Origin of the sequence: Desulfomicrobium baculatum DSM 4028, assembly GCF_000023225.1 — a bacterium.
GTDB classification, from domain to species: domain Bacteria; phylum Desulfobacterota; class Desulfovibrionia; order Desulfovibrionales; family Desulfomicrobiaceae; genus Desulfomicrobium; species Desulfomicrobium baculatum.
Map to the genome: position 1 here is coordinate 3,004,207 of NC_013173.1, position 229,589 is coordinate 3,233,795.

Below are 229,589 nucleotides of genomic sequence, written 5' to 3' on the forward strand. Positions count from 1 at the left end.
GCGCTGGTCCTGCTCGTCATCGGCCTGTTGTACATGGGCTGTTTTGAAACCATGCGCGAAGCCGGCCGCAGGCCCTACCTGATCCATGGCTACATGTATTCCAACGCCATTCTGGTCGGCACTGAAGACGCCATCGCCGCCGAAGGCTTTCTGCAGACCTCCGGCTGGAATCAGAACCAGGAGATCACTCCCGAAAACGCCATGGCCGCAGGCCGTGAGATCTTTCGCGGCCAGTGCGCCGCCTGCCACTCCATCGGCGGGCCGCTGCACAACATCAAACGCCTGAGCGCGCAGTTCGGAACCGTTGGTCTCGAAGCCCAGATCGCGGGCATGGGCAAGATATACTCGTATATGCCGCGTTTTGCCGGCACCGCGCAGGAGCGCAAGGCCCTGGCCGCCTACATCGTGCATGACCTGGTCGAAGCTCCCGTGACGGAGCAGCACGCCCGACCCCGCCCGGAAGTCGAACTTGAAGTCCCGGCCTTCAACGCGGATGAAGCCGAGTATGTGCTCCTGTCCTGGTGCACGCTGGGCGAAAAATGCCTCTCCGACAGCGACAGCCGCTTCTCCATTTTGCCCCCGGGCAGCACTCTCATGGCCCAGCTCATCCGGCGCGGCCCCCTGCCTGAACTGGTGACCGAGGACGTCGAAATCACGTACACCGCCCCCGCGGGCTTCGAAAATCCGGCCAACCATGTGGAGTTCTGGAAATACGCGCCGTCCCTGGTTGGCAAGGAGCTGCCCCAGAACGTCAGCGCCAAGGGGCTGGGCATGTCAGGCGTGATGAAGCTCGGCGAACAGGGCACGAACTTCGTGGCGGACGGCATCCCCGTGCTGCCCTACATGGACGACGGAACCATCAACCCCTACCCCGTCTTCACCATCGAAGCCAAGGACACGGCCAGCGGCGAGATCCTGGCCACCACCAAGGTTCTGGCTCCCGTCTCCACGGAAATCGGCTGCAAGAACTGCCATGGCGGCACCTGGCGGCATGAGGGGACCATGGGCATTTCCGTGACCACGGCCTCGGACGTGCTGGCCAGACACGATCGGCGTCACAAAACCCGGTTGCTGCCTGAGGCCGAGGCGGGCAAACCCGTGCTCTGCCAGAGCTGCCACCCTGATCCGCTGCTCAAAGCCACGGGCAATCCGGAGCTTTTGAACCTTCCGGCCGCCATCCACGGTTTCCACGCCAACTACCTGTCCGGCCAGCCCGCCGCGGAGCCCTGCCACTCCTGCCATCCCACCGGGCCGGACAGCTACACCTATTGCGCCAGGGGCGCGCACGCGAGCAAGGGCCTGACCTGCGTCAACTGCCACGGCACGCTGGAAGACCACTCCCTGTCGCTCTTGCGCGGGGAAAAAGAGGCGGGCAAGCCCAAGGCCGACCTGCTCATGCGCCACATCAAGCCCAGACTGGTCGGTTCTGTCGAAGAAATCGAACCGCGCGCGCCGTGGAACGATCAACCGGACTGCCTGAACTGCCATGTGGACTTCGAGCGCCCGCAAGACGCGGAGCCTTCGGCTTTCAACCAATGGGTGCGAGGACCGGAAGGGCTTTACCGCATGCGCACCGATGACGCGGGACTCATGTGCGAATCATGCCATGGTTCGACCCACGCCGAATATCCTGCCACAAACGCGTTTCATCCGGATCTCGACGCCATCCAGCCCCTGCAGTACCAGGGCCACCCGGGTCCCATCGGGAGCAAGGGCAACTGCGCGGTTTGCCACACCGAGGACATGTACGACGAATTCCATCATCCCAACATTCTCGGCGCACTCTAACTTACGACACCCGGACCGGGGCAGAAATGCCCCGGTCCTTCACATTCGCAGATATCCACATCCTGTTTCCCGCCGGGCAGTCTGCGACCACGCCCCGGTACGGACTCCCGCCAACGTTTTTTTCAGCCAGCTCGTCACGGTTACTCCTTAATGCCAGAATTCACTTTACCATCACATGCCCTTGAGCTAGCTTCCACAAAAGTTTCATAAGCTTTACGTTCCGGCACAGCCCCCTCAACACACGGAGAATCGCATGTCGTATCTGCCCTGTGTGGGCTGTGGTTGGTGCTGTCTGCATGACCAGTGCACGGATTCGTTGCGCCGCCATGGCTATCTGCCCCGCTGTCCCGAACTTTTCTGGAGCGACGAAGCACGGCGTTACCTGTGCCGGACCATGCTTAAAGGCGCATCCGGAGACGGAATCCGCCGCAATCAACATACCGGCGGGGGATGCTGCGCTCCCCTCAACTCCTGGCGACAGGACATTCGAAACCGGGACAAATGACCCGCATCTTTCGGACGGACCATGACCCAACCCTCTGAAGTCAAAGACCACGCGCCCCTGACAAACAAAGCCAAAACGTCTCCGCGCCTCATGAGCGGACAATTGACTGTCCTCTCCATATTGGTGGCCATGGTGCCGATCCTGTGCATCGCGACCCTGGGCTATGTCTTTTACGATACGGCGTTCCGGGAAAAAACCCACGCGCTCCTGGCGCAAAAAGCCATGAGTTCGGTTCAGAGCCTGGACAGCTTCCTCGAAGAAAAAATCTCCAACCTCCGGCAAGAGACAGGCGCCGCAACCATCCCGGAACTGTCGGACCCCGGCCATCTGCGCGCCCGCCTGCACTCGCTGCAAAACGCCTATCAAGGCGTTTTCATCGGCCTTGACCTCGTCGACGCAAGCGGCACGATCATCGCAGGTACCACCGACGACAAATCGCAGACAGTCCCCGTCGAAAAATCATGGTTTGCGCAGGCCATAAGCCGCCCGCAGTTTGTCAGCAATCTGGCCTTGCGCGAGACATCCTGCTTTCTTGCCGTACGCATCACCTCCGAACAGACCGCCTGGCTACTGCGGGCTCACCTCGATCCGGACCTGATTCAGGAAAAGATCCGCCTCTTTCATCCCGGAGGACCGGGAGGAGCGTTCTTCCTGGACCGCCAGGGCGCGTACAGCGCCGGCAGTGGCGCCGAACCGGGCAGCAGAGAGGCCGCGCACCTGCTGGCCCAGCAATTTTTCCCCGAAGGCAGGCCTGTCGTACTCGAAGCCAAGGGCGCAAACGGCCAGGTCAGTCTTTACGGCTGCGCCCCACTGCGATCCACAGGCAACATCTTGGCCATCCATCAGCCCAAGGCCCAGTTGCTGCGACCGCTGTTCAAGGCCCGCCTTCTGGCCCTGGCCATCATCATCGCCGGCTTCGCCGGCATCGTCGTCACCGCGCTGGCTCTGGCCAGACGGACGGAGCAACGCCTGCTCAAAGCCGAAATGGAACTGCAGCAGATGCAAAAACACGTCATGGATGCAGGCAAGCTGGCCGCCATTGGCGAACTTGCCGCCGGGGTCGCTCACGAGATCAACAATCCCCTGGCCATCATGATGGAGAACGCGGGCTGGATTCAGGATCTGCTCAAATCGGATGACCCGCACAGTGAAGAGAACACCGAAGAAATCTTCTCATCCCTGCAAACCATCACCACCCAGGGCCACCGCTGCCGGGAGATCACGCACAAGCTGCTCAGTTTCGCACGCAAGGCCGACAGCGCCACAAAGGCGGTGAACATCAACTCGCTGCTGGACGACATCGCCGGGTTCGCGCGGCAGAAGGCCAAATATCGGAACGTGGAAATCAGGCTGAGCCTCGACCCCAACGCGGGGGAAGTCGACAGCTCGCCTGCGGAAATCCAGCAGATCATACTGAACCTCGTCAACAACGCCATCGACGCCATCGAGCACGACGACGGAATGGTGCAGCTGCGTTCCTTCCGCGAGCACAGCTTCGTGCGCATCGATGTCGAGGACAACGGGCAAGGCATCCCCGCAGACATTCTGCCCCAGATTTTCGAGCCGTTCTTCACCACCAAGGACGCCGGCAAAGGTACGGGCCTGGGCCTGTCCATTTGCCGGGATCTTCTCTCCAAAATGGGCGGCTCCATCAGCGTGGACTCCGCCCCTGGCCAAGGATGCGTTTTTCATGTCCGCCTGCCTGCGAGTTCCCCGAAATGACTCTTTCGTCTGACAAGAGGGAGCCATCCTCTCAATTTGACTCCATAATTTTCTCTCTGTAAGACCTTTTCGCCACTGATCAACTCTCACCGTGGAGCCCCAATGCCCAAGGATAATCCCAATAACAGCGAGCCCGCCAGCCACGGCGAACTCATCGACATCCTTATCAAAGAAGGGTTGCTCTCGGAAAAACAGGCGCTCCATGCGGCGCGGCTACGTACAAAGCTCGTCCGCCCCAAACCTTTGCTCGAAATCGTCAAGGAACTCGGGTACGTCACCGCCGACCAGGTCACCGCTGCCATCCGCAAGAACAAGCTGTCCATGCGCATCGGAAGTTTGCTGCTGGAACTCGGACTGATCAGCGAGGCAGACCTTGAAGCCGCCTTCCAGATCCAGCGCACGAGCAAGACCCCGCAAAAGCTTGGCGAAGTCCTCGTCAACAACAATTTCATCAAGGAATTCAAGCTCCTTGAAGCGCTCTCCATGCAGCTTGGCTACCCCTTTGTCGATCCCAGATTCACCAACCTCGACGTCTCCCTTCTGCATCAGATTCCGGTCACGTACAGAAACAAGGCATCCTATGTGCCCATCGAGAGACAGGAGCATCAGGTCGTCGTGGCTTTTGCCAATGTGCTGGACATGGACGACCAGGAGGAGGCGCGCACCATTTTTCCCGAAGGGATTCTGCCGGCCATCGCCACGCGGGAGTCCATCATCGAGACCTACCAGCGCTTCGAACGCGGATCACAGACCAAGGAATCTCTTGATGACGATTCGGCCTCGGGCATCGTCGAACGCATCATCCTCGACGCCATCGAACTCGACGTCAGCGACATCCACATGGAACCCCTCCCCGACCGCCTGCGCATCCGCTTCCGCCGGGACGGGGTGCTTGAACCCTACAAGGACTTCCCGCGCGAGATAATCCCCAACATCTCAAGCCGCATCAAGATCATGTGCAAGGCGGATATCGCCGAGAAGCGCCGCCACCAGGGCGGACGCATCCTGTTCGAATACCCCGGCGGCGAACTCGACATGCGCGCCTCCTTTTACGTGACCATCCACGGCGAGGCCATCGTGCTGCGGTTGCTGAACCGGCAGGGCAACCTCATCGACATCGCAAGCGTCGGGATGTACCCGAAGATTCTCAAGCGCTTCCTTGAAGGTGCGCTGTCCAGACCCAGCGGCGTCGTGATCATCACCGGTCCCACCGGGTCGGGCAAGACGACTACGGTCTACAGCTGCATCCACCACCTGAACACGCCGCTCCTGTCCATCATCACGGCCGAAGAGCCCGTTGAATACGTCATACCGGGCATCTCCCAGTGTTCCATCGATCCCAAGATCAACCTGACCTTCGAGGAGACCCTGCGTCACATCGTGCGCCAGGACCCCGACGTCATCCTCATCGGCGAGATCCGCGACAATTATTCGGCGGAGGTGGCCGTGCAGGCGGCGCTGACCGGGCACAAGGTCCTGACCACCTTCCACACCGAAGACTCCATCGGCGGCCTGATCCGGCTCATGAACATGGACATCGAGGCCTTCCTCATCTCCTCCACCGTGGTCAGCGTGGTTGCACAGCGCCTGCTGCGGCGCATCTGCCCGGAGTGCTCCCAGCCGTACAAGCCAAGCCCCGGCGAGCTGCAGCTCTTCGGCTACACACAGGCCACGATCCAGGGCTCGAATTTTCGCAAGGGCACGGGCTGCGCCCACTGCCGCTACACAGGGTATCGAGGCCGCATCGCGGTGTTCGAACTGCTCATTCTCGATGAAATGGTCCGTGCCGCCATCCTGGAGCGGCGGACCAGCTTCGACATTCGCAAGATCGCCCTGGAGAGCGCGGGGCTTGTGACCTTGTTCGAGGAAGGTTTGGTCAAGGCCGCCGAAGGCCAGACCACTCTGGAAGAGGTCATGCGCTGCCTGCCTCTCGTTCTGAAACCACGCCCACTGGAAGAAACCCGCCGCCTGCTCGGAGTTTAGCAATGAACGAGGCCAAGTCTTTTATCGAAATCCTGAAGGAGCATGTGAATTCGGACAAGGCGCAGCTCCCGCCCTTCAATCGCACCGGCCTTGCCATCCAGCAGGAAATGGCGAGGCCCGACCCGGATATGCAGGTCATCGAAAAGCAGATTCTGCGGGACCCGGCCGTGGCCGGCCAGCTCCTCAAGGTCGCCAACTCATCCTTTTACCGGGGCATGATCGAAGTGACCACGGTCAGAAACGCCATGGTCCGCCTCGGCCTGGCCGAAGTCTCCAACCTGGTCACCCTGCTGACCCAGAAACAATCCTTCACCACTCCGGACCCCTTCATCCGCGAATACATGGATCAGCTCTGGATCCACTCCGTGGCCTGCGCCCTTGGCGCCAAATGGATCGCCAAGGAATGCCGGCTGCCAAGCAAGATGAATGAAGCCTTTTTCGCAGGGCTCCTGCACGACATCGGCAAGGCCTTTTTGCTCATGGCCATCGCCGACCTGAAACAAAGCGGACAGCTGGGCGAAGACGTTCCGCAGACTTTTATCGAGGAAGTTCTCGACACCCTGCACCAAAGCATCGGAGCGCAACTGCTCAAAAAATGGAACCTGCCGGAGATCTATTGCACGGTGGCTGAGCATCACCACGATGAAAGCATGGACGGCCAGGATGTCGTTCTGCTCATAGTCAGCCTGGCCAACAAGGTCCTGGCCAAGGCCGGAATCGGGATCATGCACACCCCCGATATCGATCTGGCGACCAGTCCCGAAGCGATTCAACTGGACCTCTCCGAGATCAAGGTCGCCGAACTGGAATTGACCATGGAGGATTACGTCGAATTTGTCGGGGAAGTGGGCTGATTATCCGGCGATCCTCTCCTGTTTGCCGTTTGAAAACAGCAGGGGCCGGTTCGCTTGAACCGGCCCCTGCTGTTTTTCATGTCACGAAATCACCATCCGCCCCCGCCGCCTCCACCGCCTCCGCCGCCGGACGAGCCGCCCCCGCCCATGCCCGAGGAACTGCCCGGCGCAGATGAGGCCGAGGACACGGCAGACTGCATGCCGCTCCCCAGGCTTGACGCGAAAACGCCTGGGTGCATCCGGTTCCAGTGACGGCCCTCATACCAGCCAGGCTCGTATCCTGCCTGATCCAGCAGGCGCGCGAACCTTTCGCCCCACTGGTTTTCAACGCCCAGCGCCATGGCGTAGGGCAGAAACTTCTCAAAAAGCTCGGGAGTCTCATCCGGAGGATGAATGAAATTAAGCCGGTCCTCCTCGGCCACGGAAAGATAGAGCTTAAAGCCTTCGATCTCGTCCAAAGTCTGACGCCCGATGCGCGTCGGCGCCTTCAGGAGTTCATAGAAAAGCGCGTTCATGGCGATCATGACCCCAAACCCGAACATGACCGCGAACCCAAGCTGGCTGGAGAGAAACCACAACCCAATCGCCTCAGCCGCCAGAAATGGGATCGCAAAGACGGACAGCACCAGGGCCGAGATCTTGCCCCGAACACCCCTGCCCTGCCACGCCGTGCCGACCTGACGCACCAGCGTGAAACAACCGAAAGTCCAGAACGTCAGCCACACGCAAAGGAAGAGCGCCTCGGGAGGAATAGAAGCTGCCCAGACCATGCCCGCCACCGAGGCCAGGGTGATGGCCAGCCCCGGCGCAAGCCAGCCCGTGTTGGACAGGAAGTAATTGGAGGACAGCTCCCTCTTCAGTTTGTCCTTTATGGCCTGCCTGGCGCCTCTGATGACCTTGTGGTTCACATTCTTGAGCTCGATGCTTGTACCGGCCTTGCGCAGTTCGTCCCAGGCCGCCCGCTCGCCCATGGAGAGGCTGACCGGGGCCTGGTCGGCCAATGTCAGGTGCATCTTCGCGTTGTCGCCGATCTTCAGCGCCCCCTTGACCGCCATGTTGACCACGGCCGCGGTGAAGGCTCCGTTGTCGAATTGCATGCGCCACAACATGCGGACCATGGCTGGAGAAAATCCGTGCGGCGGCGCAAAACGGGGTATGATCACGCCTTTGGCCGGATCGCGGCCGACCTTCATCCAGGCCAGGACATAATAGATGGCAAGCAAAGCGACTCCGATGCCCACGGGAAGCACCCCCCCTCCTCTGGCCAGGACCTGCGCCGCCTGTTCCGTGACCGGTGGCGGAGTGACGAAGCCCTTGGGCCAGGACACCGCGATGGTCAGCCCCTCGCCGGGGGCATACGGACGCGAAGAAACAAAGGTCACCTCCTGCTGTCCGCCGGCGGGAAAAGCGCGGCTGTCCGTGCTACCCATGGGTCCTTCGTAGGCCACGGCCTCAAGAGCCCGGGCCTCGCCCGGCAGCCGCACCTCGCAGCGAACCTGGTCAAAGGGCAGGCGCCAGCCATTGCCGTTCACGTTCCAATAGAGTTCGTCGTGATCGTCAAAAAAACCCAGCTGTCTGGTGGTGCGGTATATGAGGCTGTAGGAATAACGGCCCGGCTGCAAAAAGACATCCTTGCTGCCGACATAGACGGCCACCCCGTTGGACATGTTCTCGGTGTGGTACGGCTCGGTCACGCCGTCGCGCTTCACGTCCAGAAGCGTGAACCCGACGCGCACCCGACTCCCGTCGCGACCGGTGTAGAGCGTCGGGAACTCGCGCACGATGCCGCGTTTGATCTGCGCCCCCGTGGCCTGGACCGTGATCGTCTCGGTGACCACCATGGACCCGTCCGGATCAATGAGGACCAGGGAGGAAAAATCGAGGATTCGTTCGCTCTCGGCCAGCAGGGGCGCGCAGAAAAGCAGCGTGAACAGCGCGGCCAGAAATATGCGGATACGGATGCCCGCCATCCTAGAATTCCACCTTGGGCACGGCCCGCTCCGACGGACTTTCGAGCTCGAAGAATTCCGCCTTTTCAAAGCCGAAGCGTCCGGCGACCAGGTTGGACGGAAACGACTCCACCGCGATGTTCAGATTGCGCGCGGCCCCGTTGTAATAACGCCGGGCCAGCTGGATCTGTTCCTCGATCTCGCCCAGGGACGCCTGCAGCTGGGCGAAATTGGCGTTGGCTTTGAGTTCCGGATAGCTTTCGGCCAGGGCGAAGAGCTTGCCCAGCGCCGCCCCCAGGAGCCCCTGCGCCTGGGCCGTCTCACCCACGCCATGGGCGTTCTGGGCCAGGCCGCGCAGACGGATGACCTCTTCCAAGGTGCCCTTTTCGTGCTCGGCGTACCCCTTGACCGTGGACACGAGGTTGGGGATCAGGTCCGTGCGCCGTTTGAGCTGCACGTCGATCCCGCTCCAGGCCTCCTGTACCATGTTGCGCATGCGCACCAGGCCGTTATAGAGCAGGATGGCCCACAGCAAAATGGCGACCGCCAGGGCGAGCACGACAAGAAAAGCGATCATGATGCCTCCATGACAGAATGTTTGTGCCTTATCATGTAGAGCAAAGCCCGATCGTTGAAAAGCCGCCTCTTGCTTTTTGAGCCGGTCCTTGCCAGATCATGGGTTCCAAAACACAATTCTTCACGCGCGCGAGGTGCTCATGTCCAACCCCAAAAACTGGGTCATCGCCCTGCTCCTTCTGGTCATCGCGGGCCAGACATGGCTGCTCAAAGACCGCTTCTCAAGCGATGAACCGCAAGCCCTGACCGTAAGCGGGGTCAGTCTCGACAGCGCCATGCGCACCACCCTGGCCGTAGAGTTCGACCAGCCCGTCCCGGACTCCGTACGCGCGCAGGCGGCCCCGGCCGCCATCGAGCCCGCAGCCGCAGGGCAATGGGTCTGGACCAATCCCTACACCTTGAAATTTCTGGCCCAGACGCCCCTGCCGCTTGACATGCAGTACTCCCTGACCCTCAGCCCCGTGGTCTTTCCGGACAAGCTGCTGCGCGCCGAGCGCAGCAGGCTGATCCGCACCGGCAGCTTTGCCGTGCAGGAATTGACCGTGAACGAACTGGCCTCCGACGCCGGACCGGACATGGTCGAACTGGAGGGACGCGTCGTCTTCAATGCGCCCGTGGACCCGGAAAAGCTGCTGGCTGCCATGCGCCTGAGCGAAGCAGGCGGCGCATCGGTCGAACTTTCGCTCCTGACCCAGTGGCGCACGACCAGCTTCGGCTTCCGCAGCGCGCCCGTGCGCAAGGATACGGCCGGTCGCATCCTGACCCTGCGGCTGGCTCCGGAGCTGACCGTGGCCGAAAAGAGCCTGGCCCTTGGGCAGGAATTCAAGCGGGACATCGAGCTTCGCCTGGACCCGGTGCTGCGCATCGTTGCCGTCAGCCCCCAGGCCGACAAGGACCTTTCGCGCATCAACCTTGATTTTTCCGCGCCCGTCAGCGCCGCCGCCATCCGCGAACTGCTGCGCATCGAGCCCGAAGCCCGGATTTCGGTCTCGGCCCACGGCAAGACCGCCTCCCTGACCGGCAAACTCGCCCCCGGAGCCACCTACACAGTCCGCATCGCCAAGGGTCTTCTGGCCGAAGACAAAGCCGTGCTTGAAGCGCCTTTCGAGCAGACCCTGCGCATGCCGGACCTCCCGCCAAGCGTGGACTTCTCATCCGAGGGCATGTTCCTGCCGCGCCAGGGACAGGGCTTGCTTGGAGTCGAATACGTCAACGCCGACGCGGTCGAGCTGACCGTGAGCCGGGTCTTCCCCAACAACTTGAGCGTCCTCTTCCAGGATTACGGCTACTCCATCTTCGACAGCACCGCCGCCCGAGACTCGGTGCCGTATCATCTGGGCAGCGAAATCCACCGCGAGACCTTCAGCGTGACCTCCCCGCCGAACACGGTGCAGGAGCGAACCCTGTCCATGTCCAAGCTTATCCCCGACCAGCGCCCTGGCCTGTACAAGCTCGGTCTGAGCCTGCCTGCGGACTATCGCGGCGCAACGCGCTGGGTCCTGCGCACGGACATTGGCCTCGTGGCCAAACAGGACGCGGCGGGCTTTCTGGTCTGGGCCAATTCCCTGGGGGATCTGCGCGCTCTGGAAGGCGTGGAACTGACGCTCCTGAGCTTCAAGAACCAGGTACTGGGCACCACCCGCACCAACTCGGACGGCCTGGCCCGCATCCCCTCCGCCGGGAACGAGGGGGAACTGGGCTCGCCGGCCATGATCCTGGCCCGCCACGGAGAGGATTTCAGCTTCATCTTTCTGGACCGTTTCCGCATCGACACCACGGGGCTCGATGTCAGCGGCACCTCGATCAGCCAGACCGGCCTGCAGGCCTATCTTTACGGCAAACGCGACATCTACCGCCCCGGCGAAACCCTGGACGGCGCGATTCTGGTGCGCGACGGCCGTATCGGCACGCCCCCCGACCTGCCCGTGACCGTCGAACAACGCGACCCCGAAGGCCGCCTGCTGCGCACCATGAACCTGGTCCTGGACCGGGGCATGGCCGGTTTCAGCCTGGACATCCCGGATTGGTCCCTGACCGGGCACTATCTGCTGCAAGCCATGAGCGGCGGCCAGGTCATCGGCTCCTACTCCTATCAGGTCGAAGAATTCATCCCCGACCGCCTGAGCGTGGAGATCGCATCCACCGAAACCGGGGGCGAACCGGGCCGGAAGCTGACCTTTGACGTGATTTCACGCTACCTCTTCGGCCCGCCGGCCTCGAATCTGGCCGTCTCGGTCAAGGCGCGGCTGCTGGCCGCCGATTTCGCGCCCAAGGGCTTTGAGGCCTACAGCTTCGGCGATCCGGGCAAAAACTTCGAGCCCCTGCCGCTTTTGACCACGGATGGCCGCCTCGACGCCGACGGCCGGGCCGCCTTCGGGGTGGAAATCCCCAAGGATCTGACCCCGCCGCTGGCGCTCTGGGCCGAGTTCACCGGCCGTGTGCGCGAACAGGGCGGGCGCGGCGTGACCGCCAGAAAACGCATCCCGGTGCATGCCTACTCCTTGTATCCCGGCATCAAACGGCCCGGATCCATGGAGCTTGAGCCGCGCAAACGGGCCGTGTTCGAGTTCGTGACGCTAAGCCCCGAGGGCAAAAAAATCGCGCACCCGGAGCTCGTCGCGACCCTGTTTCAGGATCAGTGGCAGACGGTCATGCGCCGGACGCAGTCCGGGTTCAACTACGAATCGGTGCGAAATCCGGTGGAAATCTCGACCCAGCGCGTGAGCGCAGGCGACGGAGCAGGCTCCTTCTCCGTCACGCCGCCGGATTACGGCTCGTACCGGGTCCGTCTCGGCGACCCCAAGAGCGGGGCGGCCTCGGAGCTGGAATTCTACTGCGGCGGCTGGGGCTACTCGCCCTGGGCGGTCAAGAACCCGGCCCGCCTGGAACTGATCCCGGACAAGGCGGGCTATCAGGCAGGCGAAACGGCTTCCATCCAGATCCGCTCGCCTTTTGCGGGCAAGGCGCTGGTCACGGTTGAAGGATCACGCGTGGAGCACCTTGAAGTCGTCGAATTAATCGAAAACACGGGCCATATCCGCATTCCGGTGCGTGAAGAATGGCAACCCAATGTGCATCTCACGGCCACCCTGATCCGCCGGGCCACGGACATCGCCCCCGGCAGCGCAGGGCGCGCCTTCGGAGCCACGCCCATTTTCGTGGACAGCCTCATAAACCGCATGGGCCTGCAGGTTGACGCCCCGGACGAGGTCCGCCCGCAGACGGACCTTGAAATCCGGGTCCAGGCCCAGCCTCGCGCACGAGTGACCGTGGCCGTGGTCGACGAGGGCATCATGCAGCTGGCCGGGGGCAAAAATCCGGATCCCTTTGCCCATTTCTACGCCCCGCGCGCCCTGGATGTGATCAGCTACGACAATTTCGCCTTCATGTTCCCGCACGTCGGCGCGGCCAGACCTCTGGCCGGAGGCGGCGACGACCTGGGCGGGGCCTCGTCCTTCATGCGCACCGAAGGCATCCGCCGCGTAAGGCCCGTGACCTTCTGGTCCGGCGTGCTCGACGCCGACCAAAGCGGGACGGTGAGCCACCGCGTACGCCTGCCCGACTTCCAGGGCGCGCTGCGCATTGTCGCCGTCGGCAACCAGGGCAAAAGCTTTGGCGCGGGTACGGCCATGACCCGCGTGCGCACGCCCCTGGTCCTGACTCCGACCCTGCCTCGCTTCCTGGCGCTGGGCGACGAGATCGAGATCCCCCTGACCCTGCGGAACGACACGCCCTCCGCCGGGTCGTTCCGCATCAGCGCCAGCGTCAGCGGCCCGGCAACGCTTGGAACCATGCCCGCCCCCCTGACCCTGGAACCGGGGCGGGAAGACACCGTCTACCTGCCCCTGCGCTGCGGCATGGAGGAAGGCAAGGTCACGCTGTCCTTCACCGCCACAGGAGGCGGCGAGACCGCCACGGCCGGGGAAGAGCTTGATCAGCGATCCCCCTTGCCCGTGACCCGGATGATGGAAAGCACGGTCCTTGACGCGGCTTCGGGCCAGATCGGCGCGGCGCTGCCGGACACCTTCCTGCCGGGATCGGTCGAACGCACGGTGCGGCTTTCCACCCGCCCGCTGCTGCGCTACTCCGGGCACCTGGAGAACCTGCTCGGCTACCCGTACGGCTGCGCCGAGCAGACCGTGTCCAAGGCCTTCCCGCTCCTGCACTTCGGAGCCCTGGCCCGGGAACTGGCGCCGGGACGCTTCAATACCACCGGCCCGGCCGGACTGGTGCAAGCGGCCATCCGCCGCCTGCAGACCATGCAGACCGGACAGGGCGGCTATGCCTTCTGGCCTGGAGACACCGAGCCCGACCCGTGGGTTTCGGCCTATGTCTGCCACTTCCTGCTGGAGGCCCAGTTGGCCGGACACACCATACCCGAACGCATGCTCGACAGCGCATTCTATTATCTTGAATCACTGGCCAATCCTGAAGCCGGAAGTTCGGCGCAAAAGATCGAACAGGCCGCCTATGCGCTCTATGTCCTGGCGCTGGGCAAGAGGTCCAACCTGGGCAGCCAGGACTACCTGCGCACGACCTTCGAAAAATCCCTGAGCGGCGTGGCGCGGACCCTGCTGGCCGGGGCCTATCTGGAGACGAGCAACCAGTCCGCGGGCTTCACGCTGTTGCACGCGGCCCCGGCCATCGACGACAAACGTCGGGAAAGCGGCGGCAACCTGGGTTCGGGCCTGCGCGACAGGGCGCTCATCGCGCTCATTCTGCTCAAAAGCGTACCAGACGATCCGAGGCTGCCGGAACTCATCACCCGCCTTGGGTCGGAGCTTGGCCATGGCGGATGGCATTCGACCCAGGAGACAAGCCTGGCCTTCATGGCTCTGGGAAAATATCTGGCCGCCCTGGATGACAGCCGACCCTTCGCGGGCACGCTGACCTGGCCTGACGGGGCGCAGGTTTTCGAGGAGACAAAGCTCTTCATGCGCGAGAATATCCAGACCACGGGCGCGTTGACCCTGGAAAAAACGCCTGCGGACCGGGCCGTCTTCGCCACCGTGCTGACCTCGGCCACGCCCAAGGCTGATTCCCATACCCCGAGCAGTCAGGGGCTTGAAGTCGAGCAGACGTTGCTGCGCGAAAACGGGCTGCCCCTGGAGGGGGACAGCGTCGGCCAGGGGGCTCTGGTCATCATGCGCACCAGGGCGCGCAGCACCTCCGGGCCTATCGACAACGTGGTCGTGCAAAGTTTGCTACCTGCGGGTCTGGAAGTGGAAAACCCGCGTCTGGCGACCACGGAGCGGCTCGACTGGATGGAGGAAGGGGCGACGCTTGAAGGCCATCAGGACCTGCGTGACGACCGCATCCTTGTCTTCACCACCCTTGATGGGAACGGCTGGAAGACGCGTTTCAGCGTGCTGAGAGCCGTGACTCCGGGGCGATTCACGTTCCCACCGGTGCAGGCCGAGGCCATGTACCATCCCGGCCTGCGCGCCGGCGGGGCGCTTGGGGCCGTCACCGTCACGAGAGAAACGCCGGTCCCATGAACAGACTCCGCAGGATCGCGGCGACGCCATCGCGCAAGGCCGCCGCGATCCTTTTTTTGACCCTAGGGCTTGCGGCCTGCCTGGGCCTGCTGCTGGACCGCCTCTTCCCCTTTCCCGTGGAACGCCTTGAGGCTCCGGCCGCCACCCGCGTCCTGGACCGGGACGGCAAACCCTTGCGCTTTTTCCTGGCTGCCGACGGGATGTGGCGATTCCCGTTGACTCTGAAGGAAATTTCCCCGGACCTGACCGCCGCCCTGATCGATTCCGAAGACCGGCATTTCCTCCTTCATCCGGGCATCAACCCGCTGTCCGTATTACGTGCGCTGTGGGTCAACGTCCGGCATGGACGGGTCATAAGCGGAGCCTCGACCATCCCCATGCAGGTCGCCCGCCTGGCCGACCCGCGCCCGCGCACCCTTGGGGCCAAGGCCGTGGAAGCGCTGCGCGCCCTGCAGCTGTGCTGGCATTATCCCAAGGAAAAAATTCTGCTGTGGTACGTCAATCTGGCTCCGTTCGGCTCCAACATGGTCGGAGTCGGAGCCGCCGCCTGGTATTATTTCGGCAAGGCCCCGGACACCCTCTCCCTCGGGGAGATCGCCCTGCTCTCTGTCCTGCCGCGCTCGCCGACCCGCTACAACCCGCTCAGCAACCCAGAGCGTGCACGCGAAGTCCGCGACCGGGTCCTGGAGCGCTTTGCCGCGCATGGCGTCTTCGACCCGGCCCGTATCACCGAAAGCACGACCCGCCCGCTTCTGGCCCGCCGCGCTAGCGTGCCGCAGGGCGCGCCACACTTCAGCCGCTGGGTGCGTTCGCGGCTGCCCGAAGCGCCCGTAATCAGAAGCAGCCTGGACAGACGCGCCCAGAATATCGTCGAAGAGCTGCTCTCCGGCCGCATGGACAACTTGCGCCGTCAGGCCATCGGCAACGCGGCGGCGGTGGTGCTCGACATCAAAAGCCGCGCGATTCTGGCTTATGCCGGATCGGCGGATTTCTGGGATGATTCCCGGCAGGGGCAGGTCGACAACGCCCTGTCCAGGCGCTCTCCCGGATCGACGTTAAAACCCTTCCTCTACGCCCTGGCCTTTGACCAGGGGCATCTCGTGCCCGACTCCATGCTCCTTGACGTGCCCACGGATTTCGCGGGCTACGTCCCGGAAAACTACGGCCAGAATTTTCAGGGCCTCGTCAGCGCGCGCACGGCCCTGGCCACCTCCCTCAATGTTCCGGCCGCGCGCCTGCTGACCCGCTGCGGGCTTGTGCCCTTCCACGAACTGCTGCGCCGGGGCGGCCTTTCCACCCTGGACAGACCGGCCAGCCACTACGGGCTGTCCATGGCCCTGGGCGGCTGCGAGGTGCGGCTGCTGGAGCTGACCAACCTTTACGCCACCCTGGCCGACACAGGGGTGCACAGAGCCGTCCGCCCCCTGGCCGGAGGTAAAGACGAATACAGCAAGGGCGTGCAGCTTTTCTCCCCCGAAGCCTCGGCCATGATTCTTGGCATCCTGGCCACGACCAGAAGGCCCGACCTGCCCGACGCCTGGGAGTTCACCCTGTCCGCCCCCAAGGTGGCCTGGAAGACCGGGACGTCCTTCGGACACCGCGACGCCTGGGCCGTGGGCATAAGCCGCGACCTGGCCATCGGGGTCTGGGTCGGCAACCCCGACGGCTCGCAGTGCACGAACATCTCCGGAGCGCGCCACGCCGGTCCCCTGCTTTTTGATCTTTTCCGAGCGCTCTCTCCCCGCACAACGCAGCTGCCCTCGTTTCCCACGCCCGCGCTGCAACGGATCCAGCTCTGCGCCGTCAGCGGGGAGCGCCCCGGCCCCAGCTGCCCGGTCACCACGAGCACGGCCATCGCCGGGGTGACGAGCCTCCCGGTCTGCGGCATGCACAGACAGATCTTCGTAAATCCCGCCACGGGCCTGCGCCTGCACGGAGACTGTCTGCTCGCAAAGGAATCCACAGAAGAGGCCGCGCTGGTCTGGCCGGCCGAACTGGTGGCCTTTCGCCGTGCCCAGGGATCGGGCCTGCCGGGCCTGCCCGGCATCGACCCGGAGTGCCTTGACGTGCCGGAGGAAGGCGGCCCGGTCATCCAGTCCCCTTCAGCCACAACGCCCTACCATGTCCGCCCTGACGCGCCCTCGGAGTTTCAGCGCCTGTCCCTGTCCGCGGCCGGGGCGGCGGGCGCTTCGATACATTACTGGTACGTGGATGGCCGTCATGTGGGCCGGACCGCGCCCGAAACACCCTGCTTCATCCCTTTGGAGCGCGGGATGCACGAGGTCATCGTCACCGATGACCAGGGGCGCAGCGCCCGCACGACCTTCACGGTGCACGCCTGGACCGACGACGCCCTTGGCAGCCGGGTTCAGCCCTGATAGGCAACCTCATTCCGGAGGGCTCATGGCCATCAAGCTGCATCTCGTCTTTCAGGACCGCGTCGGCATCGTCGCCGACCTGTCCCGCCGCATCGCCGACCGCATGTTCAATATCGTGGCCATGGAAGTGGATCGCGTAGACGACCTGGCCCACGTCTATGTGGAAGCCGAAGACCGCAGAAGCGAGGGAACGCCCTCGGACCTGCCGCAAGCCCTAAGCGACATTCCCGGCCTGCTCACCTCCCGGGCCATAGACACCCTGCCGCAAGAAGAGCAGGCCCGGCGTCTGCGCGTGGTTCTGGACAACATCGCCGACGGGGTCGTGGCCGTGGACGCTGCCGGGCTGGTCACGACCATCAACGCCTCCGCCTGCCAGATCCTGAACCTGGATCAGGACAGCGTGACCGGCACGGACGTGCGCGAACTGGGCCTTGGCGACACGGCCATTCTGGACAGCCTGGCCGGACTGGAAAGCCCCGACGTGAAGCGCACCCTGGTCACGCCTTCGGGACGCTTCCAGTATTTCGCCACCTGCCGCCCCATCCGCGACGCCGAAGGACATATCATCGGGGCGGTGGAAATCGTAAGGGACATGCAGGAAATCCGCATGCTGGCGCGGAGCCTCTCCGAACCCGCCCAGATCAGCTTTTCGGACATCGTCGGCCAGAACCAGAACATCAACAACCTCATCGGCTACGCCCAGCTCATCGCGGCCACGGATTCCATCGTCTGCATCCGGGGCGCTTCCGGCACGGGCAAGGAACTCTTCGCCCGGGCCATGCACACGGCAAGTGGACGATCCGGGCCCTTCGTGCCCATCAACTGCGCGGCCCTGCCCGAACAGCTGCTGGAGAGCGAGCTCTTCGGCTACGTCGGCGGAGCCTTCACCGGCGGTCTGAGGGACGGCAAGCCCGGCCTGTTCGAGGTCGCGGGGGAAGGCACTGTCTTTCTTGACGAGATCGGCGACATGCCGCAGCCCTCCCAGGCCAAGATATTGCGGGTCATGCAGGATCACTGCGTGCGGCGCATCGGGGGCTCGCGGGAGATACCCATCCGGGCGCGAATCATCACCGCCACCAACGGAAATCTGGAGAAAATGGTCGAGGAGGGAACCTTCCGGCAAGACCTGTACTACCGCATCAACGTGCTGCCCATCCATATCCCGCCATTGCAGGAGCGCCTGGACGACATCGGCCTTTTGGCGGAGCATTTCCTTTTTACCCTGGCCTCGCGCATGGGGCGGCCGGTCAAGAGCATCACCCCGGAGGGCCTTGCCAAACTGCGCACCCACAGCTGGCCGGGCAACGTGCGCGAGCTCAAGAACGTGGTCGACCGCGCCGCCATCCTCTGCCCGGCGGAAAGCATCGACGAGCGTTTCCTGATCCTGGCCCACGAACTCGGCGACCGCATTCCGGGCCAGACCCGGCAGACCCAGGCTATCGAACCGGGAAAACCCCTTAGAGAGCAGCTCGACCGCCTGGAAAAGGACATCCTTGAAAACGTCCTGACCCGGGCCAAAAGCGTGCGCCAGGCCGCCCGGACCTTAAGCCTGTCCCACACCGCCATCCTGAACAAAATCAAGAAACACGGCCTGCGCGTGTCCAGAACCGTGCGCGTCGACTAGAAGAGACTCCTCACCAAAGTCACTGAAATATGCCGACAACGCCTCAAGGCCCGTTGGCGGCATAAGTTTGAGGCCGAAGAGGAAATTCCAGCGGGTTCCAAACCGAAGGATCATCTCTTCATCCCGGCATCGCGGCATATTGAACGACCACGGCTGCTATAAATCCCAATAGACGTATCTGGCGGAGAACAGCGCTCTTGGAGCCAATATTATCCGCTGGCATTCTGACCAAGACTTGCTTACGAAACCCAAAAGATAAAGATATTGCGTAACCACTCGGAAGACCCCCAACGCGAGCTCGGGCACACCCCGATCTCAACACGGCCAGGACAAACCACAATGCCAACGTGCTGGATAATCGCAGGACCAAACGGGGCAGGCAAAACAACCTTCGCCCTTGAATACTTGCCTACGGTTGCAGGCTGCACCACATTCATCAACGCCGACCTCATCGCTGCCGGTCTTTCGCCTTTGGCGCCTGAACGGGAAAGGATGGCAGCCAGCCGGATCTTCCTGAAGGAGCTCAAGGAACGCATCAGAATCCGAGAAAACTTTGCCTTTGAAACAACCTTGGCAGGAAGAACGTACCTGCGCTTAATCAGGGAACTCCGCCATGACGGATGGACCATCAAACTGATATTTTTGGGGCTGCCCAATGTTGAAATGTCAAAAATGAGAGTTGCCGAAAGAGTTGCTCACGGCGGTCACAACATCCCGGAAAAAGAAATCGAAAGGCGTTTTCCACGAAGCCTCTTAAATCTTTTTCAAAATTTCTGCTCAATTGTGGACAACTGCCTTTGTTTCATGAACGATAGAGGCACCCCCCTGCCCATTTTCGAGCAGCAGAGCGGACGCAGGATCATTCACCACTAGGACTTGTATAATTTGATGCTCAAGGAAGCAGGACTATCATGAAAGTAACCCAGGAAGCCCCCTCCAAAGAAAGCATGATCGTGCTGGAATCACTCCGAAAGGCTGTTGCACAGGCATTGGACAGGAAGAAACGCCTCGGACAGTATGCGGTCGTCTGGCAGGATGGACAGCCGACCATCATTGGCGATGACAAGCCGGAAACCAGCAGACAGAAGGACTGAACCTTTCCACAAATCCTTGTCGATTCAAGGCACGTCTAAGTCCTTGTTTTTCCTGGTTGAGACGGCCGAAATCAAACCAGCGCCCCTCGGTTCAATTCATGAAAACAACAGACCGCATACCGCCCCTGGCTCGAATCTGACGCTATAAACCTTGCCGAGAGTTACGCTCAAGCCCCCTCCCGCACACAAAGTCCACCTTTACGGTGATAAACCGCAATCAGCCTTCCCTCTTTTCCTTCAATCTTCTCGGTGATAGAAAAAATAATTATGGAATCCAGCAGCAAATCCAGACCGTCCCACCGATCCATCCTCATCATCGAGGACGAGGAATTCATCCGCCTGACCGTCGCCGACCATCTCAAGGATAATGGGCACAGCGCGGACGAGGCTGCAAGCGGAGCGGAGGGGCTGCGTCTGCTCGACGTTGACCGCCACGAAACAGTGCTGCTTGATTTGCGACTCGGCGACATGGACGGGCATTCCATCCTGGCCGGAATTCGGGAGAAATCCGCCGAAATCCCGGTCATCATCGTTTCTGGAGCCGGCGACATGCACGACGTCATCAAGGCCTTGCGCGCCGGAGCGTCGGATTTTCTGACCAAGCCGATCCTCGATTTCGCCCTGCTTGACCTGGCCCTGGAAAAGGCCTGGGAACGCCTCGACCTGCTTCAGGAACGCCGTGAATATGCCCATGAGCTGGAAAGACGGGTCCTTGAACGAACCGCCGAACTGGCCGAGACCAATAGCAAGCTGCAGGAAAGCGAAGCTCTTTTTCGTCAGCTCGTGGAAAATATAAACGAAATATTTTGGCTCCAGCAGCTTGATCCCCCGCGAATGCTGTATTTCAGCAAGGCCTGCGAAGGTATTCTCGGCGTGTCCAGGGATGTCGTAATGGATGACATCAGGAATCTGGTCAAACATATCCACCCCGATGACTATGCTCGCGCCCGGGACTTCTTCCAGCTCAAAACTCTTGAAAACCCTGTCGATGAATACTTCAAGTTCATAAGGCCCGACGGAGAGATTCGCTGGCTTCGCTCCAAGATATTCCCTATCGCGAGTGCCCACGGAATTTCCCCCCGCGTCGCGGGCATAACCGAAGACATAACCGAACGCATCGCTGCGGCCGAAAGGGACAAGGACAACCAGCGCAAGCTCATCCAGGCCGACAAGCTGATCTCGCTTGGTACCCTGGCGGCAGGGGTGGCTCACGAAATCAACAACCCCAATCACCTGTTGCGACTGAATGCCCAGGCCGTGGAACAAATCTGGAGCCAGCTCCGGGAACAGTTTGACGTGTCCCTTCCTGAAGCCTCCGCCATATCCATTGGCGGCATGACCATGGAACAGCTCGACACGGAAATCCCGCGCCTGCTGCGTGGCATGATCGGCGCTTCGGACCGCATCCGCGACATTGTCCAGCACATGAAGGATTTCGCCCGCACGGATACCCAGGACACCGACCAGCCGGTCAACGTGGAAGATGTCCTGCGTGCCGCCGTCTCCCTGCTGCACAACAAGCTCAAAAACGCGACCGACCGCCTTGAGATCAGCATCGAGAGCGGCGTTCCGCCAGTGAAGGGAAGCCACCAACGCCTGGAGCAGGTTTTCATCAACCTGCTGATGAACGCCGCCGAAGCCCTCCAGGACAAAAATGCAGGAATCCATGTTTGCCTGCGCAGACAGAGTCCGCATCAACTGGAGCTGACAATCCGCGACGAAGGGACAGGAATTACCGCGCAGGTGCTGGAACACATCTTCGACCCTTTCTTTACTACCAAACGCGACTGCGGCGGCCTCGGACTCGGACTTTCCATCAGCAAGACCATCATCGACGCCCACGGCGGGGAACTTAGCTTCGAGCCTGCGCAAAACGGAGGCACATTGGCTCGGGTGACGCTTCCGATAATGGAGACGAGGTCATGAATCTTTACCCCGCAAACCCCGTTCTGTTGGTGGATGATGAAGAGGAAATCCTGTCCAGCCTGAGGGTTACGCTGGCCCTGGCCGGGATCACGAACGCCGTCCTCTGCGCCAGTGGCGCTGCGGCGGTGGACATCGCCCAAAAACGGGAAGTCGAGGCCGTGTTGCTGGACATACTCATGCCCGGACGCAAGGGTGACGATATTCTCGAAGAGCTCCTGCATGCCCAGCCCGACCTGCCTGTCATCATGGTCACCGGCGTCGACGACGTGGACCTGGCCGTTTCCTGCATGCGTAAAGGGGCCTATGACTACATCCGCAAGCCCGCCGATTCGGAGCGCATCGTCTCGGCCCTGACCAGAGCCTTCGAACTGCGTACCATGCGAAGGGAACGCCGCAATCTTTCCGCCGGATTCCTGGTACCGCCTCCGCACAAATCCGAAGCCTTCAATGAACTCATCACCTACAGCCCGGCCATGCTGCGCATCTTTCAGTACTGCGAGGCCATCGCCGCAAGCCCGGAGCCGGTGCTCATCATGGGGGAAACGGGGGTCGGCAAGGAGCTTCTGGCCAAGGCCATCCACGGGGCAAGCGCTCGCAAGGGAGAGTTCGTGGCCGTCAATGTGGCCGGACTTGACGAACAGGCCTTTTCCGACACTCTTTTCGGTCATGTCCGGGGCGCCTTCACCGGCGCGGACCGAGCACGCGGCGGGTTCATGGAACGGGCATCCGGGGGCACGCTCTTTCTCGATGAGATCGGGGACCTGCCCCTGCAAGCCCAGATCAAACTGTTGCGAGTCCTGCAGGAAAGGGAATTCTACCCCATGGGCTCAGACCGGCCCAAGCCCCTGACCGCCAGAATTATTTCAGCGACCAATCGGGCAGTTGATGAATTGAAAGACGCTCAGCGCTTTCGCGCCGACTTTTACTTCCGCATCGCCACCCATTCCCTGACCATCCCCCCTTTGCGGCAACGGCCCGAAGACATTACCCCTCTGGCGGATCACTTTCTGGCACAAGCCGCCCGAACGTACGGGCGAGCCATCGAACACCCTTCCCAGGCGCTCGAACTCCTGCTCGGATACGCATTTCCGGGCAATATCCGGGAATTGCGGGGGCTAATCCTCGACATGGCAGGAAGATCCCAAAACGATCAACACTGCCTCGACGCCCTAAAGGAGCAACTGTCCCAAGCCCAGCCCGTCCTGCAAAGCTCCATGCCGGATCACTTGTTTTCAACCTTTCTGCGGCTGCCCACCCTGCAGGAAGGCTCCGAAGCCCTTGTCGCTGAAGCGCTGAAGCGCACCGAGGGCAATCAACGGCGCGCGGCCCAACTGCTGGGCATCACGCCGCAGGCCCTGAATTCACGCCTCAAACGCCGTTCGTCCTCATCCGCATAAAGATACATTGATCCCATTCCAAAATCTTGAGTTTCCTTTCCGCCCCTGGCCCACGCGGCCGTCTACTCCCTCGCCATGAGAAAAGATAAAGATACGTTGATTCCAAATGCTGTCCCCCACCCTGCTCCCTTCATACAACATACTGTTTTAATTCTTTTTTAGACTCTAAAACCGTGTGGCACGTCTCTTGGTTATCGCATTCCAGGAGGTGCCCCCATGGACACATCAAATCAAATAACAACGCCCACGGTCCTGCTCATCGACGATGAGCGAATGAACCGTCTGATCGTTGGCGACTACCTCCGCGACAGCGGATACGCCGTTCTCGAAGCGGAATCGTCATCCGAGGGGCTGCGCATTTTCGATAATGCCCGGCCCGATATCGTCATCACCGACCTGCGCATGCCGGGAGGCGACGGGAACCAGGTCGTCACGCGGTTACAGAATGTCGCGCCCGACACACCGGTCATCATCATATCCGGAACAGCAAGCCTGGAAGAGGCGCTGTGCACGCTGCGCGAAGGAGCCAGCGATTTCATCACCAAACCGGTGCGGGAAATGGACCGCATCAAGCACGCCATCGAGGCGGCCATGAAAAAAGCGCATCTGAATCGGGAAAACCGCCTCGTCAAAACCGCCCTGGAAGACGCAATTCAACAACATACGCATGACTTGCGGGATCTCAACGCGAAACTCAAGAATGCCCTTGAATCCACGGTCAACGCCCTGGGCGTCATCGTGGCCCAGAAGGACCCCTACACCGCCGGACACAACGATCGCGTGGCACGTATCGCCATGGCTCTGGGACATGCCATGGCCCTGCCCCAGAATCGCATCGAAACCCTGCGAGTAGCCGGGAACCTTCACGATATCGGCAAGATCAGCGTCCCGGAAGAAATTCTGAACAAGCCCGGCAGACTCACACCGGAAGAGTACGAACAGGTCAAGATCCATCCGGAAACAGGATTCGACATACTCAAAGACATCCCGTTCCATGGGCCGGTAGCTGAAATCGTACTCCAGCATCACGAGCGCTACGATGGCACGGGCTATCCGCGTGGACTCAAAGGGAACGAAACCCTGCTTGAAACCCGTATCCTCTCCGTGGCCGACATCTACGAAGCGCTCACCTCGGACCGCCCCTATCGACGAGGCCTTCCACACGAGCAGGTCGTGGCCCATATCGTCCGCGAAGCCGGGAAGCAGCTCTGTCCCCTCTGCGTATGCGCTTTCGTCGCCGCCAACAAATCCGGAGTCCTCTCCGCCATCGCTAATAGCGAACGCGCCGGACAATTCCCTGAGCGCCCATGAACGCCAGGGGATTCATGAAAACCTTATCACGCACATCCAGTTACGGAGCACAATCATGACTCTGCGCATCAAACTGTTTTCTATCGCCATCACAGCTATCATCGGTTTTTTGTGTGTTTTCTTCGTCAACGAATACGGGACCCAAAGAAAGGACAAAGCGGCCCTGCTGCTTGAAGAAGCCACACATGTGCAAATTGGGATGCTGGAGGCACGCCGATCGGAAAAGGATTTCCTGGCCCGGAAAGATATGAAATACGAGGCAATTGTCCGCGAAACGGTGGCAAGAACCCTGGAGGAACTTGGCCATTTAAGCGAGGAACCGTCCCTGCGCGACAAGGCTGCCGTCATCAAGGGATTGATGAATGAATACCTGACCCATTTCTCATCGGTCGTCCAAAACGAACAGTTACTGGGCCTGAATGAAAATGAAGGTCTGACCGGCGAATTGCGGTCAAGCATACACAAAGTCGAAAAACTGATTGCCGATCGGAATAGCGATGCCTTGAGCGTAAGGATGCTGATGCTACGCCGCCTGGAAAAGGATTTCATGCTGCGCGGCGACATTAAGTACGTAGAGTCATTTCAAAAAGAAATGCTGCGCATGCGCAGGACGGCAGAAGATGCATTGGCTGATGATCCCCAAGCCATGCAGAGCATTAATGATCTTCTGGCAGCCTATGACCAATCGTTCACGGCCTATGTCAAAGAAGCGGCGGTCATAAAGGAAACGCAGGAACAGTTCCGTAAGATTATCAGAAAGACAGAACCCCTTATCGAGGAGCTTGCCTCAACGACGCACCAACTCATTACGGATGAAAAAAAATCCATCCGCCAGCTCACCATTATCGGAGTGCTGATCTTTTCGACCCTGACACTGGGAGTCATCGCCCTGGTGATGCGATCCATCACGGCCCCCTTGAACCATCTGGCCGCCCAGAGCCTTAAAGTCGCCCAAGGGGACTACACGGTCATCATCTCCTACAAGGTCAAGGATCCCATCGGGCATCTGGCGGACTCCATGAACATCATGATCGAACGGACCAAGGCCATGCTCGCCGAAATATCCGCCGCTACCCAGACTTTGGCCGCTTCCTCTTCCGAACTCTCCGCCATCTCCGGGCAAATGACTGCGGGCGCCGGCCAGACCGCAGCCATGGCCTCCACCGTCAACACCTCCTCCGAAGAGGTCAGCGAAAGCATGAACTCGGTTTCCGCAGCCATGGAGCAGGCCACCAACAACATAGGCACGGTGGCTGCGGCCGCCGAGGAAATGTCCGCCACCATCCAGGAAATTGCCCAGAACTCCGAACGCGCCAGAGCCACAACATCCAGCGCCGTCGACAAGGCCCGAGAAACCTCTGGCAAAGTCAATGAACTGGGCCTTGCGGCCAAGGAAATTTCCACCGTCACCGCAACCATCGCGGCCATTTCATCCCAGACCAACCTGCTGGCCTTAAACGCCACCATCGAGGCGGCCAGGGCCGGAGAAGCCGGACGAGGATTCGCGGTGGTCGCCAACGAGATCAAGGAACTCGCTCAGCAGACAGCCCGCGCCACAGAGGACATCCGCGAAAAAATCACGGACGTTCAAGACGTAACCACCCGAACCGTGCTTGAGATCACGGACATAACAGGACTCATCCACGAAATGAACGACATCATCGGCACCATCGCCACTGCCGTTGAGGAGCAGTCCGTAACCACCCGCGACATCGCCGAAAATGTGGGCCAGGCCTCCATGGGCATCACGGAAATCAACGAAAGCATCGCTTCCAGCTCGGCCATGACCAAGTCCATCAGCTCCGACATCTCACAAGTTCGCATGGCTTCCGACGAGATGAGCGTCAGCAGCCGCACCGTGCAAGAAAGCTCCACGGAGTTATCGCAGCTCGCAGAGCGTCTGGCGGATTTGGTTTCACAGTTCAAAATATAATCAGTCACAGCAACAACAAGAAGACAGCACGATTTAAGGAGTATCCTCATGCAATGGTTCATCAACATGCGCATCATGAACAAGCTTTTGCTTTCATTCAGCATCATTCTGTCCATCATGGCAGGCCTGGGCTGGTTCGCGAGCACCCAGATGTCCCTCGTCAATGACAAATCGACTGAAATCAGCGCTACCTGGCTCCCTAGCGTCCAGGCTTGCGGAGAGCTTAATTCATTAATCCTTGAGGTTCGCAACACGGAATATGGACATGCCATTTCCGAGAGCGAAGAAGATATGGCTCAATACGAAAAGCGTATCGAGCAATACCAGGTTGAAATACAAAATGTCAGGATCGCGTATGAAAAACTTCCCAGCTTGGAAGAAGAGAGTCGCCTATACCAAGAATACAAGAATCATTGGGATCTCTATATAAAGGAAAACGCAGCAATAATAGCCCTTTCCCGAGCCAACAAGACTCAAGAAGCAGTCGAAAAGATGCGCGGAACATCGCGCACCGAATACTACGCAGCCAAGGAAGCCTTGGATAAAATCATTCAAATCCAAAAAAACGCATCCGATGCCGCCAGCGCCGAGGCCGACACGATATACGCCCACGCCCGCACATCCATCATCGTCGCCAATATCATCGCCATCCTAATAGGCCTCCTGGTGGCGTATCTCGTAGCCAGGGTCATCACTCGCCAATTGGGCACCGAACCCGGCGTCATCGCGTCTGTCGCGGAGCGGATATCAAGTGGAGACCTGACTATCTCCTTCAATGACACCACTCGCCATATCGGCGTCTATGCCGACATCAAACGGATGTGCGAACGCCTTCGCGAAATCGTGGCCGAGGTTCAGGGCGCATCTGAAAACGTAGCCTCGGGTTCCGAGGAAATGAGCGCCTCGGCCGAGCAGCTCTCCCAGGGTTCCACAGAGCAGGCCGCATCCGTGGAGGAAGTGTCCTCCAGCATGGAGCAGATGGCCTCCAATATTCGGCAAAACGCCGACAATGCCGCGCAGACGGAAAAGATCGCCCTCAAGGCCGCCCAGGACGCCGACAAGAGCGGCAAGACAGTGGTCCAGGCCGTGGACGCCATGAAGAAGATCGCCGAAAAAATCTCCATCGTCGAAGAGATCGCCCGGCAGACCAACCTCTTGGCCCTCAATGCCGCCATCGAGGCGGCCCGTGCCGGGGAACACGGCAAGGGCTTCGCCGTTGTCGCGGCCGAAGTCAGGAAGCTGGCCGAGCGCAGCGGCACGGCCGCGGCCGAGATCAGCGAGCTGTCTTCCTCCACCGTCAGCGTAGCCGATCAGGCCGGGCAGATGCTGGTCAAACTGGTCCCGGATATCCAGCGCACGGCCGAACTGGTGCAGGAGATCTCCGCCGCATCGAACGAACAGAATGCGGGCGCGGAACAGATCAACAAGGCCTTGCAGCAGCTTGACCAGGTCATTCAGCAGAACGCTTCGGCCTCCGAAGAAATGGCCTCCACCTCCGAAGAACTGTCCAGCCAGGCCGAACAGCTGCAGAGCACCATCGCTTTCTTCCGTCTCGGCACCGATACTGGCAAGACCGTCCGTCAAGTAGCTCGCCAGACCAGGCCGCAGCCTGCCCGCAAAGCCCCCAAGGCCCTGGTTTCCAGAGCTCCCGCCGGCGGGCTGGCCCTGGACATGGGACGCGACGATGAAGACGACGAATTCGAACGCTTCTAACCAGAGGACGGGATGACCAATGAATGACAACGCTATTCTGCAATATCTGACCTTCGCCCTGGGCGATGAGGTTTTCGCCCTGGAGACCGGTTTCGTGCGCGAAGTCATCGAACTCGTGCCCGTGACCCGCATCCCCAAGACTCCGCCATTCCTGCGCGGCGTCATCAACCTGCGCGGCCACGCCGTGCCCGTGGTCGACCTGCGCATAAAGTTTGGCATGCCTTCGGCCCAGGACACGGTGAGCACCTGCATCATCATCGTGGATGTGGAGATCGAAGGCGAGCAGTGCCACATGGGTGCCATCGTCGATTCCGTGCTCGAAGTCTTCGAGATGACAAACGACCAGATCACACCGCCGCCGCGCATGGGCACGTCCATCCGCGCCGACTTCATTCGGGGCATGGGCAAGCAGAACGAGGAATTCATCATGATCCTCGACATCGGCAAGGTCTTCTCCACCGAAGAGCTGTCCTTGCTGGAAGCCGCCCAATCCGGCGAAGCGGAAAATTGATATGGGCGCCCTTGCGGCGCCCCAGCCCGCGATATTGCGACCCTTCGCAAAGGCTTTCATCCAAACGGACTGCGGCACCGATGGATGAAAGCCCGCGCAAGCCAGGAGACATTCCATGTTTTCATGTACCATCAAAGGCGCTCCGGAGCATCCGGTCGCCAAACTCTCCGGCAGTCTGACCCTGGAACACTCCAGAAAGATTCACACCGAACTGCTGGCTCTCCTCTCCCAGGCCGAGGTCATGACCATTGATCTGGGCGAGTCGGACAAATCGGACCTGTCCTTTATCCAGATGCTGCTCGCCCTGCTCAAGGATCCGGATAAAAAGATCCGTTTCGCGAACCTACCCGCACACCTGCTCGACAACGCTGCACGCCTCGGCGCGGACGCGTTCATGGCTGAACTCTCGAATCGAACGGGGAAAAGCGCATGAGCACGATCATCATGACTGTCGACGACTCGGCAAGCATTCGCCAGATGGTCAGTCTGACCCTGAAGGACGCCGGCTATGCCGTCATCGAAGCCTGCGACGGCAGGGACGCGCTGTCCAAGCTGTCCGGACCCGTGAGCCTGATCCTGACCGATCTGAACATGCCGGGCATGAACGGCATCGAACTGATCCGCGCCGTGCGCGCCACGCCCCAGTACAAGTTCACGCCCATCGTCATGCTGACCACGGAATCGCAGGCCTCCTCCAAAGAGGAAGGAAAGGCGGCCGGGGCCACCGGCTGGATCGTCAAACCTTTCAAGCCCGATCAGCTTTTGGCAGTGGCCAAGAAACTGTTGCGATAACCCCCAGAACCGGAGCCGAAAATGTTCAGAGAAGAAATGCACCGCCAGGCGTTCAAGGAAGAAGCCTTGGAGCTGTTGGGCGAACTGGAAATCTCGCTATTGGAGCTAGAGGCGGCCCCGGCCAACGACGAGGTCATCAACCGAGTATTCCGCGCCATGCACACCATCAAGGGGTCCGGCGCCATGTTCGGTTTCGAGGACATCGCCTCCTTCACCCACGAGGTGGAAACGATCTTCGATCTGGCCCGCACTGGCCGGATTGCCGTGACCAGAGAACTCCTGAGCCTGACGCTTTTGGCCAGGGACCACATCCTGGCCATGGTCGAAGGAACCGACTCGGACACGCGGGCTGAAGAGGTCATCAAGGGGCTTAAGGCGCTCAACCCAAAATCCGTGTTTCCCGAGGCCACGCCCGTACGCGAACCGCTCACGTGCGCTCTGAACCCGGACCTGTGCACCTGGCGCATCCGCTTCGCTCCGCCCAAGAACGTGTTCATGAGCGGGACCAATCCGGCCTCTTTGCTGGAAGAGCTGTGCGAGATGGGCGAGCATCACGTCATCATGCACGTCAAAGATATCCCGGGCCTGCCCCGGCTCAATCCCGAGGAATGCCTAGTGTGGTGGGACGTCATCCTGACCACGGCCAGGGGCGAGGACGAGATCCGCGACGTTTTCATTTTCGTGGAGGAGGACAGCGCTCTGACCATCCAGATGGTCGGCAGCTGCCAGAACATCGACGACGAGTCCTACAAGCTCATCGGCCAGATCCTGGTCGAGAAGAACGACATCACCAAGGACGCCCTCGAACGCATCCTGATCGAACGCAAGCCCATCGGGCAGCTTTTGTCCGAAGCGGGCCTGGTCAGCGCCAGCCAGGTCGAGGCGGCCCTGGCCGAACAGCAGGAGGTCAAGCGCCTCAAACAATCGGCCGGCGCCGAGCCGCAGACGTCGAGTATCCGCGTTCCGGCCCAGAAGCTCGACTACCTGGTCGATCTGGTCGGGGAACTGGTCACGGCCCAGGCCCGGCTGACCCAGTTCGCCAGCGAACAAAACGACGCGCGCCTGCAGGGCATCTCCGAGGAAATCGAGCGCCTTTCGGACGAACTGCGCGACAACACCCTGGGCATCCGCATGCTGCCCATCGGCACCACCTTCACCCGCTTCAAGCGGCTGGTGCGCGACCTGTCCCAGGAACTGGGCAAGCGCATCACGCTCGAAACCCACGGCGAGGACACGGAGCTGGACAAGACCGTCATCGAGCGCCTGAACGACCCCCTGGTCCACCTGCTCCGGAACAGCATCGACCACGGCATCGAAAGCCCCGAGGAGCGCCAGGCCAAAGGCAAGAAGCCCGAGGGACGGATCGAGCTTTCGGCCGAGCATTCCGGAGGCGAGGTGCTCATCCGCATCATCGACGACGGCGCGGGCATAGACCCCGACCGCATCCGGGCCAAGGCCGTGGAAAAAGGCATCATCGCACCGGACGCGCTGATTTCCGATAAAGACGCGCTCATGCTCATCTTCGCGCCGGGATTCTCCACGGCCGAAAAGGTCACCAGCGTGTCGGGGCGGGGCGTTGGCATGGATGTGGTCAAGCGCAACATCGATGCCCTGCGCGGCCGCGTGTCCCTTGAGAGCGTCCCCGGACAGGGTACCACCATTTCCGTGCGCATCCCCCTGACCCTGGCCATCATCGACGGTTTGCAGGTCCAGGTCGAGGACAGCTATTTCATCATGCCCCTGTCCGCCGTGGAGGAATGCGTGGAACTGATCCGCAAGGATAGCGCCCGCGCCGATCTCATCAACCTGCGCGGCCAGATGGTGCCCTATGTCAGCCTGCGCGCCGGATTCGAAATTCCGGGACAAGCGCCGGAGATCGAGCAGATCGTGGTCTGCAACTCCCAGGGGCGGCGCGTCGGCATTGTCGTGGACCGGGTCATCGGCGAGCACCAGACCGTCATCAAGAGCCTGGGCAAGGTCTACCAGGATGTGCGCGGCATTTCCGGCGCGACCATCAAGGGCGACGGCAGCATGGCGCTCATCCTCGACATAACCGCCCTTGTGTCCTGAAGCTGCGCCAAGGAGTCGCTTGAAAAGTTTCCGCTCACGCGCCCGGGTTCAACGGCAGCGAAACGATGAACTTGCTTCCCCGCCCCTCGCACGTCGTCGCGGTGAGATGCCCGTGATGATTGTTGGTGATGATGAAGTAGGACACCGAAAGCCCGAGCCCCGTCCCTTCCCCGACCTTCTTGGTGGTGAAGAACGGTTCGAATATGCGGGAGAGGTCCTTTCTGGGAATGCCCGGCCCGTTGTCCTCCACCTCGATCACCGCCCAATCCCGCATCTTTCTTGTGCGCAGGGTCAGCGTCGGGTTCTCCGTTCCGGCCCGGACCATGGCCTGGGCGGCATTGCGCACAAGGTTCAAGAGCACCTGTTCGATTTCCGTGCCGACGCAGGGCACCAGCGGCAAATCGGGATCATACTCCCGGACAATATTCAATCTTCTGAAATCATAATGCTTCTTTAAATCAAAATCCTTGCCCGCCAACTCAAGGGCCTTGGACGCGATAGCATTCACGTCATTGGAGGAAAACGTCCGTTCGCTGCGCCGACTGAAGGACAACATGCTTGCCACGATAGCTGCAGCGCGCTCGCCCGCGTCGCGAATTCCCTGGAGATAGCGAAAAATGTTGCGTTCTTCGAGAAACATGGACAGCCGATGCAAGTCCAACTCGTACCGTTTGGCCGCCTCGATGTTGGGCCCCAAGTACGGATCGAGCCTGCGCACGATATTCTGCACGCCCTGCACGATGATGCCCAGGGGATTATTAATCTCGTGCGCCATCCCCGCCGCTAATCCACCCAGAGACTGCATCTTCTCCGTCTGGATCATGAACTGCTGCATGCGCTTCATCTCCCGCAGATCGCGAAGCACGGCAAAAACGAGTGACCTGCCATTGATGCCTATGACTTGGCATGAAAGCAGGCAGAGAATCTCTTCCCCGTCTTTCCTGTAGGCTGCGAACTCAAAGTCCCTGATTATTTGGTGTTCATTCATCAACGCATACAGACGATCTCTCAAGGCAGGAGACTGATAGAGCCCGAGTTCAAGAGACGTCTTGCCCAGAACCTCCTCACGGGAAAATCCGAAAAGAGCGACAAAGGCATCGTTGACGTCCTGAATGCGCTGCGTATCCATCTCAAAAAGCACGATGGCGTCCGGCGAGAGCCGAAATATGCTCGCGAACTTTTCCTCGGACTGCCGCAACATGTCCTCGGCGGCCTTGCGGATGGTGATGTCCTCAATGGTACCGTCGAGATAGGCGGGACGGCCGGATTCGTCGAATTGCAAGGACGCGTTGATGACGGCGTAAAAAGGAGCCCCATCCTTGCGCTTGAACTCGATGTCCCGGCGGACTCCTTGCGGCGAAACGAGCAACGATTCAATAAGCTCCTGGCGGGTGGAGGGATACGGGTAGAGATCCGTCTCCAGATTCCCCACCGAGGCAAGAAGATCGTTCCTGTCCCGGTATCCCAGCATATGGGCGAGGGTGGGGTTGGCTTCCAGAAAGCGCCCCGTGAAGCTGGTACGGAAAATCCCTATGGGTGCGTTATTGAAAATATCCCGGTACTTCTCCTCGCTTTGCAGCAAAGCCCTTTCCGTACGCTTTGCCTCGGACACATCCTGTATGATTCCGAGCACCCGCCGCGGCGCATCCTGCGTTCTGGCAAACATTCGCCCATATTCAAAAACATCGGCGTACGTTCCATCCTTGCGCCGCAGACGGTACTCGATGACATACCTTTTCTGTTGCGACAACGCCTCTTCGAAAAGAGCTATTGCTCTGTCTGCATCCTCTGGATGAAGCAACTCCGTCCAAACACTGAGGTTACCCTTCATCGCCTCCGGGTCATACCCCAGCACATCCAGCATGCTCCCACTCCAGGTGAGAACGTCATTTTCCACATCATATTCATAAAAGGTCAGCCTGGCGGCCGCCGTGGTCAGATCGAATTTTTCCCGCCAGCGTTTGATGTCCTTTTCCGCCTCTTTGAGCGAGGTGACGTCCACGGCAGTGGATAAAATGCTGGCCTGCCCCCCGGCGGAAACCATGGCTGAAGAGAACAGCAGGTGCCTCACATTTCCGTCAGGTCTGACCATCTGCGTTTCCATGTTGCTGAAACGGCCGTCCCGTTCAAGCATGTCCCTGAAGCGTTGTCTTTCGTCCTCAACTCCCGCAGCGAGTTCCGCCGCCGAAAGACTGAGCACCTCTTCACGCGAGAGCCCCCAACGGGACAAAAATGCTTTGTTGACATCCGCATACGTACCATCGAGTCGATTGAAGGCGATGGAATATGGTGAATTATCGAAAATGGCTTGAAACTTCTCCTCGAATTCACGTTTCTCGCGTGACAGAACCTCAATTTTCTCATGGGCGGACAGCAGTTCACGAGTTCGCGTGTCCAACGCATTCCTGGTTGACCGCAAACGGGTGCGGACAATCAAAAGCGCGGTCGCGCAAAATAGCGTAAGCACGGCAAGGAAAACAGGAAGAACGGCGTCAAAAAGCAGGGCAGGCGGGGAAACCGCGTTCATCGCGTTCACAGGCGAATCCTCCAATCTCAAAACATAATTGAAGGATCAGACGAAAACCGTGCCGGCACGAACAACACGATTCGTGTCGGTCCGCCGGTAAAGAGAATTTCATGTTTTGAGATGGTTACACATACACGATGATGCGAACGAAGAAAACGGCGAAATAGCGACTGAGACCATCGGCAAGACAAAAAGGAAGGGGCGGAGCGAGTCCGTCAGTCCCGAAATCGCGCCGCGCTTTCGCCCATGCGCGAGAGGATTTTCTGCACGGCCACGCGGGACAGGCCTGAGACGCGGGCGGCTTCGGACACGTTGCCCTTGGTCTGGGCCAGGAGTTCATTTACGTAGGATTGGGTGAAGACCGCCACCGCCTCGGCCTTGGCAACCTTGTACGGCCCAAGCGCAGTCCCGCCGCCGTTCATGTCCCCTCCCATGGGCACGGGCAGGCATCCGCCCTGCTGCACCATGCGCAGCAGATTCATGTCCACCCGCTCCGTGGTGGCAAAGACGGTCAGCCGGCGCACGAAATTCTGCAACTCGCGCACGTTGCCGGGCCAGGGGTGGGCGGCCATCCAGTGCATGACCTCGGGGTCGACCTCTTTTTCGGCCAGCCCCATTTCGCGGCAGGCCGCCCGGAAAAAATGCCCGGCCAGCAGGGGGATGTCCTCGGCCCTTTCGCGCAGGGGCGGCAGGGTGACGGTCAATACATTCAGACGATAGTACAGGTCTTCGCGAAAGGTCTTGGCCTGCATGAGGGCTTCGAGATCCTGGTTGGTGGAAGCGACCACGCGCACATTCACCCGCAAAGACTTGTTCGAGCCGACGGGCCGAACCTCCCCGTCCTGCATGACCCGCAGCAGCTTGGTCTGCACTGCCGGGGAAATATCACCGATTTCGTCCAGATGGATGGTGCCCTTGTCGGCCGCCGCGAAAAGGCCCTTGTGGTCACGGTCGGCCCCGGTGAAGGCGCCCTTGACGTGACCGAAGAGTTCGCTCTCCAGCAGGTTTTCGGGAATGGACGGACAGTTCACCGCCAGAAAGGGCCGGGAAGCGCGCACGCCAAGATGATGCACCATGCGGGCCACCAGCTCCTTGCCGGTGCCCGATTCGCCCCTGACCAGCACCGTGTACTCGGACTGGGCCACGGCCGCGATGGTGCGCTTGAGTTGCCGCATGGCCGCGCCTTCCCCGACCAGCTCCCCGCCGCATTCCTTGCTGGCCAGGATCTGACGCAGACGATTGTTTTCTTCGAGCAGCCTGCTCCGCTCCAGTCCTTTCTCCACCACGCGAAAAAGCTGTTCCGGCTCGATGGGCTTGGTCAGAAAATCATAGGCCCCGGCCCTCAGGGCCTCCACCGCGGTCTCGATGGTTCCATAGGCCGTGAGCACGACCATGCTCAGATCCGGCTGCAGGCCGAGCGCCTGGGACAGAAGCTGCAGCCCGGTCATTTCAGGCATGCGCAAATCCGTGATCATGAGCTGCGCCGATTTGGCGGACAGGGCGAGGAGGGCTTCTTTTGCGCTGTGCACGGCCACCACGTCCAGGTCAGGAAAATGTCCGCCGACAAGTCTGGCCAGACCACGCGCGAAATCCACCTCATCGTCGACAATGACGACCCGGGCCCCAGCGACAGTGCGGGGCGAACCTATGACATCCATGCTCATTCTTTCCTCAGCTGCGTTGTATCCGACTCCGGATTGGTCACGGACGGCAGGAGCACCACAAAACGCGCCCCGCCCAGGTCCGAATGCTCCACGCGGACCTCTCCGCCCACATCCCTGGCCATGCCGTAGACCACGGCCAGGCCCAATCCGGTACCGGCGCCGATGGCCTTGGTCGAATAAAAGGGGTCGAAAATATGCGGCGCATCCGCCGCCGAGACACCCGGCCCGTTATCTTCCACCACAATGGCCACCCGCCCGTCCATGGGCGCGACCCGCACCACGATCTCTCCATCCTCCTCGCCGACCGCGTCAAGGGCGTTGATGACCAGATTGCTCAGGACCTGCTCCAGCTCACCGATGCCCATGCGCACCAGCAAGGGCTCCGCAGGATGATCCACGCTCAGGCGCGCTCTCTTTTTGGCGGCCTGCACGGAAAAAACTTCGGAAACGGAAACCGCCACGCTGCAGGCATCGGCCGTGCCGGACCCTGCGGCCTTGGGGCGGGCAAAGTTGAGAAGTTCCTGCAGCACCCTCTGCGCCTGTCTGGTGTGACGCTCGATAATGTTCAGGTCGGATGCCTGCTGCGGATCGGAGATCGTCTGTCGCAGCAGTCCTGCGTAGCAGAGGATGACCCCGAGCGGGTTGTTGATCTCATGCGCCAGGCCCGCCGTGAGTTTGCCCACCGTGGCCATCTTCTCCGAATGCCAAACCTGGGAGCGCATGCGTTTCTCCATGGTCGTCTCGCGCACGTAGACGACCACGCGGTCCGTCTGTCCGTCGGAACTTCGCACCGGGTACATCGAAAGCGAAAAGGATCTGCCCGCGGGCAGTTCGACTTCGCGCAGATCCGGGGTTCCTCTGCGGATGGCTTCACCCATCGGACACCGCTGGGACTGCGGATCGAAAAAGATGGCCAGCATATTACCGTCCGTGCGTTCGCCGTCCGTCAATTCCGAGGTCAACTGACGGGCGGCCTGGTTCACGGTCAGCACGGCGCAGTTCGCATCCATGAGCGCCAGCGGATCGGTGATGCCTTCGACTATGGTCTCAAGCACGTTCATCTGCCGGAGCAGGCTGTCGATGGCCGTCAGATTTTCCGCCGCTGTGCCTAGCTGACGCCCGAGCGCCGTGAGCACCCGCTGGTCATGCCGTGCGGCCTCGGCTTCGGTGTCCCAGTAGAGGCAGAGAATGCCCTCGGCATTGCCGGAGCTCGACTCGACCGGCACGAAAACCCTGGCCCCCGATTGCAGGCAGGCACTGCCGGTCAAGACCTCCACCATGTTCTCCGGCAGCTCCGGACTGGGCGACGATTCCGGCCAGACATAATAATTCCGGGAGACCATGGTGCAGACATAGGCGATACTGCGCGCCCCGAAACGGGTGCAGATCTGGGGCAGGGCCAGACTCCAGAGCTCGGAACGAGAGCCGCTGCGGCGCATGTCCTCCAGCAGGCGCACAAAAAGATGCACGTCCGCCTGCCGGGCTTCGGCCTCGTGAGAGAGGGCCTCGGTGCGCTCATCGACCATCTTGCGCAGATTCTCCGCATAATCCTGCAGCTGCCGCCGGACCTCGAAGAGATGATTTCCCATCTGTTCCATGCCGTCGACCAGCTCCTCGATCTCGTCGCCCTGCTCCAGCCGGTGCAGGAGTTCAGAGCCTTCGGCATCGACCACGTTGCGCCTGAAAACACTGTTGAGCCGTTTCAGGTTATTGACCACCAGGACCCGAAACAAAAAATTTGTCGCGGAAAAGAAAAGCAGCGCGCCAAAGGCGAAAAATGCGAAATAGGTCAGAATGGTCTGCTGCACACGCCCGACGCTGCTCTGCACGGAGATACCCACGAAATCGACTCCGGCGATGGAGTTCTCCTCCTTGCCGAACCCCCGGCCCCCGTAAAGGGTCAGCAGTTCGGGCGGGGCGTCCTCGGGGCGGCCATGGCAATACATGCATCCGTCCTCGAAACGCACGGAGCGCACTTTCAGGAAATATCTTTCCCCGTCCATGGTCTTGTAGCCCTGCCACAGCTCCTGTTCGGGATTGGCCCGGAAATAGCGGATCAGCTCCCGTTCATGCGTGTTGGCTTCATAGGCGGGGTTGCGGGCGTCGATGGCCACGCGTCGATAGATGGTGCCACCTCGATCGTCGTTGATTGGCGACATGATGGTCCGCGAAATATAGGATGAGGACATGGCCTCGATCACAAACGAGGCCGGCAGGCGCTCGTACATCGCCGGGCGGAGGACGTCGCGCACGTAGTGCTGGATGGAATCGACGTGGGCGAAGATGAGCATGGCCTTGTCCCGGACTTCCTCCTCCAGCACGTTTTTCATGTGCAGGTAAAAGCCTATGGAGAAGACAATACCCAAAAAAATGGAAGCCGCCAAAAGTCCGGACACGAATTTGGTCTGTATTTTTGATGGCTTGAAGATGTGCATGGCTCGCCTGAAATTGATGCTTCCCGCAGTCAGGGGAAGATGAGCGGGGTGAACAGTGATGCGCCAGGGCTGGACCAGCCGGGAAAGCAGACAAAAAAGGGCCCGCATCGTAAACAGCGGGAATCGGCCATCCAATCAACACCCGGAAGGAAACGGAAACGTGTCGGGCCTGACGCATGAAGCGCCGACCGCTTTGTAGCTATTTCTCTTCCAGGGCGAAGCGCAAGTAGTTTTCCCCTTCCTTAACCTGCTCCACGTCCGTGTAGTAATAACGGCTCGGGTCGATGCCGTTCTTGTCCAGATATACGGACATGCGCTCCAGAACACCGCAGGAGTGGGTCAACAGGGGCAGGAAGAGGTAGACGAAGGCCAGGGCCACACCCAGACCAAGAGTGAAATTTTTCAGCCGTACCGGCAAACTTTTTTCCGTCATGACGTGGCGTCCTTGAGAGCCGGGAGGGAATCCCTCCCGGCTTGGAGATACTGTTTAGATCTTGGCCGTGATTTCCGGAAAAACCACATAGAACATGATGTAGGCCATGGTCAGAGTCAAGACCAAGTTGAAGCTCTGGCCGCAAACGTACAGGATAAGAGGCTTGCCGCCCTTGAAGTACTTGGCCAGCTCGCGGAAGTTGGTGGACAGGCCGATGGCCGCGAAGGACAGGGCGAAGAACCAGTCACGCAGCAGCGTGGTGCCACCCTTGACGATGCCGTTGGTCAACACCGCGGTGCTCAAATCCTTGTCCATGCCGGCGTCCATGATGGAGAAGATGATGGATGCGCCGATGAAGCCGAGTACGAACTTGGGGAAGCGATGCCAGATTTCTCCGGCGCCAACGCTGCGGCCTGTTTCCTGAACCTCAACCCTGGTGCACCAGTAGACGGCAACGCAGAAGGCAGTGACACCGATCATGACGTTCTGGATCATCTTGATGGTCGCGGCCACGTACATGGCCTTCTGGCCCAGGAACGCGCCGGCAGCGGCTACCGCGCCGGTGGAGTCGATGGTGCCGCCCATCCAGGCGCCGCCCAGAACTTCAGGAATGCCGACAGCCTTGATGAAGGCCGGCATGGCGATCATCATGATGGCGGTGAAGACCAGGGACAGACCGATGGACAGGGTAAGCTCTTCCTTCTTGGCCCGGCAGGCGGCTGCCGTGGCGATGGCGGCGGAGGTGCCGCACACGGACATGTCGGCGGAAATGACGATGTTCAGGGTCTTGGAGGGCATCTTCAGCACCCTCTGACCAAAGGTGTAGGTCACGACGACGACGATGGGCGTGACCACCCAGGCCACGAAGATGCCGGGGATGCCGATGGCCACGATCTTGTTGAAGAGCACTTCAGCGCCCAGAAGCACCAGGCCGGTTTTGATGAAGAATTCCACTTCGCAGGCAGGGAGCACCCATTTGGGCGTGCCCACGGTGTTGGCGATGAGCATGCCGAGCACGACGCCCCACGCCTCGGCGCCGAAGCCGTACTGCTTGGAGATGGCCTGTCCGCCGAGCAGATAGGCCAGGATGGCGACCAGGAACACGACCACAAAGCCCTGCATGAAGGCGGGCATGCTCTTGCCCATCATGGCGATGCCGACGCCGAAGATGGCGGCAAGGAAGACGCACAGGCCGATCAGGCTGGGAATTTTGTTATACGGCTTGTTTTCGACTTTTTTCTTGGCATCGCTGGCGGCCTTGTGCGCATCGCGCCAGGCGGAAATCTTGGAGGCAGCCTCGTCGTTCAAAGCCTGGTCCTGGAAGGAAGCGCCCGCGGCGGCCCCTTCGGCGGCAACGGCGGCGGCCAGAGCCATTTCCAGATTGCCCTTGGCCTCTTCGTACTTAGGCATGGCCTTCTCGTTCATCGCCTTGGCCTGAGCCTCGGTCCGGATCACCGCATCAAGGGGATTGGACTTCCAGGAACCGGGCTTGGTAACCCAGTGGGAGACAAACTTGCCGAAAGGCGTGCTGGTGCCCTTGAGCTTGCCCTTGTCGTCCTGGGCTTTGTGCCAGGCGATGGTCTTGAACGGAGCCTTGTCCAATTCAGCCTGCTGAACCTGGCTCAACCCGCTGATTTTTTCGGCGAACTCCGCCTTGGGGCCAAACGTGGTGTACGCCAGAATGGACACGGCGATGATGATGAAGCCAAGCCAAATGGCCAGATAGTCCTCTTTCTTCCACAAATCCGACCACTGACTTTTACCGTGATCGACAACTACGTTGCTTTCCTGAGCCATGTTTTTTTCTTCCTCCTCGATGATTATGAAGCGTTCTCTCGCCCATTATTTTGACGACAAAGACAAAGCAAAAGACCTGCCACAATCACAAAGAAAATAAACATTATTTATTTCAAATTATTAGAAAAATCGAGTCCGTCACAAATGCAATGTCGCGTTTACAGTGCAAACACGAGTTTGCATCTCGTTCTACGCCAAAATTACAAACGTGTCGCTTGATCGCGCCCCCAGGCTCCCCCAAAAAAAAGGCGCGACCGGCCCGCAGGAACCGTCACGCCTTTGCAACAGCCAAAAGAGGTCTACTTCTCGATGTCGAGCTCGCGTTTCTTGGAGTAGATGAAGCGCACCAACTGGTACTCGAAAGGACTCCCTGTCTCGTAGTAGCGAAACTTGACCTGATGACGCGCATCCACGGCTTTGAGCACATATACGCCGGTGGTCGCGGACTCGCGCGCGAACCAACTCATGTCCTGGAAGAGACCATACGACGGATTCAAGGTCATGGCCGCGTCCACGAACACGCCTCCCGTATCGCGCACCCCGGAAGGCCCGAGCACAGGGAGCACCAGATACGGACCGGCCGGAACGCCCCAGACGCCCAGGGTCTGTCCAAAATCCTCGTCTTCCTGCGGGATGCCCCCGTTGCCGAGCACATCGATAATCCCGCCCAGGCCAATGGTCGTGTTGAAGACAAAGCGGCCGAGCGAGACCGAAGCCTTCTTGGCCTTGCCTTGCAGGACAGAGTTCACAAAGATCGGTATTTCTTTCAAGTTGCTGAAAATATTCGAAACGCCCTGCTGCACGCTATCGGGCAGGATCGCTTCGTAGGTTCTGACCACCGGCAGATAGACATAGCGGTCCAGCTGCGCGTTGAAATGGTACATGTTGCGGTTGAACCCTTCCCAGGGGTCATGCACCAGGAAATGCCGCTCCAGGGTGGGATCCTCCGGCAGGCCGCGATGCACGGGAGCCTGAAAAGGCCCGGGCTGATGCTGTCCGTTGGTGGCGCATCCGGCGGAGACGAGAAGGATGAGGCAGAGTAGGAATATACGCATGATGTGTCTCACTTGCGGAAAAAATCGAGCATGGCCGCGACGTTGTCCCGATAACTCAGATTGCCGCAGTGTCCCCCTGCCGGATAGAGCGTCAGGCGGTCTTTGAACGTTTGTTCCAGGAAACTGAAGTTGCCTGGGGTCAGAATGGGGTCGTCCGCATTGGTCATGACCGCGATGTTCGCGGACTCGCGCAGAAAGGGGGCGATGGACTCAAGGCTGCTGGCCGCCACGGCCCGTTCCCGGGTCATGGCCGGGTCGGCGAAGGCCAGGAATGGCATGAGGTACTCGTCCACATAATCCTCGAAACTCACGCCCACGGCCGCATCCAGATAGGGCGACAGGGATTCGTCCTTCTCAATGACGTGGCCTCGGGGGGAAATATAACCGGCTCCCGTGCAGACATCGCTGGTAAAGACCATGGACGCCAGAGAGACGCGAAAGGCCACGCCGATGAGGATCTTGAGCTCCTTCTCGGAAATGGAGCTGCTCCCATGCAGCGCAAAAAGAAATTCGTCGCCGAAATTGACCTCGTCGCTGCTGCGATAGGCCGCCGACAGGTCAGAGACCAGATCGGCCACGACACGTGCGGCCTCGGTCCGGTCGACCACATTGTCGGAAAGCAGGTGGTCAAGGATGGTGGCGGAGGTCAAAAGGCTCACCGCCGGATTGAGCAGCATCACCTTGTCGAACCCGAAACGCTTCTCGCGCGTATCCAGCTCCGCCAGAAAGGCGGACTGCGTGCCGCCGAGGCTGTAGCCGGTCAGATTGTAGGAGGAGATCCTGTCGCGGCCGATTTCGTTCACGATGGCGTCCATGCTCTGGTACAGGTCGGCCACATCATGGGGAATGAAACCGGGAACCTGGGTCGTGGACGCGCTGACCACAAAGTTCGGGTACGTCGGCGAGGACAGACTGACCACGTGGTACCCGGCGCGATGAAAGACCGCCTGCAAAAAGCGGCAATTGCCCGAGTCGTAGGAAGAGCCTGTCCCGGCGATGATGAACAGCAGCGGCGCGACCTTGCGCTGCAGGGCCACGGAGTACTGCAGGGTGTCGTCATACCAGAGGATACTGGGCACCGGGCGGTCATGCAGCAGGAACTCGCGGGCGCGCACCGCCCCCAGATCGCTCAAGGGGTTGAGATCGCGCAGCGAGGCGGGACGCAGAGAGTCCAGCGCAAACCGGTCTTCGGGCGGAGTGCCCATGACCGTGGCCACATAAGGGTTCTTGAACGGATATTCATAGGCATTGGCCGGCGCGAAGGCGGCCAGAACAAGCAGGCTTAATAACAGGGCGCGATGCATGCGCAATCCTCCACGATGATGTATCGGGGTTCACTAGCCAGTTGCAGATATAAGCGCAAGTTTTTGCGCCGCAAATGAAAAGAGCGCCCGCAGGCGCCCTTTGAGAGTTGTATGAATAAAAAGCTCAGCGCTCGTCAAAATACAGTTTGTGTTTGATATTCACGCCCTTGGCGATGAACACGACGGATTCGGCGATATTGGTGGCCAGGTCCCCGATGCGTTCCAGCCGACGGATGAGAATGATGGTGTGCACGGAACGCTCGATGGCCGGGGTCTCGTGGATCATGTATTCTATGACCTGGCGCATGTTCTTGTGGTTCAGCACATCGACCTCGTTGTCCAGATGGCAGACCTGCAAGGCCGCCTCCACGTTGCCGGAGGAGAACGCCTGGGCCGCGTGCCGCAGCATGGCCAGGGCCTTGTTGCCCATTTCCAGCACGTCCTGATGAAAAGGCAGCGGCGGCCGCGAACTGAGCATGATGGACCGCTCGGCGATGTTCACGGCTTCGTCGGCGATGCGCTCAAGGTCGACGCTGATGCGCATGCACCCCAAAATAAAGCGCAGATCCCCGGCCACGGGCTGTTCCAGGGCCAGGAGCCTCAAGGCAAGTTCGTCGATCTCCACTTCCAGACGATTGACGTCCACGTCCCCGTCCTGAACCTCCTCGGCCAAATACAAATCCTTGTTCACATAGGCCTGGATCGATTTCTGGACCGCATCCTCGGTCAGGGACACCATCTTCAGCACTTTGAGCTTCAACGTTTCGATTTCTTCATGCAAATGCGTATACATCTTTCACTTCCTTTAAATATTTGGCGGACCGGTCATGAGAACATAAAGGCATCAACCGAAACGTCCGGTTATGTAGTCCTCGGTCTGCTTGTTCTCCGGCCTTGTGAACAGCTTGTCTGTCGGGCCGACCTCGATGAGCCGGCCCATGTAGAAAAAGGCGGTCCGATCGGAGACGCGGGCGGCCTGCTGCATGGAATGCGTGACAATGACGATGGTGAACTTGTTTTTGAGATCGTGGATGAGTTCCTCGATCTTCTGGGTGGCGATGGGATCCAGCGCCGAGGCGGGCTCGTCCATGAGCAGGACCTCGGGCTCCACGGCCATGGCCCGGGCGATGCACAGGCGCTGTTGCTGACCGCCGGAGAGGCTGAGGCCCGACTGGTCCATGCGGTCCTTGACCTCATCCCACAGGGCGGCAAGCTTCAGGCTTTCCTCCACCCGTGCGTCGATGAACTCGCGGTCCTTGACGCCGTTGACCCGCAGTCCATAGGCCACGTTCTCGTAGATGCTCTTGGGGAAGGGGTTGGGTTTCTGAAAGACCATGCCCACCCTGCGCCGGAGCACGACCACGTCATGGGAAGAATCGTTCAGATCCTGACCGTCCATGGTCAAAGCCCCCTCGATCCGGGTGCCGGCTATGAGATCGTTCATGCGATTTATGCAACGCAAGAACGTCGACTTGCCGCAGCCCGAAGGCCCGATCAGGGCCGTGGCCTGATGCTGCAGCATATCAAAGGAGATATCCTGCAGCGCGTGAAAGTCCGAATAATAAAAGTTGAGATTTCTGGACGAAATCTTGACCGTTTCTGTCATGTCTATTCCTCTGAGATCTGCCCGGCCAGGGGCAAGGTAATGATGAAGCGGGATCCGATCCCGGTTTCGGGCACAGGGCTCTGTACCGTGATCCGCCCTCCGTGGTTGGCCATGATGTGCCTACTGATAGCCAGGCCAAGGCCCGTGCCGCCGATGGAGCTGTTGCGGTCTTTTTCCACACGGTAGAACCGTTCAAAAATCCGGGTCTGGTCTTCGGCCGGAATGCCCGGCCCGTTGTCCTCGATAAAAACAACCAGCTCCGGTCCGCTCGTATGTCCGTGGACACGGATGACGGCAGTCTCCTCGGGCACATATTTGATGGCGTTTTCAAAGACATTGCGAAAAACCTGAACCAACTGCTCGAAATTGGCCCGCACCGCAGGGGTGGAGGCGTCCAGTTCGCTTGTGAACTCGATGTTCTTGCTCAATGGGTGACAGCTTTTCCAGGCCGAATACACCGCCGAAGCCGGTTCGACCGAGACCAGGTCAAGGCGCAGTTTGCCATGTTCCAGGCGCGAAAGCTGCAGCAGCTCGTCAAGCATGGTGTTCATGTGGTTGGCGTTGCGCAGAATGACCTCCAGAAATGAACGCGTCTGCTCGGGGTCGTATTTGTCGATGCCCACCAACGTTTCGGCATAGCCCTTGATCGATGTCAGCGGTGTACGCAGCTCGTGCGACACGTTGGCCACAAAATCACGACGGATCTGTTCCACGCGCTTGATCTCGGTGATGTCGTGAAAAACCATGATCACGCCGAGCTCGGCGTCGCCCTTGATAGGCACGATGGAGACATCGAAATTCCTGCCGCCGGCCAGGGACACCATCACGCCGACCTGGGAAAAATCCCCTTCCAGGCGTTTTTTCAGCGCTGCGTCGCAGGCGTCCTGCAGATCCTGGAGCAGTGACAGCTCCATGGGCTTGTGGCCCGCAAAGGTCGACAGGCCGGGAAAAATCTCCTGGGCGGCGTAGTTGCCGCGCAAGATTCGCCCGTTGCCGTCAAGAACGATGAGTCCGGCCTTCATTCCGTTCAACACGGCTTCGGACTCCATCTTCTGCTTGACGATGGTCTGCATGTTGGACTCGATGCGCTCGACCATGTTGTTGAAGGCCACAACCAGCGGGGTGAGCTCCGTGCTCGGGGAAAAACGAATGCGCTTGCCCGGTTCGCCCTGGCCGATGTCGGCGGCGGCCTGGGCCACGCTCGCGATGGCGCGGCCGACCTGGCGCGAAGTCAGGGAAACCAGCCCGAAGGCAAAAACCACGCCGAGCCCGTAAACCCAGCCAGCCTGCCCGTAGAGGCGGTCCAGGCTCTTGCGGATCTGGCTCTGGGGACGCGCGATGCGCACGACACCCTCCGGCAGGACCCCGCTCGCCTGCGTACGCATGGCCGCATAGAGCAGCTCCTGGCCCAGGGTGTCGCTGTAGCGCAGGCCGACCCCGACCTCCCCGCCCAGGGCCTGGGTCACCTCGGGACGGCCCAGGTGGTTCTCCAGGCTCTCCACCCGCTGCGCCGTCACGCCGGAATCGGTCAGCACCCGGCCGTCAAGAGTCATGAACGTGATGCGTATGTCCATGCGCGCGGCCAGTTCGCGCAGGGCCTCGTTGACCTGTTCAAGGTCGTGAAAAGAGCCGGAAGACAGCATCCATTCGACGGAACGCAGGTCGCGCACCGCGCCATCGCGGGCCTCGCGCTCGCTGGTCTGCCCGAGATTCTGGTGCAGATAGTAGGCAGGCACGCCCAGCGCCAAAAACAAAATGACCCCAAAGGCCAGAAACAGCCGCAGCCGCAAGGAAATCGTCGTAGTGGTCATGCTCTGCCCTAATCGACCTGGTTTTCACGTTTCATGCGATACCCGATGCCCCGGACAGTCTCCAGCCAGTCGGCATAGGGTCCGAGCTTCTTGCGCAGCCTGCGTACATGGGTATCCACGGTGCGCGAATAGCCTTCGAATTCATAGCCCCAGGCGTTGCTTAAGAGCTGCTCCCGGGAGAGCACCTTGCCTTCGTTGCGCACGAATTCGCCGAAGAGATTGAACTCCGTGGGGGTCAGATGCGCGTCCACGCCGTCGACCAAAAGCGTATAGGCCTCGAAATCGGCCGCCAGCCCGTCGCGCTGCCAGTGCGCGACCTTGGGCAGGATATTCACGTTGCGTCGCAGGACCGTCTTGATGCGCAGCATCAGCTCCCGGGGGCTGAAAGGCTTGATGACATAATCGTCCGCGCCAAGCTCGAAACCAAGAATGCGGTCGACTTCGTCACCCCGGGCGGTGAGCATAATGATTGGTATGTGAGCGCATTCAGGGCTGCCCTTGACCGCCTTGCACACATCCGTGCCGCTCATGCCGGGCAGCATGAGGTCAAGAAGCACCAGGTCCGGACGTTCGCTCTGAACCAGTTGCAGCCCCTTTTTACCGTCCCGGGCCACGAAACAGTCGTAGCCCCCGGATTTCAGATGAAAGGCCAGCAGGTTGGCAATATCGGGTTCGTCTTCGATGACGACAATCTTGTGAGCCATGTTTCCCCCTTGTTCACGAAAAGAGCCGCGTCACTTTCGGCATCAGCCCCTTCGTACCCAACATGGGCTACAGGGGTCGTGTGACAGCATTGTGACACCCATATGAATTTCCTGTAACATTCGCCCCAAAGGGACTCAATCACATCGCCTCGGTCTTGTCGCGAAACTGTCGCCAAAATGTCGCATCTGCCGGACAAAGAGCATCTAACTTAAATTGTACCAATTAAATGACTCGTATTTCATCCATCCGAGGAAAATATGTCCCACTCTCAAGCAGAAATCATGCACGCCGCAACCCCACCGATTTTCGAACTCAAAAAATTCCTGCACGCCCATAATTGGCTGAGCATTTTCATATTTCGTCTCAAAGACTTCGGGCTCTGCCGGGAACTCTACGGAGACCATGTCGCCGAAGAGTTGGAGAACCTGCTGATCAACGCATTGAACCAGCACGATCCGGGCAGTCCTATGCTCAACGCCAGGCACGCGTTACGAATCTCTTGCGGCGAGGCGGTGCTTATCCGTTGTCTGGGACAGGCCGGGGATTCTCAGCTCATGGACCAGGCCTTCAGCCTCAAGGTCAAGCTGCAGGCCATACTCAGAAAGCACACCATCTCATCCCTCGGCAGGGAATTCGAGATCGAGGTGGGATTCGCCATGCTGCCGGAATCCTCACTTTTCGAGCGGGAGCGGATTTTCCACGAGGCCATTCGCGATGCGCGACGCATGGCCCAGGGCGGAATCGATCTTGAAGCGGTCAAGCTCTCGTCGACCTTCCGCTCCATCATCCGCAACGGACAGATCCGCATGCTCTTCCAGCCCATCTACGACTTCAAGACCGGGGCGGTCATGGCCTGGGAAGCATTGGCACGCGGGCCGCGGGGGTCCGATTTCGAGTCGCCGTCGATCCTCTTTGATTTCGCCGAACAGTTCGGACAGCTCTTCGCCTTGGAGCAGGCCTGCCGTTCCAAGGCCATGGAAACGGTGGGAACCCTGGCGTCAGGTCAACGGCTGTTCCTGAACATTCATCCGCGCACCGTGGTCGACCCGACCTTCGCGCCCGGCAAGACCCTTGAAATTCTGGACAAGCATGGCCTGAGACCCGAGGATATTGTCTTTGAAATCACCGAACGCCATTCCATCAAGGACTTCACCTCGTTTCACAAAACCCTGGACCATTATCGCAGCCAGGGTTTCAAGATCGCCGTGGACGATGCCGGAACGGGCTACTCGGGCCTGTCCACCGTCGCGGCCCTGAAGCCGGACTTCATCAAGGTCGACATGTCGCTGGTGCGCGATGTGGACAAGGACCCTGTGCGCAGGGCGCTGATGGAGACCATGGTCACCCTGGCTGGCCGCATCGGCTCGGAGATCATCGCCGAAGGGATCGAAACCAAGGGCGAGGCCCGGACATTGACGGAGATCGGAGTCCATTTCGGCCAGGGGTATTACCTGAGCCGCCCGCATTTCCCCAAACCCGAGACCCCGCTGGACATGAAGGAGCTTACCCCGCTTCGTTCGGACAACTTCGGCAGGCTCTCCTGCTCGATCCCCATCGGACAGCTGGTGCAAAAGACGCTGACGGTCAGCCCGCGTACTCCGGTCCAATCAGTGCAGCGGATCTTTGCCACAAATCCGGCGCTCTCAAGCGTGGTCGTCGTCGAGGATGGGATACCCCGTGGGCTGGTCATGGGCTACAGCCTGGACCGGCACCTGGCCACTCTTTACGGGCGCGCGCTGTACGCGGAAAAGCCCGTGGCCGTGCTCATGGACACCACGCCCATGATCGTCGACGAGCGCGAACCCGTGGAATCCGTGGCCAAGGACGCCAACACCCGCGAAATGCTCAAAGCCTACGACGAGGTCATCGTCACCAGCGGCGGACAGTTTCTGGGCGTGGTAACGGTGCAGAAGATGCTGACCACCCTGGCGCAGGTGCAGGTCGAGATGGCCAAGGGTACCAACCCCCTGACAGGCATTCCGGGCAACGTGGCCCTGGAAAAGGAAATCGAGACACGGCTCAGAAGGGCCAAGCCCTTTTGCATGCTTTATGCGGACCTGGACAATTTCAAGGTGTACAATGACGTCTACGGCTTCAAGGACGGCGACTTTGTCATTCTGCTGCTGGGCCGCATCATGACCTGGGCCATCTCCCGGCATGGGCACAGCGGAGACTTTCTGGCCCACATCGGCGGGGATGACTTCGTGGCCATGGTCAATCCGGAAAAGGCGGAACGCATCTGCCAGGCCGTGACCCGCTGCTTCAAGAGGCTCATCCTGAACTGCTACCATACCCAGGACCGCGCCAGAGGATGGATCATGGGCAAGGGTCGCGACGGCAAGGAACAGCAGTTCCCGCTTGTCTCCGTCTCCATCGGCATCGTGGACTGCATGGCTCCGTGCAGTCTGCAGGCCCTGGGGGAAAAAGCGGCCCAGATCAAGGGCTACGCCAAGACCCTGCCCGGCAATGTCTATGTCCGTGACCGGCGTGGCAGCTCCGGATGCGGACAGGCGGCCTGAACCCTTCAGCCGCCCGGCTTCAGGCGGGCGGCCTTTTCTCCACCACCAGCATGTGCCGCCATTTCCCCTGTCTGAAGCGCCACCAGCCGACCAGGGACAACATGACCAGAAACGTACAGCTCACGGCCCAGAAATAATACAGTCCAAAGCCAAGCCTGGCTCCGGCCAGAAGCGGCCCGACCATGACCGTGATGACCAGCGCCAGGCGCGAGGTCATGACAAAGACCGTATCCCCCGCCCCTTTCAAAGCTCCGTAGACAATAAAACTAACCCCGTCGAAGAACAGGTAGGCGACCACAATCATGAGCAGAATCCGGCCCATGCCGACCACCGAGGCAAAGGCGGCCGGATCCATGTCGCGGGGCTGGAACAGCTGCAGGACCGCTTCCGGAGCGAACAGAAACACCGCCGACATGACTGCCAGATAGGCAAAGGTCAGCACCAGGCTGGCACGCACCACGACCGGCACGTCATCGGGCTTGCCCGCGCCCATGGCCTGCCCGACCAGGGTGCTGGTGCCCATGGCGAAACCGACCAACGGCATGAAGGCCAGGGCATTGATATTGAGGGCTATGTTGGTCGCGGCCAGCTCCATGGTCCCGAGCCGGCCGACCACGAAGATGAAGACCGTGAAGGCGAATATATCAAGAAAAAACTCCATCCCGCTCGGCAGGCCGTAGCGCATGAGCCGCAGCCACAGGTCAAGCCGCAGCCTTCGATCCGTGGTCAGGCGGAAACGGGCATTCTCGCGGCGGCGCATGGCCATCCAGAGAATGGCCGTAATGAGCCCCCAACTGATCACCGTGGCCAGACCCGCGCCAAAGATGCCCAGCTCCGGAAACGGCCCGATGCCGTTGATGAGGCAATAATCGAGGGGGATGTTCAGGAGCATTCCCGCCAGGTTGGCGAGCATGACAACGCGCGTGCGGCCCAGGCCGGTAAAGAATCCGGCAAAAGCGCCGCCGGCGAGATGAATCCCCGCCCCCATGCACAGGGTCCGAAAATATATGGATTCAAGGACCTGAATCTCCCTGGAATGACCTCCGAGAGCAAAAATGCCATCGGCGAGAAAGGCCATTCCCCCCAGCACGACCGCCCCCAACAGCGCCACGTAGATACCCTGCCAGACCGCCCTGCCGACCATCTCGGGTCGCCCCTGGCCGGTGTACTGGGCCACGAACACGGAAACATAGCTGGTGGTACCCAGAAAAATCGTCATGGCCAAAAGAGCCATGATCCCGGCGGGCAAGGCTGCGGCAATGGCGTCGAGGGAATAGCGGGCCAAAAAGAGGCGGTCCGTGAACTCCATGACCGTGGTCGCGCCGAGGCTGACGACCAGGGGCATGGAAACCTTGAAGATGCGGCGATATATGATGGCGGTGGCCGGGGAAATGTGGATCATGGGCTATGAGTGCCGCAAGAGCGGCCGACAGGCAAGAGCGCAGGAGGTCAGTGATCGAGTCGTAACATGAATCCGGATCGGACCTGAGTCGGTGCTTCTACGCGGAACGGCTCACCGGCCGTGGGTTTTCGCGCTGAGTCCGCACAGCAGGAACCCCAGAATCGGCCGACATTTTTCCGCGCAGGGCGCGAAAAACTGCCCGTGCCTGCGGGTGGCGGAACGATTTTCTCGGCCAACAAAAAATTCCGCGAGACCGAGCGGGGTCAGCCCGTGCAGGGCGGCGTGGTGCAAGAGCTTGGGCGCGCAGCATTCACCCGTGCCCGTGGGCATGGAAGTGCCCATGAACACGTCGGCCAGGGCCCTGGCCCGGCCGTGAAAATTGGTCAGTCGGTACAAGCCGAAGATGCGATCCATGAGATTTCGGGACAATTCGCGGCGCTGCGCCAGCATTGCCAGGCGACTCGGATCGTCCACGCCCAATCCCTGCATGCGGCGGGTCAAGTCCTTGATACGCGGCTCGTCGCGCTCGATTGTGCGTGCAAACTCCGCCGGCTCAAGAATGGGCGGGACCCAGCCCGGCACCTCCCAGATCCCGTTGTACTGTCCGGAAAAAGCCTTAAGCACGCCCTGCTTCCCGGCTTTGTCCGCATACAGGAGCACCCCGAACATCTGGCCCCTGGCCGGGCCGTACAGGTAGTCCAGGAAAAGACGCGAATCTTCCGTCTTTATCCCAAGCCCGATATGGCCGTGGCGTTCGAGCTGCCCCATCAGTTCCAAGGCGTGGGGCACGGCAGGCGCGGAGGGAAGGACGTGCTCACGTCCGCAGTCCCGGCAAAAGCCGGCGCAATCAAGGGCGGAATATTCCATGCCGAGCCTTCGCTCTACAACCCGTGACGCTTGATCTTGCGCCACAAAGAAGCCCGGTCGATGCCCAGCAGTTTGGCGGCCAGGGTGCGATTGTCCGCCGCATGCTCCAGAGTCCACTGGATCTGCTCGCGCTCGCACTCCTCCAAAGTCATGGGCTGCCTGTCCCCGGCGCGGCTGACATGCAGGGAGACTTCGCGCAGCTCCGGAGAAAGGTGGGCCGCGCGGATCTCATCCCCGTTGCAGAAGATTACGGCCCGCTCGATGACGTTCTGCAGCTCGCGGACATTGCCCGGAAAGGCATAGCGGCTCAGTATCTCCATCACTTCATCGGAAATGCCCGGAGCCGGGCGGTCCGTCTCCCGGCTGGCCTTTTCCGCGAAATAGCGGGCCAACAGCGGCAGATCTTCCCGTCGCTGCACCAACGGCGGCATGTTCAGCACCAGGACATGCAGACGGAAATACAGGTCCTGACGAAAGCGGCCCGCCTCCACCTCGGTTTTGAGGTTCTTGTTGGTCGCGGCCACAAGGCGCACGTCCACGGCGATGTCGGCGGTGCCGCCGACGCGGCGGATGGTCCGTTCCTGCACGGCGCGCAGCAGCTTGACCTGCATGGCCAGGGACATCTCCCCCACTTCGTCGAGAAAGAGCGTGCCGCCCTCCGCCGCCTCGAACAGGCCCTTCTTCTGCCGGGTCGCGCCGGAAAAAGCGCCCTGCTCGTGCCCGAAAAGCTCGCTTTCAAGAAGCTCCTCGTTGAACGCCCCGCAATTGATGGCCAGAAAACGGGCCTCGGAGCGACGGCTGAAGAGGTGCACCATGCGCGCCGCCACTTCCTTGCCCGTGCCCGTCTCCCCAAGGATCAGCACCGTGGCGTCGGAGGGCGCGACCTGCGCGATGGTGCGCTTGAGCTCCACCATGCACGGGGCCGCGCCGAGCATGGGTACGGGCAGGGTCCGCTCGCGCAACTGCTCGCGCAGCCGGGCCACCTCCAGCTTGAGCCGCCGCTTCTCCAGCGCCTTGTGCACCAGCAGCCGGGCCTCGTCGATGCGGTACGGCTTGGCCAGATAGTCATAGGCCCCGGCCCGCATGGCTTCCACCGCCGTATCCACCGTGGGGTAGCCGGTGATGACCACGACCTCGATGTCGGGATGGCGGGACTTGACCTCGCGCAAGAGGGCCAGACCGTCCATGCCTTCCATCATCAGGTCGGTCAGGACCATGTCGAAATCCGAATCCTGTAAAAGGCCAAGGGCCTCGGCCCCGCCTGATGCGGTCACCGTGTCGTGACCCTGCCTGGCCAGGGCCAGGGCCAGATTGTCGCGCGAGATGACCTCGTCGTCGACCACCAGAATCCTGGCCGCCGGGATGGCCGGGGACGCCTGCGCCATGGCGCTCATGCGGCCCCCGAAGTCATGCGCGGCAGCCGGATGGTGAAGGTCGTGCCTTCGCCCACGGCGCTTTCAACGCCGATGGTTCCCCCATGCTTCTTGATGATGCCGAAGACCACGGACAGACCCAGGCCCGTGCCCGTGTCCTTCAGCGTGAAAAAGGGGTCGAAGATGCGGCCCATGTGTTCGGGGGCGATGCCCGCCCCGGTGTCGGTGACCTGCAGCACCGCCTCCGTCGAACCGGGTTCGGACGTGGCGGAAAGCGAGATCACGCCGGGCGGGGTGATGGCGTGGATGGCGTTTATCATCAGGTTCAACAGCACCTCCTGAAAGCGCTGGTTGTCCAGGGGCAGCACGATGTCCGCCGGAATATCGGTCAGGATGCGCACCCCTGTCGGCACTTCGCTCGAAACCAGGGTCACCGCCCGCTGCACCACGGCCTGCAAGGGCACGGACTTCAGGCAAAAATCCGTCTCGCGGGCGAATTCGAGCAACCCTTTGACGATGTCGCGCGACCGGCTGACCTCCTGATAGATGTTGTCGAGCATCTGCCGGGTCAGGGCCGGATCGACGGGCAGGGCCGCTTCCAGGTCCTCCTGCAGGATCTGGCAGGAGGTGGAGATGTTGTTGAGCGGATTGTTGAGCTGGTGGGCGATGCCCGACGTGAGAACGCCGAGCGAGGCCAGCTTCTTTTCCTGCAGGAGCTGGCTTTGCCTGCGCTCAAGCTCCTCGATCATGTGATTGAAGGCCTCAACCACACCCCGCGTCTCGTCGCTGGTGTCCGGCAGGGGCAGGGGTTCGAAATTGCCCTGCACGATCTGGCGCGCGGAATGCTCGATGATGCCCAGGGCTCCGAAAATCCTGCGTCCGACCAGCCAGGAGAAAAATATGGCCACCCCGGTGAACGCGGCGATGGCCAGAGCCAGTTGGTGCTTCAAGGTGCCGACAATGCCCAAGATTTGTTCACGCTGGTAGATCACGAACTGCCTGACCACATCGACAAGATCCTTGCCCTGGTCGCGCAGTTCGATGCCCAGGGCGTCGTCCTCGCCATTGCCGGCCCGTCCCTGCGTGCCGAGGCTGGAAAAGAGCTCTTTGTAACGACGCAGATCGTCCCGCAGCCGCACCAGGGTCATCCTTCCTTTCAGATCGGCCCCGATCAGCCCCCCTTCCCGGGGCTCGATGCGCTCGATGATGGACAGGGCGGCATCGCAATAGCGCAAGGTCTCCTGGTAATCCTCCTGCAATGCGTAAAGAAGATAGTTCTTCTCGTAGCGGCGGATCTCCAGGATCTCGCTGCTCAGATCGTCCACGACCTCGGCCAGGGCCAGGGCATCCTCGATCTGTAGCAGATAGCGGTAGGAGATGCCTCCGAGCACGGAAAAACCCAGGATGGACAGCACCATGCCGAAAAGAACGATGCGGCGGATCTTGCCGCTGGCGAAACGCGAGATCATTCCATACATGGTGCGTCCTCCCGAGCGGCCAGGACCACGGCCAGGGCCTGTTCGACCCGTTCCACCAAGACCACCGGCGGCAGATCGGCCACACTTTCGCGCAAGACCGCCACATCGGCCGCGTTGGCGGCGGGCAGCACGACCGTGGCCGCCCCGCCGCGCAGAGCGGCCAAGATCTTTTCACGCACCCCGCTGACCGGCAAGACCCGGCCCACCAGCGACAGCTCGCCGGACAGGGCCACGTCCGAACGCGCCGGGCGGCCCGTCAAAAGGGATATCAGGGCCACGGCGATGGTCAGCCCGGCCGAGGGCCCATCCTTGGCGATGCCGCCGGCCGGAATGTGGATGTGGATGTCGTGACCTTCAAAGAAATCCGCAGCCACGCCCAGGGCCTGCGCGTTGCTGCGGATGAAGCTGAGCGCGATCTGGGCCGATTCCTTGAGCACACCGCCCAGGGAGCCGGTCAGGATGAGCTGGCCCGGGCCGGTCATGCGCGTAACTTCGACAAAAATGATCTCCCCGCCCGTCTCCGACCAGACCAGGCCCGTGGCCGTGCCGATTAACCCTCCCGCCTCCGCCGCATCATGCCGAAACCGCGCCGGTCCGAGCAAAACCGCCGCGCCCTCGCTGGCCACGGGCGCAGCCACGGCCTCGGCCCCGCCGTCCAGACGCAGGCGGGCCAGCTTGCGGCACAGCCGCGCGATCTCGCGCTCAAGGCCGCGCACGCCGGACTCGTTAGTGTATTCGCGGATGATGCGCACCAGGGCCTCGGGGAGAATCGTGGGATACGGATTGGTCAGACCGTGCCCCCGCAACTGGCGCGGCAGCAGGAAGCGGGTGGCGATATCGAGCTTCTCGGCCTCGGAGTATCCGGAAAACTGCACCACCTCCAGGCGGTCCAACAGCGGCCCGGCCAGGCGCTCGATCCCGTTGGCCGTGGCGATGAAGAGCACCTCGGACAGATCGAAGGGCATCTCCAGATAACGGTCCACATAGCGCGAATTCTGCTCCGGATCGAGGATTTCGAGCATGGCCATGGCCGGGTCACCCTTCACGTCCTGGCCGATCTTGTCCATCTCGTCGAGCATGAAGACCGGATTGCGCACCCCTACGCTTTTCAGCGCCTGGATGATGCGGCCGGGCATGGCCCCGACATAGGTCCGGCGATGCCCGCGCAGCTCGGCCTCGTCGCGCAGATCGGCCAGGGACATGCGGTAGAAACGCCGCCCCAGGGCCTCGGCGATGGCCTTGCCGACCGAGGTCTTGCCCACGCCCGGAGGCCCGACAAAACACAGGATCGGCGAGCGATTGGCGTAGCGGTGCGTGCGCGAAAGCAGGGCAGTTCGCACAGCCTCCCGCAATTCATTAAGATCTATGGGCTTTGAAAGATAATGCACGGCCCCGGTCTTCAAGGCCTGCACGGCGGTATCCACCGTGGCGTAGCCCGTGACCAGAATGAATTTCGTGTCCGGGGCCACGGCCCTGGCCGCTTCAAGGAGCTGCATGCCGTCCATGCGATCCATTTTGAGGTCAGTGACGATGCAGTCGAACTCCTGACGGGCAAGAAAGGCCATGGCCTCCTCACCGTTGGCCGCGACCTCCACCGCGTACCCCTCCCGCGCCAACACGTGGCGCAGGTTGGAACGGGCGATGGGCTCGTCGTCGACGATGAGCAGCGAGGCCTGCCGCTTGGAATGCAGCACCCTGGACGCCAGATGCTCCAGCACCCGCTCCCGGACCTGCCCCAGGCCCGCATGGCTGCCGTCGAAGACTTCCGCCGCCTGCGCCAGGTCGAGATTGTCCCGCGTCATGGCGTTCCACGGCAGCGAAAGCAACGTCTCCACGTAATTGAGCGCGATGGAATATTCCGCCACCGCCGCATCGGTCTTTTCCATGCGGCTGATTTCGGATTCAATGGCGCTTTGCACCGGCTCAGGCAGCTCCGCCTGCCGGCATTTTTCCCGCAACCCCGTAGGGTCCGCCGTCTGCACCGGCGCCTCGAGTTCCTGTTTGCGAAAAAACATCGATCGTCCCCTGTGCCCTGCCTGCTCCGTTTCCGGCTTTTTGTTGCGTTTTGCAACAGCGCTGCAATCTGCATCAACCCCGGCAAGCTGGACTTTGTTATGGTTTTCACGATCAGGCGCTGCAATCTGCAACATAGCCCGAAATCCCGCCCGTACTCCAGTCTTGATTAAAATCAATTATTTCAAACAAGTAGAATTTTTTCAAACATGGCACGCGCCTTGTTTAGGGGATCGCATCACATTTAACGCGAGGTTAGCAAAATGAGCACCATCCGTGAAACGATCGAGACGAATTATGCGGCCACTGCCTTTGCGGAACGAAACTTAAGCGAGGAAGCCACGCTGTTGCTCAAAGCAGAGCAGCCGCAGCCCAAAACCCAGGCCGAAGCGGTCAAGCAGGTGGAAAAACGTCCCCGTCCGACCTTGCAGGCCCGCTAGGCCAACCAGACAACACGAGCAGGAGCAGAACATGCCGCGCAATTGGTTACGAAATTCGATGCACACGCCCACCCCATCACTGCGCCGCGCCAAGTCCGTCCAGGACAGGCTCGCGGATTACAGCGAAGCGGTCGCCCTGGCCGAGGCCGGAGAGCAGATGCTCGCCGCCGACCTGGTCGCGCCGACGTCCACGGGCCGCAGGCGCATCCTGGTCATCGGGCATGGCTGCTCCTTTTCGCCCCGCCTGCGTGAATACGCCCTGAGCGTGGCCGAAAGAATGGGCAGCGACCTTTTGCTCCTGAGCATCGGCATGAAGGCGGGAGACGCGACGTGGAGGGAATCCTTCACCCAGCTCTCGGCTCAGGCGGCTTCCTCCTGGCATGAAAACGCCGCGCGGATGGGTCTGCACATCGCCCACGAGGTCCGTTTCGGAGGCATTGAAGAGGCTGTCAGCGAGCTTGTGCGGTCCTGCGGACGAATCGAATTCATCTTGAGCGAACCCGAGGAAGGCGAACAGGTCGTCGGCCAGACCGGGCTCGCCCTGTTCACGGTCAAATGATGCGGGCAATCACCTGCCATCTCATTTTCGCCCCTCCGCGAACCCGGGGCACTTCCGTCAGGCTCCGCACCTTGACGGGCAAGGAGACATCATGGGCACTCTAGTCTTGAGAATGATCCCGTTTTTCGGCTGGATCAAGACGTATTCCACCGAGCACCTGAAAATGGATTTCATGGCCGGACTGACCGTGGCCCTGGTGCTCATCCCGCAGAGCATGGCCTATGCCCAGCTCGCGGGGCTGCCTCCGTACTACGGCTTGTACGCGTCCTTCCTTCCCCCGCTCATCGCCGCGCTGTTCGGTTCCAGCCGACAGCTCTCCACCGGACCGGTGGCCGTGGTCTCGCTGATGACCGCCGCCAGCCTCGAACCCCTGGCCACGGCGGGCAGCGCCAGCTACATCGCCTACGCCGTGCTGCTGGCCCTGGCCGTCGGCATCTTCCAGTTGTCCCTTGGCGTGTTGCGACTGGGACTGGTGGTCAACTTTCTGTCCCATCCCGTGGTGGCCGGCTTCACCAACGCGGCGGCCATCATCATCGCCACCAGCCAGCTTTCCAAGATGTTCGGCGTGTCCGTGGACAGCGCCGAACATCATTATCAGACCATCCTGCGGGTCGCGCAGGCGGCCATGGAGTACACGCACTGGCCCACGCTGGCCCTGGGCGTCTTCGCCTTCGCGCTCATGTTCGTCCTGAAGCGCTTCAGTCCGAATGTGCCCAACGTGCTGGTGGCCGTGGCCTTGACCACGATCTTTTCCTGGGGCACCGGCTTTGAGCACAACGCCGTCACCAGCGTGAACTCCCTGGCCGCGCCCAAGGCGAGCCAGGCCCTGGCCGACTACAACAGGGCCATGCAGGCCCAAGTCGATCTGGCCACCAAGCGCACAGCCCTGACCACGGACATGGAAGAGGCCAAAAAAAGCGGCGAACTCTTTGCCCTGGTCGACGAGGAGCATGAACTGCGCCGCCTGTCCCTGGAAATGGAGATCGCCAAAAGCCAGGCCCAAAACCTCAAGGCCATGCTTCGCTCCATGCTCTTCCAGGCCGTGCCCGAGCCTGACGGAAGGCTGAAGTTCTACCCTCAGGACAGTACCGTCCCGGTCGGCGCGGCCAACGACGGACGGACATGGCGTCTGCGCATTGGCAATTCCCTGCTCGATCCCCTGGCCTTGACCATGATCGGAGGCGGAGCCGTGGTCGGCGCGGTGCCCAGCGGCCTGCCCGCCCTGAGCGTGCCGCATTTCGATCTCGGCGTGATGCTCAGGCTTCTCCCCAGCGCCATGATCATCGCCCTGCTGGGCTTCATGGAGGCCATCTCCATCGCCAAGGCCATGGCCGCAAAAACAGGCCAGAGCCTGGACCCGAATCAGGAACTGATCGGCCAGGGCCTCGCCAACATCCTGGGCGCGTTCAGCAAAAGCTACCCGGTGTCGGGGTCCTTTTCCCGCTCGGCGGTCAATCTGCAGGCCGGAGCAATGACCGGATTCTCCAGCGTGTTCACCAGTGCAGTGGTGCTCGCGGCCCTGCTCTTCCTCACCCCCCTTCTGTACCACCTGCCCCAGTGCACCCTGGCCGCGGTGATCATGATGGCGGTCATCGGGCTCATCCAGCCCGCAGGCTTCCTGCATTCCTGGAAGGTCGCCAAATACGACGGGGCCATCTCCGTGATCACGTTCATCGCCACCCTGGCCTTCGCGCCGCACCTGGACAAGGGCATCATGATCGGCGTGATCCTGTCCCTGGGCGTCTTCCTGTACCGCAACATGCGTCCCATGGTCAGCTCCCTGGCCCGGACCGAAGGAGGCGAACTGCGCGACGCGACCCGCTTCGGCCTCGATCTGTGCGCTCATGTGGACATGGTCCGTTTCAACGGCCCCCTCTTTTTCGCCAATGCCAGCTTTCTGGACGAAGCCATCACCGGGCGTCTGCAGTCCAAGAAGCGCTTGAAGCACATCGTGCTGGTGGCCAAGGGCATCAACGACATGGACGCCTCCGGCGAGGAGGCCCTGTCCCTGGTCATCGAACGCTGCCGCAGCCGGGGCGTGGACATCTCGCTCGCCGGAGTCAACGACACGGTCATGGCCATCATGGAACGCAGTGGTCTCCTGGACAAGATCGGCCGGGACCACATCTACGCCAACATGGAAAAGGCCCTGTGCACGGTGCACTTCGACGCGCATTGCGGCAGCGATGAAGCTCGGTGCCCCCTGACCACGGCCTGTCAGATAACTGCGCGGCCGCAGCCGCAACAACCACGGGCCCGCGCCTATGCCGCCGCAGGCTCCGCCCAGGCAGAACGACCGTAGGATTCCCCGCTCAAAACACCCGCTGCAAGCGGTAAACAACAACATGGAGAATACAATGGCCACTACTCAATCGAACAGCAAACCCTTCGGACGGACCATTCTCTTCGGAACGCTGACCGCCGCCTTCTACACGGGGTTCTTCGCTTACGGCGACACCATCGCCGCGCATTTCGCCCAGGGCTCCTTCTGGGCCGCCGGGCCCATCGCCACGGTCTTCGCCGTATCCTATCTGCACGGCGAGTTCGCAAGCAATCTGTGGTCCGTGCTCGGCATTTCCGCCATCCGCAAGGATACCCGCAAGACCGTCGAAGCTACCAAACGCCCGGCCCAGCGCCCTGTCCTCAACGCCTAAACGAAAGATACCGAGGAGACACCACCATGGATATTTTGAGCCTTGACCCCAGCAAATTCATAGATCTGAACGCAATGGCGATCACATTCCTGTTTCTGGTCGGATTCATCGGCGGACTGGTCAGCGGCTTTATCGGTTCGGGCGGAGCCTTCGTGCTCACTCCCGGCATGATGAGCCTGGGCGTGCCCGGCACGGTGGCCGTGGCCAGCAACATGTGTCACAAATTCCCCAAGGCCCTGGTCGGCGCCATCAAGCGCTTCCGCTACGGCCAGGTCGACGTAAAAATGGGCCTGATCATGGCCGCCTCGGCCGGCATCGGCGTGCAGATCGGCATCAAGATCCAGCAGGTGATCCTGGCCATGTGGGGCTCGGCCGGGTCCGATCTTTACGTCAGCACGTCATTTGTCCTGGTTCTGGTCCTGGTGGGCGGCTACGTCATGAAAGACGCCATCAAGTGCGCCCGCTGCGGCGGCGAGGAAGAGACCACTGCCCTGGCCAAGCGCCTGCAGAAGATCGAGCTGTGGCCCATGATCAACTTCCCGCGTTCGGGTCTGCGCATCTCCCTGTGGTTCACCCTGCCCGTGGGATTCGCCACCGGCATGCTGGCCGCGACCATCGCCGTGGGCGGCTTCATCGGCGTACCCGGCATGATCTACGTGCTCGGCGTGCCCGGCCTCATGGCCTCGGCCACCGAACTGGTCATCGCCTTCGCCATGGGCCTGGGTGGCTCCATCAACTGGGCCATGCACGGCATGGTCGACATCCGCCTCGTGCTCATCATCCTCGGCGGCTCGCTCCTGGGCGTGCAGCTCGGCGCCATCGGCACCACCTACGTCAAACCGCACATGATCAAGATGGTCATGGCCACCATCATGCTCATCGTCGCGGTCAGCCGCGGGCTGGCAATGCCCACCTACCTGACGAAGCTGGGCCTCATGAACGTCGGACCGGAGATGCTGGACCTCATGAACAAGGTCAGCTTCGCATCCATGTGCCTGGCGCTCCTGGTCGGCTCCGGCATCATCCTCGGCAGCATGTGGATCGGTCGCAGAACCCAGTTGGCCGAAGCCGCGTAACGCGCGCCAAGCCATCTCCCGGTTTACCCCTGTCCCAAACGACGAAACCCCGCGCTGCGGGGTTTCGTCGTTTGGTTCGAAATTCCGAACCAAAAGTAGCATTGGTGACGCAGGATACGGTCTGCTAGGCCAGCATCCGCACCACCCACCCCAGCGCCGCGCACCCGGCCAGGGTCGCGCCCATGCCGATCTTGAAGCGGGTCAGGGCCAGGAGCGCTCCCGCGCTGAGCATGAGTGCCCACACATCGAGGCTGCCAAGGCCCGGCACGGGCAGCTTGAGGCCCAGGGGGCCGTGCCAGGAGCCGACCTCGCCGAAAAGGGTGTGCAGCCCGAACCACAGGGACAGGTTCAGGATCACGCCGACCACGGCGGCCGTGACCCCGGCCAGGGCCGCGGACAGGTTGCGGTTGCCGCGAATAGCCTCCATGTAGGGCGCGCCCAGAAAAATCCACAGAAAGCAGGGCGTGAACGTGACCCAGACGGTCAGCGTTGCGCCAAGCGCTCCGGCCAGCAGGGGGTGCAGGGCTCCGGGGCTGGCGAAGGCGGCCATGAAGCCGACATATTCGAGCACCAGGATGAGCGGACCGGGGGTGGTCTCGGCCAGGGCCAGGCCGCTGATCATGTCCGCCGGGGAAAGCCAGCCATATCCCTCCACGGCCTGCTGGGCCACGTAACTCAGGACGGCGTAGGCCCCACCGAAGGTGACCACGGCCATCTTGCTGAAAAACACGGCCAGCCGGGCATAGACGTCATCCCACCCGAAGAGCAGGCCGATGACAAGGACCGGCCCGAGCCACAGCGGAACCCACGTCGCCAGCACGCGCAGACTGCGGGACGCACTGGGCCGGGCATGTTCGGGAACGTCCTCTTCCTCCTCGCAATGAACCGTGCAGGCCGGCTCCACCGTGCTCCTGGACTTGAGCCAGCCCAGCAGCGCGGCGCCAAAAACCACCAGCGGAAAGGGCACGTCGAACGCGAAGAGCGCCACAAAGGCGAAAGCGGCCAACCCCAGGGCGAACCTGGTCCTCATGGACTTGCCGCCTACCCGCAGCACCGCGCCAATGACAATGGCCAGCACGGCGGGCTTCAAGCCGTAAAAGAGCGCGTCCACCGCCGGAACCTGCCGGTAGGCCGCATACAGAGCGCTCAATGCCAGAATGACGAAAAATCCGGGCAGCACGAAGAGGGTCCCGGCCATGATCCCGCCCCAGGTGCCGTGCGTGAGCCAGCCGACGTAGGTGGCCAGCTGCTGAGCCTCGGGGCCGGGCAGGAAATGGCAATAGTTGAGGGCGTGCAGGAACCGGTCGTTCGAGATCCATTTTTTTTCCTCGACCAGGGTCTTGTGCATCATGGCGATCTGCCCGGCGGGACCGCCGAAGCTCAAGAGACCTATGCGCAGCCAGGTCCAGAAGGCTTCGGTCAGGGATGGGCGGGACGGCGAGTTGGTCATTGATTCACTCATGAGGGTTGATTTTGTCCTGGCTGCCGGCGCACCGTGCGCCGAAAATATTCCAACAGATCGTCGAAAACGCGCACCCCCTGCTCCAGCCGCTCCCAGTCCTGATCCGTGCGCAGGGTGATGCCGTTTATGAGCGCCCCGATCCCCGGAGATTCGGGACGCGCAGGCCTTGCCTCGTCCAGGTCCACATCATGGATGATGGCGGCGACGATCCCCAGGGCCGGGTCCGCGTCCAGACCAAAGCGGCGGACCATGACCTCGAAGGTGCACAGCTCGCCCTCGTGGGTGAACTCCGCACCAGGCATATCGAAGCGGAGGTCTTCGGCCGCCGCCGCTTCCCCGTCGAAACGGAACCGCGCCTGCGGGTCGATGAAGCGGCGGATGAGCCAGGCCGAGGCCATGCGGTCCACATGAATGCCGGGCCGGGTGACCCAGGTCCGCTTCACGTAGGCCGAGACATCAAGCAGCTCGGACCCGGACCCCATTCCATCACCGGACGTTCCGGCCAGTCGCAGCCAGCGCTGCGCGCCGTCCAGGATGCCTTCCACGGCCTCGCGGCCTGCGGCGCCGAAGAAATCGATGGCGCGCACCGCTTCGAAACGGGTTTGCATCTGATGCAGCCACCCGGCAACCTCTTCGCGCCGGGCAGCGTCCGCGTCACGGGCCTCGCCCAGATTCTCGAACACGGGCCGGGATTCGACCGCCAGCGCCCGATAGTCCTCGTCGCGGGCCTGAACGAAGAGCGACTCGATCTGGTCGTTGCCCATTCCTCCCGCCTGGACATCAAAGGACGCGGCGCAGACAAAGGCACGCCCGCCGCCGTCCTCGATCTCCTTGGCCAGCCACATCAGCCCATCCCGATGCGCCGCGTTGTCCGGCAGCACATAGACCGCATTCTTGATGGCCACCGCGCCCAGGGCCGCGAGCCTCCGCGCCACCTTGGCCCGCAGGTAAGGCGGCTTGGGCGGGATATTGTGGATGCATAAGATCCAGGGAGTCATTTCACTCTCCTTGCTCTTTCGCGCCCTGCGCTTCCCAGGCTACCAGGCCGCCTTCCAGAAAACGGACATCTATCCGCCTCCCCCGCAACGCGCCCTGCACGGACGTGCTGACCGAACCGCCCCGTACGCAATAGATGACCACCGGACGCTCGGGCGCAAGCTCCCCGGCCCACTGCTCGACCTGTTCCGGATCGCGCCACTGGGCGCCCCCGATCATGGGCCCTCCGCCATCACGGTCCGCAGCGCGGCGCACATCCAGAAGGGTCACCCGGCCCTGATCGAGCAAGGCTTTGAGTTCTGCGGGTGTTGTCGTGTCGGACATGGGATTCTCCTTGGTGTTTGTGTGTAAAAGAGCCGGGCAACCACCCGGAAGGTCTAGCCGCCGAAGTACTTCAGACAGTCGGCCATGGCCGCCTGATGGCTGGCCAGCTGCTTGCCGAAGCGGCATTTGAGGTCGTCCACGAGGTGCTCCACATATTCCTGGGCCGCCTCTTCGCCGTATTTCTCCCGGAACATGGCCGCATTGATCAGCACCTTGGAAAAATCATGGCGCTCGTACTTGGTCTCGGCGTTGTCGATCCACTCGTGCACCTCACGATATTCCTTGCCCGTTCTGGCCAAGCTGGATGCGATGTGTACGTTCAATTCAGGCATGATAAGTCTCCTTTTGTTGTCTGTATTTTGAATCTTCCGCTAGTGATCATTATGCTCAGGCACAGGCTCTTCCCGCACGCCGCGCAGAAAAACAGGGATGGCCAGGACAAGGACGAGCCCCATGGCCGAAAAGGCCGGGGCAAATCCGAACGTGGCCACCAGCAGGCCGCCCAGGATGGGTCCCGAGGCATGCCCCACGTCGAAAATGGTCCCGAAGGTGCCCATGGCCGCGCCGTAATGACGGGCCTGGCACATGTCGGCCACCAGGGCCGCTGACGAGGACGTCACGAAGGCTTCGCCGAACCCGAACAGGGCGCTGGCGAGCATCAGCGTCCAAAAACTCTGCAGGTGCCCCATGACCAGCATGGGCGCGGCGCACAGCAACAGCCCCGCGACGATAAGCGGCCTGCGCCCGAACCGATCCGAGACCCGTCCCATGACCGGCTTGGAAATGAGCGTCACCACCACCTGCGCGCCCCACAGCAGGCCGGCCTGAAAAACATTGAGCCCGGCCACGGTCACCGCATAAACGGGCAGAAAAGCTTCGAGCGCGCCCATGCTCATGTTCTGGAGCCCCTCCATGGACGAGGTCACCAGCACCCGCCTGTCGCCCAAAACCTGCCGCAAGCCGTTGGTAAATTGCCCGAACCGCTCGCCAAGGCTCCGGGTTTCGGCGGGCCGGTCGCCATCTTTAAGCGTGCGCAGACCAAGCAGCAACGCTCCCATGCCGAGCACCCCGCAGACCAGATACAGAATGCGGAAGTCACGGAGGACCGCCTCGCCCCCGCCGCTCAGGGCGTGCAGCAGCAATCCGCCCATGGGCGCGCCAAGAAGAGTGCCGAGAATGGTTACGGAGGAAAACCAGGACAACAGCTCGCCCTTGCGGCTCCCGGCCACGTCGGCCACCACGGCCATGGCTACAGGGCCGTATATGGCAGTGGCCAGGCCGTGCATGAAACGCACGACGACCAGGGCGGAATAGCTGGTGATGAAGAGATAGGCGAAAGGCAGCAGGCCGAAGACCACCAGCCCGGCGAGCATTGTCCGCTTGCGTCCGATGACATCGGACAGGGCTCCGGCAGGCATCTTGAACAAAATTCCCGTGACCGTGGAAATGCCTACGGCCAAACCGATAGCTTCGGGGCCTGCGCCCAGAAACATGGCAAAGAGCGGCAGGACCGGGTTGCGGGCCAGGGCGTAGGAGAAGCGGGCCAGGAAGGCCACCAGGCAAAGTTCGTGAAAGGTGCGCTCGTCATGTTTGGTCATGGGTTACCATCCGATGGATGCTTTCTCGGGCAGATCCGCAATCCGGCATAAGCCGCTGCTCCCGAGGTTGCTGAAAAAATAGTAACCACCGCCCAATATGTCAACTGTCATTTTTTAATTTTGTTAAAATATAGCAGTTGAAACACGAACAACTCCAAGCACTCATGCCTTAGGGTTTCAAGGCACGCGACGTCGCATCGAGCGGGCCACGAATGGCAGGAGCTTGCCATCAACACCGATATCCCGCCATGCTCCGACGCAGCTTCACTTCGGCCGGGCCGAACGCCAACATGCACCGCCCCACCTTGTCACACCTCTGTCACATTCGCCTCAACATCCTGTAACAAACTCCCCCTAGAAAGACCTCCAGCGCATGACGCAAACCTGAATCTGAAACACAAGCCAAGGAGGCACTCTCATGAACCGTTTTCTGAACAAAGCCATTTTTGCTCTGGCCCTGCTGCTGGTCGGCACGGGCATGGCCCATGCCCGCGATCAGGTCAAAATTTCCGGATCTTCCACGGTTTTCCCTTTTTCCAGCTACGTGGCTGAAGAGCTGGGCGCCACTACCAAATTCGCCGCGCCCGTGGTCGAGTCCACCGGTTCCGGCGGAGGCCACAAGCTTTTCGGCGCCGGCATGGGCGTGGGCACCCCCGACATCGCCAATTCCTCGCGCCGCATGAAGGACAGCGAGTTCGAGAACGCCGCCAAAAACGGCGTGACCGACATCACCGAAGCCAAGATCGGCTTTGACGGCATCGCCGTGGCCCAGAGCAAGGACAACGACCCCATGAGCATCTCCCTTGAAGAACTGGCTACCGCCGTGGCCGCCGACATCATGGTCGACGGCAAGCTCGTCCCCAACCCTTACAAGATGTGGAACGAGATCAACCCCCAGCTGCCCGCCCGCAAGATCGTCTTCTACGGCCCGCCCACCTCTTCCGGCACCCGTGATGCCTTCGAGGAAATGGTCGTCGAAAAGATCTTCGGCAAGAAGGAAGGCTATGAGAAGGGCTACCACGCGATCCGTCAGGACAACGCCTACGTGCCCGCCGGTGAGAACGACAACCTGATCGTACAGAAGCTGGCCAAGGACAAGGACGCATTCGGTATCTTCGGCTACAGCTTCCTGGAAGAAAACGCCGATTCCATACAGGGCGCGGCCATCAACGGCGTGACCCCGAATCCCGAGTCCGTCGCCTCCGGCCAGTACCCCATCTCCCGCTCCCTGTTCTTCTACGTCAAGAACGCCCACTACGACGCCATTCCCGGCCTGAAGGAATATGTGGAACTGTTCATGAGCGAGAAGATGATCGGCAAGGACGGCCTGCTGAAATCCATCGGCCTCATCCCGCTGCCCGATGCAGAGCGCGCAACGGCTCGCGAGAACGTGCTCTCCAAGAAGAAGCTGACCCTCGACGACCTGAAGAAATAGTCAAGAAAGAGAAACCTGCGAGGGGCCGAACCGTGAATGTGCGGATCGGCCCTTCGCCGCGCCCGACAACATGCGAGGAACCTCGTGACCACAACCTACCTGGCCCAATATCTGTTTACCGGGCTGTTGCCCCTGGCTCTGTTCGGCTATTTCCTTGGCCGCAGGAAAATTCGCAGCCAGCAGGACCCCAATGCCAGATACAAGGCATCGGAAAACCTGTTCGGCTGGTTCGCCGTCAGCAAGATGCTCATGCCCGCCGTGCTGATCAGCTTCATCGGCTCGGTTCTCGACCTCTTTGATCTGGTCGAAGTGCCCTGGCCCATGCTCGCGGCCTCAGCCCTGCTGCTGGGTGCCGGAAGCGTCTGGCTTGCGCTGAGGGCCATCCGTCCGAGTCTGCGGGTGCGCACGGCGCTGGAAAAGACCATCACCCGCATTCTGCTGGTGGCGTCGCTCATTTCCATCCTGACGACCATCGGCATCGTCATGTCCATCGTCTTCGAGGCGGTTCATTTTTTTCGCATCGTCAACTTCTGGGACTTCCTGACCGGAACGACCTGGAACCCCGACGCGGCGACCATTGACGATGACGGAAACATCCAGCCCCTCTTCGGGTCGGTACCACTTTTCGCGGGCACGTTCATGATCACGGCCATCGCCATGTGCGTGGCCATCCCCGTGGGCCTGTTGTCAGCCATCTGCATGTCCGAATACGCCTCGCTCACGGTCAGGCGGGTGGCCAAGCCCGCCCTGGAGATCCTGGCCGGAATCCCCACCGTTGTTTACGGATTCTTCGCGGCCATCACGGTCAGCCCCCTGATCGTGAGCCTGGCCGACAAGGTGGGCATCAGCGCCGACTACACCAACGCCCTCAGCCCTGGCCTGGTCATGGGCATCATGATCATCCCCCTGGTCTCGTCCCTGTCCGACGACGTGATCAGCTCCGTGCCGCAGAGCCTGCGCGAGGGGTCCCTGGCGCTCGGCGCCTATCCTTCCGAGACCATCAAGCGGGTGGTTCTGCCCGCCGCCCTGCCGGGCATCGTCTCGGCCTGCCTGCTGGCCGTGTCCCGCGCCGTCGGGGAAACCATGATCGTGGTCATGGCCGCGGGACTGCAGCCGAACCTGTCCTGGAACCCGCTGGTAGGCATGACCACGGTCAACGTACGCATCGTCGATGCCCTGACCGGCGATCAGGCCTTTGACAGCCCTGAGACGCTGTCCGCCTTCGGCCTTGGCCTGGTCCTCTTGGTCCTGACCCTGTGCCTGAATATCGTCTCCCTGACAGTCATTCGAAAGTTCCGCCAAAGGTACGAATAGGAGCCTCACATGAGCATGCCCATAGATCCGCGCAGCCTGCGCAAACGCAAAAACAAAGAGAGCCAGTTCAAAGCCCTCTCCTACATGGCCATTGCCGTTGCCGGAATTTTTCTGGTGGTCTTCTTCGCGGACATCATCCGTCAGGGATACACCGCCTTCATGCAAACGGAGATCCGAACCAACGTCACCTTTTCGCAATCGATCTTCGACGATCCCAGGTCCGCCCTGGACAGAAAGCTCATTCCCCTGGTCAGCCGCGGCGTGACCCGCATCCTGCCCATGCAGCTGCGCGAAAATCCGCAACTGCTGGGCACAACCTCCGAGGTCTGGGTGCTGGCCAACGCCGAGGTGGACCAATACATAAAGGGCAAGCCCAACCGTCTGAAGCCCAAGGAAATAGCCCAGGTAGACGAGCTTGTGGCCGAAGGCTCGATCAAGAAAGCCTTCAACGTCGGTTTCTTCACCAACGGCGACTCCAAGCTGGCGGAGATGGCGGGCATCCTGTCCGCGGCAGTGGGCACGCTCTACCTGCTGGGCATCACCTTCATCTTCAGCTTCCCGGCCGGAGTCATGGCCGCCATTTATCTGGAGGAGTTCGCTCCGGACAACCGGCTCATGCACATCGTCGAGGTCAACATCAACAACCTCGCCGCCATCCCGTCCATCCTCTTCGGTCTTTTGGGACTTGCGATCTTCATCAATTTCATGGGCTTGCCGCGCTCTTCCGCCCTGGTCGGCGGACTGACCCTTGCGCTCATGACCCTGCCGGTCATCATCATCTCCACCCGCGCGGCCATCCGGGCCATTCCGGACTCCATCCGCGAGGGCGCCCTGGCCCTGGGCGCAACCCACTGGCAGGTGGTCTGGGACCACATCCTGCCCCTGTCCCTGCCCGGCATCCTGACCGGAACCATCATCGGCCTGGCCCGCGCCATCGGCGAGACCGCGCCGCTCCTCATCATCGGCATGGTCGCCTACATCCAGGACATGCCGCGCGGGCTGACCAGCGCGGCCACCGTGCTTCCGGCCCAGATCTACGTCTGGTCCTCGGAATCCATCCGCGCCTTCACCGAGCGCACTTCCGCCGGCATCATCGTCCTTCTGGTCGTGCTCTTGTCCATGAACGCCCTGGCCATCCTGCTGCGCAACAAATACGAGCGCAAATGGTAGATTGCCCCGGCTAAAAAGCCACAGGGAAGGACTGCGGTTCTTCCCTTTTTTTGGCCCCCGCCCCGAGGCGTCCCAGGCCGCGCGGATCAACCCGGAGGCGTTGCCACTCTTCGGCCTTTGGGATAGCCCCTCTGGGGCCATGGAGGTCACAATGCCAACTCTTCCCGAAGACAAACTGGTCCGGGGGCAGGTCTATCTCTGCCAGACCGGGCCGTGCGTATCCTGCGGCAGCTGCTGCGGACTCTACAACATGGCGGATCTCTCACGAGAGCACCTGCGGGCCATTCTGGCCGAGCGCACGAACACCTTCGCCGGGGTCCCGCGCACCATCGACGACATCCTCGCCTTCGAACAAGAGCGCATGCGCGTAGAAGGCGCGGATGCGCCCATCGCGGATTTCCATCACTGCTTCTTTGTCGGGCTGATCCAGGATGGTGGGGAGCGGGTCGGCTGCCTGCTGCACCCGCTGGCTTCGGGAAACGGGGGGATTGATTGGCGGGGCCTCAGCTTTTACGGCGGGGCGGCCTGCAAACACTTCTTCTGCCCAAGCTATGACCAGCTTGCGGCGCGGTTCAAGCGCATCGCGCGCGAGGTGCTTGAGGATTGGTACGAATACGGACTGATCATCCCGGAGCACCGCTTTCTGGAGGCGGCCCTGGGAGCCGTCGAGAGTCGTCTGGGTTTCTCCCTTGATGCGGCCACGATGACCCCGGAAGAAAAAACGGCCTTGGCGGAGCTGCTGCGTCTCAAACTGCACTGGCCCTTCCGTGACACGAAGAGGGCGCTGGCCTGGAATTTTTTCAGCACCAGGGACACCAAGCGCACGGCGCTGCTGGAAAACAAACCAGCCGATGACCCACAAATCCATCAGATCCTGCATGAACTGGACACGCTGCCTGAACATGCGCAGGCGGCGGAGAAACTGCTGCACGAGCTGCTGAGCCGGGTCGCAAGAACCTTGAGCCCAAAATGAAAGGACCGGCGCGAAGGCCGGTCCTTGGGGTGAGCTGCGGCGGATTGTCCGCCAAGGTCTTTAGTCGACGTGAATGTCGATGGCCTTGGGTTCCGTCTTTTCGGTCTTGGGCAGGTGCAGGTGCAGCATGCCATCCTTGAAGACCGCCTTGATGGCTTCCGGATCGACATTCTCCGGTACGGTGAAACGGCGCATGAAGGTTCCCGTGAACCGCTCGACGCGGTGGAACTTCTTGTCCTTTTCTTCCTTCTCGGTCTTGCGCTCACCCTGAATGGTCAACACTCCGTTCTCCAGCGACACCTTGACATGGTCCTTTTCCACGCCGGGAATATCGGCCTTGATCAAAAACTCGGTTTCGGTCTCGGCTATATCCACCCGCGGGGTCCAGTCGCTGGGTGCGAGGGCCTCCTGGCCTCCGCGCGGCCATCCCACGGCCTTGGTGTACCGATCGAACATGTCCTCGATTTCCCGCCAGGGATCCCATTTCATCAGTGTCATGGCCAACCTCCTTCCGTGACCAGCTTGAATTGATTTCACGGTCCGTGACGCTCCCGGATCGCATAAAAAATAAAACGCTCAGGCCGTCAGTCAAGGGAGAAGGAGCCCGGAAATGACGGCTCTTAAAGGCCTCAAGCCAACGTTTCCCGTGTTGTCACATTGCTGTCCCGGCCAGGTATGCGGCCAGGGCCAGGGCGTAGAACTTGGAGCGGTCGGAGTCCCCGCGCGAGGGCACGACCAGGGGATAGCTCGCGCCGACCACGATCCCGGCCATGGGCAGGTCCATGAGGCTGGTCACGGCCTTGTAAAGCACGTTGCCGGTGACGATGTTGGGCGCGCAGAGAATGTCGGCCCGGCCCGCGGCGGGATGGTCAACGCCCTTGGCCCGCGCCTTGTCCGTGGAAACGGCGATATCCAGGGCAAAAGGCCCGCCGACCACCGCGTCGCCAAAGATGCCCATGCGGCAGAGCTTGGCCAGAATGTCGGCATCCTTGCTTGAGACCATGTCGTTGTAGGAGACTTTTTCCGTGGCCGAGAGCACGGCCACCTTGGGCGGATCCATGCCCAGCTTTTTGGCCACGGCGACGGCGTTGTTGATGATGTCGATCTTGCGCGTCAGCGAAGGCGCTATGTTGACGCCCGCGTCGGTCACGATCAGAAGCCGCTCCTCGCGCGGGTGCGGGAACACCCCGATATGGCTGAGGAGCCCATCGCTCCCGCGCTTGCGGCCCAGCACGGCCCGCAGCAGCACATCGGTCTTGACCCCGCCCTTCATCAGAAACTGGGCGCGGCCGTCTTGCAGCAGGTCGAGGCTCGCCGCAAGGGCTTTCTTGTCGTCCGGTTCGTGCAGACATTCGAAGGCGTCGACATTCTCGCTTGCCAGCTCCGGCAAACCGCGCATGCGCTCCACGTCCCCGACAAAAACCGGCTCGGCCAGCCCCTGCCGCGCGGCTTCAAGTCCGGCCAGCACCGCGTTGGCCTCGGCGCAGGCCGCGATGACAACGCGCACCGGCGTCTTGCGGGAACGGACCAGTTCCACCATCCGCTCCAGGGAGCGCACCGGCCCGGCCATCAGGCGTCTCCCCGAGACAGGGCGATGAGCCCGGTGCGGCTCAGGGACTGGATGCCGTGCGGAGCCAGGGTGCGGATGAGCCCGGCGACCTTGCCCTGGGGGGCGGCAAGCTCGGCGGAGATGGTCTCGTTGCCCATGTCGACGACGTTGGCCCGGAAGACCTCGAAGATCTGCAGGATCTGGCTGACGGTATCCTTCGTGATGCGGACCTTGATCATGACCAGCTCGCGGTCCATGAGATCCTGCCCCGAGAGGTCCTCCAGGCGCAGCACGAAATCCAGGGAGGCGATCTCGTCGGTCACGGCAGTGATCTTTCCTTCGTCCGGCTCGACGCAGATGATCATGCGCGAGACATCCTCGCGCTCGGTCTCCCCGCAGGAAATGGAGCGGATGTTGATGTCGTGGCGCTGAAAAGCCTGGGCCATGGCGGCCAGAACGCCGGGCTCATTCCGGACCAGGGTGGAGATGGTGTGACGCATGGGAGGCTCCTCGGTTTCGGGTTCGACGCGCGGAAGTATCACGGGCCGGATTGCCGGGCAACCCGGCCGTGATCCTAGGCGTTCCAGTCCAGAATGACCTTGCCCGACTTGCCTGTGCGCATGACGTCGAAGCCTTTCTGGAAATCCTCGGCCGCGAAGTTGTGGGTGATGACCGGGCTCATGTCCAGGCCGCTCTGCAGCATGGCCGTCATCTTGTACCAGGTCTCGAACATTTCGCGGCCATAAATGCCTTTGAGCTTGAGGCCCTTGAAGACGACCTGGCCCCAATCGATGGCCGTGTCGTCGGGCATGATGCCCAAAAGCGCAATGTGTCCGCCATGGTTCATCTGCGCGAGCATTTCCCGGAAGGCGTGGGGGTTGCCGGACATCTCCAGGCCCACGTCGAAGCCTTCGGCCATGTGCAGATCGGCCATGACCGAGGCCAGGGATTCGCTGCCGACGTTGACGGCGCGGCTAACGCCCATCTTGCGGGCCAGGTCCAGACGATAGTCGTTGACGTCGGTGATGACCACGTGGCGGGCTCCGCAGAAGCGGGCGATGCCGGCGGCCATGATGCCGATGGGCCCGGCCCCGGTGATGAGCACGTCCTCGCCGACCAGATCGAAGGACAGGGCCGTGTGCGTGGCGTTGCCCAGGGGATCGAGCATGGCCGCCACGTCGCCGGAGATGGTGTCCGGGACCTTGAAGGCGTTGACGGCCGGAACGCAGACGTACTCCGCGAAACAGCCGGGGCGGTTGACGCCCACGCCGATGGCGTTGCGGCAGAGGTGGCGCTTGCCCGCCTTGCAGTTGCGGCAATGGCCGCAGGTGATATGCCCTTCGGCAGAAACCCGGTCCCCGACTTTAAGCCCGCGGACCTCGGAGCCGACCTCCACGATGCGCCCCACGAATTCGTGGCCGACGACCATAGGCACGGGAATCGTCTTGGCGGCCCAGGCGTCCCAATTGTAGATATGGATGTCGGTGCCGCAGATGGCGGTCTTGCCGACCTTGATCAGGATATCGTTATGGCCGACCTCGGGCACGGGAATCTCTTCCATCCAGATCCCGACCTCGGCTTTGGCTTTAACCAATGCTTTCATTTTTTCCATTTTTCCTTGTCCTCTCTTCGTTCACTGAATGAAATACAAAATTTAGCGTTCCCCAGGGAGTGTCGGGGTGCCGGGATGGCGGCTCGTCAACTGTCTGACTGAATCTTGAAGATGGCTTGACTTCGGAAACAGTCCCTAGTGCCTCATTGAATAAAGCATTCATACTTTACGCGCCTGTCCGGGCAGCGTCGCTCAAGGCTTTGCGGGTTGCCGGGATGGCGGGGCGCCGACTGTCTGACCGAGCCAGGCATCGTTTGTCGCATTGTCGCGTTACGCCCGAAGTACAAGCCGCTGTTCGACAGCAGCGACAATGCGACTCTACGAGGCCGGCGAGGGAGTTTCGGCGGCTCGCCATCCCGGCAACCCGCAAAGCCTCCCCCGTCCTGCCCCGTCCCGTCTTTCAGCTCGCCCCTCAAATCACTCCCAGTTCCTTCCCGACTTTCACAAACGCCGCCACCGCCTGTTCCAGCTGCTCCCGCGTATGCGCCGCGCTCATCTGGGTGCGGATCCGGGCCTTGCCCTGGGGCACCACCGGGAAGCTGAAGCCGACCACGTAAATTCCCTCTTCCAGCATGCGCGCCGCCATGCGCTGGGCCAGCACCGCATCACCGAGCATGACCGGAATGATGGGATGCTCGCCCGGAGCCAGTGTGAATCCGGCCTTTGTCATGGCTTCCCGGAAGTATCGGCTGTTCTCTTCCAGTCTCACGCGCAGTTCCGGCTCTTCCCGGATCAGGTCGAGCACGGCCAAGGATGTGGCCGTGATGACCGGGGCCAGCGTATTGGAAAACAAATACGGCCGGGAGCGCTGCCGCAGCCACTCCACGATCTCCTTGCGCCCGGAGGTGTAGCCGCCGGAGGCCCCGCCCAGAGCCTTGCCCAGGGTGCCGGTGATGATGTCCACCCGGCCCATGACCCCGCAATGCTCGTGGCTGCCGCGCCCATTCTCGCCCATAAAGCCTACGGCGTGGGAATCGTCGACCATGACCAGGGCGTCGTATTTATCGGCCAGGTCACAGATGGCCTTCAAATTGGCGATGTGCCCATCCATGGAAAAAACGCCGTCGGTGACGATGAGCCTGTAGCGGCAATCCGCGGCATCTTTGAGCTGTGCTTCCAGGTCGGCCATGTCATTGCTCGCGTATCGATAGCGTTTGGCCTTGCACAGCCGCACCCCGTCGATGATGGAGGCATGATTCAAGGCGTCGCTGATGACCGCGTCCTCGGCCCCGAGCAGGGTCTCGAAGAGGCCGCCGTTGGCGTCGAAGCAGGAGCTGTACAGGATGGTGTCGTCGGTACCCAGAAACTCGGACAGCCTGTTTTCAAGCTCCTTGTGCACGTCCTGGGTGCCGCAGATGAAACGCACCGAGGACAGACCATAACCCCAGTGGTCCAGGGCATCGTGCGCGGCCGCAACCAGGCGTTTGTCGCCAGCCAGGCCGAGATAGTTGTTGGCGCAGAAATTGAGCACTTCGCCTCCACCGGCCACGGAGATGCGCGCCCCCTGGGGTGAGGTGATGACCCGTTCCGCCTTGAAGAGCCCCTTTTCCCGCAATTCCTCTGTCTGCCGCGCCAGATCTTCCAGTATTCGCTTCATGCCGCCTCCCCGTAAAATTTCGATTTCCGCAATTTTATCACCGTAAAATTTCTTGTCAACGAATTGAAAGGCAATATATTAACGAATAAATCAATTAGCAACCCTCTCCAGACCCGTCCGCCCGGATTTTGTCTTTCAGGCCGGACTGGGCTAAACGCTCACGCGGGAGCATAAACGTGAACGAAAAAGAAATCACCCTGGATCACACGGACCGCCAGATCATCGCCGCCTTGCAGGAAAACGGACGCGAATCCTACAAGAGCATCGCCCAGCGCCTGGGCGTGTCCGACGGCACGGTGCGGCTGCGCACGGAGCGGCTGCTGAAAAGCGGTTACCTGCGCATCTCGGCGTCGGTGAACCCGATGTTCTTCGAGGACGGCCTGACCGCCACCGTGGGAGTCAGTCTTGAGGGACGGGCCAATGCACAGATCATGCAGGCCATTGCGGATCTTGAGGGGGTGCAGTCCGTGTCCAACGTCTCGGGCCGCTTCGACCTCTTGGTCGAGATCCATGTGGCTTCCCGCAGCGATCTGCGCCGCTTTCTGGTCGACGACCTCTCGGCCCTCGGCGCGGTCCAGAACACCGAGACCTTCCTTTATCTGGAAACCATCAACAAATGGGTGCAGCAGCGCCAGGAAGACACCAAATGAGCCACATCCTGCACGGATTCACGGACCCCAACTATCTGGAAGCGTTGATCGCCAAGGCCGAAACCCAGTTGCGCGAAGCGGAAAACGAAGAGGACCGGCAGCGGTTCGCCGCCTATCTGGACGTGTTGAAAGGATGGAAGGAAAAAATCACGGCGAGCCAGGATGTCTGCTCGCCCGATGCAAACGAATCGAAATAAAGACTACGGAGCAGACAGCCGCTCCCGCATCAAAAGCCCAATCAGCTCCCCGCGATCGAGGCGCTGCGCGTAGCCCTTTTCCAAAATTCCTGAAGCAGTCCTGTTCTTTTCCTGTTCGGCCTGCGCCAGATACCCGGCCAGAATGGGTTCGACCTCGCGGCGCAACTGCGCGTCGGACTTTCCGTCCAGCGCCCTGAATAACGATTCCAGCTCTTCGGGCGCGGGCAGATCGGCCGCATGCAGAACCGCGCCGATCCGCTCCCGGTAGCGCTCCAGCGAAGCCTTTATATGGTTCTCCTTGATGACCGACAGACCCGACCAGCCCGCCCGCATCCATTGAAACACCCCGCTTTGCACCACCTCGCCCCCATCGAGATAGACCCCGATGGAGACGTTGGTCTGAATCCGGGACGAAACCCAGCCCAGCCCGGTCTTGGTCAGGCCTTGTTCATCCGAATAGACGTAGCGGCTGTCCTCGTCGCGTCCGACACGATACCCCTTGGTGCCCACTTCCGATGGTTCGGGCTGCACGCTCACGGACAAAAGCGCCTTCGCCTCCGGCAAGAAAACAAGCACCCGCTTCAAACGCATCGCGTAGCATCCGCCCGTGGACAGATCCGCAGTGGTGCGGTCGTATTGCTCACCCCGCACGACCACGGTCCTGGGCGGCGGCCAGGGATCGGCCCACAGCTGCCGCTGTGCCTCCGCGCTTTTCGGTGTGGTCCAGACCGAAGAACGGATCGAAAACGGCTTTATGAGCTCCTGGGGAATCTCGGGATTGTAGAGATAACGCAGCAGGCGCTGCATGGACTGGTTGACCGTAAATCCCTGATACGCGCCGGGAGCGTCGTCGTATCGGGGCAGGCCGCCGCCAGCGTCGCCCTGGGCCCGGACATGGGCGATGAGAGGCGCGATGCGGTCCGGGTCCGGGTCGTGGCCGAGGAGCACCTCATGGCACAGATGATCCACCGCCTGCTCAAGGCCCAGCAGCGACGAGTGGGGGCCGAGGGCAAGGGCCTGGCCCGCGCCAAGACCGAAAAAAAAGAGGATGAGTCCGCAGACCCACCCCCGCCGCGCACCAACGGGGACACTCACGTTATATTTCCCCTTCCTTGACGAAAAAGCGGACCTGCGACCCCGTGACCGAACTGCGGCCCGTGTAAAGAAAAACAAGCAGAAAAACGCCCTGCAGGAGCAGCAGCACCGGCACGCTCCACAGGGCGGCAAGCCCATGGCCAAGATTCACCGCGACTCCATGCGCAGACAGAAGCAAGGCAGGCGCAAGTCCGTAGAGAACGCCCACGGCGGCCATGATCTGATAGGCGGATATCTTCTGCTCTCCACGGTAGTCGGCGCGGAAGAATTCGGAAATCACCCGCCAGACCTGGGTCACAACCAGCGGTACGATCATGGCCGCCGAAAAACTCGCGGCCGCGAAGAAGACCATCCCCAGACAGGCGGCGGCGCAATACAGGTAGGCGGTCATGAGCTGCACGGGCACCAACTCGCGTCCGCAGAGCTCATGGGCGTAAGCCGCTTTCTTGGTCTGACCGTGGAAAACGATGTTCCAGCGGTTGAAAATTCCACGCCACGGTTCGGGCATGGTCTTTACAGGGCGACCGTAGCAGCAGCCGAAACTTAAGCACGCCAAGCGACCAACTCCTTCACCTACGGCGTAGGCGATGGCCAGGGCCGCAAGAGCCGGCAGCACGGCTCCCTGCCCGGTCAGCGCAACCACGGCCCAGGCTACAAAGGGGGCCACGACTATGCCCACGAAGGCGGCCCCGCCGACGCTCAAGGTGTTGGGCTTGCCTTCGACAAGGCGCGCCACGATCTTCGCCGCCGGAATGCACAACCCGAGCATGCCCGCGACCATGAGCACAAGTCCAAGGAGCCCCATGCCGACGGACCCCAGCAGCGCGACAGCAACGGCCGTGGCCAGCGTGTAGGCGAGGGCGCTCAAGGCCCCGTACCAGGTCAGATTCAACGCCTGCCACGCGCCGTCCGGATTCTTGAACAGGGGCACGCTGGCCATCATCTGCCAGCGTTCACCGGGAAGAGCCCGCCCGCCCCAGGCGATGAACGCGAAAAGCGCTGCCCCGAAACACAAAATCAGCACATACTCCATATTTTCTCCAGCCAGGCCGAGACGCCCGGGTTATGCGTTGGGTCCAAGGATGCGGCCGATGCTCTCGCGCACCCGCACGTCCGTTTCCACCCAGGGACGCCCCAGCCAGCTCGAAAAGCGGCTGCCGACGTCCCCGCGAAACTGATTGGCGACCAGGTCCGGGCTGAATTCAACCCGGCCCGGCTCAAAAATGAGCACATCAAGAGAACTCCCGGGCCGGTACAGGCTCTTGGGCTGCCCTTTGCGCAGGAAAAGGCCGGGACGCATCGGCTCGCACGGCTCGTAGCCGCTGCCGGCATAGGCCTGCACGATCTGCCCGATCATGAGCGCCGCGACCTCGACCATGGCCACCAGGCCGCAGCCGCTTCCGCCCGGCACGTCGGTGTCGATGACCGTGACCGCGCGGCGGTTGCGGGAAAACGGCGTGACCTCGCTGATGACGGCGGCCGGATTGCAGGAGTGAAACGCGCCTTCGATCTCGTAGAAATCGCGCACCACCCCGCTGACCGGAGCGTGATTGTAATGATACTTGTCCGGGGTGAGGCGAAAGATGGCAAAATCACCGCCCGTGAAGGTCCAGACCCAGTTCGGCCGCCCCAGAAACTCCGCAAAGGAGAAGAACTTGTCCTTGATGAAAAGAACGCTCTCCTGGCTCAGCGACCCCGCAAACATGCGCGAGTCGGCGGGTGAGACCACGGCCAGAGGGTCATCGCTCATGGGCCGAACCTCATCGTAGCGGATGCGACGCTCGAAAATGCGGCGAGCCGTGGTGTAATAGGATGCGTCCTCCACGCATTCCGAAAGATCGATGCCCAGACGCCGGATGAGCGAATTCGCGCCCGAAATGCGTGCGCCCAGCGGCAGGTCGTAGTTCATGAACCCCAGAAGGCTCGATGCGCGGCCCGATACCACGGCATCGAACAGGACCGGAGCCCGCTCCCTCACCCGCGAATACAGATAGCCGATGGCCCGGTCGCAGAAAAGTTCCTCATCCCGGATCCGCCCGGAATCTCTAGCTATATACTGATGCGTCATGTTTTTTTCCCATTTTTTGTCCACTCAAGCGGGCATTTTCGCTGTGCATGCCGATGACAAGAAGCAGGAGCTGGATCAGCACCGGCCGACACCCGCCCAGCTCGCCCGTGCGTTTCAATTCCGTGCGGGCTTCGCGCGCGAACTCCATGATGTCCCGTCCGCCGAGCAGCGCGGGGAGCCCGGTACGGCAGAACTGCGCGGGCAGACACCCGAAATTCTTGACCGTCTCGCAGTCTTCCAGAAGGTAATCGAGGGCTTCGGCAAGATGCGAGCGTCTCAATTCCCCTCTATAGACCTCCTCGGCCCCCATGTTGAATTCCTGCGCGCGCAGGGCCAGCGGGGTGCGCGCTCCGGCATGCTCCAGAATGCGCCGGGTCAGCTTTCCCCCGGCGCCACGTTCCGGATCCGTGATGCGGGCGCGCAGATCGCGCAGAAGATCACCCGCCCCGAAAAGTTCGATCACGTCCCGGCCCTCGGATTCGATGAAATCGAGCAGCGCCATGCGGTACTCCTGCACATGCACGCGCAGGGTGCCCGGATAGCGATGACTGCCACGGACGCGGGACGCCCTGGATACGAGGTCGAGCAGCAAGGCGTTGCCCGAATCCCGGCGCACGAAAAAGGTGGGCAGGTTGATGGCCGTGGCAAAAAATATCTGTCGCCGCTCGCTCTCCACTTCCGGACTGTCGGGAATCGAAGACCGGCTGACGCGGCCGCCGAGCACCAGCTTGCAGGCCAGCGCGCTCAGAAACTGCTGCAGGCGCGCCGCAGGCCGCATGTCCTCTTCCAAAGAATCAAAGAGGCTGTAAAAACGGCCCTCGAACCCGGAAAACCCCATCACTTCGAACGAGCGCTGCTTGTAGAGCAGGTAGGTCGACATGGACTCGTGAAAAACGCCCATGGCCGCAAGGTCGCGCTTCAGCCGCAGGTCGTTGCCGACCTCGCCGTCCAGGGCCGCGCAACGATGGGTGCTCATGAGCGTGGTCATGTAGTCGAGCAGGCGAAAATCCGGGATGAAGTCGCCGCGCAGGCCAAAAATCCGGGCAATGGTCCTGTCCATCAGCGGCGGGCCGAAGGGGGTCAGGGGGCGGCCACAGACTTTGAGCTTGGCCTTCTTCTTCCAGCGCCGCCAGATCATGCGCAGGTGGGTGTAATCAAGCTCGTGCGGCAGGAAACCGAGCGCTTTTTCCGGATGGAAATCCTCGAAATCCATGCGCATGGGAGCTGCGCTGTAGGTGCCGACAAAAAGCGGCAGAAAATGTTCCACGATCTTGATGACCAGGTCGCCCAGATATTTTTCGTCGGCCGCGCCGAAATCGCCGCCGCGCATGAGTTCTCCCAAACGCTTGCTGCCAAGGGAGATATGCGTCCCGTTGTTGGCCAGGCAGGTGTTGGAGGTGTTGGGCAGAACGACCAGATTGTTGGTCAGGATGCCGGATTCGCGCAGCTTGGCGATGGTGTTCAGCTGACTGCGCGAGAGCATGCGGTGGCACAGGCCCATGTATTCCTTCTTGGCCTCGCCCCGGTCCCAGCCCGACAGGCACGGGTTCATGAACAGCTCGCGGTAATGGGCGTCGGGGATGATCTCGTTCAGCCGCTTCTGCCGGGCCGGAGGCAGCGGGGCGAAATAGATCATGGCCCGCTGGCCGTGATCCAGCAGCCCGAACCGTTCATTGGCATGGTCGAGGAGCAGTTGGGACAGCAGGAAACGCTGGCTGGTTTCCCGGGCGATGCCGCGCCCGCCCTCGAACGCCTCGTTCATGGGCGCGGGATAAAAGGAAAAGGTCTCGGGGGAGGTGTTGTCGTTCAGGAAATGGCCGAGAAAGGATTCCGCCAGCTTGCGCACCTCGGCGCTCACCCCGGACCCGGCCAGATCGGCCAGGGAGAGCTTCAAAAGATAACTGATGGGGATGCGCAGCCAGTCTTCGCCGTCTTTGGCAAAGAAGAAATCCGCGCTGTCTTTCCTGCGCCCGGAGGCCGGATCGCTCTTGTCCGCCAGCAGGTCCCGCTCCAGGGTGTGGCGGGCAAAGGAGTTCAGCCGGGTCAAGGGAAAGCGCACCCAGCTGTTTTCCCAGACCGCGTCAGGCCCGGCCTGCAGATAGCGTTCAAGCTCAAGCAGGGTGTGGCTCGAGGTATCCCCGGCCACGGTGCGCCGGGCCACATTCTGGTAGAAACTCGAATCGCGGATGCGCAGCGGCAGATCGACGGATTCCGGGCTGCCCATGACCGCGACCTGCAATTCGCTCTCGCTTCCGGCCGTGGCGTCGTCAGGGCCAAAAGGGAGCAGGTCCACCAGGCGGTCGTTCCAGACACCTTCGAATCCCATCTTCCCGGCCAACCGCCCTTCCATGCCCGCCTGCATCATTGTCGTATCGAATAACATGCACACCACCTTGTTTCACTGCCTTGAACAGATATATATGAAGGGGATGCGAAGAATCCGTGACCGCACCGTGACAACTTTGCCAGCCCTTCGGGGTGGACGACCAGGACTGTCACCCAAACGTCACCGCGCTGTCACGGACATGCGCGAGGCTCACGGCAAGGAAGGGTCATGGAGATGAACACCATTGCCCAATACGGTCCTTTGGCCATCGCGCTGGGCGCTTTCGTGGAAGGGGAGACGGCGGTGCTTCTGGGCGGGGCGGGCCTGGCGCTGGGGCTGTTCGATTTCTGGACCGTGGTGGGGGCGGCCTTTGCAGGCAGCATGGCCGGAGATCAATTCTTTTTCTGGCTCGGCAGGCTCAAAGGGGCCGCCTATCTTGCGGGGCATCCGCGCTTCGGGGCCAAGGTCGCCCGCGTCGGCAGCCTGCTGCTGCGCCACCGCCTGCCGCTCCTTGGCACCTACCGGTTCATCTACGGCATGCGCGGGGTCATCCCCTTTGCCTTTGGCGTGTCGGACCTCTGCTGGCGCTTCTTTCTTGCCGCCAACCTGTTCACGGCAACGCTATGGTCGCTCCTCATCACCCTGCTCGGGCTTCATGCCGGAAAATTCCTGACCGATCCGACTGTCGTCGCAAGGCTGCCCCTGTTCGGCGCGGGCGCTGCCCTGCTTTTCGGGCTGGGGATGCTGGTGCGCGGACGCTTCAAGGCCCGGCCCTGAACGCGGCGGGTCTGCCGGGTTCCGGGCCATCGACGCAGGATGGAGGTTCAGGACGCGACCTCCGGGGAGACAACAAGCGCGGGCGCGGCCTGCGGTGGCGCGAAGCGCGCCAGTTTTTCCGTACGCATGGGCTTGGTGCCGTCAAAGAAATCGCAGGCCATGTAGTAGCGCAGGTCGGAAAACCAGATGCCGGGCAGATCCGGGCGGGACGAGAACCTGCGCATAACCTCCAGCGGGTTGGAGAGTGCCATCCCGAAAGGACCGAGCAACTCGGACGGGTCGCGGAAGCATTCCCATTCGCAGCGCCGACAGACCGGCTCGCCGCCCGGCAAATCCGTAAGCTCCCAGAAAGGGCCGAGGTCCTCCGCACTGCGGTAGCCGCACGGATAGGCATGCCCGGCCGTGGCATCCACGAAAAAGAAGTCCAGACCTCCGCGACAGGCGTACGTTTGCCCGGCTTCCCCTTCGGTCTGCCGCACAAGGGCGTCCAGTGAGGACAGCGGCGTGAAGAGGCGAATGCGCGACCTGAAGTCCGGCACGACATCCTTGAGCGCCAGCAACATGGCCCTTTTCTCCTCGGGGCTGAAACGGATGAAGGAGTCCGAGGATGTGGCCTGGTAAACGGCACGATCTTCGTCACTCATGGGATAGCAACAATTGGCGATGGTGAAGCCAAGGTTCGTCGCAAACGTGAAAAAGCGCGTAAAGGCCTCGAAAAAGCCCTGCCGAAATCCGTGCGTATCAAAAGGACCGTGCAAGGCCGGAATGTGGCCACCGCAAAGGCGGTTGATACCCAGGTTGACCGAAGGGTAAAGGCCGCTGTTGTGAAAAATGGGCAACGCCTTGGCCATGCCCCTCACCACGCCGGGCAGGCCCCGGTTTGTCTCGTGGATGTCCGGGTCGCTGGAATCGAGGCTGATCCAGAAATTGCGGATGCCGCTCTCAAGCAATTCATCGGCCGTGCGGCGCATGCGGTCCTCAAAATCCGGGGCCTCGTGGCGCTGAAAGATAAAGCCGTTGGTGCCGGTGCGAATGTACGGAATACCGAGTTTTTTGGCGCTGCGGATCATGCCGGTCAGGCGCGGCAGGTCAAGCAGAGGCTCCCCGCCGGTGAACGAAACGGCCTGCATGCCAAGCCTGGCCACAGTATCGAGAATACGGTCCACGACCTCCGGGTCGAGACTGTGACGGGCAAAGGAATGATCGACGCTCATGCCGCATTGCACGCACCGCGCATTGCAGCGGGTCGTGATCTGAATCACGGCCTGGCCGGGCAGACGGCCACGGAACAGGGCGCGGCAGGTGGAAAGAAACTTCATATACAAACTCCTGTGACCCTAAAGCCCTTTACATTCCGGACCCGGGCTCACGGATTGAGAAGCTCCCGGAGCCCCTTGCACGTCTTGAAATGAATCCTCCGGCGAGCCGGAATGGCGATGGTTTCCCCGGTGCGCGGGTTCCGCCCCATGCGCGCGGCATGGAGCATCACGGAAAAGGAACCAAGTCCAGGCAAAGAGATTCCCTGGCCTTTGGCCAGGGCTTCGCGGATCACCGCGTAGAAGGCCTTTTGGGGGGAAGAATGGGTCGTTTGGGACGTATGGGCTACAGGGAGCTCCGCATTTCCATAGGTCCCATTCTTCTCATCTTCTTCCACCCCCACCTCTTCCGTCAGCTCATTTTTTTTTTGCTTCGTCACCCAGCGGACTCGAAGGCAAAACCGGGGCTTCCAGTTGCGTCGCCACCGGGGTCAGCGGCTGCATTTTGTTCGGGACCCAGGAAAGCTTGAGCTCAAGCTTCTCCTTGTCGCTTTTCTGTTTTATTTCGAGCTCCGCCTCGATGCTGTCCGAAGGCCGCAGGATGAGGGGCCGCTCTTCGTTGTCGAGAATGAGTGTGCCCTGCCTTAGGCCCGCGAGCACGGTTTCCAGATACGCGACCAGATCATCCCTGGTCATGATGTTCCTTGATTTGAGCTTGTCTTTTCCCATAAAATCCTCCTTTTAAGTATCACGCCAGGGATATGAGGGCCTGGCAGAGCAGATGCGGATCGATGACGCCGGTGTTCGTGTCGGTCAGGGGAGTTTTGATGATCTGGATGCCCAGCGAAGCCAGCTCCCGCTGCGGATTCTTCGTGTCCGGATAGTTCACGGACGGATCAAGCAGGACAAAATCGAGAACATCGCTGATGGCGATGCTGTCCGGGGCGTCGGCCCGCAGATGACGCAGCAGGGTCCGGACCTGACCCGCCAGAGACAGCCCGATCGATTCGGGGTCTTCGAACGTGTTGGGGATGAACACCTTGGGACAGGGCGTCTGACTCACGGCCTGCCCGACTCCGCGGGGCAGCAGGTTGGCGACGACGGAGCTGTAAAAGCTGCCCACCGGGTAGCAGATGAGGTCCGCGCCCTGAATGGCCCTTCGGATCTTGTCGCGGATGAGCGGACGCACCGGGGCGTTGCCCTTGGCCGGATCGACAAGGGACAGCTCGGACACGGCGCGGGTCAGAGGGGGAGTGTCCTTGCCGGTCAGCAGATGCTGTCCGACGAGATGCCCCCCGCCCTCCAGCACGGCCCGGAGTTGCAGGTTGGAATTGATCAGCAGGCGAACTTCCCCTCGCACCTGAACCAGTTTGGAATAGATGTAGACAATGGGGTCGATGTGCCGCCTGTTCTCAAGATACCCGGCGGTCAGGATGAGGTTGCCGACGCTCGCCCCGCGCAGGTCGAAATCCGGGCCAATGGATTTCTCGAAGAGCTGCAGATGATGGCGGATGATCTTGCGCATGGGATCCGACACCCGGGTGATCAGCGGGTGACTGCCCCCGACCAGGGCGGAGAGTTCGTCCTGCAGCTGTTCCGGACTGGCGGTCCTCGGCAGGCGGTGGGCAAAAAGCTCGAAAATTTCCGGGTATCCGTGCAGGGTGCGGTCTGCCAGGGCCATGAGCCGATTGCGCAGGTCGCCCACGGCCGGCATGTCGAAATAGCGGCGCAGCACGGCCGAACTGCCGCCGGAATCAAACGGCGTGACCAGATGCACGGAGTTGTGGGTGTATCCGACCAGGGCCTGGCTGGTTTCCTTCAGGGCCGTGCCGCCGGTGAAAAACAGGATTCGCGGCCCGAGGTCGGGGCTGCGTTGCGCCCTGGCCACGCGCACCGGATCAGGGACATTGACCTCCCGGGTGACCCGTATCGCCGTCATGCGCCCTCCAGCAGACGCAGGCAGCCGGCGGCGGCCTGGTCAAAGTCCACGCCCCCGCTGATCTCGAAAACCCTGCACCCGCGCAGCGCCCTGGCATAGTCCTCGGCCGTTGGCGCATAGCCGTTTTCGGCGGCGAAAAAAAGGCCGGTATCCTTCATGAAGGCTTCCAGCAGATCGTGCCGCTCGTTTATGTCGATTTCCCCGATGCGCGTGGGCGAGCCGTCCCGGTGCCAGTTCAGCAGCACCAGATAGCGCATGGGACACTGCAGGATGAATCGGTCCGGACCAAAGAGCTGGTCGATGAGCGCGTCGTATTTATGCTCCAGGCTCCAGAGCTCCTCCGGGGACAGGCTTTGGAACCGCGCCGTGTCCTCGGGAGAGATTATGCCTGTCAGATCGGGATTGTGCAGCGCGGTGCCGGGATTGATGCGCGGATGCTTGGCCACGCCGAACATGACCGGACCGGGCGTTCCCGGGCTGATCATCAAACGGTCGTTGCTGACAAAGGTCACGCCCTTGCTGACCAGATGCAGGGCCAGGGTGGACTTGCCCATGCCCGAAAACCCGGCCATGGCCATGCCGGTCTCGCACACGGCCACGCCGGCGGCGTGGGCGAGGAGGCAGCCGTCGTTCAGCTTGCGCTCGATGAAGCGGTTGTTGATGAAATTGACGACCTGGTTGGGATTGGCTTCGCAGTCGCCCACGGCCAGATTCTCTCCTTTCCCGAACAGAAAGTGCATGCCGGTCAGGCGCTTGCGGATGACCCGCCCGCCTTCGATGTCGACCCACTCCTCCTTGATCTTGGTCTTGCCCGGATCCGGCTGTTTGACCTGAAAGGAAAGCCCCAGATCCGGGACCTTAGCCTGCAAAGCCGTGATGGTGATGTCCGCGTTTGCCGCCGACCTCAGAAAGGGCGCAAAATACGTGGTCAGTTCCCGGGCCAGATTCGCGGAGTTGGTCATGACCCGAAAGCGGCAGTCGCCCATGCTCAGAAAGACCTGATGCGGTGTCGCGATTCCGGCGCTCAAGAGACTCACGAGCTTGGCCAGACTGGTATCATCGTTCACGAATCTTCTCCATGACGTAATCGGTGTACATGGCCGCCGCATCGAGCCCGCAGGCATCCTGGATGCCGCGGAACCCGCCGAAGGCGGAAACCTCGAAGACAACCGGGCCAGTGGCCGCTTCCACCACATCGACGCAGGTGAAATCCAGGTCGAAAAGGGCCTGGGCCTGTTCGGCCGTGCGCAGGGCCTCGGGCGAAGGCGTCGCCGGAGCGTATTTGCCACCCGACTCGGTGGTCGTGTTCCAGGCCCCGGTGCCGCAGCGGGCGTAGGTGGTCAGATATTTGCCGCCGAGAAAAACAATGCCCAGATCCTGCCCAGGCAGCTCGATCTTCCGCTGCATGTACATGATGGGATTTTCCGCGTGGAAAGCCTCAATGGCGAGGCGTGCCCCGGCGCCATGTTCAATGACCGTCATGCCCCGGGCCTTTGACGTGAAAAGCGGTTTGAAAACGGCCGCGCCGTAGCGCTGCACCGCGCCCAGCGCCTCGTCCACGGATTCGGTGATGGTCGTGGGCGGCATGGGAATGTCTCCCAGGCGCAGGGTCACGGTGCAGCTCAGCCGGTCCAGGACCCGCATGATGGACATGGGCGAAGAGAAAATGGGCAGCCCGCGCTGCGCCAGAAAGCGCAGCACCTCAAGCCTGTCGAGAAGATCCGGGGAATAGCGCGCTCCGATCTTCTTGATGATCAGGCCGTCAAGCCCGCCCAGATCGACTCCCTCGGTCCAAACCTTGCCCGCGTCCAGATCCATGCAGACCTGCTCCATATCCACCAGCAGGCGGAATCCGGTCTTGGCGGCCACCGTGTCCGCAAGAAGTTCCGAAGACCACCCGCCGCGCGTACCGACCACTCCTATCTTCATAAGCGATTCCTAATAGTTAAGTATTTCCAAAGGGAAAGAAAACTGTGCCGGATCCTCCAGTCTGTGCTCCGTGAGCCGCTCCATGAGGAAGAGGCAACGGTTGTACATGGCGTGGGCAAAGGCCCGGTTCAGCTCGAAGCGGGTCGAGGTGTAGAACGATCTGGCCACCCCGAGTCCAAGACGGATGTCGAAGCTCTCGTCACCATGGGCCTTGGCGAACGCCTTGCTGAACTCGTAAAAGCTTCTGATCGTCGCGGTGATCCGTGCGCGCGACTCCCGGTCAAAGGCGGGCAGCCGGAAATTGGAGACAAGAAACACCGAGACGTCCTGCACGTAGTCGGAATGCTGCGAACGGTGCAGATCAATAAAATACACCTTCTGATCCAGATGGTTGTAGATGACGTTGTTGATGTTGAAGTCGCCGTGGATGAACACCGAGAATGGCGCGGGATATCTGACTTCGATATCCATGCAACTCCTGATCAGTCCACCGGCCGAAGGGATGGCCACCGAACCAATGCCCATGGCGGGACGCATCAGGTCCGGATGGACCTGCAGGATGGAGGACATGCGGTCCAGGGCCTGGCGCATCATGTTCGTCGGCAGGGAGTGCCGGCTCATGGTCTGTTCCCAGACATGCTGAACAGTCTGCTCGAAAATGAACAGGGCGTTCTTGAGAATCTCCTCGTCCGAATTGAAGATGGCTTCGTCCAGGGTGCAGCCGGACAAGAATTCGGTCAAAAGCGACGCGTTCTCGCCCTCCTCCTGATAGCTGAACACTTTCGGGACCAGTCCGGGAATGATTTCATTCCAGCATTCCAGATTGATTTTCTCCTGACGGATCTTGCGCAGGTTGCCTTCCTTGAAAATGGAGTCCCGCGCCTGGGGAGTCTTCTTCCCCTCCACGCGGGCGATGCGGCAGCCCGAGCGCGAGCCCCAGATGCCCTGGAAATCCACATCCGTGACATCCCCCTGCAGGCCCGATTTGTTCAGGTTGCGCTGCAGGGCCTTGAACTGCTGGATCTTGATGCGCTCGCCGATGATGACGAAAAGCAGGGCCTCCCCGATGTTGAGCAGGCTATCCCCGATGCGCTCCATGTAGCGGATGATGAAAAGCGAGGTGATATGGTCCTCCACGTTGCGGCCGATGCGCAAGTGGATCATGATCTTGTCGAAATTCTCCTTGTACATGAGGTCGAGCTCGTCCTCCATGCGGCAGATGGACAACGCCCCGGACAGATTGGCCTTTTGCAGGACAGGGAGGATCTCGCTGACCGTTTCGTGGATTTTGAGAAAACTGTCCTTGTAATCGAAATTTTCCAGAAACCTGTGCGTGGTGAGGTAGCCCATCTGCTTGGCTATGTTCACGCAATAATCGCCGATACGCTCCAGATTGATGGTGATGATGTGCACGGCGCGCAGATACTTCATTTGATCCTGACCGAGCCGGGTCTGATTGAGCGTCGTGAAGCATTTGTTTTCAATGACGTTCTTCAGATTGTCTATGTAATCGTCCTTGCTGAATATCTTGTCATAGGTGGAGGGCGTCGGCTCCAGCAGAAATTCGAACGTGGCCTTGATCTGGTTTTGAACTTCCATGATCAGGAACCGGAAATTCTCATCGAGCCCTTCAAAACTTTTGAGCATGGCGTGTCCTAGGAGGTGATGGAAATTGTGCCGGACGCCGGGGATTCATCGCTTTTGTCTTTCCAGCCGACCTTGATGGCCAGCTTGTTCTCCGAGCCCTTCTTCTTCACCGACACCTCGAATTTCATGTACCCGCCCGGATGCAGGCAGATTTCAGACCCCTCGGATTTGAGCACGATCCGCCCCTCGGCAAATCCATCCTGCAAGGCCTGCAGATATTTCTGGATGGTCCGGCTGTCCTGTACGGACTCGAATTCGAATTTATCGTCTTGAGACATGAGTATTCCTTTTTTTCAGCCCAGCAGGCGTTCGCGATATTCGCGGATGACGATTTCCCGGCTCATGCCCGAAAGGATGAGCCGCTTGGAGATCTCCAGGTCATCCCAGGCCGGTTGATAGCCAATCTCCCGATTCGCCTTTTCCACATTTTGCGACGTGATGGTTTTGACTTTCTCACCCATGTGGGTGTCGTCGCCCATGAAGACCAGTTTGCGGCGTGTGGACGGACCCGCGCAGGCATTGGCCCGGCCCACGGCCGCAATCAGAAAATCCGTGTAACGCTGCGACTGGGGGTTCCAGACCTCGTACCCGTCGACGTCGTAGTCGGCCAGCAGGATGGGCCAGAACTGCTCCGGGTGGGGGATGATGATTCCTCCGCCAAGAGCCCGGGCTTCCTCGATGACCTCGGAAGTGCGATAGAAATAGCGCAGGGAAAAGTGGGTTTTGACAATGGCCTTGACCGCCGACAGATAGGTCTGGATACGGTCGATGAGTTCGCCGTCATAGAACGGACGCAGGGCGTCGAAATAGTTGCGCAGCAGCTTGTTCTTGAGAGCGTCCGGGGACAGGCCGGCGTGTCTGTCCTCGACCATGCGCCGCACCTTGGTCACATGGTGCCGCACGAATTCGACCAGATCCAGATCCGCCCCGGTCTCCCGCGCAGCCTGTTCGATGCGGTCTTCCAGCGGAGCGGTGATGGCGTGCATGAAATCGAAAAGCTGCGACGCCCGGTAGGTCTGGGTATGGCGAAGCATGGCGCGCAACGTATGGGCGTGCTCCAGGCGGGATGTCTGGAAATGGAGCAGCAACTGCACCTTCTGGTTGAAGCCGTGGGAGTAGCAGTCCACCTCCACGCCGCTGAAATTTCCGTACTCCAGGATCTCGTTGTGCTGGGTCGGGATGATCAAATTCTCGGTCATGCCTGGGAACATGTTGTGAACGCGTTGCGTAATGACCGGCATGGGCACGAATTCCGGATGCCAGTGTACGGCCATGACGCTTTGCTGGTCGGGGAGGACACGCTGCGGGGAGGCCAGCGCCGCCAACGTTTCTTCGCTGAGATTCGTGCTGGTCACGGATTCGAACACGGCGAGATCCCGCTCGTTGATAGCCGGATCCCAGGCCGCGGGATTCATTGGGTCGGATGAACGCATTGGCAAAACCTATTTGTAGCGGTCGTGGCAGGATTTCTTGGCCTGGGCCAGTTCTTCGACCACCGCGGCCGTTGCGGCCTGGTCCTCGTGGTCGAAGGACGCGCGCAGACGCTCGCAAATTTCCGCATACGCAGGATAAAAGTCGTCACCGTATCCATGATACGAAATCATCTTTTCGGAATCCGAGAGGAAAACCGAGACTATTTCACGCGAAGGCATCTCGCCGCGGGCAACGCTTTCACGGATGGCCTTGAAATAGATCTGCATCCTCTTCTTGAGCTTCGAATAACTCTCGCACACGACGCCCGACCCGCACGGATCGTCGGCTCCGCAGACTTTCAGGCCCTTGCCCGTGAATTTCACTTCCAGCGCATCGTCCTGTCCCAGATCAACCTTGACCTTGAACTTGACCAGTTCCGCAAGGCTGATCCCGTATTCGCTTAGGTCATCGGACTCCTGCTCCAGGGTATCCGCCAATTTGCGCAACAGGTCCGCGGCTTCGGCGCGTGAGAGCAGCCAATTGTGTTTCAGTTTCGATGCCATGCAATCTTCCTTGGTGAAAAGTAATATGGAAATGCTGATTTTCTCTGTTAACAGGGCCGCAAAGTCAATTCTCTTACTGTGACATTTGCGTCACAGTTCCGTGACAGACTACTCCTGGACCAACATGATTCCAAAATATTTATGAAATTGCCATGCAAGCGTAACAGTAATGACGCCAGCGCGGGATAGCGTGCGCAAACCACAAAGAGGTATGCACATGATCACACAACGCAAAGCGGACATGCATGTCCATTCCAAATTTTCCAGCAGACCATCGCAATGGATTTTGCAAAAACTTGGCTGTCCGGAAAGCTTCACGGAACCCGCATTCATTTATGAACAGGCCAAAGCGGCGGGCATGGATTTTGTCACCATCACCGATCACAACGTCATCGATGGAGGACTGCGCATTGCCCACCTGCCGGGAGTTTTTTTAAGCGAGGAGGTGACCACCTACTTCCCGGAGGACCGCTGCAAGCTGCATGTCCTGGTCTACGGCATCACCGAGACGCAGCACGGGGAAATTCAGCGCCTGCGCGAAAATGTCTATGATCTGTGCGGCTACCTGCGCAGGGAAGGTTTGGTGCATGCGCTGGCCCATCCTCTGTTCGCGGTCAACGACAAGCTCGGCATCGACCATTTCGAACAGAGCCTGCTCCTCTTTGACGTCTTTGAATTGAACGGCTGTCGTGACGAAATGCAGAACACGGTCCTACGGTCGATCCTGGCGGATCTGGACCGGATCACGATGGAAATCCTGGCCGATCGGCACGGACTGGAACCGCTGGGGTGCACGCCCTGGAAAAAAGGATTGATCGGGGGCTCCGACGACCATTCCAGCCTCAACATCGCAAGCATGCACACCCTGGCCGAAGCGAACGGTCTGGATGATTTTCTCGGTGCGGTGCGCGGTGGGCGGGCGCTGCCGTCCGGTCGCGCGGCCACCGGACATGCCCTGGCGCGAAATCTCTACGCCATAGCCTACCAATTCTACCGCGCCAGGACCAAACGTTCGCGCTCCAAAATGCTCTGCATGCAGTTCGCCGACCACATGCTCGGTGCCGGTGAAACGTCCGGAGACGGCATTCTGGCCCGCCTGCACGCGGCCATCGGCACGCGCAAAAGCAGCACCTATCTGCGCCTGGCCGACGCCGACGGGATCAAGGCCGCACTCTTGAAAGAGGTGACCCGCATCATCGAGAACGACCCCACATTCACGGCCATCGCCAAGGGAGAACCGGGCGCGGACTTTGACCAGGAGTGGTTCCGCTGCGTCGGCCAGGCCTCGGACAAGCTCATCGCCACATTTCTGGACCGGCTGCTCACCAGCGCCATCGGCGCGGACATCTTCGACATTTTCAGCACCATCGGCACTGCCGGGTCGCTGTACGCCCTCTTGGCCCCGTACTTCGTGTCTTTCGGGCTCTTTGCCCGTGAACGGTCATTCAGCCGAAAATGCGCCAGAGCTTTCGGACAGGCGAGGCCAAGGCCGCTTACGCTCCTGCATTTCACAGATACGTTCGAAGACGTGAACGGCGTCTCACGGACCATCCGGCAGCAACTGGACATGGCTTTGGAGCACGGCAAAGACATGACCGTGATCACCTGCGGACAAGGAGATAACGCACCGGGGATCAAGGTCTTCGACCCCATTGGCACGTTCGCCATGCCCGAGTATCCGGAGCTTTCCATATCGTACCCACCCTTCTTGCGCATGCTTGAGTACGCCCTGGAAACGGACGCAAAGCTCATTCTGGCCGCCACGCCCGGACCTGTCGGCCTCGCCGCGCTGGCCATCAGCAAGATTCTGCAGATCCCCATCCACGGCACCTACCACACCGCCTTCCCCCAGTATGTCGCGTCCCTGACCGGCGATTCTGGCCTGACAGACCTGACCCGCAAGTTCATGGCATGGTATTACAAGCAGATGGACGTGGTTTATGCCCCCTCCTCGGCCATCGCCGAGGAATTGACGACCTTCGGCGTGGACCGCAAGGCCATCCGGGTATACCCGCGCGGGGTGGACACAGCGCGCTTTGATCCGATCAAACGAAACGGCTTTTACAAACCCTGGTCAGGCATGGACTCTTTCAAGCTGATCTATGTTGGACGGGTTTCCAGGGAAAAGGACCTGGACATCCTGGCAGCGGCCTACAAAAGCGCGATCTCGCGGATGAACGGACACGACGTGCAACTCGTCATTGTCGGAGATGGCCCGTACCGGACGGAAATGGAGAACGAGCTCCTCGGATTGCCCGCGCTCTTCACCGGAGTGCTGCATGGCGAAGCATTGGCAGCGGCCTATGCCTCGGCGGATCTTTTTGTCTTTCCGTCGACCACGGACACATTCGGCAATGTGGTGCTGGAGGCCCAGGCATCGGGGCTACCGGTTATTGTCAGCGACAGGGGCGGACCCATGGAAAACATCGATCCCGGCAAAACGGGCCTCGTCGTTCCCGGCCGGGACGCGGACAGTCTGGCCCAGGCCATGATCGAGCTGTGCGCCGATCCGCGCCGCGTCAAGCACATGGGTGAAGCGGCACGCGTTTTTGCCGAAGAGCGCAGCTTCGGCTCCGCGTTTCTGGCCACCTGGGAACTCTACAAAGACGCCGCCCCGCCCGCCGCGTGAGGGAACGCACGGCAGACGGGGCGGACACGTTGGCAGGAAAAAAAATCCGGACCATGCGGCCCGGTCATGGATCAAAGCCCGGTCTTGATGACCATGTCCGTGATCGGGCCGCGCGAGCGTTCGCCCTTGAGCACGATGTGGCCGTAGCCCGGAAGGCCTTTGAGCATTTTGACGGTCCAGTTCAGGCCGTTGTTGGACTCGTTCAGGTAGGGGTTGTCGACCTGACGCGTGTCGCCGAGGCAGATGCATTTCACGTTCTCGCCCATGCGGGTCAAAAGCGCCCTTGTTTCGGCGCGTGAGAGGTTCTGCATCTCGTCGATGATGACCACGGCGTTTTCGAGGTTCATGCCACGGATAAAGGCGATGGGCAGGATCTCGAAGCGTTTGGGATTGAAGCGGAAATTGCCGCTCTCGCTGTCGGCGAAGATGCGGTTGGCCGGGCGCAGGTCGTGCAGTTTCATGAGCAGGTCCCCGACGTAGCGCACATAGGGGGCCATCTTCTCCTCCAGATCGCCGGGCAGGTAGCCGAGCTTGGCGCCAATCTCGATGACCGGCTTGACGAGGTAGATCTTGCGGTACGGGTTGTCCTTCTTCTCCAGGGCCATGAACAGGGCGGCGGCCAGGGCCAGGAAGGTCTTGCCGTAGCCTGCCTCGGACTGGATGGTGACCAGGTTCACGGCATCGTCGAGCAGAAGCTCCAGAGCCAGGTTCTGATAGACATTGCGCGGACGCACGTTCCAGACGTTGTGCTGAAAGTCGATGACGCGGGGCCCGGAGGTGGCGTGCATGTATGGCTGGCCGCCGATCCAGGCGAAACTGTTGGGGATGGGCTCCTCGCCTTCGCGCACAAAGCCGGTGTAGGACTGGGATTCGGAGCGGAACGGGTTGGAATCGCGGAACCCTTCGCTGGCGATGGCGTGGATGCGGGCCTTGAGCTGCAGGATGCGGTCGTTGGTGACCAGAATGGGCGCATCCACGCCGCTGTCTTTGAGTTCATCAAGGATCAGTTCGTCGCCGTTCTTGCTCTCCGCGTCCGTGAAAATCCGGGGCGGAAGGAACTGGATATCCGGGTCGTCCTGCAGCGCAGCAATGGCCTGGGCCACGATATGGGCCACGCGCGGCTCGCGCTTGAGCTTGTCCAGCTCCCGCAGGACGGTGTACGGCAGGATGACCCGGTTCTCCTGGCCGTTGCGCAGAGCGCGGATGCATTGAGGGTTGTCAATGAGCACATTGGTGTCGAGTACGTAATTCTTCTGCATGGACGGCTCAATCCTTAGGGGCTCATGCCCCGGTCCGGACCATTGACGGGAGAGGGCGGCCGATCAGACTGCTGCCAAAACCCCGTCCCCAAGTCCGGTGCGCCCGAATTCTCCGGGAAGCCTGTCTATCATCTCCTGGCACTCTATGCAGAAGAGCGCGCTCGGTATGGCCAGGAGCCTGCGGTCGGCAATATGCTCGCCGCACATTTCACAGATCCCGTAGGAATCGTTGTCGATGGCCTTGAGGGCGACGGTGATGTCTTTGAGCAGTTTAACGTTACGATTGTAGCGTATCACATTCCAGTCCCGTGAGGAAGCGCTGCAGGCCTGGTCCGCCAGATCCGGCTCAAGCTCCCTGTTCTGGCTCATGACGTCCCGCAGGGACTCGTTTTCCTCTTCGATCTTCCTGAATTTTTCCCGTAATTGCAGCTCGATTCCCTGATGAACATGGCAAACACTCGACATAGGCACCTCCGTTATGTGTGGCCGTCGGTCCACCCGGAACACCCGGACCCAAACCTTTTGCCGTTGAAGCACCCTAGATCCGGCGTGTTGCGGGTCAGAGACGAAGGCGAGGAGGTTTCATGACAGAGTCATTCGCCTCCGTCCGCAAGAAGACGATCGACGAGGAGACGCTCCAGAGCTGGATCGTCCTGCAAGGTCGGCTGGATCACGAATTCGACTCCGGGAAATTCCTCGCGCAGCGCGGCGATCATCTGCGGGATGTCCTGTTCGATATGCACCCCGTTGTAGAGAAAATACTGCATGACCACGATCCTCGTGCAGCCCCGCACGACGAGTTCGCGCACCTGATCGGCCAGGGTCGGCTCGCCCAGGGAAAAAAAGGCAGGCAGGACCTGCGCCTCTGCGATTCGGCTTGCGACCCGCCCGACCATGGCCGTGAACTGCAAGGCAACCTCCTTGCGCCTGCTGCCGTGCCCAAGCACGATCATTCCCGTTTTATGCACACATCCTCCTCAAATGATGAAAAAAGGCCACCCACTCACTGCAGGCGGCCCTTGAACCGACGTTACCCGTCCCGTCCTAGTGCTTGTGATCCTCATGAGCCTCGGCAGGCTGCTCATCGTGGGCATGGTCGTGATCGTGATCATGGGGATGGCTGTGGGTCAGATCCCCGTGGGTGTGTTCATGATCATGCTTGACCACGGTCGTAGTGGCCTTGCCCCTCAAACATCCGCAACCTTTGCACATATGGACCTCCTTGAGCCTTGAAACAGGCTGTTTGCGATAAATATGGGGTTCAAAGTAATCCTTTCCTTGCCGATGGCAATACCGAACTCAATGCAGCATTTTGCACATCTACACATCTTGTGCAACAGGCGGTACACAAACCGCCCGCAGAGGACGCACACCGACAACTCAACATCTTGAAATAAAGCAATTTCATCTATTGGCACGGCGTCTGCTAAGCCAGAATCAACCAACGACATTCCACTACCTCCAGAATGTAATTGTAAAGGGAGCCTTCAAATGCACGTGAAACACCTCATAATCACCCTCACGCTGGTCCTGGCCCTCGCAGCCGGAGCCCAGGCCTACAGGGGCGGCTGTCCGGGACAGGGACACTACCAGGACTTCATGTCCGGCCTGCCCCCCGAGCAGCAGCAAAAAGTCCAGGCGCTGACTGACGAACACCACAAGGAACTCTTTGCCCTCCACAAGGAGCTCCTGGCCAGGCACGAAGCCATGGAAGCACTGTTCGCGGCAACCCCCACCGACAAGTCAGCCATCGACAAGGCCGTGGCCGAAGTGAGCGAACTGCAGGCGAAAAAAGCGCAACTCAACGCAGACTATCGCGTGGAGTTGACTGAAATCGCCGGAAAGCCCGTTCCCATCGAATCCGGCAAAGGCTGCGGACGCATGTCCGGGTGCGGAGCAAACTCCAGCGGCGCCACCCCAGGCGCCGGTTCCGCCCCCGGGTGCCCAGCCGCACAAACCATGTAAACCCTCTCTCTCCCTCCCTTGAAAAAGGCAAAGGCCGTACCCCCTGCGGCCTTTGCCTTTTCCTTGAGAAAGGCAGGCCATGGAACTCGTTCTCCCATCCCGCAGCGATCGCACCATCATGATGGCCACCATGGCCGTGTTCATGCTCGGCCTGGCGCTGAGCTTCTCCACATGGCGCAACCTGCGCCAGCAGCAGGACTCCTTTCATGAGCACGCCCTGGTCACGGCCCGCGCCATCGCCGCCGGAATCGAGATCAATCTGCGCCGTGAATTGCGATTGCCTGCGACTCCCGAGCACACCAACACGCTCCTGCATCTCCATCGCACCCTGGCCAAGGAATTGCTCCAGGACTACATAAAACGCACCGACGCCCGCTTCATCGGCCTCTACAACCCCCTCGGGCACATCCTGCTCTCCTCGCACAACGATCCAAAGGCGATCCAGGGCCAATTGCCGACCATCGCCTGGGCGAGCATCGGCAACGCAGGGGAATGGAGCGGCGAAATGAATTTCGAAGGCCAGCCCATCATGGTCCTGGGTCGCATCTCGCACCTGACCTCGGCCCCCGCCTGCCCCGACGGCCAGTGTCCGCCGGACAAGCAGCCCCCCCTTCTGCTCGTCGGCGTCGACATGACCCATCACCTGGCGGCCTTTGGCAAGTACAAGCGCACGGCCATCCTGCAAACCGGGTACATCCTGGCGGTGACCATCGTCTTCTGGATTCTGCTCCTGGGCTTTCTGCAACGCAACGAGCAGCACAGACGCCTGCAACGCCTGGAGTCCTTCAACGCCCGCCTGCTGGACAACATGCCCGACGGCCTGCTGACCCTCTCTGCGGACGGCACGGTCGTGGCGGCCAATCCGGCGGCCATCAGCCTCATGGGCGGCCTGAGCCTCGTCGGCCAGCCGCTTTCAAGTATTTTCTCGAACCTGGGCCTGACCCCGGACAAGCAGCCGGGCCAGGACTGGAGCACTCTCAAGACTGCCGATCGGCATCTGGAGATTCTGCAACTGCCCTTGAAGGATGGATCGGAGCAACGCCTCGTGCTGATTCGCGACCGCACGGAACTGGCCGGCCTTGAGCGGGAACTGCACCGCAATGAAAAGCTGGCCGCCATCGGCCGCATGGCGGCGGGCGTGGCCCACGAGATCCGCAACCCGCTCTCGGCCCTGCGCGGGTTCGCCCAGTTCTTCGCCAAGAAGCTGGCCGGCCGGGACCCTGAAGAACTGTATGCGCGAACCATGGTCCAGGAAGCGGACCGCCTGAACCGCGTCATCACCGACCTGCTCTTCCTGGCCCGTCCCCGGCAGCTGAGCTTCGCCCAGGTGCCCCTTGCAGAGATTTTCCGGGAAGTGCATACTCTCTTGTCCATGGACGCAGGCGCCAGGAACGGCCGTCTGGAACATTGGACAGACACCGAAACCGTGCAGGCCGACCGGGACGCCCTGAAGCAGGCCGTCATCAACCTGCTCATGAACAGCGTGGAGGCCCTGCCCGGGGAAGAGGGTTTGATAGAACTCTGGGCCGAAGGGAATGACGACGGGACCTGGATTCGCGTCCGGGACAACGGCGCGGGCATGAGCCCGGAAGAGCGCGAACACGCCCTGGAGCCGTTCTTCACCACCCGCGACAAGGGCACCGGCCTTGGGCTGGCCATCGTCCACACCATCATGCAGGAGCATGGCGGCCTTATCCAGATAGAAACGCCGACGGCCGGAGGCACGGTCGTCTCCCTTTTCTTTCCCGCAAACCCCACCGGGAGCGCTACATGACTCAGCAATCCACTGTCCTTGTCATCGATGACGAACCCGCGCACCGGCTCATGGTCCGCGTCGTCCTCGGCGACGCCGGCTTCAAGGTGCTGGAGGCGGACAACGGCTCGTCCGGCCTGACCACATTGCGCGCCAAGCCTGTGGACGTCGTCCTGCTGGACATGCGCATGCCGGGCATGAGCGGTCTTGATGTGCTGCAAAAGATGCACGAGGAAGGGATCGCGACGCCGGTGATCATGCTGACCGCGTTCGGCAATGTGAGCAGCGCCGTGGAATCCATGAAAATTGGAGCCTGGGATTATCTGACCAAGCCGACGGACAACGACGAACTCCTGGCGGTGGTCAAAAAAGCGGCGGAACATGTGCGCCTGACCCGCGAAAACCGCGATCTCAAAAAACAGATCGGCCAACTGCGCGAGACCAGGATCATCGGCAACAGCCCGGAAATACGCAAGGTCGTGGAGCTCATCGAACAGGTGGGGCCCAGTGAAGCCAACGTGCTCGTCCTCGGCGAATCGGGCACGGGCAAGGAGCTTGTCGCCCAGCAACTGCACGAACAGAGCGCGCGCTGCAAAGGCCCGCTGGTCAAGGTCAACTGCGCGGCCCTGCCCGAAAACCTGCTCGAAAGCGAACTCTTCGGCTACGTGCGCGGCGCCTTCACCGGCGCGGCCCAGGACAAACCCGGCCGCTTCCAGCTGGCCGGGGGCGGGACCCTCTTTCTGGATGAAATCGGCGAACTGCCCCTGACCCTGCAGGCCAAGATCCTGCGCGCCCTGCAGGAACGCATCGTCGAACCCCTCGGCGGCGTGACCCCGGTCAGCATCGACGTGCGCTTCATCGCGGCCACAAACCGCGACCTCCCGGCCATGATCGCCGCAGGCACATTCCGCGAAGACCTTTATTACCGGCTCAATGTGCTCGAAATACGCATTCCGCCCCTGCGCGAACGCAGCGAAGACATCCCCCTTTTGGTCGACTACCTTCTTGACAAGCTCGGCCGCAAAAACAACCGCCCGATCCGCACCGTCACCCGCGAATTCCTGGACGCCCTCGGCCGGCACGAATGGCGGGGCAATGTGCGCGAACTTGAAAACGTCCTGGAGCGTGCCCTTATCCTCTGCCGCGCGGACACGCTGGACCTGCGGGACCTCCCGGATCATCTGCTGGCTTCCGGCCCGGCGTCCCGCCCTGCGCACCAGGCCCAGCCCGGCGAAAGCCCGCTGGAAGCGGCCGAGCGTCAGGCCCTGGAAGAAACCCTGCGCAAATACGCCGGACACCGCGAACGCACCGCCCAGGCCCTCGGGATCAGCCGCCGCACGCTGCAATACCGCCTCAAGAAATACGGATTGACCACCAGATAAAAAAGGCCGGCCCCTTTGCGGGAGCCGGCCTCTTCAATTTCATGCACGAGGAAATCAGATGCCGCAGGCATCCTTCAGATACTTCACGCGCAGGTTGCGCGTGACCAGCACCGGGCACGACGCCCCTTCAAGCACGCGCGTGACCACGCTGCCCATGATCACATTCTCGAGTACCGAAAGTCCGCGCGATCCGATGACAATGAGGTCACAGTCCAGTTCGTCCTGCACATTCAGGATCTCGTAGTCCGGACGACCGCTGCGCGAAATCAGTTCCACTTCCATGCTGCAAGGTTCCAGCATCGTTTTATACTCTTCCAGAATCGCCATGGACTTGGCCTCGGCGCCGGCGCGCAACTTCTCGGCCATCTCGCCGCCGATGGTCATGGTGATGGGCTCCCAGACATTGAGCAGATAAATCTTGGGATTTCTGGAATTGACCAGCTGCGTGCCGTACTTGGCCGCATTTCTGGAAGAATCCGAACCATCCACCGGTATCAAAACACGTTCAACCTTTATCATGGCAGTATCTCCACGGCGGCAGGGCCGCCTCTTTGCTTGCGATTAACGGAAGAAAAGAAAGGTCATGAGCACGAAACAGGGAACCAGAATGCCCACGGACCAGGCCATGTAGCCGAAGAAGCTGGGCATCTTGATCCCGCTCGACTCCGCGATGGACCGGACCATGAAGTTGGGGGCGTTGCCGATATAGGTGTTGGCGCCCATGAACACCGCACCCGCCGAGATGGCCATGAGGGTATGCACGTGTTCCATCAGGAAGTGCGCGTCGCCACCGGCGGTGTTGAAGAAGACCAGATAGGTCGGAGCATTGTCCAGGAAGCTCGACAGAGCGCCGGTCAGCCAGAAGTACATGGCGTTGTTGGCCACGCCGTCGACGGAGACCAGGGCAATGAGGCTCGACAAGGCGCCGTCCATGCCCGCGCGCAGGATGGAGATGGCCGGGATCATGGTCAGGAAGATGCCGGCGAATAGCTTGGCCACCTCGACAATGGGCTCCCAGTTGAACTCGTTGCGGCGGCGGATCTCGGCGGCCGTGGTCTTGAGACTCACACCGGCCAGGATCAGAAGCAGCACGTCGCGAGCGATGTTCTGCAGTTCCATGTGCACGTGATAAACAACCACGCCGCCCTCGGGCTTCCACATGCCGCTCATGAGCACGCCGCCGACCACGCCGGCCAGCAGGAGCAGGTTGAAGGTGCCTTCCAGGCGCAGTTTGCCGTCCTGGCCCGCGTCAGGAGACTCGGGGCGGCCCTCCTTGTTGAAAAGCATTGTGTCGATGACGAAATACAGGCTCAGCAGAATGACCGACATGACCGCGAAGGGAACAAAAAGATGCTGCGTGGTCCAGAAAAAGGACACGCCCTTCAAGAAGCCCAGAAACAGCGGCGGATCGCCCAAGGGGGTCAGACTGCCACCGATGTTGGCCACCAGAAAGATGAAGAACACGATGGTGTGCACCTTGTATTTGCGATGCGAGATGGCCCGCATGAGCGGACGGATGAGCAGCATGGCCGCGCCGGTGGTGCCCATCCAGCTGGCCAGCAAGGTGCCGATCAGCAGAATGACCGTGTTGACCACGGGCTTCCCCACCAGGGAGCCGCGCAGACACACTCCGCCGGCGATGGTGAACAGCGAAAAAAGCAGGATCAGAAACGAAACGTACTCCAGGGCAATGGTGTGCACCACGGAATACAGCGCCAGTTCGTAACCATGGAACAGGGCGAAGGGCACGAGGAAAGCCACGCTCCAGAAAGCCGCCACCTTGCCGTAATGATGATGCCAGAAATGCGGTACGGCCAAAGGCATGACGGCGATGGAAAGAAGCATGCACGCAAAGGGAACCACCCAAAGCACGCTCAGATGTTTGCCGATCTCCTCGGCCTCATGGTGCAAATCCCCTGCGGAAGCCCAAACATCCGGCAAGACGCCAAGAACCCCCAGGCCTATGGCCGCCAGGCAAAAAAACCAGACAGAACTTTTTCGCATCCGATGTTCTCCTTATAGGCTGCCACCCGTAGTGACAGTCAGCTCACGTGCACGTTGGAGCGTCTTGCGGACGCCCGGCCTTCCTCCCGATCACCTCGTGACCCCCAAAAAAAACAGGCCACTCATTGGGCATCCATGAACGCAACACGGCTTCATGCCCGCCAAACGGCCCAAAGTACGAACCCGGACTTTCCATCGAAACAGTCCGGGCGACATGTGCGCCGACGCGATGATCCCCCACCTCTTGTGCCGGATTTCACACACGGGTGGGTGCATATGCCATATCCTTTTCCAGAGCAATACCCCCTGAAAAAGGGCCGTGTGCCTTGCTTACCGGGCGCGATAGGCGAACGGGCCCGGATCGGAACGCGTCGTGCTGATTTTTCTTGTAATTTCGTACTGAAACGATTCGAAAACCTGTTCCCCAAAAAAAGCGGCCGCCTCCCTTCCGGAGACGGCCGCATTATTCAGAGGCGAACCTCTGGTTGCCGGATTACAACCCGCAGGCGTCCTGCAGGTACTTCACACGCAGGTTGCGCGTGACCAGCACGGGGCAGGTCGCGCCTTCAAGCACGCGCGTGACCACGCTGCCCATGATCACGTTCTCAAGCACCGACAGGCCGCGCGAGCCGATGACGATGAGATCGCAATCAAGCTCGTCCTGCACGTTCAGAATCACATAATCCGGGCGGCCGCTCCGCGCGATCAGTTCCACTTCCAGGCCGCAGGGCTCAAGCAGGCTCTTGTATTCCTCCAGCATCTCCATGGCCTTGGCATGGGCCCGCTCGCGCAGTTTCTCCGCCTTTTCGCCGCCGATGGTCATGTTGATGGGCTCCCAGACGTTGAGCAGATAAAGCTTGGCGCTGCGGGGGCTGACCAGATGCGCGGCATACTTGGCCGCGTTCCTGGAAGAGTCCGAACCGTCGACAGGTATGAGTACACGTTCGATTTTGATCATAAAAGTATCTCCACAGGCGGCGATGCCGCCTTCTCGCTTTCGATTAATGGAAAAAGAGGTAGTTCATCAATACGAAGCTGGGCACCAGGATGCCTGCGGACCAGGCCATGTAGCCGAAGAAGCTGGGCATCTTGATGCCGCCCGTTTCAGCGATGGACCGGACCATGAAGTTGGGAGCGTTGCCGATGTAGGTACATGCTCCGAAGAAGACCGCGCCTGCGGAAATGGCAAGCAGCGTGCCCACCTCCGTCATCAGGCGCTGCGCGTCGCCGCCGGCCGTGTTGAAGAACACGACATAGGTCGGGGCGTTGTCCAGGAAGGCGGACAGGGCTCCGGTCAGCCAGAAGTACATGGTGTGATTGTCGAGCCCCTCGGCAGTCTTGACCATGGAAATGATGCCGTTCAAGGCGCCGTCCATGCCTGCGCGCAGGATGGAGATGGCCGGAATCATGGAGATGAAGATGCCGGAGAAGAGCTTGGCGACCTCGCGGATGGGCTCCCAGTCGAACTCGTTGCGACGGCGGATTTCCGGAGCCGTGATCTTGAGGCTGACAAAAGCCAGGGCCACAAGCAGCACGTCGCGCAGGATGTTCTGCAACTCCACGTGGACTTCGTAGACGGTGATCTCGACACCGGGCTTCCACATGCCGCTCATGAGCACGCCGCCGACCACGCCGGCCAGCAGGAGCAGGTTGGCGGTGCCTTCCAGGCGCAGCTTGCCGTCCTGGCCCGCGTCAGGAGACTCGGGACGGCCTTCCTTATTGAAGAGCACCGTGTCGATGGCAAAATACAGCGCGAGCAGAATGGTCGAAATGACCGCAAACGGCACGAACATGTGCACCGTGGTCCAGAAGAAGGACACGCCCTTCAAAAAGCCCAGAAACAGCGGTGGATCACCCAGAGGCGTGAGGCTGCCGCCGATGTTGGCCACCAGGAAAATGAAAAAGACGATGGTATGGACCTTGTACTTGCGGTGCGCGATGGCGCGCATGAGCGGCCGGATCAGCAGCATGGCCGCGCCGGTGGTGCCCATCCAGCTGGCCAGCAGGGTGCCGATCAGCAGGATGACCACGTTGACCTGCGGCTTGCCCACCAGAGAGCCGCGCAGGCACACGCCGCCGGCGATGGTGAACAGGGAAAAGAGCAGGATGATGAAGGAGATGTACTCCAGAAACAGGACATGCAGCACATTGTAGACGGCCAGATCGAAACCGTACACCAGGGCGTACGGCACGATAAAGGCCGCGCCCCAGAAGGCCGCGACCTTGCCGTAATTGTGATGCCAGAAATGAGGAATCGCCAGCGGCATGATGGCAATGGACAAAAGCAGACCCGCAAAGGGCACGACCCAGAGCACGCCCATCTGCTTGCCTATTTCATCCGCAGCATGGTGCAGCCCCCCGGCGGCCCAGACTTCAAGCGACATGCCAAGCACTCCCAGGCCCATGACTGCCAGGCAAAAAAACCACACAGAACTTTTCCGCATCCGATGTTCTCCTTCTTGTGTTGCCGCCAACGCGGCAGCCGGTCGTTTGTGATCAAGGCCAAGGGGCATCAACGAAAATGCTCCGCCACGACCTTGACCAAGGATTTGGTCAAAAAGGCCAGGTCCTGGTCATCCGTGATGTATGGCGGCATCACGTACACCAAACGGCCAAAGGGACGAACCCAGACGCCCTGTTCGACAAAAGCGTTCTGAATTTCGGCCATGCGCACCGGTTCCTCCAGCTCCACCACTCCGATGGCGCCAAGGATGCGCACGTCTGAAATGTAGGACAAATTTCGGCACGGGGCAAGGCCGATTGTCAGGGAACGCCCGATTCGCGCCACTTGCGCGGCCCAGTCGGTTTCGACAAGCAGGCGCAGGGACGCGCGTGCCACAGCGCAGGCCAAAGGGTTGCCCATGAAGGTCGGTCCGTGCATGAACACCCCGGGATCTCCCGTGCAGACGCCCTCTGCCACGCGATCCGTGGCCAGGGTCGCGGCCAGGGTCATGTAGCCTCCGGTCAGGGCCTTGCCCAGGCACATGATGTCCGGACTGATGCCGGCGTGCTCGCAGGCGAAAAGCGTGCCCGTGCGGCCGAAGCCGGTGGCGATCTCGTCGGCGATGAGCAGCACGTCAAAGGCATCGCAGAGTTCTCGCACGCGTTTTACGTACATGGGATGATAAAAGTACATGCCCCCCGCGCCCTGCACCACGGGCTCAAGGATCACGGCCGCGATTTCATGGTGATGGCGTTCAAGCGCCTCGCGCATGGGGGTGATGTCGTTGTCGTCCCACTCGTCACCGAAGCGGCAGCCGGGCCGTGGCACGAAATGATGCCTGGACAGGACGCCTGAAAAGCTCTCGTGCATTCCGTTCACAGGGTCGCACACGCTCATGGCTGCAAACGTGTCGCCGTGGTAGCCGCCCCGGATGGTCAAAAGACGATTCTTTGTGCTCTGCCCCCGGCAAATCCAATACTGGAAGGCCATCTTGATGGCGACCTCCACGGCCACGGAACCGGAATCGGCCAGAAAAACCTTGGTCAGGGGCGCGGGCGTGAGGTCCACCAGCGCCCGGCACAACTCCACTGCCGGCTCATGGGTCAGGCCGCCGAACATGACGTGGGCCATGCGGGAGAGCTGATCGGTTACGGCGGCGTTCAGGATCGGATGATTGTAGCCGTGGATGGCCGCCCACCAGGAGGCCATGCCGTCGACGAGTTCCCGGCCACCTTTGAGCTTCAGGCGCACGCCGTGTGCGGAAACCACCTCGCGCACGGGCAGGGGGTTGGTCGTCGATGTGTAGGGGTGCCAGATGTGCTGGCGGTCAAAATCCAGGATGTCGCGTGTCATGGGTTCGCCGGTGAGGTTGCTGTTCGGAAGAATTGCGCTTCGCCGAGGCTTGGGCTAGCAGCACGTGGACATGAGGACAAACATGACTGCTATTGACCCGGAATTCAATCTTCAATCGTACGATTTCGACCTGCCCGAGGCCCAGATCGCCCAGGACCCGACCGCAAAGCGCGGCGCCTCGCGGCTGCTGGTGCTGGACCGGAAAAGCGGGACGGTGCGCGACGCCATGTTCGCAGACATCCCAGAGCTTCTCCCCACTGGCGCGCTGCTGGTCGTCAACAACACCAAGGTCCTGCCCGCCCGGCTCATCGGACGCAAGGAGTCCGGCGGCAAGGTCGAGTTCCTGCTGCTCACGCCCCTGACGCTGATCGAGGCGAAGACCGCAGCGGACGGCACGAAAACAGCCACGGCCGAAGGCTTGCTCAAGGCATCGAAAGGCCCCAGGCAAGGCGATCTGCTCCTTTTCCCGGGCATTGAACTGCGCGTGCTCGAAAAGGGCGAGTTCGGAAGGGCGCGGGTTACGCTGCGCTGGACCGGCGACCTGGCCGAACATTTCCTGAGCCAGGGGCACATCCCCCTGCCCCCCTACATCCACCGCGAGGACAAGAGCGAGGACCGCACCCGCTACCAGACCGTCTATTCGCGGGAAGACAAGCTCGGTTCCGTGGCCGCGCCCACGGCCGGGCTGCACTTCACCCCGGAGATCATGGCTTCCCTGGCGCAGCAAGGCATCCAGCTCGCCGAGGTCACCCTCTATGTCGGCTACGGCACCTTCAGTCCGGTTCGCTGCGATGATATCCGCGAACATGTCATGCACGCCGAATATGCCGAAGTACCCGAAGAGACTGCCCGCGCCATCGCCAAGGCCAAAAGCGAGGGACGGCCTGTAATCGCCGTGGGCACGACCACCTCCCGGACACTGGAGAGCATGGCCTCGGCCCTGGGAGAGATCGGCCCGTTCAAGGGCTGGACCGACATATTCATCCACCCCGGGTACGAGTTCAAGGTCGTGGACCAGCTCATCACCAACTTCCACTTGCCCCGCTCTTCCCTAATCATTATGGTCTGCACACTCGCGGGCAGGCAACAGATTATCGATGCCTACAACCATGCGATTAAGCAGGGTTTTCGCTTTTTTTCCTACGGCGACGCCATGCTCATCCGTTGATCCGCCTGACAAGAAATTCTTTATTATCAACACTATCCCCCCCGTGGAGGTATTCCATGCCAAGCAGAGTCGAGTTCCGGGAAGACCGCTGCAAGGGCTGCCTGCTCTGCACCGAAGTCTGCCCGACCGGCATCATCCAGCAATCGAGTCGATTCAATCAGAAGGGATACAAGGTGACCGAAATCACCCCCGACATGATGAGCGAGTGCAAGGGCTGCGCCTTTTGCGCCATGATGTGTCCGGATTATGCCATCAACGTCTACACGACGAAGTCGGCCAAAGGAGGAGGAAAATGAGCACTCCCAAACGCATCTTCGTCAAGGGCAATGAAGCCATCTCCCGCGGCGCCCTGGCCGCGGGCATGAAATGTTTTTTCGGCTACCCCATCACGCCCCAGAACGACATCCCCGAGTTCCTGTCCCAGGCCCTGCCCGACGCGGGCGGCCAGTTCGTGCAGGCCGAGAGCGAAGTGGCCGCGGCCAACATGCTGCTCGGCGCGGCGGGTTGCGGCATCCGCGCCATGACCTCCTCGTCGAGTCCGGGCATGTCGCTGAAGCAGGAAGCCATCTCGTACATGGCCGGCAGCGAGCTCCCCGGCGTGCTGGTCAACGTCAGTCGCGGAGGCCCGGGCCTTGGCGATATCGGCCCTTCCCAGGGCGACTATTTCCAGTCCGTCAAGGGCGGCGGCCACGGCGACTACAAACTGCTGGTGCTGGCGCCGGGCACGGTGCAGGAAGCCTACGATCTGACCATCAAGGCCTTTGACCTGGCCTTCAAGTACCGCAACCCGGTTTTGGTCCTGGCCGACGCCATCATCGGCCAGATGAAGGAACCCGTGGTGCCGTGGGTCCCCGAAAATCTGGACCCGGACGAGGGACAGGACTGGGGGCTGCAGGGCGCCACGAATCGCGGTCCGCGCCTTTTGAAATCCCTCTTCCTCGATGACGGCGCGCTGGCGGGACAGAACCTGAAACTGCAGGCCAAATACCAGGCCATGCAGGCCGAAGTGGATCAGGAACTCTTCCTGACCGAGGACGCCGAGCTCATCGTGGTGGCCTTCGGCTCCATCGGCCGCATCGTCAAGAGCACGATCCGCAAGCTGCGCGCCCAGGGCCATAAAGTCGGCCTAGTACGGCCCATCACGCTCTTCCCCTTCCCCTCGGAAGTGCTCCTGAACCTGGCCAAAGAGGGCAAGCGTTTCCTGACCATCGAGCACAACATGGGCCAGATGGTGGAAGATGTGCGCCTTTCTATCCGGACCGTGGCGGACTCGGCGTTCCATGGCCAGCTGCCCGGCAACCTGCCCACGCCGGATGATTTCGAAGAACCCATTCTGAAGGCGCTGGAGGGATAAGCATGACCCAGGAAATTCGCGTCACAAGCTACCCGGAAGTTTTGACCGACCGGGCCTCGCATTACTGTCCGGGCTGCCACCACGGCACAGCCCACCGCCTGGTGGCCGAGGCCATCACGGATCTGGGCCTGGTCGACAAGACCATCCTCGTCGGATCCATCGGCTGCTCGGTCTTCATTTACAATTACCTGACCCTGGACGCCATCGAGTCTCCTCACGGCCGCGCTCCGGCGGTGGCCACGGGCGTGAAGCGCGCGCGTCCCGACAAGATCGTCTTCACCTATCAGGGCGACGGCGACCTGGCCTCCATCGGCATGGCCGAGATCATGCATTGCGCCAACCGGGGCGAGAACATCACCACGATCTTCGTCAACAACACCGTCTACGGCATGACCGGCGGACAGATGGCTCCCACCACCCTGGTCGGCCAGAAAACCACCACCTGTCCCGGCGGACGTTGCCGCGAAAACGAGGGCATGCCCATCCGCATGACCGAGATCATCGCCTCTCTTGGCGGCGTGGCTTTTGCCGAGCGGGTCGCGGTCAACAACATCAAGAACATCAAGAAAGCCAGAAAGGCCGTGACCAAGGCTTTTGAGTACCAGACAAAAGAGGTCGGCTTCTCCTTTGTGGAGATTCTGGCCACCTGCCCGACCAACTGGCGCATGACCCCGCTGCAGGCCAACAAGCGCATTGAGACGGAAATGATCCCCTACTTCCCTCTGGGCAACTTCAAAGACGTGCTGGCAAAGGAGGAGAAATGAGCATTTACCAGGATGCAATCATCGCCGGATTCGGCGGCCAGGGCGTCATGCTCATCGGCAATCTCCTGGCCTACGCGGGCATGAACGCAGGGCTCAACGTGACCTACATCCCCGTCTACGGGCCTGAAATGCGCGGCGGCACGGCCAACTGCACCGTGGTGGTCTCGGATGACGTCATCGGCTCGCCCATCATCCGCTCGCCCGTGAGCCTCATCATCATGAACGGCCCGTCCCTGGACAAGTTCCAGCCGCAACTGCAGGACGGCGGAATCCTGATCCTGAACTCCTCGCTCATTGATCCGGCCCAGACCGACAAGGACCGGGTCAAGGTCTACGCCGTGCCGGTCAACGAGATCGCCGACGGCCTCGGCAACACGCGCATGGCCAACATGGTCGCCATCGGCGCGTACGTGCAGGCCACGGGCGTCATGCCGGTCAAGCAGGTGCAGGACAGCCTTGATTCGGTCATCTCCGCGCACTACAGCCACATGATCCCCAAGAACGCGGCGGCCATCCAGGCCGGCGCCGATTACGTCATCGCCAACGGCCAATACGCCTGACGATCCCCGGGGCCCGCGAGGGCCCCGTTTTTTCCGCACCCATCCTTCACCTGAACCGTCCGAGGTGCGACCATGCTTCTCCTAGGCATCATCGGCCACCCGCTCTCGCACACCTTGAGCCCCATCCTGCACAACTGGGGGTTCCGGGAAATGGGCATCAAGGCCTCCTACCACGTCTGGGACACCCCGCCCGAAAAGCTCCTCTCCTTCATGGCCGCCCTGCGCACTCTGCCCATCCACGGGACCAGCGTGACCATCCCGCACAAGGAGACGGTCATGCCCCTGGTCGACAAGCTGACGCAAAGCGCCCGCGACATCGGTGCCGTAAACACCCTCTACTGGCACGACAAGGTGCTGTGGGGCGACAACACGGATGTGACCGGGTTCATGGCCCCGCTCCTGGAGCGCGGGACGCAGCCGGGCACGGTGCTGGTCCTGGGCGCAGGCGGGGCCGCCCGCGCGGCGGTCTGCGGCCTGCACAGCGCAGGATGGAAGGTGCTTCTTTCCGCGCGCACGGGAGGCCGGGCCGACCGCCTGGCCCAATCATTCCAGGCCGAGCATGTGCCCTGGGCCGACCGGCACGAAGTGCGGCCGCACCTGCTGGTCAACACCACCCCGCTTGGCATGTCCGGGCCCTTCCAGGCCCTCTCGCCCTGGAAATCGTCCCTGGCGGGCATATCCCTGGTCTACGACCTGGTCTACAACCCCAAGGAAACCCAGCTGCTGGCCCAGGCCCGGCGTGAAGGCGTGGAGATCATTCCCGGCTTGCCCATGTTCGTGCATCAGGGGCTGGCCCAATTCGAACGCTGGACCGGACAGCGCTTCCCCCTGGCCCGCGCCATCTCCCTGCTTGAAGAAACACTGGCCGGCCGGAGCAAGGCATGATCCGCTGTCCCTGGCTGGATATCTCCAAGCCGGACTATGTCCGCTACCACGACGAGGAATGGGGAGTCCCGGTCCACGACGACCGCGTTCTTTTCGAGTTCCTGCTTCTCGAATCGGCACAGGCAGGACTGTCCTGGTACACGGTGCTGCGCAAACGGGCGGGGTATCGGGCCGCCTTTGCCGGGTTCGATCATGTGGCGGTGGCGCGGTTCACTCCGCTTGACGTGGACCGCTTGCTGCTTGATCCCGGCATCATCCGCCACCGCCGCAAAATCGAAGCCGCCATCGTCAACGCCCGGGCATTCCTTGCCGTGCAGGCCAGCCATGGCTCTTTTGATGCCTATCTGTGGAATTTTGTCGACGGTCGTCCGATCATGCATGATATCAAAAGCCTGAGCGAATATCCCATCACCATCCCCCAGTCCGAGGCCCTGGCCAAAGATCTCAAGCAACGCGGATTCGCATTCCTCGGGGCCACCACCTGCTATGCATTGATGCAGGCCGTTGGCATGGTCAACGACCACAGCCTGGACTGTTTCCGAAGACATGAAATCCCATAGCGCCGACACGTTTCCGCACTGCAAATTTCCACGCTGCGGGGAGTATTGAACAAGTAATCCTGGCACTTCAATGCACAACGTGCTAAATTTCAAATTATGTCTTTTTCTCAATACGGCCCAGGAGAATCTGCATGAACTTCACCGATCTGCGTAAATTCGTCGCTCCTGAAACCATTTTCGGAGTCGGCGCGGTGGACCTGGCCGGACAGTACGCAGGCAAATTCGGCATCAGCAAACCCCTTGTCGTCACCGACCCCGGCGTGCTCGCCGCCGGTTGGGCCACACGGGTCATGGAGAGCCTGGCCGCTTTTGACATCGAGGGCGTAATTTTTTCAGAGATCACCCCCAACCCAAAGGCAGCGGAAGTCATGGCCGGCGTCGCGGCCTACGAAGCGGGCGAATGCGACGGCCTCGTCGCCGTGGGCGGGGGCAGCCCCATGGACTGCGCCAAGGGCATCGGCATCGTCGTCTCCAACGGCGGGCATATCCTGGACTACGAAGGCGTGGACAAGATCATCATTCCCATGCCGCCGCTCATCTGCATTCCCACCACGGCGGGCACTTCGGCCGACGTGTCCCAGTTTGCCATCATCAACGACACGGATCGCAAGACCAAGATCGCCATCATCAGCAAGACCATCATCCCCGATGTGGCCCTGATCGACCCGCAAACCCTGATGACCAAAAGCCCGTACCTCATCGCCTGCACGGGCATGGACGCCCTGGCCCACGCCATCGAGGCCTTTGTCTCCAGCGCCCATTCGCCCATGACCGATTTGCACGCTCTGGAAGCCATCCGTCTGGTTCACGGCAATCTGTTGGAGTCGTTCCTGCACCCCGAGGACATGGAACTCAAGGCCAAAACCATGCTGGGCAGCATGCAGGCCGGGCTGGCCTTTTCCAACGCAAGCCTTGGCGCAGTGCATGCGCTGGCCCACAGCCTGGGCGGGTACAAGGACCTGCCCCACGGCGAATGCAACGCCCTCTTGCTGCCGCATGTGGTGGACTATAATTTTTCGGCCGCGCCCGACAGATTCCGGACCATCGCCGAAACCATGGGGCTTGATTCACGCGGCATGAGCACCTCGGAAATACGCGCATGGCTCATCGAATCCATGACAAGCCTGCGCAGTTCCCTGGGCATAAAGGATCGACTGGCCTCCAAGGGCATTCGCGCCAGCGACATCCCCGTCCTTTCGGACAAGGCCGTCCTTGACCCCTGCCTGGTCACCAACCCCAAATCCGCGAACAGGCGCGACATTCAAGTCATCTATGAAGAAGCAACCTGAGGAGAGCGCGCCAAGCGCCACATCGCTGCGCGACAAGATCGTGGGGCTGAGCGAATCTTCAGGAAGAAAAAGCTACTACCCCATGCTGCAGCAAAAGATCCGGGAGCTGCAAAGCGAGATCGCCGAGCGGCACCGGGCCGAAGACGCCCTGCGCAAAACCCTCCAACGCATCGAACGGCAGCAGGCCGTCATCGCCGAAATTTCCACGCATCCGAGCGTCTTTCATGGCCGCCTGCAAGAAGCCGCGCCCATGATAACGACCAGAATGACCCACGCCATGGACGTGACCCGGGCCAGCTTGTGGATAATGCGCGCGGGCAGCCTCTGCTGCATGGACAAGTTCGACGCGCAGGGAGCGGTTCACACCTCCGGAACCTGCCTGGAGTGCGACAGATTCGACGCCTACTTCAAGGCGATCAGCAAAGGTCCGGTCATCGTGACCGACGCCCGCCAGGACCCGCGCACCCGCGATTTTGTCCCGAACTACCTCGAACCAAGCGGAATCGCGTCCATGCTCGACGTACCGGTGCTCATCGACGCGGAACTGACCGCCGTCATCTGCTTCGAGCATGTCGGGGAACAGCGCGTCTGGCAGCCCGATGAAATCACCTTCGCCAGCCGCATCGCCGATCAGGTGGCCCTGATCCTGGCCAGCAAACGCCGACGCATCACGGAGGAGCAGTTGCAGAGCGCCCACGCCGAACTGACGCGCAACCTGCGCTTCACGGAAGTGTTGCTTGACGCCATCCCCATCCCGATCTTCTACAAGGACTCGGAACTGCGCTATCTGGGCTGCAACCAGACGTTCACCGACATCATGGGCATTACTTCCGAAGAAATCCGAGGCAGGACAGCCCACGAGTTGTGGCCGGACCTGGCCAAACCCTATGACGAAAATGACCGCAGCCTGCGCCAGGACACCCGCAAAAGCACCTACGAATCGAAAATACGAAACAAAAATGGCGAATTACGCGAAGTCATCTTTGCCAAGCAGATTTTTTTTGACGAATTCAAGCACGCAGAAGGCATCATCGGCTCCTTCGTGGATATCACGGAGCGCAACCGCGCCGCCAAGGAAACGTCGCGCTTGCGCACCCTGCTCGCCAACATAATCAACTCCATGCCGTCCATGCTGATCGGGGTCGATGCCGACGGGCGCATCGCGCAATGGAACCAGCAGGCAGCCCTGGTGACCGGCGTGAACGAGGCGCAGGCGCAAGGCAGGCCCCTTGCGCAGGTCGTGCCCTGGCTTGGCTCCGAGATGAAGAAGATCCGCCAGTCCATCGCCAGCAAAAAACCCTTTTTCGAGGGCAAGCTGAGCAGAGTGGAAAATGGCGAAACCATGTTCGAAGACGTGACCATCTATCCCTTGATCACCAACGGAGTGGAAGGGGCGGTCATCCGCATTGACGACGTGACCGACAAGGTCCGCATCGAAGAAATCCTGATCCAGTCCGAAAAAATGCTCTCCGTCGGCGGTCTGGCCGCGGGCATGGCCCACGAAATCAACAATCCTTTGGCCTCCATCATGGGCAATACCCAGGTCCTGGAAACCAGGCTCCTCTTGCCGCTGCCGCAGAACGAGCAGGCGGCTCGGGAAGCAGGCATCACCCTTGAAGCCCTGCATGCGTATCTGGAGAGGCGGGGGATTCCGAAGATGCTGAGCTCCGTTCGCAGCTCGGGAGCGCAAGCCGCGCAGATTGTCAGCAACATGCTGAGTTTCAGCCGCAAGAGCGAGCCGGTTCTGACTCCGGAAAGCATCACGGAACTGCTCGAAAAAACGCTGGACCTTGCCAGTACGGACTATGACCTGAAAAAAAACTACGACTTCAAGAAAATCCAGATCGTGCGCGAATATGAAGACAATCTCCCCAAGATCCACGGATCGGCAAGCAAGCTGCAACAGGTTTTCCTGAATCTGCTGCGCAATGGCGCCGAGGCCATGGGCGAAAAAATCTACCCTGAAGGCCGAGGTCCGCAATTCACACTGCGCGTGAGAGGGAATGCGCCGTGGGTGCGCGTCGAACTCGAAGACAACGGACCGGGGCTTGAAGAGTCTGTGCGCAAACGCGTGTTCGAGCCGTTTTTCACCACGAAGTCCGTGGGCAAGGGCACGGGGCTCGGGCTGTCCGTCTCCTATTTCATCGTCACCGAGGAACACGCAGGCATGATGGCCGTGCAGACGGCCAGGGGAGAATGGACCAGATTCGTCATCGACCTGCCGGTCGCGGCGTCATCAGAATGAAAATGGCAGGCCCGGGGGCCTGCCATTTGTGTGTGAAGGGATCAGCGGTAGACCTTGAGCTGGTCTCCCGGGCGGATATGGCCGTTCTTGGCCAGATTGTTCCAGGACAGCAACTCGGAGGGGGTCACTCCAAAGCGCTTGGCAATGCCCCACAGGCTATCCCCCGGGCGAACCTTGTAGTTGACCAGCTCCCTGCGCACGGCATCGGCATGGGCCTTGGCGACCTTAACATCGGCGCTGCCCGCATCGGGCACATAGAGCTTCTGGCCGATCTTCAGCACCGAGGAACTCTTAAGGCCATTGGCTTTAAGCAATGAAGACGGGTCGGTCTTGAACTGCTTGGCAATGGACCAGAGCGTGTCGCCCTGACGGACCAGATAATTGGCTCTCTTGGAGGCCCATTTCCTGGCATCCGCCACTGAGCCCGACTCGGACGCCAAACCCCGACCGGGTATGCGCAGCGATTGCCCAACCCTTAAGGTCTTGGTTCTGCTGCCGTTGTTGGCTTTCTGCAAGTCCGCCACCGAAACTTTATACTCTTTGGAAATCCCCCACCAGGTGTCTCCGGGCTTGACCCTGTGGGATGCGTACTGGGTCTGTCTTTGAACTACGGGACGCTTCAGGAAATCTTCGGCCTTGGCCACCAGCTGACCGGGGACGGCGACCTTGACGGAGCGCGCGGGAGGAGCTTCCTGCTTGCGAAAAGAAGGGTTCAGCTCCCGGAAGGACTTCCAGTCCATGCCCAGGCTCTGGGCCAAAGCCAGCAGGTCCGTTCCAGGCTTGGCTTTCAGCTGGACGGGTGCGATGGGGCGCTTCTCCAGATCAAGAGGTTCAAAACCGAGCTTCTCCAGGTTCCGGGCCACCTTGACCAGGGCCAGGAACTTGGGGACGTACAGTTTGGTTTCCTTTTTCAAATCCTCGGAAGCCTCGCAAAGACTGAAAAAATCCTCCGTGCCCGTCTTTTTCAAGGCGCGTCCAATGGTGCCCTCGCCTGCATTGTAGGCGGCCAGAGCCAAGGACCAATCACCAAAATCCGCATACAATTTTTTCAGATAGGCAATGGCGGCCTCGGTGGACTTGTGGGGATCGCGACGCTCGTCCACCCATTTGTCCACGGTCAATCCGTAATTGAGAGCGGTCCGGGGCATGAATTGCCACACACCGCAGGCACCGGAACGGGATTGGGCAAAGGGGTTGAAACCGCTCTCGGCGAAGGGCAGATAGATCAGGTCCTCGGGCAGCCCCTCGGCCAGAAATCGCTCCCGGATATGCGGCAGATAGCGCTGGGCCCGCTTGAGCCAGCCCTCCATGGTGCCACGGTGGCCATGGGTGTAGTACTGAAAATAGCGCTGGACATCCGCGTTTTCCTCGGTATCCAGACCGACATGGAAGGATATCTGCGTATCGAGGATTTTTTGTTCCTCGGGAGACAAGGACTCCGCATCGGGGAGGTCATCTCCATCCTGCAGGACATCAAGCGGGTCGACATCCTCGTCCGGGCCGTAGGCCTCCGGGGCGTCGTACCCGGACGCGACCGACGCATCCTGCGTCAGTTCAGTTCCGGCGTTCCGACTCGCCGCGCTAGGGGCTCCAAGGTCCGACGGGCCCTGAGCCTTCTTGGCGGGCATACACCCAGCCAAGACCAGCATGATAAGGAGCAGAACTCCACGTATATCAAATGTCAAAACAATCTCCTGGTCACACGTTGGCCACTGGCCCGAAAAAAATCGGGCGAGCGAGATCGAGCATTTTGACCTGCTACAGAAAAAAAAATCAAATTGCAAACCCGAACCAGGGACTCATCATGGATCAACAACACAACGAAAAGTCCGACAACTCCCATCTCACCCCCGGCCGCAAGCCGGTTCTCGAACTTCTCGCCTCCAGGCCGCACGCACTGGACACGGTTTTTCTCTCCGAAGACGCGACCGGCCTCGGCGAAGTGATCGGCAAATGCCGTGAACTGGGGGTGCGCTTTCGCAAGGTGCGGCGCCCGGATCTGGACCGCATGTTTCCCGGAAATCATCAGGGCGTGGTGGCTCGCCTGCGCGGCCGGCAGCTGATCGAACTGGACCGGCTCATCACGCAGGTCTGTCAGAGCCCCTTCCCCCTCATCCTGGCCCTGGACCAGGTACAGGACCCGGGAAACGTAGGAACCCTGGCCCGCACCCTGCTGGCCCTCGGCGGGGCAGGCCTGCTCTTTCCCAAGGACCGCACGGCCTTCATCGGCCCTGCGGCCGCCAAGGCCGCAGCCGGGGCCCTGGACAGCCTGCCCCTGTGTCAGGTGGTCAACCTGGCCCGGGCGCTCGATACATGCGCCGAGGCCGGTCTTGCGATCTACGGTTCAGGCACCGGGCCTGACAGTCGGAACCTTTTTCAGGCCCGCCTGAATTTCCCTGCGGTGCTGGTGCTCGGCAATGAGGACAAGGGAATGCGCCCCAATGTGGGCAAACGCTGCACGGAAATGCTGTCCATCCCCATGCAGGGTGGTTTTGATTCACTGAACGTGGCTCAGGCCGGAGCCATGATCATGACGGAGATGTTGCGGCAAAGACTTTAGCGGGACGGGCTATTTGATGTATTGCGGAAAATTCAGGAAAATCTCCTGCGTGTACGTGATCATCTTGTCCATGATCCAGGGAAAGGAGATGAGCAGCGCCAAAAAAACGGCGATGATCTTGGGCACAAACGTCAGGGTCATTTCCTGGATCTGCGTCGCGGCCTGCAAGATGCTGACAAAAACGCCCACGCCCAGGCCCACGCCGAGCATGGGCAAGGCGATGATCAGGGTCAGCTCGATGGACTGCCGTGCGAAACCGATCACGAATTCAGGGGTCATGTTCCACTCCTGGTCGAAGACTAGACAAAACTGTTGACAAGAGAGCCTATTATCAGATTCCAGCCATCCACCATGACAAAGAGAAGAATCTTGAACGGCAGGGACACCATGACTGGCGGCAGCATCATCATACCCATGGAAAGAAGGATACTCGCTACGACCATGTCCAAAATAAGAAATGGGATGTAAATCAAGAATCCGATCTGAAATCCTGTCTTGAGCTCGCTGATCAAATAGGCAGGCACAAGAATCATGGTCGGCACTTCATCCTTGTTCTGCGGTCGCTCAAGTCCGGTGATCGAAAAAAACACGGAAAGGTCCTTTTCCCTGGTATGCTTGAAAAGGAACGTCCTGAGCGGCGTCTCGGCCCGCTCCAGAGCTTCCCCATAGCCGATTTCTTCGTTCAGATACGGCTGCAGAGCCGTGTCGTTGATGGTGCGGCCCGTCGGCATCATGATGACCACAGTCATAAAAATGGCCAGCGAGGCCAGCACCTGGTTGGGCGGCATCTGCTGGGTCCCCATGGCCTGACGCAGAAAGTGAAAGACGATGATTATCCGGGTGAAGGAGGTGACCGTCAGCACAAAGGCCGGAGCCATGGACAGCATTGTGAGCAGCGCCATGATCTCAAGGGCCACGGCCACTTTTTGCGGTTCCGCCGGCCCACTGGAAAGCTGCATGGAAAGAGAAGGAAGATTGGGCCCGTCGGCGGCCATGAGCAAAAACGGGAAAAAACAGAAAAACAGGCTAGGAAGGAGGATTCTCCCTAGCTTCCTGGTCCAAAGTCGTCTGAAAATCGGGGGTCGGTTCATTGTCTGCCTGGTGCTCCGCTATCAAGTTGATTCCGCTGTCGGTAACGCCCAACACCAGAAGCTTATTCAAGAAGCGGACCACCACCAGCTGTTTGCGCGGGCCCAAGGCGACTCGCTCCTCGACCCGCAGGGCGCCTGAAGTTCTGCCTTGCAGCCGGGCCGCCAGCCCGTAGCGTTTCATGAGCGCAAGCGCCAGGAAGATGAGCCCCAAAATAAGCAGCAAAGCCGCCGCCATTTTGACCGAAGCAAGACCAAGCCCCGCACCGGCACCTGTCAAAGTCGCGTTATCCAAGCTGCTTCACCCTCTCGATGGGGCTGATGATATCGGTCAGCCGCACCCCGAACTTTTCATTGATGACCACGGCCTCTCCTCGCGCCACGAGCTTGCCGTTGACCAGTATCTCCAGGGGCTCACCGGCCAGCTTGTTCAGTTCTATGACCGACCCCTGCCCGAGCTGCAGCAGCTCATTGATGAGCAGCTTGGTGCTTCCGAGCTGGGCCGAGACCTCAAGCGGGATGTCGAGGATGAAATCAAGATCCTTGCGCAGAGCTTCGGGCCTGGGCGCCTTGGCTTCCGCCGTCAAATCTTTGTACTCGAAATCCTTGCTCTGGGCGGCGAGCTGCTTCTGCTTTTTTTCATGCTGAATCTTGGTCTCTTCCTCATCAGCCAACGCCTTGGCCCATTCATCGGCCAGGGCCTGATCGGAGCCGCCGGAATCCTGTTCCTGCAGCGCCGAGCTCCAGGCATCGGCCAAATCCTTCTCGCCCCCGCCGCCTTCGGCCTCTGCCTCACCTTGCTGCTCTAGGGCCGCGGCCCATTCCGCCGCCAACTTGTCCTGATCTTCGACCATACCGTTCCCCTAGTAATTGAGTTCCTGTTCTTTAATGATCTTGAACGCCTTGTTTCCCTTGACAAAACCCGGAAGTCCAAAAAATTTGAGAATCCCGTGAATGCGGCCCGAAAGCATGTCGTCCTCGTCCTGATCCAGCATGAGTATGTCGCCGACCTTCATGTCGAGGAGCTGGCGTCCGGTGATCTGCGTCGTGCCGAACGTGACGTTCATGTCAACGGGCGTCTCCATGAGCCGATCCCGAAAACGGGAAATCCAGGCATGGTCAATTTCCAGTCGCTCGGTCTGGAAGGCGGCATAAAGCTTCGACCTGATGGGTTCTATGGTTGCGTATGGCAGCGCCAGAACCATGGACCCCAGGGCGTTTTCCAGTTCCACCTCGAAAGAGATGACCACCACCACGTCGCTGGGAGGGACAATGGTGGCAAACTGGGGATTGATCTCGGAGCGCAGCAGCTCGATGCTGACCTCGTGCACCGGACGCCAGGCGTCTTCCAGATTGGCCAGGATGATCTTGACCACCTTGACGATGATGGACTGTTCGATGGGCGTGAAATCACGGCCCTCGATTTTAGGCTGGCTGCCCGCACCGCCAAAAAAATTCTCCACCAGGGAAAACACCAGCCGGGTATCGACCACCAGCAGGGCATTGCCGCGCAGGGGATCGATCTTGAAAATATTGATGCTCGTCGGCACGGGCAGGGAACGCATGAAATCACCGAACTTGGACATATCGATGGAGATCGGATTCACGTCCACCCGTTTACGCATGGTATTGGCCAATGCACTGGTGCAAAGTCGTGAAAAGCGATCATTTATGATCTCAAGCACCGGCATGCGGCCGCGAATGATCCGGTCCTGGTTGGCCAGATCAAAAGCCACGAAGCCTTTCGTATCAGCGGCCACCTCTTCTTCGGTCTCGATCTCCCCGCCCGAAATTCCCCGGAGCAGGGCATCGACCTCATCCTGATTCAGGATCTTACTCATATGCTGCCCACCAGTCGCTTATTGGACCACGAATTCCGTAAAATAGACATTGCGCACCTTGTTCTTGCCGATAATCTGGTTCAGACGGCTGACGATGTCGTTTTTCAGCTCGATCTTCTTGTCCATGCTGCTGATATCGGCGAAAGATTTGCTGGAAAGCAGGAGCAGCAGCGTATCCTTGACCTTGGGCATGGCCGCGGTCAATTCCGCCGCTGCGGCAGCGCTCGCCACTTCCACGTCCAGCGTGGTTTTCAGATATCTGCGTCCCATGGGGTCGGAGAGATTGACCACGAAAGAATCCAGAGTCACCAATTGTCCCCCGGGCTCGACCTCGGCCTTCTGCTCACCGGCGCCCTCGGCAGTGGCGTTTGCGGCCGCATCGCCTGCCGTCTTCGGCTGCAGAAAGAACTTCCACGCCGCAAAACCGCCCCCACCCAGAACGCCAAGCACAACGAGCGCTATGATAATGAGCTTGAGCTTGCCGCCCTTTTTCTTTTCCGCCTTTTCCGGTGCAGGCGCTTTTTTTTCGGCCATATATTCCTCCTTTTTGATCCTTGCGAAAAACGGGCCTAAAGATACGTTCTGCCCGTGGTTTTCAATAAAATCTCCACTCTTCTGTTCTTGGCCCGACCCTCAGGCGTGGCATTGTCGCCCAAGGGAAATGCCTCGCCGTAAGCGGAGACGGAAAAACGCCTGGGATCAAAACCCTGCTGCAAAAAGAAGGTCAGCACTGACATGGCCCGCTCCGAGGACAGCATATAGTTGTCCTTTTGACCCGCAGGGATATTGTCCGTGTACCCCGCCACATTGACCGGCATGGTCACGGAGGCCAGAAACTGGGCGAACTCCGACAGGAGCTTGCGGCTATCCTCCGTCAGAGCGCTTTCGCCGACGCCAAAGAGCATCCCGTCGGAGAGGACAAGGGCTATGCCCTCGGGACGCACCAGGATCTGCAGGTTCTCGTTGAGGGTGCTCCTGGCCATACCCTCGGGCAAGACCTCATCCGGAAAAAGCAAATCCTTGATGCGTTGCGGATCGTGCAGCGCCTCCGCCGGATTCTCGATGATCCTGTTCATGAACTCGAACTTGGTCGTCAGCCTGCCCGCCCCTTTTTTCGGAGCCAGCCCCATGTCGCCCACGAAATGGGAAACCACATCGCGCAGGATGGACTTGTCCATGGACGACATGGACAAAAGCAGCACAAAAAAACTCAGCAGCAGGGTCATGAGGTCCGCGAAGGTGACCATCCAGGACGCACCCGGCGACTCCAACTCGGCGCGTTTTTTCCTGCGGGCCATCAGGGTTCTCCCGGCAGGTCGAAACGGAACAGAAAATCCTTCACCCGGTAGCTGTCCCCGGGCTTTTGGGTAGATTCTTCGCGAACGGCCTGGGCCGCCATTTCGTGGCTCCAGCTGCCGACACGCCGGTCGAGGGTGATTTCAACCCGCCGGTTGGTCTGCCTCTCACCGGGGGCCTCGGTGGTCAAGCGCGGCCGGAATCGTCCAAATGCCTCCAAGCGTAATTTTTCAGGCTCGACGCCGGTCTCAATGAAATATTTGTACACGGCCATGACCCGCGCCAGAGACAGCTCCCAGGAAAAATCGACCTTTATCCACGGCTTGGCCAAATAATCCGGGCCAAACTCGTCCATGCCCTCAGAGGTGTGCCCCGACAACCCTAAAGGATGCGAGCTTTCCATGACCACGGGACGCAAGCGGTCCAGAAGCGACCGCCCGCCCGCCGTGAGGTCTGCGGAACCGGGGGCGAAAAGGGCATCGGCCCCAATGGACAGCCGCTGCATGAAGCGGTTGGATTCAAAGCGCAGGTCCTTGTCCGGGTCTTCCCAGAGATGGTCCCTGACCGGGGAGAGGTCCTTGAAAACGTTGATGGGCCCGGGATCGACCTGAGTCCTGGTGTCCACCGTGGTCAGGTCGTTCATGCTGGGCGCGCCGGTGCCGAAGGTGCCGGAAACGGAGCCGATGGCGACTTTGCGCTTGTAGATGTCCGTAAGCGAGGCCATGGACACGAGCACAATGAAAAAGGTCATCATCAGGGTGACCAGGTCCGAAAAGGTGATCATCCAGGACGGAAGCCCTGGTTTCGATTGCTCGATTCGTGCCCTTTTTCTGATCACGCGTATCCCCTTTCCAGGCTCAGGACCTGACCTTGCGCTCCTTGGGAGGCAGATAGCTGTTCAGCTTTTCTTCGAGAATGCGCGGGTTCTCGCCCCGGGAAATGGACATGATCCCTTCCACGATCATGGAACGGACCAGAACTTCCTCCCGGCTGCGCGCGCGCAGCTTGCCGGCCATGGGAATGAAAATCAGATTGGCCATGACGGCTCCGTAAAAGGTGGTCAAGAGGGCCACGGCCATGGCCGGGCCGATGGTGGAGGGGTCGTTCATGCGCTTGAGCATGAGCACAAGCCCGATGACCGTCCCGATCATGCCCATTGCCGGAGCCAGATTTCCAAAGGTCTGCAGAATTTCGGCCCCCTTCAGGTGCCGCTCCTCAAGACATGAAATCTCGGTCTCCATGATTTCCTGGATCAGCTGCGGATCAAGACCGTCCACGGTCAGTTGCAGGCCTTTGCGCAGAAAATCATCCGGGATGTTCTTCAGATGCGCTTCCAGGGACAGGATTCCCTCGCGCCGAACCCGGGTGGCGTAGTCGGAAAACTGGGCGATCAGGGCCGTCGGATCGTCGGCCTTGGACATGAACGTCTTCTTGATGATGCGGGCCACGCCGAGAACGCTCTCCAAAGGATAGGTCACCAGCACCGCGCCTATGGTTCCGCCAATGACGATGAGCAGCGAGGAAAAATCCAGAAACAAAAAGCCGTCCCCGCCAAGGGCGGCGATGACCAGCCCGAAGGCGACCAAGATTCCGATGATTGTGGCCAGATCCATAAAAACATCCGTCCCCAGTGGCCGTTAGTTTGAGCCGCGTTCTCCAAATATTCTGGTGCCGATGCGCACCAAGGTGGCCCCTTCCTCGATTGCCGCCTCGAAATCCCCGGTCATGCCCATGGACAATTCCGGCAAGGCAAGGCCGAAGCCTGTGCGCAAGGTATCGGCAAGCTCCCGCAAGCGGGCGAAATAGGGGCGCGCCCGATCAGGATCATCAAAAAAAGGAGGCATGAGCATGAGTCCCCGCCAGCGCAAGAACGAACTTCCGGCCAGAAACTCAGCCAAAGGAGGCAGGTCCGCCTCGAATATACCGCTCTTTTGTTTTTCTGCGGCCAAGTTGACCTGCACCAGCACGTCCTGCGTCAGATCCATGGCTTCGGCCTGACAATGCAACGAGCGGGCCAGTTTCAGAGAATCCACCCCGTGAATCAGGGCAAAGCGCCCGACCACGCTCTTGACCTTGTTGGTCTGCAGATGTCCGATAAGATGCCAGGATATCTCGCGCGGCAGGACCGCCATCTTGCCGAGGGCCTCCTGCACGTAATTCTCACCGAACATCGGCTGACCGGCCTCGAAAAGCGCCCGGATGTCGTGCGCCGGATGCAGCTTTGAAACGGCCAGCAGACGCGCGCTGTCCGGCGCCCGCCCGGCCCTGCGGGCAGCTGCGGCCATCTGCTCCAGGACTTTTAGCCAACGGTCGGTGATGCTTGATTGATCCATGGACGCTCCCTTCTTTTCCTAGGACCCAAGGCCCAGGGAAGTCATGAACTGACCGTCCTCGGTCCATCCTTCGCGCACCTTGACCCAAAGTTCCAGATGCACCTTTGTGCCGAGCAGCGCTTTGAGTTCCTGGCGGGCCTGTTGGCCGATAACCTTCAAATTCTGCCCCTGCTTGCCCACGATCATTCCTTTGTGACTGTTTTTTGACGTATAGATCATGGCCCCGATCATGGTCATGTTCTGCTCCGGCAATTCTTCCCAAGTCTCGATTTCAACGGCCACGTTGTAGGGCAGTTCCTGGTCCAGAGCCAGGAAAAGCTTTTCGCGGACGATCTCCGAGGCCATGAAACGCACGGAAGCCGTGCTCAACTGATCTTCGGGAAAAAGCGCCGGGCTCAGGGGCAAGAATTCGCGGACCACGGCCAGAAGACCGTCAACGCCTACGCCGGTGCGGGCCGAGATGGGCACCAGCTCCACTCCGGGCCAACGCTCGGCGCAATCGGCCAGCAGTCCGAGCAAGCGTTCTTTGGGCTTGATCTGATCGACCTTGTTCAAGGCCACGGCCATGGGCACGCCAAGAGAACCGATGCGACTGGCCAGAGGACGCAGGTCGCGCTCCAGGGCCTTTTCGTTGCCCGCATACCGAGAGCCGTCAAGAAACAGGATGACGCCGTTGGCCTCCTGCAAGGCACCCCAGGCGGCATCGACCAGAAAACGGTTCAGCTTGCCGCGCGCGGTGTGCACGCCGGGCGTATCCAGAAAAATGATCTGCTCTTCGGCGGTGGTGTGAATCCCGGTGATGCTGGTACGGGTGGTCTGGGGCTTGGGAGAGACAATGGCGATCTTTTCGCCAAGGACCTTGTTCAGAAAAGTGGACTTTCCTGCATTGGGGGGCCCGACTAGGGCGATGAATCCTGCTCGATAGGTAGGGGACATGGGTTCCATTATGATCTTTGTAAAAGGATACCGACGGGTTGAAAATCAACCGCGGGAAAGCTTTCGGGATTTACGGGAATTACCCCTTGCCCTGCGCTTCGGAATCTGGATATAGCCCCCAAACATTATGGGCAAGGACTTAATCATCGTCGAATCACCCGCCAAAATCAAAACCATCAAAAAGTTTCTGGGCGGCGGGTATGAAGTGGAAGCATCCGTGGGACACGTGCGTGACCTGCCGACCAAAACCCTGGGCGTGGACGAGGGCAATGACTTTGCCCCGGACTATCAGATCATCCCCGGCAAGGCCAAGGTCGTCAGCAAACTCAAATCCGCGGCCAAGGCTGCGGACACGGTCTATCTGGCACCCGACCCGGACCGTGAAGGGGAGGCCATCGCTTGGCACGTGGCCGAAGTCATCCGGACTTCCAATCCGAATGTGAAACGCATTCAGTTCAACGAGATCACGGCCAAGGCGGTCAAAGAAGCCTTGGCCAACCCCACGGAACTGCGCAAGCCCCTCTTCGATTCCCAGCAGGCCAGACGCATTCTGGATCGCCTGGTGGGCTACAAAATTTCTCCGCTGCTCTGGAAAAAGGTCAAACGCGGCCTGTCCGCCGGCCGGGTCCAATCCGTGGCCCTGCGTCTCATCGTGGACCGCGAACGTGAACGCCAGGCCTTTGTTTCCGAAGAATACTGGGTTTTCAAGATCACGGTCCAGGGCGAGACCCCTCCGCCCTTTGACGCCGACCTGTGGAAAGTGGACGGGGAAAAACCCGTCATCGGCGACGAAAAGACGGCCCTGGCCCTGGAAAGCCGCGTCGACGGACAGTCTTATGTGGTACGGGACATCGTCGAGAAGGAACGCCAGCGCCACCCTCGTCCGCCGTTCATCACCTCCACCCTGCAGCAGGATGCCAGCAACAAGCTCGGCTTCAACGCCAAACGGACCATGTCCGTGGCTCAGCGCCTCTACGAGGGCGTAGAGCTTGGCGAACGCGGAACCACGGCACTCATCACCTACATGCGTACCGACTCGGTGCGCATTTCTGATGAGGCCAAGGACGGCGCCCGCGAGTGGATCACCCGCACCCTGGGGCCGGAATTCTATCCCAAGGAGCCCCGGGTCTACAAAAGCAAGGGCAGCGCCCAGGACGCGCACGAAGCCATTCGCCCCGTCGATCCGAGCCTGACTCCCGATTCCATCAAAAACAACCTGCCGCCCGAACAGTACAAGCTCTACCGGCTCATCTGGGAGCGCTTCATGGCCTCGCAGATGGCTTCCGCCCGCTTCTGGGATACCGTGGCCACCATTGAAAGCGGCCCGGCCCAATGGCGCGCCAAAGGCGAGAGACTCGTCTTCCCCGGTTTTCTGCAGATCTGGCCGCAATCCTCGGACAACCAGAGCGCCTTGCTGCCGAAACTTGTGACCGGACAGGAACTGCGTCTGGAGAAGCTGCACAAGGAACAGAAATTCACCCAGCCCCCGGCTCGCTTCTCGGAAGCGTCCCTGGTGCACAAGCTCGAAGAGCTGGGCATCGGCCGACCCTCGACCTATGCGGCCATCATCTCCACCCTGACAGAGCGCGACTACGTCCACATCGAGGAAAAACATTTCCAGCCCACGGACCTGGGCGTCATTGTCTGCGACCTTCTGGTGGAACATTTCGCCCACCTCATGGACGCCGGCTTCACGGCGCGCATGGAAGAAAGCCTCGACCATGTCGCCGAGGGCGAAACCGACTGGGTCGCCCTGCTCCGGGATTTCACCCTGGACTTCAACCCGACCCTGGACAAGGCGCGGGAAAACATGACCCAGGTCAAGGCCGGCATGGACACGGGACTGTCCTGTCCCCAATGCGAGGATGGCAGGCTTGTGGTCAAATTCGGCAAGAACGGAACTTTTCTGGGCTGCGCCAACTATCCGGCCTGTTCCTTTACCAGCAACTACATCCGCAACAACGCCGGGGAAATCGAGCTGGTCAAGGAAGAAGCGCCCGAAGAGCTCGGGCCCTGCCCCAAATGCGAAGACGGTCGGTTGGTGGTCAAAAAGACCAAGACCGGCGGCAGATTTGTAGCCTGCTCCAATTATCCCGCCTGCCGCCACACCAAATCCGTGAGTACCGGCGTGGCCTGCCCCAAGGACGGCTGCGACGGCGAACTGGTCGAAAAAACCAGCCGCCGCGGGAAGCCCTTCTATTCCTGCAGCAAATATCCCAAATGCGATTACGCGGTCTGGGATTTCCCCGTGGCCAAGCCCTGTCCGCTGTGCGAATCAAAAATCCTGGTGCGCAAAGAGACCAAGGCCAGGGGAGCGCACCTGGCCTGTCCGGTCAAGGATTGCGGATACTGGGAAAAATTGGACTAGACCAACCCGCCCCGCATACAGACCCTGTATTTCTTCAGAAACGCCACCGGGTTGTAGCTGAGCTTGGCTTTGCGCAACCCTTCGTCGCCAAGGTCCTGCTCACGGTTGACGATTTGGAAGCCCTGGCAGCACTGCTCCAGAAAAATCTGGTTGATGGCCTGGTACACGCCCTTGAAATTGGGACACCCTTTTTCAAAATGGATCACGACGGTCGTATCGTCCAAGGCTTCCGCAATGGTGTAGGCGATCATCTTTTCATCGACCACCAGCCCCCCTCCGATAAGCCCCCCCAGCCTGGACCAGTCATGCATGACCTTGACGATGGCCAGGTTTTCCGCGTCCAGAGTCTGGTCGTTCTCGCTGTTGCGCCACAAAAACCAATCCGTCTGCAAGGCTAAGGCGCATTCCACCGTTTTTTCATCCAGTGTCACGAATTTTGCGTCATGGTCGCGCATGAACTGATTGAGCAGATTTTTCTTGTTGTGAAATTTCCGCCCTTTCAGCTCGGTCAACTCACCAACATCATAGAGATAATCCCAGTGTTCCCTGCACTCCTCGACTTCGACCCCGCTCAATCGTTGTTCCCAGATGAGCTTCAATTCCTCGGGGATGCGGATAAAGCAGGTGCTCTCAGGCAGGGAGTCCTGCAAGGCCCCCCAGTCGGCCTTTTCCCAATCCCCGACAGGAGCCCAGTACAAGGTCTGCGGAAAGGTTTGCCGAATCAGTACATAATCGTCCCTGAAGGACCATTCCAGGCCGTATTCCCGGCCCCAGCCCCAGAGGTTGATAAAGCTGTAATCCGACGGTTTTTGGCTGCACTGTGCCAGGCGCCGGTTATATTCTTCCTGCCCGTCAAGGGTGATGGGGCGAAACGTTGTTTCCATAGGCCCTTCCGATATAAGTTACGCAACAATTACGGTCATTTTGATCAGATTTAAAAACTCAAGAAATCAAAGCTCTTGCAGTTGAGGCAAAAACAATTATACTTTGTAACCCGTGGATGTCAAAGCACGTAACCCCATTTTTCCGGAAGCATGAACCTTATGTCAGATACCCAGGCCGACTGGAAACTAAAAACTCCTGCCCCCGAAGCAGAACTCAGCGTTGCTCAGCAAAGAGGCATCGCCGAACGGCTTGAAGTGAGCCCCCTGCTGGTTCACTTGATGTCCCTGCGCGGTCTGGCCTGTGAATCCGACATGGACAAATTCCTGAGCCCCGGGCTTCGCTACCTGCATCCGCTGGACAAATGGCCCGGCATCGAAGCAGGTGCGGCCCTGATCTGCGCCGCGGTGAAGGAAAACCGCAGGATCGCGGTCTGGGGCGACTACGATGTGGACGGAATTACCGCCACGACGCTGGTCATAGACTTCATGGCCCGCCGGGGCGTCGAGGTGAGCCATTACATCCCCGACAGGCTTGACTTCGGTTACGGGCTGCATGTCGACGGCATCCGCGAACTGGCGGCCCAGGGTGTCGGTCTCCTGCTGACCGTCGATTGCGGCATCGCCAACATCGAAGAGATTCGAGAAGCCAAGGCGCTGGGGATGCACGTCATCATCACCGACCATCACCTGCCCGGCCAGGACCTGCCCGAGGCCGAGGTCATCATCAACCCCAAGCTCGAGGGCTGGCCCACTCCCAACCTCGCCGGGGTCGGAGTGGCTTTTCTGCTCATGGGCGCGGTAAACCGTCTCCTCCCCGGGGCCGCGGTGGACATCCGCGATTTCCTGGACCTGGTCGCCCTGGGCACAGTCGCCGACGTTGTCCCCCTGGATGAACAGAACAGAATCCTGGTCAAAAACGGGCTTCTGCTGATCAAGGAAGGCCGCCGTCCCGGCATCCAGGCCCTCAAGGAAATCAGCGGACTTGGACCTGACGACAACGTGGGTACAGGCTCCATCGGCTTCGCCCTGGCGCCCCGCATCAATGCCGCCGGCCGCATCGGCGACCCGGACCTCGCCGTACGCATGCTCTTGGCGACAGACCCGGAGGAAGCACGGCAGCTGGCCACGAAACTCGACAAACTCAACGCCAAACGCAAACTCGAAGAGCAGCGCATCCTGGAAGAAGCCATCACCCAGGCCGAGTCACAGCTTCACCTGCCCGGCCTCGTGCTGCATTCCGAACACTGGCACTCAGGCATCATCGGCATCGTGGCCTCGCGCATCGTGGAGCGCTTTCATCGCCCGTGTCTGATCCTGACCAAAGAAAACGGAATCTTCAAAGGCTCGGGCCGCTCCACCCCCACCTTCGACTTGTATCAGGCCCTCCTGTCCTGCAAACAGTGCCTCTACAAATTCGGTGGCCACCGGCAGGCCGCAGGGCTGAAACTCGAACCATTCCAACTGGCCAATTTGAAAAATCTTTTTGCCTGGGCCGTGGAAGAGCAACTGGGCGCAAACCCGGCCCCGCCAGTCCTGGAACTGGACGCGGAACTGCCCTTTGCCTTGATCACGGCCACGTTGCTCAAAGAACTTGAACTCCTGCAGCCCTACGGCCAAGGAAACCCGAGGCCCATTTTCCTTTCCCCGCCGCTAAGCATCCTCAAACATCGTTTTTTCAGTCAAAAGAAACACTTGGAGCTGCATTTGTCCGACTCCAGCGACGGAACGAACATGCGCGCCGTGGCCTGGAGACAGGGAGAACGCTGGCAGGATGCATCTTTTACGGGCAAACAGATCAAGATCGCCTACACTCCGCGGCTGTCGAAATTCAATGGACTGCAACAGATCGAGCTGGCCGTGCAGGACATCCTGTCTTTGGAATAACCGCACTTTTCTTTATCGCTGAAATCACGTAGATAGCACCGAAAATATTGGAGGAATATATGAAAAGCCTCAAGAATTTGATGATTCTTCTCGTGCTGCTCAGCACCGGATGCGCGGCGCTGGTGGTCGGAGGCGCGGCAGCGGTGGGAACGTACACTTATGTTGCCGGGCAGCTGCAGCGAACCTACAACGCCAATCTCGACGCCACGTACCAGGCCACGTTAGCCGGATGCGAAGCGCTTGGGCTGCCCGTGCAGGACAAGCAAAAGCAGCTCAGCAAGGCATCGGTCAAGGTGCTGGACGGGGACCGGGAAGCCTGGATATCGCTGACGGCCCAAAGCTCAACGACCACCGAAGTCTCCATCCGGGTGGGGTATCTTGGCGACGAACTGGCATCGCGGCGCATCCACGAAGCAATCCAGGCCCGGTTGTAACGGCCAAGGCCCCCGCGCACCGGGGGCTTTTTTGCTGCTGCGCCTTTCAAACCCAGACAAAGCGCATGGCCTGCATGAACGCGGCGCCGAAATTCTCCTTTTCCACCAGGCTTTCCACGACCACCCGGCGAGGCAGGTCGGCCAGCCAATCGCGGATCTCTTCCCGCTCCAGAGCCAGTAACGTTCCGGCCAGGGCTGTGTTTCCGACCACGTGTATTTTTTCCCGCCACGCCTCGGGCAAGAAACCCAGCGTGATCAAGTCTGAAGGGTCTGCATGCTCTCCCAGCGCCCCGGCCAGATAAATCCGCAGCACGTCTCCTTCCAGCAGTCCCGCACGCCGGACCAGGCTTCGCAAGGCCACGTTGACCCCGGCCTTTGCTTTGAGGAATTCTTCGACATCACGTTCCGCCACAAAAACCCCCGGTTCAAGGTCGAATATATGACCGAGCCGGTGATCGCGTATCTGCTGCGCTATCTTGCGGGCCAATGGCATCGTCACAACCTGAAAATGCCCCGCCTCATCGAGAACGTCGAGACGGCGTAGCAACGCCAACAGGGATGCATACCCGGTCCCGGATATGCCGCTCAAAGGCGCCCCGCTCCATTGCAGGCCTTTTGGACCCAGATTGACACGGCTGAGCACCCCCACTCCCGCCATGGCTCCGCAGCACAGGCCCACGCCTTCGATGGCCGGTCCCATGGGCACGCTGCAGGCAAAAAAATGTTCCGCATCCAGTGCCAGCACAAACTCCCCGTTAGTGCCCAGGTCGGCGAGAAGAAAGGGGTACTGCGGCTCAAGAGTTGAAATATAGGCCAAACCCGCGCTGATATCGGCACCGATAAAAGGGCCGAGCAGCGGCGGAATATAGGCTTCAGGCAACGCGACATCAATGCAGACCGTCTCGCCGCCGCGCCAGGGCAGGCTATACGGGGCGTAGGCCAAACCGCCCAGCGGGGCATCCAGGAGGGTTGCGATCATGGTGCTGTTCCCGCAGACGGCCAGGGAAACGGCGCCGCTTTGGCGCACCAAATCCTTGAGCACCGTGATGACAGATTGGCGCAGGTGATCGCGCGCCGCATCCGAAGAAAGCGCATATCGCAGCCTGGACATGACCTCGCTGCCAACGCCCATCTGCGGATTGACCATGGCGAATTCCGGGCTATGCCCAACACGGGAACACAGTGACCACTTGATGCGGGTTGTACCGATATCCACGGCCAAGCCCTCGCCACGAGCACCGGCCAACGTGCGTGGGTCAAAAGCGGGTACTTCAATGTCGCACGACTGAAGCACCAGGTGCTTGCAGCCAAGCCGCCAACCGGCCGCCAATTCTTCGGCACTCAGCCTGACCTGATCATCAGCGCACGGCGCGGGGGCGTCATCCAGAAACCGGATTCTGCATTTGCCGCACAGTCCCGTGCCCGCGCACAAGTCACGTCCACGGCCGATGCCGGCCTCAAAAAGCAGGTACAGAAACGGCTTTCCTGGCTTCGCCATGACAGTTTGCCGGGCGGCCCCGGCCTGATGGATGTCGATTCTCAGCACAGCAGCAGCCGCTTCCCATCAGCGCGAGGAGGCTCGACAACGCCTATCTCTGCGACCATCTCACCTCCTTCTCGCAGCCACGCCCGAACATCGTCCAGCAGATCAGGCGTCACGCCAAGGAGCATACCCCCGGAAGTCTGCGCATCATACATGAGGTCCAAAAGAACGGGATCAAGCCCGGCGGATGCCTCAACGGTTTTGTTGCAAAAATGTTTGTTGGCGTGACTGCCGAGGGGTAAAAGACCGATGCGGGCCAGCTCAAGGGCGTGATCCATGATGGGCACGGAAGAAACATCAAGAGATATGCAGCAATCCGAGGCTGTCGCCATTTCAAGCGCATGTCCCCCCAGGCCGAAACCCGTGATGTCCGTGGCGGCCTTGAGTCCGAATCTGGCAACAGCTTCGCCCGGAACGCGGTTCAGTCGCGCGGCCCAGCGATACACGTCCTCTTCAAAGGCGTCGCTCCCCTCCCACTGCCCCTTGATGGCCGTAGCCAGGACGCCTGTGCCTACAGGTTTGGTCAAAAGAAGAACATCCCCGGGGCGCAGCCCCGCATTCGTGGCATATCTGTCCGGGTCGATAATGCCCGATACGGACAATCCGTACTTGATCTCTTTGTCCTGAACGCTGTGCCCACCGACCAGCAGGGCTCCCGCCTCCTGAATTTTGAGCAAGCCTCCGCGAAGGATTTCCCGCAACACGCTGATATCCATGGTCGCTATGGGAAAACACACAATGTTCATGGCCACATACGGCACCCCGCCCATGGCATAGACATCGGACAATGAATTGGCGGCGGCGATCTGACCGAATTTAAAGGGATCGTTGACGATGGGTGTAAAGAAATCCAGAGTCTGGACCAAAGCTTTTCCTGCGGGGAAACGCACGATTGCCGCGTCCTCGCTGTTTCCCATCCCCGTCAGGATGCGATCATCATCCTCAAAATGCAGCCCGAGCAATGCCTGCTCCAAGTCCCCTGGAGCCAATTTGGCAGCTCAACCGGCGGCGCTTACCGTTTGAACCAATGGCGTATTTTTCACGATCCAGACCTCGCAGCGATATTTTGAGCGTTGTTTTTGAAAAATTCTATCAGCTTGAGAGCCGCCGGAAAAAGGGATCTCTTCTTGTTGAAGACGATATGAAAGGATCGTTCCAGGTGCAGGCCGGGAAGATCGACAGCCACTAATGCTCCCTTCTCAAGCTCGTGGTGGACACTGATGGCGGAAGTGATGGACGCACCCATGCCGGCCGAAAGACACCGTGCCATGGCCCCGGCATTGCGCACCATGATGACGGTCCGCAGAGAATGGATGTCAATGTCGAACCGAGACAGACTCTCGGCCATGGCCACGCGTGTTCCCGAGCCATCCTCGCGCAAAACCCATGGCAGGGCTTGCAAAAGGTCTCCCACAGCCAGGTGCCGATATTTTTCAAACAGCTGAGGAGTCATGACAAGGACGAGTGAATCGCTTGCGATTTTTTCGTAATGCAAATCAGGCGATTCAAAGACAGCTCCGACCACACCAAGCATAAGCTCGTTGTTTCGAACCTGCGTTACAATATCCTCGGAGTCCCCTATGTGCAAATCCATCATCACTTCCGGGTACTTCTTCCAAAATTGCGCCAGGATTTCCGGCATGATATAGTTTGCGGGAATCGTGCTGCCGCCGAGATCGAGTTTGCCCGTAATCCGGTCCTGCAGCTTTCTGAGTTCGGAAATCGCAAGTTCCGAAGCCTCAAAGATTTTCTTGGCATGCCCGTAAAGGACCTCGCCGGCCTTGGTCGGCACAACCGTCCTTCCAATGCGGTCAAAGAGCTGGACTTCGAGTTCCTGCTCCAAGGAAGCCACATGAGCGCTGATCGTCGGCTGCGAGAGATACAGCGCCTTTCCCGCTTTCGAAAAACTACAGTGCTCATACACTTTGGAAAAAGCTTCGATCTTCCGAATATCCATATATATCCATTCCTGGTATAGACGAAAACGATACATTGGGACAAAAAAAATGAGGCAGCCAGGCTGCCTCATTTTGCGTGCTATCTATGCTTCTTCTGTAGCTTCAGGAGCTGCAGCATCAGTTGTTTCGGCAAACTTGTCGCTCAAACGGGTGAACTCGATAAGTGCCATGGAGGCACTGTCACCAACGCGAGGAATACCAAACTTGACGACTCTGGTGTACCCGCCGGGAACTTCCTTGAAGCGGGGACCAATTTCATCAAACAATTTTTTAACACTGTGATGGCTTCCCAGAACCGTGAAGGCCTGCCTGCGAGCATGCAGGGTATCCTGAAGCGCCATCGTGATGAGCTTGTCAGCAAAGATGCTCAGTTCCTTGGCCTTGGCTTCAGTCGTGCGGATACGCTCATGTTCGACCAGGGAGCGAGCCATATTCTTCATCAGGGCCTTGCGGTGTTCCCACGTACGCCCCAGTTTTCGACCAGCTTTTCTATGCCTCATCTTCTTCGTTCCTCTTTAACCAATCCTGGTACAATTCGTCAAAATTATCGACTCTGATTCCGAAATCAAGTCCCATGCTCTCAAGAACCCGGCGAATGTCTTCCAAAGACTTCCGACCAAAATTCTTGGTCTTCAGCAAATCAGCCTCGGTCTTTTGGACCAGTTCGCCAACGATATGAATGCCGGCGCTTTTAAGGCAGTTGCTTGCTCTCACGGGAAGTTCAAGATCTTCGATGTTCTTGAAGAGATTTTCGTTGATCTTGTCCTGGGGCTTGGATTTGGCCTTCTCGATATCCGCCGAGCCTTCATCGAAGTTGATGAAGACAGTGAGCTGCTCTTTCAGAATTTTGGCGCTGAAAGCCAAGGCATCGTCCGGAGTGATGGATCCGTCGGTCCAAACCTCGATGATCAATTTGTCATAATTGGTCATCTGGCCAACTCGAGCCTGCTCGACCGCATAAGCAACCTTGCGGATGGGAGAAAAACTTGAGTCCAGGGTGATAACGCCGATCTCGTTGTCCAAATCTTCGTGCATCTCGGCAGGGACATAGCCCTTGCCCATGCGAAACTCGAGATTCATGACCAAATCGATATCTTCAGAGAGAGTCGCGATATGCAACTCAGGATTGAGAATCTTAATATGCTGATTTTCAACAATTGCAGATGCCGTTACTTCGCCTTTGGCATTGGCGATCAACTGCACCCGCTGTGGCTCAGGAGTATTCATGGCCACGCGCAATTGCTTCAAGTTCAGAACAATGTCCGTGATATCTTCAGTGACTCCGGGGATGGTCGTAAATTCATGCTGAATGCCCTGAATATTGACCGAGACCGGTGCCGCGCCCTGAAGAGATGAAAGAAGAACCCGGCGCAACGCATTTCCGATCGTGGTGCCAAAACCTCTTTCCAGAGGTTCGCACACAAACCGCCCGTACATGTCATTGCACTTCGGATCTTTCTCAAGTTGTTCCGGCCTGACAAGCTCTGCCCAATTTCGGACGTAAACTTTTTTGTCTCCGCTATACGTAGAACTCATGTTTACCGCCCTTTATTTGGAGTAGAGTTCAACAATCAACTGCTCAGTCATGGGGAACGTGATATCTTCCCTGGTGGGAAGAGCCTTTACAGATCCCTTGAAGGCAGGAGCATCGATCTCGAGCCATGCAGGTACGCCGCGACGAGCGACAACTTCCAAAGCCTCGGTGATAACAAGGTTCTTCTTGGTGCGATCCCGCACCTCAAGAACGTCACCCGATTTCATCTGAATCGAAGGCACATTGACGCGACGGCCATTGAGGCTGAACAAACCGTGGCGAACCATCTGGCGAGCCTGGCTGCGCGAATTGGCAAAACCAAGTTTATACGCCACGTTGTCGATGCGGGTTTCAAGCAGCATCAGAAGATTTGTGCCGGTAATTCCCTTGCGACGTTCAGCTTCTTCGAAATATCTGCGGAACTGACCTTCAAGGATACCATACATCTTTCTTACTTTCTGCTTCTCGCGAAGCTGCAAGGCGTAATCGCTGGGCTTTTTGCGAGCCTTCCCGTGATCGCCAGGCGCATAGGCACGACGCTCGAAAGCACACTTATCAGTATAACATCTATCGCCTTTGAGAAAAAGCTTTCCGCCTTCTCTACGGCATATTCTGCACTTAGGGCCTGTATATCTAGCCAAGGTAAATTCCCCCTATACTCTACGACGTTTGGGCGGACGGCAGCCGTTATGCGGAATGGGTGTCACGTCGCGGATAAAAGCGACGCGCAAACCGACAGCATTGATTGCACGCATTGCGGACTCGCGTCCAGAGCCAGGTCCCTTCACAAGAATACCTACAGAGCGCATTCCGCACTCCATCGCCTTACGGGCAGCGGTTTCCGCGGCCTTCTGAGCAGCAAAGGGGGTGTTCTTACGGGAACCCTTGAAACCGGAAGCGCCTGAGCTCGCCCAGCTGATTACGTTACCCGTCGGATCTGTGAAGGTAATAATCGTATTATTGAAGGTGCTGTTCACATGAGCAATACCCGTGGGGATATTTCTCTTTTCCTTTTTCTTGATTACTCTCTGCGGTCTTGCCATTTGTCTGTCTCCACCCAGTTACTTTTTCTTCTTACCAACAATGGCTCTGCGTGGGCCTTTGCGCGTGCGCGCATTGGTATGCGTACGCTGACCACGACATGGCAAGCCGCGCCTATGTCTCAAACCTCTGTAGCAACCGATATCCATAAGACGCTTGATATTGGCCACGATCTCACGGCGTAAATCGCCTTCGACCTTATGACTGGCTTCCAATTCTTTACGAAGCGTGTTGATATCGTCACTAGTGAGATCGTCACTGTTTTTGGTCCAATCAATACCTGTAGCATCAAGGATTTTAAGAGCTGTAGCTCGGCCGATGCCATAAATATATGTCAATGCAATATCTAGCCTTTTGTTTCTCGGCAAATCTACACCAACTAATCTTGCCACAATATCCCCCTATCCTTAACCCTGTCTTTGTTTATGCCGCGTATTGTCACAAATCACTCTAAGCACGCCTTTGCGCTTGATAACTTTGCATTTGGGACAAATTTTGCGAACTGAAGGTCTAACTTTCATTGAATCCCCCGAAGATTTTCAATTGAAACTCAAGCCAAATTACATTTGGCTGAGAATAAATGGTCCGTCCTTGGTAATAGCCACCGAATGTTCAAAATGAGCAGATAGGCTTCGATCTTTGGTCACTGCGGTCCAACCGTCGGAGAGGATTTCGACCTGGTCGGTACCCATTGCAACCATTGGCTCAATGGCAATCACCATTCCCGGCTTCAAAGGCAATCTTGAGCTATTCTTGGGCACGAAATTGGGGACTTCCGGCTTCTCATGAAGCATCCTGCCTATCCCATGACCAACAAATCGCTTGATAACGGAAAACCCTTGAGCCTCAACCCGTTCCTGTACAGCCCGTGAAACATCGTAAAGGTCATTTCCTGGAACGGCCTGCTCGATTCCCAGCTTAAGAGAATCCAAGGTGACGTCCAGTAAATGGGCCGCGCCCTCACTGATGCTTCCTACAGGAAAGGTCCTTGCGGTATCTCCGTAAAAACCCTGAAACTTAACTCCAAAATCAATGGAGACTATGTCACCATCAACCAGTTCACGCTTAGATGGAAATCCATGCACGATCTCTTCGTTGACGGAACAGCATAGAGCATATGGAAAACCCAGGTAGCCCTTGAATGCTGGAATAACATCACATGAAGCACAAAGCTCTATAGCTTTTTCTTCCAACTCCCAGGTAGTTACTCCGGGGGCAACCAAGCAGCCAACTTCATTGAGAATATTGGCCGCTATAAGATTGGCTTCTCGCATAACGGCAATTTCCTGCGTATTTTTCAGGAAAATGCCTCTGTGTTTTTTCAACCTTGCCTGCCCTTGATTTTCGCCTTGGCAAGCAGGCCGTCATATCTGCCGGAAATAAGATGCGACTGCACCTGGGACATGGTGTCCATGGCTACGCCGACAACGATCAGCAGGGAAGTGCCTCCGTAATAAAACGGGACATTGAACTGCTTCATCAGGAGCATGGGCAAAACACAGACGAGCGAGATATACAAAGCGCCCCACAAAGTCAAACGGGTCAGAACCTTGTCAATGTACTCGTTTGTTTTGAAGCCAGGGCGGATGCCGGGGACAAAAGCCCCTTGTTTCTTTAGGTTTTCCGAAATTTCCTTGGGGTCAAAAACGATGGCCGTATAGAAAAAACAGAAAAATACGATGAATGCCACAAAACAAATATTGTAAATAATGGAATCTGGCCTGAAATAATCAGACATCTTGTTCAATATTTCAACATTTGAAAAATTGGCTATCGTCGCAGGAAACATCAGGATCGACGATGCGAAAATGGGCGGGATGACACCGGCCGTATTTATGCGCAACGGCAGATGACTTGTCTGCCCACCATACATTTTCCGTCCGACCATACGCTTGGCGTAATGGATGGGAATCCTTCGCTGAGCACGCTCCATGAAGGTGATGCCGACCAGAACCCCAGCCATGACGACCACTACCAGCAGCACAGTGAAAAGGGAAACGTCACCGGCAGTGAAAAGCCGGTACGATTTTCCGATACCGCTGGGCAGACCGGAAATGATACCCGCGCAGATAATCAGGCTGATACCGTTACCAATCCCTTTTTCCGTGATTTTCTCACCAAGCCACATGATAAACACGGTGCCGGCAGTGAGAGTCAGAACGGTGATGAACCGGAAGCCCCAGCCTGGCATATAGACAATGGAAGCCCCAGTGGGGCTTGTCATAGTCTCAACACCAATGGCTATTCCAAGGCCCTGGATCACGGATATCAGCACCGTTCCATAACGCGTATACTGGGTGATCTTCTTCTTCCCTGCAGCGCCTTCTTCCTTGCTCAGCCTTTTGAGTTCAGGACTGACCACAGTCAAAAGCTGCAGGATGATCGAAGCGGAAATGTAAGGCATAATCCCAAGTGCAAAAATGGACAGATTCATCAAGCCGCCGCCCGAAAACATATCGAACAGCCCAAAAAGGGTGTTTTGTGCGTTGGCAAAAAAATCTGCTAGAGCATTCCCGTCAACACCTGGTATCGGCAGATGTACACCTACGCGGAAAACAGCCAACAGGAGAAAAGTCCAAATAAACTTGCTTTTCAGCTCTGACATACCCGTGTTTGCGCCTTTGGATATACTCACAATGCTATCCTTCGATCGAAATGGCTTCGCCACCCGCTGCAGTGATTTTTTCTACAGCCTGTTTGCTGAACTTGTGTGCAGTAATCTTAAGCGCCTTGACGGCGTCGCCGTCGCCAAGAATCTTGATCGGCTGATCGCGATCAACCAAACCGGACAGATACAAATCCTCGATCAGTACTTCAGCCTTGTCAGCAAAGACGGAATAGACTGTCGAAAGATTAAGAGTCTGGTAGGTAACGCGAAAAGGGTTCTTGAAGCCACGTTTCGGCAGTCGGCGATAAAGGGGCATCTGGCCGCCTTCAAACCCTGCACGTACACCGCCGCCAGCGCGGGCATTTTGACCCTTGTGACCTTTGCCTGAAGTTCCGCCCTGGCCCGATGCAGTACCGCGGCCCAGTCTTTTCACCTTGGCGCGTTCCTCGGGATATGGATACAATTCATGCAGGTTCATTATTGAATAACCTCTACAAGATGCTTGACTTTATTGATCATCCCTCGAACACAATCATTGTCGGGAAGAGTGCGGACCTGGTTGAGCTTGGTAAAACCAAGAGCCTTTACAGTTCTTTTCTGCACAGGACTCTGGGTAATCAGGCTCTTAGTCAGTTTGATCTTAATCATAACTTCACCTATTTTCTCTTGATGGTGAGAGTTTTGCCTCTCATCCGTCCGACGAGCTCGGCGCTGCGAAGGGAACGAAGTCCTGCAAATGTAGCACGAAGCACATTGTGAGGATTGTTCGTGCCGATGGCCTTGGTCAGGATGTCATGAACGCCGGCGGCTTCCATGACGGCACGGACGGGACCGCCGGCAATGATTCCGGTACCCGCGGAAGCAGGCTTGAGCATGACATGACCGGCACCAAAATTCCCCAAAACTTCGTAAGGGATGGTCCCATCGAGAAGTTCAACCTTCTGCATGTCCTTGCGAGCCCTGTCAGTAGCCTTCTTGATGGCATCGGGAACCTGATTCGCCTTACCCAGGCCAAACCCTACGGTTCCCTTTCCATCACCAACCACAACTAATGCGCTGAAGCTGAATCGACGGCCACCCTTGACAACTTTGGCGACGCGATTGAGATAGACAATTTTCTCAATGAGTTCAAATTCGTTTTGTTGCATGGATGTCCTCGATTAAAAATTTAAGCCGCCTTCTCTGGCTCCATCGGCAACGGCTTTGATCCGGCCATGGTATACGAAGCCGTTGCGATCAAAGACCACGGAAGTGATGCTCTTCTTGATCGCTTCTTCGGCAACCTTCTTTCCTACCAACTTTGCATTCTCGACAGTCAGGCGAATATTGTCACCTTCAAGGCTCAGCGTTGATGCGGAAGCCAATGTTGCGCCAGCCAAATCGTCGATTATCTGCGCGTAAATATGCTTGCTGGAACGAAAAACAACCAGTCTTGGCCTTTCAGGCGTACCGTTGATCTTTTTACGAATCCGCATCTTGCGTTTTTTACGGGCTTCATCTCTTGATAATTTCATAGCTTATCCTATTTCTTGCCGCCGGATTTGCCGGCCTTGCGACGGATAGTCTCATCGGTGTATTTGATTCCCTTGCCCTTGTACGGCTCAGGCGGACGTACCCGACGAATCTGAGACGCAACTTCACCCACAGCCTGCTTGTCGCATCCGGAGATGGTGACCTTGTTGCCTTCGGCCTTGGCCAGGATTCCGGCGGGCAGCGCGAAGTTGACCGGATGAGAAAAGCCGACGTTCAGCACAACGGTATTGCCCTGAACATTGACCTTGTAACCAACGCCGATGACTTCGAGAGTTTTTTCGAAACCCTTGGTGACGCCGGTAACGGCATTAGCAAGCAGAGTCCTGCGCAAGCCGTGCTGCTGGCGTGCGATCCTGCTGTCATCAACAGGATTTACGGAAACCGTATTGTTATCGACACTGACTGCGATGGCAGGATGAGTGGCAAGAGTAAGAACCCCCTTGGGTCCTTTCACTTCTATCCCGCTTTCTGCGATTTTAAGATCAACACCACTCGGGATGCTGATCGGCATTTTTCCTACTCGAGACATAGCGATCTCCTACCAAATCTCACAAAGAAGTTCGCCGCCAACGCCGATTTCGGCAGCCTGTTTTCCCTCGAGCACACCCTTGGATGTGGACAAAATGCAAATTCCAAGACCATTTTGCACAGAAGGAATGCTCTTCGCACCCACATAAATACGACGACCTGGCTTGCTGATTCTCTTCAAGCCGGCAACGACAGCCTTATTTTCATGGTATTTCAAATTAACCAGTAAGGCATCATTCTCAAGGGCATATCCATTGATATAGCCCTCTTCGTTCAATATTTTGAGCAGCGCCTCGCGGGTGCGGCTGGGAGTAATGGAAACAGTTGAATGCATCGCTTTGTATGCATTACGAATTCGAGTCAATAAATCTGCAATAGGATCTATGACAGACATGAGCGTACCTCATTTACCAGCTAGATTTTCTTACGCCAGGCAGTTCACCGGCAAGGGCCATATTCCTGAAGCAGATTCTGCAAATGCCGAACTTACGCATGAAGGCTCTGGGCCGACCGCAAATAGGGCATCTGTTGTACTGGCGTGTGGAAAATTTGGGCTTCCGCTGAGCCTTGACCATCAAAGATGTACGAGTCAAGTTACACTCCTCCTTACTTCTTGAAGGGCATTCCAAGAAGCTTCAACAGCATCTTGCCTTCTTTGTCAGTCTGGGCAGTAGTTATAACAGAAATATTCATACCCACTGCTTTTTCAATCCTATCGATCTCGATTTCGGGAAAGATAGTATGTTCCTTTATGCCAAGGGTATAATTTCCGCGGCCATCAAAACCTCTGTCCGGTACGCCCCGGAAGTCGCGGACTCTGGGAAGCGCAATCGTAAGCAACTTCTCCAGAAAAGCCCACATCCTGTCTCCTCGAAGCGATACCCGGCAGCCTACAGGCATTCCCTCACGCAGCTTAAATGCGGCGATGGATTTCTTTGCCCGAGTTACAACGGCCCGCTGACCAGCAATCAGAGACAAATCGCGTACAGAATCCTGTATGATTTTGTTATTCTGGCTACCTTCACCCAGTCCCATATTCAATGAGACACATTTGATCGACGGAATCTGCATCACAGAAGTGTAGCTGAATTCCTTCGAGAGTTCAGGAGCGACTTTATCTTTGTAGATCTTTTCGAGACTACTCATTGCTGCACCTTAACTGATCGTTTCATTGCATTTTTTGCAATAACGAACTTTCTTGTTATCGTCAGTAAACTTATAACCCACTCTTGTCGGCTTTGAGCAAGCGTTGCACACCAGCTGAACGTTAGATACGTTCACGGGCATTTCCTTCTCAACTATTCCGCCAGGCTGGTTGTTATAAGGATTAGGCTTGGTGTGTTTTTTCACCATATTAGCCTTCTCGACAATAACCTGCTTTTTGCTGCGAAGAATTTTGACAACCTTGCCGATCTTACCTTTGTCTTTTCCGACAAGAATCATCACATTGTCGTCTTTGTGAATTTTCCAGACATGAGTAGACATAGATTACAACACCTCTGGGGCTAAAGATACAATCTTCATAAAGTTCTTTGCCCGCAATTCACGTGCAACAGGCCCAAAAATACGAGTGCCCATCGGCTCAAGGTTCTTATTCAGCATAACTGCCGAATTATTGTCGAAACGGATAAAAGTACCATCGGGTCGGCCGATCTCTTTTGTTGTTCTTACAACTACTGCCTGGAGAACATCGCCCTTTTTTACTTTACCATGAGGGATCGCTTCTTTGACGGACACCATGATGATGTCGCCAACACGAGCATATCGTCTCTTGCTTCCGCCTAGCACCTTGATGCAGGCAACCTTCTTGGCTCCGGAATTGTCTGCGACATCCAAAGTCGTCTGCATTTGAATCATTTTACAATCCCCTACAAAGCTCTTTCAATGATTTTCATCAGATGCCAATTTTTCCGCGCACTCAAAGGGCGGGACTCGACGATCTGAACTTTATCCCCAATGTGACATTCGTTGTTGGGGTCATGAGCCATGAATTTCTTTCTGCGGCGGATATATTTTTTAAGAACAGGATGTTTGACCAGTGTTTCGACACGCACGACAATGGTCTTGTCGTTCTTATCGCTCACTACGAAGCCAACAAGAGTTCTCTTGTTTGATGTCTTTCCGCTGTTACTCATCACCTGTCTCCATGTCCTTCGCTTTCAAAATCGTCAAAATCCGAGCTATGGATTTCTTAACAAGCGGTATTCTCTGACTATTTTCAAGCTGCGCGGTTGCATGCTGAAAACGAAGATTCATCAATTCCTTACGAAATTCACCAAGTTTCACCTGGAGCTTCTCAGGACCCAATTCCCGTAATTGTTGAGCATTCATCCTGTCTTACTCCTTTTCGACTATGGTAGTCTTTATAGGCAGCTTGTAGGCAGCTCTCTGCAATGCTTCTTTAGCCAGCTCAAAGTCAACACCCTTTATTTCGTAAAGGATACGACCTCTTTGAACCGGAGCGCACCAACCGACCGGCGAGCCCTTGCCTTTACCCTGACGAACTTCCAAGGGTTTGGCCGTGATCGTCTTATCGGGAAAAATACGAATGAAAACCTTGCCGCCTCTTTTAATGTGCCGCATCATCGCGATACGGGCGGCTTCAATTTGCTGACTCGTGAGTTTTCCGCATTCCATAGCCTTCAAACCGATTTCACCAAAAGCAACCGTGGTCGCGCGTCCTGCAAGACCGCGAATACGACCTTTCTGCTGCTTCCGAAATTTGACCTTTTTAGGACTCAGCATCAGCTATCTACCTCGCTCAGGATCTCTCCCTTGAACACCCAAACCTTTACGCCAATGATGCCGTAAGTGGTCTTTGCAAGCGCAACACCGTAATCAATGTCGGCACGCAGGGTATGCAGGGGCACACGACCCTCTCTCGCCCATTCTGTACGAGCGATTTCCGCTCCACCAAGACGTCCGCCGCACTGGACTTTGATACCAAGTGCGCCAAACTTCTGAGCCATGCCCAGAGTCTTCTTGATGGCTCGACGAAAAGCTACCCGACGCTCGAGCTGCTGCGCAATGGATTCCGCAACGAGCTGTGCATCTGTTTCCGGGCGGCGAATTTCGTTTACCTCAATCACAAACTCACGAGCAAACTTGCCTTTGAGTTCGGCCCGCAGCTTTTCAATTTCAACGCCCTTTCGTCCGATAACAATACCGGGGCGTGCAGTGAAAAGAATCAAACGAACCTTATCGGCAGCTCTCTCGATTTCAATCTTGGAAATACCGGCGTGGAACAGCTTTTCCTTTACATACTTCCGAAGTCTACTGTCTTCGAAAACATACTCAGCATATTTCTTGTCGCTGAACCAACGGGACTTCCAGTTTTTATTGTATCCCAGACGGAATCCGTAAGGATGAACTTTATGACCCAAAGCACTGCCCTCCTAGAGTTCATCGACAACCACAGTAATGTGGCTGCTGCGCTTGATAATTCTGTAAGCCCGGCCCATTGCCCTGGACTGAATCCGCTTCCAGCTCGGGCCGCCATCGATGCGAACTTCTTTCACATAGAGGTTATCGACGTTGAGCTTGGAGTTGTGTTCAGCGTTAGCAATTGCAGTCGTCAGAACCTTCTCAATCAGACGGGCAGCTTTCTTGGGGGTGAATTTCAGGACATTCAACGCATCTTCCACGTGTTTACCGGTCACGTTACGTGCGACCAACCTGGCTTTCTGCGGGGAAACGCGTATAAACTTGGCAACTGATCTTGTTTCCATTTGAAACTTCCTGTCTATTTCTTCTTCTTATCAGCAGCGTGGCCAAAAAAAGTCCTGGTGGGTGCAAATTCACCAAGTTTGTGTCCGACCATATTCTCAGAGACAAACACCGGGATAAATTTCTTTCCATTATGCACTGCAAAGGTAAGTCCGACCATCTCGGGTAAAATCGTAGACCGGCGAGACCAAGTCTTGATCACCTGACGGCTTCTATCAGCGTGGGATTTTTCCACCTTGTTAAGCAGATGGCCATCCACGAAAGGGCCTTTTTTCAGAGACCTAGGCATAGAAACTCCTACTTACTTCCACGGCGTTTTACGATTAACTTGGACGAAGGCTTCTTCGGCGAACGAGTCTTGTATCCCTTGGTCGGCTTACCCCAGGGGGTAACGGGATGACGTCCACCAGAGCTTCTGCCTTCGCCACCACCCAACGGGTGATCGACGGGGTTCATCGCTACGCCACGAACCTTGGGACGATTGCCCAGCCAACGGTTACGTCCGGCTTTACCGATAGAGACATTCTCATGCTCGATATTGCCGACCTGACCGACGGTCGCGATGTTCACGGCCAAAACCTTGCGAACTTCGCCCGAAGGCAATCTGAGCAGTGCGTACTTGTCTTCCTTGGCGATCACCTGGGCGTATGCACCGGCAGAGCGGGCCAACTGGCCTCCGCGTCCGGGGTACAGCTCAATGTTGTGCACCAGGGTTCCAAGGGGAATGCGGGCCAACGCCAGAGCATTGCCCGGCTTGATGTCGGCCTTGTCGCCGGCCAGGATCTGATCGCCGACATTGAGGCCAAGCGGACAAATTATGTAGCGCTTCTCGCCGTCAGCATAATGCAGCAAGGCGATACGGGCGCTTCTGTTCGGATCGTACTCGATAGTGGCGACCTTTGCCGGGACGTCAATTTTGTTCCGCTTAAAATCAATCAGGCGATACAAAGACTTGTTTCCACCGCCACGGCGGCGCATGGTGACACGACCGTTATTGTTGCGGCCGCTTTTTTTATTCAAACCCTTGGTCAGGGACTTTTCAGGAGTTGTGCAAGTGATCTCATCAAACGTGAGAACAGTCTGCGACCTGCGTCCGGCAGATGTGGGTTTAAGCTTTCGAATTGCCATGATTACACCCCTTCAAAGAAATCAATCTTTTCGCCGGCGGCAAGAGATACGTACGCCTTCTTGTATCCGCTGATCTTGCCAACCACGCGACCGAACTTCTTTCTTGTACGCGGACGATAATTGACAATGTTCACGGCGGTGACTTTCACGTTGAATACGTTCTCCACTGCACGCTGCACATCGATTTTGTTCGCGGCAGAATGAACAAAAAAAGCAACTTGATTCCCAAGTTCCTTGAGGCCCGTAGATTTTTCAGAAATCAACGGCCTGAGTAATACTTGCGTGCTTTCCATTATTTCAACCTCTCCTGCAGGGCCAAAACAGCACCCTGATCCAGGACCATCTGGGGATACTTGAGGATTTCGTAAACATTGATCGACTGCGGATCCAACACGAGAATACCAGGAACGTTCCTGGCCGAAAGAGCAAGGTTGGTATCTTTTTCAGCAACAACAATCAAGGCTTTTTTCAACCCGAGGGTATCCTTGCAGGCCACAAAGTTCTTGGTTTTGATCTCATCGAACTGCAGCTTGTTGACGACAAGCATATTCTCAGAGGTAAACCGCGAGGAGATGGCCATCTTCAGAGCAAGCTTGCGGATCTGCTTGTTAATCTTGAAACTGTAGTCACGAGCCTGAGGACCGTGAATCACCGCGCCGCTTCTCCAAAGAGGGGACCGGCTAGATCCTGCACGGGCCCGTCCAGTGCCCTTCTGGCGCCATGGCTTTTTGCCACCGCCCCGTACGAGACCGCGGGTCTTGACGCCGACGGTTCCGGAGCGAAGCTTCGCCAAGTGAGACTTGACAGCCAGATGAAGCACTTCGGGTCTTACTTCGACCTGGAAGATGTCATCGGCCAGGGAAATCTCGCCGACTTCCTTCCTGTTTTGATCGTATACTTTCGCGTTTGCCATTATCTATACCCCTTTACTTCATCTTGCTGAGGACGACGATCCCCTGCTTGGGTCCTGGAACTTGGCCGCGTACAAGCACGACATTATCTTCCGGGCGGACGTCGACAATCTCAAGATTGAGCATTGTGGCGGTCTTGTTTCCAAGCTGACCCGGCATTTTCTTTCCCTTGAAAACCTTGCTCGGCCAGGCGCACTGACCGATCGAGCCGGGCTTTCTGTGGACCTTTTCGTGTCCGTGTGAAGCAGGAGCTCCGCTGAAATTCCAGCGGCGGATGACGCCTGCGAACCCGCGACCCTTGGATGTGCCGGTAACGCGAATCTTTTCGCCGGGAGTGAACATTTCGACGGTCAGCTTCTGACCGATTTCATATTCATCAACGCTTCCAAGACGGATTTCCTTCAGCATTTTGTAAAAGCCACAATTTGCCTTTTGCTGATGGCCCTGCTCGGGTTTGGTCAGTCGATGTGCAGCCACTTCTTCAAAACCAACCTGTATCGCAGTGTACCCGTCTTTTTCGCTGACCTTTTTTTCAATAACTGGGCAGGGACCGGCCTGAATAACCGTTACGGGGATGACGTTTCCGTCAGCTCCGTAAATTCTGGTCATGCCGATCTTGCGCCCAACGATTCCCAAAGTCTTTTTCATGATAGCCTCTCGTTATCCCTACAGCTTGATTTCTACATCAACGCCAGCGGGAAGATTCAGCTTACCCAGAGCATCAACCGTCTGTTGGGTGGGTTCAAGAATGTCCAAAAGGCGTTTGTGTACACGCATTTCAAACTGTTCCCGAGATTTTTTGTCCACGTGCACAGACTTCTGAACTGTCTGCTTGTGGATACGGGTCGGCAACGGAATAGGGCCGGCAATGGATGCACCGGTATTACGTGCTGAATCGACAATCTCGGCTACAGCTTTATCCAGAATGCGGTAGTCGTACGCTCTCAATTTTATGCGAATTTTGTCACTGTTCATGATGACCTTGCCTCATTACTCCTGAATTTCGGAAACAACACCAGCGCCAACTGTACGTCCACCTTCGCGGATTGCGAAGCGTACACCCTTTTCCATGGCGATCGGGTTGATCAAATGCACATGGAAAGTCGTGTTGTCACCTGGCATGATCATTTCAATGCCTTCATCCAGAGTCACCACACCGGTGATGTCTGTCGTACGGAAATAGAACTGAGGACGGTAGCCGGAGAAGAAAGGTGTGTGACGGCCTCCTTCTTCCTTGCTCAGAACATACACTTCCGCAGAGAACTTCGTGTGCGGGGTGATGCTGCCCGGCTTGGCAAGTACCTGGCCGCGCTCAACATCGTCACGCTTCACGCCGCGAAGCAGGGCGCCGATGTTGTCGCCGGCCTGACCTTCGTCAAGAAGCTTGCGGAACATTTCAACACCCGTGCAGGTCGTCTTGCGGGTATCGGTGATACCGACGATCTCAACTTCCTCGCCAACACGCACGATCCCGCGTTCAACGCGACCGGTCACGACGGTGCCTCGACCGGAAATAGAGAACACGTCTTCGATGGGCATCAGGAACGGCTTATCCGTTTCGCGGATCGGATTCGGAATATAGGAGTCGCAGGCGGCCAGAAGCTCAAGAATGCACTTGGCGTCCTCTGCGTCGGCGCTGTCGCATTCAAGAGCCTTGAGCGCGGAACCGCGGATGACCGGGACGTCGTCGCCGGGGAACTCGTACTTGGACAAAAGCTCGCGCACTTCCATGTCTACCAGTTCGATCAATTCTTCATCGTCAACAAGGTCGACCTTGTTCAGGAACACCACGACATAAGGAACGCCGACCTGACGGGCGAGCAGGATGTGCTCACGAGTCTGGGGCATGGGACCGTCGGTGGCCGCAACAACGATGATCGCGCCGTCCATCTGGGCCGCGCCGGTGATCATGTTCTTGATGTAGTCGGCGTGACCGGGGCAATCCACGTGGGCATAGTGACGATTGGCGGTCTCGTACTCGACGTGCGCAGTTGCAATGGTGATACCGCGTTCCTTCTCTTCTGGAGCCTTGTCGATCTCATCGAACGCTACAAAGGATCCGCCGCCCTTGAGGCTCGCAATCTTCGTGATTGCTGCGGTCAACGTCGTCTTGCCGTGGTCGATATGACCAATCGTACCGATATTGACGTGCGGCTTCTTTCTTTCAAATTTTTGCTTGGCCATTCTTCATCTCCATTCTCATTTCTTGGTCAATTCTTCAGCAAGACTTGCAGGGACGCGATCATAATGATCAAACAACATGGTGTACGTTGCACGACCTTGAGTTTTAGAGCGCAGATCCGTTGCATAACCAAACATGCTACTTAGCGGCACGTTTGCGCGGATGATCTGCATCCCGTGTCGCATTTCAAGACTGACGATTCGACCACGACGTCCATTCAGGTCGCCCATGACATCGCCCATATAGTCATCCGGGGTCAGTACTTCCACAAACATAATCGGTTCAAGAAGCACTGCGGCCGCTTTCTGACACGCCTCTTTCACTGCCATGGAACCGGCAATGTAGAAAGCCTGTTCGGAAGAATCCACTTCATGATACGAGCCATGAACCAATTCGACCTTGATATCGACCATGGGAAAACCGGCCAGAATACCATTGAGCAGAGCATCGCGGATACCCTTGTCAACTGCGGGAATGTATTCCTTGGGAATGACGCCGCCGACAATGCCGTTTACGAATTCGTATCCGCCACCCGGTTCCTGAGGCGTGACCTTGATGACGATATGAGCATACTGACCGCGACCACCAGACTGCTTGGCGTACTTGAGATCCTTTTCTGCCGGCTTGGAAATGGTCTCGCGGTATGCAACCTGAGGCTTGCCAACGTTAGCGTCGACCTTGAACTCACGAGTGAGGCGGTCAACAATGATCTCAAGATGCAGTTCGCCCATTCCGGCGATAAGCGTCTGTCCTGTTTCTTCGTTTGTCTTAACCCGGAAAGAAGGATCTTCCTTGACCAATTTCTGCAAGGCCTGCCCCAGGGCGTCCCTGTCGGTCTTGGTCTTGGGCTCGATGGCGACTTCGATTACCGGCTCCGGAAAATCCATGGATTCAAGGAGAATTGCCCGCTTGAGATCGCACAAAGTCTCGCCCGTGCTGGTCTGCTTCAGCCCAACAGCGGCGACAATGTCGCCGGCATGGGCTTCCTTGATGTCTTCACGTTTGTTCGCATGCATCTTCAGCAAGCGGCCAACACGTTCCTTCTTGCCGGAAGCGGCGTTCAGAACCGTGGAACCGGTGACGAGCACGCCCGAATATACCCTGATGAAGGTCAGATGCCCGAAGAAAGGATCGGCCATGAGCTTGAACGCCAGAGCGCTCAGCGGCAGATCGTCGGAACATTCGCATGTGACCTCTTCCTTGGTGTCGGGGTCGATTCCGACCATGGCCGGAACTTCCACCGGGGAAGGCAGATAATCCACCACGCAATCCAGCAGTGCCTGCACACCCTTGTTCTTGAACGCAGAACCGCAAATCACCGGGCAAATTTTCATGCCGATGGTCGCGGAACGAATTCCTGCCATGATCTCTTCAGGCTGAAGTTCTTCCCCGCCCAAATACTTTTCAAGCAGGGTCTCGTCTTCCTCGGCGATAGCTTCAACGAGATTCATGCGCCATTCGTCAACCTGATCCACCATTTCAGCGGGGATCTCGCGCTCGATAATCGTTTCGCCCTTGGAATCTGCGTCGTAGTAGAGAGCGACCTTGCGTACAAGGTCGATCTGTCCCAAAAAGTTCTCCTCTGCGCCGATGGGCAGGTGCAGCGGAACAGGCTTCGCCTTGAGACGATCCTTGATCATGTCGACAACCCGGTAGAAATCTGCTCCCGAGCGGTCCATCTTGTTAACAAAGGCGATCCGGGGAACCCGGTATCTGTCCGCCTGCCGCCATACAGTCTCAGACTGCGGCTCGACTCCACCAACAGCGCAAAAAACAGCAACAGCGCCATCAAGCACGCGCAGCGAACGCTCGACTTCTACGGTGAAATCAACATGGCCGGGAGTGTCGATGATGTTAATGCGGCAATCGCGCCAGTAACAGGTTGTCGCAGCAGAGGTGATCGTGATGCCACGCTCCTGCTCCTGCTCCATCCAGTCCATGGTCGCCTGACCGTCATGAACCTCTCCAAGCCTGTGGGATACACCCGTATAAAATAAAATACGTTCGGTAGTCGTGGTCTTGCCCGCATCGATGTGGGCCATGATACCGATATTGCGCTGATCTTTTATGGGAACACGTTTAGACACGGAAAGAACCTCTTTTACCAGCGGTAATGAGCAAAAGCTTTATTGGCCTCTGCCATTCGATGGGTGTCTTCACGCTTCTTGATGGCACCACCGCGATCGTTATAAGCATCCAGAAATTCAGCCGCCAAACGCAGAACCATGCCTTTCTCTCCGCGAGAACGGGCATAGTTGACCAGCCAACGGATAGCCAAGGCTTCCTGTCTTGCCGGGCGGACTTCCATGGGAACCTGGTAGGTAGCGCCACCGACTCGACGGGATTTCACTTCCATCTGCGGCTTTACCTTTTCAATGAGCTGCTCGAACGCTCTGAGCGGCTCGCTGTCGGTGCGTTTTCCAAGTTCTTCGATGGCGTCATAGAATATCGTTTCGGCAACGCTTTTCTTGCCGTCATACATCATCTGGTTCACAAACTTTGTGACCACCCGGCTTCCGTACTTCGGATCCGGCAGCACTTCACGCTTTGGCGTGGCTCCCTTGCGAGGCATACGTCAATCTCCTTGTACCTATTTAGGACGTTTGGCTCCGTACTTGGAGCGGCTCTTCCGGCGATCCTGAACACCGGCCGCATCCAACGTACCTCTGATAATCGTGTAACGGACACCGGGCAAATCCTTGACACGACCACCACGGATCATGACCACGGAGTGTTCCTGCAGATTATGCCCTTCACCGGGTATGTAGGATGTCACTTCAATTCCGTTGGTCAGTCGCACTCTGGCCACTTTTCGAAGAGCGGAGTTAGGCTTCTTGGGCGTCGTGGTATATACGCGCACGCAAACTCCCCGGCGCTGCGGGCATTCCTGCAACGCGGCTCTTTTTTTGCCTTTCACCTGGATGACCCGCGCTTTACGGACCAACTGATTAATAGTGGGCATTTCAAACTCCATTAATAAACATTTTGAGAAGGGGGTTCATAATTGAACTCCCCTCCCCTGTCAACTCAACTGCCAGGACAATAAAAAATTATTGTCCCATGAAAAACGGATCTTTCTCCAGATCTTCCAGGAACTTATCAGGGCTTTCCGGCTGATCCGGGACCACAATGTCATTTTCAATATACGATCTGAAACCCGTTCCGGCATTAACCAATCTGCCGACAATAACATTTTCCTTGAGTCCGTAGAGATAATCTTTTTTACCGATCAGCGCGGCTTCGGTCAGCACCTTCGTCGTCTCCTGGAAGGACGCCGCGGAGATGAACGATTCCGTGGACAAGGAAGCCTGCGTAATTCCGAGCACCAGCGGTTCTGCAACAGCAGGCTGCATGCCCGTGCCTACGCACTTGGCATTGATCTTGGCGAACTTGGCCTTGTCGACCTGTTCGCCCATAAGCAGTCCGGTCTCACCCGGATCGATGACCAGCAACTTCTTGAGCATCTGGCGGACGATGATCTCGATGTGCTTGTCATTGATGTAAACACCCTGGAAACGGTACACGTCCTGCACACCCTCGACCAGGTAGAAGGCCAGGAATTTTTCACCCTTGACCTTGAGCAGGTCATGAAGATCCGGCGTGCCCTCGGTCAGGAGCTCGCCGCTCTCCACGAAGTCACCCTCGCCGACGCTGATATGCTTTCCTTTGGGAATCAGGTAGACGCGGGCATCTCCGACTTCAGGCTCCACAATCAGTTTGCGCTTGCCTTTTGAATCGGGACCAAAGCTCACGATGCCGTCGATTTCGGACAGAATCGCCTGGTCCTTGGGCTTGCGCACTTCGAAGAGTTCGGCAACACGCGGCAAACCGCCGACGATGTCCTTGGTCTTCATGGTTTCGCGAGGCTTACGTGCGATAATGTCGCCCGGCTGGACCACGTCACCGTCGTTGACCATGACGATGGCGCCGACCGGCAGGGCATAGGACGTCTGGGTCCCTGTGTCCGGCTTCGTCTTGCAGACGCCGTTCTCGTCACAAATGGAGATTCCGGGACGGAAGCTCGAAGATCTGAATTCAATAACCGTCAGAGTCGACTTGCCCGTGGCCTCGTCTATGCGCTCCTGGGCGGTGCGGCCTTCAATGATGTCCGTGAAATGGACCACGCCCTCGACATCCGTGACGAAGGGCTCGTTGAAGGGATCCCATTCCGCAAGACGATCACCTTTTTTGACCTCGGCGCCGTTTTCAAAATACAGCTTGGCTCCGGAAGGCAACGCGTATTTCTCGCGTTCCACGCCTTGGTCATCGACGATGCGCAGCTGGCCGCTCTTGCCGAGAACCATACGCTCTCCACGGTTATTGGTAACCGTGCGCACGCGGGAAAGCACGATCCGGCCCTTGTTTAGAGCCTCATACCTGCTCTGCTCGATTTCCTTGGAAGCGGTGCCACCGATGTGGAACGTTCTCATGGTCAGCTGCGTTCCAGGCTCGCCGATGGACTGGGCGGCGATAATGCCCACAGCCTCACCGACGTTGACCAGATGGCCTCGCGCCAGGTCGCGACCATAACACAGGGCGCATACGCCGTGCTTGGCCTTGCAGGTCAGCGCGGAGCGAATGGTGATGGTCGAGATGTTGCGTCGCTCGATCTGGGCGACAAGTTCCTCGTTGATCATGGCATTGGCGGGGATGAAAACCTCGCCGGTTTCCGGATCAAGGATATCGTACATGGCTGTTCGGCCAAGAACGCGCTCACTCAGACGCACGGTGATTTCACCGCTCTTGGTGACGTGGGTCAGCTCGATGCCGTCTACCGTCTTGCAATCATGCTCGCTGACAATGACGTCCTGCACAACGTCGACCAGGCGGCGTGTCAGGTAGCCCGAGTTCGCGGTTTTAAGCGCGGTATCGGCCAGACCTTTACGAGCACCGTGTGTGGACGTGAAGTACTGCAGAATGGTCAACCCTTCACGGAATGAAGAGGTGATGGGCGTCTCGATGATTTCACCGGAAGGCTTGGCCATCAGACCACGCATGCCTGCCAACTGGCGCATCTGATCCTGGTTGCCTCGCGCACCGGAGTTGGCCATCATGAAGACCGAGTTAAAGCTGTTGCAGCGCTCTTCCTTGAGCTTGGAAACTTCCCAGCGAAGCGCATGCTTCACGTGCGGGGAATCATCCTGCTTTGGGTTGGGCACGGTGTCGTACTTCAGCTCCAGCATCATGGCGTCGGCCACGTCATTGGTTGCCTTGGTCCAGACGTCAACGACCTTGTTATATTTTTCCGTACGGGTGATGATACCTTCGCGGTACTGCTGCTCGATATCCGAAACCTCGGTGTGGGAGCGATCCAGAATGCCGGACTTGGCCGGCGGGATGGTCAGATCCTTCACGCCGACGGTGATCCCGGCCTGCGTCGAGTACTCGAATCCCAAATCCTTCAGCTTGTCGCACAGAATGACCGTGGCCTTGGTACCGGCCAAGCGGTAGGCTTCGCCCACCAGACGTCCGATAACCTTCTTGCTCATCTCGCGGTTATAGACCTCGAAAGGAACTTCCGTCGGCACGATCTCGCGGATGATGATCCTGCCGGGAGTGGTGGCGACTAGTTCCCCGTCGATGCGGACCTTGATCCGCGCGTGGAGTTCCACGTGACCCGAGTCAAAGGCGCAAATGACCTCATCGGGGTCGGAAAAGATCATGCCTTCGCCGCGCTCGAAAGGACGCTCCACGGTCAGGAAGTACAGGCCAAGAACAATATCCTGCGAAGGCACGATGATCGGAGAGCCGTTAGCCGGGGACAGAATGTTGTTCGTGGACATCATGAGCACGCGGCATTCAATCTGAGCCTCCACCGAAAGAGGCACGTGCACGGCCATCTGGTCACCGTCAAAGTCGGCGTTGAAAGCAGTACATACCAGGGGATGCAGCCGTATCGCCTTTCCTTCGACCAAAATGGGTTCAAAAGCCTGGATGCCCAGACGATGCAGCGTCGGCGCGCGGTTCAGCAGGATGGGGTACTCGCGCACAACTTCTTCGAGAATATCCCAAACAGCGATTTCTTCACGCTCGACCATCTTCTTCGCGCTCTTGATGGTGCTGGCATAACCCCGCTCCTCAAGCTTGGAATAGATGAAGGGCTTGAACAGTTCGAGCGCCATCTTCTTGGGCAGGCCGCACTGATGCAATTTCAGATACGGACCGACCACGATTACGGAACGGCCGGAATAGTCGACACGCTTGCCGAGAAGGTTCTGACGGAAGCGGCCCTGCTTGCCCTTGATCATGTCGTACAAGGATTTGAGCGGACGGCCGTTGGTGCCGGTTATGGCACGACCACGCCGGCCGTTGTCGAAGAGGGCGTCCACGGACTCCTGCAACATGCGCTTTTCATTGCGGATGATGATGTCCGGAGCGCCAAGCTCCAAGAGCCGCTTCAAACGATTGTTGCGATTGATGACCCGGCGATAGAGGTCGTTCAGGTCGGACGTGGCGAACCGGCCGCCGTCGAGAGGAACCAGGGGACGCAGCTCGGGCGGGATGATCGGGATCACGTCCATGACCATCCACTCGGGCTTGTTCCCGGATTCCAGGAAAGCCTCGACGATTTTCAGGCGCTTGGCCAACTTCTTTTTCTTGGTCTGGGAACGGGTGGATTGGGACTCTTCGCGCAGTTCCACCCGCAGACTCGCCAAATCAATCTCCTGCAACAGGATCTTGATAGATTCGGCGCCCATGCCCACCGTTATGGCGTTGTCGTCATAGTGATCAAGAATTTGAAAATACTGTTCCTCTGAAATGACCTGCTTCTTGAGCAAGGTCGTCTCGCCTGGATCCAGTATGATATATGAATCAAAGTAAAGCACCTTTTCCAGATCGGCCATGGTCATATCGAGCAAGGTACCGATCTTGGAGGGCAAGGATTTCAGGAACCAGATATGAGCAACGGGGGCGGCAAGTTCAATATGCCCCATTCTCTCGCGTCTGACCTTGGATGCGATTACTTCAACACCGCACTTTTCGCAGACAATGCCGCGATGCTTCATGCGCTTGTATTTTCCGCAGTTGCACTCGTAATCCTTGACCGGGCCAAAAATCTTGGCGCAGAAAAGGCCGTCCCGTTCCGGCTTGAATGTGCGATAGTTAATCGTTTCGGGTTTTTTTACTTCACCGAAAGACCATTCGCGAATCTTCTCCGGAGAAGCGACGTTGATTCCGATCGCTTTGAGATTCTGGCTATTGAAAGAGCTGGATGCACTGCCCCGTTGTGTAAAAAGATCATCAAGACTCATCGTGTATTCCTCTTGCTTTGGTCGAATTGCAATGCTGTGGCCGGTTTTGCCGAGGGATCATCTTTTCCTCGGGCGCTTCTTGTCGTCTTCCAAAAGGGTGACTTCAAGACCCAGCGCCATCATTTCCTTGACCAATACGTTGAATGATTCGGGCATTCCGCTTTCGAGGAAATTGGATCCCTTCACAATCTTTTCATACATCTTCACACGACCGTTCACATCATCGGATTTGACCGTCAAAAACTCCTGCAGCAGATAAGCGGCGCCGTATGCTTCCAGGGCCCAGACTTCCATTTCACCGAGACGCTGTCCGCCGAACTGGGCCTTGCCGCCGAGGGGCTGCTGGGTGACCAGGGAGTAAGGACCCGTCGAGCGGGCATGAATTTTCTCGTCAACCAGATGGTGCAGCTTCAGGTAATACATGTAGCCCACCGTGACACGGTTGTGGAACGGAACGCCGGTACGACCGTCAAAGAGCAGCGCCTTGCCGTCTTCGGGCAGCCCTGCTCTCTTGAGCAGCGCCCAGATCTCGCTCTCGTCGGCGCCGTCAAAAACGGGAGTCTTCATGATTATGCCGCGATTGAGATCCCGGGCGGCTTCAATGACTTCGTCATCCGTCATGGTATCCAGCAACGCCGAAGTCTCGGGTGAATCGAAAATGTCCTTGATTTCGCTGCGCACCTTGGCCACGCCTTCATCGACCATGGCCGCGATCTGCTGACCAAGGGACTTTGCCGCCCAACCCAAATGCGTCTCCATGATCTGGCCGATGTTCATACGCGAAGGTACGCCCAGAGGATTCAGAACCACGTCCATGGACGTTCCGTCAGCAAAGAACGGCATGTCCTCTTCGGGCAGGATGTTGGAAACAACACCCTTGTTGCCGTGACGACCGGCCATCTTATCGCCGACATTGAGCTTACGCTTCACGGCAACATAGACCTTCGCCATTTTGATGACGCCCGGAGGCAGATCGTCCCCTTCGGTGACCTTGCCGCGCTTGCTTTCATACACGTCCTTGACGAATTTGAGCTGCAGATCGAAATAGTCGAGCTGCACCTTCACGGCTTCGTTGACGTCCTTGGCAGCAAAAGCACCGACAAGCTTCTTGAGCGGAATTTCAGCAAAAACATCTTCTTTTATGGGCTGGTTGGCCTCAAGGAGCACTTCTCCCTTGCGCTTGCCCATGATGGTCTTGGCAACGCTTTTACCCTTGCAGACATCCCAGATCTTGCGCCGGGTGGTTTCGGTCAGGGCTGCGGCGTGCTGTCTTTCACGCACGTCGATGCGTTCAAGCTCGTAATTCTCGATCAGGTGCGTACGCTCGTCCTTGTCTCCGGAGCGGCGGTTGAAAACCTTGACGTCGATGACCGTGCCCTCGATTCCCGGCGGAACCTTGAGGGACGTATTCTTCACGTCACGCGCCTTGTCTCCGAAGATGGCCCGCAGGAGCCGCTCTTCCGGTGTCAGCTGCGTCTCGCCCTTGGGCGTGATCTTGCCGACCAGAATGTCGTCCGGCTTAACCCGAGCGCCGATGCGAATAATGCCGCTCTCGTCGAGATTGCGCAGCATTTCTTCGCCGACGTTGGGAATGTCGCGGGTGACTTCCTCGGGTCCGAGCTTGGTGTCGCGGGCGAATACGTCGAACTCCTCGATGTGGATGGAGGTGTAGACATCTTCTTTCACGACCCGCTCTGAAATCAGGATGGAGTCTTCGTAGTTGTAACCACACCAGGGCATGAAGGCCACAAGCAGGTTCTTGCCCAGGGCCAGCTCTCCGTTATGGATGGCCGGGCCATCCGCCAGGACCGCGCCCTTCTTGACCTTGTCCCCGATCTTGACCCGAGGTTTCTGGCCAAAGCAGCTGTTCTGGTTGGACTTGTGGTATTTCTGCACCTCGTAAAAACGCACGCCGCCGGCTTCGGGGTACAGGTCGTCAGAATAGGCGACAATGACCCGGTCCGCGTCAACGTACATGATCTCGCCGTCACCCTCGGCCAAAAGGCAGCTTCCGGAATCCTGGGCGACCTTGCCCTCGATGCCGGTACCGATCAGCGGCTCCTCGGTCACCAGAAGCGGGACCGACTGACGCTGCATGTTCGAACCCATGAGCGCGCGGTTGGCGTCATCGTGCTCCAGAAAGGGAATCAGCGCGGAAGAAATGGACACGATCTGCCCCGGAGAAATGTCCATGAGCGTCACTTCTTCGCGTGGCACGATGGCGAACTCGCCCTCGACCCGGGCCTCGACCTGAGCGTTGATGAACTGACGGTCATCGCCGAAAAGAGCATTGGCCTGGGCGATGATGTGCCCGCTTTCGGTGGACGCTTCCATGTACTGGATTTCATCGGTGACGATCGCATCCTTGACCACGCGATACGGGGTCTCGATGAAACCGTAATCGTTGACCAGCCCGTGCGTGGTCAGAGAAACGATAAGGCCGATGTTCGGGCCTTCGGGAGTTTCAATGGGACAGATACGTCCGTAATGGCTAAGATGAACGTCGCGCACCTCGAACCCTGCACGTTCACGAGTCAGGCCGCCGGGTCCGAGAGCGGACAGACGCCGCTTGTGCGTAACCTCGGACAAGGGGTTGGTCTGGTCCATGAACTGCGACAGCTGCGATGTGCCGAAAAATTCCTTTAGCACGGCGGTGACCGGCTTGGGATTGACCAGGTCGTGCGGCATCAGCGTTGCGACTTCCTGCAGGCTCATGCGTTCCTTGATTGCGCGCTCCATGCGCACCAGGCCGATGCGGTACTGATTCTCCACCAACTCGCCGACGGGCCTGACACGACGGTTGCCAAGATGATCGATGTCATCGGCGGGACCGTGAGAGTCCTTGAGCTGAATGAGCTTCTTGACCGACCGGAAGATGTCGTCGTTGGACAACGTGCGGTGATCAATGGGCAGGCTCAGGTTCAAACGGGAATTGAGCTTGTAGCGTCCGACAGGAGAGAGATCGTAATAATCGGCATTCCTGAACAAATTGTCGAAGAAGCTGGCTGAAATCTCGGCTGTGGGCGGAGAACTGGGACGCAGACGCTTGTAGATGTCGATCTGCGCGCTTTCCAAATCTTCGCACTTGTCCATGGCCAGGGTATCGCGCAGACACGCGGAGGCCTCGGCACCAGTAGAGAATATCGCACCCATTTCGGTGATGCCCGCAGCCAGGCATTTTTCCACGGCTCCGGCGGTAAAGGGATCTCCTGCGCGCAGGATGACCTCTCCGGTCCCGGGGTCGACAATGTCCTTGGCGGCATATTCCGTCTCGAGCGTATCGGGGCGAACCTCGTAATACTCGATCCCGGCCTTGATCATCCGCTTCCACATGCCCTTGGTCAGGGCCTTGCCGGCAGCGACAATCACGGTTCCGTCGGGAGCGACGACATCGGAATGAGCCAGTTCCTTGCGGAAGTTGTACTCTTCCACGCGCCGCAGGACAGAGGTGCCTTCAAGGCGAAAAGTCTCTTTGGCGTAGTAATAGTCGAGAATATCCTCGCTGGTCATGCCCATGGCCTTGAGCAAAATCGTGGCGGGCATTTTGCGGCGGCGGTCGATGCGCACGTAAAGGATGTCTTTGTGGTCGAAATCAAAATCCAGCCAGGACCCGCGCATGGGAATTATGCGGCAGCTGTACAGGATTTTACGGCTTGAATGCGTCTTGCCGGAATCGTGCTCAAAGATGATGCCGGGCGATCGCTGCAGCTGGTTAACAATGACACGCTCGGTGCCATTGATCAAAAACGTTCCCTTCTGGGTAATGAGCGGGATCGTTCCGAAATATATGTCTTGCTCCTTGATGTCATGGATGGTGCGACTGCCGGACGCCTCATCGACGTCGTACACGGCGAGACGCACCTTGATGCGCAAGGGAGCTTCAAAGGTTAAACCCTTGGCGATGCACTCATCGACATCGTATTTGGGCTTGCCGATATCGTAACTGACGTATTCCAAGGTGGCCGTCTTATTGAAATCATGAATCGGAAAAACAGAACGAAAAACGCCTTCGAGACCGATATCCGTGCGCATGCTGGGCGGAACATCAGTCTGCAGAAATTTATTATACGAATCAAGCTGAAGGCTTAAAAGATGAGGGATATCAATGGAATCTTTAATTCGTCCGAATTTCTTGATCAGTTTGTTCATCGTTTCCCCTCAGGAAATGGGATGTTGCTGGGCAGGCAAAGCGTTCTGGGACCAAAGGGAGAGTAGCTATGGTGAAGTATCACTCAGTCGCATATGCTGACGCTTAAGGCGTGGTGTTACACAAAAAGGCGTAAAGAGTGTAAGAGGTTTTTTTCCCCTTACACTCTTTACAAAAAGTCAAACAGAAAGCAAAAAACTACTTAATTTCAACCTTTGCACCAGCTTCTTCAAGCTGCTTCTTGGCGTCGTTGGCGGCATCCTTGGCAGCGGCTTCCAGGATCACGGAAGGAGTCTCGTCGACCTTGGCCTTGGCTTCTTTCAGGCCCAGGCTGGTCAGAGCGCGCACAACCTTGATGACGCCGATCTTGTTGGCGCCGGCTTCAGTCAGGACGACGTCGAATTCGGTCTTCTCTTCTTCAGCTTCCGCTGCGGCGACAGGAGCGGCGGCGGCAAAAGCGGCTACGGGAGCAGCGGCGGATACGCCGAACTTCTCTTCCAACTCCTTGATGAAGACGGAGAGTTCCAACACAGTCATGTTAGCGATGAATTCGACAACCTGTTCTTTGGTGATATCAGACATTTTATCCTCCTAAATATTAGCTTTGGCTCAAACTTCTTTTTTGTCTTTGAGCGCGGTCAGTACGTTGACCATGCCTCTAACAACATTGGCAAAGAGAGAAACGAAATTCTGCGGTACCGCGTTCATGGTGCCCAGAAGAGATCCGAGCAACTGTTCGCGGCCGGGAAGTTCGGAGAGCGCCTTGATGGACGCCTCTTCAAGAAACTTGCCTTCCAGACTTGCGTAACGCACGGAAAACTTATCGTTCTTCTTTGCAAACTCAACCAGGACCTTTGCAGCGACGACAGGGTCGTCATAACCGAAAGCCACGGCACAGTTGTACTTCAAATGTTCATTGAGTACTACGTGTGGTCCTTCCATGAAAGCTTTCCGTGCCAGAGTATTCTTCACGACCTGATAGTCGCACCCCGCTTCATGCAATTTTGCACGCAAGGGAGTAAGCTCTGCCACTTTGAGCCCATGGAAATCCGTGACAATGGCGATGCTCGCCTTGTCAGCCCTCTCCTTCAGGCCATCGATGATTTTTGCTTTTTCTGCCCTATTCACCACATACCTCTCTATAGCTAGGCAGACTGAGCCAAAGCAGTCTCAGCAGGATATTAAGGAAGATCCACCTGCATTCTCTGACTCATCTACTTGTTTTGAAACTTATTCGCCCGCTTTGCGCAGGGAAGCAGCGTCAACCTTGACGCCCGGTCCCATGGTGGAGGACAGGGACACTGCCTTCACATACGTACCCTTGGCGGTGGAGGGTTTGAGCTTGATCAGTGCATCGACTACCGTGCGCAGGTTGCCGAGCAGCTTCTCGGAGCCGAAGGATACCTTGCCGATGGGGGCATGGATAACGCCGGCCTTGTCCACACGGAACTCCACCTTGCCCGCGAGCAGTTCCTGAATGGCTTTCTCCAGCTCGACGGTGACCGTACCGGTCTTGGCATTGGGCATGAGTCCACGGGGGCCGAGGATCTTGCCGATTTTGCCGACGTGTCCCATCATATCGGGAGTGGCTACGGCATTGTCGAAATCGAGCCAGCCGCCCTTGATCTTCTCGACCAGCTCATCGCCGCCAGCCGCAATGGCACCGGCGCTCAGAGCCTTTTCCTCGTTTTCACCCTTGCAGAAGGCGACCACGCGGACAGTCTTGCCCAAGCCGTGAGGCATGGACACAGCACCGCGCACCATCTGATCGGAGTACTTGGGATTGACTCCAAGATTTACCGCGATATCAACGGTCTCATCAAACTTGGCATACGAGCTTTTGAGAACCAACTCGACAGCTTCAGCCACATCGTACATCTTGAGACCATCAATGGCCTCAAATACTTTCTGAAATTTTTTTCCGTGCTTGGGCATAGCTCGCTTACTCCCTTATTCCACTTCAATTCCCATGCTGCTTGCAGTGCCCATGATGGTCTTACATGCCGCATTCAGATCATAAGCCGAAAGGTCGGGCATCTTGATCTTCGCAATTTCCTCAATTTGAGCCATGCTCACCTTCCCAACTTTTTTCTTGTTGGGCTCACCGGATCCCTTTTGCAATTTGGCAGCCTTGACCAAAAGCACTGCAGCCGGAGGAGTCTTGGTGATGAAGGTGAAAGAACGGTCGGAAAAGACCGTGATCTCAACCGGAATGATCGTACCCTTATCATTGAGAGTCTTGGCGTTATACGCCTTGCAGAACTCCATGATATTCACACCATGCTGACCCAAGGCAGGACCAACTGGGGGTGAAGGGTTCGCAGCTCCTGCGGGAAGTTGCAGTTTGATTATTGCATTAATTTTTTTGGCCATAACACTACCTCATATCTAAAAATTATCAGCCTTTAGTCACCTGAACAAAGTCAAGCTCAACCGGCGTTTGTCTTCCAAAAATAGATACCGAGACACGCAATTTGCCTTTATCATAATTCACATCTTCAACCGTGGCATTGAAATTTGCAAAAGGCCCGTCAATCACGCGGACATCATCACCACGTTCAAAATGAAATTTTGGTCTTGGCTGCTCTTTCCTGGTTTCAATCGTTGCCAGAATTCTCTGCGCTTCTTTATCCGTAAGCGGCACCGGGCGGCTTTTGCCGCCAATAAATCCGGTAACTTTCGGAATGGACTGAATCATGTGCCAGGAATCATCCGTAAACACCATCTTGACCATTGCATAACCAGGATAAAATTTACGCGTGGATGTGCGTTTCTGGCCCTTGATCAGTTCAACAACCTTTTCCGTCGGAACAATCACTTCCTCAACCAGGCCTTTGGCCTGTCCGGTACGGATCATCTCTTTGATCGTCTGCTCCACCCGCTGTTCAAATCCCGAATATGTGTGAATTATGTACCAGCGTGCCTTAGGTTCGTCGCTCATGATGGCCTCGCCTTAGGACAGAACGGCGGCAATGATTTTGGTCAATACCAAATCCACAACGCCCAGAAAGAGTGCCATTACGACTACCAACAACAAAACCGCCGAACTGGTACTGATGGTCTCCTGCTTGTCAGGCCAAACAACTTTCTTCAGTTCCACTTTTGCTTGGTCAAAGAATATACGCAGATCTGTTATCTTCTGCATGATTCCTTGTTTTTGCAATTCTGCTTCGGCATTCTTTTTCATTTTGTCCATCGCTAGTAAATGTATGGCAGGCCAGGAGGGATTCGAACCCCCAGCCCTCGGATTTGGAGTCCGATGCTCTACCGTTAGAGCTACTGGCCTGCGTGAGGGAAATTTTCAATGCAGATGCCGCATTGGCAGCATCTGCATTACACTATTTAGATTCGCGATGCTTTGTGTGCTTTCCGCAAAAAGGACAAAACTTGCTCAGTTCGAGCTTTGTGGTAGTGTTCTTTTTGTTTTTCTGAGTTGCGTAGTTTCTACGCTTGCAATCACCACAAGCAAGAAGGATATTAATGCGCATTATTTACTCCACGATTTCGGAAACAACACCAGCGCCAACGGTACGTCCACCTTCGCGGATTGCGAAGCGAAGACCCTTTTCCATGGCGATCGGATTGATCAGATGCACATGGAAAGTCGTGTTGTCACCAGGCATGATCATTTCTATGCCTTCATCCAGAGTCACCACACCGGTGATGTCTGTCGTACGGAAATAGAACTGAGGACGATAGCCGGAGAAGAAAGGTGTATGACGACCGCCTTCTTCCTTGCTCAGGACGTACACTTCCGCAGAGAACTTCGTGTGCGGGGTGATGCTGCCCGGCTTGGCAAGTACCTGGCCGCGCTCAACATCGTCACGCTTCACGCCGCGAAGCAGGGCGCCGATGTTGTCGCCGGCCTGACCTTCGTCAAGAAGCTTGCGGAACATTTCAACGCCGGTGCAGGTCGTCTTGCGGGTATCGGTGATACCGACGATCTCGACTTCCTCGCCAACGCGCACGATGCCGCGCTCGACACGACCGGTGACGACAGTGCCGCGACCGGAAATGGAGAACACGTCTTCGATAGGCATCAGGAAGGGCTTATCGGTCTCGCGAATCGGAGCGGGAATGTAAGAGTCGCAAGCGTCCAACAGCTCAAGAATGCACTTGGCGTCTTCGCTGTCGGCAGTGTCGCTTTCCAGCGCCTTCAAGGCGGAACCGCGGATGACCGGAACGTCGTCGCCGGGGAACTCGTACTTGGACAGCAGTTCGCGCACTTCCATGTCTACCAGTTCGATCAATTCTTCATCGTCAACAAGGTCGACCTTGTTCAGGAACACCACGACATAAGGAACGCCAACCTGACGGGCGAGCAGGATGTGCTCACGAGTCTGGGGCATGGGACCGTCGGTGGCCGCAACAACGATGATCGCGCCGTCCATCTGGGCCGCGCCGGTGATCATGTTCTTGATGTAGTCGGCGTGACCGGGGCAATCCACGTGGGCATAGTGACGATTGGCGGTCTCGTACTCGACGTGCGCGGTTGCAATGGTGATACCGCGTTCCTTCTCTTCAGGAGCCTTGTCGATCTCATCGAACGCTACAAAGGATCCGCCGCCCTTGAGGCTCGCAATCTTCGTGATTGCGGCGGTCAACGTCGTCTTGCCGTGGTCGATATGACCAATCGTACCGATATTGACGTGCGGCTTTTTTCTTTCAAATTTTTGCTTGGCCATACATTACCCCCTAATAAAATTACGAATTACTATATATGTATAAGTGAGTGCTTCTTGAGACAAGGTGAGGAGAAATGGAGGCGCAAGACTGGTGAGACGAGGAAATGGAGCGGGAAACGGGACTCGAACCCGCAACCCTCAGCTTGGAAGGCTGATGCTCTAGCCATTGAGCTACTCCCGCATTTCATCTCAGTAGTCAGGCGACAGCATGATCTCTGTCTCCTACTGGTTTTCACGGCTTCTACTTGGTGGAGGGGGGAGGATTTGAACCTCCGAAGGCGTACGCCGACAGATTTACAGTCTGTTCCCTTTGGCCACTCGGGAACCCCTCCATCACCTGGAGCTGGCGATGGGACTTGAACCCGCAACCTGCTGATTACAAGTCAGCTGCTCTACCAGTTGAGCTACGCCAGCCCGTGAGAACGAAGTCATTATGAGCATTCAATCTCAAAGGCAAGCATTATTTTCGAGAAATTAAAAAAAGCGCCTTGCGGCGCTTTTGGCTCAAGCCCAGGCAGGCACCCCGGCAGGCAAAAGCACGGGGTCGGGACAGCTGGAGACGCTCGCAGGCTCTTCAAGAGCGACAAAGTCCAGATATTCCGACTGGTTATCAAAAATATAACGCATGAATTTATTATTGAAGTCATGCCCGGAGCAGGAGACTTCAAAATGGCCCCACAAGCGATGACTGCCGACAGCGATGTCGCCCATGAAATCCAAAATTTTGTGACGCACCATTTCGTCCGCAAAACGCAACCCCTCGGGGTTGACCACACCGTAGTCATCGAAAACAACCGCATTTTCAAGCGACCCGCCAAGGGCCAGGCCATTTTTCTGCAACCACTCAACATCCTTCATGAAACCAAATGTTCTGGCGCGGGCGATGCGGTGGGAGAATGTCAGCGGAGTCGACTCGAAACAAAAATTCTGCGTACCGATCTGCGGATGGGGGAAACTTATGCGGTAGTCGATCTTCAAGCCGTTATATGGCTTGGCCACGACACGCTTTCCCTCCTGCTCGAAGACAAGGGACCGCTTGATCCTGGCGATCTCGCGCGGACGATCGAGCACCCGGATTCCGGCGGAATTGATCAGATACACGTATACGGAAGCGCTCCCGTCAAGAATGGGGATTTCTTCTCCATCAACTTCGACCAGAACATTGTCTATTTCCAAACCGACCAAGGCGGCCAGGAGGTGCTCCACCGTGGAAACCTTGGCCCTTTCGGTACCCAAAGTCGTAGCCAGTCCTGTGCCCACAACCCGTCCAGGTTCCGGCACCACGACCTGACGGCCACTTTTGGTCAACAGCGAAAAAATAACTCCCGTATCGGCAGGCGCGGGCTTGAGCACCATCTCAACCTTCTGGCCGCTATGCAAACCGACACCGGAGCATCGAACTTCTTTTCGTAGTGTAGTCTGTTTCATGACCACCCATTATCAAACTTCATGCCAGAAGTGACTCAAACATACCTGCCTGTAATTACAGGTTTTAATATCTCGAACACTCCTTCGTCCCCAAAAAGTTTCCTTCAAACAACACGACAAGTGCTAAAAAACAACAATAGCTAGCCGATCAAGCCCTGCATAATCCTTCAAAATCCGCACATTCTGCGCAATCCCTGAAAACAGGTCGATCACGGCCAAACCCTGGCTATGATCAATTTCGCACAGCAGCAAGGCCCCAGGCTTCATGGCACCGCTGAGCGAGCGGGCCAGCGCACGGTAACAATCAAGGCCGTCGAGCCCGGAAAAGAGCGCGCTATGCGGTTCGTGACAGAGGACTTCCCTACTAAGCGTTTTCTTAGTTGTCAGCGGCACATAAGGCAGGTTTGCCAAAACAACGTCAAAAGAATCAATGCGCAAGGATTCAAGCAGGTCGCCCTGCAAGAACACAATCCGGTCCTGGACATCATGAAGCAGCGCATTTTTGCAGGCGACCTTGAGCGCTTCAAAGGAGATGTCCACCGCCGCGACACAAGAATAAGGGAAAAGATTGGCGCACGATACGGCCAGAGCACCGCTGCCGGTGCCGATATCCAGGACCTGCAAACGTGCATTCGTGTCTAGCGATTCCAGCAGATGGTCGAGGATAAGCTCAGTTTCGGGCCGGGGGATGAGCACTCCGGGGCCAACGCGAAAGGTAAAACCGTAAAATTCCTTTTCACCCACAAGGTAGGCCACGGGTTCGCCTTTCATCCGCCGCACGCCGAGCTCGTCCATCCGCAAACGGCAGGGCTCGTCCACAGGCGCGCCAACATCAAGGAGCATGTCGAGCCGCTCCATGCCGAGGATGTGTGCAAGCAGAACCTGCGCGGAAAGACGGGGAGAGTCGACACCGCTTTGCTGCAGCAATCGCTCCCAGTGCTCGAGTAGTGTTTTGCGGGACGGCATGGACAAGAAAAAAGCCGAGTCTCCTCAGCTTTCTTTCATGGCTTCTGCTTGATAATGCTGAACCAGGCCATCGATGATATCATCAATGTGACCTTCCATGGCCTGATCAAGATTATAAAGCGTAAGGTTGATGCGGTGGTCGGTCACTCGCCCCTGCGGGTAATTGTAGGTCCGGATACGTTCCGATCGATCGCCGGAACCAACCTGCGACTTGCGATTATCATCATAGGCCTTTTTCGTCTCATCCTGGGCGGCCTGCAGCAGCCTGGACCTGAGCACTTTGAGTGCTTTGGCCTTGTTCTTGTGCTGCGACTTCTCGTCCTGGCAGATGACGACCAAGCCTGTGGCGAGATGGGTGATGCGGATGGCCGAATCTGTCGTGTTGACCGACTGCCCGCCAGGGCCGGAAGAGCGGAACACATCCACGCGAATATCGTTCGGATCGATCTTCACATCGACCTCTTCCGCTTCCGGCAGGATCGCAACGGTGATGGCCGAAGTATGAATCCGGCCCTGGCTTTCCGTTGCGGGGACGCGCTGTACACGATGCGCGCCCGATTCGTACTTGAGCTTGCTGTAAACGTTGGTACCCGAGACGGAAGCGATAATTTCCTTAAAGCCGCCAGTCCCGGTATCGCTGCTGCTCAAAACTTCCACGCGCCAAGAATGCAACTCCGCGTAGCGGGAATACATCCTGAAAATATCGGCGACAAAGAGAGCTGCTTCTTCACCGCCGGTGCCGGCTCGGATCTCAAGGATGATGTTTTTCTCATCCAAGGGATCTTTGGGGGTCAAAAGCTGTTTGAGCACCTTCTCCTGCTCCCCGATTGCGGCTTTGAGCAGGACGATCTCCGCCTGGGCCATTTCGCAAAGTTCCGGGTCGGAGTCCTTGGCCAGTTCCTGATTTTCAGCCATCTCGCGGAGCAATGTCTTGTACAGCTCAAAAGCCTTGACGATTTCGTCAAGCTCAGCATGCTTCTTGGCGATTTTCCGATAGCGCTCCTGATCCTGAAATATCTCAGGAGTGCTCATCTCGCGCTCAAGTTCGCGGTACTTTGCCGCAAGACTTTCTAATTTATCGACCATTGTGATTGCTGTGCTCGACGAAGGCTAATTATCAGTCAATTATTTTGCCAAGCTGGCGTATTTCTTTCTGAACCTGTCGATACGACCGGCCGAATCGATAAACCGCTGCTCACCAGTAAAAAAGGGATGGCAATGCGAGCAAATTTCAACACTGAGTTCCGCGCCAACAGTGGACTTGGTGGTGAACTCGTATCCGCAGGCACAACGTACCGCGGTTTCATAAACTTTGGGATGCAAATCTTTCTTCATGGGAAACCTCCAGTTTCAAAAGAGAGAGGACAACTAAACCACTCGCAGACGAATGGCAAGTCGAAATTCACGCAACCTGATTTTGGAAAAAAGGGAATTAGGAAAGACCCTTGGATTGATTGATCGAAATATTGAAGGCCACGGAAAAAATATGGTGCATGAAGTCGACGTATTCAACCGCAACATTTTCCGGGACAGAAATTCTGGCTGGCGCGAAATTCACGATGCCCCGCACACCTGCTTCAATCAGATAATTGGCGGCACGCTGGGCTCGTTCGGGAGGTGTGGTGATGATGCCTATTTCAATCTCGAGTTCGCTGACTTTTTCCTTGAGTCGGCGCGAACAGACAACCTCCAGACCGGCGACTTCCTCGCCAATCTTGAAGGGATCACAATCAAAGGCACCCACAAGAATAAACCCTCGGCGCCTGAAAATACCATGCCTGAGTAATGCCCGCCCCAAATTCCCGACTCCGACCAATGCGACATTCCATGTCCGGTCGATACCCAGAGACTGTTTGATGGCGGTCAATAAATCCTGAACATAGTATCCGACGCCTCGCACGCCGAATTCACCAAAATAAGCCAGATCTTTTCGAATCTGCGAAGGGTTCACGCCGCAGGCACGGGCCAGGCCGTCTGAAGAAATGACGGAATCCCCCTCTTGAAGGAGCGTCTCCAGAACTTGTACGTAAACAGCCAATCGCTGAATCGTGGCGCGAGGTATATGGGCGCTTTTCAAAATGACTCCAAACAATAACTTCGTGAGTTATTTCACTAAAATAGCAAAAAAAGAGGGAGGCTGGGCCTCCCCCTTTTTCGATCAGAGTTAGCCAACGAAGGGGTTGGCGAACAGCAGGATCAGGTTAACAACCAGAGCGTAAATGGCCAGAGATTCGATCAGAGCAAGACCGATCAGCATGGTAACAGTGATTTTGCCGGAAGCTTCGGGGTTGCGGGCGGTGCCTTCGCAAGCAGCCTTGACGGCAAGACCCTGGGCGATGCCACAACCAGCAGCGGCGATGGCCATTCCCAAGGAAGCGGCCCAAGCGATGGTGGAGATGACTTCAGGAGCAGCTTCAGCGGCGAATGCGGAAGAAGCGACAGCTACCAGAGCGACAGTGGCCAGTACGGACAGAAAACCTTTACGCATGATTCAAAAACCTCCTAAAACGTATAATGATTAGTGGTCGAAAAGACCATTTCCCCCAAATTAATGCGCTTCTTCGAATGCTCCCTTCAGGTACAGCATGGAGAGCATGAAGAAGACCAAAGCCTGAATGACTTTCAGCAACATGAACAGGAAGTAAATCGGAACGGTGGAAACGACCGGAGCCAGCATGAAGAGCAGCACCAGAACGATTTCCTCACCCTTGATGTTTCCGAAAAGTCGCAAAGAGAGTGAAAGCATGCGAGCGAAATGCCCGATTACCTCAATGGGAAAGATAAGCGGAGCAAGCCACGGCACCGGACCGGTGAAATGATGGATGTAGTGGAATCCATGCAGCTTGAAGCCCCAATACTGGTAGTACACGAACACGAACACGGCCATGGCCAGCGTGGTGTTGATATTCGCCGTGGGAGCATCCAGACCGGGCACCAAACCTTCATAGTTGCTGAACAGAATGAAGATGAAAAGGGTCGCAAGCACCGGGAAGACCTTTCGACCGTCTTCGCCCATGTTGGCGACAACAAAATTCTCAAGTGATTCGATGAGCAGTTCAAAAAAATTCTGCAACCCTTTAGGAACAAGGGAGAGTTTTTTCGTGGCCAATATGCCAAGAGCGATGAGCACACCCATGACCACCCACGCGTGGAGGACCTGGCCCGGTATCAAGCTGTGGCCATGAGCATCCACGAGACCAATGGCTTTTACTACTTCCTCTACTAAGAAAATTGGATGTAAATCCCCTGCCATTTTCACGCCTCCTTAGAAGTTTTCCCCAAAAATTGTGACATTCCCCAAAGCAAAATATTGATCAGCACGGTGGAAAAACCCATCAGCAGCCAGACACCAGAAGAATCCAGATGGGCGATCAGCACATAAAAAGCCAATGCTGTGATCATCATGCGCCCATAAAAGCTGAAAATCTGAACCACCACCGCACTTTTTTGCAAATAGACCAATTCCTGAATCAACTTGGCCAGCGCCAGAAAGTTAAGGGTTCCGAGCAGCACGCCGGTAACCAGATCCACCCCTTTCCAGCCAAAGGCCAATGCCGGCAAGACGCCTAGCAGAATATAGAGTTGACGCGACGCCATCTTGCGCACCTCCGGGACATGAAATCCCCGGGTGTAAAGAACGCGTTCAATCTTTTTCTGTATCATTGCGAGCATCGGCTTCCGCTTCTTTCTTTTGGATACGCTGCATTTCGCGGAACATGTTCCTGTATCCGGCGATGATCCCGAACACCAAGAAAATCAGCGTCAACCACGGTTTCGTTTCGAAATATTTGTCGAGGTAATAGCCCATGGCAAAGCCAACGATTACCCCGGACACCAGCTGAAGCCCCATCACCGAAGCAATACCCAGCGACTCGAAATGTTTAGAATTTTTCTTGTTAAAGAGCATATGTTCGTCTCGATGGGTTTTCGCTGTCCCAAATCGTTCGTGCAATAAATCACAAATCGAAGTCGGGGCTACCACACCCCCCAACTTCGCGTCAACCAAAGTTTTTCACCTGATCAATTATAAAGGCCCTCCGCCTATGTCCCGTGCGCATTCCTTAAAATCAAAGCGCATGCGTGTCCGGACCGGTCGGCTTGCCAGCCGCACCTATTCGCACTATGCCCGGACACGAAATCAACAACCCTGGCGCAAAAGCCAGCAGCACGAGAATCAATGAAAACCATCCCTGAACTCAAAGTCCGCCAACTCAAGATCGAGCCGGATCCGCGCAAGATCCTGCGCAGCACCGACATCCGCGACAACGTCAGCGCCGTATGCCTTTTCCAGCCCCGTGCCCGCAAGGCCCTGGAGATGGGCCTCTCCATACCGGGCATGGAATACAATGTTTATGTTGCCGGAGAACCGGGACTTGGCCGGACATATCTTGTCGAAAACTTTCTTCTTCCCCGGGCCCAGACAGGTACGACGCCACCAGACCTCGTCTATCTGAACAATTTCGACAACCCTGACAAGCCACTCCTGGTCAGCCTTACGCCCGGCCAGGGGAAAATCCTCAAAGAGAACCTGCAGCGCATCGTCAAGCGCCTTCGCCGCGACCTGCCGCGTCACTTTGAGCAGGCCAGCTATCTCCGACTGCAGAACAAGCTCTTCACCAAGCTGGCCCTGGTGCGCGACGACCTGATGGACAGAATGGATGAAGCCGCCCAGAAAAAGGGGTTCAGCCTGAACATCGACGACTCCGGGGCGGTATCGCTGACACCGCTGGTGGACGGCAAAGTCCTCAGTTCGGAAGAATTCGAACGTCTTGAGTCCTCCCAGAAAAAAGTCATCAAGGATCAAAGCAGCGCCGTGCTCAACACCATTGCGGACCTTTCGCGACTGGTCAACAAAAGTGAGCAGGAATTCCGGGCCAAGGAAGTGCAGTTGGCGCAAGAGCATGCCGCGAGCCTCGTGGACCGCCTGCTTATGCCGATCCACAAAAAATTCGCCGACAACAAGGCTCTCAAGAAGTATTTCGATTCCTTCAAGGAAGACATCCTCGAAAACCTGCCCCACTACCAGGGCCGACAGGAACGGGAACCGCGCACGGGCCCGGAGCAGCAAGGCGAAGGCCTGTCGGACTCCTTCTTTGGGCGCTATGATGTCAACCTCTTTGTGGACAATTCCGAAGTCACCGGCGCGCCCGTGGTCAAGGAGATCAACCCCGGCTTTTTCAACCTCCTCGGATGCGTGGAGCGTGAAACGGAATGGGGCACCTACTACACCGATTTCTCCCTGATCAAGGCCGGGGCGGTGCACCGGGCCAACGGTGGCTTTCTCATACTGCGCGTGGATGACCTCTTGAACCACCCCGCCGCCTGGGAAGGCCTGCTGCGCTGCCTGCGCACCAAGCAGTCGAGCCTGGACGACCCCACGGATCATTATGACATGCTGCGCACCCGCACCATCAGCCCGGACCCGATCCCGCTTTCCCTCAAGGTGCTGCTCATCGGTGACGACGAGACATACGAACTGCTCTACATGCACGACGAGCGGTTCAGGAAGATATTCAAGCTCAAGGCTCATATCCAGGACACCGTGGAACGCACGCCCGAATCCATCACCGGATATGCCCAGGCCCTGGACCGCGCCGGACGCGAAACCGGCCTGCGCGGGTTCACCAAGGACGCTTACGCCGAGCTTGTGAACTATTCGACCCGCATGGCCGAGGACAGGGAACGACTGTCGCTGCATTTCTCGCATTTACGCGAAATCATGATCGAATCCAATGCATTGGCCATCAGCCAGGACAAGCGCATCATCGACGCCGGCATCGTCAAGCTGGCTCTGGATGAGCGTGAATACCGGACCAATCTGTACCAGGAAGAATTCCTGCGGGAATACGACCGCAGATCCATCAAGGTCCTCACCCAGGGACAGGGAGTCGGCGTGGCCAACGGCCTGTCCGTGACCCAGGTGGGGGATTACGTCATGGGCCTGCCCCATCAGATTTCCTGCACTGTAGGCGTGGGTCACGGCGGCATCATGGACCTGGAACGGGAGGCCGAACTGGGCGGACCCATTCATACCAAGGGCATGATGATCCTCAAGAGCTATTTCGTGAACCTCTTTGCCCGCAACAAACCGCTCGTGCTGACCGGCAGTCTGTGCTTCGAACAGAGCTACGCCCAGGTCGACGGAGACTCGGCATCCGGCGCGGAACTGGCCGCCCTGCTCTCCGCCCTCTCAAACGTGCCGATCCGTCTCGACCTGGCCTTCACTGGGGCCATCTCCCAGTCGGGAGCGATCATGGCCGTGGGCGGGGTCACGCACAAGGTGGAGGGCTTTTTTGAGGTCTGCAGGAGACGCGGCCTCACCGGCCAGCAGGGAGTCCTGCTGCCCAGAGACAACATCGTGCACCTGGTGCTCAGGGACAATGTGCTGCAGGCCATAAAGGACGGGCAGTTCCATATCCACCCCGTGAGCACCATCGAGGAGGCCATGGAGTTCCTGACCGGCACACGAGCGGGCGAGCGTTTGAAAGACGGCCGCTTTTCGCCGAACTCCATCTACGCGGCCGTGGACGAAAGGCTGACTGAGCTCGCGGTTCTGGCCGAAAAGAAATGCGCCATGCCCAGGCGAAAAAGTATTAAAAAAGCCGGATCCTAGAAAGGGACCCGGCTCTTTTTCACTGCGCCAGAAGTTCCGGATTTCTTTGGCCCATGGCTCCATAGAGTTCAGCCACGGACCGCTCATAGTCCGAAAGCGCCTCGTGCAGACTGGCTTCACTGAGCGTCTGCTTGGCCTGGGCGTCGAGCACGTCCGTATTGGTGCCCACCTGGGCCTCGTATCTGGCCACGGCCATGCGGTAGCTCTCCTTGGCGGCGATCAGCCCTTGCCTGGCGGCAGAGATGCGTTTTTCGGCGGTTTCAATCTGCAGAAAGCTCTTCTTGACCTCAAACGCGGCGTCGTTCTCAAGATTCAGATATTCCTGACCCAGCCGGCTCACATTTTTTTCCGCCTGCTTTTCCCCGTAGTAGGTCTTTCCCCATTCGAAGAAAGTCCACTTCATTCCAACCTGCGCGTTCCACTGACTGGGCGTATGATAGTCTCCACCGTGCACCAGGGGATCCTCTCCGGCCCGGACGTAGTTGAAATCCGCGCCGACCTGCGGGTAATACGGCACCGCCGCGAGCACCTTGTCCTTTTCGGCCAACATGACGGACTGCCGGGCAATGCGCAGATCCGGACGGTGCTGCCCGGCGCGCGCCAGACATTCTTCAAGGGTCAGCGGCATGGGAAAATATCGCAACTCCCCGGCATACTCCACGTCCGCTTCCACGCTCTTGCCAAGCAGGGTGTTGAGTTGCGCGTTCAACGTCGCTTCATTGTTTTTCGCGGACAGCATGAGCTGCTCGGCATTGGCCACATCGACCTCGGCCTGCAGCATATCGAGCTTTGGACGCAGGCCAACCTCGTAAAAAGCGGTGCTCACCTTCAACTGCGACCGCAGACGGACAAGGGAATCCTCGGCAGAGCGGACATTCTCCCGGGCCTGCAACAGACGCAAAAACGTGTCCTGAATGGCAACGATCAGCTGCAACTCGACATTGTCGATCTGCGATGCGGCCTGCTCCTTCTGCAAAATGGTTTTTTCATGCGTCGTCAGCAGGTTGAATCCCGTGAACAGCGGCTGATGCACGTTGAAGACAAGCTCCCAGTTGTCAAGCGCGCCTGCGGTGAACCCAAGGGACTGCGGCCGCTCATCGAGCCGGGTGTAGCCATACTGGGTGCTCAGGGCTGGCCCAAAGGCGGCCTTGGCCGACTTGACGGCATAGTCCGACGCAGAAAGCGCCTCCCGCGCGGCCAGAATTGAAGGGTTCGACTTGAGCCCGATCTCCACCGCCTCTCGCATGGTCAAGGTCTCTGCCCCCCAGGCAGAAAAAGAAAATAGGCAAAAAACGATCAGGCACAGACTGCACTTCCATATCTTCATAAAACACTCCGAAGCCGGTTGTTTGGATAGTTTTCCAGGCAATGAGGGCCGCATACTCCTCCCCTTCTCAAAAGGCCACCCCGCCGCCACGTCCGGCCCTTGACTTGTGAAGAAAAGAACTTGAAGTCAAGCAGGATCTCGCTTATAATTTTGGACTAGATCATAATCAAGAGGAGGCATCCCATGTTTTCTGGACTTATTCTTGCCCTGGGTCTTTGCTGTGTCGGCCTGATCGTTTATTCCCTGAACAAGGAACACGGCCCCGACAAACATCATCATTAATCACCTGTTCCGCCCTTAGCTCAGCTGGATAGAGTAGCGGACTTCGAATCCGTTGGTCGCATGTTCGAATCATGCAGGGCGGGCCATCCAGGCGGATAGCGATGCGGAGCGAAGGGTTGCCTCTCCGGGGGCAACGGGTCTGCCGGGCTCGGACTTGAACGCGATGACGGAAATTCGAAAAAGTGCAAAATTCCCTCTTGCCTTCGTTCCTCCCTTTGCATAAAAGCACCTCTCACCACACGTTGCCGGGGTAGCTCAGTCGGTAGAGCAGGGGACTGAAAATCCCCGTGTCGGCAGTTCAACTCTGTCCCCCGGCACCATGAAATCAAGGTCGCACTACGCGGCCTTTTTTTTTGTGCCCCGTCCGCTTCATATCAAAAACAACCTGCGATCCGCCGCGACTTACGTTGGGGGAACCGAACATGGCACGTAATTTCACAAACTTCATTTTTGGACTTGCCAAAACAGACCGATTTCCATAGTAACGGTCTTCCGTTGAGCCGGGGTAGCTCAGTCGGTAGAGCAGGGGACTGAAAATCCCCGTGTCGGCAGTTCAACTCTGTCCCCCGGCACCATGAAATCAAGGTCGCGCTATGCGGCCTTTTTTCTTTTCAAGAAGCGTGCAGAGCATCCCGCACTCCCGGACACCATGCCCCGCCAGCCGCACGAATCTTGCCGCGCATGCTGCCTGCATGCGAAGACCGGTTTCACGTTTCCGCCACAAATCTTGACGAAACCGGGCCGGAGCACCTAACCTGAGCGGATGCACCGGTCTTGAATCAGGAGAATTCCGCCCATGCTTATCACCCAACGACGCTTTTCAAACACCTTCACGTTCACGTTCGAGCCGGACACCCTGACCTACTCCAGAACCGACGCCTATGGCTCGCATTCCTTCGAACTGCCCTACGGCTCCATAGGCATGGACCCGCACCGGACCACGGAACGAAACGCGACCCTGTTCAACGGAGGGATTCTCCTTTCGGTCTGGGGACTGGCCCAGGCGGGATACGCACTGGCTCACGGCGACCCTCTCGGGATCATCTTCCTCTTCCCGGGGATCGCGTGCTTCCTGCTCCATGTTCTGACCAAAATCGAGCTGACATCACTCGGCTCCGACGCCGGAGAAATCGTGCTGCTCCACGACAAGCAGCACGACCGCATCATGGAGACAATACAGGAACGCAGAAAAAAACAGCTGCTCGAATGGTATGGAAACATCAACTTCGCCAATGATCCCGAAGAGGAAATACGCAAATTCCACTGGCTCCACTCCCAGCATCTGATCAGCGAAGGCCAGTTGCAGCAGATCATCACAACCATCCGCAACGCCGACATCGAAGGGATGGACGGGATCGACGATTCTATCCCGCCCCAGCAATAATCCCTCTGACAACAGGGGAGCGCGGGGAGCAACCATTTTCACCCCCTGGCTGGCCCCGCTCATCCTTTTTTAGAAAATCAGCCCTGACCGCAGACCGGCCCATCCATGGCCAAGACGAAGCCGATCCAGAAATCCGCCCGCGCCGTTGTCCGCGCACTGTCCAATAGTCCAGTCCGCGCCGCGCCGCGCCCACTCTCCGGCATTGCCCACGGCGGCACAGGCACCGCAAAGGGCAAAGAGCGGCTCGTCATTTTCCGTATCGCCTACGGCCAGGGAATGCAGCACCGGCCACGTGGCCTGTTCCATGACGGTGCGGGCGGCCTGCCCCTTGTTGCCACGCTTGGGCAAGAACTCCAGAAAATGCCGGTCACTGCGACAGCAATCCACGCCCAGTTCCAAAGCCAGAAGACGCAGCTCTCGCTCCCGCCGCAGGTCATCGCCGTCCACGATGCACAGAATCTTCAGCGCCTCGCCCGGCAGGGGCGTCCGCGTGGGCCTTATTTCCCCGTAGCGGTCGAAAATCTCGTCCAGGGATGCCGGCCACATTCCTCCCGTCTCGATACCGAGCGGCCGGTAGATGGCAATGGGCAAACCCCTGCTCTCAAGCGCGGCGCGCAATGCATCCGCAGCGTCTCCGAGTTCGTCCAAAACGGTTATCCCATTCTTGTCCAGCAGACACGACCCGTTGCCCGCCACTTGAGTCGTCTCCAGGCCCAATTCCAGGGCCAGCGGGGCGATGCTGAGCGGATGCTTGCCCGTGGCCAGTGAAAAGGCTCCGCCTGCCGCCACATAGGCCTTGACCGCGGCCTTGTTCGAGACCGAGAGCCTGTCTCCCGGACGGATGAGCGTGTTGTCCACGTCACAAAAAACCCAAGGCAACGGGCGGCGCTCAGTGGCCATGTCCCGCGCCCACTGCAAAAACCCGTCACGCACCTCATCCACCATGATCGCGGCACGGCGAACCTTATCCGGATTGTGCGGGTTACGGGTGGCGATATCCTGGAAACGGCGCGCAAAAGAGACCCTCCCGCCCACTCCCGCCGCGCGCCAATCGGCCACGGTCACTGCCCGCACCAGCCAGGCTGCATCGGGCAAAGGCTGGCGCTGCGCATACTGTTCGCTCACGGCAGGATCCAGACCAGACTTCCGACCCGCCCATGAATGGCGCAATACGCCCTCTGTGACCCACGGATGCTCCTCCTGATCGGCCAGAAACAAGGCGCCGTCCAGGGGATGATAATCAAACCGACGCAGCGCCGGAGCGTATCCGATGTCATGCAGCAGGGCCGACCGGACGAGCAACTGCGCATCTTCCGCAGGCAAGGAAAAACTGCCGGCGATATCTTTGGCAAAAGACGCGGCGTCACGCATATGCGCAAGACGCGGCCCGTGATCCACAAAAAGGGAATCCAGGACGCGGATATCGAAACCCGACTCGAGGCAAGACGAAACGAAAGACATGTGATTTCCTATAAAAGATGATGGTGAGGAGCGAAGAGACGGGGACCGACGACTCGCAAAAAAAGTATTTGCCGTTTACTTTCAAGATGATTCGGCTTAATCAGCTGAGCCTAATCATAGAGGATTGTGGCAATGAAACAAGCTGAAAATTTACTGCGGCAAGCACAGAACATTGTTCGACGACTGGGCATCCATCCCCTGATTCTCATTCTGGGTCTCTTGTTTTGCCTGTTTTTCCCACGCTTCTTCCTTCTCGCCGCCTTTGGCTACGGAGTCTATTGGGTGGTCAAAAACATCGGCTTCACCCGGCAAGGGGATGGACGCAAAGGCCGGGGAAGAAAGTAGACCGATTTCAATACAATGAGAGGAATTCCATGGCTTCCGATTCATCCTTTTTCATGCGCATTCTCCGGGCCATCATTCACAGGGTCTGGGCCGTCCTCTTTTTCCTGTCCGTCCTGTCCTTGCTTTCCGTGGCCAACCACTGGTGGGACATCATCGTAAGCGGCTACCATGCGCTGGAAAGCTCGATCCTGACCGGAATAGAACTGATTCGCGGCTAAGGCTCACCCATCCTCATCCAGCAACCTCTCCTCGGTGTGGATTTCGTTCCAGGCCGGAGAACCCGGAGTCGTCTCCCGTTGCCGGGGACGGGTCCTGCCCACGGACGTGGATTCGGCAACCTCTTTTTCAATCTGCCGCCGACGCTTGAAATTTCCCAGAATTCCATCCACTTTTTCGATTTTATCCGGCATTTCAAATATCCAGCGCTTCGGGCGCTCGCCCAGGAATAATGGCCGCCAGTTGCTCGTGCCTGAGTTGATTCAATGCGGCCGGAACCTGCGGCATGCCATCAGGCCCCACAAAGTTCCCGTCCTTCCGCGAACCGGATTTTGCGCCCTGTTCACAGGCAGCGCCAAGCCCGGGCAGAGGGCGCACCAGTTGCGGCAAGGGTGTCTCCTCGGGCATTCTGAATGAGTGGGCCGGGCATGGCGGCTGGGCGCCGATGGGAATGTCTGCGCTGCAGTCCGCCACGGCCTCGGGACTGCCCGCGCACGCCAGGCAAAAGGCCGCGATACAATTCTGTAGCGCGGCGTCCTCCCCGTCCTCGATCATCCGGCACGAATGCAGCGGACACTGGACATGCCCGCACTCCCGGACAAACTTGGGGCTTCCTCCCTGACAGCACAGACAGATTTTCCGGATTACACCGGTCATTGCGTTCCTGGCGGTCATGCAACCCTCTCCTTGGTCCTGGCGGAATAGAATTGCTTCACCTTACGCGTGAATTTGGCATGCATCAATGCCCAAAATGGAGAACTCCCGACTCCACATATCACCGGCCAAAACCATATTTCAGAAAAAATGACCGGCGGTCATAAAAAATCTTGACAGCCTCCTCGCAAACTGAGTAGTCAGGCAATCGTTATGACAAACTTCTCCCTCAATCACAGCCTGTACTTTTTTTGGTACTTTTATTTTAGCAGAGCCTGTGGTCTGAGGGGACTGCTTTAGCCTTATTTGACAAAAGCAAACCAACCTTAGGGCCGCAGGCGACACGCCGGCGGCCCTTTTTTACATTCAAGGCCCCGGGCGCCCGGCCGAAACCGGAGGAAAATCATGAACATGGGAAAAAGCGTACGACTGGAGAGGATCTTCAACCGCAACACGGGCCGCAGCATCATCGTGCCCCTGGACCACGGGACCACGGTCGGCCCCATCGAAGGACTGGTCGACCTGCGCTCCACAGTGAACAAGGTGGCCGAAGGCGGAGCCAACGCGGTGCTCATGCACAAGGGCCTGCCGCGTTGCTCGCACCGGGGCCATGGCCGCGACGTGGGCCTCATCATTCACCTTTCGGCCAGCACCACGCTGTCCCCCTTCCCCAATGCCAAGATCCTGGTCGGCACGGTCGAAGACGGGATCAAGCTCGGCGCGGATGCGGTGTCCGTGCACCTGAACCTCGGTGACGAGTCCGAACGCGACATGCTGCGCGACATGGGTCAGGTCGCCTCCAAATGCGCCGAATGGGGCATGCCGCTCCTGGCCATGGTTTACGCCCGCGGCCCCAAGGTCAAATCCGAATGGGATCCGGCCACCGTGGCGCACTGCGCTCGCCTGGCGGAAGAACTTGGCGCCGACGTGATCAAGGTCGTATACACCGGAGACCCGGAGTCCTTTTCCAGAGTGACCGAAGGCTGCTGCATTCCCATCGTCATTGCCGGCGGCCCGCGCATGGAATCTCCGCGCGACATCATCCAGATGGCTCATGACTCTGTTGCCGCCGGCGGCGCAGGCCTGTCCATGGGTCGCAACATCTTCCAGGCCGAAAACCCGACCCGCCTGGTGCAGGCCTTGCACGCAGTGGTGCACATGGATTACTCCGTCGATCAGGCCCTGGCCCTGCTTGAAGAACCCAAACTCTAGGTCCGCTTCATGAAAAAAGTACTCTTTTCCGGCGTCCCCTTTGACAAGGGCGAGATCACCCTGGCTCTGGAATCCGGCGTGGACGCGGTCATCGTCGAGCGCGAGCACGTCGCCTCGGTGCAGGCCCTGAGCAAGATCCCGGTCCTGGCCGCCGAAGACCAGCCCTATGTCCTCCTGGCCTCCAAGGCAGACGAGGAAGAGGCCGTGAGGCTCCTGGCCCAGGGCAGGGACGTCATCCTGAGGGAAGGCTGGGAAATCATCCCCGTGGAAAACATCCTGGCCCAGTCCGAACATCTAGCCGTGGAGGCCGCAAGCCTGGAACGGGCACGCCTCGCGGCGGGCATCCTGGAGCGCGGGGTCGAAACCGTGGTCGTCCTGCCTCAAGCCGCCGCAGATCTTAAAACCATTGTCCGCGAACTCAAACTGAGCCAGGGAATCATGGAACTGGAAACCGCGACGGTCACCGCCGTCACCTCCGCAGGACTCGGACACCGCGTCTGCGTGGACACCATGAGCCTCCTTAAATCCGGTCAAGGCATGCTGGTCGGCAATTCCAGCGCCTTCACCTTCCTCATCAACGCCGAGACCGAATCCAACCCCTACGTGGCCCCCCGCCCGTTCCGCATCAATGCCGGAGCCGTACACGCCTACGCGGCCATGCCCGGGGACAGAACCACGTACCTGGATGAACTCAAAACCGGAACAGAAGTGCTCATCGTCGGCGCCGACGGTTCGACCACCCTGGCCACGGTGGGCCGCTGCAAGGTCGAGATCCGGCCCATGCTGCTCATCGAAGCCGAGGCGGGTGGCAAGATCGGCACCCTCTTCCTGCAGAACGCCGAGACCATCCGCATGGTCCGCGACGACGGCCGCCCGGTCAGCGTGGTCGACCTCAAGATCGGCGACAAGGTGCTGTGCCGCACGGATCAGGCCGGACGGCATTTCGGCATGCGCATCACCGAGGAGATCAAGGAATGAACTCGTCCACGCAGCGCCTGACCGAGATCCGGACCCAGATCGACGACCTGGACGAACGGATCCTCGATCTCTTGAACAAACGCGCTTCTTTAAGCCGCGAAGTGGGCCAGCTCAAATCCGATTCCCTGGACATCGTCTTCAAGCCCTTCCGCGAAAAGGAAGTTTTGAGCCGCCTGAACGCCTTGAGCCCCGGCATCCTGCCCGAAGATCACCTGCGCGCCATCTACCGCGAGATCCTGTCCTCCTCCCGCCGCCTGCAGCAGCCCCAGACCGTGGCCTACCTCGGCCCCGAGGGCACCTTCACGCATCTGGCGGGCCTTGAGTACTTGGGCCGCTCCATGGACTTCACCCCCTGCCCGACCCTGCACGACGTCTTTTTGACCGTGGCCTCGCGCAAGGCGGACCTTGGCGTCATTCCGCTCGAAAACTCCCTGCAGGGCAGCGTGGGCCAGAGCCTGGACCTCTTCCTGCAGTACAATGTCTATATCCACGCCGAGCTTTTCAGCCGCATCAGCCATGCTTTGCTCGCCGTGAACGCCGACCTGTCCTCCGTGCGCACGGTCTATTCCCATCCTCAGGCCCTGGCCCAGTGCTCCGGATGGCTGCGCACCAACGTGCCCCAGGCCTCCGTCATCCCCACCGAGAGCACGGCCGCGGCCGCGGCCCAGGCCGAGCGCGAGGGCGACGGCTCCGCAGCCATCGGGCACCCAAGGCTGGTGGAACGCTATGGCCTGAAAGCCGTGGCGCTGGACATCCAGGACCTGCCGGACAACTGGACCCGCTTTCTGGTCATCGGGCCCACGCCGACGGTCGGCAGCAGTCGCGACAAGACCTCCCTCCTGTTCACCACGCCGGACCGGCCCGGCGCCCTGGCCGCCATCCTGAACCTGCTGGCCGACCAGGGGCTGAACCTGACCAAGCTGGAATCGCGGCCCCTCAAGGGCGAAAAATGGAAATACGTCTTCTTCATGGACGTGGAATGCGACCTGTCCCAGGAACAGTATGAAAACACCATGAACAACCTGACCAGCCTCTGCCACACCATGCGCGTGCTCGGCAGCTACCCCACGGGCCCGCACCTCTACGGCGCTGGCATGGTCCAGGAGCAGGCATGAAACCCGTCATCGACATCACCGCGCCCTCATCCAAGTCCCTGTCCCACCGGGCGCTGATCTGCGCGGCCCTGGCCGAAGGCGAGTCGCTCCTCGAAGGCGTGCTCGACAGCCAGGATCTGACCCGCACCGCCGGGTGCCTGCGCCTTCTGGGGGCACTCATAACGCCTCAAGGCGGCAAGCTCTTTGTGCGCGGCATCGGCGGGAAGACAGGAGCCAGCGCAGAAGGCCCCGTCTCCATGAACGTCGGCGAATCCGGCACCACCTGCCGGCTCATGGCCGGCGTAGTCACGGCCATCCCTGGCATCTACCGCATCCACGGCGAGGGGCGCATCCACGACCGTCCGGTCGCGCATCTGACCGACGCCCTGACCCAGCAGGGTGTGCGCGTCACCTTCGAGGAAAAAAGCGGCTACCCGCCCATGGTCATGTCCAGCCCCGGCCTGATCGGTGGCGAGGTGACCATCAACCTGGAGCAGAGCAGCCAGTATCTCTCGGGCCTGCTCCTGGCCGCGCCCCTGGCGACCGGGACGACGACCATCCGCCTCATCGGCAGGTCCGTGGCCTCCTGGCCCTATGTCGCACTGACGCTCGACACCATGGCCCGCTTCGGCGTGCCCGTGATCCTGGAACGCAGAATCCTGGACGATTGGCATTCCTGCACCCACGCCGAGGCGGCGGGTCTTCCCCCCACGGACATCCGGCTCGTCGTCCACCCGGCCCCCTACCGGGCCGGAGCCATGCGCGTCGAGGGCGACTGGTCCAATGCCTCCTACTTTCTGGCCGCAGGGGCCGTGGGCACGGCTCCGGTCCGCATTTCCGGGCTCAGCAGGCAGTCGGCCCAGGGAGACCGCTTCATGCTCGAAATCCTGTCCCGCATGGGCGCGTCCGTCGAATGGCAGGACGACGTGGTCACGGTTTTTCCGTCAGCGCTGCGCGGCACGCAGGTCGACATGAACGCCTGTCCGGACATCGTGCCCACAGTGGCGGCCATGGCCGCCTTCGCCACCGGCGAGACAATCATCTCCGGAGCCGCGCACCTGGCCCTGAAGGAATGCGACCGCATCCTGGGACCGGTCACGGAACTGTCCAAGGCCGGTGTGAATATCGAGGCCCGTCCCGACGGCATGATCATTCGCGGCAACGGCGGGCTTCTGCCGCGCAGCGTGGACCTGTGCACCTACGGCGACCACCGCATGGCCATGAGCTTCTCCCTGCTCGAACTGGGGGGCATCAGCGTAAACCTCGACAACCCCTCCTGCGTGGCCAAATCCTTTCCTGGGTTCTGGGACGTCTGGAGCCTGATCCGCCTCGGCAACGGCCTGGGAGCCACGCATGAGTCTTAGCCCCGCATCGGCCATCGTGGTCATCGGCGCCAAAGGGCAGATGGGGGCGCGCTTCGTACGCAGCTTTCGCGAAGCGGGCAACCCCGTGACCGAGTTCGACCATCCCCTGGATCTGGCCAGGCTGCCCGGCGCCGTGCGGGGGGCCGCCCTTGTCCTCTTGTGCGTACCCATCACGGCGATGAAGGATGTCGTCGCCTTGGTGGCCCCGCATCTCACGCAGACGACCATCCTGGCCGACATCTGCTCGGTCAAGGTCCAGCCCCTGCGTGACATGCTGTCCCAGACCACAACGCCCGTGGTCGGCACCCATCCACTTTTCGGCCCCGAAACGCTTGACGTGGAGCTACGAATTGCCGTAACTCCGGGACGTGACCAGGAAGCGACCGATAATCTATCAAGCTGCTTCCGCGATCTGGGATTTTCCCCGTTCACCACAACGGCCGATGAGCATGACAAAGCCATGGCCTACATCCAAGGACTCAACTTCGTGACAACCGTCGCTTACCTCTGTGCTTCCCCTCTGGAAAACGGAATCGAGCGTTTCTTCACGCCCTCGTTCGGACGACGCGTGGAGGCGGCCACGAAAATGATCACCCAGGACGCCCCCCTCTTCTCCACCATGTTCGAAGCGAACCCCCACAGCCTTGAAGCCGTGCGCGCGTTTCGTTCATACCTGAACGTCGCCGCCGGCGGCGATCTGGAACTTTTGAGCCAGAAGGCTCTTTGGTGGTGGCGCAAGCAGCATGACGCAGGGGGACCCGCTTCCTGACGGCATCGCAGTGCCGTTAGTTCAGGCATAAAAGGCATTAAAGCCGGATCCTCCCAGGATCCGGCTTTTTTTTATTCAAAATTCAACAATCGATTATGGAGGCACCATGATCACCCTACCCCAACAGGGGACCTGGCTCCCGGCGGACACACAGACGCCCATCTCCCTGTACCTGACACTGGTGCGCGAAAAACAGGGTTTCCTCCTTGAAAGCACCGAGGTGGACGGACGGCTGGGCCGGTATAGCCTCATCGGCTGGGATTATCGCCTGATCCTCTCCTGCTCCGGCGGCAAGCTCGACGTGCAGAGCTACGACCCGCGCCTGCATGCCTTGAAGGAATTCAGCGGCCAGGATTACGTGTCCGGGCTGCGCGCCTGCCTGAACGCCCTGACCGTCACCGGCCCCGAAAACCTGGGCCCGCTCCCGGCCGTGACCAGGAGCGTGTGCGGCTACATGGCCTACAACATGGGCGGCATCTTCGAGCCGGCCCTGGCCGACCGCTTGCGGCCCGAAGAAGGGCGCTCCATCATGGTCCTGCCGGGCAAGGTCATCCTCTTCGACCACCTGCATCACCGCTGTTGCTACCTGACGCTCGATTCGACCACCAACCTGAACGGCTGCCAGCGCCCGAGCACCCCGGCTCCGCCCGTGGTCGGCGCCATCACCACCACGCCGAACCAGGATGAATTCCTGCGCCGTGTGGGCCGGGCCAAGGATCTCATCACCGAGGGCGAGGCAATCCAGATCGTGCTCTCGACCCGCTTCTCGGCTCCGTTCTCAGGCTCCGCCTTTGAACTGTACAGGCGTCTGCGGCAGATCAACCCCTCTCCTTACACCTTCTTCATGTCCTTCGGGGAGTTGACCATCATGGGCTCCTCGCCGGAACTGCTCATCCGCTGTGAGGACGGCCTCTTGCAACTGCGGCCCATCGCCGGAACCCGCGTACGCGGAGCGACAGAGGCCGAGGATCAGGCCTTGGCCGAGGAACTGCTGGCCGACGAGAAAGAGCGGGCCGAGCATGTCATGCTCGTGGACCTGGGCCGCAACGACCTCGGCCGCATCGCCGCCCCCGGCACCGTACACGTCGACAAATACATGCAGGTCGAGCGCTTTTCCCATGTCATGCACCTGACCTCCTACCTCTCGGCCCATCTGGCCGAGGGCCTCGACGCCATCGACGTGCTCAAGGCCGGATTCCCGGCAGGCACCGTCTCCGGCGCTCCCAAGATCCGGGCCATGCAGATCATCGCCGACGAGGAGAAGCTTGATCGCGGCCCCTATGCCGGCGGCATCGGCTGGATCGGCCTCGACCAGGGGCAGGTCAACCTCGACACGGGCATCACCATCCGTTCCCTCTGGGTCGAGAACGGCCAGATCAACTGGCAGGCGGGCGCAGGCCTCGTCTTTGACTCGGATCCCGAAAAGGAATGGCAGGAGTGTCACAACAAGGCCAGGGCAATTCTGAAGGCTATCACCAGCACCGGAGGCGGCGATGATTTTACTGATCGACAACTTTGACTCGTTTACTTTCAACCTGGTTCAGGTTTTCCAATCTTTGGGCGCAAACCCCTTGGTGCTTCGTAACAACGAGCCGGAAATCCTGAACCTGGCCACGGACCCGCGCCTGCGTGGCGCGATCATCTCCCCCGGCCCCAGCCACCCGCGCAACACCGGGCTGTGCCTGCAGTTTCTGGATCTGGTCCCGAAAAGCGTGCCGGTCCTTGGCGTCTGCCTCGGGCACCAGACCCTGGCGCACCACAGCGGCGTGACCGTGGGCTCGGCCCGGCGCATCATGCACGGCAAAACCTCGGATATCCGCCACGCCGGGACCGGCCTCTTTGCGGGGCTGCCAAACCCCATGCAAATCGGGCGCTACCATTCCCTGGCCGTGCATGAGGAAGGACGGACCGACCTGCCCTTCACCGTCACCGCCCGCACCGACCGCGGCGAGGTCATGGCCCTGGCCTTCAGGGATCGCCCCTGGGTCGGCGTGCAGTTCCACCCCGAATCCGTGCTCACGCCGGACGGCCCGAAGCTTCTCAAAAACTTCCTCAGCATGTGCGACACCACGGAGTAAGCCATGAACACCATCAGCCATATCCTCGAACACCTGACCACGGGCGCGGACCTCTCCGCTCCCCAGGCCAAGGAAGCCTTCGACCTCCTGCTGACGGGCGAGGTCTCCCCGGTGCAGGCCGGGGCCTTTTTGATGGGCCTGCGGGCCAAAGGCGAAACCGCCGCCGAGCTCTCGGCCGCCGTGGAAGCGGCACTTAGCCAGGCCCGGCTCATTCCCGGACTCTCGGGCAAGCGCATCGACACCTGCGGCACGGGCGGCGACGGCCAGCACAGCTTCAACTGTTCCACGGCCGTGTCCTTCTTCCTGGCCGACATGGGCTATCAGGTCGTCAAGCACGGCAACCGCGCCGTGTCGAGCAAGTGCGGCAGCGCCGACGTGGTCGAAGACTTGGGTTACCCTCTGGTCACGGAACCCGAGGAGGCGCGGGCGGAGCTGGCGCGACGCAACTTCGTCTTCCTCTTCGCCCCGCATTTCCATCCGGCCTTCAGGCATGTGGGGCCGGTGCGGCAACAGCTTGGCGTGCGCACCATCTTCAACCTCATGGGCCCGCTCCTGAACCCGGCCCTGCCCACGCACCAGATATTGGGCGTGCCGGATTTTCGCTTCGCGCCCATGATCGCCCAGGTCCTGGCGGCCAGAAAGGGCTTGGAGCGCGCGGCCATCGTCCACGGCGCGGGCGGCTTCGACGAACTGACCCCCTGCGGCCCCGGACAGGTCATCTTCATCGAACACGGCGTGATCCGCGAAACAGTCCTCGACCCGGCGGATTTCGGCCTCTCGACCTGCGTGCCGAGGGCTCTGGCCTGCGACAGCAAGGAAGAAGCGCTCAAGCTGCAACGTCAGGTCCTGACGGGAAAAGGCCCCAAATCCCTCCAGGACATGGTCACCCTGAACCTCGGAGTGGCCATCTACCTGCTGGAGGACAATCTGCCCCTGGAGCTGGCCATGGAAATGGCGCAGGCCAAGGTGGAACAGGGACTCTCGCACGGAGTGTGCCATGCTTGAGAAATTCCGCCTGGCCAAGGAAGCGGAAGTCCGGGAGCTCCTGCGCCTGCGCGACGCCGGGCATGTGCATACGCCTTGGGGCCGCCCCCGTCCGGGTTTTGGCGCGGCTCTGACCCGGTCCGGATCATCGGGCATCATCGCCGAGTACAAGCGCGCCTCCCCGTCCAAAGGCGACATCAACGTAAGCGTCACGCCCGCTGAAGCCTGCGCCGGGTACGCCAAGGCCGGGGCCTGCGCTTTGTCCATCCTGACCGAGAGCCGCTATTTCAAGGGCGACCTCTCCTTTCTGGCCGAGGTCGCCGGCCTTGGCCTGCCGCTCTTGCGCAAGGACTTCATCATCCATCCCTTGCAGGTGGAGGCGACCACGGCCACCCCGGCCTCGGCGATCCTGCTCATCGTGCGCATGTTCGAGGATTTGAACAATCTGGCCACGCTGCATACCCTGTGTTTGAAACATGGCCTTGAGCCTGTGGTGGAGGTCTTCGACGAACGCGATCTGGACCGGGCCAAGGAAATCGGGAGCACCATCATCCAGGTCAACAATCGCGACCTGGACACGCTGACCACGGACCTTGGCCGCTGCCTGGACATGGTGCGGCGCAAGGAGGAAGGTGAAATCTGGATCGGGGCCAGCGGCATCGCAACCTTCGAGCAGGTGCGGGAACTCAAAAGCGCTGGCCTGGACGCGCTCCTCATCGGTACGGCGCTCATGCAGCACGGCGATCCCGGCCAGGGTCTGGCCGCGCTGACCGGAGGGAGATCATGATCATCAAGGTTTGCGGCATGACCAGGTCCGAAGACGTCGAATTCTGCGACGCGCTCGGCATTGACCTCCTGGGCTTCATCTTTCATCCTGAGAGCCCCAGAAACATTGCGCCGGAATGGGTCGCCACCCAAAAGCCCGGCCGCGCCCTCAAGACCGGCGTCTTCGTGCGCCAGGGCGTGGAGGAAATCAGCGCCATCGCCAAAGCGTCAGACCTCGACCTGCTGCAACTCCACGGCGGGCACACTCTGGAACAGTGCCGGGACCTCGGACCCGAGCGGGTCATCAAGACCCTATGGCCCCAACGTTATGCGACCACGGAACTCCTGCTCGCGGACATGCTCCTTTTCGCCCCGGTCTGCCGGGCCATTCTGCTCGACAGCGGGACCAGCGGCGGCGGACACGGCACAAGCCTGAGTGCCACCGATCTGCAACGACTCAAATGCCCCCATCCCTGGTATCTGGCCGGGGGCCTCGGGCCGCACAACCTGACGGCCATGAAATTCACCGGCGCGAGCGGCTTCGATCTCAACTCCGGAGTGGAAAACCTTCCCGGAATCAAGGATCATGAGAAAATCCGCACCGCCTTACACATACTGCGAGGAAAACCATGAGCAGAATATCCGACATGCTCCCCCGTCATTTCGGCCCTTACGGCGGCCGCTATGTGCCGGAGATGCTTGTTCCGGCCCTGGAAGAGCTGGAACAGGGCTACCAAAAATACAAGGACGATCCCGAGTTCACGGCCGAACTGACGGACCTGTACCAAAACTACTGCGGCCGCCCCACGCCGCTCTACTTCGCCGAGAACCTGACCCGCGAGCTTGGCGGCTGCAAAATCTACCTGAAGCTCGAAGGGCTGGCACACACCGGCGCGCACAAGATCAACAACGCTCTCGGCCAAGCGCTGCTGGCCAAACGGCTGGGCAAGACCAAGGTCATCGCCGAGACCGGGGCTGGTCAACACGGCCTGGCCTCGGCCACGGTGGCCGCGCGGTTCGGCCTTGAGTGCAGGGTCTTCATGGGCGAGGTGGACGTGCGCCGCCAGTACCCCAACGTCTATGCCATGAAGCTCCTCGGCGCCGAGGTCATCCCGGTCACCGACGGCACTAGAACCCTGAAGGACGCGGTCAACGCCACCCTCAAATACTGGATTCAGAACTTGAAAGACACGCACTACATCCTGGGCTCGGCCCTTGGGCCGTTCCCCTACCCGGTCATCGTGCGCGATTTCCAGTCCGTCATCGGCCGCGAAGCGCGCGCCCAGATCCTGGAACGCGAGGGCAGGCTGCCCAATCATCTGGTAGCCTGCGTGGGCGGCGGCTCCAACTCCATCGGACTCTTCCATCCCTTTCTGCAGGACACGGGCATCCGCTTCCACGGGGCCGAGGCCGGAGGACGAGGCCCTGCCATTGGCGACAATGCGGCCCGCTTCGGCGGTAAACCCAAGGTCGGCATCGTGCAGGGCTACAAGAGCTATTTTCTGCAGGACGAGAGCGGACAGCTGCAGAACACCCATTCGGTCTCGGCGGGCCTCGATTATGCCGGGGTCGGACCGGAGCTGGCCTGGCTGCATGACCAGAACATCATCGAATTCGCGCCTATCACCGACGTGAAAGCACTCGATGCCTTCAAGCGCCTGACGCGGCTGGAGGGGATCATCCCGGCGCTCGAATCCTCCCACGCCGTGGCTCGTGCCATCGAACTGGCACCGACACTGCCGAAAGACGAGATCATGATCGTCAACATCTCCGGGCGCGGCGACAAGGACATCTTCATCACGGCCATGGAACTGGACCGCGAAAACTGGATAGCATTTTTGGAGAACGAGGTGCGCCATGGAAAATAATATCGACCGGGCGCTGGCAAACGCGGCAAGCATCCAGCTCATGACCCATGTGGTGGCCGGGTACCCGAATCTGGACGTGAACGCCGATCTCATCCGGCTCATGGCCAGGCGGGGGGTGAAACTCATTGAAATCCAAATCCCCTTCACCGATCCACTGGCCGATGGCCCGACCATCATGCGCGCCAACCAGGCCGCCCTTGATCAGGGCGTCACGCCCCGCCACTGCTTCGAGCTGTGCGCGGCCCTTTCCAGGGAACTGCCGGAGGTGGCGTTCCTGTTCATGACCTACGCCAACATCCCGTTTGCCTTGGGGCTTGAAACGTTCATGGCCAAGGCCAGGCAGAGCGGGGCCAGCGGCCTGATCCTGCCCGACCTGTCCTGGGACGAGAGCGACGGCGACTACGCCGGGGCCGCCCGCGAACACGGACTGCACCCGGTCATGGTCATTTCCCCGGACACGCAAAGCCCGCGTCTGGACGCCATCCTGAGCCGCGCCTCAGGCCTGTTGTACACGACGCTCAAAGTCGGCATCACCGGGGCCGGAGCCGGCATCGATCAGACCGGCGTGGATTATGTCCGAAGCCTGAAGAAAAAAACCGGCCTGCCCATCGCCGCCGGTTTCGGCATCTCAAGCCCCGATCACGTCCGCATGCTGGACGGCTTGGCCGACGTGGCCGTGATCGGCAGCCACATCATCAACCTGATGGATGCACAGGGGCTGGGGGCCGTGGATGAATTTTTGGCGGCGTGTGGGGATTGAACACGTTGTGGCGGTGCGCACGTTCCGTAGGGGCGAAAAATTTTTCGCCCCTACAATGCATCGCCCTGACAACCAAACCGCGCACGTGATCCTTCGCCGTTCGGCCGGTGTGATCGTCCATTATTGATGATCCGCGCATTTCCGTAGGGGCAAAAAATTTTTTGCCCTCCCAGCGCCCGTGCGCCCCTACATTGATTTTCCAATTTTGCAAATCACCCTCAAAAACAAGACAAGCCCTGCGCTCTTTGCTAGGTTTCGCGCAACACCCTGTTGCGGAGGAAACCCATGCCCGAATATCCGATCTTCAATTGCAAAAATTCCGACGATGTCGTCAAAGCCGTGCGTGAACACAAGATCGAGCTGGTCCAGTTCTGGTTCGTGGATGTGCTTGGGACGTTGAAAAGCTTTCAGGTTTTGCCCGGCGAACTGGAGGCGGCCTTTGAGGAAGGGATGGGTTTTGACGGCTCTTCCCTGGAAGGATTTTGCAGAATTGAAGAAAGCGACATGATCGCCATCCCGGACCCGGCCACGTTTCAGCTGGTCACCTGGCGGCAGACCTCCGCGCCCATCGCGCGCATGTTCTGCGACATTCTGGAACCAAACGGCACTCCCTTTGCCGGGGACAGCCGCCATTGCCTGAAACGCAACCTGCAGGCTGCCGCGAGCAAAGGCTATTCCTTCTATGTCGGACCTGAACTGGAATTTTTCCTGTTTGAAAGCTCGACGTCCCCCAAGCCTCTCGATGCGGGCGGCTATTTCGACGCGCCACCGCTGGATCTGGCCGGAGACATCCGCCGCGAAATCATCTCCTGTCTGCGCTCCATGGGCATCCCCGTGGAATACGGACACCATGAGGTCGCGCCCAGCCAGCACGAGCTCGCTCTGCGCTATACCGACGCCCTCAAGATGGCGGACACGGCCATCACCTACCGCGTGGTGGTCAAGGAAATCGCCCGCCAGAACGGCTGCTACGCGACCTTCATGCCAAAGCCCCTCTACGGCGAGAACGGCAGCGGCATGCACGTGCACCAGTCCCTGTTCAAGAATGGGCGCAACCTCTTCTACGACGCCGACGGCGACCATCACCTGAGCCGCGAGGCCAAGTCCTACATCGCGGGGCTGCTAACGCACTGCAAGGAATTCACGGCCATCACCAACCAGTGGGTCAACTCCTACAAGCGTCTCGTGCCCGGTTTCGAGGCTCCGACCAACATCGCCTGGGCGCGGCGCAACCGCTCCACCCTGGTCCGTGTGCCCATGTACAAGCCGGGCAAGGAGGCAGCCACCCGCGTCGAGCTGCGCTCCCCCGACCCGGCCTGCAACCCGTACCTGACCTTCGCCTGCATGCTCGCGGCGGGCCTCAAAGGCATCGAGGAAAACTACGTCCTGTCCGCCCCCGTGGAAGAGGACATCTACAACATGACCTCAGGGGACCGCCGGGCTCGCGGCATCGAGAGTCTGCCGGGCAGCCTGGAAAAAGCCCTTGAAGCCATGGAGGGCAGCACCCTGATCCGCGAGGCCCTGGGCGAGCACATCTTCACCAAATTCCTGGCCAACAAACATATAGAGTGGGACCAGTACCGCTCGCAGGTCACGAATTACGAACTGGAGAGATACTTACCCCGGCTGTAAAACAATAGGTCCGATAGGTCAGACGACCTGTCGGACCTCTATCCGAACCCGCCCGCCAGAAACCGTCGCGAGCATCCTCGTCTGCCTCATTCACACCAGACCAACTACCTGCTTGACGGACAAATCCGGCAGCTCGAAAAAGCCGTCATCGAAGAAGGCGGACTTTTACGAACGCATGACCCGCGCCCGTATCACACGGCGCGCAGGCCATCCCGAAAGCGCTGTCTAGACCCTCCTTCGAAGCAAATGGTCCGACCTTTCCCCTCTTTTTCCGCCAACCGGGTTGACACCTGAGCCTTCTTTAGGCAGAAAGGTCCTACCATTTGCAGTAAAAAAGCACTTTAACGCCCTTTTTTGCCCATTTTTGCGAAAAATAACACAAAAAGGTACTACCAATGACAACCTCCGAACCTCTCTTCTTCCCTGCCAAGGCCGGGCGGGCCAGCGAAGATGTCGCCTTGCAGATCGAGGCGGCCATCATGGCCGGACGTTTGGCGCCCGAACAGCGTCTGCCGAGCGAGCGCGAGATGCAGCAACAGTTCGGCATTGGGCGCGGCGCCATCCGCGAGGCCCTGCGGGCACTGAAGCAGAAAGGACTCCTGGACATCCGCAAGGGCGTCAAGGGCGGGGCCTATGTGTGCAAGGTCGGCATGGTCAGCATCGGGGAGTCGCTGGCTCTTTTTCTCAAGCAGCATGATGTCGCGCCTTCGGCCCTCATTGAATTTCGCGAGAGCGTGGACCAGACCCTGGTCGTCCTGGCCATTGCCCGGGGTTCGGTTGAAGCCAAGCAGGCCCTGGTGTCCATGGCCGAAGAGTTCGAGGCCTGCCTGCGGCAGAACGAACATGACGCGGACAGGATCGGCCATCTGGACCGGGACCTGAACCTGGCCCTGGCCGACATGGCCGCCAATCCGATTTTCGAGTGGATCATGCAGGCGCTGCAACGAGGGTTCAGCTCCCATGACTACACTTTGTACGATACTCCGATGTACCGCGAGCGCACCGCCGCCAACTGGGCCGAGACCGCCCGCGCCATCGCCGATAACGACCCCCTGCGCGCCAGGAGCCTCATTGGCTACCATTACGCCATGCTCAGGCATTGCCTAAGCGATCGCGCAGCTGCGTCCTCCCGTGTTTCGCCCGACGATTCCTAAAACGGGGCAACCTCAATTCAAAAGGATTTTGCATGAAGTTTTATGATTACATCATTGTCGGCGGCGGCTCCGCCGGCAGCGTCCTGGCCAACCGTCTCAGCGCCAACCCCAAAACCAGCGTCCTGGTCCTTGAAGCGGGCCTGCCCGACTTCCGCCTTGATTTCCGCATCCACATGCCTGCGGCCCTGACCTATCCCCTGGCCGGAAAGACCTACAACTGGTGGTACGAATCCGAGCCGGAACCGCACATGCACAACCGGCGCATCTACCAGCCGCGCGGCAAGGTGCTGGGTGGATCAAGCTGCATCAACGGCATGATCCACATTCGCGGCAACGCCATGGATTATGAGAAATGGGCCCGTGAAAAGGGCCTGGAGAACTGGGATTATGCCCGCTGCCTGCCGTACTTCAAGCGCTTTGAATACCGCCTTAAAGGTACGGACGAATATCAGGGCGGCGCAGGCCCGCTGTATCTGACCAGCCCGGATTGCGACAATCCGCTCTTCGACGCCTTTTTCCAGGCCGTGCAGGAGGCCGGATACCCCCTGACCGACGTCAACGGCTATCAGCAGGAAGGGTTCGGCAAGTTCGACCGCACCACCTACCGCGGCCGGCGCTGGAACGCGGCCCGGGCCTACGTCCACCCGGTCAAGAACAGGCGCAACCTGACCGTCAAATGCAAGGCCACGGCCCATCGCATCCTTTTTGAAGGCACCCGCGCCATAGGCGTGGAATACGAACGCCTGGGCCGCATGCACCGCGTGAACGGCGGCGAGATCATCAGCTGCGGCGGGGCCATCAATTCCCCGCAGCTTCTGCAGCTCTCCGGCATCGGCAACGGCTCGGAGCTTCGCGAGCTGGGCATCCCCGTAGTCCACGACCTGCCGGGCGTGGGCGAGAACCTGCAGGACCATCTGGAACTCTATGTGCAGTACGCCTGTACCAAGCCGGTCAGCATGTTCCCGGCGCTCCAGTGGTGGAATCAGCCCTGGATCGGACTGAAATGGCTTTTCGGCCAGACCGGCGAGGCAGCCACCAACCATTTCGAGGCCGGCGGCTTCGTGCGCGGCAACGACCAGGTCGAGTACCCGAACATCCAGTACCACTTTCTGCCCATCGCCATCCGGTATGACGGGTCTTCGCCCAACGCGGGGCATGGTTATCAGGTCCACGTCGGCCCCATGAACACCGACGTGCGTGGTCACGTGAAGATCAAAAGCTCCGATCCCAAAGAATACCCGTCCATCCTGTTCAACTATCTGTCCACGGAACAGGAACGCCGGGACTGGGTCGATGCAATCCGCCTGACCCGAAAGATCATGACCCAACCCGCCTTTGACAGCTTGCGCGGCCGGGAACTGGCCCCGGGCGAAGACGTGCAGACCGACGAGGCGATCCTCGATTTCGTGGCCCGGGAAGGCGAGAGCGCCTACCACCCGAGCTGCACCTGCAAGATGGGCTACGACGACATGGCCGTGGTCGACAGCGAACTGCGCGTGCATGGCGTGCAGGGACTGCGCGTGGTCGACGCCTCGATCATGCCCTATGTGACCAACGGCAACATTTACGCGCCGGTGATGATGATCGCCGAGAAGGCGGCCGACCTGATCCTTGGCAACACGCCGCTCGCCCCCGACACCGCGCCCTTCTACCGGCACGAAAAAAGCACGGCCAAGGAGAAGAAATGATGGAAAAAATGATGCACGTCGACGGCCGCTGGACCCGCGCCCACTCCGCGGCCACGCGGGACATCATCAATCCCTTCGACCAGAGCGTCATCGCGACCGTTTCGGAAGGAAACCGCGAAGACGCCCGTGACGCCATAAACGCGGCGCGGCGCGCCTTCGACCAGGGTCCGTGGCCCAAGACCACGGGCCCGGAGCGCGGGCGGCAACTGCTGCGACTGGCGGACCTGATCGAACGCGACGCCGAGGAACTGGCCCGCCTTGAGACCCTGAACACCGGCAAAACCCTGGAAGAGAGCCGCTGGGACATGGCCGACATCACGGGCATCTTCCGCTATTACGCAGGGCTTGCGGACAAGGACGCGGGCGAGGTCATCGCCGCTCCGGTGCCGGACGCGACAAGCATGGTCGTGCGAGAGCCCGTGGGCGTGTGCGGGCAGATCTCGCCCTGGAACTATCCCCTGTTGCAGGCCGCCTGGAAACTGGCTCCGGCCCTGGCCGCCGGCTGCACCGTGGTCATGAAGCCAAGTGAAATCACGCCCTTGACCAGCATAAAAGTCACCGAACTGTGCGCGGAGGCCGGATTTCCGGAGGGCGTGGTCAACCTGGTCCTTGGCCCCGGGGCCACGGTCGGGGCGGAGCTGGCCGAAAACCCCGCCGTTGACCTCATCTCCTTCACTGGCGGCATCGAGACCGGCAAGACCATCATGCGCGCGGCGGCGACAAACGTGAAAAAGGTTGCCCTGGAACTGGGCGGCAAAAACCCCAACATCATCTTCGATGACGCCGATTTCGACACGGCCCTGGACTACATTCTGAACGGCGTCTTCTTCCACGCCGGGCAGATCTGTTCCGCCGGAGCCCGCGTCCTGCTGCAGGACGGCATCCACGACCGCATGGTTGAGGCCCTGGCGGAGCGCATGTCCAAGATCCGCGTGGGAGACGGGATGACGGACGGCACCCAGATGGGCCCTCTCATCTCGGCCGCGCACCGCGACAAGGTGGAAAGCTACATCCGCATTGCCCGCAAAGAAGGGGCCAGGCTGCTGCTGGGAGGCAAGCGCCCGGCTGATCCGGCCCTGGCCAATGGCTTTTTCGTGGAGCCGACCCTGTTCACGGACTGCGCGAATGACATGCGCATCGTGCAGGAGGAGGTCTTCGGCCCGGTCATCACCATCGAGCGCTTCAGCACCGAAGACGAGGCGCTGGTCCGGGCCAACAGCACGGTCTACGGTCTGTCCGCCGGCTTCTGGACCCGCGATCCGGACCGCATCCGCCGCATGTCATCGGGCCTGCGCTTCGGCACGGTCTGGGTCAACGACTTCAACGTCTATTTCACCCAGGCCCCCTGGGGCGGCTACAAGCAGTCCGGCCTGGGCCGGGAACTGGGGCGGCAGGGCCTGGAAGAGTACACGGAAGTCAAACACATTTTCCAGAACCACAACGCCCGGCCGATCAACTGGTTCGGCGTGTAGCATGCTGGGCCGGGATGTCCCGGCCTCCCAAGTCACTTCGCCTTTCATTTCAACAAGGGAGTTTCCATGACCATTGCAACACTGAAAAAAACCATCCCCGTCCTTGTCCTTCTACTCGCCCTCTTCATCGCTCCGGCTCAGGCCAGCCGCGACGACGTGCGCATCACCAGCGTCGGGTGGACCGATGTCACCGTGACCAGCGAGCTGGCCGTGGCCATTTTGCAGAGCCTTGGCTACTCCTCCTCCAACATGATGACCTCCCTGCCCATCTGCTATCAGGCCCTGGCCACGAACGAGGCCGACGTGTTCCTCGGCAACTGGATGCCGTCCATGGAAAGCGTAGCGCGTCCCCATTTCGATTCCGGCAACGTCATCCAGCTTGTGCCGAACATGACCGGAGCCAAATACACCCTGGCCGTGCCGAGCTACGTGGCCGCAGGCGGCCTCAAGGATTTCAAGGACATCGCCAAGTACGGCGACAAGCTGGAATGGAAGATCTACGGCATCGAGGAAGGTAACGACGGCAATGACATCATCGAATCCATGATCGACAAGAACATGTTCGGCCTCGGCAAGTTCGAGCTGGTCGCCTCCAGCGAATCCGGCATGCTGGCCCAGGTGCAATCCTTCATGCGTGAAAAGAAATGGATCGTCTTTCTGGGATGGTCCCCGCACAGCATGAACGAAAAGATCGACATGACGTACCTGACGGGCAGCACGGACGACACCTTCGGACCGAACGACGGCACGGCCACGGTCTACACCAACGTGCGCAAGGGACTGCCGCAGGACATGCCCAACGTAACCCGTTTTCTGCAGAACTACGTCGTGCCCGTAACCATGATGAACTCCATCATGGTCACCATGCACGAAAAGCCTGAAATGAAAGCCCGCGATGCGGCCCTGGACTGGGTGACCGCGCATCCGGACATGGCCGCCACATGGCTTGAAAGCGTGACCACCAAGGAAGGCAAGCCCGGCCTGCCCGCCTTCCTGAAGCTGCTTGAATCCCGCAAGTAAACGCGACCGGGGCGGGCCGTGCATGCACGACCCGCCCCGAAAACATTCATCCCCGTCCCTTGTGGCCGGGCCATTTTTCCATCCGCAATTCAGCGCATCAAGAGCAGACTGAGCGCCATGACCGCCATGCCGCCAACCAGGCCGAACAGGCTGTCATGCCCTTCTCCGTAGGCCCGGCTGGTGGGCAGGAGTTCGTCAAGGCTGATGTAGACCATGATCCCGGCCACTCCGCCGAAGAGAATGCCCATAAGCTGTGCAGGCAACACCCCGCCCGGCCCGCCGGCGAAAAAGAGGATGCCCAGATAGGCGATGCCCGCCCCGATCGGCTCGGCCAGTCCGCTCAAAAACGAGTAGAAAAAAGCCGTCCTGCGCTTCCCTGTGGCGTAATAGATGGGCACCGAGACGCTCACGCCCTCGGGGATGTTGTGCAAAGCGATGGCGATGGCAATGGCGACGCCAAGGCTCGGATCCTCCAACGCCGCCAAAAACGTGGCCAAGCCCTCGGGAAAGTTGTGAATGCCGATGGCCAGGGCGGTGAAAAGGCCCATGCGCAGAAGCTTCTTCTCATGTCCCGGCTGGGGTTTGGCAGGAGTCTTGGCCAGCCCGCAGCTGTGCTCCCCGATATGCAACAGGGTAGAGACCTTGCCGTGCAACTTGTCGGCGTCGGTCTCGGAAGGGATCTCATGCGGGTTGGTCTCTTCGGGAATGAAATTATCGATCAGTCCGATCAGCAGCATTCCGCCGAAGAACGAAGCCACGTTGACCCAATATCCCGCCGGATCGCCATAGTGCTCGACCAGAGCCTCCTGCCCCTTGAAGAAAATCTCCACAAAAGAGACGTAGAGCATCACGCCCGCCGAAAACCCCGTGGCCACGGACAAAAAACGGTAACTGGACAACTTGGCCGTAAAGGCGATGATGCTGCCGATCCCCGTAGCCAGTCCTGCGAAGGTGGTCAGAGCCAGGGCAAACCAGACTTCATTCATGGGCGCGTGCTCCTTGGTGCGTCAAAAAGCATCACGAACGAATGCTTTTACCGGGTTCAACGTCCTCGTCCTGTTCGAAAATGCCAAGGGACTGAGCTCTTTTTTTCCATTGCTGCCGGGCCAGGGCCTGCATGTCGGCCACGCTGTCCATCTCATCCACGATCTCCATGCCAAAGAGGGTCTCCACCACATCCTCCAGGGTAACCAATCCCCGAGTCCCACCGTATTCGTCCAAGACGATGGCCAAGTGCTGACGCTGGTCAAGAAAAAACTCCAACAGATCAGAAAGGGACAGGCTGTCAGGCACGGAAAGTATCTGGCGCTTCAAGGATTCCAAAGAGCCCTCGCAGCCGCCCCGGGACATGCAGATCAGCACCTCGTCCTTGAGCACGACGCCGGTGATGTCATCCAGATCCGCGCCGTAGACGGGCAGTCTGGAAAAAGGGGTCTTGGTGACAAAAGGCAGGGAGTCGGCAATGGTCATGTCCTGCTGCAGGGCCGTCATGACCGTGCGCGGAGTCATCACGGCGGTGATGTTTACGGACCCGAAGCGGAAGATGTTGCGGATGATTCGGAATTCATGCTCCTCCAGATGTCCGGACTGTTCCCCGATTCCGGCCATGGCGATAAACTCCTCGCGGCTGAAGACATGCGCTTTTTTCCCTCGGGATATCAGCTTGGTCAGCCCATTGGACAGCCAGACAAGGGGATAGAGAACCGTGATCAACATGTTGACGAAATGCGCCGTCACTCCGACGAAGGCCTGCCAGTACACGGCACCGATGGTCTTGGGTACGATCTCGGACAAAAACAGGATAAGCGCCGTCATCACCGCCGAAAAAAGGCCGATCCACGCATTGCCGAAAACCACGAGAGCCTGAGCGCCTGCCACAATGGCGCCCACCGTGTGGGCGATGGTGTTCAGGGTCAAAATCGCGGCCAGGGACTGATCCACTTTCTCCAGACGCAGTTTCTTCAGGACCTCCGCCCGTGCGGGATTCCTTTCACGCAAACTGGCGATATAGGACGGGGTGATGCTTAAAAGCACGGCCTCGGCCACTGAACACAAAAACGACAAACCCAAGGCCAAAAAAACAACGACGACCAGCAGAAAAAAATCCCCGCTCATGATGCCCGCCCAGTCGGCCCAGGACGGTTCGCCACCGAAGGCAACAGAAGACGTCCAGGCACGCAAACCCAAGACAAGATCAAGCAACCACGACAATATCGCACGAACAAGCGATCCTCCCTCTTTTAAAAAACGTGAAATGTCATCCGGCCTTCGCGTGACGAAGCCGGAGATTCAGGAATCGTCCACATGCCCCTCTTCAACGCAGACCGGACTCATTGAAGAACGTGTTACTCCGGGACGTCCCGCCGACACAAGATGTTTTGACATCTTGACATATCTGCCCATGCAGATACGTTCGCGGTCATGGAAAGAATCGCCGAAACACTCAAAGCCCTATCCGATCCCACACGTCTGCGCATCGTCAGCCTGCTCCGTCACGGGGAACTCTGCGTGTGCGACCTGACGGAAGCCTTGCAAACACCCCAATCCAAAGTCTCACGGCATCTGGCGTTTCTGAAGAACGCCGGATGGGTCAGGGCCCGCCGCAGCGGAAAATGGGTCTACTATCAGATCCTTGATTCCGAACCATCCCTACAGGCCTCAATCGCCCAGGCGCTGACAATGCATATTGCAAAACATCCTGTCTGCCTTGAAGACGACCGGCGTTATTTCGACTATCTTGCAACCAAATCGTCGCGATCCTGTGACTAAAACGACACAAGAAAAGATTCTGGGGGGTGAGCACTGGCGGGTCGTTATGGAATCCGGGATTTCACAGCCGGACTGCAGCGCAATCTGAAAGCAGGCCGAGCCGGAAAACCCAGCCTACGAGGGATTTCCGGATACATCGACGACCCGGTCCGGATCTCTGGGCAAGGTCAAATAGAACACGGCGCCCTGCCCGGGGCTGGTTTCCAGCATGATGGAACCTTTCAGGGTCTGGGTGACCAGATTGTAGACGATGTTCATGCCCAGACCCGTACCGCCGGAGCCTCGTGTAGTGGTGTAAAACGGATCGTAGATACGCTCCTTTTGCTCACGGTCCATGCCGATGCCCGTGTCGCGGTACGTCAGCACCACGTTTTCTCCGGCCTGCTCCACCTTGATGGATATCTCACCGGGCCGTCCGTCCGCGAAGCCGTGAATAAGAGAGTTCATGATCAGGTTGGTGATGATCTGCATGATCGCGCCGGGGTAGGAATCAAGGGACAGGTCGTCCGGGCAGTCCATGCGCACCTGATGCGGAGTGCGCTTGAACTGCGGACGCAGGCTGAGGAGAATCTGTTCCAGATAATTCTTCATCTCGAAGACGCGCTTCTCTTCAGAGCTCTGGTCCGCGGCGACCTTCTTGAAACTCTGCACCAGCTCTGCGGCCCGCTCCAGATTGGAAAGCACCGACCCGGAAGACTCCTCGGCCAGGGCCAGGTATTTCTCCAGATCCGAGCGCTTCATCTCCCCTTTCCCGTACAACTCCCGCAGCTGCCTCGTCCGTTCGGCCAGAAAGGACGCCGCCGTAACGCTGACCCCGATGGGCGTGTTGACCTCATGGGCCACCCCCGCCACCAGATCCCCCAGCGCCGCCATCTTGGCAGACTGGATCATCTCCTTTTGGGTGCGATGCAGTTTCTCAAGGGACTCTTCGAGACTTTGCTGATATTCGAGGTTCTGACGCTGCAAACGGGCCCGCTCCAGACACGTCTCCACCGAATGCAAGAGAATGTTCATGTCCTGAATGGGCTTGACCAGATAATCCCATGCGCCCCGCCGCAGCGCCTCCACCACGTCACGAATGTCTCCGGCCCCCGAGATGACCATGATGGGCGTCTGGGGCGAAAGTTCCTGCACCCGCGCCAGGACCTGCAATCCGTCCATGCGCGGCATGCGCAGGTCCACCAGGATCAGGTCGGGCCGATTGGCGGCAAAGACCTCCAGCCCTTGCTGTCCATCTCCGGCCTGCAAGACTTCATACCCGAAATCCTCCAGAAAATTGGCAAGACTCTCACGCACCGCCTGATCGTCATCGATGGTCAGCACCACGGATGTCTTGCCCTGGTTCATGACCGGCCCTCCGCGACCTTTTCCAAAATGAGGGTCTCGAAAATACCCATGTCCAGAACCGGCTTGAAAAGCACCTCCCGATCCGTCAGGCCGATATCCCGCAATTCGTTATCCAGCTGAAAATCCGTGGAACCGGTGTGAATCAGGCAGCGCACGGCGGGATGCAGGGTGTGCAACCGCTTGATGAACTCCAGGCCATCCATGCCCCCAAGGCGGATATCCACCACCGCCACCGCGACACTGCCCAGTTCGGAAAGCATCAAGGCGTCCTCCGCGCTCTCGGCCGTCAGGGTGACAAAGCCGCAGTCCATCAGGTACTCAGCCAGACTTTCCCGAATGTTCGGCTCGTCATCCAGAACGAGCACCTTTGTCGTGCTTTCCGCCATCGTGTTCTGCACCATTATGAAGCTCCGTCGGCGTCCTGGTCAGCCGGAACGAGAGGCAGATGAATGATGAAGACAGAGCCCTTGCCGGGACTGGAGTCCACATCAATCCTGCCGCCATGATTTTCAACTATCAGAAAATAGGACACGGAAAGGCCAAGGCCGGTGCCTTCCCCCACCCGTTTGGTGGTAAAAAAGGGCTCGAAAACCCTTTTGCGCAACTCTTCGGACATGCCCGGGCCATTGTCCTCGATCTCAATCCGCACCTCTTTGCCGGCCTTCATGACCCGCAGAATGAAGCAGGGAGGGCGGTCCTGCGATCCCATGGCCTGCGCTCCGTTACGGATCAGGTTGAAGAAGACCTGCTGAATCTTGCTTTCCTCGCAACAGATCAGTGGCAGGTTTTCCTCATATTCGCGGACAATCCTGATCTTGCGGAAGTCATACTGCTTTTTGAGATCATAGTCATTGGCCGCAAGTTCAAGAGTGCGATCCAGCAGGCCGCAGATATCGACCTCGGCCATGCGCAACGTGTTCTTGCGGCTGAAAGAAAGCATGTTCTCCACTATCCGCGCGGCCCGCAAACCCGAATCCATGATCGAATCCATCATGCGTAGGCAGCCGCGGCGCTCAAAATAGCCATGAATCAAGGCCATGTCGGTTCCAAGCTCTTCCGCCAGCTTCCTGTTCGCGGGCAACTCCAGAGACATCCTGTTTCTGATGACCTGCCCGTTTTGCAAAATTCCAGCCAGAGGATTGTTGATCTCGTGGGCCATGCCCGCAGCGAGACCGCCGACGGAAATCATCTTCTCCGACTGGATCAGCATTTCTTCGAGCCGCACCCGCTCCGTGGCATCGTCTATGCGGATAACCGCACCTTGCACATTGTTGGTCGTCAGGGGATAGACCGTGACATCCATATACTCGACCATGTCTTCCTTTTTTCTGGGCACCTTGGGTATCTTGACCGGGAGCCCGGAACTTACCGCAGCCCTGACCTGATCCATGCTGACCGGAGCATTTGGACACACATCCGTGACACGACGCCCCATGGCCTCTTCCGCCGAAACACCGGTTTTGAGTACCGCTTGCTGGTTCCATTGGGTCACGCGGCCGTCCACATCGACAGAGATCAGAATCGACGGCATCGAATCAAGAATGTTGCGGATGTAGCCTTCGGCCTCTTTGAGCTTCTGCTCGGCCTTTTCCCGGTGCTTGATATCCCGGAGCAGGTTCTCGCGCATGTCGTTGAAGGCGCGGACCACAATATCGATCTCGTCGGGCTTGGACGAGGTCTTGTCCAGCGAGAGCGGCTCCTGCAATCTGTCAATGGTCAGCCCGGAGGTGTAAAGAGCCATCCGGCGCAAATGGCGGGTGACCAGCATGTAAAAAATGAAGACAACAAGGACGGCCACCAGAAATATCTGCACGCCCTGGGTGATGCCGATGACCAGAATCTTGTCCCGCAGCCTGCGCTGGAGGGCGCTCTTGTCGGCGGCGACGATGAGTGTGCCGATCAGATCTATGCGCTCCAGGGCCCTGTACTGGAGAGGAAATTTTTGCACGTACAGGTTCTTCTCTTCGGCCTGCTTGCCACGGAAATACCGTATCCCCTCTGGAGTGATCACCTCTGCGTACATGATGTCCCGCATCTCCAGAATCCCTTCAAGCTGGACCAGAACCTGCGCTTCGTCCAGATGCCACAGGGCGCTGGTCAGGCTGGACAGGCGCGATGTGCGGATCTGCTCCAGCTGCGCGAGCATGGCTTCCTTGTCGTTGCGGTAGTCGAATGTCAGCTGCACCGCAGTGCCGAGCAGCGTGAACACGGTGCTCCCGAGCAGAATCCAGAACAGCAGTTTGCGACCCAGTCGTCCGCTGACATCGGTTGAGAGGATTCGAGAGGAGGTCGCCATCTGCCCACCGCTGAAAAATTTGACTCCGGGCATGCCCGACCGGAAAATCCCGGCTATTCCCAATGCATTGTAAACATATCGGCAAGACTTTGAAAAGCAAAACTCTTCTCCGCCAAGAAGGCCCCCGCAGCTCTTAGGGAAAGACAATGGAAAGGATGACGATCACGACCAGGGACGGCAACAGGCTGGACAGACGAATAACCGTCAGACCCAGCAGATTGATGCCGATGCCAAGGATCAAGGTTCCGCCCGTGGCCGTGAGCTGGGCGATAAGATAATCCGAAAAATAGGCCTGAAAGGAGCCTGCGAAAAGGGTCAACAGGCCCTGGTAGAGAAAGACCGGCAAGGCGGAAAAAAGCACCCCCGCCCCGTAGGTCGAGGCCAGGGCGATGGAGGCGAATCCGTCCAGCAAGGCCTTGGTGAAAAGGATGGAGTGATCGCCGCGAATGCCTTCGTCGAAAGAACCGAGAATGGCCATGGCGCCGATGCAGTAAATCAGGGACGCGTTGACCATGCCGTCCACGAAACGGGTGTTTTTTGAACGCACGAGCCCTTTAAGCTTGCCGGCCAGACCCGCGAAGCGGTCTTCGAGCCGCAAGGCCTCGCCCACCACCCCGCCGATGAGGACGCTTAAAACCACAAGCAGCCCGTTCTTGCCTTGCAGCGCCATCTGCATGCCGATGACCAGAACGCAGAGCCCGAGGCCCTGGAAAACGACCTGGCGCATTTTTTCCGGCAACCGGCCATGCAACAGCAGCCCCAAAGCGCCTCCGGCCAAAATGGCCAGAGCATTTATCACCGAACCGAGGGGGAAGACCATGGCGCGTAACTCCATAACAAAATATTAAAAAAAGACCGCCCAGCCCCAAAAACGGAGCATGGGCGGCAAGAGCCTGACCACTAAAAATATCAGGATTTGCCCGATTCGTTCAGGGCAAATCGCTCCAGTTTCTTTTTGTAAGCCACCACCCCGCGGGTCAGCCCTTGAGCCATGGACGCAAGATACGCGTCCGTATTGAGCTTGGAGGCCTCCGCAGGGTTGGTCAGATAGCCAAGCTCAACCAGAATGGATGGCATGCGCGCCCCGGTCAGGACGTAGAAAAATGCGCCCTTGGAACCATGGCTGGCAAGGGAGTACTTGGGGCGCATGACCCGCAACGTCTCCGCCTCCACTATGGAGGCCATCTGCCTTGACTCGTTGATCTTGGAATTGAGCATCAGGTCCGAAAGAATAAACTGCATGTCGCTGATCTTCTTGGCAGACACTCCATTTTCGCGGGCCGCGACGCGCACGGCCTGCGCGTCGGTGGCCAGGTTCAGGTAGTAAACCTCAAGTCCTTTGACATTCTTGTCCTTGTGGGCGTTGCAGTGGACGGAAATGAAGAGGTCCGCGTTCTTGGCGTTGGCCATGGCGGTGCGCTCCTCCAGGGGGATGAACGTGTCGGCGGTGCGGGTGTAGTGCACCTCGAAGCCCTGGGCCTTGAGCATCTCCCCCAGAATCCTGGCCATGCGCAGATTGATGTTTTTTTCATGGAGGCTGTTGGCCACCGCGCCGGGATCCTTGCCGCCATGTCCGGCGTCGATCATGATGGTACGCACCTTGAGTCCAAGCTGCTCGACCAGCGATCCGGTATATTTTTTCTGCGTTGAGCTGACCTTTATCTCCGGCGTCGTATTCGCCGGGGCCTTGGTTCCCTTGGCCGCCGTCTGGACGGGAGTCTTGGTTTTCGCAGCCGTGCTCTTGGTCGCCGGAACCTGACCGGCCTGTTTTATCGTGGCGGCCTTTTTGGGGCTGGCGGGCTGCGCCTGCTTTGCCTGCAGTTCGGCCAGGGCCGCCTGTACATGATCCACTTCCGCATCCGTCGCGGCGGCAACGGATTGAGGCTTATGAGCCGCCTCTCCGGCCTTGCCGTAGATGTCGATAACCACGCGATACGGCTCCGGCAGGGTAAAAACCCTGTAGTGGTCCATCGCCATCAGATCGAAGGTGATCAGCGCTCCCCCGGCCGGATCGGGGGCGACCTGAATCTGGGAGAGGATTCCATCCCCGATGGTGCGCACGGGCATGACATCGGCCGCGATCCCGGCCTGCTGCAAGGTGATCTGCAGCTGCTTGTTTCCGTTCTTGGCCTTCTCCACAAGCGCGCGTTCATAGTGCGCATCCTGGGTGATATCCATGACTACCCGGGTGTAATCCGGGCTGGACCAATGGCGGATGCCAAGCAGGGTCAACCCGTCTTTCAGCTTTGCCGCCGGAACCGCGGCCTGCTTCGGGGCCGCCGCTGCTTTTGCCTCCGCAGGCTTTGCTTGCGCAGGCGCTGCCGTCTTGGCCGGCTCGCCACCCGGAATCTGAGCCAAGCGCTCGCGAGCCTCGGGAACCTTGTCGCCTTTGGGGTAGTCGTTGAGTACAGCCGTGAAAACCTTGGACGCCCTTACCGGATCCTTGAACTGCTCCAACCAGACCAGCCCCATGCGAAACAAGGCGTCATCGGCCCATCCATGCTTCGGATACACGGCCAGCATGCGGTCGTAAGCTTCAAGGGCTTTTAGCCGGTCGGTTCGGGAAAAAGAGCGCCGGGCCAGTTCCTCGTAGCATCTGCCGAGGAAAAACATGCTGCGGGGCGCGTACTCGCTCTTGGGATCGGCCCCCACGGCGCGCAGGAAGGGTTTCATGACCGCTTCCCATTCCGTCCGCAGCCCGGACCTTTTTTCATTGGCAAGCAACGAATTAAAGGCGCTGACCCCACGCGTATACTCGCTCTTGGCCGAAGCCAGAGCCGTGCAGGCAAACCCCAGCACCAAGGCCAAGGTAAGAACAATTCCAAGCGATTTTCTTAAAGACATCCTTATTCCACGGTCACGGATTTGGCCAGATTCCGGGGCTGGTCCACGTCCTTGCCCAGGTAGACGGCCATTTCATAGGCGAAAAGCTGCACGGCCGGCAGCACCAGAAAACTCTTCAGCGGCCCCCAAGCATCGGACAGAACCCAGGGATTCTCCACTGCGGGCGAGGCCCCCGGGTTGACCAGGGCGATGATGCGCCCACCCCTGGCCTGCACTTCTTGCAGATTCGAGGCGACCTTTTGCAGGAGTTCGTCGCCCAGCGCCATGGCAAAGGTCGGGAAATGCTGGTCGATGAGCGCGATGGGGCCGTGCTTCATTTCGCCGGCGGCGTAGCCTTCGGCGTGGATGTAGGAAATCTCTTTAAGTTTCAGCGCGCCCTCAAGGGCTAGGGGAAAGTTCTGGCCCCGTCCCAAAAAAAAGAAGCTGCGGGCGTCGGCGTATTCCTGGCTCAAGGTCTTGGCCTTCTCGCGGATGGTGGGCAGTTCCGCCTCCAGCTGATCGGGGAGAAGGGGCAGATCGTGCAGGCAGCGCTCCAGGATTTCGCCCTGCAACACGCCCTTGCGCACGCCCCAGGACAGGGTCATGAGCAGCAGCAGGACCATCTGGCTGCACATGGCCTTGGTCGAAGCCACGCTGATCTCGGGCCCGGCCTGGGTATACACGACCGCGTCGGACTCGCGCGCGATGGAAGACCCGACCACGTTGCACAGGCCAAGGATAGGCACGCCCGCCTCGCGGGCGATGCGGATGGCGGCCAGGGTGTCGGCGGTCTCGCCGGACTGGCTGATGGTCAGGACCAGATCGCCGGGCAGAAAGACGCTGTCGCGGTAGCGGAACTCCGAGGCGATCTCGACCTGCACCGGGATGCGGGCCCAGGACTCAAGCAGATACTTGGCCCAGAGCCCGGCATGGTACGACGTGCCGCAGGCCACAACCGTCAGGCGCTGCGGAACGTTCAGGGCATCAAGCTCCGGCAGCACGACGCGCCCTTTCTGGATGCGGCCGGTCAGGCAGTCGCGGATGACCTTGGGCTGCTCGAAGATTTCCTTGAGCATGAAATGTTTGAACCCATCTTTCTGTGCGGCCTGCACGTCCCAGGAGATGTGCTTGACCTCCTTGACCTTGGGCTCCAGGGTCAGGGAGTCGAAGACCTGCCAGGAAGCGGCGTCGATCTCCACCAGTTCGCCGTTGTCCAGGAAAACCACCTCGCGGGTGTAGGGCAGAAAGGCGGGGATGTCGGAGGCCAGGAAATTCTCACCCGTGCCGATGCCCATCAGGAGCGGGCTGGCCTTGCGGCTGGCCCAGATCTTTCCGGGATGCTCACGTGAGAGCAGGGCAAAGGCATAGGCTCCGTCGACCCGTGACAGGGCCCAGGAAATGCCCCGTCGCACGTCGCCGGTCAGCTCCACTCCCTTGGCGATGACATGCACCAGCACCTCGGTGTCGGTCTCGGACAAAAAGACATGGCCTTCGGCCACGAGTTCCGCCTTGAGCTCCGCGTAGTTCTCGATGATCCCGTTATGAACCAAGGCAAATTTTCCATCACCATCCATGTGCGGATGCGCATTACGCTCCACGGGCAAACCGTGGGTGGCCCAGCGGGTATGCCCGACGCCGCAGACCGAGGACGCCGTATCCAGGCCCGCTATTTTCTGGTCCAGCGCCCCGAGCTTGCCCTCGGCGCGAATGACCTTGAGGCCCTGTGGCTCCTCGTAGGCCACTCCGGCCGAATCATAGCCCCGATATTCCAGCCGCCGCAAACCTTCGACAATGGCCGGGATGGCCGGACGGTGCCCCGTGTATCCGATGATTCCGCACATGCTTATTTCTCCAGTTTGAGCCGGGCTTGTTTCCAGAATTCGGGCCAGCCGCGCAGCAGCTCCCGCAGAGCCAAACCGCGATGACTGCGGCTGTTCTTGACCTGCGCGTCCATCTGCGCGGCGGTCATGGCCAGTTCCTCGTCGAAGAATACGGGATCGTATCCGAACCCCGCCCCTCCCTGCGGAGCATGAGCCACCCGGCCATGCCAGGCCCCATGCCCGATCAGCTCCCGGCCGCCTGGGGTGGCCGCAAGCATGACGCAGGCGAAATGGCAGCCGCGCCATGGGTCCACAACGTCCTTCATGGCATCCAGAAGCTTGGCCACATTCTTCTCGTCCGTGGCCCCCTCGCCGCTATACCGGGCGGAATAGACGCCCGGCGCCCCGTGCAGAGCGTCCACAACCAAGCCGGAGTCGTCGGCCACGGCCACCAACCCCGTAGCCCGGGCCACGGCCAGGGCCTTGATGCGGGCGTTGTCCTCGAAGGTCGCGCCGGTCTCGGGTATTTCGCCGATTTCCGGAAAATCATTCAGGCCGAGGACGCGCAGGCCCGGATGCAACTCGGCCAGCAAGGCCGAAAGTTCACGTATCTTACCGGCGTTGCCGGTGGCGAGCACAATGGTGTTCATCTGTATCCGTCACGAAAGGTCATAGAGTTCAAAATGAAATTCGGCCAAATCGGCGTGCAGCATGCGACCGGCCAGACGCAGAGAGCCCGTGGTCAGATACTGCACGGTTTCCGCCGCCTGCAATGCGGCGGCCAGGCATGCGGCCGGAGCCAGGCTGCCCAGGACATGCTCCGCGTCCTTGTCCGAGGGATCGGTCCACATGCTGGAAATGCCCTTCTGCCCAGGCAGTTCACTGCCGACCAACGCCGTCCATCCGGCCACGGCCGCACTCACGACCGGAACCCCGGCCAGACCTGCGGCTTCGTGCAGGGTCAAGCGCGGGGCGATGCCTCCCAGTGCGTCAACGACCACATCAACGCCTGTCAGTACTCCCTGCAGATTGGAGGCGTCCAAGAAAAATTCAAGCGCTTCGACCTTCACCAGCGGACAGGTTGCCCGTGCCCGTTCAGCCCCGGCCCTGGCCTTGTTGCTTCCCAGGTTCCGGGCCGTGGAAAGCAGTTGGCGGTTCAGGTTGCTGTCCTCGAACCCGTCTCCGTCCGCGACCACGATCCTTCCCACTCCGAAGCGGGACAGCAGCTCCAGCACATAACCGCCGAGCCCGCCCGCCCCGGCCAGCAGAACCGTGGCGCTCATGAGCCGATTCTGCTCGGAAATGGACAGGGAGTGCAGATTTTTCAAAAACGGCAGAGGCACGACCCCCTGTTCCATCGCCCCTTTTGCGCCCTGGGGCAGAGTCAACCCGTGATCCCGGCACAGCTGGCGCAGTTCTTCAAGACCGACAGTCCGAACCCGGCGCGAGGCGTTCTCCGAGGCCAAAGCCTCCAACGCGGCTCGAAAATCCCTCATCCGCCACCTACCGCCGGAAAAATACCCACCTGGTCTCCGTCGGCCAGCGCCGCCTCCAAGCTGCTGTTCCTGCTGTTGACAAAAACAAGTTTGATGTCGCCGGCTTCAAGTCCAAGAAGCGGAAGCATGGCCTCTACCACGGCTCCCTCTTGCAGATCGACAAAGCCGTCCGGCGGGGTATGATCGGCAAGGGTAGCAAAACATTTGACGCGCACACGCATAACGGTCCCCCTGACAAACGGTCAATAAATGCGACGGTTCCGTTTCCTATAAGAAGAAGCATCTTTTATGACGCAAGCCCCAGGAGTCAACACATTTAAGCCGTTGCCGCGCTAAAAGACTCCGGCCGGCCTCACTCCAGGATGATTTCGACCTTCTGCCCCGGCACATTGCCCTTGAGCTCGGTCAAAAGCCCGCGAATGGTTCCCGTGACCAGCCGATCCAGAAAGGGATTCAGCGCCAGACGCCGGCCACCCACTTTAACACAGAGCTTGGCATGCATGGCCACGCAGAAATCCGCGTCGGCCTCGCCGGTCACGATTTCCCGCGCCAGGGCCAGGCAGGACTCCCGGCCGCAGGCCCCGCAATCAAGACCGGGCAATGAGAAGGCCTTGTTTTCCGCCAGCGTGGCCAACTCCGCGACGGAATCGGCCTTCCGCACTCCGGGCAATGCCCGCGGCCCCCAGGTTGCCAGCGCCAGCCCGTTGCCGAGCATCGACTCGTCCTCGCCGGAGCCAAGGGCCACGATCCGCGGCAGCCAGGTCAGCGACTTGCCGCCTTCGACCAACACTATCTCCGCATCCAACAGAGGAAATATATCTTGCAGTTGCCGCGCCGAGTTCCAAAGCAAGGTCGTTGTTTTGGGACCGATTCCGGCAACGCTGACGCACTCCTGCGCGAAACGGGATGTATCCGTTCCATCAAGATCCAGCCCGTGATGGGTAAACTTGACCGCCGCCACTTTACGACCCCGCGCAGTCAATTCACGGGCAAGCTCGAGCACAAGAGTGGTCTTGCCTGATTTCTTGAAACCCACCACTGAAACAGCCTTGAACATTGATCCTCCGTCTTTGACAATCCTTCGTTCATCAATTAACCAATTCAATTTTCCCATGCGCATCGCCGCAAGTCCCGCCCCACCGCAAACGGAGCCTGACTCAAGGCGCGCATCCCCCATCCCATTCGTCAAGGACAGATATTTTCTATGTCTAAAATTCAGAAAATTAAAGGCTTTTCTGACCTCTTCAGCCCGGAAAGCACGGTTCACACCCTGATGGAGAACCTGGCCCGCCAGGTGTTCGGCACGTATGGATGCCAGGAGGTACGCGTGCCCATCCTGGAAAAGACCGAGCTCTTCGCCCGCTCCATCGGTGAAGAGACCGACGTCGTGCAAAAGGAAATGTACACCTTTGCCGACCGCAAGGGCCGCTCGCTGACCATGCGCCCCGAAGCCACTGCCGGAGTGCTGCGCGCCTTCATCGAGTCCGGCCAGTGCGGGGCCGAAGGCACGACCAAGCTCTTCGCCTGCGGTCCCATGTTCCGCTACGAACGCCCGCAAAAGGGCCGCCTGCGCCAGTTCCACCAGCTCGACGTCGAGGTCCTGGGCACGGACGCGCCCCAGGCCGACGCCGAGGTCGTGCTCATGCTCTGGACGTTTTTGACCAAGCTGGGCCTTAAAAACCTGGGCCTGGAACTCAACTCCCTGGGTTGCCCCGAGTGCCGGCCGGTCTTTCATCAGCGTCTGCGCGACTTTCTGGCCACCATCGACCACACCCAGCTCTGCGAAGACTGCAAGCGCCGGGCGCAGACCAATCCCTTGCGCGTGCTGGACTGCAAGGTCCCGGCCTGCAAGAGCCTGGTCGAGAACGCGCCGAGCATCGCCGAGTCGCTCTGCCCCGGATGCGACGAACATTTCGCCCAGGTGCGCGACATCCTGGACAGCGCGAAGCTCCCCTATCGCCTGAACGACCGTCTGGTGCGCGGCCTGGACTACTACCAGCGCACCACCTTCGAGGTCGTCTCCGGCGAGATCGGCGCCCAGACCGCCGTGGCCGGCGGCGGCCGTTACGACGGGCTCATCAAGCAGCTCGGCGGCCCCGACCTGCCCGGCATCGGCTTCGCCTGCGGCATGGAGCGGCTCGCCCTGCTTTACGGCCAGGCTCAGATCCCGGCCCCGGACTTCTATCTGGCCGTGCTCGACTCCCGCGCCTTGAATACCGCCTTGCTCCTGGCTCAGCGCATGCGCGAGCGGGGCTTTTCCGGCGAGGTGTCCTTCGAGGCCCGCAGCATCAAGGCCCAGATGCGCCAGGCCAACAAGCTCGGTGTCAAGACCTGCCTGATCCTGGGACAGGACGAAATGGAGAAGGGCCAGATCGTGGTCAAGGACATGGCCACGGGCGTGCAGAAGAACATCGGTCAGGATGACCTGGAACAGGCGCTGGGCTTTCGCAAGCCCTAAGTCTTTACACACACTTTTTGCAGCTTATCGTACCCAAGCGAGGAACATATATGGATGACAGAAACACGGAACTCGGGATGGACTCCCTCGGCGGATGGCGCAGAACCCACACCTGCGCAGGCCTTGGAACGGAGCAGCTGGGGCAGGAAGCCTGCCTCATGGGCTGGGTGCAGTATCGCCGCGACCACGGCGGGCTCATCTTCATCGACCTGCGCGACCGCCACGGCCTGACCCAGGTCGTCTTCTCACCCGAAGTCGCGCCCGAAGCCCATGCACGCGCCCACGTGCTGCGCACCGAATTCGTGCTGGCCATCAAGGGCGTGGTCCGCGCGCGGCCCGATGACATGATCAACCCCAAGCTGGCCACGGGCGCCATCGAGGTCTACGTCACGGAATTCAAGCTCCTGAACACGGCCAAGACCCCGCCCTTCCCCATCGAGGACCGGGTGGACGTGTCCGAGAACCTGCGCCTCAAGTACCGTTTTCTGGACCTGCGCCGCAAGGCCATGGCCGACAACCTGATTTTGAGGAGCCGCGTCTCCCAGTCCGTGCGCCGCTACCTGGACGAGCTCGGGTTCCTTGAAATCGAGACCCCGGTCCTGACCAAGTCCACCCCCGAGGGCGCGCGCGACTTCCTGGTGCCGAGCCGCGTCAATCAGGGCCAGTTCTACGCCCTGCCCCAGTCGCCCCAGCTCTTCAAGCAGCTCCTCATGTGCGGCGGCATGGACCGCTATTTTCAGATCGTCAAATGCTTCCGCGACGAGGACCTGCGCGCCGACCGCCAGCCCGAGTTCACGCAGATCGATATCGAGATGTCTTTCGTGGACGAGGAACAGGTCATGGAAATGGCCGAGGGCATGATGGCCCGCGTCCTGCGCGAAGCGCTCGGGCAGGAGCTTTCCCTGCCCATCCCGCGCATGAAGTACGAGCAGGCCATGGCCCTCTACGGCGTGGACAAGCCCGACATCCGCTTCGGCCTGACGCTCACCGACGTGACCGAAATCGTGCGCGGCTCCGAGTTCAAGCTCTTCGCCACGGCCGCCCTGATCAAGGCATTGCCCGTGCGCGGCGGCGGCGAACTTTCGCGCAAGGAGATCGACGACTACACCGAATTCGTCAAAATCTACGGCGCCCAGGGCCTGGCCTGGATCAAGATCAAGGAGGACGGCTGGCAGTCTCCCATCGCCAAATTCCTGAGCGATGCCGAGCGGGCCGGACTGACCGAAGCCCTTGGCCTTGTGCCCGGCGACATCGTCTTTTTCCAGGCCGGCGCGCCGGAAATGGTCAACAGCGCGCTCGGCAACCTGCGCCTCAAACTCGGCGAACGTTTTGGCCTTATCCCCGAGGGCACCTTCGCGCCCTTGTGGGTCACGGACTTCCCGCTCCTCGAATGGGATCCTGAGGCCAAACGCTGGGTGGCCATGCATCACCCCTTCACCGCGCCCAAAGACATGGGCGCCCTGGCCACAGACCCGGGCCAGGCCGTGGCCCGCGCCTACGACCTCGTGCTGAACGGCACCGAAGTCGGCGGCGGCTCCATCCGCATCCACAACCCCGAGACCCAGCAGCATATGTTTTCCGCCCTGGGCATCAATGAAGAGGAAGCGCAGGCCAAATTCGGATTTCTGCTCGACGCCCTGGTTTTCGGCGCTCCGCCCCACGGCGGCATTGCCTTCGGCCTGGACCGTCTTATCATGCTCCTGACCGGAGCCAAGTCCATCCGCGACGTCATCGCCTTCCCCAAGACCCAGAAGGCGACCTGCCTCATGACCGAGGCCCCGTCGGCGGTCGAGAACACACAATTGCGCGATTTGGGCCTGCGCCTGCGGGAAAAGCCCAAAGAGTAAAGATCATGCCTAGAACAATAGTTACATATCCCAACCCGGTGCTGGCCAAAAAGGCCGCGCCGGTGGTAGAGATAACGGAAGAGATACGCGCCCTGGCGGCCGAGATGCTTGAAATCATGTACGCGGACAAGGGCATCGGCCTCGCCGCGCCCCAGGTGGCGGAAAGCATCCGCCTCATCACCGTGGACCTGAGCGGCCCGGACAAACGCGAAGACCCGCACGTCTTCGTCAATCCCGTCCTCTCGAACCTTGAGGGCGAAGTGGAATCCGAGGAAGGGTGCCTGTCCGTTGTCGGCTACCGCACCACGGTGAAACGCGCCGAACGGCTGCACCTTTCGGCCACGGACCTTGACGGCAAGCCGGTTGAAATGGATGCCGACGATCTCATGGCCATCTGCCTGCAACACGAGGTGGATCACCTCGACGGCGTGCTGTTCATCGACAAGATCAGCAAATTGAAGCGCACCCTGTACGAGAGAAAGCTCAAAAAATGGCTGAAAGAGAAAAACGAAGATTGAAAGTCGTGTTCATGGGCACGCCGGATTTTGCGGCCGTGTCCCTAAGGCACCTTCTGGACTGGGGCGGCTGCGACGTCGTTGGAGTCTATTGCCAGCCTGACCGGCCCTGCGGCCGGGGGCAGGTCTGCACGCCGCCACCCGTCAAGCTGCTGGCCATGGAGGCGCGGCTGCCCGTGTTCCAGCCCCTGAACTTCAAGGAGCAGGCGGATGTGGACCAGCTCGCGGCCCTTGAACCGGACCTACTGCTCGTCGCGGCCTACGGGCTGATCCTCCCCCAGTCGGTACTGGACATTCCCAGGCTTGGCGCCTTCAACGTGCATGCCTCGCTTCTGCCCGAGTACCGTGGTGCTGCCCCCATTCAGCGCGCCATCATGGACGGACGCCCCGTGACCGGCATCACCATCATGCACATGGAGGCGGGCCTGGACACCGGCGACATCCTGCTGCAGCGCAGCCGCGCCATCGGCATCATGGACACGGCCCAGACTCTGCACGACGAACTGGCCGAGATGGGCGGCAAGCTCCTGGTCGACGCCCTGGAAAAAATGGGCCAGGGACGCCTTGTGCGCATCCCTCAGGACCACGCCCGGGCCACCTATGCCGCGAAGCTTTCCAAAGAAGAAGGGCGCATCGATTGGAACCAGCCCGTCCTGACCGTGCACAACCGCATCCGCGGCCTCTTCCCCTGGCCCGGTTCCTGGTTCGATTGGGACGGCATGCCCGGCAAGACCCTGCGTCTGACCGTACACCCCGGCACCATCGGCGACCCCCTGCCCGAAGGAGCGCAGCCCGGCGAAATCCACGGCGTGGCCGATGAAAACGTGCTCATCGCCTGCGCTGATCGCCTGTACGCAGTGCCGGTCATCAAGCCCGCAAACAGCAAACCCCTGCGCGGCCGCGAGTTTTACTGCGGCTATCTGAGCCGCTGCTCCGGCGACCACCTGCTCAAACCCGAACCTGCCTGCCCGGGCGAATAATCCCATGGTCAGTCCCAGGAGCGCCAAAACCAGAAGCCCTTTGGAACAGGAAATCCGGGATTCCTTTCAGACCCGCAAGCGTGTCTTCATCGGGCTCATCACCGGCTCTTCGGTACTGATCTGCCTTTTTTTGGCCATGGTCTGGTTCATCCCCTTTGTCGGGCTGACCACCATCCATCCCGCCGCGCCCTGGATTTTCGGCTTCATCACCGTCGCCCTGATCCTGGCCATCGGCTGGGCGGCCCTGGCCCTGGTTTTAAACATCCTGCTCGGCCGCCCCGTACTTTTCGCCAAACGCCTGCGCGGCATCACGGTCAAGCTCTTCCTGCCGCTCATGACCCTGCTGGGCCGCTTTGTCGGCATCCCGAAGCAGACGGTGCGGGCCTCCTTCATCAAGGTCAACAACGAACTGGTCAGGGGCGAAGGGCACCGCTATCCGGCGGAAAAGATCCTCTTACTCATGCCGCACTGCATCCAGAACAGCCGCTGCAAGTACCGGCTGACCTACGACATCGACAACTGCAAGCGCTGCGGGGACTGCGCCCTGGCCGGGCTGCTCGATCTGCGCGACAAATACGGAATCAGGCTGGCCGTGGCCACGGGCGGAACCATCGCCCGGCGCATCGTGGTCCAGCACAGACCCTCGCTCATCATAGCCGTGGCCTGCGAACGCGACCTGGCCAGCGGCATCCAGGACACCCATCCCCTGCCAGTTTACGGAATCCTGAATTCCCGCCCTTTCGGCCCCTGTCTGGACACCGACGTAGCCCTGGACCGGGTCGAATGGGCCATCAAAGAGTTTCTGGCATGAGTACGCCCTCGGCCCGGCGCCTGGCCCTCGACATCCTGCGCCGCACCCTTGACCACAAGCAGGACCTGCAGGCCGCCGTGGACGAAGTGCTGAACCCGGTTCAGGCCGGACCCGACAAGGGGCTGGCCACGGAACTCGCCTACGGCTATCTGCGCATGCGCGGGCGCATCGATTTTCTTCTCTCCCAGTTGCTTAAAAACCCGGTCCAGACTTCTCCCATCATGAAACGCATTCTCGGCGTGGCCATGTACGAACTCCTTTTCCTGAGCCGCATCCCCGATTACGCGACCCTGGACTGGGCCGTCACTCTGGTGCGCGAGCGTCTGGACCAGACCATGGGCAAGGTCGCCAACGGCGTTCTGCGGAGCCTCTTGCGCCTGGGCCTGTCCGTGCGCTTCGAGGAGTATTACCAGACCAAGACCGCCGGCCATGACCAGTTTCTGTCCGCCTGGTACTCCTGCCCGCAGTGGCTGGCCCGCATGTGGCTCGGCAGCTACGGCAAGGAACAGACCCAGGCCTTCCTGCAGGCGACTCTGAGCGCCCCGCCGCTGGGGGTCAGGATAAACCGCACCCATGCCCAGGCAGAAACGCTGCGGGAAAATTTGCAGCCGCTGCAACAGGACTCCTCGAACTGGGGGTTTGCCCTGACGCAGTGGCCGGAGTTTTTACAGCACGCCGTGGCCGAGGGAGCGGCGACCCGCCAGAGCCTTGCCGCCCAAAAAATCATGGACGCCCTCGGCGTGGAGCATTGGCCGTCTCCCGTGCTCGACGCCTGCGCCGGTCGCGGCGGCAAGACGTATCTGATGTCCGAGCAGGGCAAAAACGTCTGGGCATCGGACGTGAATGTCTTTCGTCTCAGGCAGCTTAAGGCCGAAGGCGCGCGACTCGGCTTTGACATCCCTGCATTCAGGAGCCAGGGGCAAGGCCCTTATCCCCTGCGGCAGACACCCCGCACGATATTTCTCGATGTACCCTGCTCGGGTCTCGGCGTCCTGTCCCGGCGGCCCGATATCAAATGGAAACGGACCGCTGCCGATTGCGCAGGGCTCGTCAAGCTGCAGGAAGAAATTCTGCGGGCCGCAGCCGATCTTCTCACGTCAGGAGGATGCCTAGTCTACGTGACCTGCACGCTGAACCCGGAAGAAAACGAAAAGCAGATCGACCGTTTCGCAAGCCTCCATCCTGAGTTCTCACGCCTGCGCCAAGCCCAGAGCGGACCCGCGGAAGGACTGGGTGAATTTTTCTACGGCGCGGTCCTGCGCAAAAAATGAACACGGATCCGTCCCGGGACCGCCTGTCACGAAAGGACGGCCACGACCCGCGCGACGTCAACCTGAAGGATTATTCGATATGGAAGTAAAAGACAGTAACGGCACGCCGCTCAAAGCCGGAGATTCGGTGCAGGTCATCAAAGATCTGAAAGTGAAGGGTTCTTCCGTGACCCTTAAACGCGGAACCGTCATCAAGAACATCCGCCTCTCGGACAGCGAGGACGTGATCGAATGTAACGCGGACAAGGTCAAAGGCCTTGTTCTCAAGACCTGCTTCCTGAAAAAGGCCTGACCGGCGGATACACGGCGGAGGCACAGTCTCCGCTTCGCAAATTCTACGTCGTGGCCGTAGCCCGGCGATGGAACTCCTTGACCAGGATCTTTTCCAGACATTCTCGGCAGATATCGGTATTATTGCTGTTCTGGAGCTTCATCTCGATTATCGGATTCAGCTTGCCCATCTGTCCGCCCAGGCGGGTCAGGTTGGCCGGGTCCTCGATGACCAGGGAGTAACGTTCCTCGTAGATTCCGTCCTTGAGACCCAGTATCTCTTTCCCGCAGATATCGCAGAATCTTTTGATCATTCCTTTCCCTCCTAAACCTTGAGCGTGCCCCGGTAGTCGCCCCATGACTCTATGCCCAGGGTCTCGGCCAGCACGCGCACCTCTTCCACCAGGCGAAAGGCGTTGTCCGGGCGCATGAAATTGTACGTCCCGACCTGCACCGCATGCGCCCCCACCAGGATGAACTCCAGCACGTCCTCGGCGCTGACGATGCCGCCCATGCCGATGACCGGCACGTTCACGGACTGCACGACCTGGTGGACCATGCGCAGGGCCACGGGCTTGATGGCCGGGCCGGACAGCCCCCCGACCACGTTGGCCAGGCGGCTCTTGCGCGTGCGGATGTCCACGGCCATGCCCGAGAGCGTGTTGATGAGGGAAAGCATGTCCGCCCCCGCGTCCACGGCCGCCCTGGCGATGACGCGCACGTCGGTCACGTTGGGGCTGAGCTTGACTATGACCGGCTTGCTTCCGGCCCGCTTCTTGACCGCGCCGACGACAGCGGAAGCCATGTGCGGGTCCTGGCCGAACTGCACCCCGCCCTCGCGCACGTTGGGGCAGGAGATGTTGACCTCCAGGGCCGCGATCTTGTCCTCACCCGAAAAAATGGCCGCCAGCTCCCCGAAGTCCTCGGGGGTCTGCGCATACAGATTGGCGATGAGCGTCGCGCCGGCCGGGATGTAGGGCAGCTTCTCTTTCAGAAACTTCTCCACGCCCACGTTCTGCAGGCCGATGGCGTTGAGCATGCCGCAAGGGGTTTCGGCGATGCGCGGCATGGGATTGCCCGTGCGCGGAGCCAGGGAAATGCCCTTCAGGCAGATGCCGCCCAGCGCGGACAGATCGCCGTAGCGCAAGAACTCCAGTCCGTAGCCGAAGGTGCCCGAAGCGGTGATGATCGGATTCCTCAGGGTCAGGGGGCCGAGTTTGACGGTCAGGTCCATGTCTAATCTCCCAAATCGATTTCACGCACGTCAAAGACCGGACCGTGCACGCAGCTCTGCACGTAGTCACCCGCCACCGTCTTGCCCACGCAGCCGAGGCACGCGCCCACACCGCAGGCCATGCGGTTCTCCAGGGAAACCTGCCCGTCCGTGCCGTGCAGCAGGCAATACCTGCGCACGACTTTAAGCATGGGCTCCGGCCCGCAGGCCAGCACCTGCCCCACTCCGGCCAGGGCCTTGATGCGCTCGGACAGCACGATCTCGAATTCGGCGATGTCGGCCACAGTCTTCTGCTGCATGGCCTCGCTTTTGATGCGAGCCGCGATCTCGGCGTAAGGGTAGTGCTCAAGGTCCAGGCGGTGGCCGAAGAGCATGGACAGATTGTCCGTTTTTTCGCGCCGGGCCAGCATGACAAAAGGGGCGATGCCCACGCCACCGGCCAGGATCAGGTTGGGCCGGGCCTCGTCGATGCGGAACCAGCGCCCCAGCGGCCCCCAGACCGTGACTTTCTGTCCGGGAACAAGCTCGGCCAGCTTGCGCGTGCCGCGCCCCACGGTCTGAAAAATGATGCGCAGCCCCTGCTCCGATACGTCGCAGACGGAAAAAGGCCGGGGCCAGACCAGTTCCGAGCCCCAGTGCGCGGGCCGGATCATGACGAACTGTCCGGGCTTGCAGGTCCAGCCCGGTGCGGAAAGCACAAGGTCGACAAGAGAAGGGTCGCTTCCGGGTCGGCAGGACAGAACCTCCAGATCCCGGCATGGTGTTTGGCTATCGATCATATCACATTCCCGGACATGCGTCCTGGCTCATGGGTGGAAGGAGGAGCCTCGCCCACCATGCGCGCCAGTTCGGTCTGGCGCTCGGCAGGAGAGAGGCTTGCGCACAAGGTGTAGGTCACGCCGTCGTGAACCTCCTTGCGGATGGCAAAATGTTCGTCGGCCAGCCGGGCCAGCTGCGGCCAGTGGGTGATGAGGATGACCTGCTGGCGCTCGGACAAAAGGCGGATGCGTTCGGCGACCTTGATCAGGGTCTGCCCGCCGATGCCCGAATCGACCTCGTCGAAAAGCAGGGCCGGAAGCTGCTCCCGGGTGCGCAGGCTGACCACGGCCAAGAGAAAACGGGACAGTTCGCCGCCCGAGGCGATGCGGTCCAGGGGCTGGGCTTCGAGGCCGGGGTTGGGCACCCATAAAAACCGGGGCCGAAGCTCGTCGATGCCCGCATGGATGGTCAATGCCCGAAAATCCACCAGCACCCGCAGATGCTCCGAAAAACCCAAGTTCACGAGCTCGCTCTTCAGGCCGGCGGTCAGGTCGACCGAGGCCTCTTCCCGCGCGGAGTTCAGCGCCGTCGTGGCCTGGGCCAGAACCTTGGCGGCCAGGACCTCGTCCTTTTCCAGACGCTTGAGGGCAAGCCCGCTTTCGTCCAGAAAAGACAAATTCTCTTCGATTTCCTCACCCATCGCCACAATGGAGTCCAGGGACCGTTTGAGCTTGCGCTGCAGTTGTTGCAGCTCCCACAGGCGCTTCTCCACTTTTTCGGCATCGAAATCCGCGCGCTGATGCGAACCAAGGGCGCGCAGATCGCGGACCATGTCGGACAGGCCATCGCGGAAACGCCCAACCTCCCTGGCATGCTCGCCAAAGCCCTCGTCCACTTCGCCAAGTCCGGCCAGAGCCCTTTCCAGAGAGGTAAGGGCATCCTGCAACCCGTTCTCGCCCAGCAGCACGCCCTGGGCCTCGTCGGCCAGGGCGTGGGTTTTCTCGGCCTGGCGGGAGGCATCGCGCAAGCGCAGCAACTCTTCTTCCTCGCCGGGGCGTGGATCGACCTTGCGTATTTCAGCCAACTGAAATTCAAGAAATTCCCGCCGCTCCAGCAGTCCGGCCATGCGCCGTTGCACCTCGGCCTTGCGTGCCAGGATGGCCTGCAAGGCCTCGCGGGCCTCGCGCTGGGAGACCAGGATCTGCGGATCCGCCAGAAACGCATCCAGGATCTCGGCATGGTGTTCCGGTGAAAGCAGCCGCTGCTGTCCGTGCTGGCTGGTGTGCATCAACAGGCGGGGTCGAAGCTCGGCCAGGCGCTCCTGGGAACCAAGATCGTCGTTGATGAAGAGGCGGCTGCGGCCGTTCTTGGCGGAAAGTTCGCGCCGCAAAAAAAGCTCCTCGCCATCAAGGTGGAAAACAGCCTCGACCAGGGCCTTCTCGCGGCCGGGACGGACCAGGTCGGCGGCAATGCGCTCGCCGAGAATGAAATCCAGGGCGCGCAGGATGAAGGACTTGCCCGCACCGGACTCGCCCGTAAGCACGTTCAGGCCCGGGCAAAATTCAAGCTCCACGTCGTCGATGAGAGCCAAATTCCGAATGCGCAGTGTTTCGAGCATATCCGCCTTGTGCTTATGTTGCGTGCGTTGCCGTAACCAGTGCGGACTTCAGCATGTCCCTGATCCGTCCGGACTGGTCATGGGCTTCGAGCCTGCGCCAGAACCGTGGTTCCTGATCCTGGCGCAGGGCTTCATCCCGGGCATGGAGCAGCTCTTCCAGACCCTGCCGCACCCGAAAAGCGCGACAATCGGCCGCCCCGAGTTCCAGAGTCAGCCGCCAGTTCGTGCGTTCACGCAGTGAAAGATAGGACATGGCCTTGAGCCGCAGGCCGTCCCACCCGCTGTCGCGGGCAAGGATTCTGGCCATCTCTCTGTACACATCCATATTCTGCGGATCGAATTCGCTGGCCTGCACCAGACATTCCAGGCTTGATGCCGGCAGGTGCTTATGCGGGTTGAACACGAACCCGGGCCTGAAAATCTGCCTGCAACGTTGTAGCTCCCTGGCCCAGGCAAGGCAAATTAAAAGCGGCGTGTTCCCCGGGTCCGGAGCCGAAGGGGCGCAGTGTCGCTTGTGACGCAGAAAGAAAAGACGCGACAGGCGCACATCCTCGAAGCGAAGCGCACCCATGCCGCCCGCCAGATTGACTTCCAGCGAGGACTCATATTGCCCTTTCTCCGCCACCGGCACAACCAGACGCATGTACTCGTCTCGGCCAAGCCTGGCCCGCAGCCGAAGCAGCACCGCCAGAACCTCTGCCGTCACGGGCAGGGCCGAAAGGCCGTTGGCCATAACCTGCGCATCCATGTCCAGCCGCCCGGCCTCCCAGAGATGATACAGGGTCAGCCACCAGGCCGCCTGCGCATCGACGCCCCCTGCGGCCCGGCCGGAAATATCCCCGGACGCGGCCAGCAAGGTCGCGGCGCGATGCTCCGGCAGATGCTCGCGCTTGACCCGCTCCCGGGCCCGCAGGCCCATGCTCCGGGCCAGCAGATCCTCCGCGCGCAACCGCCGGGCCCAGTGGGCAAGCTCCGCGCCATCGTGGTACACGGCCACCTCCTCGCCCGGGACAAACAAATCCTCAAGACCGGGAGTAGCCGGATTGATCACCACGCATCCACATGAAGCCGCTTCGAACAAACGAAAATTCACTTCGCCGAAAATCGACTCGTTGGGCACGATCCGGCTGTGGTCATAAAAATCGTGCATGGCCGCAAAACCCAGATCCGCGCGACTCTCAAGCGGCCCGAGCTCGCTCAGCCACTCCAGAAACCACCCCCGGACCGGTCTCTCCGGGGTGACCCGGCCGACAAAACCAAGGCCCGAGCGCCGCTCGTCCCAGGGCACAAGGGCCCGCTGCGAGCCATACCAGGGCAGCCACAGGGTCCGGGCAATGCCCCTCTCCCGGAACCAGGACTGCCAATGCTTCTGGGTTGTGCAGAACAGGTCGAAAAGACGGGCGTAATACTGATGCCAAAAACTGTTCAGATGCGTGTCTATGGACCAGAAAACCTTGGGACAGGACAGGGCATCGAGGTCGGCAATGAGGGTCCGAGGGCCGAGAGACTCCTGCTGGACAAGCAAATCCGGGACAAATTCCCCAAGCAGAGGGGCGATGCGCACGATACCCGCCCCCGGTCGCAGATCCAGCACGTTGTGCCCAAGGCCGGAAAGGGCCGCGCAGAGACTTGAACTCACGCAGACAATGTTCATACTTCGTCCCGCAGTTGCCCAGGTGCCGCGAAAAGCGCGGCAAAGGCGGAACTTTGCCGCAATGCGGGCCATTCCATGGCGGCCACGAGGCGGCCCTGGTCGAGGATGAGTCCGTGGGTCAGCAGCTCGTCCATGTATTCCGGCGAATGGGTGGCCAGCACCAGGGTACGCCCCGTGGCGGCCCAATGCCGCAGCAATTCGATCATGCGCGCCTGCCAGGACGCGTCGAGACCGGAAAAAGGTTCGTCCAGCACCAAAAGATCCGGGGCATGCACAACGCCGCGGGCCAGCATGACCTGCCGCGCCTGGCCATAGGAGAGGGAACCGAGCGGCCGGTCCAGCCAATCCGCCATGCCCCAGGCCGTCGCCAGCTCTTCGGCCTGGCTGATTTGCGTTGCTGAAAGGCCACTATGCACGCCAAGCCCGTCGCACAGGCCCGAAAGGAGCACGTCGCGGCAGGTGGCCCCTGGCTCGATGCGCTCCCCGATCCAGGGCGCAAGAATTCCGATGCGGCCCCGGACCTCTCTCATGCGCGCGAGCCCCGCCCGCCCGAACCACTTCGCCTCGCCGCCCGGCCAGGGCCGACGGTATCCGGTGATGAGCTGCAGCAGAGTCGATTTGCCCCCGCCGTTGTGTCCGAGCACGCCCCAACATTCACCGGCACGAATCGTCCAGCTCAGGTTGTCCACGGCTGCGCGGCCTTCCATGACCACGGTGCACGACTCAAGCTCGACCACGGTCTCGGGCCGGACCGACGAGACCCGTTCCTCCGGCAAGGCGAGGGCGCCGGGGCGAACCTGCGCGGGCCGCTCGACCATCCGTCCATGCTCAAGATATATCCGCCCCCGGACCTCTTCAGGCACTGGCAGCAGGCCATGTCCGCTGACCAGGAGACGGGTGCGGCCCGTGGCCGCAATGCGGTTCAATGCGTCAAGCAGTTGCAGCTGCCCTTGCCGGTCCAGTCCCTGGGTCAGTTCATCCACGGCGAGAAGTTTGGGAGAAGCGATGAGCGCCCGGGCCAGAAGGGCACGCTTGGCCTGCCCCGTGGACACCGCCCGCATGGGGCGATCCAGGACCAGCCCCAGGCCCATTTCAAGCCCCAGAGCCCGCGCCTTTTCGCGTTCGGCTTCAGACGGTTCATGATAAAGAAAGGGCGTGTTGTGCAGCCCGGCGCAGATGATTTCCCAGACCGGCACGCGCAGATCATGGCGCAGATACCAGTCCGCCATGGCGGGCGTGACCAGACGCACATGCGGGCGTATGCCGATGGGCGATGACGATTCTTCCCCGAAAAGCCGGTAGGTGCGCGTGCCGGAGCTTCGCTGCGAAGGCCACAGCTCGCCGACCAAAAGACGCAACAACGTGGTCTTGCCCGCCCCGTTGTCGCCGAGCACGGCAAAGTGCTCTCCTCCACAAAGGGTCAGGTTCAGGTCGTGCAGGATGCGGGCTGTGCCCAAATCCACATCGACGTGCCGAAGGTGAATCTCAAGACTGTCCATGCTTCCTCTGGCTGCGGGCAAATGGACCGGGAGGGCCCCGGACCGGAGGACAGTACTAGCGTTGCAGCAGCTCCATGTCGATAGTCAGATCAATGGCTTCGCCCATGAGCCCCATCCGGGTCCATTCCTCGGAACCCACGTGGAAATCCAGGCGGTTTATGGAAAAGGCGGCATGCAGGCCGAGCACTCTGACGCCGGGCATCTTGTCCTTGACCGGATGGCCTGCGATGCCAAGCACCTGCAAGGGAACCCGCACCTCGGCGGTCACGTCGCGGATGGTCAGATCTCCGGTGACGACAAGGATGTCCCCGTCCTCACGGACCACGTTTTTGGAAGAAAAAATCATCCTGGGCGACCTCTCCACATCCAGAAAGTCGGGGCTGCGCAGATGTTCGTCACGGGCAGGCACGCCGGTATGGACACTGGAACTGTCAATCAGAAAATAGAACTGGCTCTTTTCGGGCATGGCCGCATCATATTCCACCTGGCCGGAAAAACGGCTGAAGACGCCGGGCACATATCCCACGATATGACGCACCCGGAACCCGATGGAGGAATGCTCCGGATCGATGTCCCATTGGCCGGAGGCCTTTTCGGCAGCCAAGAGCACTCCCGGTCCCAAAATGCAAAAAAACGTCAACACAACGATCCTCAAAAAATATCGCATCAAAAATTTCTCCGCTAAGGTTGCGACAGGCCAAATTCCGAGAACAGAAAAAAGCCCGCCCCGGCCGCTTGTCCCCTTCAGGTCACTTTTCAGAAAGCCCATAAAGCCGGTTTTGTCAGGCCCCCCTATCAGGGTCATACCCTTTACGCCATACTTCAGCGTATGACAATTTTTCCTGTTGACAGCCGATGGCGAATATATCAAAAGGCGGCTTCGCGTTGTGGGGCTGTAGCTCAGCTGGGAGAGCGCTTGAATGGCATTCAAGAGGTCCGCGGTTCGATCCCGCGTAGCTCCACCACTTATACGCCTGAAAAAACAAAAAGTTTACTTGAATGCCGCTGAAGAGCCGCCCAAATGGGCGGCTTTTCTGTTTTCCACCGCCAGTCGAAATTTATGGCGCCCAGTTCCGCCGGAATTATCCCGCTCTTTCTCCAACTGGGACGCACCCTGCGCCTCAAGTGAACCCAGAGGCGAGGATCGCAACAGACGCAGAGGTCAACCCGCCTAAAAATGCCGACGCTGCCTGCTTTTTTTTAAGGATGCTCTAAGAATGCCAAGCAATATTGCAACATAAAGAAAAACAGGGCAGTCATTCCTCTGATCAACATTTATGCACGCGAAAGGGGAACACAGGCATTTTCGTCCTGAACCACAGTGCGGCGCACGCCAAAACCCAATTCATCACAGGGGAGAATCGATGTCCAGCAAACCGAAAATCGCTGTCGTAACAGGCGGGGCGCAGGGCATCGGCAAGGCGGTCTGCGACGCCTTTGCCGCTCAGGGCGTTTGCGTGCGCACCATCGACCTGCTGCCGAACTCCGATTTCGTGGGGGACATTGCCGACGAGAGCGTGCTGCGCGCTTTTGCGGCTCAGGTCATCGCGGATCACGGCGAGGTCGACTATCTGATCAACAACGCCTGCCTGTCGCGGGGGGGCCTCAAGACCTGCACCTGGGGCGACTTCAATTATGTGCTGCGCGTCGGCGTGACAGCGCCCTTTCTGCTGACCCAGCTGTTTTTCGATCATTTCAGCGCTCAGGCCAGCGTCGTGAACATTTCTTCCACCCGCCACCTGATGAGCCAGGCCGACACGGAAAGCTACACGGCGGCCAAGGGCGGCATCACGGCTCTGACCCACGCCATGGCCGTCACGCTGGCCGGGAGGGCACGGGTCAACTGCATCTCCCCGGGCTGGATCGACACCACCGGCTCCCGGTTCGACGGCCCCGATGCCGACCAGCACCCCGCAGGCCGCGTCGGCACTCCCGCCGACATCGTCAACATGGCGATGTTCCTGTGCGATCCCAAAAACAGCTTCATCACCGGGCAGAATTTCACCGTGGATGGCGGCATGACCAAGCTGATGGTCTATCACGACGACCATGGCTGGACGTACGCCCCGCAAGAAACGGACTCCAAGTGAAAAAACCACAGGGATCGGAGGTCAAGGAGGGTCTATTCCGCTCATCTCATCCTGGAATGCGCCCAGGTCTTGAGTCCTGAATTTTGCTGGATGTGGAAGACCTCTCGGCCACCAATATTTCCCCCGTCTACTTTACAAAACCTCTATTACTGTTTAAATTTGTAAACAAGGAGGACAGAGCCATGATCGGTGAACGATTACAACGCGCTCGTAAGGCTGCCGACCTGTCTCTGCGGAATTTGGCCGAGCAGGTGGGGGTTAGCCATACCTGGATAAACAAGTTTGAAAAGGATCAGGCCATGCCTGATTCAAAGACATTGCTGAAGCTTGGCAAAGTGCTCGGCGTTCGGTCGGAGTATTTTTTCCGGCCGGAGCAGGTCACGTTGTCGCAAGTCGAGTACCGCAAAAAGAGCACTCTTCCCAAAAAACGTTTGCAAGCCATTACCCACGAGATTCTTGATCACATAGAACGGCGGATGGAGCTTGAAGACCTCTTCCCCCAGCCTCCGGTTGAAACGTTTCGTCTCCCTGCCGGTCTGCCGGATCGAGTGGAGAGCTATAGCCAAATTGAAGAGGTGGCGAACCACACACGGCGAGAATGGGATCTCGGCATGAATCCAATCCCGGCACTGATCGACTTGCTGGAAATGAAAGGCATTCGGGTTTTTTGCGTTGACGCCCGGAACGACGCCAAATTTGACGGGTTGTTCGCGTATGTGGCGGATGCTCCAATTGTGGTTGTAGGGAAATACTGGCCTGGCGATCGCCAGCGCTTCACGCTTGCCCACGAATTGGGACATCTCATCCTTGCCAACCGACTGAGCGAAAATCTTGACCTTGAGAAGGCCGGCAATCGTTTTGCCGGAGCCCTCTTGTTTCCTGATGTCTCAGTAAAAAAATACCTGGGAGCGAAACGATCTTCCCTTGAGTCTCGCGAAATTCAGGCTCTCAAATATGAGTTTGGACTGAGCATGTTCGCCATTATTCGTCGTGCATTCGACCTGGAAATCATCAAGGAGAGCTACTACAGCAATTTGGCAATCCATTTTAGAATGAAAGGGTGGCACAAAAACGAACCAGGGGAACAGATCAAGCCGGAAAATGAAAACATTTTCAGCAACCTTGTTTTCCATGCACTTGCCGAAGAGTACATCGGAGATTCCAAGGCTGCAGAGCTTCTCAGTCTTTCACTGGACAATTTCCGCCGTTACCGCAGTATGGAAGAAATAAATGCTGCTCCTTGTCAGTGACGCGAACATATTGATCGATATG

At 59.3% G+C, this 229,589-nt stretch carries 223 protein-coding genes and 8 tRNA genes (2 of these 231 only partly in view); 85 read left to right on the plus strand and 146 right to left on the minus strand.

Translation table 11 applies throughout. From position 1 onward, the window contains the following. The 5 genes from DBAC_RS13160 to DBAC_RS13180 form a co-directional block, all read left to right on the plus strand. A protein-coding gene (locus DBAC_RS13160; protein WP_015774797.1) for a cytochrome ubiquinol oxidase subunit I crosses the window boundary here: on the plus strand, positions 1-1,788 show its 3' portion. The gene continues 858 nt to the left of window position 1, outside the view; only the last 1,788 of its 2,646 coding nucleotides appear in the window; the start codon falls outside the window, past its left edge; its stop codon occupies positions 1,786-1,788. 253 nt (positions 1,789-2,041) lie between these two features. After that, a complete protein-coding gene (locus DBAC_RS18520) occupies positions 2,042-2,293 on the plus strand; it encodes a hypothetical protein (protein ID WP_015774798.1) in 252 nt (83 codons plus the stop codon). A gap of 21 nt (positions 2,294-2,314) precedes the next feature. After that, positions 2,315-4,015 carry a sensor histidine kinase gene (locus DBAC_RS13170; RefSeq protein ID WP_015774799.1) on the plus strand — a complete coding sequence of 567 codons (1,701 nt, stop codon included), beginning with the start codon at positions 2,315-2,317 and terminating at the stop codon, positions 4,013-4,015. A gap of 102 nt (positions 4,016-4,117) precedes the next feature. Beyond that, positions 4,118-5,998 (plus strand): GspE/PulE family protein, encoded by a 1,881-nt coding sequence (locus DBAC_RS13175; RefSeq protein WP_015774800.1) that lies wholly within the window; start codon positions 4,118-4,120, stop codon positions 5,996-5,998. Positions 5,999-6,000: 2 nt separating this feature from the next. Continuing rightward, complete coding sequence (locus tag DBAC_RS13180) at positions 6,001-6,852, plus strand: HDOD domain-containing protein (protein WP_015774801.1); 852 nt, start codon at positions 6,001-6,003, stop codon at positions 6,850-6,852. An 89-nt stretch (positions 6,853-6,941) separates the two neighbouring features. On the opposite strand, the gene DBAC_RS13185 is transcribed toward DBAC_RS13180, so the two are convergent. Together DBAC_RS13185 and DBAC_RS13190 are read right to left on the minus strand one after the other, a co-directional pair. Then, positions 6,942-8,822 carry a DUF2207 domain-containing protein gene (locus DBAC_RS13185; protein ID WP_015774802.1) on the minus strand — a complete coding sequence of 627 codons (1,881 nt, stop codon included), beginning with the start codon at positions 8,820-8,822 and terminating at the stop codon, positions 6,942-6,944. Position 8,823: 1 nt separating this feature from the next. After that, positions 8,824-9,378, minus strand: a complete 555-nt coding sequence (locus DBAC_RS13190) for a LemA family protein (RefSeq protein ID WP_015774803.1) — start codon at positions 9,376-9,378, stop codon at positions 8,824-8,826. A gap of 139 nt (positions 9,379-9,517) precedes the next feature. Here DBAC_RS13190 and DBAC_RS13195 point away from each other — a divergent pair, with 139 nt between their 5' ends. The 14 genes from DBAC_RS13195 (at position 9,518) to DBAC_RS13260 (ending at position 31,624) form a co-directional block, all read left to right on the plus strand. Further along, positions 9,518-14,875: an alpha-2-macroglobulin family protein gene (locus tag DBAC_RS13195; RefSeq protein WP_015774804.1), complete on the plus strand. Its 5,358-nt coding sequence runs from the start codon at positions 9,518-9,520 to the stop codon at positions 14,873-14,875. Beyond that, positions 14,872-17,253 (plus strand): penicillin-binding protein 1C, encoded by a 2,382-nt coding sequence (gene pbpC / locus DBAC_RS13200; protein ID WP_015774805.1) that lies wholly within the window; start codon positions 14,872-14,874, stop codon positions 17,251-17,253. Before DBAC_RS13195 ends, pbpC begins: the two co-directional genes overlap by 4 nt. 25 nt (positions 17,254-17,278) lie before the next feature. Continuing rightward, positions 17,279-18,877, plus strand: a complete 1,599-nt coding sequence (locus DBAC_RS13205; protein WP_015774806.1) for a sigma-54 interaction domain-containing protein — start codon at positions 17,279-17,281, stop codon at positions 18,875-18,877. 339 nt (positions 18,878-19,216) lie between these two features. Beyond that, on the plus strand, positions 19,217-19,750 hold the full coding sequence (locus DBAC_RS13210) for an ATPase (RefSeq protein WP_015774807.1): 534 nt from the start codon (positions 19,217-19,219) through the stop codon (positions 19,748-19,750). A 38-nt stretch (positions 19,751-19,788) separates the two neighbouring features. After that, positions 19,789-19,971 (plus strand): hypothetical protein, encoded by a 183-nt coding sequence (locus DBAC_RS13215; protein ID WP_015774808.1) that lies wholly within the window; start codon positions 19,789-19,791, stop codon positions 19,969-19,971. 267 nt (positions 19,972-20,238) lie between these two features. After that, entirely contained in the window at positions 20,239-21,897 is a 1,659-nt protein-coding gene (locus tag DBAC_RS18050; RefSeq protein WP_015774809.1) for an ATP-binding protein, read from the plus strand. After that, complete coding sequence (locus tag DBAC_RS13225; RefSeq protein WP_015774810.1) at positions 21,894-23,294, plus strand: sigma-54-dependent transcriptional regulator; 1,401 nt, start codon at positions 21,894-21,896, stop codon at positions 23,292-23,294. The genes DBAC_RS18050 and DBAC_RS13225 overlap by 4 nt, the downstream gene beginning before the upstream one ends. Before the next feature lie 216 nt (positions 23,295-23,510). Further along, entirely contained in the window at positions 23,511-24,605 is a 1,095-nt protein-coding gene (locus tag DBAC_RS13230; protein WP_015774811.1) for an HD domain-containing phosphohydrolase, read from the plus strand. Between the two features lie 55 nt (positions 24,606-24,660). After that, positions 24,661-26,538, plus strand: a complete 1,878-nt coding sequence (locus DBAC_RS18055; RefSeq protein ID WP_015774812.1) for a methyl-accepting chemotaxis protein — start codon at positions 24,661-24,663, stop codon at positions 26,536-26,538. Between the two features lie 48 nt (positions 26,539-26,586). After that, entirely contained in the window at positions 26,587-28,251 is a 1,665-nt protein-coding gene (locus tag DBAC_RS13240) for a methyl-accepting chemotaxis protein (protein WP_015774813.1), read from the plus strand. 19 nt (positions 28,252-28,270) lie between these two features. Continuing rightward, positions 28,271-28,762 carry a chemotaxis protein CheW gene (locus DBAC_RS13245; RefSeq protein WP_015774814.1) on the plus strand — a complete coding sequence of 164 codons (492 nt, stop codon included), beginning with the start codon at positions 28,271-28,273 and terminating at the stop codon, positions 28,760-28,762. Positions 28,763-28,877: 115 nt separating this feature from the next. Beyond that, positions 28,878-29,195, plus strand: coding sequence for an STAS domain-containing protein (locus DBAC_RS13250; protein ID WP_015774815.1), 318 nt, complete (start codon positions 28,878-28,880; stop codon positions 29,193-29,195). Beyond that, complete coding sequence (locus tag DBAC_RS13255) at positions 29,192-29,554, plus strand: response regulator (RefSeq protein ID WP_015774816.1); 363 nt, start codon at positions 29,192-29,194, stop codon at positions 29,552-29,554. The genes DBAC_RS13250 and DBAC_RS13255 overlap by 4 nt, the downstream gene beginning before the upstream one ends. Positions 29,555-29,575: 21 nt before the next feature. Beyond that, positions 29,576-31,624: a chemotaxis protein CheA gene (locus DBAC_RS13260; RefSeq protein WP_015774817.1), complete on the plus strand. Its 2,049-nt coding sequence runs from the start codon at positions 29,576-29,578 to the stop codon at positions 31,622-31,624. 34 nt (positions 31,625-31,658) lie between these two features. On the opposite strand, the gene DBAC_RS18060 is transcribed toward DBAC_RS13260, so the two are convergent. The 11 genes from DBAC_RS18060 to DBAC_RS13315 all read right to left on the minus strand — a co-directional run bounded on the left by DBAC_RS18060 (position 31,659) and on the right by DBAC_RS13315 (position 46,960). Then, the gene (locus tag DBAC_RS18060) at positions 31,659-34,022 is read right to left on the minus strand and encodes a PAS domain-containing sensor histidine kinase (protein ID WP_167320943.1); all 2,364 of its coding nucleotides are present in this window, start codon (positions 34,020-34,022) and stop codon (positions 31,659-31,661) included. A gap of 344 nt (positions 34,023-34,366) precedes the next feature. Beyond that, positions 34,367-35,815 (minus strand): sigma-54-dependent transcriptional regulator, encoded by a 1,449-nt coding sequence (locus DBAC_RS13270; protein ID WP_015774819.1) that lies wholly within the window; start codon positions 35,813-35,815, stop codon positions 34,367-34,369. Continuing rightward, on the minus strand, positions 35,812-38,250 hold the full coding sequence (locus tag DBAC_RS13275; protein ID WP_015774820.1) for a c-type heme family protein: 2,439 nt from the start codon (positions 38,248-38,250) through the stop codon (positions 35,812-35,814). Before DBAC_RS13275 ends, DBAC_RS13270 begins: the two co-directional genes overlap by 4 nt. A gap of 199 nt (positions 38,251-38,449) precedes the next feature. Continuing rightward, on the minus strand, positions 38,450-38,683 hold the full coding sequence (locus DBAC_RS13280; protein WP_015774821.1) for a hypothetical protein: 234 nt from the start codon (positions 38,681-38,683) through the stop codon (positions 38,450-38,452). Between the two features lie 54 nt (positions 38,684-38,737). Then, positions 38,738-40,480, minus strand: coding sequence for a YeiH family protein (locus DBAC_RS13285; RefSeq protein WP_015774822.1), 1,743 nt, complete (start codon positions 40,478-40,480; stop codon positions 38,738-38,740). A 299-nt stretch (positions 40,481-40,779) separates the two neighbouring features. Further along, positions 40,780-41,535 (minus strand): MlaA family lipoprotein, encoded by a 756-nt coding sequence (locus tag DBAC_RS13290; protein WP_015774823.1) that lies wholly within the window; start codon positions 41,533-41,535, stop codon positions 40,780-40,782. An 8-nt stretch (positions 41,536-41,543) separates the two neighbouring features. Next, entirely contained in the window at positions 41,544-42,839 is a 1,296-nt protein-coding gene (locus DBAC_RS13295; protein WP_015774824.1) for a hypothetical protein, read from the minus strand. Positions 42,840-42,963: 124 nt separating this feature from the next. Further along, a complete protein-coding gene (phoU, locus tag DBAC_RS13300; RefSeq protein WP_015774825.1) occupies positions 42,964-43,632 on the minus strand; it encodes a phosphate signaling complex protein PhoU in 669 nt (222 codons plus the stop codon). A gap of 51 nt (positions 43,633-43,683) precedes the next feature. After that, positions 43,684-44,445, minus strand: coding sequence for a phosphate ABC transporter ATP-binding protein PstB (gene pstB, locus DBAC_RS13305; RefSeq protein ID WP_015774826.1), 762 nt, complete (start codon positions 44,443-44,445; stop codon positions 43,684-43,686). Between the two features lie 2 nt (positions 44,446-44,447). Further along, positions 44,448-46,256 (minus strand): ATP-binding protein, encoded by a 1,809-nt coding sequence (locus tag DBAC_RS13310; protein WP_015774827.1) that lies wholly within the window; start codon positions 46,254-46,256, stop codon positions 44,448-44,450. An 8-nt stretch (positions 46,257-46,264) separates the two neighbouring features. Further along, the gene (locus tag DBAC_RS13315) at positions 46,265-46,960 is read right to left on the minus strand and encodes a response regulator (protein ID WP_015774828.1); all 696 of its coding nucleotides are present in this window, start codon (positions 46,958-46,960) and stop codon (positions 46,265-46,267) included. A gap of 282 nt (positions 46,961-47,242) precedes the next feature. Here DBAC_RS13315 and DBAC_RS13320 point away from each other — a divergent pair, with 282 nt between their 5' ends. Beyond that, positions 47,243-49,480: a bifunctional diguanylate cyclase/phosphodiesterase gene (locus tag DBAC_RS13320; RefSeq protein WP_167320944.1), complete on the plus strand. Its 2,238-nt coding sequence runs from the start codon at positions 47,243-47,245 to the stop codon at positions 49,478-49,480. A gap of 19 nt (positions 49,481-49,499) precedes the next feature. Here the strand turns inward: DBAC_RS13320 and DBAC_RS13325 are convergent, their stop codons facing one another. From DBAC_RS13325 to DBAC_RS13345, 5 genes are all read right to left on the minus strand, one after another. After that, a complete protein-coding gene (locus tag DBAC_RS13325) occupies positions 49,500-50,882 on the minus strand; it encodes an MATE family efflux transporter (RefSeq protein WP_015774830.1) in 1,383 nt (460 codons plus the stop codon). 111 nt (positions 50,883-50,993) lie between these two features. Beyond that, the gene (locus DBAC_RS13330) at positions 50,994-51,749 is read right to left on the minus strand and encodes a hypothetical protein (RefSeq protein ID WP_015774831.1); all 756 of its coding nucleotides are present in this window, start codon (positions 51,747-51,749) and stop codon (positions 50,994-50,996) included. 14 nt (positions 51,750-51,763) lie between these two features. Beyond that, complete coding sequence (locus tag DBAC_RS13335; protein WP_015774832.1) at positions 51,764-53,143, minus strand: sigma-54-dependent transcriptional regulator; 1,380 nt, start codon at positions 53,141-53,143, stop codon at positions 51,764-51,766. Then, the gene (locus tag DBAC_RS13340; RefSeq protein ID WP_015774833.1) at positions 53,140-54,600 is read right to left on the minus strand and encodes a sensor histidine kinase; all 1,461 of its coding nucleotides are present in this window, start codon (positions 54,598-54,600) and stop codon (positions 53,140-53,142) included. The genes DBAC_RS13335 and DBAC_RS13340 overlap by 4 nt, the downstream gene beginning before the upstream one ends. Beyond that, positions 54,588-56,615, minus strand: a complete 2,028-nt coding sequence (locus DBAC_RS13345; protein WP_015774834.1) for a S16 family serine protease — start codon at positions 56,613-56,615, stop codon at positions 54,588-54,590. Before DBAC_RS13345 ends, DBAC_RS13340 begins: the two co-directional genes overlap by 13 nt. 261 nt (positions 56,616-56,876) lie before the next feature. On the opposite strand from DBAC_RS13345, the gene DBAC_RS19255 reads away from it, so the two are divergent. The 5 genes from DBAC_RS19255 to DBAC_RS13365 all read left to right on the plus strand — a co-directional run bounded on the left by DBAC_RS19255 (position 56,877) and on the right by DBAC_RS13365 (position 61,342). Then, positions 56,877-57,053, plus strand: coding sequence for a hypothetical protein (locus DBAC_RS19255; RefSeq protein WP_015774835.1), 177 nt, complete (start codon positions 56,877-56,879; stop codon positions 57,051-57,053). 31 nt (positions 57,054-57,084) lie between these two features. Then, positions 57,085-57,612: a hypothetical protein gene (locus tag DBAC_RS13350; RefSeq protein WP_015774836.1), complete on the plus strand. Its 528-nt coding sequence runs from the start codon at positions 57,085-57,087 to the stop codon at positions 57,610-57,612. Positions 57,613-57,703: 91 nt separating this feature from the next. Further along, on the plus strand, positions 57,704-59,914 hold the full coding sequence (locus DBAC_RS13355; protein WP_015774837.1) for a SulP family inorganic anion transporter: 2,211 nt from the start codon (positions 57,704-57,706) through the stop codon (positions 59,912-59,914). Positions 59,915-59,969: 55 nt separating this feature from the next. Beyond that, positions 59,970-60,266 (plus strand): hypothetical protein, encoded by a 297-nt coding sequence (locus DBAC_RS13360; protein ID WP_015774838.1) that lies wholly within the window; start codon positions 59,970-59,972, stop codon positions 60,264-60,266. A gap of 26 nt (positions 60,267-60,292) precedes the next feature. Continuing rightward, entirely contained in the window at positions 60,293-61,342 is a 1,050-nt protein-coding gene (locus DBAC_RS13365) for a sulfite exporter TauE/SafE family protein (RefSeq protein ID WP_015774839.1), read from the plus strand. 124 nt (positions 61,343-61,466) lie between these two features. Here the strand turns inward: DBAC_RS13365 and chrA are convergent, their stop codons facing one another. From chrA to DBAC_RS13390, 5 genes are read right to left on the minus strand one after another with little or no spacing between them, the layout of a single operon-like run. Next, positions 61,467-62,804, minus strand: coding sequence for a chromate efflux transporter (gene chrA, locus DBAC_RS13370; RefSeq protein ID WP_043811030.1), 1,338 nt, complete (start codon positions 62,802-62,804; stop codon positions 61,467-61,469). Continuing rightward, positions 62,801-63,802, minus strand: coding sequence for a chromate resistance protein ChrB domain-containing protein (locus DBAC_RS13375; protein WP_015774841.1), 1,002 nt, complete (start codon positions 63,800-63,802; stop codon positions 62,801-62,803). The genes chrA and DBAC_RS13375 overlap by 4 nt, the downstream gene beginning before the upstream one ends. 1 nt (position 63,803) lies before the next feature. Then, a complete protein-coding gene (locus DBAC_RS13380; RefSeq protein ID WP_015774842.1) occupies positions 63,804-64,124 on the minus strand; it encodes a rhodanese-like domain-containing protein in 321 nt (106 codons plus the stop codon). Between the two features lie 53 nt (positions 64,125-64,177). Continuing rightward, positions 64,178-64,456: a hypothetical protein gene (locus DBAC_RS13385; RefSeq protein ID WP_015774843.1), complete on the minus strand. Its 279-nt coding sequence runs from the start codon at positions 64,454-64,456 to the stop codon at positions 64,178-64,180. A 39-nt stretch (positions 64,457-64,495) separates the two neighbouring features. Then, a complete protein-coding gene (locus tag DBAC_RS13390; protein ID WP_015774844.1) occupies positions 64,496-65,722 on the minus strand; it encodes an MFS transporter in 1,227 nt (408 codons plus the stop codon). A gap of 418 nt (positions 65,723-66,140) precedes the next feature. On the opposite strand from DBAC_RS13390, the gene DBAC_RS13395 reads away from it, so the two are divergent. The 4 genes from DBAC_RS13395 to DBAC_RS18065 all read left to right on the plus strand — a co-directional run bounded on the left by DBAC_RS13395 (position 66,141) and on the right by DBAC_RS18065 (position 70,614). After that, positions 66,141-67,157, plus strand: coding sequence for a PstS family phosphate ABC transporter substrate-binding protein (locus DBAC_RS13395; protein ID WP_015774845.1), 1,017 nt, complete (start codon positions 66,141-66,143; stop codon positions 67,155-67,157). A gap of 84 nt (positions 67,158-67,241) precedes the next feature. Continuing rightward, the gene (gene pstC / locus DBAC_RS13400; protein WP_015774846.1) at positions 67,242-68,471 is read left to right on the plus strand and encodes a phosphate ABC transporter permease subunit PstC; all 1,230 of its coding nucleotides are present in this window, start codon (positions 67,242-67,244) and stop codon (positions 68,469-68,471) included. 9 nt (positions 68,472-68,480) lie between these two features. Next, the gene (gene pstA / locus DBAC_RS13405; protein ID WP_015774847.1) at positions 68,481-69,641 is read left to right on the plus strand and encodes a phosphate ABC transporter permease PstA; all 1,161 of its coding nucleotides are present in this window, start codon (positions 68,481-68,483) and stop codon (positions 69,639-69,641) included. A 151-nt stretch (positions 69,642-69,792) separates the two neighbouring features. Then, complete coding sequence (locus DBAC_RS18065) at positions 69,793-70,614, plus strand: hypothetical protein (protein ID WP_015774848.1); 822 nt, start codon at positions 69,793-69,795, stop codon at positions 70,612-70,614. A 60-nt stretch (positions 70,615-70,674) separates the two neighbouring features. Here the strand turns inward: DBAC_RS18065 and DBAC_RS13415 are convergent, their stop codons facing one another. From DBAC_RS13415 to DBAC_RS13435, 5 genes are all read right to left on the minus strand, one after another. Then, the gene (locus DBAC_RS13415; protein WP_015774849.1) at positions 70,675-71,112 is read right to left on the minus strand and encodes an Hsp20/alpha crystallin family protein; all 438 of its coding nucleotides are present in this window, start codon (positions 71,110-71,112) and stop codon (positions 70,675-70,677) included. Between the two features lie 154 nt (positions 71,113-71,266). Further along, the gene (locus DBAC_RS13420) at positions 71,267-72,184 is read right to left on the minus strand and encodes a phosphate acyltransferase (protein WP_015774850.1); all 918 of its coding nucleotides are present in this window, start codon (positions 72,182-72,184) and stop codon (positions 71,267-71,269) included. Next, positions 72,184-72,663, minus strand: coding sequence for an acetolactate synthase small subunit (gene ilvN / locus DBAC_RS13425; RefSeq protein ID WP_015774851.1), 480 nt, complete (start codon positions 72,661-72,663; stop codon positions 72,184-72,186). Before ilvN ends, DBAC_RS13420 begins: the two co-directional genes overlap by 1 nt. Positions 72,664-72,737: 74 nt before the next feature. After that, complete coding sequence (tdh, locus tag DBAC_RS13430) at positions 72,738-73,775, minus strand: L-threonine 3-dehydrogenase (protein WP_015774852.1); 1,038 nt, start codon at positions 73,773-73,775, stop codon at positions 72,738-72,740. A 412-nt stretch (positions 73,776-74,187) separates the two neighbouring features. Next, positions 74,188-75,372: a glycine C-acetyltransferase gene (locus tag DBAC_RS13435; protein ID WP_015774853.1), complete on the minus strand. Its 1,185-nt coding sequence runs from the start codon at positions 75,370-75,372 to the stop codon at positions 74,188-74,190. Between the two features lie 176 nt (positions 75,373-75,548). Here DBAC_RS13435 and DBAC_RS13440 point away from each other — a divergent pair, with 176 nt between their 5' ends. Continuing rightward, positions 75,549-76,022, plus strand: a complete 474-nt coding sequence (locus DBAC_RS13440; protein ID WP_015774854.1) for an Lrp/AsnC family transcriptional regulator — start codon at positions 75,549-75,551, stop codon at positions 76,020-76,022. Beyond that, positions 76,019-76,219: a hypothetical protein gene (locus DBAC_RS13445; RefSeq protein ID WP_043811039.1), complete on the plus strand. Its 201-nt coding sequence runs from the start codon at positions 76,019-76,021 to the stop codon at positions 76,217-76,219. Before DBAC_RS13440 ends, DBAC_RS13445 begins: the two co-directional genes overlap by 4 nt. A 3-nt stretch (positions 76,220-76,222) precedes the next feature. On the opposite strand, the gene DBAC_RS13450 is transcribed toward DBAC_RS13445, so the two are convergent. Genes DBAC_RS13450 through DBAC_RS13465 form a run of 4 tightly spaced genes read right to left on the minus strand, consistent with a single transcriptional unit; the run spans position 76,223 to position 81,765 of the window. Next, on the minus strand, positions 76,223-77,314 hold the full coding sequence (locus DBAC_RS13450; RefSeq protein ID WP_015774855.1) for a hypothetical protein: 1,092 nt from the start codon (positions 77,312-77,314) through the stop codon (positions 76,223-76,225). Position 77,315: 1 nt separating this feature from the next. Beyond that, complete coding sequence (locus DBAC_RS13455) at positions 77,316-78,347, minus strand: prolipoprotein diacylglyceryl transferase family protein (RefSeq protein WP_015774856.1); 1,032 nt, start codon at positions 78,345-78,347, stop codon at positions 77,316-77,318. A 30-nt stretch (positions 78,348-78,377) separates the two neighbouring features. Beyond that, positions 78,378-79,382: a phosphatidylserine decarboxylase gene (locus DBAC_RS13460; RefSeq protein ID WP_015774857.1), complete on the minus strand. Its 1,005-nt coding sequence runs from the start codon at positions 79,380-79,382 to the stop codon at positions 78,378-78,380. Continuing rightward, positions 79,360-81,765: a hypothetical protein gene (locus DBAC_RS13465; protein ID WP_015774858.1), complete on the minus strand. Its 2,406-nt coding sequence runs from the start codon at positions 81,763-81,765 to the stop codon at positions 79,360-79,362. The genes DBAC_RS13460 and DBAC_RS13465 overlap by 23 nt, the downstream gene beginning before the upstream one ends. 171 nt (positions 81,766-81,936) lie before the next feature. On the opposite strand from DBAC_RS13465, the gene DBAC_RS13470 reads away from it, so the two are divergent. After that, a complete protein-coding gene (locus tag DBAC_RS13470) occupies positions 81,937-82,485 on the plus strand; it encodes a DedA family protein (protein WP_015774859.1) in 549 nt (182 codons plus the stop codon). Positions 82,486-82,532: 47 nt separating this feature from the next. On the opposite strand, the gene DBAC_RS13475 is transcribed toward DBAC_RS13470, so the two are convergent. From DBAC_RS13475 to DBAC_RS18075, 10 genes are read right to left on the minus strand one after another with little or no spacing between them, the layout of a single operon-like run. After that, on the minus strand, positions 82,533-83,804 hold the full coding sequence (locus tag DBAC_RS13475; protein WP_015774860.1) for a radical SAM protein: 1,272 nt from the start codon (positions 83,802-83,804) through the stop codon (positions 82,533-82,535). Positions 83,805-83,851: 47 nt separating this feature from the next. After that, positions 83,852-84,181 carry an HU family DNA-binding protein gene (locus DBAC_RS19480; protein WP_015774861.1) on the minus strand — a complete coding sequence of 110 codons (330 nt, stop codon included), beginning with the start codon at positions 84,179-84,181 and terminating at the stop codon, positions 83,852-83,854. After that, positions 84,159-84,470, minus strand: coding sequence for an amphi-Trp domain-containing protein (locus DBAC_RS13485; protein WP_015774862.1), 312 nt, complete (start codon positions 84,468-84,470; stop codon positions 84,159-84,161). The genes DBAC_RS19480 and DBAC_RS13485 overlap by 23 nt, the downstream gene beginning before the upstream one ends. Before the next feature lie 19 nt (positions 84,471-84,489). Continuing rightward, on the minus strand, positions 84,490-85,680 hold the full coding sequence (locus DBAC_RS13490) for a GAK system CofD-like protein (RefSeq protein ID WP_015774863.1): 1,191 nt from the start codon (positions 85,678-85,680) through the stop codon (positions 84,490-84,492). Continuing rightward, positions 85,677-86,747 (minus strand): HprK-related kinase B, encoded by a 1,071-nt coding sequence (locus DBAC_RS13495; protein ID WP_015774864.1) that lies wholly within the window; start codon positions 86,745-86,747, stop codon positions 85,677-85,679. The genes DBAC_RS13490 and DBAC_RS13495 overlap by 4 nt, the downstream gene beginning before the upstream one ends. Next, positions 86,737-87,609: a GAK system ATP-grasp enzyme gene (locus DBAC_RS13500; protein ID WP_015774865.1), complete on the minus strand. Its 873-nt coding sequence runs from the start codon at positions 87,607-87,609 to the stop codon at positions 86,737-86,739. Before DBAC_RS13500 ends, DBAC_RS13495 begins: the two co-directional genes overlap by 11 nt. Positions 87,610-87,618: 9 nt before the next feature. After that, positions 87,619-89,256: a phosphate signaling complex PhoU family protein gene (locus tag DBAC_RS13505; RefSeq protein WP_015774866.1), complete on the minus strand. Its 1,638-nt coding sequence runs from the start codon at positions 89,254-89,256 to the stop codon at positions 87,619-87,621. A gap of 8 nt (positions 89,257-89,264) precedes the next feature. After that, on the minus strand, positions 89,265-89,534 hold the full coding sequence (locus DBAC_RS13510) for an amphi-Trp domain-containing protein (RefSeq protein ID WP_015774867.1): 270 nt from the start codon (positions 89,532-89,534) through the stop codon (positions 89,265-89,267). 15 nt (positions 89,535-89,549) lie between these two features. Then, entirely contained in the window at positions 89,550-90,689 is a 1,140-nt protein-coding gene (locus DBAC_RS13515) for a hypothetical protein (RefSeq protein WP_015774868.1), read from the minus strand. A gap of 9 nt (positions 90,690-90,698) precedes the next feature. Next, positions 90,699-91,232, minus strand: coding sequence for a GAK system XXXCH domain-containing protein (locus DBAC_RS18075; protein ID WP_015774869.1), 534 nt, complete (start codon positions 91,230-91,232; stop codon positions 90,699-90,701). 217 nt (positions 91,233-91,449) lie between these two features. Here DBAC_RS18075 and DBAC_RS13525 point away from each other — a divergent pair, with 217 nt between their 5' ends. Next, positions 91,450-93,861, plus strand: coding sequence for a glycosyltransferase (locus DBAC_RS13525; RefSeq protein ID WP_015774870.1), 2,412 nt, complete (start codon positions 91,450-91,452; stop codon positions 93,859-93,861). Between the two features lie 71 nt (positions 93,862-93,932). Here the strand turns inward: DBAC_RS13525 and DBAC_RS13530 are convergent, their stop codons facing one another. The 4 genes from DBAC_RS13530 to DBAC_RS19140 form a co-directional block, all read right to left on the minus strand. After that, positions 93,933-95,120, minus strand: a complete 1,188-nt coding sequence (locus DBAC_RS13530) for a PhoH family protein (protein ID WP_015774871.1) — start codon at positions 95,118-95,120, stop codon at positions 93,933-93,935. Positions 95,121-95,183: 63 nt separating this feature from the next. Next, positions 95,184-95,585 (minus strand): TraR/DksA family transcriptional regulator, encoded by a 402-nt coding sequence (locus DBAC_RS18080; protein ID WP_015774872.1) that lies wholly within the window; start codon positions 95,583-95,585, stop codon positions 95,184-95,186. A gap of 128 nt (positions 95,586-95,713) precedes the next feature. Then, positions 95,714-96,088: a sirohydrochlorin chelatase gene (locus DBAC_RS13540; RefSeq protein WP_015774873.1), complete on the minus strand. Its 375-nt coding sequence runs from the start codon at positions 96,086-96,088 to the stop codon at positions 95,714-95,716. A gap of 76 nt (positions 96,089-96,164) precedes the next feature. Next, positions 96,165-96,332, minus strand: coding sequence for a hypothetical protein (locus DBAC_RS19140; RefSeq protein ID WP_015774874.1), 168 nt, complete (start codon positions 96,330-96,332; stop codon positions 96,165-96,167). Positions 96,333-96,611: 279 nt separating this feature from the next. Between DBAC_RS19140 and DBAC_RS13550 the strand changes: the two genes are divergently transcribed. From DBAC_RS13550 to DBAC_RS13560, 3 genes are all read left to right on the plus strand, one after another. Further along, the gene (locus DBAC_RS13550) at positions 96,612-97,085 is read left to right on the plus strand and encodes a periplasmic heavy metal sensor (protein WP_015774876.1); all 474 of its coding nucleotides are present in this window, start codon (positions 96,612-96,614) and stop codon (positions 97,083-97,085) included. Positions 97,086-97,164: 79 nt separating this feature from the next. Further along, positions 97,165-98,859 carry a two-component system sensor histidine kinase NtrB gene (locus DBAC_RS13555; protein ID WP_015774877.1) on the plus strand — a complete coding sequence of 565 codons (1,695 nt, stop codon included), beginning with the start codon at positions 97,165-97,167 and terminating at the stop codon, positions 98,857-98,859. Further along, positions 98,856-100,220 (plus strand): sigma-54-dependent transcriptional regulator, encoded by a 1,365-nt coding sequence (locus tag DBAC_RS13560; protein WP_015774878.1) that lies wholly within the window; start codon positions 98,856-98,858, stop codon positions 100,218-100,220. Before DBAC_RS13555 ends, DBAC_RS13560 begins: the two co-directional genes overlap by 4 nt. A 54-nt stretch (positions 100,221-100,274) precedes the next feature. Here the strand turns inward: DBAC_RS13560 and DBAC_RS13565 are convergent, their stop codons facing one another. The 5 genes from DBAC_RS13565 to bioA form a co-directional block, all read right to left on the minus strand. Continuing rightward, entirely contained in the window at positions 100,275-100,739 is a 465-nt protein-coding gene (locus tag DBAC_RS13565; RefSeq protein WP_015774879.1) for a universal stress protein, read from the minus strand. Between the two features lie 42 nt (positions 100,740-100,781). After that, positions 100,782-102,224: a sodium:proton antiporter gene (locus tag DBAC_RS13570; RefSeq protein WP_015774880.1), complete on the minus strand. Its 1,443-nt coding sequence runs from the start codon at positions 102,222-102,224 to the stop codon at positions 100,782-100,784. A 493-nt stretch (positions 102,225-102,717) separates the two neighbouring features. Continuing rightward, positions 102,718-103,182 carry a universal stress protein gene (locus tag DBAC_RS13575; RefSeq protein WP_015774881.1) on the minus strand — a complete coding sequence of 155 codons (465 nt, stop codon included), beginning with the start codon at positions 103,180-103,182 and terminating at the stop codon, positions 102,718-102,720. Positions 103,183-103,225: 43 nt separating this feature from the next. Further along, on the minus strand, positions 103,226-104,668 hold the full coding sequence (locus DBAC_RS13580; protein WP_015774882.1) for a sodium:proton antiporter: 1,443 nt from the start codon (positions 104,666-104,668) through the stop codon (positions 103,226-103,228). Between the two features lie 68 nt (positions 104,669-104,736). Continuing rightward, on the minus strand, positions 104,737-106,020 hold the full coding sequence (bioA, locus tag DBAC_RS13585; RefSeq protein WP_015774883.1) for an adenosylmethionine--8-amino-7-oxononanoate transaminase: 1,284 nt from the start codon (positions 106,018-106,020) through the stop codon (positions 104,737-104,739). 82 nt (positions 106,021-106,102) lie between these two features. Here bioA and queA point away from each other — a divergent pair, with 82 nt between their 5' ends. The 9 genes from queA to DBAC_RS18085 all read left to right on the plus strand — a co-directional run bounded on the left by queA (position 106,103) and on the right by DBAC_RS18085 (position 114,845). Then, complete coding sequence (gene queA / locus DBAC_RS13590) at positions 106,103-107,188, plus strand: tRNA preQ1(34) S-adenosylmethionine ribosyltransferase-isomerase QueA (RefSeq protein ID WP_015774884.1); 1,086 nt, start codon at positions 106,103-106,105, stop codon at positions 107,186-107,188. Between the two features lie 56 nt (positions 107,189-107,244). Further along, positions 107,245-107,484, plus strand: a complete 240-nt coding sequence (locus DBAC_RS13595; protein WP_015774885.1) for a 4Fe-4S dicluster domain-containing protein — start codon at positions 107,245-107,247, stop codon at positions 107,482-107,484. Next, positions 107,481-108,542 carry a 3-methyl-2-oxobutanoate dehydrogenase subunit VorB gene (locus DBAC_RS13600; RefSeq protein ID WP_015774886.1) on the plus strand — a complete coding sequence of 354 codons (1,062 nt, stop codon included), beginning with the start codon at positions 107,481-107,483 and terminating at the stop codon, positions 108,540-108,542. The genes DBAC_RS13595 and DBAC_RS13600 overlap by 4 nt, the downstream gene beginning before the upstream one ends. A gap of 2 nt (positions 108,543-108,544) precedes the next feature. Next, positions 108,545-109,306 carry a thiamine pyrophosphate-dependent enzyme gene (locus DBAC_RS13605; protein WP_015774887.1) on the plus strand — a complete coding sequence of 254 codons (762 nt, stop codon included), beginning with the start codon at positions 108,545-108,547 and terminating at the stop codon, positions 109,304-109,306. Continuing rightward, positions 109,303-109,866 (plus strand): 2-oxoacid:ferredoxin oxidoreductase subunit gamma family protein, encoded by a 564-nt coding sequence (locus DBAC_RS13610; protein WP_015774888.1) that lies wholly within the window; start codon positions 109,303-109,305, stop codon positions 109,864-109,866. The genes DBAC_RS13605 and DBAC_RS13610 overlap by 4 nt, the downstream gene beginning before the upstream one ends. 72 nt (positions 109,867-109,938) lie before the next feature. Then, on the plus strand, positions 109,939-110,751 hold the full coding sequence (gene aroE, locus DBAC_RS13615; protein ID WP_015774889.1) for a shikimate dehydrogenase: 813 nt from the start codon (positions 109,939-109,941) through the stop codon (positions 110,749-110,751). After that, positions 110,748-111,311 (plus strand): DNA-3-methyladenine glycosylase I, encoded by a 564-nt coding sequence (locus DBAC_RS13620; RefSeq protein ID WP_015774890.1) that lies wholly within the window; start codon positions 110,748-110,750, stop codon positions 111,309-111,311. The genes aroE and DBAC_RS13620 overlap by 4 nt, the downstream gene beginning before the upstream one ends. A gap of 131 nt (positions 111,312-111,442) precedes the next feature. Further along, positions 111,443-112,600, plus strand: a complete 1,158-nt coding sequence (gene ercA, locus DBAC_RS13625; RefSeq protein ID WP_015774891.1) for an alcohol dehydrogenase-like regulatory protein ErcA — start codon at positions 111,443-111,445, stop codon at positions 112,598-112,600. Beyond that, positions 112,584-114,845: a PAS domain S-box protein gene (locus DBAC_RS18085; RefSeq protein WP_015774892.1), complete on the plus strand. Its 2,262-nt coding sequence runs from the start codon at positions 112,584-112,586 to the stop codon at positions 114,843-114,845. The genes ercA and DBAC_RS18085 overlap by 17 nt, the downstream gene beginning before the upstream one ends. A gap of 41 nt (positions 114,846-114,886) precedes the next feature. Here DBAC_RS18085 and DBAC_RS13635 read toward each other — a convergent pair whose 3' ends face one another. Then, positions 114,887-116,530 (minus strand): LysM peptidoglycan-binding domain-containing protein, encoded by a 1,644-nt coding sequence (locus tag DBAC_RS13635; protein ID WP_015774893.1) that lies wholly within the window; start codon positions 116,528-116,530, stop codon positions 114,887-114,889. 119 nt (positions 116,531-116,649) lie between these two features. Between DBAC_RS13635 and DBAC_RS13640 the strand changes: the two genes are divergently transcribed. Then, the gene (locus DBAC_RS13640; RefSeq protein ID WP_015774894.1) at positions 116,650-117,405 is read left to right on the plus strand and encodes a TrmH family RNA methyltransferase; all 756 of its coding nucleotides are present in this window, start codon (positions 116,650-116,652) and stop codon (positions 117,403-117,405) included. A 9-nt stretch (positions 117,406-117,414) separates the two neighbouring features. Here DBAC_RS13640 and fliQ read toward each other — a convergent pair whose 3' ends face one another. From fliQ to era, 11 genes are read right to left on the minus strand one after another with little or no spacing between them, the layout of a single operon-like run. Then, the gene (gene fliQ, locus DBAC_RS13645; protein ID WP_015774895.1) at positions 117,415-117,684 is read right to left on the minus strand and encodes a flagellar biosynthesis protein FliQ; all 270 of its coding nucleotides are present in this window, start codon (positions 117,682-117,684) and stop codon (positions 117,415-117,417) included. Positions 117,685-117,704: 20 nt separating this feature from the next. Further along, complete coding sequence (fliP, locus tag DBAC_RS13650; RefSeq protein WP_015774896.1) at positions 117,705-118,400, minus strand: flagellar type III secretion system pore protein FliP; 696 nt, start codon at positions 118,398-118,400, stop codon at positions 117,705-117,707. Positions 118,401-118,431: 31 nt separating this feature from the next. Continuing rightward, on the minus strand, positions 118,432-118,788 hold the full coding sequence (gene fliO, locus DBAC_RS13655) for a flagellar biosynthetic protein FliO (RefSeq protein WP_015774897.1): 357 nt from the start codon (positions 118,786-118,788) through the stop codon (positions 118,432-118,434). Then, positions 118,781-119,347, minus strand: a complete 567-nt coding sequence (gene fliN / locus DBAC_RS13660; RefSeq protein ID WP_015774898.1) for a flagellar motor switch protein FliN — start codon at positions 119,345-119,347, stop codon at positions 118,781-118,783. Before fliN ends, fliO begins: the two co-directional genes overlap by 8 nt. Before the next feature lie 9 nt (positions 119,348-119,356). Further along, positions 119,357-120,334, minus strand: a complete 978-nt coding sequence (fliM, locus tag DBAC_RS13665; RefSeq protein WP_015774899.1) for a flagellar motor switch protein FliM — start codon at positions 120,332-120,334, stop codon at positions 119,357-119,359. 18 nt (positions 120,335-120,352) lie between these two features. Then, positions 120,353-120,868, minus strand: coding sequence for a flagellar basal body-associated FliL family protein (locus DBAC_RS13670; RefSeq protein WP_015774900.1), 516 nt, complete (start codon positions 120,866-120,868; stop codon positions 120,353-120,355). A gap of 35 nt (positions 120,869-120,903) precedes the next feature. Continuing rightward, positions 120,904-121,632, minus strand: a complete 729-nt coding sequence (locus tag DBAC_RS13675) for an OmpA/MotB family protein (RefSeq protein WP_015774901.1) — start codon at positions 121,630-121,632, stop codon at positions 120,904-120,906. After that, positions 121,632-122,468, minus strand: coding sequence for an OmpA/MotB family protein (locus DBAC_RS13680; RefSeq protein ID WP_143890949.1), 837 nt, complete (start codon positions 122,466-122,468; stop codon positions 121,632-121,634). The genes DBAC_RS13675 and DBAC_RS13680 overlap by 1 nt, the downstream gene beginning before the upstream one ends. A 19-nt stretch (positions 122,469-122,487) precedes the next feature. After that, positions 122,488-123,243 carry a motility protein A gene (locus DBAC_RS13685; protein ID WP_015774903.1) on the minus strand — a complete coding sequence of 252 codons (756 nt, stop codon included), beginning with the start codon at positions 123,241-123,243 and terminating at the stop codon, positions 122,488-122,490. A gap of 24 nt (positions 123,244-123,267) precedes the next feature. After that, the gene (locus DBAC_RS13690) at positions 123,268-123,963 is read right to left on the minus strand and encodes a YggS family pyridoxal phosphate-dependent enzyme (RefSeq protein ID WP_015774904.1); all 696 of its coding nucleotides are present in this window, start codon (positions 123,961-123,963) and stop codon (positions 123,268-123,270) included. Between the two features lie 18 nt (positions 123,964-123,981). Next, positions 123,982-124,899: a GTPase Era gene (gene era, locus DBAC_RS13695; protein ID WP_015774905.1), complete on the minus strand. Its 918-nt coding sequence runs from the start codon at positions 124,897-124,899 to the stop codon at positions 123,982-123,984. A 127-nt stretch (positions 124,900-125,026) separates the two neighbouring features. Between era and topA the strand changes: the two genes are divergently transcribed. Then, positions 125,027-127,267 (plus strand): type I DNA topoisomerase, encoded by a 2,241-nt coding sequence (topA, locus tag DBAC_RS13700; protein WP_015774906.1) that lies wholly within the window; start codon positions 125,027-125,029, stop codon positions 127,265-127,267. Here the strand turns inward: topA and DBAC_RS13705 are convergent. After that, the gene (locus tag DBAC_RS13705) at positions 127,264-128,151 is read right to left on the minus strand and encodes a DUF2156 domain-containing protein (protein WP_015774907.1); all 888 of its coding nucleotides are present in this window, start codon (positions 128,149-128,151) and stop codon (positions 127,264-127,266) included. The two genes, topA and DBAC_RS13705, sit on opposite strands and share 4 nt — an antisense overlap. A gap of 150 nt (positions 128,152-128,301) precedes the next feature. On the opposite strand from DBAC_RS13705, the gene recJ reads away from it, so the two are divergent. Together recJ and DBAC_RS13715 are read left to right on the plus strand one after the other, a co-directional pair. Continuing rightward, a complete protein-coding gene (gene recJ / locus DBAC_RS13710) occupies positions 128,302-130,035 on the plus strand; it encodes a single-stranded-DNA-specific exonuclease RecJ (RefSeq protein WP_050762104.1) in 1,734 nt (577 codons plus the stop codon). A gap of 59 nt (positions 130,036-130,094) precedes the next feature. Next, positions 130,095-130,469 (plus strand): DUF3568 family protein, encoded by a 375-nt coding sequence (locus DBAC_RS13715; protein ID WP_015774909.1) that lies wholly within the window; start codon positions 130,095-130,097, stop codon positions 130,467-130,469. 46 nt (positions 130,470-130,515) lie between these two features. Here the strand turns inward: DBAC_RS13715 and DBAC_RS13720 are convergent, their stop codons facing one another. From DBAC_RS13720 to DBAC_RS13995, 59 genes are all read right to left on the minus strand, one after another. Beyond that, positions 130,516-131,967 carry an ASKHA domain-containing protein gene (locus DBAC_RS13720; protein ID WP_143890951.1) on the minus strand — a complete coding sequence of 484 codons (1,452 nt, stop codon included), beginning with the start codon at positions 131,965-131,967 and terminating at the stop codon, positions 130,516-130,518. 41 nt (positions 131,968-132,008) lie between these two features. After that, positions 132,009-133,055: a selenide, water dikinase SelD gene (gene selD, locus DBAC_RS13725; RefSeq protein WP_081434449.1), complete on the minus strand. Its 1,047-nt coding sequence runs from the start codon at positions 133,053-133,055 to the stop codon at positions 132,009-132,011. After that, entirely contained in the window at positions 133,052-134,041 is a 990-nt protein-coding gene (locus DBAC_RS13730; protein ID WP_081434450.1) for a selenium metabolism-associated LysR family transcriptional regulator, read from the minus strand. Before DBAC_RS13730 ends, selD begins: the two co-directional genes overlap by 4 nt. Before the next feature lie 12 nt (positions 134,042-134,053). Beyond that, positions 134,054-134,470, minus strand: coding sequence for a 50S ribosomal protein L17 (gene rplQ / locus DBAC_RS13735; protein ID WP_015774913.1), 417 nt, complete (start codon positions 134,468-134,470; stop codon positions 134,054-134,056). Beyond that, positions 134,460-135,506: a DNA-directed RNA polymerase subunit alpha gene (locus DBAC_RS13740; RefSeq protein WP_015774914.1), complete on the minus strand. Its 1,047-nt coding sequence runs from the start codon at positions 135,504-135,506 to the stop codon at positions 134,460-134,462. The genes rplQ and DBAC_RS13740 overlap by 11 nt, the downstream gene beginning before the upstream one ends. Positions 135,507-135,518: 12 nt before the next feature. After that, a complete protein-coding gene (gene rpsD, locus DBAC_RS13745; RefSeq protein WP_015774915.1) occupies positions 135,519-136,145 on the minus strand; it encodes a 30S ribosomal protein S4 in 627 nt (208 codons plus the stop codon). 12 nt (positions 136,146-136,157) lie between these two features. Next, complete coding sequence (rpsK, locus tag DBAC_RS13750; protein WP_015774916.1) at positions 136,158-136,547, minus strand: 30S ribosomal protein S11; 390 nt, start codon at positions 136,545-136,547, stop codon at positions 136,158-136,160. Between the two features lie 18 nt (positions 136,548-136,565). Beyond that, complete coding sequence (gene rpsM, locus DBAC_RS13755) at positions 136,566-136,937, minus strand: 30S ribosomal protein S13 (RefSeq protein WP_015774917.1); 372 nt, start codon at positions 136,935-136,937, stop codon at positions 136,566-136,568. A 15-nt stretch (positions 136,938-136,952) separates the two neighbouring features. Further along, positions 136,953-137,066: a 50S ribosomal protein L36 gene (gene rpmJ / locus DBAC_RS18525; RefSeq protein ID WP_081434451.1), complete on the minus strand. Its 114-nt coding sequence runs from the start codon at positions 137,064-137,066 to the stop codon at positions 136,953-136,955. Positions 137,067-137,105: 39 nt separating this feature from the next. Continuing rightward, positions 137,106-137,870: a type I methionyl aminopeptidase gene (map, locus tag DBAC_RS13760; RefSeq protein WP_015774918.1), complete on the minus strand. Its 765-nt coding sequence runs from the start codon at positions 137,868-137,870 to the stop codon at positions 137,106-137,108. Then, positions 137,867-139,150 (minus strand): preprotein translocase subunit SecY, encoded by a 1,284-nt coding sequence (gene secY, locus DBAC_RS13765; protein ID WP_218915621.1) that lies wholly within the window; start codon positions 139,148-139,150, stop codon positions 137,867-137,869. Before secY ends, map begins: the two co-directional genes overlap by 4 nt. A 34-nt stretch (positions 139,151-139,184) precedes the next feature. Continuing rightward, complete coding sequence (gene rplO, locus DBAC_RS13770) at positions 139,185-139,631, minus strand: 50S ribosomal protein L15 (RefSeq protein ID WP_015774920.1); 447 nt, start codon at positions 139,629-139,631, stop codon at positions 139,185-139,187. Continuing rightward, positions 139,631-139,801: a 50S ribosomal protein L30 gene (gene rpmD, locus DBAC_RS13775; RefSeq protein WP_015774921.1), complete on the minus strand. Its 171-nt coding sequence runs from the start codon at positions 139,799-139,801 to the stop codon at positions 139,631-139,633. The genes rplO and rpmD overlap by 1 nt, the downstream gene beginning before the upstream one ends. A gap of 8 nt (positions 139,802-139,809) precedes the next feature. Further along, complete coding sequence (gene rpsE, locus DBAC_RS19145) at positions 139,810-140,301, minus strand: 30S ribosomal protein S5 (protein ID WP_015774922.1); 492 nt, start codon at positions 140,299-140,301, stop codon at positions 139,810-139,812. 12 nt (positions 140,302-140,313) lie between these two features. Further along, positions 140,314-140,667 (minus strand): 50S ribosomal protein L18, encoded by a 354-nt coding sequence (rplR, locus tag DBAC_RS19150; protein ID WP_015774923.1) that lies wholly within the window; start codon positions 140,665-140,667, stop codon positions 140,314-140,316. A gap of 8 nt (positions 140,668-140,675) precedes the next feature. Further along, a complete protein-coding gene (rplF, locus tag DBAC_RS13790) occupies positions 140,676-141,215 on the minus strand; it encodes a 50S ribosomal protein L6 (protein ID WP_015774924.1) in 540 nt (179 codons plus the stop codon). A gap of 9 nt (positions 141,216-141,224) precedes the next feature. Beyond that, positions 141,225-141,608: a 30S ribosomal protein S8 gene (gene rpsH / locus DBAC_RS13795; protein ID WP_015774925.1), complete on the minus strand. Its 384-nt coding sequence runs from the start codon at positions 141,606-141,608 to the stop codon at positions 141,225-141,227. Between the two features lie 13 nt (positions 141,609-141,621). Then, a complete protein-coding gene (locus DBAC_RS18535; protein ID WP_015774926.1) occupies positions 141,622-141,807 on the minus strand; it encodes a type Z 30S ribosomal protein S14 in 186 nt (61 codons plus the stop codon). A gap of 13 nt (positions 141,808-141,820) precedes the next feature. Next, a complete protein-coding gene (gene rplE / locus DBAC_RS13800; protein WP_015774927.1) occupies positions 141,821-142,360 on the minus strand; it encodes a 50S ribosomal protein L5 in 540 nt (179 codons plus the stop codon). 9 nt (positions 142,361-142,369) lie between these two features. After that, the gene (gene rplX, locus DBAC_RS13805) at positions 142,370-142,699 is read right to left on the minus strand and encodes a 50S ribosomal protein L24 (RefSeq protein ID WP_015774928.1); all 330 of its coding nucleotides are present in this window, start codon (positions 142,697-142,699) and stop codon (positions 142,370-142,372) included. Positions 142,700-142,702: 3 nt separating this feature from the next. Then, positions 142,703-143,071 carry a 50S ribosomal protein L14 gene (rplN, locus tag DBAC_RS13810; protein WP_015774929.1) on the minus strand — a complete coding sequence of 123 codons (369 nt, stop codon included), beginning with the start codon at positions 143,069-143,071 and terminating at the stop codon, positions 142,703-142,705. A gap of 11 nt (positions 143,072-143,082) precedes the next feature. Then, the gene (rpsQ, locus tag DBAC_RS13815; RefSeq protein WP_015774930.1) at positions 143,083-143,349 is read right to left on the minus strand and encodes a 30S ribosomal protein S17; all 267 of its coding nucleotides are present in this window, start codon (positions 143,347-143,349) and stop codon (positions 143,083-143,085) included. Then, complete coding sequence (rpmC, locus tag DBAC_RS13820; RefSeq protein WP_015774931.1) at positions 143,342-143,545, minus strand: 50S ribosomal protein L29; 204 nt, start codon at positions 143,543-143,545, stop codon at positions 143,342-143,344. The genes rpsQ and rpmC overlap by 8 nt, the downstream gene beginning before the upstream one ends. Before the next feature lie 6 nt (positions 143,546-143,551). After that, positions 143,552-143,959: a 50S ribosomal protein L16 gene (gene rplP / locus DBAC_RS13825; RefSeq protein WP_015774932.1), complete on the minus strand. Its 408-nt coding sequence runs from the start codon at positions 143,957-143,959 to the stop codon at positions 143,552-143,554. After that, positions 143,959-144,597 carry a 30S ribosomal protein S3 gene (gene rpsC, locus DBAC_RS13830; RefSeq protein ID WP_015774933.1) on the minus strand — a complete coding sequence of 213 codons (639 nt, stop codon included), beginning with the start codon at positions 144,595-144,597 and terminating at the stop codon, positions 143,959-143,961. Before rpsC ends, rplP begins: the two co-directional genes overlap by 1 nt. Positions 144,598-144,609: 12 nt before the next feature. Continuing rightward, on the minus strand, positions 144,610-144,942 hold the full coding sequence (gene rplV / locus DBAC_RS13835; protein ID WP_015774934.1) for a 50S ribosomal protein L22: 333 nt from the start codon (positions 144,940-144,942) through the stop codon (positions 144,610-144,612). A 14-nt stretch (positions 144,943-144,956) separates the two neighbouring features. Continuing rightward, positions 144,957-145,229 carry a 30S ribosomal protein S19 gene (gene rpsS, locus DBAC_RS13840; protein ID WP_015774935.1) on the minus strand — a complete coding sequence of 91 codons (273 nt, stop codon included), beginning with the start codon at positions 145,227-145,229 and terminating at the stop codon, positions 144,957-144,959. 8 nt (positions 145,230-145,237) lie between these two features. Continuing rightward, positions 145,238-146,068, minus strand: coding sequence for a 50S ribosomal protein L2 (gene rplB / locus DBAC_RS13845; protein WP_015774936.1), 831 nt, complete (start codon positions 146,066-146,068; stop codon positions 145,238-145,240). A 2-nt stretch (positions 146,069-146,070) separates the two neighbouring features. Continuing rightward, a complete protein-coding gene (rplW, locus tag DBAC_RS13850; protein ID WP_015774937.1) occupies positions 146,071-146,361 on the minus strand; it encodes a 50S ribosomal protein L23 in 291 nt (96 codons plus the stop codon). Then, the gene (rplD, locus tag DBAC_RS13855; protein ID WP_015774938.1) at positions 146,361-146,981 is read right to left on the minus strand and encodes a 50S ribosomal protein L4; all 621 of its coding nucleotides are present in this window, start codon (positions 146,979-146,981) and stop codon (positions 146,361-146,363) included. Before rplD ends, rplW begins: the two co-directional genes overlap by 1 nt. Before the next feature lie 13 nt (positions 146,982-146,994). Then, positions 146,995-147,627, minus strand: coding sequence for a 50S ribosomal protein L3 (gene rplC / locus DBAC_RS13860; RefSeq protein WP_015774939.1), 633 nt, complete (start codon positions 147,625-147,627; stop codon positions 146,995-146,997). Between the two features lie 18 nt (positions 147,628-147,645). Then, a complete protein-coding gene (gene rpsJ / locus DBAC_RS13865; RefSeq protein WP_015774940.1) occupies positions 147,646-147,954 on the minus strand; it encodes a 30S ribosomal protein S10 in 309 nt (102 codons plus the stop codon). 15 nt (positions 147,955-147,969) lie between these two features. Continuing rightward, positions 147,970-149,163: an elongation factor Tu gene (gene tuf / locus DBAC_RS13870; RefSeq protein WP_015774941.1), complete on the minus strand. Its 1,194-nt coding sequence runs from the start codon at positions 149,161-149,163 to the stop codon at positions 147,970-147,972. 15 nt (positions 149,164-149,178) lie between these two features. After that, positions 149,179-151,248: an elongation factor G gene (fusA, locus tag DBAC_RS13875; protein ID WP_015774942.1), complete on the minus strand. Its 2,070-nt coding sequence runs from the start codon at positions 151,246-151,248 to the stop codon at positions 149,179-149,181. Positions 151,249-151,262: 14 nt separating this feature from the next. Next, complete coding sequence (gene rpsG / locus DBAC_RS13880) at positions 151,263-151,733, minus strand: 30S ribosomal protein S7 (RefSeq protein WP_015774943.1); 471 nt, start codon at positions 151,731-151,733, stop codon at positions 151,263-151,265. 18 nt (positions 151,734-151,751) lie between these two features. Further along, complete coding sequence (rpsL, locus tag DBAC_RS13885; RefSeq protein ID WP_015774944.1) at positions 151,752-152,123, minus strand: 30S ribosomal protein S12; 372 nt, start codon at positions 152,121-152,123, stop codon at positions 151,752-151,754. 88 nt (positions 152,124-152,211) lie between these two features. Then, a complete protein-coding gene (rpoC, locus tag DBAC_RS13890; protein WP_015774945.1) occupies positions 152,212-156,414 on the minus strand; it encodes a DNA-directed RNA polymerase subunit beta' in 4,203 nt (1,400 codons plus the stop codon). Positions 156,415-156,471: 57 nt separating this feature from the next. Next, positions 156,472-160,563: a DNA-directed RNA polymerase subunit beta gene (rpoB, locus tag DBAC_RS13895; protein WP_015774946.1), complete on the minus strand. Its 4,092-nt coding sequence runs from the start codon at positions 160,561-160,563 to the stop codon at positions 156,472-156,474. A gap of 196 nt (positions 160,564-160,759) precedes the next feature. Further along, entirely contained in the window at positions 160,760-161,143 is a 384-nt protein-coding gene (rplL, locus tag DBAC_RS13900) for a 50S ribosomal protein L7/L12 (RefSeq protein ID WP_015774947.1), read from the minus strand. A 27-nt stretch (positions 161,144-161,170) separates the two neighbouring features. Continuing rightward, entirely contained in the window at positions 161,171-161,689 is a 519-nt protein-coding gene (gene rplJ / locus DBAC_RS13905; RefSeq protein ID WP_015774948.1) for a 50S ribosomal protein L10, read from the minus strand. A 102-nt stretch (positions 161,690-161,791) separates the two neighbouring features. Next, on the minus strand, positions 161,792-162,496 hold the full coding sequence (gene rplA, locus DBAC_RS13910; protein WP_015774949.1) for a 50S ribosomal protein L1: 705 nt from the start codon (positions 162,494-162,496) through the stop codon (positions 161,792-161,794). A 15-nt stretch (positions 162,497-162,511) separates the two neighbouring features. Beyond that, positions 162,512-162,934 (minus strand): 50S ribosomal protein L11, encoded by a 423-nt coding sequence (rplK, locus tag DBAC_RS13915; RefSeq protein WP_015774950.1) that lies wholly within the window; start codon positions 162,932-162,934, stop codon positions 162,512-162,514. A gap of 25 nt (positions 162,935-162,959) precedes the next feature. Then, positions 162,960-163,502, minus strand: a complete 543-nt coding sequence (gene nusG / locus DBAC_RS13920) for a transcription termination/antitermination protein NusG (RefSeq protein ID WP_015774951.1) — start codon at positions 163,500-163,502, stop codon at positions 162,960-162,962. A 12-nt stretch (positions 163,503-163,514) separates the two neighbouring features. Then, complete coding sequence (gene secE / locus DBAC_RS13925) at positions 163,515-163,748, minus strand: preprotein translocase subunit SecE (protein ID WP_015774952.1); 234 nt, start codon at positions 163,746-163,748, stop codon at positions 163,515-163,517. Positions 163,749-163,771: 23 nt separating this feature from the next. Next, positions 163,772-163,847: transfer RNA gene (locus tag DBAC_RS13930), tRNA-Trp, on the minus strand. A gap of 52 nt (positions 163,848-163,899) precedes the next feature. Continuing rightward, positions 163,900-164,049: a 50S ribosomal protein L33 gene (gene rpmG, locus DBAC_RS18540; RefSeq protein ID WP_081434452.1), complete on the minus strand. Its 150-nt coding sequence runs from the start codon at positions 164,047-164,049 to the stop codon at positions 163,900-163,902. Between the two features lie 3 nt (positions 164,050-164,052). Further along, complete coding sequence (gene tuf / locus DBAC_RS13935) at positions 164,053-165,246, minus strand: elongation factor Tu (protein WP_015774953.1); 1,194 nt, start codon at positions 165,244-165,246, stop codon at positions 164,053-164,055. A gap of 105 nt (positions 165,247-165,351) precedes the next feature. Beyond that, positions 165,352-165,427: transfer RNA gene (locus DBAC_RS13940), tRNA-Gly, on the minus strand. A gap of 65 nt (positions 165,428-165,492) precedes the next feature. After that, a tRNA-Tyr gene (locus tag DBAC_RS13945) sits at positions 165,493-165,578 on the minus strand. A 6-nt stretch (positions 165,579-165,584) separates the two neighbouring features. Beyond that, positions 165,585-165,660 (minus strand) — tRNA-Thr (locus tag DBAC_RS13950). Between the two features lie 90 nt (positions 165,661-165,750). After that, on the minus strand, positions 165,751-166,674 hold the full coding sequence (gene lpxC / locus DBAC_RS13955; protein WP_015774954.1) for a UDP-3-O-acyl-N-acetylglucosamine deacetylase: 924 nt from the start codon (positions 166,672-166,674) through the stop codon (positions 165,751-165,753). 123 nt (positions 166,675-166,797) lie between these two features. Beyond that, on the minus strand, positions 166,798-167,640 hold the full coding sequence (prmC, locus tag DBAC_RS13960; RefSeq protein ID WP_015774955.1) for a peptide chain release factor N(5)-glutamine methyltransferase: 843 nt from the start codon (positions 167,638-167,640) through the stop codon (positions 166,798-166,800). Between the two features lie 24 nt (positions 167,641-167,664). Then, positions 167,665-168,726 (minus strand): peptide chain release factor 1, encoded by a 1,062-nt coding sequence (gene prfA / locus DBAC_RS13965; protein ID WP_015774956.1) that lies wholly within the window; start codon positions 168,724-168,726, stop codon positions 167,665-167,667. Between the two features lie 39 nt (positions 168,727-168,765). Further along, positions 168,766-168,975 carry a 50S ribosomal protein L31 gene (gene rpmE, locus DBAC_RS13970; protein ID WP_015774957.1) on the minus strand — a complete coding sequence of 70 codons (210 nt, stop codon included), beginning with the start codon at positions 168,973-168,975 and terminating at the stop codon, positions 168,766-168,768. A gap of 97 nt (positions 168,976-169,072) precedes the next feature. After that, positions 169,073-169,717 (minus strand): redox-sensing transcriptional repressor Rex, encoded by a 645-nt coding sequence (locus DBAC_RS13975; RefSeq protein WP_015774958.1) that lies wholly within the window; start codon positions 169,715-169,717, stop codon positions 169,073-169,075. An 87-nt stretch (positions 169,718-169,804) separates the two neighbouring features. Then, positions 169,805-170,128, minus strand: coding sequence for an ATP synthase F0 subunit C (atpE, locus tag DBAC_RS13980; RefSeq protein WP_015774959.1), 324 nt, complete (start codon positions 170,126-170,128; stop codon positions 169,805-169,807). Between the two features lie 60 nt (positions 170,129-170,188). Continuing rightward, a complete protein-coding gene (gene atpB / locus DBAC_RS13985; protein ID WP_015774960.1) occupies positions 170,189-170,893 on the minus strand; it encodes a F0F1 ATP synthase subunit A in 705 nt (234 codons plus the stop codon). Positions 170,894-170,895: 2 nt separating this feature from the next. Then, positions 170,896-171,303: a hypothetical protein gene (locus DBAC_RS13990; RefSeq protein ID WP_043811073.1), complete on the minus strand. Its 408-nt coding sequence runs from the start codon at positions 171,301-171,303 to the stop codon at positions 170,896-170,898. Beyond that, entirely contained in the window at positions 171,284-171,547 is a 264-nt protein-coding gene (locus DBAC_RS13995) for an AtpZ/AtpI family protein (protein WP_015774962.1), read from the minus strand. The genes DBAC_RS13990 and DBAC_RS13995 overlap by 20 nt, the downstream gene beginning before the upstream one ends. A 270-nt stretch (positions 171,548-171,817) precedes the next feature. Here DBAC_RS13995 and DBAC_RS14000 point away from each other — a divergent pair, with 270 nt between their 5' ends. After that, positions 171,818-174,253, plus strand: a complete 2,436-nt coding sequence (locus DBAC_RS14000) for a Lon protease family protein (RefSeq protein ID WP_015774963.1) — start codon at positions 171,818-171,820, stop codon at positions 174,251-174,253. 19 nt (positions 174,254-174,272) lie between these two features. On the opposite strand, the gene DBAC_RS14005 is transcribed toward DBAC_RS14000, so the two are convergent. Further along, on the minus strand, positions 174,273-175,499 hold the full coding sequence (locus DBAC_RS14005; RefSeq protein ID WP_228644991.1) for a TolC family protein: 1,227 nt from the start codon (positions 175,497-175,499) through the stop codon (positions 174,273-174,275). 372 nt (positions 175,500-175,871) lie between these two features. On the opposite strand from DBAC_RS14005, the gene DBAC_RS14010 reads away from it, so the two are divergent. The 4 genes from DBAC_RS14010 (at position 175,872) to DBAC_RS14025 (ending at position 177,246) form a co-directional block, all read left to right on the plus strand. Next, positions 175,872-175,948: transfer RNA gene (locus DBAC_RS14010), tRNA-Arg, on the plus strand. Positions 175,949-176,106: 158 nt separating this feature from the next. Beyond that, positions 176,107-176,182: transfer RNA gene (locus DBAC_RS14015), tRNA-Phe, on the plus strand. Positions 176,183-176,361: 179 nt separating this feature from the next. Next, a tRNA-Phe gene (locus DBAC_RS14020) sits at positions 176,362-176,437 on the plus strand. A gap of 221 nt (positions 176,438-176,658) precedes the next feature. Beyond that, positions 176,659-177,246, plus strand: coding sequence for a hypothetical protein (locus tag DBAC_RS14025; protein ID WP_015774966.1), 588 nt, complete (start codon positions 176,659-176,661; stop codon positions 177,244-177,246). A gap of 69 nt (positions 177,247-177,315) precedes the next feature. On the opposite strand, the gene DBAC_RS14030 is transcribed toward DBAC_RS14025, so the two are convergent. Continuing rightward, entirely contained in the window at positions 177,316-178,707 is a 1,392-nt protein-coding gene (locus tag DBAC_RS14030) for an HAD hydrolase family protein (RefSeq protein ID WP_015774967.1), read from the minus strand. Positions 178,708-178,839: 132 nt separating this feature from the next. Between DBAC_RS14030 and DBAC_RS14035 the strand changes: the two genes are divergently transcribed. Both DBAC_RS14035 and DBAC_RS14040 read left to right on the plus strand, forming a co-directional pair. Then, positions 178,840-179,052, plus strand: coding sequence for a hypothetical protein (locus DBAC_RS14035; protein ID WP_015774968.1), 213 nt, complete (start codon positions 178,840-178,842; stop codon positions 179,050-179,052). Between the two features lie 29 nt (positions 179,053-179,081). After that, positions 179,082-179,270 (plus strand): hypothetical protein, encoded by a 189-nt coding sequence (locus DBAC_RS14040; protein WP_015774969.1) that lies wholly within the window; start codon positions 179,082-179,084, stop codon positions 179,268-179,270. 3 nt (positions 179,271-179,273) lie between these two features. On the opposite strand, the gene DBAC_RS14045 is transcribed toward DBAC_RS14040, so the two are convergent. Together DBAC_RS14045 and DBAC_RS14050 are read right to left on the minus strand one after the other, a co-directional pair. Beyond that, complete coding sequence (locus DBAC_RS14045) at positions 179,274-179,462, minus strand: hypothetical protein (protein ID WP_015774970.1); 189 nt, start codon at positions 179,460-179,462, stop codon at positions 179,274-179,276. A 1-nt stretch (position 179,463) separates the two neighbouring features. Beyond that, on the minus strand, positions 179,464-179,943 hold the full coding sequence (locus tag DBAC_RS14050; RefSeq protein ID WP_015774971.1) for a hypothetical protein: 480 nt from the start codon (positions 179,941-179,943) through the stop codon (positions 179,464-179,466). 384 nt (positions 179,944-180,327) lie between these two features. Here DBAC_RS14050 and DBAC_RS14055 point away from each other — a divergent pair, with 384 nt between their 5' ends. The 17 genes from DBAC_RS14055 (at position 180,328) to DBAC_RS14135 (ending at position 198,760) form a co-directional block, all read left to right on the plus strand. Further along, entirely contained in the window at positions 180,328-181,134 is an 807-nt protein-coding gene (locus tag DBAC_RS14055; RefSeq protein ID WP_015774972.1) for a 2-amino-3,7-dideoxy-D-threo-hept-6-ulosonate synthase, read from the plus strand. 9 nt (positions 181,135-181,143) lie between these two features. Beyond that, positions 181,144-182,112: a 3-dehydroquinate synthase II family protein gene (locus DBAC_RS14060; RefSeq protein ID WP_015774973.1), complete on the plus strand. Its 969-nt coding sequence runs from the start codon at positions 181,144-181,146 to the stop codon at positions 182,110-182,112. Next, positions 182,109-183,227, plus strand: coding sequence for a prephenate dehydratase (pheA, locus tag DBAC_RS14065; RefSeq protein WP_015774974.1), 1,119 nt, complete (start codon positions 182,109-182,111; stop codon positions 183,225-183,227). Before DBAC_RS14060 ends, pheA begins: the two co-directional genes overlap by 4 nt. Next, entirely contained in the window at positions 183,224-184,570 is a 1,347-nt protein-coding gene (gene aroA / locus DBAC_RS14070; RefSeq protein ID WP_015774975.1) for a 3-phosphoshikimate 1-carboxyvinyltransferase, read from the plus strand. The genes pheA and aroA overlap by 4 nt, the downstream gene beginning before the upstream one ends. Beyond that, entirely contained in the window at positions 184,560-185,339 is a 780-nt protein-coding gene (locus DBAC_RS14075; RefSeq protein ID WP_015774976.1) for a prephenate dehydrogenase/arogenate dehydrogenase family protein, read from the plus strand. The genes aroA and DBAC_RS14075 overlap by 11 nt, the downstream gene beginning before the upstream one ends. 106 nt (positions 185,340-185,445) lie before the next feature. Continuing rightward, the gene (locus DBAC_RS14080) at positions 185,446-186,858 is read left to right on the plus strand and encodes an anthranilate synthase component I family protein (protein WP_015774977.1); all 1,413 of its coding nucleotides are present in this window, start codon (positions 185,446-185,448) and stop codon (positions 186,856-186,858) included. Further along, the gene (locus DBAC_RS19400; protein ID WP_015774978.1) at positions 186,833-187,417 is read left to right on the plus strand and encodes an anthranilate synthase component II; all 585 of its coding nucleotides are present in this window, start codon (positions 186,833-186,835) and stop codon (positions 187,415-187,417) included. The genes DBAC_RS14080 and DBAC_RS19400 overlap by 26 nt, the downstream gene beginning before the upstream one ends. A 3-nt stretch (positions 187,418-187,420) precedes the next feature. Then, complete coding sequence (gene trpD / locus DBAC_RS19405) at positions 187,421-188,422, plus strand: anthranilate phosphoribosyltransferase (RefSeq protein WP_015774979.1); 1,002 nt, start codon at positions 187,421-187,423, stop codon at positions 188,420-188,422. Then, on the plus strand, positions 188,415-189,188 hold the full coding sequence (locus tag DBAC_RS14095; RefSeq protein ID WP_015774980.1) for an indole-3-glycerol-phosphate synthase: 774 nt from the start codon (positions 188,415-188,417) through the stop codon (positions 189,186-189,188). The genes trpD and DBAC_RS14095 overlap by 8 nt, the downstream gene beginning before the upstream one ends. Further along, positions 189,185-189,799, plus strand: coding sequence for a phosphoribosylanthranilate isomerase (locus DBAC_RS14100; protein WP_015774981.1), 615 nt, complete (start codon positions 189,185-189,187; stop codon positions 189,797-189,799). Before DBAC_RS14095 ends, DBAC_RS14100 begins: the two co-directional genes overlap by 4 nt. Then, entirely contained in the window at positions 189,796-191,034 is a 1,239-nt protein-coding gene (gene trpB / locus DBAC_RS14105; protein WP_015774982.1) for a tryptophan synthase subunit beta, read from the plus strand. The genes DBAC_RS14100 and trpB overlap by 4 nt, the downstream gene beginning before the upstream one ends. After that, complete coding sequence (trpA, locus tag DBAC_RS14110) at positions 191,024-191,794, plus strand: tryptophan synthase subunit alpha (protein ID WP_015774983.1); 771 nt, start codon at positions 191,024-191,026, stop codon at positions 191,792-191,794. Before trpB ends, trpA begins: the two co-directional genes overlap by 11 nt. A 285-nt stretch (positions 191,795-192,079) precedes the next feature. Further along, the gene (locus DBAC_RS14115; RefSeq protein WP_015774984.1) at positions 192,080-193,426 is read left to right on the plus strand and encodes a glutamine synthetase family protein; all 1,347 of its coding nucleotides are present in this window, start codon (positions 192,080-192,082) and stop codon (positions 193,424-193,426) included. 395 nt (positions 193,427-193,821) lie between these two features. Beyond that, positions 193,822-194,580 carry a FadR/GntR family transcriptional regulator gene (locus tag DBAC_RS14120; RefSeq protein ID WP_015774985.1) on the plus strand — a complete coding sequence of 253 codons (759 nt, stop codon included), beginning with the start codon at positions 193,822-193,824 and terminating at the stop codon, positions 194,578-194,580. A 32-nt stretch (positions 194,581-194,612) separates the two neighbouring features. Then, positions 194,613-196,268 carry a choline dehydrogenase gene (gene betA, locus DBAC_RS14125; RefSeq protein ID WP_015774986.1) on the plus strand — a complete coding sequence of 552 codons (1,656 nt, stop codon included), beginning with the start codon at positions 194,613-194,615 and terminating at the stop codon, positions 196,266-196,268. Then, positions 196,265-197,740 carry a betaine-aldehyde dehydrogenase gene (gene betB / locus DBAC_RS14130; RefSeq protein ID WP_015774987.1) on the plus strand — a complete coding sequence of 492 codons (1,476 nt, stop codon included), beginning with the start codon at positions 196,265-196,267 and terminating at the stop codon, positions 197,738-197,740. The genes betA and betB overlap by 4 nt, the downstream gene beginning before the upstream one ends. Before the next feature lie 66 nt (positions 197,741-197,806). Then, the gene (locus DBAC_RS14135) at positions 197,807-198,760 is read left to right on the plus strand and encodes an ABC transporter substrate-binding protein (protein ID WP_015774988.1); all 954 of its coding nucleotides are present in this window, start codon (positions 197,807-197,809) and stop codon (positions 198,758-198,760) included. Between the two features lie 89 nt (positions 198,761-198,849). On the opposite strand, the gene zupT is transcribed toward DBAC_RS14135, so the two are convergent. Both zupT and DBAC_RS14145 read right to left on the minus strand, forming a co-directional pair. Next, positions 198,850-199,746, minus strand: a complete 897-nt coding sequence (zupT, locus tag DBAC_RS14140) for a zinc transporter ZupT (protein ID WP_015774989.1) — start codon at positions 199,744-199,746, stop codon at positions 198,850-198,852. A 31-nt stretch (positions 199,747-199,777) separates the two neighbouring features. Beyond that, positions 199,778-200,875 carry a hemolysin family protein gene (locus tag DBAC_RS14145; protein ID WP_015774990.1) on the minus strand — a complete coding sequence of 366 codons (1,098 nt, stop codon included), beginning with the start codon at positions 200,873-200,875 and terminating at the stop codon, positions 199,778-199,780. Between the two features lie 306 nt (positions 200,876-201,181). Between DBAC_RS14145 and DBAC_RS14150 the strand changes: the two genes are divergently transcribed. Beyond that, positions 201,182-201,529: an ArsR/SmtB family transcription factor gene (locus DBAC_RS14150; protein ID WP_015774991.1), complete on the plus strand. Its 348-nt coding sequence runs from the start codon at positions 201,182-201,184 to the stop codon at positions 201,527-201,529. 114 nt (positions 201,530-201,643) lie between these two features. Here the strand turns inward: DBAC_RS14150 and DBAC_RS14155 are convergent, their stop codons facing one another. The 10 genes from DBAC_RS14155 to DBAC_RS14200 all read right to left on the minus strand — a co-directional run bounded on the left by DBAC_RS14155 (position 201,644) and on the right by DBAC_RS14200 (position 212,368). Beyond that, positions 201,644-202,876, minus strand: coding sequence for a response regulator (locus DBAC_RS14155; protein ID WP_015774992.1), 1,233 nt, complete (start codon positions 202,874-202,876; stop codon positions 201,644-201,646). Then, positions 202,873-203,277, minus strand: a complete 405-nt coding sequence (locus tag DBAC_RS14160; RefSeq protein WP_015774993.1) for a response regulator — start codon at positions 203,275-203,277, stop codon at positions 202,873-202,875. Before DBAC_RS14160 ends, DBAC_RS14155 begins: the two co-directional genes overlap by 4 nt. Further along, positions 203,277-205,172: an ATP-binding protein gene (locus DBAC_RS18090; protein WP_015774994.1), complete on the minus strand. Its 1,896-nt coding sequence runs from the start codon at positions 205,170-205,172 to the stop codon at positions 203,277-203,279. The genes DBAC_RS14160 and DBAC_RS18090 overlap by 1 nt, the downstream gene beginning before the upstream one ends. A 133-nt stretch (positions 205,173-205,305) precedes the next feature. Beyond that, positions 205,306-205,992, minus strand: a complete 687-nt coding sequence (locus tag DBAC_RS14170; protein ID WP_015774995.1) for a DUF554 domain-containing protein — start codon at positions 205,990-205,992, stop codon at positions 205,306-205,308. An 89-nt stretch (positions 205,993-206,081) separates the two neighbouring features. Then, positions 206,082-208,016, minus strand: a complete 1,935-nt coding sequence (locus tag DBAC_RS14175) for an N-acetylmuramoyl-L-alanine amidase (protein ID WP_015774996.1) — start codon at positions 208,014-208,016, stop codon at positions 206,082-206,084. Positions 208,017-208,018: 2 nt separating this feature from the next. After that, a complete protein-coding gene (gene glmS / locus DBAC_RS14180; RefSeq protein WP_015774997.1) occupies positions 208,019-209,836 on the minus strand; it encodes a glutamine--fructose-6-phosphate transaminase (isomerizing) in 1,818 nt (605 codons plus the stop codon). A gap of 2 nt (positions 209,837-209,838) precedes the next feature. Then, positions 209,839-210,465, minus strand: a complete 627-nt coding sequence (gene rdgB, locus DBAC_RS14185) for an RdgB/HAM1 family non-canonical purine NTP pyrophosphatase (protein WP_015774998.1) — start codon at positions 210,463-210,465, stop codon at positions 209,839-209,841. Positions 210,466-210,474: 9 nt separating this feature from the next. Beyond that, a complete protein-coding gene (locus tag DBAC_RS14190) occupies positions 210,475-211,311 on the minus strand; it encodes a HesA/MoeB/ThiF family protein (RefSeq protein WP_015774999.1) in 837 nt (278 codons plus the stop codon). Beyond that, positions 211,308-211,532, minus strand: a complete 225-nt coding sequence (locus DBAC_RS14195; RefSeq protein WP_015775000.1) for a MoaD/ThiS family protein — start codon at positions 211,530-211,532, stop codon at positions 211,308-211,310. The genes DBAC_RS14190 and DBAC_RS14195 overlap by 4 nt, the downstream gene beginning before the upstream one ends. Positions 211,533-211,663: 131 nt before the next feature. Next, positions 211,664-212,368: a molybdopterin-guanine dinucleotide biosynthesis protein MobB gene (locus tag DBAC_RS14200; RefSeq protein WP_015775001.1), complete on the minus strand. Its 705-nt coding sequence runs from the start codon at positions 212,366-212,368 to the stop codon at positions 211,664-211,666. Between the two features lie 147 nt (positions 212,369-212,515). Between DBAC_RS14200 and hisS the strand changes: the two genes are divergently transcribed. The 7 genes from hisS (at position 212,516) to DBAC_RS14235 (ending at position 219,485) form a co-directional block, all read left to right on the plus strand. After that, entirely contained in the window at positions 212,516-213,769 is a 1,254-nt protein-coding gene (gene hisS, locus DBAC_RS14205) for a histidine--tRNA ligase (RefSeq protein ID WP_015775002.1), read from the plus strand. 50 nt (positions 213,770-213,819) lie between these two features. After that, the gene (gene aspS, locus DBAC_RS14210) at positions 213,820-215,616 is read left to right on the plus strand and encodes an aspartate--tRNA ligase (protein WP_015775003.1); all 1,797 of its coding nucleotides are present in this window, start codon (positions 213,820-213,822) and stop codon (positions 215,614-215,616) included. A 5-nt stretch (positions 215,617-215,621) separates the two neighbouring features. Further along, positions 215,622-216,134 carry a peptide deformylase gene (gene def / locus DBAC_RS14215; RefSeq protein ID WP_015775004.1) on the plus strand — a complete coding sequence of 171 codons (513 nt, stop codon included), beginning with the start codon at positions 215,622-215,624 and terminating at the stop codon, positions 216,132-216,134. Next, positions 216,107-217,111 (plus strand): methionyl-tRNA formyltransferase, encoded by a 1,005-nt coding sequence (gene fmt, locus DBAC_RS14220; protein WP_015775005.1) that lies wholly within the window; start codon positions 216,107-216,109, stop codon positions 217,109-217,111. Before def ends, fmt begins: the two co-directional genes overlap by 28 nt. 4 nt (positions 217,112-217,115) lie before the next feature. Next, entirely contained in the window at positions 217,116-217,922 is an 807-nt protein-coding gene (locus tag DBAC_RS14225) for a DUF116 domain-containing protein (RefSeq protein WP_015775006.1), read from the plus strand. Continuing rightward, positions 217,919-219,193, plus strand: a complete 1,275-nt coding sequence (locus DBAC_RS14230; RefSeq protein ID WP_015775007.1) for an RsmB/NOP family class I SAM-dependent RNA methyltransferase — start codon at positions 217,919-217,921, stop codon at positions 219,191-219,193. The genes DBAC_RS14225 and DBAC_RS14230 overlap by 4 nt, the downstream gene beginning before the upstream one ends. 79 nt (positions 219,194-219,272) lie before the next feature. After that, entirely contained in the window at positions 219,273-219,485 is a 213-nt protein-coding gene (locus DBAC_RS14235) for an alkylphosphonate utilization protein (RefSeq protein ID WP_015775008.1), read from the plus strand. 43 nt (positions 219,486-219,528) lie between these two features. Here the strand turns inward: DBAC_RS14235 and DBAC_RS14240 are convergent, their stop codons facing one another. From DBAC_RS14240 to DBAC_RS14270, 7 genes are read right to left on the minus strand one after another with little or no spacing between them, the layout of a single operon-like run. After that, positions 219,529-219,777 carry a hypothetical protein gene (locus tag DBAC_RS14240; RefSeq protein ID WP_015775009.1) on the minus strand — a complete coding sequence of 83 codons (249 nt, stop codon included), beginning with the start codon at positions 219,775-219,777 and terminating at the stop codon, positions 219,529-219,531. A gap of 11 nt (positions 219,778-219,788) precedes the next feature. Beyond that, complete coding sequence (locus DBAC_RS14245; RefSeq protein ID WP_015775010.1) at positions 219,789-220,697, minus strand: dihydroorotate dehydrogenase; 909 nt, start codon at positions 220,695-220,697, stop codon at positions 219,789-219,791. Positions 220,698-220,699: 2 nt separating this feature from the next. Beyond that, on the minus strand, positions 220,700-221,476 hold the full coding sequence (locus DBAC_RS14250; protein ID WP_015775011.1) for an iron-sulfur cluster-binding protein: 777 nt from the start codon (positions 221,474-221,476) through the stop codon (positions 220,700-220,702). Beyond that, complete coding sequence (locus tag DBAC_RS14255) at positions 221,473-223,074, minus strand: DNA repair protein RecN (RefSeq protein WP_015775012.1); 1,602 nt, start codon at positions 223,072-223,074, stop codon at positions 221,473-221,475. The genes DBAC_RS14250 and DBAC_RS14255 overlap by 4 nt, the downstream gene beginning before the upstream one ends. Positions 223,075-223,087: 13 nt before the next feature. Beyond that, complete coding sequence (locus DBAC_RS14260; RefSeq protein WP_015775013.1) at positions 223,088-224,728, minus strand: glycosyltransferase family protein; 1,641 nt, start codon at positions 224,726-224,728, stop codon at positions 223,088-223,090. Continuing rightward, positions 224,725-226,227, minus strand: coding sequence for an ATP-binding cassette domain-containing protein (locus tag DBAC_RS14265; protein ID WP_015775014.1), 1,503 nt, complete (start codon positions 226,225-226,227; stop codon positions 224,725-224,727). Before DBAC_RS14265 ends, DBAC_RS14260 begins: the two co-directional genes overlap by 4 nt. 55 nt (positions 226,228-226,282) lie before the next feature. After that, positions 226,283-226,831, minus strand: a complete 549-nt coding sequence (locus tag DBAC_RS14270; protein WP_167320946.1) for a YceI family protein — start codon at positions 226,829-226,831, stop codon at positions 226,283-226,285. A gap of 285 nt (positions 226,832-227,116) precedes the next feature. Here DBAC_RS14270 and DBAC_RS14275 point away from each other — a divergent pair. The 4 genes from DBAC_RS14275 to DBAC_RS14290 form a co-directional block, all read left to right on the plus strand. Beyond that, a tRNA-Ala gene (locus DBAC_RS14275) sits at positions 227,117-227,192 on the plus strand. A gap of 399 nt (positions 227,193-227,591) precedes the next feature. Beyond that, positions 227,592-228,317, plus strand: a complete 726-nt coding sequence (locus DBAC_RS14280) for an SDR family oxidoreductase (protein WP_015775016.1) — start codon at positions 227,592-227,594, stop codon at positions 228,315-228,317. Positions 228,318-228,499: 182 nt separating this feature from the next. Further along, positions 228,500-229,567, plus strand: coding sequence for a helix-turn-helix domain-containing protein (locus tag DBAC_RS14285; RefSeq protein ID WP_015775017.1), 1,068 nt, complete (start codon positions 228,500-228,502; stop codon positions 229,565-229,567). Further along, positions 229,548-229,589 carry the start of a PIN domain-containing protein gene (locus DBAC_RS14290; protein ID WP_015775018.1) on the plus strand. The gene runs 438 nt beyond the window's last position, so the window shows 42 of its 480 coding nt (coding positions 1-42); its start codon is at positions 229,548-229,550; its stop codon lies off the right edge, out of view. Before DBAC_RS14285 ends, DBAC_RS14290 begins: the two co-directional genes overlap by 20 nt.

Bases quoted from the DNA above. Each gene is read 5' to 3' on its own strand.
- DBAC_RS14285 (WP_015775017.1), top strand. From the start codon at position 228,500: ATGATCGGTGAACGATTACAACGCGCTCGTAAGGCTGCCGACCTGTCT.
- DBAC_RS14265 (WP_015775014.1), bottom strand. From the start codon at position 226,227: ATGGACAGTCTTGAGATTCACCTTCGGCACGTCGATGTGGATTTGGGC.
- DBAC_RS13345 (WP_015774834.1), bottom strand. From the start codon at position 56,615: ATGTTTTTTCGCAAACAGGAACTCGAGGCGCCGGTGCAGACGGCGGAC.
- DBAC_RS13570 (WP_015774880.1), bottom strand. From the start codon at position 102,224: ATGCGAAAAAGTTCTGTCTGGTTTTTTTGCCTGGCGGCCATAGGCCTG.
- secE (WP_015774952.1), bottom strand. From the start codon at position 163,748: ATGAAAAAGAATGCCGAAGCAGAATTGCAAAAACAAGGAATCATGCAG.
- DBAC_RS13365 (WP_015774839.1), top strand. From the start codon at position 60,293: ATGGATATTTTGAGCCTTGACCCCAGCAAATTCATAGATCTGAACGCA.
- DBAC_RS13600 (WP_015774886.1), top strand. From the start codon at position 107,481: ATGAGCACTCCCAAACGCATCTTCGTCAAGGGCAATGAAGCCATCTCC.
- DBAC_RS13445 (WP_043811039.1), top strand. From the start codon at position 76,019: ATGAGCCACATCCTGCACGGATTCACGGACCCCAACTATCTGGAAGCG.
- bioA (WP_015774883.1), bottom strand. From the start codon at position 106,020: ATGACACGCGACATCCTGGATTTTGACCGCCAGCACATCTGGCACCCC.
- DBAC_RS14025 (WP_015774966.1), top strand. From the start codon at position 176,659: ATGCTTATCACCCAACGACGCTTTTCAAACACCTTCACGTTCACGTTC.
- DBAC_RS18055 (WP_015774812.1), top strand. From the start codon at position 24,661: ATGACTCTGCGCATCAAACTGTTTTCTATCGCCATCACAGCTATCATC.
- fmt (WP_015775005.1), top strand. From the start codon at position 216,107: ATGGCTGAAAGAGAAAAACGAAGATTGAAAGTCGTGTTCATGGGCACG.
- DBAC_RS13610 (WP_015774888.1), top strand. From the start codon at position 109,303: ATGAGCATTTACCAGGATGCAATCATCGCCGGATTCGGCGGCCAGGGC.
- DBAC_RS13355 (WP_015774837.1), top strand. From the start codon at position 57,704: ATGGGCACTCTAGTCTTGAGAATGATCCCGTTTTTCGGCTGGATCAAG.
- DBAC_RS14195 (WP_015775000.1), bottom strand. From the start codon at position 211,532: ATGCGTGTGCGCGTCAAATGTTTTGCTACCCTTGCCGATCATACCCCG.
- DBAC_RS14280 (WP_015775016.1), top strand. From the start codon at position 227,592: ATGTCCAGCAAACCGAAAATCGCTGTCGTAACAGGCGGGGCGCAGGGC.
- rplL (WP_015774947.1), bottom strand. From the start codon at position 161,143: ATGTCTGATATCACCAAAGAACAGGTTGTCGAATTCATCGCTAACATG.
- DBAC_RS13640 (WP_015774894.1), top strand. From the start codon at position 116,650: ATGGATCAACAACACAACGAAAAGTCCGACAACTCCCATCTCACCCCC.
- rpsL (WP_015774944.1), bottom strand. From the start codon at position 152,123: ATGCCCACTATTAATCAGTTGGTCCGTAAAGCGCGGGTCATCCAGGTG.
- DBAC_RS13505 (WP_015774866.1), bottom strand. From the start codon at position 89,256: ATGCTCAAAAGTTTTGAAGGGCTCGATGAGAATTTCCGGTTCCTGATC.
- DBAC_RS19140 (WP_015774874.1), bottom strand. From the start codon at position 96,332: ATGTGCAAAGGTTGCGGATGTTTGAGGGGCAAGGCCACTACGACCGTG.
- rpoC (WP_015774945.1), bottom strand. From the start codon at position 156,414: ATGAGTCTTGATGATCTTTTTACACAACGGGGCAGTGCATCCAGCTCT.
- DBAC_RS13575 (WP_015774881.1), bottom strand. From the start codon at position 103,182: ATGATCAAAATCGAACGTGTACTCATACCTGTCGACGGTTCGGACTCT.
- DBAC_RS13530 (WP_015774871.1), bottom strand. From the start codon at position 95,120: ATGCAGAAGAATTACGTACTCGACACCAATGTGCTCATTGACAACCCT.
- secY (WP_218915621.1), bottom strand. From the start codon at position 139,150: ATGTCAGAGCTGAAAAGCAAGTTTATTTGGACTTTTCTCCTGTTGGCT.
- rpmC (WP_015774931.1), bottom strand. From the start codon at position 143,545: ATGAATGCTCAACAATTACGGGAATTGGGTCCTGAGAAGCTCCAGGTG.
- DBAC_RS18085 (WP_015774892.1), top strand. From the start codon at position 112,584: ATGAAGAAGCAACCTGAGGAGAGCGCGCCAAGCGCCACATCGCTGCGC.
- rpmG (WP_081434452.1), bottom strand. From the start codon at position 164,049: ATGCGCATTAATATCCTTCTTGCTTGTGGTGATTGCAAGCGTAGAAAC.
- DBAC_RS13275 (WP_015774820.1), bottom strand. From the start codon at position 38,250: ATGCACATCTTCAAGCCATCAAAAATACAGACCAAATTCGTGTCCGGA.
- trpA (WP_015774983.1), top strand. From the start codon at position 191,024: ATGGAAAATAATATCGACCGGGCGCTGGCAAACGCGGCAAGCATCCAG.
- DBAC_RS19255 (WP_015774835.1), top strand. From the start codon at position 56,877: ATGAGCACCATCCGTGAAACGATCGAGACGAATTATGCGGCCACTGCC.
- DBAC_RS13350 (WP_015774836.1), top strand. From the start codon at position 57,085: ATGCCGCGCAATTGGTTACGAAATTCGATGCACACGCCCACCCCATCA.
- prmC (WP_015774955.1), bottom strand. From the start codon at position 167,640: ATGCCGTCCCGCAAAACACTACTCGAGCACTGGGAGCGATTGCTGCAG.
- DBAC_RS13255 (WP_015774816.1), top strand. From the start codon at position 29,192: ATGAGCACGATCATCATGACTGTCGACGACTCGGCAAGCATTCGCCAG.
- DBAC_RS13705 (WP_015774907.1), bottom strand. From the start codon at position 128,151: ATGGAAACAACGTTTCGCCCCATCACCCTTGACGGGCAGGAAGAATAT.
- atpB (WP_015774960.1), bottom strand. From the start codon at position 170,893: ATGGCAGGGGATTTACATCCAATTTTCTTAGTAGAGGAAGTAGTAAAA.
- recJ (WP_050762104.1), top strand. From the start codon at position 128,302: ATGAACCTTATGTCAGATACCCAGGCCGACTGGAAACTAAAAACTCCT.
- DBAC_RS13360 (WP_015774838.1), top strand. From the start codon at position 59,970: ATGGCCACTACTCAATCGAACAGCAAACCCTTCGGACGGACCATTCTC.
- DBAC_RS13990 (WP_043811073.1), bottom strand. From the start codon at position 171,303: ATGATACAGAAAAAGATTGAACGCGTTCTTTACACCCGGGGATTTCAT.
- DBAC_RS13510 (WP_015774867.1), bottom strand. From the start codon at position 89,534: ATGTCTCAAGACGATAAATTCGAATTCGAGTCCGTACAGGACAGCCGG.
- DBAC_RS18050 (WP_015774809.1), top strand. From the start codon at position 20,239: ATGGAATCCAGCAGCAAATCCAGACCGTCCCACCGATCCATCCTCATC.
- DBAC_RS13270 (WP_015774819.1), bottom strand. From the start codon at position 35,815: ATGAGCATGGATGTCATAGGTTCGCCCCGCACTGTCGCTGGGGCCCGG.
- rplW (WP_015774937.1), bottom strand. From the start codon at position 146,361: ATGGAAAGCACGCAAGTATTACTCAGGCCGTTGATTTCTGAAAAATCT.
- DBAC_RS13675 (WP_015774901.1), bottom strand. From the start codon at position 121,632: ATGGCCCGCAGGAAAAAACGCGCCGAGTTGGAGTCGCCGGGTGCGTCC.
- DBAC_RS13295 (WP_015774824.1), bottom strand. From the start codon at position 42,839: ATGCATCGCGCCCTGTTATTAAGCCTGCTTGTTCTGGCCGCCTTCGCG.
- tuf (WP_015774953.1), bottom strand. From the start codon at position 165,246: ATGGCCAAGCAAAAATTTGAAAGAAAAAAGCCGCACGTCAATATCGGT.
- DBAC_RS19400 (WP_015774978.1), top strand. From the start codon at position 186,833: ATGATTTTACTGATCGACAACTTTGACTCGTTTACTTTCAACCTGGTT.
- fliM (WP_015774899.1), bottom strand. From the start codon at position 120,334: ATGAGTAAGATCCTGAATCAGGATGAGGTCGATGCCCTGCTCCGGGGA.
- DBAC_RS13435 (WP_015774853.1), bottom strand. From the start codon at position 75,372: ATGAAGCGAATACTGGAAGATCTGGCGCGGCAGACAGAGGAATTGCGG.
- DBAC_RS13605 (WP_015774887.1), top strand. From the start codon at position 108,545: ATGACCCAGGAAATTCGCGTCACAAGCTACCCGGAAGTTTTGACCGAC.
- DBAC_RS13995 (WP_015774962.1), bottom strand. From the start codon at position 171,547: ATGCTCTTTAACAAGAAAAATTCTAAACATTTCGAGTCGCTGGGTATT.
- DBAC_RS14030 (WP_015774967.1), bottom strand. From the start codon at position 178,707: ATGTCTTTCGTTTCGTCTTGCCTCGAGTCGGGTTTCGATATCCGCGTC.
- DBAC_RS13670 (WP_015774900.1), bottom strand. From the start codon at position 120,868: ATGGCCGAAAAAAAAGCGCCTGCACCGGAAAAGGCGGAAAAGAAAAAG.
- phoU (WP_015774825.1), bottom strand. From the start codon at position 43,632: ATGTATACGCATTTGCATGAAGAAATCGAAACGTTGAAGCTCAAAGTG.
- DBAC_RS14155 (WP_015774992.1), bottom strand. From the start codon at position 202,876: ATGAACCAGGGCAAGACATCCGTGGTGCTGACCATCGATGACGATCAG.
- nusG (WP_015774951.1), bottom strand. From the start codon at position 163,502: ATGAGCGACGAACCTAAGGCACGCTGGTACATAATTCACACATATTCG.
- pheA (WP_015774974.1), top strand. From the start codon at position 182,109: ATGAACTCGTCCACGCAGCGCCTGACCGAGATCCGGACCCAGATCGAC.
- DBAC_RS13390 (WP_015774844.1), bottom strand. From the start codon at position 65,722: ATGACCAAACATGACGAGCGCACCTTTCACGAACTTTGCCTGGTGGCC.
- DBAC_RS13500 (WP_015774865.1), bottom strand. From the start codon at position 87,609: ATGAAGATAGGAGTGGTCGGTACGCGCGGCGGGTGGTCTTCGGAACTT.
- DBAC_RS13330 (WP_015774831.1), bottom strand. From the start codon at position 51,749: ATGGAATATTCCGCCCTTGATTGCGCCGGCTTTTGCCGGGACTGCGGA.
- rplD (WP_015774938.1), bottom strand. From the start codon at position 146,981: ATGGCAAACGCGAAAGTATACGATCAAAACAGGAAGGAAGTCGGCGAG.
- DBAC_RS13175 (WP_015774800.1), top strand. From the start codon at position 4,118: ATGCCCAAGGATAATCCCAATAACAGCGAGCCCGCCAGCCACGGCGAA.
- lpxC (WP_015774954.1), bottom strand. From the start codon at position 166,674: ATGAAACAGACTACACTACGAAAAGAAGTTCGATGCTCCGGTGTCGGT.
- DBAC_RS18065 (WP_015774848.1), top strand. From the start codon at position 69,793: ATGCCAACTCTTCCCGAAGACAAACTGGTCCGGGGGCAGGTCTATCTC.
- era (WP_015774905.1), bottom strand. From the start codon at position 124,899: ATGTCCCCTACCTATCGAGCAGGATTCATCGCCCTAGTCGGGCCCCCC.
- DBAC_RS13340 (WP_015774833.1), bottom strand. From the start codon at position 54,600: ATGTATGGAATGATCTCGCGTTTCGCCAGCGGCAAGATCCGCCGCATC.
- rpsS (WP_015774935.1), bottom strand. From the start codon at position 145,229: ATGCCTAGGTCTCTGAAAAAAGGCCCTTTCGTGGATGGCCATCTGCTT.
- pbpC (WP_015774805.1), top strand. From the start codon at position 14,872: ATGAACAGACTCCGCAGGATCGCGGCGACGCCATCGCGCAAGGCCGCC.
- DBAC_RS13485 (WP_015774862.1), bottom strand. From the start codon at position 84,470: ATGGGAAAAGACAAGCTCAAATCAAGGAACATCATGACCAGGGATGAT.
- DBAC_RS13620 (WP_015774890.1), top strand. From the start codon at position 110,748: ATGATCCGCTGTCCCTGGCTGGATATCTCCAAGCCGGACTATGTCCGC.
- rpsJ (WP_015774940.1), bottom strand. From the start codon at position 147,954: ATGAACAGTGACAAAATTCGCATAAAATTGAGAGCGTACGACTACCGC.
- DBAC_RS13715 (WP_015774909.1), top strand. From the start codon at position 130,095: ATGAAAAGCCTCAAGAATTTGATGATTCTTCTCGTGCTGCTCAGCACC.
- queA (WP_015774884.1), top strand. From the start codon at position 106,103: ATGACTGCTATTGACCCGGAATTCAATCTTCAATCGTACGATTTCGAC.
- DBAC_RS13240 (WP_015774813.1), top strand. From the start codon at position 26,587: ATGCAATGGTTCATCAACATGCGCATCATGAACAAGCTTTTGCTTTCA.
- DBAC_RS14100 (WP_015774981.1), top strand. From the start codon at position 189,185: ATGATCATCAAGGTTTGCGGCATGACCAGGTCCGAAGACGTCGAATTC.
- DBAC_RS13380 (WP_015774842.1), bottom strand. From the start codon at position 64,124: ATGTCCGACACGACAACACCCGCAGAACTCAAAGCCTTGCTCGATCAG.
- rplF (WP_015774924.1), bottom strand. From the start codon at position 141,215: ATGTCTCGAGTAGGAAAAATGCCGATCAGCATCCCGAGTGGTGTTGAT.
- fliP (WP_015774896.1), bottom strand. From the start codon at position 118,400: ATGGCCGCCGACGGGCCCAATCTTCCTTCTCTTTCCATGCAGCTTTCC.
- DBAC_RS13315 (WP_015774828.1), bottom strand. From the start codon at position 46,960: ATGGCTCACAAGATTGTCGTCATCGAAGACGAACCCGATATTGCCAAC.
- DBAC_RS14160 (WP_015774993.1), bottom strand. From the start codon at position 203,277: ATGGTGCAGAACACGATGGCGGAAAGCACGACAAAGGTGCTCGTTCTG.
- DBAC_RS14255 (WP_015775012.1), bottom strand. From the start codon at position 223,074: ATGCTCGAAACACTGCGCATTCGGAATTTGGCTCTCATCGACGACGTG.
- DBAC_RS13720 (WP_143890951.1), bottom strand. From the start codon at position 131,967: ATGGCGAAGCCAGGAAAGCCGTTTCTGTACCTGCTTTTTGAGGCCGGC.
- ilvN (WP_015774851.1), bottom strand. From the start codon at position 72,663: ATGCGTCACACCATCTCCACCCTGGTCCGGAATGAGCCCGGCGTTCTG.
- DBAC_RS14175 (WP_015774996.1), bottom strand. From the start codon at position 208,016: ATGTCTTTAAGAAAATCGCTTGGAATTGTTCTTACCTTGGCCTTGGTG.
- DBAC_RS13170 (WP_015774799.1), top strand. From the start codon at position 2,315: ATGACCCAACCCTCTGAAGTCAAAGACCACGCGCCCCTGACAAACAAA.
- glmS (WP_015774997.1), bottom strand. From the start codon at position 209,836: ATGTGCGGAATCATCGGATACACGGGGCACCGTCCGGCCATCCCGGCC.
- rplK (WP_015774950.1), bottom strand. From the start codon at position 162,934: ATGGCCAAAAAAATTAATGCAATAATCAAACTGCAACTTCCCGCAGGA.
- rplA (WP_015774949.1), bottom strand. From the start codon at position 162,496: ATGCCCAAGCACGGAAAAAAATTTCAGAAAGTATTTGAGGCCATTGAT.
- DBAC_RS14060 (WP_015774973.1), top strand. From the start codon at position 181,144: ATGAAAAAAGTACTCTTTTCCGGCGTCCCCTTTGACAAGGGCGAGATC.
- DBAC_RS13515 (WP_015774868.1), bottom strand. From the start codon at position 90,689: ATGCGTTCATCCGACCCAATGAATCCCGCGGCCTGGGATCCGGCTATC.
- aspS (WP_015775003.1), top strand. From the start codon at position 213,820: ATGGATGACAGAAACACGGAACTCGGGATGGACTCCCTCGGCGGATGG.
- rplC (WP_015774939.1), bottom strand. From the start codon at position 147,627: ATGAAAAAGACTTTGGGAATCGTTGGGCGCAAGATCGGCATGACCAGA.
- DBAC_RS13550 (WP_015774876.1), top strand. From the start codon at position 96,612: ATGCACGTGAAACACCTCATAATCACCCTCACGCTGGTCCTGGCCCTC.
- rpmE (WP_015774957.1), bottom strand. From the start codon at position 168,975: ATGAAGAAAGATTTGCATCCCAAAGTTTATGAAACCGCGGTACGTTGT.
- fliQ (WP_015774895.1), bottom strand. From the start codon at position 117,684: ATGACCCCTGAATTCGTGATCGGTTTCGCACGGCAGTCCATCGAGCTG.
- rpsQ (WP_015774930.1), bottom strand. From the start codon at position 143,349: ATGAGTAACAGCGGAAAGACATCAAACAAGAGAACTCTTGTTGGCTTC.
- DBAC_RS13290 (WP_015774823.1), bottom strand. From the start codon at position 41,535: ATGCGTATATTCCTACTCTGCCTCATCCTTCTCGTCTCCGCCGGATGC.
- rdgB (WP_015774998.1), bottom strand. From the start codon at position 210,465: ATGAACACCATTGTGCTCGCCACCGGCAACGCCGGTAAGATACGTGAA.
- rplO (WP_015774920.1), bottom strand. From the start codon at position 139,631: ATGAACCTGCATGAATTGTATCCATATCCCGAGGAACGCGCCAAGGTG.
- DBAC_RS13465 (WP_015774858.1), bottom strand. From the start codon at position 81,765: ATGTTATTCGATACGACAATGATGCAGGCGGGCATGGAAGGGCGGTTG.
- DBAC_RS13320 (WP_167320944.1), top strand. From the start codon at position 47,243: ATGCACGCCGCAACCCCACCGATTTTCGAACTCAAAAAATTCCTGCAC.
- DBAC_RS14055 (WP_015774972.1), top strand. From the start codon at position 180,328: ATGAACATGGGAAAAAGCGTACGACTGGAGAGGATCTTCAACCGCAAC.
- DBAC_RS13250 (WP_015774815.1), top strand. From the start codon at position 28,878: ATGTTTTCATGTACCATCAAAGGCGCTCCGGAGCATCCGGTCGCCAAA.
- rplX (WP_015774928.1), bottom strand. From the start codon at position 142,699: ATGTCTACTCATGTCTGGAAAATTCACAAAGACGACAATGTGATGATT.
- DBAC_RS13190 (WP_015774803.1), bottom strand. From the start codon at position 9,378: ATGATCGCTTTTCTTGTCGTGCTCGCCCTGGCGGTCGCCATTTTGCTG.
- DBAC_RS13685 (WP_015774903.1), bottom strand. From the start codon at position 123,243: ATGGATCTGGCCACAATCATCGGAATCTTGGTCGCCTTCGGGCTGGTC.
- DBAC_RS14080 (WP_015774977.1), top strand. From the start codon at position 185,446: ATGATCACCCTACCCCAACAGGGGACCTGGCTCCCGGCGGACACACAG.
- DBAC_RS13475 (WP_015774860.1), bottom strand. From the start codon at position 83,804: ATGAAGTTTCTTTCCACCTGCCGCGCCCTGTTCCGTGGCCGTCTGCCC.
- DBAC_RS14120 (WP_015774985.1), top strand. From the start codon at position 193,822: ATGACAACCTCCGAACCTCTCTTCTTCCCTGCCAAGGCCGGGCGGGCC.
- DBAC_RS14050 (WP_015774971.1), bottom strand. From the start codon at position 179,943: ATGACCGCCAGGAACGCAATGACCGGTGTAATCCGGAAAATCTGTCTG.
- ercA (WP_015774891.1), top strand. From the start codon at position 111,443: ATGAACTTCACCGATCTGCGTAAATTCGTCGCTCCTGAAACCATTTTC.
- DBAC_RS14035 (WP_015774968.1), top strand. From the start codon at position 178,840: ATGAAACAAGCTGAAAATTTACTGCGGCAAGCACAGAACATTGTTCGA.
- tdh (WP_015774852.1), bottom strand. From the start codon at position 73,775: ATGGAAAAAATGAAAGCATTGGTTAAAGCCAAAGCCGAGGTCGGGATC.
- rplE (WP_015774927.1), bottom strand. From the start codon at position 142,360: ATGAGTAGTCTCGAAAAGATCTACAAAGATAAAGTCGCTCCTGAACTC.
- DBAC_RS14145 (WP_015774990.1), bottom strand. From the start codon at position 200,875: ATGAGCGGGGATTTTTTTCTGCTGGTCGTCGTTGTTTTTTTGGCCTTG.
- DBAC_RS13310 (WP_015774827.1), bottom strand. From the start codon at position 46,256: ATGACCACTACGACGATTTCCTTGCGGCTGCGGCTGTTTCTGGCCTTT.
- DBAC_RS13230 (WP_015774811.1), top strand. From the start codon at position 23,511: ATGGACACATCAAATCAAATAACAACGCCCACGGTCCTGCTCATCGAC.
- DBAC_RS13415 (WP_015774849.1), bottom strand. From the start codon at position 71,112: ATGACACTGATGAAATGGGATCCCTGGCGGGAAATCGAGGACATGTTC.
- rpmJ (WP_081434451.1), bottom strand. From the start codon at position 137,066: ATGAAAGTTAGACCTTCAGTTCGCAAAATTTGTCCCAAATGCAAAGTT.
- DBAC_RS18520 (WP_015774798.1), top strand. From the start codon at position 2,042: ATGTCGTATCTGCCCTGTGTGGGCTGTGGTTGGTGCTGTCTGCATGAC.
- DBAC_RS13210 (WP_015774807.1), top strand. From the start codon at position 19,217: ATGCCAACGTGCTGGATAATCGCAGGACCAAACGGGGCAGGCAAAACA.
- prfA (WP_015774956.1), bottom strand. From the start codon at position 168,726: ATGGTCGATAAATTAGAAAGTCTTGCGGCAAAGTACCGCGAACTTGAG.
- DBAC_RS14230 (WP_015775007.1), top strand. From the start codon at position 217,919: ATGAGTACGCCCTCGGCCCGGCGCCTGGCCCTCGACATCCTGCGCCGC.
- DBAC_RS13395 (WP_015774845.1), top strand. From the start codon at position 66,141: ATGAACCGTTTTCTGAACAAAGCCATTTTTGCTCTGGCCCTGCTGCTG.
- DBAC_RS13215 (WP_015774808.1), top strand. From the start codon at position 19,789: ATGAAAGTAACCCAGGAAGCCCCCTCCAAAGAAAGCATGATCGTGCTG.
- DBAC_RS13595 (WP_015774885.1), top strand. From the start codon at position 107,245: ATGCCAAGCAGAGTCGAGTTCCGGGAAGACCGCTGCAAGGGCTGCCTG.
- rplR (WP_015774923.1), bottom strand. From the start codon at position 140,667: ATGAAATTATCAAGAGATGAAGCCCGTAAAAAACGCAAGATGCGGATT.
- rplB (WP_015774936.1), bottom strand. From the start codon at position 146,068: ATGGCAATTCGAAAGCTTAAACCCACATCTGCCGGACGCAGGTCGCAG.
- DBAC_RS14135 (WP_015774988.1), top strand. From the start codon at position 197,807: ATGACCATTGCAACACTGAAAAAAACCATCCCCGTCCTTGTCCTTCTA.
- fliN (WP_015774898.1), bottom strand. From the start codon at position 119,347: ATGGTCGAAGATCAGGACAAGTTGGCGGCGGAATGGGCCGCGGCCCTA.
- hisS (WP_015775002.1), top strand. From the start codon at position 212,516: ATGTCTAAAATTCAGAAAATTAAAGGCTTTTCTGACCTCTTCAGCCCG.
- def (WP_015775004.1), top strand. From the start codon at position 215,622: ATGCCTAGAACAATAGTTACATATCCCAACCCGGTGCTGGCCAAAAAG.
- DBAC_RS14005 (WP_228644991.1), bottom strand. From the start codon at position 175,499: ATGCGAGAGGCGGTGGAGATCGGGCTCAAGTCGAACCCTTCAATTCTG.
- DBAC_RS13525 (WP_015774870.1), top strand. From the start codon at position 91,450: ATGATCACACAACGCAAAGCGGACATGCATGTCCATTCCAAATTTTCC.
- rpsK (WP_015774916.1), bottom strand. From the start codon at position 136,547: ATGGCAAGACCGCAGAGAGTAATCAAGAAAAAGGAAAAGAGAAATATC.
- DBAC_RS14045 (WP_015774970.1), bottom strand. From the start codon at position 179,462: ATGCCGGATAAAATCGAAAAAGTGGATGGAATTCTGGGAAATTTCAAG.
- DBAC_RS14260 (WP_015775013.1), bottom strand. From the start codon at position 224,728: ATGAACATTGTCTGCGTGAGTTCAAGTCTCTGCGCGGCCCTTTCCGGC.
- trpD (WP_015774979.1), top strand. From the start codon at position 187,421: ATGAACACCATCAGCCATATCCTCGAACACCTGACCACGGGCGCGGAC.
- aroA (WP_015774975.1), top strand. From the start codon at position 183,224: ATGAAACCCGTCATCGACATCACCGCGCCCTCATCCAAGTCCCTGTCC.
- DBAC_RS13690 (WP_015774904.1), bottom strand. From the start codon at position 123,963: ATGGATCAATCAAGCATCACCGACCGTTGGCTAAAAGTCCTGGAGCAG.
- rplQ (WP_015774913.1), bottom strand. From the start codon at position 134,470: ATGAGGCATAGAAAAGCTGGTCGAAAACTGGGGCGTACGTGGGAACAC.
- DBAC_RS13740 (WP_015774914.1), bottom strand. From the start codon at position 135,506: ATGAGTTCTACGTATAGCGGAGACAAAAAAGTTTACGTCCGAAATTGG.
- DBAC_RS14000 (WP_015774963.1), top strand. From the start codon at position 171,818: ATGAAAACCATCCCTGAACTCAAAGTCCGCCAACTCAAGATCGAGCCG.
- DBAC_RS13455 (WP_015774856.1), bottom strand. From the start codon at position 78,347: ATGGAGTATGTGCTGATTTTGTGTTTCGGGGCAGCGCTTTTCGCGTTC.
- DBAC_RS18090 (WP_015774994.1), bottom strand. From the start codon at position 205,172: ATGGCGACCTCCTCTCGAATCCTCTCAACCGATGTCAGCGGACGACTG.
- DBAC_RS14200 (WP_015775001.1), bottom strand. From the start codon at position 212,368: ATGTTCAAGGCTGTTTCAGTGGTGGGTTTCAAGAAATCAGGCAAGACC.
- DBAC_RS14245 (WP_015775010.1), bottom strand. From the start codon at position 220,697: ATGGACCTGACCGTCAAACTCGGCCCCCTGACCCTGAGGAATCCGATC.
- atpE (WP_015774959.1), bottom strand. From the start codon at position 170,128: ATGCGTAAAGGTTTTCTGTCCGTACTGGCCACTGTCGCTCTGGTAGCT.
- DBAC_RS13555 (WP_015774877.1), top strand. From the start codon at position 97,165: ATGGAACTCGTTCTCCCATCCCGCAGCGATCGCACCATCATGATGGCC.
- DBAC_RS14190 (WP_015774999.1), bottom strand. From the start codon at position 211,311: ATGAGGGATTTTCGAGCCGCGTTGGAGGCTTTGGCCTCGGAGAACGCC.
- DBAC_RS14075 (WP_015774976.1), top strand. From the start codon at position 184,560: ATGAGTCTTAGCCCCGCATCGGCCATCGTGGTCATCGGCGCCAAAGGG.
- DBAC_RS13730 (WP_081434450.1), bottom strand. From the start codon at position 134,041: ATGAGGCAGCCTGGCTGCCTCATTTTTTTTGTCCCAATGTATCGTTTT.
- rplP (WP_015774932.1), bottom strand. From the start codon at position 143,959: ATGCTGAGTCCTAAAAAGGTCAAATTTCGGAAGCAGCAGAAAGGTCGT.
- rpsE (WP_015774922.1), bottom strand. From the start codon at position 140,301: ATGCAACAAAACGAATTTGAACTCATTGAGAAAATTGTCTATCTCAAT.
- DBAC_RS14170 (WP_015774995.1), bottom strand. From the start codon at position 205,992: ATGGTCTTCCCCCTCGGTTCGGTGATAAATGCTCTGGCCATTTTGGCC.
- topA (WP_015774906.1), top strand. From the start codon at position 125,027: ATGGGCAAGGACTTAATCATCGTCGAATCACCCGCCAAAATCAAAACC.
- rpsH (WP_015774925.1), bottom strand. From the start codon at position 141,608: ATGTCTGTCATAGATCCTATTGCAGATTTATTGACTCGAATTCGTAAT.
- rplN (WP_015774929.1), bottom strand. From the start codon at position 143,071: ATGATTCAAATGCAGACGACTTTGGATGTCGCAGACAATTCCGGAGCC.
- betA (WP_015774986.1), top strand. From the start codon at position 194,613: ATGAAGTTTTATGATTACATCATTGTCGGCGGCGGCTCCGCCGGCAGC.
- DBAC_RS14150 (WP_015774991.1), top strand. From the start codon at position 201,182: ATGGAAAGAATCGCCGAAACACTCAAAGCCCTATCCGATCCCACACGT.
- chrA (WP_043811030.1), bottom strand. From the start codon at position 62,804: ATGAGTGAATCAATGACCAACTCGCCGTCCCGCCCATCCCTGACCGAA.
- DBAC_RS13185 (WP_015774802.1), bottom strand. From the start codon at position 8,822: ATGGCGGGCATCCGTATCCGCATATTTCTGGCCGCGCTGTTCACGCTG.
- DBAC_RS13375 (WP_015774841.1), bottom strand. From the start codon at position 63,802: ATGACTCCCTGGATCTTATGCATCCACAATATCCCGCCCAAGCCGCCT.
- DBAC_RS13225 (WP_015774810.1), top strand. From the start codon at position 21,894: ATGAATCTTTACCCCGCAAACCCCGTTCTGTTGGTGGATGATGAAGAG.
- pstB (WP_015774826.1), bottom strand. From the start codon at position 44,445: ATGACAGAAACGGTCAAGATTTCGTCCAGAAATCTCAACTTTTATTAT.
- DBAC_RS14040 (WP_015774969.1), top strand. From the start codon at position 179,082: ATGGCTTCCGATTCATCCTTTTTCATGCGCATTCTCCGGGCCATCATT.
- DBAC_RS14095 (WP_015774980.1), top strand. From the start codon at position 188,415: ATGCTTGAGAAATTCCGCCTGGCCAAGGAAGCGGAAGTCCGGGAGCTC.
- rplV (WP_015774934.1), bottom strand. From the start codon at position 144,942: ATGGAAACAAGATCAGTTGCCAAGTTTATACGCGTTTCCCCGCAGAAA.
- tuf (WP_015774941.1), bottom strand. From the start codon at position 149,163: ATGGCCAAGCAAAAATTTGAAAGAAAGAAGCCGCACGTCAATATCGGT.
- pstA (WP_015774847.1), top strand. From the start codon at position 68,481: ATGAGCATGCCCATAGATCCGCGCAGCCTGCGCAAACGCAAAAACAAA.
- DBAC_RS13280 (WP_015774821.1), bottom strand. From the start codon at position 38,683: ATGACGGAAAAAAGTTTGCCGGTACGGCTGAAAAATTTCACTCTTGGT.
- DBAC_RS14240 (WP_015775009.1), bottom strand. From the start codon at position 219,777: ATGATCAAAAGATTCTGCGATATCTGCGGGAAAGAGATACTGGGTCTC.
- rpoB (WP_015774946.1), bottom strand. From the start codon at position 160,563: ATGAACAAACTGATCAAGAAATTCGGACGAATTAAAGATTCCATTGAT.
- betB (WP_015774987.1), top strand. From the start codon at position 196,265: ATGATGGAAAAAATGATGCACGTCGACGGCCGCTGGACCCGCGCCCAC.
- DBAC_RS13180 (WP_015774801.1), top strand. From the start codon at position 6,001: ATGAACGAGGCCAAGTCTTTTATCGAAATCCTGAAGGAGCATGTGAAT.
- aroE (WP_015774889.1), top strand. From the start codon at position 109,939: ATGCTTCTCCTAGGCATCATCGGCCACCCGCTCTCGCACACCTTGAGC.
- zupT (WP_015774989.1), bottom strand. From the start codon at position 199,746: ATGAATGAAGTCTGGTTTGCCCTGGCTCTGACCACCTTCGCAGGACTG.
- DBAC_RS18075 (WP_015774869.1), bottom strand. From the start codon at position 91,232: ATGGCATCGAAACTGAAACACAATTGGCTGCTCTCACGCGCCGAAGCC.
- DBAC_RS13285 (WP_015774822.1), bottom strand. From the start codon at position 40,480: ATGGCTCAGGAAAGCAACGTAGTTGTCGATCACGGTAAAAGTCAGTGG.
- DBAC_RS13560 (WP_015774878.1), top strand. From the start codon at position 98,856: ATGACTCAGCAATCCACTGTCCTTGTCATCGATGACGAACCCGCGCAC.
- DBAC_RS13420 (WP_015774850.1), bottom strand. From the start codon at position 72,184: ATGGCCGGGCCGGTGCGCTCCCTGGAGCGGATGGTGGAACTGGTCCGT.
- DBAC_RS14250 (WP_015775011.1), bottom strand. From the start codon at position 221,476: ATGATCGATAGCCAAACACCATGCCGGGATCTGGAGGTTCTGTCCTGC.
- DBAC_RS13470 (WP_015774859.1), top strand. From the start codon at position 81,937: ATGGAGATGAACACCATTGCCCAATACGGTCCTTTGGCCATCGCGCTG.
- DBAC_RS13260 (WP_015774817.1), top strand. From the start codon at position 29,576: ATGTTCAGAGAAGAAATGCACCGCCAGGCGTTCAAGGAAGAAGCCTTG.
- DBAC_RS13335 (WP_015774832.1), bottom strand. From the start codon at position 53,143: ATGAGCGCCATGGCGCAGGCGTCCCCGGCCATCCCGGCGGCCAGGATT.
- DBAC_RS13325 (WP_015774830.1), bottom strand. From the start codon at position 50,882: ATGATCCACATTTCCCCGGCCACCGCCATCATATATCGCCGCATCTTC.
- DBAC_RS13195 (WP_015774804.1), top strand. From the start codon at position 9,518: ATGTCCAACCCCAAAAACTGGGTCATCGCCCTGCTCCTTCTGGTCATC.
- DBAC_RS14115 (WP_015774984.1), top strand. From the start codon at position 192,080: ATGCCCGAATATCCGATCTTCAATTGCAAAAATTCCGACGATGTCGTC.
- DBAC_RS18080 (WP_015774872.1), bottom strand. From the start codon at position 95,585: ATGTCGAGTGTTTGCCATGTTCATCAGGGAATCGAGCTGCAATTACGG.
- DBAC_RS13245 (WP_015774814.1), top strand. From the start codon at position 28,271: ATGAATGACAACGCTATTCTGCAATATCTGACCTTCGCCCTGGGCGAT.
- DBAC_RS13565 (WP_015774879.1), bottom strand. From the start codon at position 100,739: ATGATAAAGGTTGAACGTGTTTTGATACCGGTGGATGGTTCGGATTCT.
- trpB (WP_015774982.1), top strand. From the start codon at position 189,796: ATGAGCAGAATATCCGACATGCTCCCCCGTCATTTCGGCCCTTACGGC.
- DBAC_RS13205 (WP_015774806.1), top strand. From the start codon at position 17,279: ATGGCCATCAAGCTGCATCTCGTCTTTCAGGACCGCGTCGGCATCGTC.
- DBAC_RS13580 (WP_015774882.1), bottom strand. From the start codon at position 104,668: ATGCGGAAAAGTTCTGTGTGGTTTTTTTGCCTGGCAGTCATGGGCCTG.
- rpmD (WP_015774921.1), bottom strand. From the start codon at position 139,801: ATGATTAAGATCAAACTGACTAAGAGCCTGATTACCCAGAGTCCTGTG.
- DBAC_RS14225 (WP_015775006.1), top strand. From the start codon at position 217,116: ATGGTCAGTCCCAGGAGCGCCAAAACCAGAAGCCCTTTGGAACAGGAA.
- DBAC_RS13385 (WP_015774843.1), bottom strand. From the start codon at position 64,456: ATGCCTGAATTGAACGTACACATCGCATCCAGCTTGGCCAGAACGGGC.
- DBAC_RS13490 (WP_015774863.1), bottom strand. From the start codon at position 85,680: ATGACGGCGATACGGGTCACCCGGGAGGTCAATGTCCCTGATCCGGTG.
- rpsG (WP_015774943.1), bottom strand. From the start codon at position 151,733: ATGCCTCGCAAGGGAGCCACGCCAAAGCGTGAAGTGCTGCCGGATCCG.
- DBAC_RS14235 (WP_015775008.1), top strand. From the start codon at position 219,273: ATGGAAGTAAAAGACAGTAACGGCACGCCGCTCAAAGCCGGAGATTCG.
- DBAC_RS13460 (WP_015774857.1), bottom strand. From the start codon at position 79,382: ATGACGCATCAGTATATAGCTAGAGATTCCGGGCGGATCCGGGATGAG.